The following is a 230,686-nucleotide window of genomic DNA, read 5'->3' on the forward strand; positions in this document are numbered from 1 at the left end:
TTAGAAAAAGATACTCTTTGGTATTTTTATAATAAACTTTTGGAAAATGAATCGTTTCGATTGTTCGAGACTCTGTTTTTCTTGTCTTTTTTTCATAAAGTCCATTACTTTCTAACATCCGCGCTAACATTTGCCGCTGATAGACACGAAAAAAGAAGCCCCCTTTGGAAAAAGAGCTTCTTCTTAAGAAAAGTAATAGAATAAGTGGGACAAATAATAAGGTGATTAAAACAGTAGATGGTAAAATTAATTTAGAATAATTAATCGTATTTAATTGTTGCAGGTGTCTAATAATAGGAACTACTTTCCAATAGCCATATACTCCCGAAAAAATGATAAATGGGAACCACGAAAGCCAGATATACCGCCAATAGATAGAGCGATGATAGGGGCGAATACGGATTCCTTTATATGAGAACCAAGTACCCATTTATTAATCTTTATTCTTTGGGTTATTTGTTTTAGCATCATTTGCATTAGATGAAGGAATAGATGCTAGAGGTTGCTTTTTCAATCCTTCTGCACGGATTTTAAAAGCTTGTTCTGATTGGATAGAATCATTGTATCCAGTGTAAGAGGATAACCAAGCAAGTGCAGAAACCTCACCAAGTAGTTGAACAGGTTCATCATATTGGTAGGGACTTAAATCAAAAGATGGAGGCAAAGAAATATCGATTTGATCTTGCTTTGTTTCAGAGTATACGGTGACACGTTGTTCACGTACACTCTCAGTACGATTCCCCTCAGAGTCGTTGTCATAGAGTGTTTGACTATTTAGGAAATACAATTGCCCAAACGTTTGTTGAATGTCAAAATCCTTAATTAAATTATCTTCAAAGCGTAAACTCATTTGTCTTGTCCTCCTTCTGAAATGACTAATTCTTCTGCGAAAACTTGTAACTCTAATGTACGGCTTGCAGTTCCAATGTTGTTTCTTTTTGCTGATGGTACTAAAGTGACACCTCGAAGCTCAACGACTTTTCTTCCTTCAAAACGTGGGGAGTTTCGTGTATAAGGAACGATTATTTCAAAGTCTGGGTGGAGTACAGTAGATGCTACAAAGATACGAGAGGGTGTTCGTTTTCCATCAATAAATACCTCCCTGTCTTCTTTTACGCTTGCTTTGATAGGTGCTCCAAGTTGATTTTCCTTTAATGTGATTGCGGTAATTCGATTTGCCATAGTATACCTGCTTTCTTTTATTTACTTTATTAGTGGTTTAGTATTTCTTCTCCATACTTCTGGAGATCTGTTGGAACTTTAAATAAATTAATTGGAGGACCTCGTGCATATATGTGATTCATAATGGACTCCTAATCAGATTTTTTATCTGATTCTGCTTGTTTCTTCTTTTTATAGTGGGAGAAAGCAAGGGAGCTAATAATGATAAATCCGATGAAAACAAGGAATGCTTGTGCTTCTTCACCTGTTTGTGGCAAACTAGCAAGTAACGTTTTTCCTTTAGATGAAATTGTGGTAATAGTTTGTTTTTGGTTAGTCATTTTGCAACGAACAATTTCGCCATTCTCCTTAATTTCAAATGAAATAGGTGTTTCGTCTATAAGATAACCTTTAGGTGCATCATATTCTACAAAGGCATAACGTCCTTTTGGTAAGTTTTTAAAGATGAATACACCATCTTCATTTGTTTGACCTGAAATGAGGATAGTTCCTTGCTCGTCTGTAATGTTGATTCCTGTATTAGACAAAGTTTCACCAGTTGAAACATCTGTCTTCTTGAGTTCTACATCACCTTTAATGTATTCATTCTTTAGCGTGAATAAGAAATTTTTATTTGTTTCTTTGTGAAGGGCTTGGTTTTTTGAATCAAAAGCTGTAGTTCCATCTTTAGTTACAATAAGCTTAACTTCTTCTTTTGAAAGAACATAATTGTTAGAAGAAGGCGCTATTTCACGTTGATAGTAAGTTCCTGTGGGTAGCTTTTCCCACGAACCAATACCATTCTTATTAATAGTAGTAGTTTGGATAACTTGATGGTTTTCATTTAATAATTCGAATTGTGCTCCAGCTCCAGCCTCTGTTTTTGTATACTGTATTGTATTATTTTTATCAAAGGAAGGAATCTCGTTTAATTTTTTAAAGGAAACATCTGTTAGAAATAACTTGTTGACCAATGGTTCGTCCGCAATGCGTAATGCATTCTGTTTCATTCCGATTCTTGTAGCGTTAGCATAGACGTTTGCTTCTACTTGCGTTGCGTTATCCCCAGAATAATCCACAGGGTACTTGGTTGTGTCCAGTATATGTGCATCATCTGTTTGAAGCTCTTGCACATAGTAAGTAGAAAGAGGTAATTGTTTTAAACCGAAGTCAGCTTTGCCATCTTTTGTTTTGGCGATACCAACAAGTGCATCTTTAGGGAGTGCGATGTTATCGGATTGTTTGATTTCTTCCGCAGTAAATAAGCCAAATGTTTTTCCATTTGACGGAATACTGGTTATTATCACATGATTGTCTTTAAATCCATTAGCCATTTCTTCCTCTTTATGAACAGTAACGTGAATGGATTGCCAGTGATTGATTACATTAATTTCCGTTTGTGTGATAGGAACGTTCTGATTTTCAGACGTGATTTCAAATGGAAGCGGTGTAGCATCCAGAGTAAATCCTGCTTCGACTTTACTTTCTTTGGCGTAATATTTCCCGATATAAAGTGCCTTTGTTCTGGATTTGCCATCTTGATTGGTCGTGAGAGTGTCTACCTTTTCTCCTTTGGTGAAAAAACGAGTACCATCAATACTAACGATGTCCTCATTAGCGAAAATATCAAAGGTAGTATTTTTGATAGTCCCTTTAGGTTCGTAAACAAAGTTGTAGAGAAGACCAAAGGGTGTTTTTTCTTCTTTTAATGTAGTCGCAAAATCTCCAGTTTTTGTAATCGTTGCATAACCTTTAACTAGTTGATTTGTAAAAGTAACCTCTTTTGTTTTTCCAGCTTCAATGGTAATCTTTTGAGTTTGGGAATTCAGACTATGTTGTGCTGGAGCTGATATTTCCTTAATGGTGAGTACGGTACCATGCTCATAGGATTTGGTTAATAATTGTCCATCGGTGCCTGTTGTCACAGTCTCTATTTGATTATTTTTATTGTTTGAGACAGAATAAACGGCTCCTTGAAGGGGACGACCAGTTTCAGCACTTTTTTTGATGATTTTGCCACGCCCATCTTTTATTACCTTAATGGATAGAGCGAATGAAGAAGTATCTTTTAAAGTGAAGGTCGCTAAAGTTTGAGCGTTATCACGATAGTAAACCATGGGAGTAGATAGCTGATTGATTTTCCAGAATGCTAGTTTCCCATTTTGGCTAGTCAAGTTGGGAGTAAGTGTCAATTGATTACCTGTTTTAGTATAGGAGATATTAGCGGTATTGGCATTGATTTTGATATATTGGTTTAATACATTGTTAGCATCTACTAAAGTAACATTTTCACCAACTGTTAAATTGATTGTTTCTCCAGCAAAGCTAGGCACTTTTTTATACGAAATAACGGCATTATTAATTTTGTCTTTGATAGTAGCATAGGAAGAAATATTTGTTTGTATATTTTTAGCACCGATTTTTTCCCAAATCATAAGTTGCGCTGTTGCATATGTGTATTTATCTGTTCCGATAGTGGAATAAAGCGCACCAATGTAGTTTACATCATTCAAAACGGAGTCTGAGAACGGGAATTTAGTAGATTCATTGTAATTCCCATCTAACATAGTTCTCATTGGGTCAATACAAAAGGCGGTAGCATTATCTACTTTGTACTCAACGATATAAGAAGATATATCCCATCCTTGGAAGTTATGAGAGTAGGTGATATCCGTATATTTATTATCAGAAGTTGCATTTGCACGTGCAGACTTAAATGGAATGATAATAGTTTTTCCTGCATCGTTTTGAATAGAAATTTGCAACTTAGGATCGTCTGCAGCTTGTGTTTCAAATAAGGATTGCCCTAATTTTTTGATTTGTGTATCAGTTAATCCAGTAATACTATAGGGATTTGCACGTGCAAGTAGCTGCGTCACTGTCCATTCTTCTTTAGGACTATCATTGGCTTTTGCGTTTTTAGTGGGGATTGTCTCTGCTGGTGACTCTTTGTAGAAACGTTCGGAAATAGTAGGAATGTTTTTGGATTGTGTGGAGCTATCCTCTTGGGATTCTTGCGTGACGAATGCAATGGATGGAAGAGCTGTTTGTTCTTGAGCGAAGACAGATATAGGTGCACAAATAGTTTGGATGGTAATTGCCATCAACATAAAAATCTGTACTAGTTTATTTTTCATTAGATTATTTCCCTTCTATTATATAGTTAAGATATCTTCTACAAAGTAGAATTCCTCAACCGCCTTAATTATGAGCCTTTATATTGGTTATGGAGTACTACTTGTGAGTTGTAGTTGTGTGCATCTTTATTAAAAGTTGGTTGTGGAATCCGTACATATTTTCTATAGGCAATGCGTTTCTCCCAAATGAGCTCTTTTTCTTTAGGGTAGGCACGATGTTGATATATAGGATAAGCAGCTAAAATATTTTTGGCTTGAGGATTCAATGGATAGATATAACGAAACATCCGACCATTTATTTTTTCAATTCCTTTATAGTTGCAAAATTCATGTGTAAGCCAATTTCTTTTTTGTACACCGTCCCATTTAGCATTTTCTTCTAAAAGAATTCTTGCACTTCGCGGATGAATCTTCTCGAAGGTTTGCTTATCACGATAGACGCTAGTTTTGAAAAAACCTCCGTAATAAAAGTTAGATGCTTGATAAACATAGCCGCATTTCCCTTCAATTCCATCAGCCAATGTATATAAAAATAAGCATTCAGTATTGGATTGAAGCCACTTTCTCAAAAGAGAGAGAGCCATGCTTCCAAAATAATGGGTTTCATTCATTTCAGGCAAGAAACACATTTTCCCGATTTCTAGATAATCAGTAGTTTTTAATGAATGTTGAGGGAACAGTTTATGAATGGTTTGAAGTGGTTGAGTTCCCCAACCTAGTTCTACAACTCCTAAGAGTCTTTTTTTGGCATAAATACCTAAGAAGTATCGACACAGACGAGGCATTATTTTTGAATAGTGATAGGTACGGATAAATTCACAAGCTAATTCTTTTTCCACAGGCTTAATCTGTAGTTCGGATTTTATTATAAGAATCATCCCTCTTTCTTGTTGAAACGCAAAAAAAGGTGTTACTGTTTTAGTAACACCTGAATAGAAGTATTCATTCTTCTATCAGTCTTTTTTGGTGTTAATTGGTGTCAATTTAATCCGTGGTAGTCCATTTTCATCCTTTTAAGTCCATAGCGCATAGAGCTAAACCCTTGATATATAAGGATTATTGAGGATGAAGAAATATTGAAATACCCTAAGTCGTTGCTCAAAACGTTAATTGTTGGAGTCGTTGCGAATTTGTTCGCTTACGAATTCAATATGGGACGGAGTTTTCGCAAGAAACTGAGTACCATTCAATTACAATGTTTAAGACACTTTCCAAATTTTGGAAGGTGTCTTTTTTATGCATCCCATCCATCAAATTATATTACGATTAGTATTTTTATCTGTGTCATTAAGTGGATGTTCAAGCAAATTTGGGAAAGAAAAGTCTTCTGTAGCTTCTAGTAGTTCAAGTACTGTTAAAATTACTAAATCAAGTAGTTCACAAACTCAAGAGAGCACGCATTCTAATACTTCTAGCTCGATAACGAAACAGAGTGTTAATCAAGATAATAATAACAGAATCGATGATTCAACCCAATCGACTTCAGAGCAGAATGTAGTAAATGAGGCACAATTACAGCCGACTTCGGAGCAGGATGAAACAAATACAGATTGGAAAAATAAATTTGAAAATACATTATATGAAAATTATAAAGTAACCGTTAAAGAGTACGTTGACTATGGAAATGGTTATTTCGGAGTTTTTGTAAACGAAGTTGATACAGGGGACAATGCTTATGTAACCGTTAATTCAGCAACAGGCAATTTTCATGGGTAAGCATGAGCATATCTAAAAAATGAATATTTTTTGTTAGAGACTTTTTAGGCTATTCAATTACCTAGAAGTCTTTTTTATATAACTACGATTACCTAAATTTTGTTTTTGACAGGTTTTTAAGGGGTACTTCTCTGTTTCCATCATTTATCTAGATTTCACGTGAGTGTGATATGACTCAAAGATTTTATGTCCACTCGCTTTTTTCTGGCACGGATTCAAAACAATCGTTTTGACATCTAAGCAATACTGGTCTCTTTGGAAAATAGAAATAGTGTGAGTATCACATAATCCGTGAAACTTTTTAAGTTAAGGTATCTACTGAGACCGATTACTACAAAAAAGGCTACCAAATAAATCATTAATAAAAATACGTCTATTCAAGCTGATAAACTAAGTTTAAAGATAGCGAGGTGATTAAATGCTTAAGTTTGCAACTAAGAAAGCTGCTAAGACAGGTTGTGTCTCTGTAGGTCCGTTGTTCTGCGTATCAGTGGGTAACTACATCAAAGAGATCAAAAAAACTGTTTAATGCAGTTTCTACCCAACTAGCTCTGAGGTTGGAAGCTAGTTGATGACCTCCATGAGCTGATCACCAATAGCATAGTAAAAAATGGCTTCGGGAACATTTACCTGTTGTTGGTGAAAGCGAATGGACTAAAGTGAGGAAGAAGAGATGAATAAGAAAGTTTTCTATGATTCGATTATCAGTATGGGCTTTACAATAGTTACAAGTGTAGTACTTGTGACGTTAGTTCTTTTTTCTCGAATTGTGTTGAAAATTGATAATGTTTTATTGACATTGACCGTTCCCACAATTGTCAGCTTAGTTATTGTTCCTTATGTGATCTCAAAGATTTCAGGAACAGTGACCATGTCTTTCAAACTGGATGACCGTAACAAGATTATTTTGATGATTTTCTTTTTTTCACTATTTGCATTCGTCTATGTTGGATCAGAAAACATTAACTTACCAACAAATCAGAAAATTATCATAATCATTCATTTTTTAATGATTGCATTTGCCGAAGAATTTTTCTATCGATACTTTATTTTTAATATTATTAGTCAAAATGCTAGATGTGTTCACACTGTAATCATAACCTCATTAATATTCGCTTTTGTAGGGCATATAAGTGAGCCCTTTTTAGATAATTTACTATACAGACTACCGCTGGGTATATTATTTTCAGTGATTCGAGTTTGGAGTAAATCAATTTCCGTTCCAACTGTGATTCATGCTATATATAATTTATTAATCATTATTTGAAGGAGTTGATCAAAGTGAAAAGTAAAAAAACGTATGCTATTGTCATTGCTGCATTATTATTGGTTGTAGATTTGAGCTATGTGTTGTTATCTATACAAGCACAAAATTTCTTCTCTATGCTGCTATTATTAGTTCTGATACCATGTGTACTCTTTGCAGTAGCGACTTCTGGAGTATCTTCGATGTTATTCCAACAAGCAAAGCGAGTTTTTGTAGCGGCTGTATCTGGCGCTTTGTTTGGAGTTTTACTATCATTTCTCACATCTTATATTATGAAGGGACACAACTTAGCAAGTTTAAGTGCAAATACACAAAGAATAGCTGGCGCCAATGAAAATCTTGATATCTCTAATATTTCAGTAAATATTGGATTTGGCTCTATTTTGATGATTGGCTTTTTTACATTTATTCTTATTTATCTCATGGATCGTTTTGTTTTTAAGAACAAGGAGGTAGAACATGCGTTTTAATGATGATGTAAGAGTTACACAGTTTAATGATACAGATTTATTGTATCAGCTAAGTAATGGTGTGGTTTTGGGCTTAGCGAAAGGGACGGTCGATTTGATTAGCTCTTTATCCTTAAAGGAAGACTTCAACACAACAGAGCTCATAGAAGTATATGAGCAGTTGCAAGAAGCGGATTTTTTTGAAACAGGAGATACTGATGTAAAAAAAGTAAGTAATTCTCAGGTAGTAACTGCATACTTACATCTGACGAACAAATGTAATTTGCATTGTGTGGGTTGCTATTCTTTTGATGACAAACGTAATGTTGCACCAGATATGACCACTGATGAAATTTATTTAGCTCTTGATCAATTGGAAGAAGTGGGGATTACCAATTTAGTCTTTTCGGGTGGGGAACCTCTACTAAGAAACGATATTGTTGCTATTGCTAAATATGCGAAAGAGAAATGTTCTATCTCAAATATTGTGATGATTACTAATGGAACAGTATTCAATGAAGCGAAGATACTCGAGATATCAAATTTCATCGATAGTGTTTCAGTTTCTCTTGATACTTATTCAGCAGAATGTCCCTCATTTATTAGAGATGAAGGCATATTTAGTAGGATTATGAGGACCGTTGATTTCTTTAAAACTACCAAAGTAAAAGTCACTATTTTACCTACGCTACATCATGGAAATATGTCTGATATTCATAAATACATTGAGCTTTCAGATAAAACAGGAGTTGAAATTAGTTTTAGCCTTCTATCTGGCTGTGCAGAGGGAGAGCTTAAAGACTATTTACCGACAGAATTGGATATTCAATCATTGAGTAGATATGTCCTTGCTGGAGCAGTCTCGCTTGATGATACACAGATCGGCAGTAATTGCTTAACCGCACAGGATTATTGTGGTGCGGGCGAATCACTAATTGCAATTGGAACAGAGGGAAATCTATATCCATGCCACATGCTTATGGATGATCAATTAAGCTTAGGAAATATTCGCGATGGACGCATCTCGGAGTATTTAAGTAGAAAAAGTGAAAGAAACGCTTTTCTAGGCAATATTTCAGTAGATTCTATTGAAGGAGGCTGCCAGCAATGCGAAGCTAGATATTTATGCGGAGGTGGTTGCCGGGCGCGTGCCTCATATGCTAGTGATGTTAGAGACAGAGACCCATATTGTTCTTTGTTTAAGGACTATTATATGTCCGTCCTAGAGATGATAACTTAAGGTCGATAGCATATGAAAACTATTTTTAAAAGAGTAGCAACCTTAATTTTATTCTTAATAGGCTTATCCATTCTCATAGGGATGTCTGATGTTTATTTTGCAAATGCAATTCAAAATCTAATTGATTCCATTGTAGACTTAAATAAATCTAAATTATATAGATATATATTCCTACTCTTAGGCTTCTTATGTATACAATTTACGCTTAATTTCAGCTTGACTATCGTGGCGTCGAGACTGACTGAAAAGTTTCATATTTTAATCAAGCAGAAGCTCGTCAAGTATCTGATCAATGGCAATAGACACGAGCTAACTAACATGACCAGTAGTGAAAAACTCAACCTTTTTGAATACGATCTTGAATTATATGAGCAATACTATTTTCAGAATTTAATTTCATTGATCCAAAATATTTTTGTTCTTGGTTTTAGTTTGAGTTTTCTTTTTATGACGTGTAAGTTAATGGCACTTACTGTGGTGATAGCTACTGTTCTAGTCATTTTCTTGCCCAGTTTTTTTGGGAAGAAAATCGATTATTTGACCTCTCAGTATTCAAGCTCTAAAAGCATTTTTCTAACAAAATTGACGGATATTATTTCAGGCTATGACGATATAGTCAGTTTTTGTGCTGAAAAATCTTTCTACATGAATGCGAGTCATTCAATCAAGAAAATGGAAAAAGACGAGAAGAATATGAATGTGCAGCTTGGAATATTGGGGCAGGTTATTTCGACTAGTCAGTACATGACGCTAATCGCTTGTTTCTGTGTAGGTGGATTTTTGGTCTTTTGGGGTGAGATGACATTGGGGATGTTGGTTGCGTCGGTTCAAATCACAAATTCAGTGATACAGCCCTCACAACAATTATCTACTTCTATCTTGGAAATAATGGGCAGTAAATCAATTCGGAATAAGATTGATCAGATTATTAATACTCAGGCAATTAAAATAGATTCTGACATAGAGATGACTAGACAGGTCAAACTGGATAAGGTTTCGGTAAATTCTTCGGAGAATAAGAAACTTCTTCAGGATATCGAATTAACGTTTGAATTTGGGAAAAAATACGCCGTTATTGGACAAAGTGGTGCTGGAAAGACATCGTTATTAAATTTATTGGCAGGAAATTATGATTGTTATGAAGGAGAAATACTGATTGATGGCTCTCTGTATAGAAAAGATAGGGGACAATTAAACGTAACTTATGTTCGACAATCTCCCTATTTGTTTAAGGAAACAATTAGTAAGAATGTAACGATGCTATCAAATCATCAAACTAGGGAAATTAATGATGCATTAATCAAGGTTGCCTTTTTCTCAGATAAAAATATTGATGAAATTGCCGTTGATTCATTGTCAGGTGGTGAGAAACAGCGTATTTCTATCGCTAGGTCATATTTAAAAAAATCCACATTCCTTCTTTTAGATGAAATTTCATCCTCACTTGATTTTCAGACAAAACAAACTGTGATGACAAATATTTGTGAAGCAATGAAAGGAACGGTGGTTTTTGTTACTCACGATTTATCCAAAGAAGTACTGACTCTAGTAGATCAAATAATTGTGATGAATAATGGCAGGATTGTAGGAATGGGTGACTATAGGACATTGTTAGATTCCAATTTACTGCCACTAGCATCTACAGAATAGGAACTTGAGGTGATATTTAATGATGGAAACAATGGTAGAGATAAGAGAGCTGAAAAAACAATATGGTGATCACCTTGTCTTGGAGGCTGTTGATCTTAAAATTAAAAAAGGTGAGATTGTTGGACTGATTGGAAAAAACGGTAGTGGAAAAACGACCTTAATGAAAATGATTCTAGGATTCACTCAAAAAGATCAAGGTGATATTTCTTTTTCAAGTGAAATGAAAAAAGTCGGTTATTTACTTGATTGCAAATTTTTTGATTATATGAATGGATATGAAAATTTGAAAGTGATTCACGGATATTCTTCAGGTAAAACAAAGCCAGAGGTATTAGATAAAAAAATTAGACAGTTACTTAAATTTGTTGATTTAGCGGTTGATAATAAAGCAGTTAAGGGATATTCATTTGGAATGAAGCAGCGTTTAGGGCTAGCGTTGGCACTGATGGAGGATCCAGATCTACTAATACTCGATGAACCATTTGTTGGTTTAGATCCTGTTGGTATTGAATCTTTTATTAGATTGATAAAAGACCTTAGTAAAATTGAAAAAAAGACGATTCTTGTGTCTTCCCATCAGTTATCTGAAATAGAGCAGATATGCGATCGATATGTACTCATTGAGAAGAAAACCTTGATCGATGTTGGAAAAGCAGATCAGGTCAAGATGAAAATCATTACTAACGGTACTGTTGAGCAACTGAACAAAATTTTTGAAAGTAGAATTAAAATAGCTGAGGACGGTAGTATCATTATCACTAAAGATATGGAGGTACTTAATTTTATACTTGAGAATGTGTATTTTCATAAACTAAAGGTTATCGACTTTGAAATAGAGAACGATGGGTTAACGTCATTGTTTTACGAGGAGGGAAAACAATGATCAATATACTGAAAACGGAATTATATAAGCTTTATAAGAGAAAAATTTTTCTAGCAATTTTAATATTGAGCAGCTTTTCACTTTTATATTCGTTAGGCGTTTTTCTGGGTTGGGATTTTGTAGAAATTTCTGGCGAAATAGATATAATAACCTTCTGTACGGTTATGTGGTCCTTGTTGATGATGCTTGGTATTCCATTGATTATGTTTTCTTATTTGGCTGCTTCAACTGCTGGCGGGGAAATTCAAGACGGACAAATTTTATTTGAGATTAGTCATTCAAAGTCGAGAAAAAAATTGATGATTGGAAAATTCTCGGCTATCGTCACAATCATTTTGGTGTGCTACATTCTTAACTTCATTCTATCGAGTATATTCTATATTCTTTTTATGGCCCGATCGTCTGTCGGAAATACAGATTTTTTTTCCTTTGAGTCTTATCACGGAATCCTTCTTTTGAAAAGCTTTGCGGGAATTCTGCTGTTAATTTTTCTCTCTGCTATGGCGTTTGCTTTCTCAATTAACTTCGGCGTTTTTCGATCAATAGTTTTTGCGTTAGTTGTATATGTAGTTTTAAAAATGTTAATGTACATTCACTCAATCAACGTGTTTGTTCCAGGCTATTTGACGCTTTTTGATAAAGCAGACTTTTCAATGCCAACATTGATCTACCAAAGCATTTTTCTGATTTTTCTCACTATAGCTGTCATAGCAGTTACTCTAAAGAACTTCAATCACAAAGACTTTTAATAAAAATATATTTGACTGCGGATTGTTCGCAGTCTTTATTGTTTTGTCACGCTAAACATACACAGAGCAAAATCTGATATACTAAACATAGAACGAGAGAAAAGGATGTGTTAGGATGTATCGGATAGCACTATGTGATGATGAAGTATTACTGTCTTCAGACTATGAAGAAAAAATCGAAAGCTATTTTAAGGGATCTTCTTTAACGATAGAGATCGACATCTTTAGTTCTGGAGAATCTCTGCTTAAGCATGTGAAAAATCAGCAAGAAAACTATCAAATGATTTTTCTTGATATTGAAATGAACGGTATGAATGGTATTGAGGTTGCTAAAAAAATTCGAACAATGGATAACGATGTTCTGATATGCTATTTGACAAGTTACACCAAATACACACTTGAAAGCTTTGAAGTTTCCCCTTTTCGCTATCTGCTCAAGCCGTTAACACAAGATATGCTGACTGTCACCTTAGATGCAGCAGTAGAAGAAATTGAAGATAAACGTAATTATTTATTTGTTAAAATTGGAAAAATGCAACATCAGTTGTCGCAAAGAGCAATCATTCTTATAAGAAGTGAGTTGGGACGCAAGCTGAACGTTCAGCTTGAAAATGATGAGGAATTGTCTTTTTATGGAAAACTTACTGCTATTGAGGAGCAGCTGAACCATCTTTTTTTTGCTAAGGTTAATCAGGGAACGATCGTCAATATGCGGTTTATTGACCGAATAGAGGATGATTTGATTGTTTTGAAAAATAATGAATTTATTAGTATAAGTCGACGTCAAAAAAAGCATTTTCGTTTTTTGTATAGCAAGTTCATTAAAAAATGGGTGGGGATGTAAAAATGATATATGCTGTAGTCGCAATAATCATGATCGTAAAATATTTGACGATTATGATTTATTCCATTACGTTTCTTGAGCCAAGATTCAGTGGTCTACGTCTTTTTGGATTAAGTACACTATTTTTTGTTTTATCAATTATTAGGTTAGGTGACGAAAATAGCCAATACTATCTCAATGTTAACGGAGTAATTGGGATACTACTGATTGTTATAATCATATTCAAAGGATCTTTACTCAAAAAAGTATTTCACATTTCTTTTTTAGCTGTTTTATTGATGTGTCAAAACAGTGTCCTTAGTCTTGCCATTGCGTACAATAGAGAGGATAATAATCCACTTTCTAATTTAGATGAATTGAAATCATTTATTGTTTCTTTTTTGTTTGTCTCCGCGTTTTTCTTTATCCTAACGGTTTTTTTAAGCAAATTTCGTGATAGTAATGAGGTTGTTCTAGCTGATAGTGAGTATATAATGTTATCCGCCATTCCAATTCTTTCTTGCCTTATTCTAGCTCGTTCAATTCTACTTTATTTACCCGCAATCTATGAAATGGTTCTTAATCTATGCATTTTAGCAATCAACTTGGTGACAATTCTTTTTAGCAATAATTTGATTAGGAAAACCCAGCAGCTCAATGAGTTTATGTACACAGAGGTACAAAATGACTACTATGAAACAAGATTGCATGATATTGAGAGGATGCGAACGATTCAACATGATCAAAAAAATATTATGTTGGTTATCCTTCATTATGTTGAATCAGGAAAAATTGAAGAAGCAAAAGATGTGATTAATAAGCTTGTCTCAACGAACAGTTTATCACGTGTTAGGTATGCAGATAATTGGGTTATTGATATTGTTCTCATGAATAAAATAGCAAAAATGGAAAACGTTGGAATATCTTATGTGCTAGATGCCAAGGTCCCTAGTGATTTGGATTTATCTGAAAAGGCAATCGATTTATGTGCTATTTTAGGAAACGTACTTGATAATGCTATTGAAGAAGAATCTAGGATCTTATCAGGTACTGCAATCAACATAAAAATCTTTTTTAAAGATCAAAAGCTAATTATTCAAGTATTGAATGAAACTGAGAAAACTAGCTTTGATTCAAATACAAAAAATATACTGTCATCAAAGTTAAGTGGAAGAAACGGTATTGGAATTAGAAGTATTAAAATGAGGAGTAAGCGTTTAGGTGGTTATTGCGATTTTTCAGTTTTTTCGAATCAATTCAGTGCACTGATTGTTATTCCAATAGGAAAAATGGAAAACGCTAGAGGCTAAATTTGTGAGTTATATGAAGACAATATGAGACTGAGGATTTTGATATTGTAAAAAAAGATAAAGATGATAGCTTCACTCCTAAAGAGATAAGTAAGTATGCAAAAACTCGAGGTGTTTATCCTAAACTTTGGAGTGCCGAACAACCTGACTGTAGTAAACCCAAAATGTTGGACACTGAAGAAACTTGAATACAATGAAGTCTATATTCAATAGAACTCATTCTGTTCAAGTTTTTTTATTTCTTTTTCTATTCATAGGGCAGCCTTGCAAGTTTGCAGTTAATCCATCTTTATTCACACTATAATCTCTAACAGATGTCCAGCAAAGCACGCTGAATATACTTTCGATTTTAGAAAATAGATTCATTTTTATCGAATAGAGAAAATCTTAGGTAAAAAAATGGTAGGATAGGCGTGTCAAAATATAAATATAATGAAAGGGGTTACAGATCGTGAGAAAAGTAGTGTGTTTTTTCTTAACTTCAAGTCTATTGTTAGGGTTTGGAAAAATAGCGAATGCAGAGGAGGGAGTACCTGAAAAGGAAGGATATACATTAGATTTTCATGATGAATTTAATGGAGATAGTCTGGATAGAACAAAATGGACAGACTACTATTTGCCTCACTGGAGTCGAGATCCTGAGACAGCTAAAGCTAATTACCGCTTTGAAGATGGTAAGCTAATTGAATTTATCGACAAAGATCAACAACCGTGGGCACCAGAGTTGGATGGAAACGTAAAATCTAGTGCAATCATGTCGTTTAATAAAAATTGGGTGCATAATTTTAGCGGCAGTCAAACACTTTTGAGTGATCAAAAAGAATGGACGGGTTACGCGACAACGTATGGCTATTTTGAATTACGTGCCAAGCTGTCTAATGCTGGTGGCGGTGGTCATCAGGCTTGGTGGATGGTCGGGCTGCAAGATGATACAAATGATTGGTTTAATTCAAAACGAACAGGCGAAATTGATGTGATTGAAACATTTTTCCGTAAACCAGATACTTGGCGGATTGCGGCATTCGGCTGGAATGATCCGTTTTTCCAAACAAACTGGACGTTGATGGAAGATCCTGTGCCACACGGCAATCAGACGGAAGAATTTCATACGTATGGACTAGACTGGTCGCCGGGTTCGCTTAAATTTTATTATGATGGTATTTTATACAAGGAAATAAACCAAGCACCGGATTATCCGATGGGGACGATCTTAAATATTTACACAGATGCTGGTTCAGGCGCTGCCAATGATGTTTATCCAAAAGAATGGGCGATTGATTATTTTAGAGTATATAAGAAAAATAAAGGATATGAATTACCGAAACAAGGAATCAAAAGTAGAGAAACAGGAGAATTCATTCAGTTGACGGCAACTTCTGATAAAGTTGGTCTATCAAAAACAAATGGAGAGAATGAAAAATGGCAATTAGTCCCTAAAGGGGAGTATTTCTTGATAAAGAATGTTGCGACTGGGGAATTGCTGCATAATGAAAATCAAAAAGGGTTTGTTGAACATGGCAAGGTACCAGAAACGTATTATAGTGCTCAATGGAAAAAAGAGAAGGTTGGGAATTATACCAGATTTGTTAACCGTTGGAAGCCAACACAAGTGATTCATACAGAAAGTAACTTAGGATATTTAGAAGTAGGAACAATGCATCAGGGAGCATGGAGAAGTCAGTGGAGCTTTGAATAGCTAGGTTCTGCTTCCATCATTTATCTGAATTCCGCATGAGTGGGGCATGACTGTTTGAGTCATGCCCCACTTTACTATTGCTGCCCATTTTGTTTGGTATATTTATTAATCAGATATTCCATAAGATTTAAGCAATTACCAAAAAAATAGTTCAAATTCTGATTTTCCTGATCAGCGATAGGGACACCGCTATCAACTAAAAATGACAGGTCAGCTTCACGATGATAACGACTGTTTTCAGTAGCCGTTATGCTAATCACTTTTCCGCCATAGCTTTTGCATTCTTTCATTTTAATTAAGCCGTTTTGATTTTCCCCGGAATAAGAAAAGGTAATTAAGGTATGTGGTGTGCTGTCAGAAACCAAACTGATCTCTACACCGTCCAAATCTATGGCATAAATTTTTTTCATCAGTAATTTTCGATAGGTGTAGTTAACTAAAAATTGACAAAACCCTTCACCAAATAAATAGACTTTCTTTTCAGAAAAAGCCTCGTTAAAATAGCTGTCGATCTTGTCCCAGCTATGGCTAGTGGTTACATATGGAAGAGCTTCGACAATATTAATGGATGCGTCTGTAAACTTGCTCGATAGAAAAAAGATAAACTCTTTGAAATTATTAAAGCCTGCTCTTTTTGCTAGGCGACTAATGGAAGATGGAGAGGTATAGTTGATTTTTGCAAGATGTCGAATATCCAGATCCTCTTTTGCTCGAACGGCATCAACGATTCTTTCAATAATGTCTTCATCTTCTTCCCGAAGATGACTGTTCGGAAATAAGCGATCTAAATAATAGAGTTTTGTCATAGTATTCACCTTTCTTTGAAAATATTTCCACTATAGGAAAACGCATTCATGTTCGTTCTAGGCTGTTGTATCCGCTTTTTTATTATACTATACTGCAAGTGTAGAGGGAGAAACAACCATTTTATAAAAATATTTTCTTTTTGAAAAGAGGGAGCAAAATGAAAAAAGTAATCATTAATGCGGATGATTTTGGGTATTCATCTGCGGTAAATTTCGGAATTATTAAAGCTTTTCAAAACGGCGCCCTAACGTCAACAACTTTGATGGCAAATATGCCAGGATGTGCTGAAGCCATTCAATTAGCCAAAGAAAATCCAGAACTTGGTGTGGGTGGACATTTGGTATTGACGTGTGGTCGACCGAAAACAACTGGGAAATCGCTTGTAGATGATCAGGGGAATTTTTATCATTTAGATCAATACAAACAAGTACGTCAGTCGATGACTGAAGCAGAAATTTTTGCTGAATGGTGTTGCCAAATTGATCATTTGATTGAAAGCGGTTTAAATCTCACTCATTTGGATAGTCATCATCATGTGCATACGTTTTCTGAAAATCTAGCAATTACGGCTCGAATCGCTGAAAAATATCAACTGCCGTTTCGCAATGCTTTTGACTTAGAAAAAAATCTGCACTTGCCTTGTCAAAAAGGGATCAAAGGGTTTCAGGACTTAATGAATTATCCAGCAATTCGTGATTTAACCCGATCATTTGAAGAAAATCGAGATGCCTGTTTGGCAGAAATACAAGCTGTTTTAGATAAGGTAGTACATGAAGAAATAACTGAATTGATGGTGCATCCAGCTTTTGTGGACGAACAGCTTTATTTTCACTCATCGTTTAATGTTGCTAGAGTCAAAGAAGTTGCCATTTTATGTGATTCGCAGACCCAAGAATTACTCGCCAAAAACAATATTGAGTTATTTCATTATGGAAATGTGTCATCAGTGGGTTAGTTTTAGGAAAAATTAGTTAAGAAGAGTTGTTTTTGTTTGGAGGTAGGTAAGATCGATAGAGGGGTACTTTGCAACTAAAAATTAAGTAGAGGAGTAATGGGAATGAAAGAAAAAGTTATGAAATCAGCAAGCATTTTTTCAAAAGCGATTATTCAACCTGTTATGTTTATGGCTGTTACTGGAATTATTTTATCTGTTTGTGCGATTTTAAAGCTGGATGCGATGCCGACGGTAGGAAAAGATATTGGGAACTTTGTTTTTGGGGTTTTATCGAGTGGGATGATCGGGCAGCTTGGTGTGATCTTTTGTGTGGGAATTGCGGCTGCTTTGGCGAAACCGAAATACAAAACAGATGCAGCGATTTTAGGGATTATTACTTATTTGCTTTTCTTGTATGCTAATAATTCTTGGTTAACTCTAACAGATCGACTAGCAGTAGAAGGGGAGCAAGGTCTTTTTGCTACAGGACAAGGTATAGTTTTAGGTGTTCAAGTCACGGACATGGGTGTTTTTCTGGGGATTTTTCTCGGTGTGATGGTTGGTTGGCTAGTGAATAAGTTAGGAAATATTAAACTTCATCGCTATTTATCTCCTTATTCAGGTACAAAATCTGTTTATATTATTATTGTATTTGCTACAATTCTTTTCGCTATTGGAATTACTTATGTTTGGCCGATGGTCAATTCAGCAGTTGAAGCGGTTGTTAAAACAACGACAACAGCAGGTTCAGCAGGGTTCTTCTTCTATGGTTTTTTAAATCGAATGTTATTGCCATTAGGACTACACCATTTTCTATGGATGCCGCTATTTTACACACCTCTAGGAGGAACGGCGGAGATTGCAGGTCAGGTTTACAATGGTGCGTACAATATTTGGTTAGCTGAATTAGGAAATGCTAGTCAGATTACAGCAATGCATCCTTCTATTGGTTACTTATCTAACTTTGGTTCTATTTCACTGCCAATTGGGATTGCTTTTGCCCTTTGGAAAACATCACGACCAGAGAATCGTAAAAAAGTCGCTGCTATTTTGATACCGACAGTTACAACGGCCTTCCTAGCTGGTGTAACGGAGCCGCTGGAATTTTTATTCCTATTCTTATCGCCGGTATTATGGCTTGCACATTCAATTGTTTATGGGTTGAGTTTATTTTTAACAAATTTAGTTGGAATCAATATTCAATTTGATACGGGAATTAATATGATTATCAACAGTTTTGCATTTCCGATGAATTTAGGGCATCAGTATTTGATTCCTATTATGTTTGTTGTGACGGCTGTTTTAGAATATTTTGTTTTCAAACAACTGATCCTTCGCTTGAATATTCCAACCTTAGGACGAGAAGTGATGGTCGATTCAGCAGAAACAGATACAGAAGTTGTAACTAGCAGTGGAAACGAATCATTTGACCCACAAGTACAAAACATTGTTGCTGGCTTAGGTGGTGTAGATAATATTGAGAGTATGATCAATTGTTATACTCGCTTACGTGTGGATGTTCGTGATGAAAATAAGGTGGATATGGAACTATTGAAAGACAAAGTTAAATCTTCGGGAATTGTTGATAAAGGGAAACACATTCAGATTATTATCGGAGTAGGTGTAGAAGAGGAAAGAGAAAAAGTTGAAGCGTATATGGAGCACCTTAAACATGTTCAGTCATAGAAAATCAAATAGCTAAAAAGAGACAGACAACTGATTAAAATAGTAGGAGGAAAAAGTAATGAGTAATAAATTTGTAATGGTTGGAGGAGGTTCAACCCAATCTCCAGGTATCTTAGAAGTTTTAAGAAAACGAGCGGAAGAGCTAAATTTAAGTGAATTAGTTTTGTATGATATTGATGAGGAACGCGTGTCTTTATTAGGACAATATACAGAAATGTACTATAAGGAATTAGGATCAAAAGTGACCGTGACCTACACAACCAATATTGAAGAAGCTTTACAAGGCGCAGATTTCTTATTTATGCAGATTCGTCCAGGTTTAAATAAACAGCGGGCGATCGATGAAAAAATTTGCTTGAAAAATGGGGTTGTCGGTCAGGAAACGTGCGGCTTAGGGGGATTTTCTTTTGCTATGCGTGTGATTCCCGCCGTATTGGAGATCATCCGCAAGGTTAAGGATATTTGTCCGAATGCTTGGATTTTGAATTATACAAATCCTGAAGCGATTTTATCTGAAGCAATTTATCGTGAATTTCCTGAGGCTAAAGTTTTATGTATTTGTGATATGCCTATTTCCATTGAAGGTGCGATTGCTAGTTACTTCAACAAAGACCTACATGATTTAACATTTAAATATTTCGGGATGAATCATTTTGGCTGGTGGACGAATATTATTGATGAAAATGGGAGAGATTTACTACCTGTTTTAAGAGAAGACGTTGTTTCAGGGAAAATTGATACCCTATTGCAATCAAATGATGAAACCAAAGAAGATCAGTATTGGATTGATACCTATAAACAAATGGTAAGTTTGTTCAAGCGTTTCCCAGAGTATTTTCCAAATTGCTATTTACAGTATTATCTAACACCGGATGAAATGCTGGAACATGATACACCAGATTTTACGCGTGGGGATTATGTGATGCAAGGAAGAGAAAAGCGTATTTATGATGAGTGTAGACGAGTGATTGCAGCAGGAACTGCAAAGGATTCTTCCTTACATGCAGGAGTCCATGGAAATTATATTGTGGATATTGCCTATGCGATCATTCATAATACTAGAGAACGTTTCACTGTTAATAAGAAAAATCATGGATCGATTTCCAATTTTGATCCAGAAGCAGTTGTTGAAGTACCTGCTTATGTAGGCAGCATGGGAGCAGAAACGATTACTGTTGGCGCCATCCCAACATTTCAAAAAGGCTTGATGGAAATGCAGAAAGCTTATGAAAAAATGACAGTAGATGCAGCATTATCTGGTTCATATCAAACTGCTATGGAAGCTGTAATGCTCAATAAAACAATTCCAAACTATACGGTAGGGAAAAAAGTACTGGATGAATTATATGCAGCGAATAAAGGGCTGTGGCCGAATTTACAGTAAGTATTTAGTATAAAAAGTGTAAGAGAATTGAATTAGTTATTTAAGTAAACGTAAAAAAGGTAGACTGCTGTGTTTCCTAAAAGCTGTATGTTTCATGTACAACTTTTAGGGCACAGATCAAGGTGTTTTAAACTGAAAAAAGGTTGTTGTTTTGCAGAATGTCAGTAGAGCCAAAGCTTTAGTGGATAAGAGGAGGAAGGAAGCGCTGATTATTCAATAGCGGTTGACAAGTAAGTTGAATTGAGGTATCTTAAAATTAGTAAGCGCTTGCTTTCGAAAAAGAATAATAAGAGGATTTGTTACGGATAGAGCCGGCATGACCTAAATACTGGGCATTTTTTGCGCAGTATTTAGGTCATTTTTTATTTGTAACTGATTGGGATGGGAGGAAGAAATAAAACGTATTTAGAAAGAAGGTAATTAGGTGATTTTAGAACAAAGAATAAATAATAATGTTGTTTTGGTCAATGATCACGGGCAGCGTAGTATTATAATGGGCAAAGGAATCGGCTTCCAATCGTATCCGGGAGATATCGTTGAACGGGCAAGAATCGAAAAGCAATTTTATGCACCGGAGAATATGTCAGTACCTCAGGTTGCGGCTACGTTAATGAAGGTTTCAACAGCTGAAATAGAAGTTGTTGATGACATTATTTCTATGGTTAAAAATAAATTTGAAGAGCTGGAGGAATCACTTTTTTTCTCCATGTTAGAGCATATTAATTTTGCTTTAAAACGATTAAGTAAAAATAGTGAGATGACAAGTCCACTAGAGTGGGAAGTAAAAAAGTTTTACCCAGTTGAATATGATCTAGGAAAAATGGCAGTTAAAAAGATCAATAAGAAATTGAACGTAAATTTACCAGAGTCAGAGGCATTTTTTTTGGCCTTGCATTTTGTGAATGGTCAATTAAATAGTATTAGCGGTGATGAGGTATTTGAATTATCTGAGCTGACCAATGAAATTATGAAGATTATTATCTATTTTTACAAAATTGACTTTGATGAAACCTCGATTTCATATAACCGATTAGTAACGCATATTAAATATTTTTTAATGAGATTGCTGAATAACGAAAAGATCAATCGGCTGAATCCAGATTTTATTGATCCAATCCTAAACAACTGTCCAAAGGAAGTGGAGTGTGTAGAGTTAATTGCTTCATTCCTGCAAAAAAAGAAGAATTGGGTTGTAACCAATACTGACAAGTTTTACTTAGTTTTAAACTTAAATAAAATAAAGTAATAGTAGGAATCGTTACATTAAGTTGGCATAACCTATGAGTAGTTAAGGGAACTGTTTTTCCTTTAATTAAGCATAGGTTTTTTGTCTTAAAAAAAGTGAGGGAAAAAAATGAAGAATCAAGAATTAGCAGGAGAAATCGTACGATTGATCGGCGGTGAACAGAATGTAGTTTCTTTGCGGCATTGTATGACACGATTACGGTTTACTGTAAAAGAAAGAGCGAAAATCAACAAAGAAGATCTTGAAAAGCTACCTATTTTTGGTGTTCAGATTCAAGGAAATGAATGTCAGGTGATTATTGGAAATGAAGTGGCTACGTTGTTCAAGGAAGTAGTCGCTCAGTACCCAGAATTTTCCAGTGAAACACAAGTGACTCAAGAAAAAGGGACTAGTAAAAAGGGGAATCTGGTTCATCGAGCATTAGAAAATTTATCTGCGATTTTGGTCGATGCGTTACCACCGCTTATCGGATGTGGTATTTTACAAGGGATTCGATTTATGTTGATGAGTTTCCATGTTTCTGAGACAAGTAATGTGATGGTGATGTTAACGATCATGGGCAGCTGTGCGCTTTATTTTTTCCCATTTATGTTAGCAGTAAGTACAGCTAAGAGGATTAAGACCAACCAATATATGGCTATGGGAATTGCGGCGTGTATGATGTATCCGACGATTTTGAATGGAGCTGCTGAAAAGCTGGAGCCGTTAAAACTGTTTGGCATTGTGGATCTTCCATTCATTGATTATAATTCAACAGTGATTCCAGTTATTTTAGCTGTGGTAGTATTAAAGTATGTCAACGAATTTTTTGAAAGATACACGCCGTCTGCGTTGAAAATTGTTTTGGTTCCAACGTTGACGTTTGTGGTGATGATGCCGGTCACTTTGGCGATCATTGCTCCTATTGCAACGTATGGAGGAAACTATTTAGCGATTGGTATTGATTGGTTGTTTAAAGCTGTTCCTTGGTTTGCGGGAGGTGTGATTGGTGCGACTAGACCATTATTAGTGTTGATTGGGATGCATCATGCGGTTCGTCCTCTTCAAGCGCAACAGATTGCAACTTTTGGCTATACAACGATCAATCCAATTAATTATGTAAGTACGTTCTGTCAAGCAACAGCAGCACTAACAATGATTTTTTTAGCGAAAGGAAAAACGAATAAACAGATTGCTGTTTCAGCTACTATTTCAGGCTTTATGGGTGTGACAGAACCAGCATTATATGGAATTATCTTTAAGTATCGAGGCGCTTTGATCGGGACCCTTGTCGGCGGTGGTATTGGTGGTATCATCACATCAGTCATGGGAGCAAAAGCCTTCGTGTTTGGCGTTCCCAATAATTTTGTTACTATGCCTGTTTTTATGGGAGGCGGAGTGTTAAGTTTGCTAGTCGGTCTAATCGCTGGCGTGCTGACGACAGCCTTCTTAACCTATATTTTAGGGAAAACTGTATATAAATTAGATGATGCCATTGAATTCACAGATGGGAAGCAAGAGAAAAGAGAAATAGAAGGAAAATACAAAACAGAAAAGCCGACGCAACAAGCTTTGAATATCCAGGCACCTGTTACTGGGGAAATGATTGAGCTGGAAAAGGTAAATGATGCAACATTTTCCAGTAAACTGTTAGGGGACGGGTTTGCGATACGCCCTACTAGTGGAAAAATTTATGCTCCGATCTCTGGAAAAATCGAAGCGCTATTTCACACCAATCATGCTATTGGGATCAGCACTGAATCAGGTGTGAGTCTACTGATCCACGTTGGAATAAATACTGTAAAATTAAATGGCAAACATTTTAAATCGTTCTGCCAACAAGGAGAGACCGTAAAACAAGGCGATTTGCTGTTAGAAGTGGATATTGACGCCATTTGCCAAGAAAAGTATGATCCAACCGTGATTGTGGTCATAACGGATCAAGGAGCGTATACGGAATTAGTAAAAGATGATCATAATAAAAGCAAGCCTGCATGGCAGTTGAGAGGATAAAAATGACATTTAAAAATATAAGTAATTTTAGAGATTTTGGCGGATATCAAACGAAGGAGGGGCAAACAGTTAAAACAGGTTGTCTCTTTCGAAGCGATGCATTATGCTATATTGATCATGAAGAAGCAGAAATTATTGCTGAAAAATATCATGTTAAAACGATTATTGATTTTAGAAGTGTCGTTGAAAGAGAGAGCGAACCAGATAAACTTGTAAAAGGAACTATGGTATTTGCCATTGCTCCAGAAGCGAAGCTGGCAGAGTTTGCCTCTGAAGCAACAGATCAAAAGGCACAAAAACGAAAAAGTTCAGTTGAATTGATTAAAGAAGGAAAAACCGATCAATTTTTAACCATTAGTGAGGATATGCAACGAATGATGCAATCTTTTGTAACCAATGAAAAAAATCGAGCGGCATTTCGACGGATGCTAGAGGTATATTTGAATCCAGAAAATTATGCTATTTTACAGCATTGTCGAGGAGGAAAAGACCGCACAGGATTTGGAGCAGCATTAATTTTAGGGATTTTAGGTGTTCCCAAAGAAGTTATCATGAAGGATTACTTATTAAGTAATGTATACAATGCGCAGGTCATTGAGAAAAAAATGACGATGTATCGATCAATTACTCAGGATAAAAAATTATTAGAGAACTTGCTCGATATGTTGGTAGTGAAAGAAAACTATTTAAATGCAGCATACGATGAGATAGATCATGAGTATGGTGGATTTGACCGTTTTGTTAGTGAAGGCGTGGGGTTTAACTTAGAACAGCAGGAAAAACTAAAAAGGATCTTGCTTGTTTAAAAGAAAGTAGATACATTTTACTGATGAAGCTAGACGAAACGTTACATGTAGCGCTGTTTAGTAGTGTAAAAAAATTTGCTGAAAAGCCTGCTGGCAGCATTAGGTGCAATAAACCAAACCGTTTTTACGTCTTTTTTTCATTGAGTTAAGTAAATAAGACGTGTAGATTAGTGGTTGATTTTTTCACTTTGGCTTATCTTGACAAGCAATAAAATAGCATGTACTATAGCTTATGAAAGCGCGACCGGAAATGAGTGATGTGATTTGCTTAGAATTAAGAAAATTTTTAACAATAATGTTGTACTAGTTATTGATTCTAAAGGATTAGAGCGCATCTTGATCGGAAGAGGCGTTGCTTTCGGGAAAAAAATTGGAGACATTGTTCAAAAAGATAAGATCGAAAAGATTTTTGTTGTAGATTCGCCCAATATCGCTGATCGATTTGTGCAGTTGATCGAAGAAGTACCGATCAATCGTTTGGAAATGGTGACCTTGATCGTCAAAAATGCTGAAATCGAGTTGAGCAAAAATTTTGATGAAAATACCTATATCGGTTTAGCAGATCATATCAATTATGCAGTAAATCGTTTTCGTAATGGGGAAACCATCAGTAATGCCTTGTTGCTAGAAATAAAAAAGTTTTATCCGAAAGAGTACGCTGCAGGTTTGCATGCGTTGGAAACTATTTCTTATTACGAGGGAATCGACCTGAATGAAGATGAAGCAGGGTTTATTGCTTTTCACTTTATCAACGGCAGCTTAGGCAATGATACAACACAAACGTTGCTGACTGCTGAGATGCTACAAAAAGTTGTTTTGATTGTTGAAGATTGTTTAGGGATCGAGATGGACGAAGAATCGTTGAATTATCTTCGGTTCATTACCCACTTGAAGTTTTTTATTCAACGTGTCATAATTAACGAGCCGAGAAAAGAAGCTGTGCCAGAGATGTTTGAACAAGTCGTACAGTTTTATCCAAAGGCAACAGAATGTGTAAGTGTTATAATAAACTATCTACAAGATAAATTACATTGTCAGATTTACCCGGAAGAGGAGATGTATTTAATACTCCATATCCAGCGGCTAATTAAATAAGCGGGATTGTAACTGATTAAGCAGGCAACACCCAAACAAGAGAGGATCGATTCTCTTGTTTGAGTGTTGTCTTTTTTATGCATAAAAAAGAAAGGAAGAGGAAAAGTGGGAAAATACCAAGCGCTTGTAGAATTCATTTTGAAAAATGTAGGAGGAAAGGACAATGTCTTAAGTGTGACACACTGTATGACAAGATTGCGATTTACGTTAAAAGATGACTCGTTAGTCCAAAAAGAGGAAATTGTAAAATCTCCCGATGTTATGAGTGCTCAATTTGCGAGCGGTCGTTTTCAAGTAGTGGTTGGCACCCAAGTTGCAGAAGTTTTTCAAGTCGTTCAAGAAAATTTAAATGGGCGTTCTACTGCAGTTGAAGTTGAAGAGAAAAAAGGGCTTGTTAGTACCTTGATCGATACCATCACAAAAGTTATCACACCAGTTTTAGGCATTTTAACAGCGTCTGGTTTATTGCAAGGAATCTTAGCGTTATTGACAGCAACGAAAGTTTTATCAGTCGATGATGGCGCATATATCATCTTACATGCGATGGGACAAGCGGTTTTTTATTTCTTGCCTGTGACTTTAGGGTATACGAGTGCAAAAGCCTTCAAAATGAATCCATTTGTCGGAATGATGCTAGGAGCTACCTTGCTTATTCCGGAATTATTGACGGGGTTAACTAGCGGAGATGTGCTGTATACATTATTTAAAGGGTCATTATTCCAAACGCCTGTATACAATACATTCTTTGGTATTCCGATTCTGTTTCCAGCAACAGGTTATCAGTATACAGTAATTCCTATAATTTTTATCGTATATGTAGGATCAAAGGTGGAAAAATGGTTAAAAAGCGTTGTACCTGGAGTGATTGCTCATAACGTAAATTCATTTCTAACTATTTTGATCACAGTTCCTGTAGCTATTTTAATCGTAGGACCAGTGACAAATGTGCTTAGCTCGTTGATTAGTGCCGGTGTATCAGGACTTTATACAATTTCACCGATCGTTACCTCAGTAGCGGTTGCGTTACTTTATCAACCACTAGTTATTTTTGGATTGCATTGGCCGATCTCAGCGATCGGGATCACTAATTTGGCTCAATCAGGCGTGGATTATATTTTCCCGATGTCATTTACTGCCAATTTTGCTCAAACTGCAATTGTCGTAGCTGTTTTCTTGCGGACACGTTCAAAAGATCAAAAAGCATTAGCCATTCCAGCGATTGTTTCTGGTCTGTTTTGTATCATTGAACCAGCAATTTATGGCTTTAGTTTGCCTGTGAAAAAGCGGTTTGCTTTTTCTATGATCGGCGGCGCGGTTGGTTCATTAATTTTAGCACTATTTTCTACTAAAATGTATGCAATGTCCTTTGGTGTTTTAGGGTTTGCGGCGTTTATCAATCCAGAAACCGGCAGTATGAACGGCTTGTTTATTGCCATTTTAGCAACAATTGCTACCTCTGTAGTAGCGTTTGTTCTGACCTATTTTACATTTAAACAGGATGAAGATGTTGTTGATCCAGAAGAAAAAGAGTTGGTAAAAACAGAAGTAGTTACTTCTCCAATGAAAGGCCAATTAAAACCGATCGAAAGCTCTTCAGACGCTACTTTTGCTTCAAAAGCACTTGGAAAAGGATTGGTGCTTCTACCTGAAAGTGGTGACGTTGTTTCACCTGTAAATGGTGTTGTTGAAACAGTCTTGCCAAGTGGGCATGCGATCGGGATCATTAGTGATACAGGGATAGAAGTATTGATCCATATCGGCATCGATACGGTTGAGCTGGAGGGGCAAGGCTTTACCCCACTTGTAGAAAAAGGACAATCAGTCGTTCAAGGTGAAAAGCTGTTGGAGGTTGATTTGGCTAAAGTCAAGGCAGCGGGATATTCCACTGAAACGATTGTAGTAGTAACGAATACAGATCATTTCTTAGATGTTATTTGTGAGCAGGAAGGAAACATTAAGGTTGGAGAGAAACTCTTAACAGTGGTTCCATTCAATAATGAGACAGAACTAGCAAATTTAGTGGAGGTAAATTAAATGCAGGAAAAAATTTGGGGAGTTTTAGCAGGTGGAGCGTTAGGAGATGCGTTGGGAATGCCGACAGAGTGTTGGTCACAAGAAAAAATTCGTGAACAATTTCCTGATGGCGTGACGACTTTAGTTGCTTCAAATGAAGGAGATGTCTTTGGTCGCAAGCTGGCTGCCGGAGCAATTACTGATGATACGATCAATGTCTTAATGATTCTATCTATGATCAAAAAAAATAACGGGCAAATTCGAGTGACAGATTTTGTTGCAGAGCTGCGTGAATGGAATGAAAATTCGCCAGTTTCTGCCTTTGTTTCAGGGCCATCTACGTTAAAAGCTTTAGAGAAAATTGCTCAAGGTGTACCTATCGAAGAAACAGGTGTGACAGGTACAACGAATGGTGCTTCAATGAAAATTGCTCCGATTGGTTTGATTAGTGATTATCGGAAGCTTTCTGAGCTGGTTAGAAATGTCGCAGAGATTTGCTTACCTACTCATAACACTAAAATTGCCATTGCAGGAGCTAGTGCAGTAGCGGCAGCAGTAAGTTATACGGTAAGAGGTGGACAATCGATCGACGAAATTTGGCAGTTGGCGTTTGAGACGATCGAAGCAGCGAAAGACTATGGACATGATTTTCCTTCTGCATCTTTAACGTTCAGAATGAAACAAGCAAGAAAAATCGTGCAGGAAGAAACAGATCAACAGGTCGCTTTACATCGTTTGTATGAAGAAATAGGTACAGGTATGGAAACGATCGAAACGATTCCAAGTGCTTTTGCAATTGTTGAGCTAGCCAAAGGAGACACACTGAAAGCAGTTCAGTTGAGCGCTTCAATTGGTTGGGATACCGATACGATCGGTGCAATCAGCGGTGCTATTTGCGGTGGTATGAATCCAGATCTGCCCAAAGAAATGATCAAACAAATTGAAACAGTAAATCAGCTGGATTTTATGCAATTAACTGCGGATATTTCACCATTTGTAAATTGAAATAGTTGATAAATCAACAGATGTAATTCCTCTTATAAGCGTTTGATTGGAAAAATTAACTTCTTACGAGCTTGTACCCACGAAAAAGTGGGTACTTTTTTTGTTTTTTACTTTCCAATATAATGACTGGTATCAGAGGAGGATGAAAAAATGAAAACTCAAAAGAAATGGTTGTTGCTATTCTTAGCAGGTTTTACTTTATTGCTCGTATCGGCTTGTACATCGAAAGAAGCTGGGAATAATGAAAATGAGAAGCAGTCAGTGAACACAGAAATGAAAGTGAGCAGCACTGGATTGACAGATGGTGTTTGGCAAGACAAATATGGTAAAAGAGGGCATCAATTTAATAAAAACGATATTCCCAACTATTCCATTCCATTCAAAATAGAGCACGCGCCTAAGGGAACTAAAACATATGCGGTCATCTTAGAAGACAAAGATGCCTATGCTGTAACGAATGGGATTTCTTGGATTCATTGGCTGGCAGCCAATATTACAAAAAATGAGTTGCTTGAAAATGAAAGTAAGTCAGCAACAGATTTTGTCCAAGGAGCAAACAGTTGGATGACTATAGAAGGTGGCAAGCAGAGTAGAGAGCTGTCTAGTTTTTATGGGGGAATGGCTCCGCCAGATAAACTGCACACGTATGAGCTGCACGTATTTGCCTTAGATACAGCGTTAGATTTGGAAAATGGCTTTACTTTGAACGATCTGTATTGGAAAATGGAATCACATATTTTAGATTCTTATATCCTCAAAGGAACCTATGCCAACTAAATGCTAAAGCACGATGAGTAGATAAAAAGGAAGGACGAGTAAGCGATGAAGCTGAGAGAAGAGTTCACATGTCCAGTTGAATTAACGCATGATATGATCAAGGGGAAATGGAAGACGATTATTTTATGGTTACTAAGGAAAGGACCGATTTCCTTGGCGAATCTTGAACGGAAAATTGAAGGAATAACTCAAAAAATGTTATTATCTCAACTGAAGGAATTGATTGAATTTGGCTTTGTAGAAAAAAAGGAATTTGCAGGTTATCCGTTAAGAGTAGAGTATTTTTTAAGCTATCCTAAAGGCCACAAAATAATCGCTGCGCTAGAAATCATGCAGGAGATTGGGATTGATTATATGAAAAAAAGTGGCAATGAAGCTATTCTAAAAGAAAAAGGAATCATTTGATAGAAACGTAGGATGAGAAACTAGTTTTAAAAAGTTTTAGAGGTTGAGACAAACTCAAATCTAGTATCCAGCAGAAAAAGAAAATAAGTAGGACAGAACTTTTCGAGTCATGCCCACTCATTTAGAATGTGGATAAAAGGTAGAATCAAAAGACGTTCTTTCGAAAATAAATGGAAATGATTGTGAAACATAGTGAAGTACAAGCAGATGCGATACAATCATTTCCATTTTATCAATCTTTAAGTGTCAAAGACACTAAGAATTGAAACACTTGGTTCTAGAAGTTAAACGCTTCTATCCCAGCCTCTTTGTTAACTATTCAGTAGTGAAGCAAACGGCAGAAGTCTGTTTGATCATTCTTTCGTAAAATCAGTTGAATGTTCGTCATAAAATGTAGCTAAGACTTGTCGAACTTCCGCTGTCGATTTTGTATTCATCAATTGAACACGAAGGTCGCTAGCACCTGGAAAGCCTTTAACGTAAATTTTAAAGAAACGATGTAGTCCTACGATAGAACGAGGGGCTAACGCAGTGTACTGATCTTGTAAATCAAGTTGTAGCTCTAATAATCCAAGTAGCTCTTGAACAGAATGTTCTTTGGGCTCTTTTTCGAATGCATAAGGATTTTTAAAAATGCCTCGGCCGATCATAATGCCATCTACACCATATTGTTCAGCAAGTGCTAAACCTGTTTGGCGATCTGGAATATCTCCGTTGATCGTAATAAGGGTTTGAGGCGCGATGCGGTCGCGTATTTCCATGATTTGAGGGATCAGATCCCAGTGAGCATCTACTTTACTCATTTCTTTTCGTGTTCGTAAATGTATAGAAAGATTGGCGATCTCTTGCTTTAATAGGTGAGTGATCCAGTCTTTCATTTCAGCTATTTCAGTATAACCGATTCGTGTTTTGACACTGACAGGCAAGCCGCCTTCTTTAGCAGCTTGAATCAATTCTGCCGCCACATCAGGTCTCAAGATAAGGCCACTACCTTTACCACGCTCTGCAACATTAGGCACAGGACAGCCCATGTTGATATCGATTCCCTTAAAGCCCATGTCGGCTAAACCAATACTCATCTCGCGAAAGAAGTTGGGGTTATCTCCCCAAATATGTGCGACCATCGGCTGTTCGTCTTCTGTAAAAACCAATCGACCTCGGACACTGTCTTTGCCATCTGGATGACAATAACTATCTGAATTCGTAAATTCAGTGAAAAAAACGTCAGGTGCGCCGGCTCTTTGTACAACATGACGAAAAACAACGTCAGTTACATCTTCCATCGGTGCTAAAATAAAAAATGGTTTCGGTAATTCAGTCCAAAAATTAGTTGTCATTATATATTCTCCACTCTATTGTGTATCATTCTCTTTCAGAAAAACAACCTCATTATACAGGGAATAGGCGAAAGAATCAAAAATCAACTCTATTCTCTCGTCTATGAAGAAATGCTTGATTAAACAAATATCACTGAAACGTGCTGCTAAGTTAGTCTCACTTGACAACAAAAACGTGTTAATTTATATTTAACATAGACGATCATCTATGTAAGGGGCGATTTAAAAATGAATGATGAAGAAATGTCATTGGTGCTTAAAGCGATGGCTGATCCCAAAAGATTGAAGATTATTAAGCTTCTTTCTGGCGGAACCATGTGTGCTTGTAATGTACTAGAGCATTTTGATTTTACACAGCCTACACTCTCTCATCATATGAAAGTATTGGAAAAAGCTGGCATCGTTTCCGTCAGTAAGCAAAGCCAGTGGCATTATTATGCGTTGAAGGATGTGTTTGTCCAACAATTTATGGATTCAATGTGCCAGCTGTTTTCTGATGACGAAACAGAGTGATGAACAAACTGATCGAATAAGAATGATATAGAAGAAGGAGTTTTATACTACATGACCTATGCACTGGAAATAAAAGACTTAAAAAAAGTATATGCAACGGGCGTTGAAGCGCTGCGCGGCATCGATTTGACGGTGGAAGAAGGAGATTTTTATGCATTATTAGGACCAAATGGTGCTGGAAAATCAACGACGATCGGTATTATCACATCTTTAGTCAATAAGACATCTGGAAAAGTAAAAGTCTTTGACTATGATCTTGATACCGATTTAGTTCGTGCAAAGCAACAAATTGGACTAGTGCCGCAAGAGTTCAACTTTAATCCGTTTGAAACAGTCCAGCAAATTGTTGTCAATCAAGCAGGATATTATGGAGTTTCGCGCAAAGAAGCATTGGAACGCAGTGAAAAATATCTAAAGCAGTCGAATTTATGGGAAAAGCGTAACGAGCGAGCACGAATGCTTTCTGGCGGAATGAAACGTCGCTTGATGATTGCACGTGCATTGATGCATGAACCTCGTTTGCTTATTTTAGATGAACCAACTGCCGGTGTGGATATTGAGCTGAGACGGGAAATGTGGGACTTTTTACGAGAGTTGAATGAAAGCGGGACAACCATTATTTTAACGACTCATTATTTGGAAGAGGCTGAAATGCTTTGCCGAAATATTGGAATCATTCAATCAGGAGAATTGATCGAAAACACAAGTATGAAATCTCTTTTGGCAAAACTGCAGTTTGAAACCTTTATCTTTGATTTAGCTCCTACCGATAAGGTGCCTGAAATCGTGGGCTATAAAAGTATTCTCGAAGATGAACAGACACTTGAAGTTGAAGTTGAACGCAATCAAGGGATCAATGGTATCTTTAAGCAGTTGACAGAGCAAGGGATCAAAGTTCTTTCTATGCGGAATAAATCGAATCGATTAGAAGAGCTATTTCTAAAAATCACAGAAGAAGAACATCAAGTGGAGGAAAAAAATGTCTAATCTTTATTTTACAGCTTTAAAAAGCTTAGCAGTCAAAGAAACAAATCGCTATTTACGTATATGGGTGCAAACATTGGTACCACCAGTGATTACAACGTCATTATATTTTATTATTTTTGGGAAAATGATCGGTGGACGGATCGGAGAGATGGGCGGTTTCTCTTATATGGAATTTATCGTACCTGGATTAATCATGATGTCAGCAATCACGAGCTCATATTCTAATGTTTCTTCTTCATTTTTCTCGCAAAAATTCCAAAAAAATATCGAGGAGCTGCTAGTTGCGCCAGTGCCGACTCACGTGATTATCTGGGGCTTTGTTTTTGGTGGACTTGGTAGAAGCGTACTAGTTGGAACACTTGTAACGATGATTTCGTTATTTTTTGTACCGCTTCATGTCTACTCATGGTTTATGGTCATTGTTACGCTTTTGATGACAGCCATTCTATTTTCTTTAGCGGGGTTACTAAATGGTATCTTTGCGCAATCTTTTGATGATGTATCGATCGTGCCGACATTCGTGTTACAGCCATTGACGTATCTTGGGGGAGTTTTCTATGCGATCTCAATGTTGCCGCCATTTTGGCAGGCTGTGTCAAAAATTAATCCGATCGTTTATATGATTTCTGGTTTCCGTTTTGGATTTCTTGGGACAGAGGATGTGCCGGTTGCGTTATCTTTGGCGATTTTGGTGCTCTTTATCGTGGTACTTTATGCCATTTGCTGGTATTTGATTGATAAAGGTCGCGGATTGAGAAGTTAATAGTCGTTATTTTAACGTTGTCTATACAGCTGTGAAAGGCTTCTTTCATAGATGTATGGACAACTTTTTTTTATTTTTAGATCAGCTGCTAAAAATCATTTACTCGTAGTTATTTGGTTGAGTAGTTGTTTAAAAAGTGTAGTCAAAATAGGGAATACTAATTTGAATAGTATGATGAAATGGTCATTGATTTTTTATTTAAAATAGTAGTGATAATGCTTGTATAGGATTAAATAAAATAATAGAGGAGATTTGTTTATGCAAGAAACAGTTGTTATTGATTTACTGCAACAAACACCAACGCATACATTGTCGCTAGACCAGCTGATCAGTACAATGTGTGGAAAATCAGAAATCGAAGTTACAAATAAGGATCGAATTGTCTTTGCATCAAAATTAAAATACATGAGTTCTATTCAAAAAAAATACGAAAATGATCTAGGTAAAACAACTACGATCATTCAATTAAAAAATACCGTAAAATTTTAGAAGGATCACGTTCGAATTTTATAAAAGAAATCAATGGAAGCAATAAGAAATAAGTTGCTGCTATTGATTTCTTTTGTCGTATTTCTATTGTGAATCGATTTACAGAAACGCACTACTTATGTTTTCTTGTAAGAGCAAAAACAGCACCCAGAACCAAACAAATCCCCATAAAAGCTGGCGCAGAGTGATTAGTCAGGACATATAATTGTCCACCGATGATTGGGCCTAGTATACGAGCAAGAGCTTGAATACTTTGAGCACTCCCTTGAATCCGTCCTTGTTCACTGGGACCAACAGATTTTGACAGCATACCATTGAAGGACGGACCGAAAATGGCATCTCCAAGTCCAAAGAAAATCATGCCTAAAAGAAAGAGCAGTGGGTACGTTGTCAGTGCAGACAAGGCAATCAAAAAATAACCAATGATTTCGCTGAGCATTCCCCAAGAAGCAATTTTTTTGTCCGTCATTATTTTTAACAGACGGGGCATAATAAAGGCTTGAGAGAAAATATCTAATATACCGATAATAGAAAACATGAAACCAATCAAGACAGGCTGCCAGGCAAAAGTGTCAATCGAAAATTGAGAAAAGATCGCTTGTAGGGAGCCATTCGGCAGCCAGATAAGAAATCCTGTGATCAATAACCATTTGATTGGCGCTAACGAGAACGCTGATGACAATTGGGCGAAGGGATGGAGTTGTTTCAGTGATAAATTAGCTGTTCGTTTGTCAGGCGTTAGACTTTCCGGCATAAAGAAGTAGCCGTACACTGCATTTATTAAGGTAATGATCGCTCCGGCATACATCGGAACACGATGTCCAAATGTTGCCAAAGCGCCGCCGATAATTGGACCTAAAGCTGTCCCAACACCTACAAGCGCACTGATCCAACCAAAATATTTAGTCCGCTCATTAGCTGGAGTAATATCAGCAAAGTAAGCAAAAATCGCCGAAATTTCACCGCCTGTTGCGCCTTCGATGATGCGTCCAAGAAACAGAACCCAAAGTGCGCCGCCCAGCCCAAAGATAAAATATCCTAGCGCAGAGCCAAGTAAACTGAGGATCAGCACAGGTCGTCGCCCATATCGGTCGCTTAAAGCACCTAAAATAGGAGCCGCTACGAAAATAGCCAGAGCATAGACGGACATTAGTAACGTTACCGCCGTTGCTTGGATTTTAGGATCAGGCGTGTAATCAGCTACTAGAAATGGGAGTATCGGACTAACGATCGTTAATCCTAACCCGGTTAAAAAGACGGTAGTAAAGCCAAAAATTAATGCATGTTTATTTATAGAATGATTCATAGAAGTTCTCCTTTTTCAATATAGTTTCTTTGGAAACAATATCAGTTTACATTCGAAATGTTTCCTTGTCAACAAAAAAGAAAAATTACCACTGTTCTAGTGATAATTTTTACTGATAGCTAATTTTAAGCGTATATCTAGAAAAACTGAGATTATCTTAAAAGCACTGCACATTAGGTTGAGGGAGCGATATTTGTTAGAGGAAGTATTGAGGAAATTGAGCGGGGTCATGCCACTGCATAAAATACCATTGTTTATTTTTTACAATAGATTGACTAAGAAAGCTACTTGTCTTTTTAGTGGGTACAAATCCTTCTTTTTGATAAAGTGTCATTGCTCGTTTATTTGCAGCAGAAACATATAGAGTCAAGCGTTTTTGCTGTTTTTGAGCAAACGATTGACAATAAGCTAGTAATTCATGACCGATTCCTCTACTTCTAAATGTTGAAGACACGACAATAAAATCGATATACAATTCTTCTTTTTTTGGCGAGTGAGAAAGTATGGTCAACAATAAGGCAACTTTTAAGTGTTCAAATAAAGAAAAATTACTTTGCCCTAAGCGCTTCAGATCATGATACGTGTCACCTTTTTCATTTAAAAAGAGACAGCCGCAAATTTCTTGGTCTGATTCTGCGATCAACAGTTGTTCTGGTTTGGTTTTACAAAGGTAATGTCCTAATACAGCTGCAACATCTTTGGCTTGATCTTTTGCGAATAATTTTGCTGTGAACTTGGGTTCAAATCCTTGGTAGATTAACTCGGATATTTTTTTAGTCAGTGATTCTAAAGGGTATTCAGTTGCTTTTTTTATTGTAATATTCATAGTTTTACCTCAACGGAATAGACTGTGACATCGTTGTATGCTAGGGCACAGGCAACATTTTCGTAAAGGAGTATTTTAGCTGATGGAGATAGTGTGTGTAAAAGTGAATCAGCCAAAAAATACTCCATCTCTTTAGTGAGTGCTTGTTCGTTCTCGACAATAAAACTTTTACATGCATAGATACCAGTCTCAAATAAGTAATCATGCTCTTCTTTTGTGCTTGTAAAACATGGGATGAAAGAGTTGTGATTTGGACGAACATAAGAAATTTTATCCAGTTGGGAGAACCCCAATCGAGTTGCTTTGAGTAAATCGATTTCCTGATCCGTGATGATTTCAACAGGCGCTTTTTTGAAAAAGCGTGTGTCTTTTTCTAGAAAGATGATTTCATTTAGTTTATAGGTTTGTTGTGCCTGAATGATGTCATGAACATTCTTTTTAATGACGGTTAACTCATCGATTTGTGTTTGCAGCTGTTGTTCAGCTGTTTTTAGTGAATCTAAAATTGCTGAACCAGCCAAAAGCTGTTTAATTGTCTCAATGGAATAACCAATATTCCTGAACATAATGATTTGATAGAGTTTATAAATATCTGTTTCATCAAAAAGATAGTAGCCATTTTGCTGATTTTGACTCGGTGTCAGTAGTTTTTTGTCAATGTAGTGCCTGATTTTATATTTAGATATAGCGAATATTTCTGCAAGTTCCCCAGTTGTAAGTTTTTTCATAGGTAGCCTCCTTAATGGGTTCTCTTTATTATATAGCGTGTGGTTACTACACGGTCAATAGGGAAGTTCAACGGATTTTGAGAAAAAAAGACACAGTGAGGGACCACTGTGTCTGTGTGACTCTATTTAGTGAGTGGAAGACTATTCAACAACGGTCCATTCATTAATCGTTTTTCCGTCTTTGTCTGTTAGTTCCAACCAGCTGTTGGTTCCGCCGAAGTATAGAAACAAACCAACTTCATTGACGCTTTTTAAAATAATATCATCCGTTGTCACATAATTTTTCACTTTGTCCATATGATCTTCTCGGATTCTTTGTCCCATTTTAGCGGAGAAACCAAGCGAGCCATCTTTATTGAGGGGTGGGGCAGTCATCATTGTGGCACCAGCTTTGATCAGCATTTCATTGCGTTTTTGCCAAAAGACAGTTGCTCTACTTTCACGAGTATTTAAAGTAAATTCGATTTGACTGACTTCCTTCGTCCATTTATGCCGGGCTTTGGCTGGTTTTGCTTTTGTTTTTGTAGGTTCTTCTGTTTGCTTTAAATGATAGCCAAAAGTTTCAAGGATCATGACGATCTCTTCTTTAAATGCAGTGATTGTTTTTTGAGCACTTGTAGGGACTGTTTGTTCTGTTTGCTTGCTTGGGATAAGGTCAAGTCCGCTGTTTTTAGCCTCTTCAATGAGTAGCTGTTCTAAATACCCCAGCTCAATATCCCATGGTGTGGTAATCGTCATTATTTTAGTAAAGGCTGCGGGATCGATTGTATCAGGAATCTCAGAACGACCGATTGAAACTATTTTGTGACCGTTCAGTAAGAGATAAAGCTCTGTGGTTTCGATTTTCAGATGTTTCTTTGTTGCAGGTAAAATAGTAATGACGCTTTGCGTGCTATTTAGTTTAATTGTCGTTTTCTTTTCCGTGATCTGCACTTCTAAATGGATGTCCATAGGTTGCTCCTTTTGCTTATTTTATAGTTGAATTTTACCATGAAATAAAGGAGAAGTCTGTTAATCATTCTTACTGGAACAACAGGTGATGGACACTATAGTTTCAAGAATAGCTAAAATTTTATTATAAAAATCGCAGCCATAGTTTACTAAAATCACTCATTATTTTTTCATGTTGGTTAGGTTAACTTAGAAAGGAAAAGTGTTAGTGATATATGTTTTTAGCTTGGATTTTTTGAATGAGTTAGATTAAGTAAAATACTCCCGGAAATAGTTTCTCATTTTCACAGGATCGATTAAAAAAATGTCAGTTGAAAAATTAAAGCGTACTTGTTATTCTGTTGAGTAAATTGATGAAGGAGGGTTCATCGTGGGAAAGTTGCAAGACAATTCGTTTAGGACTCGGCAAGAGTATCAAGAGGCTTTGACAGAAATGATCCAACCATTAAGAGCGTCTATTCTTGAATCGAATCTACCAGAATTAAACTTAGGGAGCAGTGGGGCAGTTTATGACCGTAAACGTGCGGATATGGAAGCGCTTGTTCGTCCGTTGTGGGGCATAGCTCCATATTGGAGAGCTTGTAAGGATGATGAGCTTAGAGATGCTTATGTGTCTAAATTGATGAGCGGAACAAATCCGAAAAGTAATCATTATTGGGGAGAAATAGAAGATTATGATCAATATATTGTTGAGTCGGCTGCGATAGCGTTGACACTTTTATTGCATAAAGAGTATTTTTGGGAGCAGTTGCCTAAGCAAAATCAACAGTATGTGAGCGACTGGCTATCTCTAGCATTAGTAAAAAAGATTCCGAAAAATAACTGGACCTTTTTTAAAGTGTTGATTCGGCTGGCGCTTTATCATTGTGGAGAACCATTGAAGCGAGAGGAATTAATACAAGAGCTACAATTGATTGATTCGATGTATATTGGTGATGGTTGGTACGTAGATGGGAAAACAACGCAACGAGACTACTATATTCCCTTTGCATTTCATTATTATGGCTTGATCTATGCAACTTTTATGAAAGAAGAAGATCCCGAATGGTCCCACCGCTTTATTGAACGGGCAACATTATTTGCACAGGATTTCGTTTATTATTTCGACGAAGATGGTGAAGCCTTACCTTTTGGCAGAAGCCAGACTTATCGATTTGCACAAGGCGCTTTTCTTTCTGCGTTAGTTTTTGCAGATGTGGAGGCTATTCCGTGGGGAGCAGTGAAAACCTTATTATCGAGTCATTTAAATACTTGGATGAATCATGATATTTTTACCTTTGATGGTCGTCTTTCCGTAGGCTATCATTATGAAAATCTTGTGATGGCAGAAGGATACAATGCGCCAGGCTCCCCTTATTGGGCGCTAAAAACTTTTTTATTGTTAGCAGTTAAAGAGGAGCATCCATTTTGGTCTGCTGTACCTGTTTATATACAAAGGAAAGAGCAAATGCTTATAGAAAAAGGCAGCATGCTTTTCGTTCGTAATGTAAATAGCAGCCATTTGTTGGGTTATCCAGCTGGATTGATGGTAGAAAATCAAGCTCATGCACAGGCAAAATATAGTAAATTTGTTTATTCTAGTAAATTTGGTTTTAGTGTCCCTAAAGCGGGAGTTTCTTATGAAGAAGGCGCCTTTGATAATATGCTGGCCGTTTCTCGTGACGGAGAGTATTTCCGAGTGAAAGGTCAGGTCTTAGATTACCATATGACAAAAGAGTGTGTTTCGTATCGTTGGGCTCCTTTTGAAGAGGTGTTGATTCAGACAGAGATTTATCCTTTTGGACAATGGCATTTGCGCGTTCACGAGATAGATACGGCAATTCCTTTGGAGATTCGGGAAGGCGGTTTTAGTGTTCCACTATCAGGTAGAAAGCCAAATGGAGAAATTGGAGAAACTTGGAGTAAGGCCTCAGAAGGAAATTTGCTGTCGCAGATCGTAGCGGTTGAAGGCTATGAGCAATCGTTGTTGATTCAACCAGAAGCAAACACATCACTCTTTTTCCAAAGGACAAGCTTGCCTTGTCTGAAAAAAGCATTATCAGTCGGAAAGCATCGCTTGATTTGCTTAGTTGGTGGTGTTGTTTCTGCACAAGAAAAGGAGAGAAGAGAATGATAAAAATTGAATTGAGAGATCAATCAGATCAGCCGATCATCGGACGAATCGATCATGAAAAGGAGGAGCAGCCTTTTTACGCGGAAGGACAGAAGATGGCTGTACTTGCAATAAAGCATTACCTGTATGAGGCAGGAGACAAGATTGTTGTGACGAAAACAGGAGACAGTCCTTATTTGGCAGTCCAGTTAGATGAAACGTTGCCGCTTTCGATCATTTATTTGCCGCAAAAGACTTGGGAATATGAAATTCCGATGGTTGAAGCAGCTAGGAAAGCTTCCGTAGAGACAGCATTTCATTCGGAGCGTCATCATATCATGGTGCGGCAAGCGCATGACTTTGAGATAGAAAATTATCAAAATGTATCGTTCAATTCTCATGATCAAAAAGAGCAATCAGGCGCTTATCCACATGCGTATGCCAATGTAGAAACGAGAGATGATGCTGTTTTCTTTGCCAAAAATGCAATCGATGGAAAATATGGAAATGAATCACACGGCTCTTATCCGTTTGCTTCTTGGGGGATCAATCAACAAGCTGATGCGGCATTGACAATCGACTTTGGACGAAGAGTAGAAATTGACTGGATTCGTTTATTGTTTCGCGCGGATTATCCTCATGATAGCTATTGGACAGAGGTAACGTTGGCATTTTCTGATGGAGAAGAATTAGTAGTTTCTACCACAAATGCTAGCACATTTCAGGAGATTCGATTTCCGCTAAAAGAAACGAGCCAAGTCACCTTTAAGAATTTGAAAAAAGCATTGGATGAGTCACCTTTTCCAGCATTAACGCAAATCGAAGTTTTTGGTCGAAATAAATGAGTGTTTATTGAGTTTAGAGTATGGGTAAGGCAAACACTCATGCTCTTTTTTGATGATTTCATGAAGAAGGGTCGCTTTTTCTTTTTCTTTGCGTTATAATGATTTTAGTTAATATGTTAACAAGTTAAGGAGAGCTGGACTATGAATCTTCAGGAAAATAGAAAAAGATTGATTGCCTTAAGTGAAAATGTTACACAACGATGGCTAGAGGAACAGATAGAATGGTGTGTTGCTCAGATCGAAAACAACATGTTGCGCTTTGGAATGCAATTTCCATCTGCTTGTGCAACGAACGGACGTTATCGAATCAAGGGAAATGATGATTGGACCAATGGATTTTGGACGGGAATGCTTTGGTTAGCGTATGAATGGACGAAGAAAGAACGCTTTTTAAAGCGGGCGATGGAAAATAGTGAGAGCTTTCAGCGGCGCTTGGATGATCATTTTGTGTTGGATCACCATGATATTGGTTTTTTATATAGTTTGTCTGCCGGTGCTGGCTTTAAAATCACTGGAAATCAACAATGTAAACAGCAAATCTTGCAAGCTGCGGAGGTTTTGCTTGCTCGTTTTCAAGAGCAGGGATCGTTTATTCAAGCGTGGGGGAAATATGGTGATCCTAAGGAATATCGTCTGATCATTGATTCATTGATCAATTTGCCGCTTTTGTTTGAAGCGACGGAGATTTCTGGTGATACTCGTTATTCAGAGGTGGCGACCAAACATTATCAAACGCTGATGCAAACGGTGATTAAACCAGATGCAACCACCTTTCATACGTATTATTTTGATCCGGAAACTGGAGTGCCAAGCCATGGTGCCACACATCAAGGGCATAGTGATACATCGATTTGGGCAAGAGGGCAAAGCTGGGCGGTGCTGGGGATTCCGTTAAATGAAAGCTATCTTCATTCAGTGCCGTTTCCAGAAAATTATGCACAGATCGTAGATGTGTTTCTTGATCATTTGCCAGAAGATCTTGTCCCTTATTGGGATTTTGATTTCAACGATCAACATCCATCTGATAAGGACAGCTCTGCGTTAGCTATTGCAGCCTGCGGGCTTATGGAAGCAGAAAAATTACAGGCGTATCCACATGCAGAAGCAATTGCTAAAGGAATGGTCTATCAGCTAGGGAAAAATTATACTGCTCAACATGTAGAAGGAAACGAAGGCTTACTTTTACATGGCGTATATGCGCATGCGGAAGGCAAAGGTATTGATGAACCGAATCTATGGGGAGACTATTTTTATTTAGAAGCTTTGATCAGGTTGGCAAAACCGGACTGGAAAAGATACTGGTAAAGGGGAATAAACATGCAGACGTTTGAGATAAAAGAAGATTTTTTATTAGATGGGAAACCGATCAAATTGATCAGCGGAGCGATTCATTATTTTCGAATGACGCCTGGACAATGGGAAGATAGCTTATACAACTTAAAAGCCCTGGGTGCTAATACTGTGGAAACCTATATTCCCTGGAACCTTCATGAACCAAGCGAAGGAGTGTATGATTTTGAGGGATTAAAAAACATTGAAGCCTTTGTAAAACTGGCACAAAAAATCGGTTTGCTTGTCATTTTACGTCCTTCTGTTTACATTTGTGCAGAATGGGAATTTGGCGGTTTACCAGCGTGGCTTTTAAAAGAGCAAGGCATACGTTTACGTTCAACTGATCCACGTTTTATGGAAAAAGTCCGTCATTATTTTAGTGTGTTGATACCAAAGCTTGTGCCGCTCCAGCTAACGCACGGTGGTCCAGTCATCATGATGCAAGTTGAAAATGAATACGGTTCTTATGGGATGGAAAAAGAATATTTGCATCAAACCAAACAACTGATGGAAAAATTTGGTGTGGATGTCCCTTTGTTTACCTCAGATGGCGCTTGGGATGAAGTGTTGGATGCTGGAACATTGATTGAAGAAGACGTATTTACAGCAGGAAACTTTGGCAGTCGTTCAAAGGAAAATGCAGAGGTTATGAGAAATTTCATGGAGCGTCATGGAAAAAAGTGGCCGATCATGTGCATGGAATATTGGGATGGCTGGTTCAATCGCTGGGGAGAGCCGATCATCAAGCGTGATGTCCAAGACTTAGCGGCAGAGGTAAAAGATATGCTTGAAGTTGGTTCGTTGAATTTGTATATGTTCCATGGCGGGACAAACTTTGGTTTCTATAATGGTTGCTCCGCACGAGGCACACTGGATTTGCCTCAAGTGACTAGCTACGATTATGATGCGTTATTGACGGAAGCAGGCGAACCAACAGAAAAATATTATCATGTTCAAAAAGCAATCAAGGAAGTTTGCCCAGATGTGTGGCAGGCTGAACCACGTACTAAAGAGCTTAGAAATCTAGGAACGTATCCAGTGGGAAATAGCGTTTCTTTATTCGCTACAAAAGATAAAATGATCGATTCGCAGCAAACCGTGTATCCGTTAAGTATGGAAGAAGCCGGCACAGGTTATGGCTATGTCCTGTATTCAGCAAAATTAAAAAATTATCAGCATGAGAATAAATTGAAGATCGTTGAGGCTAGTGATCGTATTCAAGTGTATGTAGAAGGCAAACTTGAAGCGGTACAGTATCAGGAAAGTATCGGAGATGACTTAGTAATTAGCGGCTCAGATGGAAAGAAAGACATTGAACTAGAGGTTCTTGTTGAAAATTTAGGTCGAGTGAACTATGGCTTTAAATTAAATAGCCCCACACAATCTAAAGGAATCCGCGGCGGCATCATGCAGGATATTCATTTTCATCAAGGGTACGATCAATACCCGCTAACCCTATCAGAGAAACAACTTCAAAGAATCGATTATACTGCTGGTCAGAATCCGCAGCATCCTTCTTTTTATCAAGTGACGTTCGAGTTAAACACTGTAGCAGATACATTTATTGATTGCTCCTGCTATGGCAAAGGGGTTGTTCTTGTAAATGGGTTTAACCTTGGACGCTATTGGAATGTAGGGCCGATCCGTTCATTGTATTGCCCTAAAGAAATTTTGAAAGTAGGAGAAAATGAAGTGGTGATTTTTGAAACGGAAGGATTTGAAATCAAGGAATTGGTCTTTTCAGCGCAGGCAATCATCGATTAAAAAATAGAAGTAGAGACTTATTCGGCCTCTACTTCTATTTTTGTTTTGAAATATTTCCAGTGTTTGTAGCTGATGATGTATTCAGCCACACTACCATCGGCTAAATACGAATGCTTGACTTGCTTCACTGCTGGTTCACGAAAGCTTAACTGTAATAAGTTTAACAGCTCTGCATCATCTGGAAACACGATTTCATTGGTTTCCACCGAAGCAAGGGAGAAAAGATCAATAGCAAAATCTTTTCTTACTCTTTCGTAGACACTAGCATAGGCGTTAAGATCATTTGAAACAGGCTCTTTCATTAACTTTTTAGGTAGATGAGTAATATGCACAAGAAAGGGATCATCACCAAAATAGCGCACGCGTTTGATCTTATAATAAGTAGCATTTGCGGCTAAGCCAAGTTCTTTTAAAATTTCAGGTTGATTGTCTTCTTCAACTGAAATCACTTTTACTTTTTCAGAATCAAGTGAATGCAATTCGATATCTGAAAATTTGACACTTTGAGAGATCTTGGATTTAGAGACAAAGGTTCCTTTTCCTTGGATACGATACAAATAACCTGCGCTAGTTAGTTCATTCAATGCTTTTACAGCAGTGATCGAGCTGACAGAATAGATTCGTTTGATGTCTGCTTCAGAATAAAATTTATCACCAGGGATAAATGTGTGGTTTTTTATTTCACGTAAAAGATCTTGTTTGATTTGTTCATATTTTGGGAGCACCGTCATGTACCTCCTTTTTTATACTATAATGTGTCAAGCATAACATGTTAATTCTTTTTTAGCAATCGATTCCTAAAGCATATGTCATTAAATACCAACATTAAGTGGGGATATCAAGAAAATTCAATATATTAAGATATTAGGTTTACGTGGGAGTTACTATGTGTTATAGTATGTTTATGAAAGACATAACATGTTAAGTGGGGTGACCTACGTTTTAGGAGGGAAAATAGTGGAAAACATTGTATTGATCAGTCATGGCGGGATGGCAGAAGGGGTCAAAGTCAGTCTGGAAATGATCGTTGGGCATCAAGAACAGGTACATGCTGTTTCGTTGAAACCAGATGGAGATAATCTTCAGTTTGAACAAGAACTTAATGAGAAAATGAAAGCCCTTAACGGATCGACTTTGATCATTGCTGATTTGTTAAGCGGTACACCATGTAACGTTGCTGTGAAAAATTATTTGAATGTAGAAGGAGTTGAAATCATTGCCGGAATGACTCTTTCAATTGTGATCGAAGCAGTTGTAAATCAGCAAGCTTCTATTAAAGAGTTAGTTTGTTTAGCAAAAGAAAATATTGTTGATGTTAAAGCTGGTATGAATAAAGCAGAGCAAGAAATTTCAGAGGCGAGCCAGGAAAAAGAACTAAGTAATTTTAGTGAGTATGCTGGAAAAGAGAATATCGTCAATACTCGAATCGACGAACGCTTGATTCATGGTCAGGTTGCGGGGATTTGGTCAACAAGTTTAAGCACACAGCGAATCATCGTTGCCAATGATGAAGCGGCTGCTGATCCATTGCAAAAATCTTCTCTTCGAATGGCGGCACCTTCTTCGATGAGATTATCTGTTTTACCAGTCAAAGATGCAGCTGAAAATATTCGAGCAGGCAAGTATGGCAAACAACGGTTGTTTCTACTATTTAAAAATCCGAAAGATGTTTTACGCTTTATAGAAGCAGATGGACCAATCAAAACAGTAAATGTTGGGAACATGAGTTATAAAGAAGGGGCACGTGAAGTGACGAAAAGTATTCAAGTGTTGCCGGAAGAAGAAACAATTTTTGAAACGATCGCTTCAAAAGGTATAAATGTAACCGCTCAACTTGTACCAAATGATCCATCGATTGATTTTATGAAGAAATTACGAGGGTAAGTTTTTGGGAGAGTGTCGTTTTATTACTGTATCTGACTTCAAGAGCGAGCCTTTCGGGAAACAGATAAAAATAGAGAGAGGCAAAAAATGCCGTAATCGATTTTTCAGTCATAACTGGACGAGCCCGTTACACTTTTTCTGTATCTAGCTGTACCAATCAATCCTTAGGAAAATAGATAAATTGCCAGTGAAACGAAAAGCGTTTCAATGTCAATTTCCTAATTTTCTACAGGATTAAGCGATTTGTTTCACTTTTAGAGTTATCTAGTTTCGCGAAACAGTTCCCTCAACAATTAGATAAATCCTCTGAAAGACTAAGAGCGTCTTTAAGACGATTTCCTAAATTGTTCAGGAACTTATCGTTTCACTACACTTTTTCTGTATCTAGCTGTACAAATCAATCCTTAGGAAAATAGATAAATTGCCAATGAAACGAAAAGCGTTTCAATGTCAATTTCCTAATTTTCTACAGGATTAAGCGATTTGTTTCACTTTTAAAATTAGGAGGAATTTTCATGCATTTAGCAGCGTATCAAATTATTCTTATTACAGTTTATGCTTTTATTGCAATCAATGATTCACTTATTTCAAATACGTTGACACAGCCGGCGATTGCCGGAATGATCTCTGGGATGATCATGGGAGATCTTAAGACCGGGTTGATGGTTGGAGGAACGCTACAGTTAATGCGTTTAGGGATTGCCGCTTTTGGTGGTGCATCTGTGCCGGATTATTTTACAGGTGCAGTGTTGGGAACAGCGTTTGCCGTTATTTCTGGTAAGGGTGCTGAATATGGTATTGGTTTAGCGGTTCCGGTGTCATTGCTGATGCTTCAATTAGATGTTGTGGCTCGTTTTTGTAATGTATTCTTGCTTCATCGTGTAGATAAAGCCATCGATAATATGCAGGTCAAACGAATTCCGCGTTTGGTCCTATCGGGTTCATTTTTATGGGGGTTATCTCGTGCGATTCCGATCTTATTGATGCTATTGGCTGGCGATGCGGTGGTGACGACGATCACTGAAAATATGCCGGAGTGGTTGATGACAGGTTTGAAAACAGCTGGCGGGGTGCTTCCTGTGGTCGGTGTAGCAATCTTATTGCGTTATTTGCCCACGAAGCAATATATTCCATATTTACTTTTAGGCTTCTTTTTAGCCGCATATCTACAAGTGCCGATGTTAGGTGTTTCGATCGTTGGGATGGTAGCAGCGATGCTTGTGTTTAAGCGTGATAGTGAAAAAGGAACAGCTCAAGCAGTTTCTGGTACAGGTGACTTTGAAGGAGGATTTGATGGTGATGAGTAATCAAAAGCTAACAAAAAAAGAATTGAATGCAATCAGCTGGCGCTATATTTTAGCAAGTCAATTAAACTGGAACTATGAGCGAATGATGAGCTCTGGCTACTTATATGGAATTTTACCTGTATTGAAAAAATTCTATGGACACGATGAAACACAATTTCAAGATATGATGCGGACGCACAATCAGTTTTTTAACACGAACGCAATCTTTGGGAATCTGATTATGGGGATCGATGTTGCGATCGAAGAACAAGATGGACACAAAGCAAAAGAAACGATCGTTGCATTGAAAACAGCCTTGATGGGTTCGCTTGCCGGAGTGGGGGATTCTTTATTCCACGTAATTTGGGGAACGATTTTTGGTTCGGTAGCAGGAACTCTTGCTCAAAATGGCTCTGTTGTGGGCTGTGTGATTTGGATCATTGCCAATATTGCGTTGTTATTTGGTCGTGCAGCGCTTTTACCACTTGGCTATAAACAAGGCGTAAAACTAGTCACCACGCTGAAAGATAAATTATCTGCCTTTACCAATGCAGCGACTGTTTTAGGGGTTACGGTGATCGGTGCGTTGATTCCATCAGTCATTAAAGCAACGGTTCCCTTTGTCTATAAAAAAGACGGTGTGGAATTAGTTATCCAAGATACCCTAGATGCGATTTTACCCTCACTTGTTCCGATCCTTTTAGTGCTATTGACCTATTGGATGTTAGGACAAAAGAAATTAAATTCAACACGAGTGATCTGGATTATTTTGATCCTGTCCATCGCATTAAGTGCTTTTGGGATTTTGGGCTAAGAAAAAGAAAAAATAGCTATTATTTTACAAGCATATAAGGAACAAAAATCGATAAAGGAGCATATAACATGGAAAATAGATATACACACAGTCCGGAAGATATTCGTCACTACTCGACAGAAGAATTACGTAGAGAGTTTTTAGTAGAAAAAGTTTTTACACCCGGAGAAATCAGCTTAACGTATACCCACAATGATCGAATGATTTTTGGAGGGGTCACTCCAACGACCGAACCGTTGGAAATTATTTTAACAAAAGAGTTAGGGGTCGATTATTTCTTAGAGCGTCGAGAATTAGGCGTTATCAATATTGGTGGTACAGGTTCGATCACGATCGATGGAAAAACCGAACCAATGAAAAAACAAGATGGCTATTATATCGGCAAAGAAACCAAGCAAGTGATTTTTCAATCAGATGATCCAGAGAATCCAGCGAAGTTTTATGTGAATAGTGTACCGGCGCACCATAAATACCCAAATGTGAAAATCAGTATCGATCAAATCACCCCTATGGAGACGGGCGAATCTTTGTCATTAAATAAGCGTAGAATCTATCAATATATCCATCCGAACGTCTGTGAAAGTTGTCAACTTCAAATGGGTTACACTGTATTGGAACCAGGCAGTGCTTGGAATACGATGCCTTGTCATACACATGAACGCCGAATGGAAGCCTACCTTTATTTTGATTATGCGACAGAAGATACACGTGTGTTTCATATGATGGGCAAACCAGACGAAACAAAACATTTAGTCGTAGCAAACGAACAAGCAATCATTTCACCAAGCTGGTCAATCCATTCAGGGGTCGGGACTGGAGATTATACTTTTATCTGGTCGATGTGTGGTGAAAATATTACGTATACAGACATGGACATGGTTTCGATGGATGAACTTAAATAGAAAAGAGGCAGACAGATGGATTTCACAATGGATAGCTTTCAACTAAACGGTAAGGTTGCGTTGGTCACTGGTGCAGTACATGGAATTGGTTTTGAAATTGCAAAAGCATTAGCGGCAGCTGGGGCAACAATCGTTTTCAATAATTTATCTCAAGAATCTGTGGATCAAGCAATGAAACTTTATCAAGAAGCAGGGATTGAAGCTACAGGCTATGCCTGTGATGTGACAGATGAAACAGCTGTTCAAACAACCGTTCAAAAAATCAAAGACGAAGTTGGCTCGATCGATATCCTAGTCAACAACGCAGGGATCATCAAACGTATTCCGATGACAGAAATGTCAGCAGAGGATTTTAGGCAGGTCGTAGATGTGGACTTAAATGCACCCTTTATCATGGCAAAAGCGGTGATTCCCGATATGATCGAAAAAGGCGGCGGTAAGATCATCAATATTTGCTCAATGATGAGTGAGCTGGGACGTGAAACGGTCAGTGCCTACGCAGCGGCTAAAGGCGGATTGAAAATGCTCACCAAAAATATCGCATCAGAATATGGTCAGTATAATATTCAATGTAATGGTATCGGGCCTGGTTATATTGCAACGCCGCAAACAGCGCCGTTAAGAGAAAAACAAGAGAATGGTGAGCGTCATCCTTTCGATCAATTTATCGTTGGACGGACACCAGCAGCTCGTTGGGGCACACCACAAGATCTTGCAGGTCCAGCTGTTTTCTTAGCTTCTCAAGCTTCTGATTTCGTTAATGGACATATTTTATATGTAGATGGCGGGATTTTAGCTTACATTGGAAAACAACCATAATCGGACACAGGGAAAAATGGAAACTATGATAGAAGTGAATCACTCTAAAGACTATAGAGGAGAGGCTTTGGCTTTTAATACGTATTGAAATTTTAGCTAGCTGGGGTGTAACGTGCAAAGTTATGTCCCAGTTGCTTATTCATTTTATTGAAAGCGTTATCTTTTTCTGCAAATCTACTTTATTGGGTATAACAAAGGGTTGTTTGGTTACAATAAAGCAGACACGATGTGTGCTATGGAGGGTATAAAATGATAAAAGCAGGTAGAACATATTTATTTCTGGCAGGATGCTCTTTACTAATTTTGGGTGGAAGTTGTGCAATGGCTGATCCAGCGCTAGCTGAAGAAGTCAGTCCAGATACAGCACAGACGAATCAGCCGCTGTATACCTCTGATTTTCCTAATCAAATCGGTACATGGCAGGATATAGTAGGTAAAGCGGACAAAAGTAATAATAGTAAGGGCTTATTTCTTGTGAATACAAAACAGGGAACTAGCTTGGAATCTGTTTCACTGAATAGTAGTGCTGGCAAACAGACAGCTGGTGATCTGGAGTACACCTTCTTATATGAAGGGCAAGCTAATTTTGGACTAGTTTTTCGGGCAGATACGCAAAATGTTAGCAAATGGCAGTCTTTTGCCTATAATCGTGATGGGCAATGGCAGTTAGGTCAGCCAGGCGGGAAATGGATCACTAATATCCCAGGACCTAAACTGATTACAGGTCAGCAATATAAATTGATGATTCGCTATGAAGCAAAACGTATTGAGGTATTTTTAAATGATCAATCATTTTATAAAAATGCTGAAGTTGTTTATCCTGACCAATCGTCTATTGATGGAGACTGGGAAGGATATAGTGGAATTCGAATGTTTGGCAATTTGTCGAAGTTAAATGTATTATCGATGCGTAGTGGAGCGGTTGGCAGTATTCCTGTCGTCGATCGTTCTGCCGAATATACACAGTTGCAAGAAAAATGGAAGAAACAGCTCGTATCTGAGCAGTATGACGACACGAATCCAACATTAGTCAATTACGTTCAAACCTTATCTAAGGAAGCACAAGACTTATATCAAACCATGAATAAAGAACCTAACCGCACATACCTTTGGCCGCTTGAACAAGGCAATACTGCATCAGCAGATCTGACCACACAATTTACCAAGCTGCAAAAGCTGGCTTTAGCTTATGGAACAAAAGGCAGTCCGATGTACCAAGACAAAGCGATTGAGGCAACGATCATCGAGGGATTGGACTTTATGGTCACTAAAAAAGGCTATGACGGAAAAAAATATCATGGAAACTGGTGGGACTGGCAAGTGGGAGTGCCGCAAAAATTCACCAGTATACTAATGATTCTTGGAGATAACCTTTCAGATGAACAGCTGCAGAAATATACAGCCGCGATGAGCGGTTATGTACCGGATCCATTTAAACAACTATACACAAAAACGCAAGGGACATTTGTTGACTTGGCATTTATCCCTAATTTTGTAACATCAGGAGCCAATCGTACAGATCTTGCTTTAACTGTTTTAGGGTTAGGGATTTTACAAAAAAATGAAGGGAAGATCACCCAAGCATCGAGTAGTATTACAGCGGTGTTCGAACTGGTTACAAAAGGAGATGGTTTTTATCAGGATGGATCATTCATTCAACATAACAACATTCCTTATACTGGTTCTTACGGCAATGTCTTGATGAAAGGGGTCGGACAGATTTTAGCGATCACAAAAGATTCCAGCTTTGAAATGGCACCAGAAATCGTAAATTCGTTTGTTGAAAATGTTGATCGAGCATTTATCCCATTGATTTATAAAGGAGAAATGCTGCCAACGGTCAATGGGCGCTCCATTTCAAGAGCTCCAGCTAAAACTAAGGTAGGATACGGTTCAACAACAGTTTATAATTTATTGATCGTTTCCAAATTTGCGCCAGCGGAATATCAAAAGAAATTTCAAGAAGCCGCAAAATATTGGATCACAGAAAATCCAGATTATTATTTAACCAATGCAAGAGATTTTAATGATCTGCAAATGACGATGACGCTCATGGATAATCCTGCAATTATAGGTGATACATTACCTTTTGTTGGCACGAAAATGTATGCTTCCATGGATCGTTTTGTTCAACGAACAGCCGATTATATGCTGGGATTAGGTATGTATTCCAGTCGAATTTCTTCATTTGAGGCAGGGAACAAAGAAAACAAACGCGGCTGGCATACAGCTGACGGTATGATGTATTTATACAATGATGATGAGGTTCAGTTTAATGCGGTGTATTGGCCTACTGTGGATCCTTATCGTTTGCCTGGTACGACTGTTGACACTATACCATTAGCCGATGAAGTATCTGCATTTACTACTGTTACATCGAAAGAAAAATGGGTTGGCGGTGGTGCTTTTGATGATCAGGCAGTCATTGGAATGGCATTGAATAAAACTGGGACGAAAAACAATGGCACAGTATTGCCGATGAATCTTCAAGGGAAAAAATCTTGGTTTGTCGTCGATGGCCAAATTGTAGCGTTGGGTGCAGGAATCAAAGGTGATACAAAAGCATCGATCGAAACGATCGTGGATAATCGTTTATTGAATGATCAGTATACTTATCAGCTACAATCAAATAATGGCAAAATCGATCAGGTGAACGAAACGAGCAGTAAACAATGGTTATTGCTGAATTCAGATCATAAAAATGCCAGTATCGGGTATTATTTCCCCGAAGAAACAACGGTATCTGTCATTAGTGAAATGAGAAAAGGCAGTTACACTGAAATCAATGAAGCTTTTCCAAGCAACGAAGTTTACACTGGGAATTATCGGACATTTGTGATCGATCATGGGAAAAATCCTGTAAATGAAAGCTATGCATATGTGACCTTGCCAGGTGTTGACGAAGCAGAATTAAAGGCCTATGCAGCAGAAAAACCTGTAAAAGTATTAGCGAATACAGCAGATATTCAAGCAGTAGAAATAGCAGCAGAGAATTATTTAGGCATCAATATTTGGAAAGAAACGGGTGGCAGTATTGCTGGAATTACTTCGGATAAGGCTGTGTCTTTATTGAAAAAAACGAGCGGCGAGAAGAAGAGCTATGTTTTTTCTGATCCCACCCAAACAACAACTAAAATGACAGTGAAACTACCAAAGGATTATCAGCAAATCGTGACATTGAGTGAAGGCATCACTTATGATGAAACGACTGATACATTTACGATTTCCTTTGAACAAACAGATGGCAGCAGTAAACAAATCGTTGTGCAATAAAAATAATTGAATCAAGCGTGTTTCGTTTGTACTTCCCTTGTTTTTAGAGAGGGAAAACGAAACACGCTTTTTTATTTAGAGAAACGTGAACTAAGTTGAATAAATAAACTACCACCTAATGTGATCATGCCAAGGCAAATAAAGATCGTGGTGTAACCATCTATTGAAAAGAGCTGTATCAAATAAGCACCGATTACTGGTCCAATAGAATTACCCAGCTTTGTCATTTCGGCTAAACCAAAATAAAAGCCTTTTTTATTACTAGGAGCGAGTTGATCGATCAAATAGTCAAAACGTACACCTAAAAAGAGTTCTCCCAAGCTGTAAAAAAATACCATGAGAAAAAGGACAAAGAGGATATTGGTTTTAGGCAATAGAAATAAGCTGAAAGCAAAACAGTAATTACTAAGCTGTAAAGCAAAAAAGGAAGAAATTTTTTTGGAATAGTTCATCACCGGAAGTTGTAGCAATAAAATCAAGGCTGCATTCATCGTTAAAACCATACTATATAACGTAACGCCAGAGCGAAACAACGTACTGGAAGCGAAAAATTGTGGGACTGTAGAATTGAACTGAGCATAAGCAAAATATGAAAAGGTGATACCAATCAATAATAAAAGATAAGCGACAACAGGAGTAATTTTAGTAGCTGCCGTTTCAACAGATGTTGGATTTACAGTGATAGGAATGACTGCTTCTTTCATCGTATGTCTGTTCACAAAACCATAAATAATATAAAAACTACCTAATATTAAATAAGGGAATAAAGAAGTGGTCGTAGAAAAAAGTAGCCCGAGCAAGGGCCCCAAAAAAGCACCGAGATTGATCGCTGCATATCTAAGATTATAAATAAACATACGCTGTTCGGGTAATGAAAATGCGGATAATGTCCGTTTAGTAGCAGGTTCGAAAAGAACATAGCAGAGACCGCTCAAAGCATTTAGCAATAAAAAAGTCGAAAAAGATGAGGCAAAGTAAAAGCTGATAAAGATGACGCCCCAAAAAATCGGTGTATAAGAGAGTAGAGAATAAAGCTTGATTTTATCGGACAAATGACCACCTAAAGAACTGCCTAGTACACTGACTAAAGGATTGATACCGACAATATAGCCAATTTCAAGCGCTGAAAATTGGCGAACATCAGATAAATAAATAGCCAAAAAAGGGGTGCTCATAAAAAGAGCGATCCGAGTAAATAAAGTACCTAGAAGAATTGTTTTCACTTGAATTGTCATTTTTTTACGCATAAAAAACCTCCACACTAGTTTGAAGGTATGGTATCATGAGCAAAAATGGAAAAGTATTTTTGTTGCGTATACGCACAAAAGGGGGAGGGCTATGTCTCAATATGGGCAAACGATCAAAAGTATTAGAGAATCACGTGGAATCAGCCAAGCTACTTTGTGTAAAGGGATCATGAGTCGCTCCAACCTATCAAGATTTGAACATCAGCTGTATATACCCAGCTTTGATAAAGTAGTAAATCTTTTGGAACGACTAAATGTTACAGTGGATGAATTTATGTATATCGATCGACACTTTTTGCCTAGTCGATATGAGTATTTTTATAGAAAGCTGATTCGGGCAGAAAATTACAAAAACAAAGAAGAACTATCGATAACTGCTAAACAAATCGCTGAGTATAAACAAGAAAGTACGGAATTTTATGAGTTGTTTTTACTTTCGCAACTCTCATTACTTGAAAGTAATTTACCAGCAGAACTGACAATGACAGATATTTCAGAGTACATGCGCCCGAAACTATTTGAATTAGAAAACTGGCTCTTTTACGATTTTAGACGATTAAACAATTTTATTCAGATATTTCAATTAGATGAAGCACTCTTTTTGTATGATCGCGCAATAACTGAATTCTCAAAATATGAAGCTTTTTCGAAAGAAAATAATATCAGCATTCACTTATCCTTAAATGTAGGACAATTACTATTAGCACACCACCAACCAGAAAAAGCCGTAATCTATTTTAAAAAAGCAAAGCAATATGCTCGTCAGCAAAATAAATTATTTCAAGAATTAGTGAGTGATCTGTTTATTGAAAAAATTATTAGCAGAAATAAGGAACAGAACACCAAAGATTCACTAACAGTGCTTATGGAGGAACTAATCCGGCAAGGCTATAAAACTACGGTAGATTCCTTGATTTCATATATTGAGGAAAAATAAATATATTTCTGTTGACTTTTCTTTCAATAAGCAGTAAGATTTAAATGTAACATTGATAGTTACTTTTTGGATTGGAGTGATAGACATGGCCATGTCGACCAAATTAAGTGTTGCGATCCATATCCTCAGCCTGATTGAAATTGGTCCACCTGATCAAGTGAATTCTGAACTGATTGCTGCGAGTGTGAATACAAATCCAGTTGTTGTCAGACGTTTGATGAGTAAACTAAAAAAAGCAGGGCTAATTCATACTAGCCGAGGAGCAACTCAAACGTATTTATTAAAGAAACCGGAAGAAATTTCTCTTTACGATATTTATGAAGCGGTGGAACTAGAAAAAGAAGTATTCAATATACATCAAAATCCCAACCCAAATTGTTTGGTGGGAGCAAACATTCAAGCTGCGCTCGAAGAACAATACAGTAAAGTGCAAGATCGTATGGAAACAGAACTAAAAGAGATTCCTTTGGCGGATGTGATCCATCAAATAAAGAACTAAGAGACAGAAAGGTCTCTTCTCTTTTTAAAGTTAAATGTAACAAAAAAAGTTTCATTAAAAGAAAGGAAGATCAGAGTATGAAAGTAGCAATTTTAGGAGCAAGCGGAAAAGCAGGTTCAGCCATTTTAGCAGAAGCCAAAAAAAGAGGGTTAGAAGTAACTGCCATTGTTCGAGATAAAACGAAAATCACAGATGGAACACCAGTGATTGAAAAAGATGTTTATCAGTTAACAACAGAAGATATACAAGACTTTGATGTCTTAGTAAGCGCCTTGGGCTTTTGGGGAGATACCAGTGAGTTTACTGGATCAACAAATCACTTGATCGATATTTTAACTGGACAAAAAACACGTCTATTAGTTGTTGGCGGAGCGGGTAGTCTATATGTCAATCCGGAACATACTCTTCGTTTAAGCGAAACCCCAGACTTCCCAGAGGCTTATAAAGCAGTGGCTGCTGGTATGGGCAAAGGTTTAGAGCTATTAAAAGAAGCAAAAAATATTCACTGGACTTATATTAGTCCGGCTGCAGAATTTGATGCAGAAGGTGCCGTAACTGGAGCATACGTTGCAGCTGGTGAAGAACTAGAAACAGATGCTGCAGGCAATAGCTATATTTCATATGGTGATTATGCAATCGCTATGGTGGATGAAATCCAAAATAATGCACACCCAGATCAACGATTTAGTGTACATCAATAAATTTATAAAGATAAGCAAAATAAGGATGGGACAGAAGTGTTTAATCCCGAGAAATAAGAAGGGATTGCTTCTGCTCCCACCGTTTATTCGGATTACACGTGAGTGGGACATAACTCGAAGAGTTATGTCCCACTCACGTTTTTTAGTAACATTTAGAACAAGCCGTTAAACCTCTCGCTTTAGCGCTTTCCAATGTATCTGGTGTATATGTGCCATTTCCACACTTGTGATTATGGTATTTAGAACCGGTTGGTGTAACTAGAACCATTTCTTGTACGCCTTGTGTATCTGGTGCTGGGGTTTCCGGTGTTTGATCCGCTGCTGCGGCCTGTTGAGCTTCTGCTGCAGCTTGTGCTTCTTCGGCCTTCTTTTGAGCCTCTGCCACTCGTTTTGCTTCTTCTTTTTTAGAGGCTAATGTTTGTTTTACAGCATTTGCGCGATTGCTTAAATCAGTATGTCCATTTGGTAATTCTTTAATTTTAGTAATCGCTTGATTGTAGTGCTCATCTGTTGGCTCTTGTTCTGCTTTTTCAACAGCTGTACGAGCTGCAGCAATTAGACTTTCAGTATGTTCTTTTTCGGTGATTTTTTCTTGAACAACTGTTAAACGCCTTAATAAAGAATCTTTATTTAGCGTAGCTTTATCAACTAAAGCAGTCGCTGAATCAAGATGTTCTTTTGTTTGTTTTGTTTCCGCCAGTTCAACAGCTTCGTAAATAGGAACATTTTCTTTAACGATCGCTAAGCGCCTGGTTAAATCTTCTTGCGTTAAGGAAGTAACCAACGTAGCGGCTTCATCATAATTTTTTTGTGTAGGTGTATCTTCCGCAAGTGCAAGAGCTGTTTCAGCCTTTTTGATTGTTTCTTGCTCTTGTTTTTCTTCATTAAAAAAAGCAACGAAGGCTTTGGAAGGCGTGACGGTGATTGTCTTTTCTTCGTCAGCTCCCCCAAGTGTTGCAGTGAAGGTTACTTTTTTTTCTTGATCGTCTGTTAGAGTGACCTTGTAGCGAAATGTGCCGTTTTTCGTTTTGACTTTTTTTCCTTCTACATTCAGCTCGCTTTTTTCATTTGTCTTTCCTTCGATTGTTGCTATCCCCTGCTCATTCGTCTCTACAGAATCATTATCAAACTCAAGTGTTGGTGATGATGAAGGGAAGCTGAATGCTCCAATGAATAAAAGCAGACTGATACCAGTTAACAGCAGTGGATTTTTCTTTTGCTTGTGCTGAATTTTCGCTTTTACAGATAAAACGCTTCCTACAATAATCCCCAAAACACTTAATAACCCAATAATTGCACTCATCATTTTATTTTTCCTCCTTTTTTTCTTATAAACAAATTGTATCATATCTTTTCATAAAAGGTAGGAATTATACTTCTGAAATTAAAAACTAAAGACATTGTCCCGCACCAAAAAAACATACTGTGATAAAATGAGAGTAGAAATATTTGCGTATCTTAACAGAGAAGAGGAGAAAAATGAAAGCAGAAATCATTGCAGTTGGTACAGAATTATTATTAGGACAAGTCGTGAATACGAATGCTACCTTTTTATCAGAAGAGTTGGCTGATTTAGGAATCGAGGTGTATTACCACACCGTTGTAGGAGATAATCCTACACGTTTAGAGCAGTTGTTGAAACAAGCGCAAGAACGGAGTGATTTAATTGTTTTATGCGGGGGCTTAGGTCCCACTGATGATGACTTGACTAAGGATACGGTGGCAGCGCATATTCAGCATTCCTTGGTCCAAGATGAACAGGCATTGGCACAGTTACACAGCTATTTTCGCTTTTCAAAAAATAAAATGACAGAGAATAATCTACGTCAAACGCTGATGATCGAGGGTGGTAGAGCTATTCAAAATCCAGCAGGGCTGGCAGTAGGTACCTTGATTACGGAGAAAGATACAACCTATTTACTGTTGCCAGGACCTCCTAATGAGCTAAAACCAATGTTTAAACAAAATGCCCGGCCTTTATTAGAGGAGCTTTTTCCACAGGCAGAACAATTGCTTTCAAGAGTCCTTAGATTTTATGGTATCGGAGAATCCCAGCTTGTAACGGATTTGAAAGAGTTGATCGATGGTCAGAGTAATCCAACGATAGCCCCTTATGCTAAGCCGAATGAAGTGACCTTGCGATTGACTGCTAATGTGACAAATCATAAAAAAGGCGAGGAATTGTTGGATCAGCTTGAAGCAAAAATCATGGCACAAGTTGGAGAGTATTTCTATGGCTACGGTGATGAGAACAGCTTAGTAGAAGTAACTGTTGAGCGATTAAAGCAAGCAGGAAAAACAATTTCTGCAGCTGAAAGTTTGACTGCCGGGCTTTTCCAAAGTACATTGGGTGATGTACCTGGTGTTTCAGAAGTTTTTAAAGGAGGCTTTGTCACATATTCTGAAAAAACCAAAGAACAGTTTTTAGGGATTGATCCAGCTATATTAGAAGAACATGGAGTTGTCAGTGAAGCCTGTGCTATCGCGATGGCTGAGCGGACAAGAGAGCTAAGTGAGGCTGACATCGCTGTTTCCTTTACAGGTGTAGCAGGACCAGAAGAACTAGAAGGTCAGCCCGCAGGAACTGTCTGGATTGGATTGGCTGAAAAAGGAAAGCCGACGATTGCAGAGCTGCAGCATTTTACACGTGATAGACGCTACATTCGCCGAAGTGCAGTAATGAAAGGCTTGGATATGATCCGCAGAGCTGTGGATCGATCAAAATAAAAAAAGGCGAATGTTTGTTCGTTTTTCTCTTGCTTTTTTTAAATAAACCAGTTATGATATATTTATTGAAAAGGAACTTAAATCGTTTATATATAAGGAGGATTATCGATTGGCAGATGATCGTAAAGTGGCCTTAGATGCCGCACTAAAAAAAATCGAGAAGAACTTTGGTAAAGGTTCAGTAATGAAATTAGGAGAAAAAGTAGACCAACAAATCTCTACAATTCCTAGTGGGTCATTAGCATTAGATGTTGCATTAGGTGTCGGCGGCTATCCTCGTGGACGAATCGTTGAAGTCTATGGACCAGAGAGTTCAGGTAAAACAACCGTAGCGCTTCACGCTATTGCCTCTGTACAGAAGCAGGGCGGAACAGCTGCATTTATCGATGCTGAACATGCACTGGATCCCCAATACGCACAAAAATTAGGTGTCAATATCGATGAGCTATTACTGTCACAACCAGATACTGGTGAACAAGGCTTAGAGATTGCAGATGCTTTAGTTTCCAGTGGAGCTATTGATATTGTTGTTATTGACTCTGTAGCAGCCTTAGTACCGCGTGCGGAGATCGATGGTGAAATGGGTGCCAGTCACGTTGGGTTACAAGCTCGGTTGATGTCACAAGCATTACGTAAGCTTTCAGGTTCAATCAACAAAACAAAAACGATTGCTATTTTCATCAATCAAATCCGTGAAAAAGTCGGAGTAATGTTTGGTAATCCTGAAACAACGCCAGGTGGGCGTGCATTGAAGTTCTACGCGACTGTTCGTTTAGAAGTAAGACGTGCTGAACAACTGAAGCAAGGAACGGATATTGTCGGTAACCGTACAAAAATCAAGGTCGTTAAAAATAAAGTAGCGCCGCCATTCAAAGTTGCTGAAGTAGATATTATGTACGGTCAAGGGATTTCTCAAGAAGGAGAACTTCTTGATATGGCTGTTGAGAAAGATATCGTCGATAAGAGTGGTGCGTGGTATAGTTACAAAGAAGAACGTATTGGTCAAGGTCGTGAAAATGTTAAAGTGTATATGCTTGAACATCCGGAAATGGTTGAAGAAGTATCGAAGCGTGTTCGTGATGCCTACGGTATTGGAGACGGAACTGCGGTTGTTGAAGTAGAAGAAGGCCAAGAAGAGTTACCGCTTGACGAAGAATAAAAAATATAAAAACAAACCAAAGAAGAGCTATAGAGGCTTTTCCTTGGTTTGTTTTTTTCTTTGACCTAAAAACTTCAATCGAACAAGCCGCTTTCAAACAGAAAGGGCTTTTTTAAGTTGACACACTGGTGCACAAACATTAGAATAAAGTTGTGTGTAAATACACGTATGCAAGTAGGCATATTGATAATTGATTATAGTTTATCAGAAAACTACATGAATATTGAAAATTTGAAGATAGTACGGAGGTGGAAACAATGGGTTTAGAAATTCTCCTCGCTATCGTCGGTTTAATTGTCGGTCTGGGTTTAGGGTTAGTCGTTGCAAAATCACGTCATGAAAAGGCTATAGATGGTGCAAAGTCTTCTGCGGCAGGTATTATTGAAAGTGCCAATAAAGAAGCAGAAACTCTGAAAAAAGAAGCTTTATTAGAAGCTAAAGAAGAAAACCAGAAGTATCGGTCAGAAATTGAAAGTGAGTTGAAAGAAAGCAAATTAGAACTGAAATCTCAAGAAAATCGTTTACTACAAAGAGAGCAAAACTTAGATAGAAAAGATGACTCTCTTGAAAAACGTGAAAACTCACTGGAAGAAAAAGAAGATAAGCTTGGTGCTAGACAGCAATTAATTGATGAGCGAGAAAAAGTTGTAGAAGAACTAGTTGAAAAGCAACACCAAGAAATAGAACGCATTGCTTCACTGTCAAAAGATGAAGCAAAAGATATCATCATGAAATCCACAGAAGAAGAACTAAGTCATGAATTGACTGTTATGGTCAAGGAATCAGAACAACGTGCAAAAGAAGAATCAGATCGTAAAGCGAAAAATTTACTTTCACTAGCGATTCAACGATGTGCGGCTGATTCAGTATCTGAAACAACCGTTTCAGTTGTTAGTTTACCAAATGATGAAATGAAAGGTAGAATCATCGGTCGTGAGGGACGTAATATCCGCACATTAGAGACCTTAACAGGGATCGATTTGATTATCGATGATACGCCAGAAGCAGTTGTACTTTCAGGGTTTGACCCAATCAGAAGAGAAATTGCTCGTATGACCTTAGAAAAATTGATTCAAGACGGACGGATTCATCCGGCTCGTATCGAAGAAATGGTCGAAAAGTCTCGTAAAGAAATGGATGAGCGCATTCGTGAATATGGAGAGCAAGCGGCCTTTGAAGTTGGCGCACATACTCTTCATCCAGATTTGATCAAAATTTTAGGACGTTTACGTTTCCGTACAAGTTATGGTCAAAATGTATTGAATCACTCAATTGAAGTTGCGAAACTAACAGGTGTATTAGCTGCTGAATTAGGTGAAGATGTTCAGTTAGCGAAGCGTGCAGGTTTACTTCATGATATCGGTAAAGCATTGGATCATGAGATTGAAGGATCACACGTGGAAATCGGTGCAGAGTTAGCGGCTAAGTACAAAGAAAATTCAACAGTTGTTAACGCCATCGCTTCTCACCATGGTGATGTGGAAGCAACATCCGTGATTTCTGTCTTAGTTGCAGCAGCAGATGCTTTGTCAGCTGCTAGACCTGGGGCGCGTAGCGAGTCTATGGAAAATTACATTCGCCGTTTAGAAAACTTAGAGAATATCTCTAATGGGTTCGAAGGTGTTGAATCTAGTTTTGCAGTTCAAGCTGGTCGTGAAGTACGTGTCATGGTTAAACCAGATGAAATTACAGATTTAGAAGCTGTACGTTTGGTGCGGGATATTCGTAAGAAGATTGAAGACGATCTGGATTATCCAGGCCATATCAAGGTAACAGTTATTCGTGAAACGCGTGCAGTAGATTACGCAAAATAATTTAGTCAAGTATAAGAAACAGTTCATGCTCACAAGCAGACTGTTTCTTTTTTTGTTTCAAAAAAATGAGAAAAAATTCAGAATATTTTTACTAAACCTGTCGCAGTGTTTTAATTGCTATAAGCCTATAACTTTGTTATATTCGGTATAGAATTTTATTAAAACTGGGGGTTTTTTAGTATGAAATTAAAGAAAAGTGCTTTTCTGGGCTTGATTGCGTTATCAAGTATTGCGTTAGCTGCCTGTGGTGGAGGTTCGAAAGATGCTGGCGGTGGTACAAGTGGAGAGGAAAAAGTATTTCGCTTAGTGGAAAGACAAGAAATGCCTAGTGCGGATCCTTCTTTAGCGACTGATGAAGTAAGTTTTGTAGCGCTGAATAATGTTTATGAAGGGATTTACCGTTTAGATAAAGATAGCAAACCTCAACCAGCCGGAGCAGCTGAAAAAGCAGAGGTCAGTGAAGACGGATTAACATACAAAATCAAATTAAGAGAAGATGCAAAATGGACAGATGATAAGCCCGTAACCGCAGCAGACTATGTTTATGGCTGGCAAAGAACGGTTGATCCAGCGACTGGATCAGAATATGCGTACATGTTTAATTCAGTAAAAAATGCTGAACAAATTTCTAAAGGTGACATGAAAAAAGAAGAGCTTGGAATCAAGGCTGTTGGAGATTATGAATTAGAAATCACGCTGGCAAAAGCTACGCCTTATTTCGACTATTTATTGGCTTTCCCATCCTTCTTACCTCAACGACAAGACATTGTTGAAAAATATGGCAAAGATTATACAACTGACAGTGATAAAGCTGTGTACAATGGTCCATTTACTTTGACTGATTTCGATGGTCCTGGTACAGATACAAACTGGTCTTATACTAAAAATGACACCTATTGGGATAAAGACACTGTTAAACTAGATAAAGTAACAATCGATGTTGTAAAAGAAGCGCCAACGTCATTGAACTTATTCCAAGACGGACAATCAGATGATGTGCCATTATCTGGTGAATTAGCACAACAAATGAAAAGTGATCCAAACTATATTATCTTAAAAGGTGCATCAACCTTCTATCTTGAACCAAATCAAATTGAAGAAGATTCACCATATCGCAATGCCAACTTACGTAAAGCTCTATCTTACGCGATCGATCGCAAAGCGTTAGTGGATCAAATCTTGGCAAACGGCTCGACAGTTCCAATGGGATTAGTACCAGAAGGTTTAGCTGCTAATCCGAAAACAGATGAAGATTTTGCTAAAGAATCTGGAGACGAAATCGTTTATGACGTTGACAAAGCAAAAGAATCATGGGAAAAAGCGAAACAAGAATTAGGAATCTCTACATTATCTGTTGATTTGTTGATTGACGATACGGACAATGCGAAGAAAATGGCTGAGTACTTACAAGGCTCATTATCTGAAACACTTGACGGATTAAAAGTATCTGTTAGTCCAGTACCGTTCTCTGTACGTTTAGATCGTTCAAATAAAGGAGATTTCCAAATCGCTGTAAGTGCTTGGGGTGCCGATTATGCTGATCCAAGCAGCTTCTTAGATTTATTCGTCACTGGCAATGCATACAACAGAGGTCATTATACAAACCCTGAGTATGATAAACTAGTAGAAAATGCAGCAACAACAAATGCTAATAATCCTGAAGCTCGCTGGCAAGATATGCTGGATGCAGAAAAGATTATTATGGATGACATGGGTGTTGTGCCGTTGTATCAAAAAGCGGAAGCGCGCCTACGTTCGGATAAAATCAAAGACGTCGTATATCATTCAACTGGTGCTAAATACGATTTCAAATGGACATATATTGAAGAATAATTTATTTAAAAAGGATGAGACCAGCAAGAAATTGTTGGTCTCATCCTTTTTTTTAGCAGCTATTACAAACGAGAGAAATCATACCTGAATGATAAGATCAAAGACAACATATCGAATAAAAAACAAGCTATATTTATTAATTTTTATGTAAAAAAATAAAAATAATATATTTTTTTGATAAATATCTTTTATTATGGAAAAAGTGCAATTTAGGATAAGGAGATGGAATATGAAGAAGATAGTTGTTTGTTTTTTTATTTTGATAGTGGCGTTTTTCTTTTCACCATTAACTAGTGAAGCTGCGACACAAATAAATTTTTATGATATTGTTACACTTACGTCTCAAGAACAAGCAGAAATTATTAAAGAGAAGCCGACCTTAAGCAATCAGTACGCACAATATAATCTTGTGTATCAAAAAGTTACTGAAGAAACTCAACCAAGTTCTAGCGAAAATTCGATAAAACCAGCTGTAGTAACTAAACAAGGAACACCGACTAAACCAACTAGACAGTCCAATCTGCCAAAAGCAGGGGAAAGTAGTCATTTGATGTGGGTCTTATATGGTAGCGGTTTTATTGCTGTTAGTCTATTTATTTTATATAAACATAAAAAATATTCAAAATTGCTACTGATCATTATCGTTCCGACCGCAATCGGTCCATCAACAGTAACTGCCTTGGCAAACGGAGAAGCGTTGATTCCAGCAGAAAGTCTCTCGTTGTCTGAAGGAGAAGTAAAAATGATTGAACCAAACGCTATCGATGGATATGTTTACGTAGGTTATTATCCGACCGCAGAAATACTTCCGCCGAATACTGAATCAAAAGTAAATGTAATATATGTAGATGAAAATAAAAAAGAACTCCATGCTCCGCAAACCATTAGTGGAAAAATTGGCGAAGCCTATGATGCTTCAACAGAAGCATATAAACTATCGATTTCCGGTTATAAACTAAATGAAGCGAATTTACCAGCCAATGCTGTGGGTGTTTTTAAAGAACAAGAACAAACTATTGTTTATGAATACCAAAAAGAAACAACACAACAAGGGAAAGTAACTGTGCGTTATTTGAATAGTAGTGGCGAAGAAATTCAGGCTTCAGAGCAATTAAATGGTGAACTAGGAGAAAGCTTTCAAGTGACAGCAAAAGATATTCCTGGTTTCTTATTTGAACAAGCATCTGGCGCATTGGATGGTGTATTTACGTCGGAGGAGCTTGTGATCAATTTATATTACACAGATGAAGTAACGATCAATATTCATTATATCGATAAATGGACGAAGCAGCCGCTGACATTAACGTCAATCACTACCTATGCGGAGTATCTAAGACCAGAGATTAATGACATTGATGATTACTATTTTACCAGTACCTATAATGGACAAACGTATGCTCAAGGTGTTACAGTCCCATCAGATCAATTAACAGTTAAAGTTGGAACAAACTATACACTACCAAAAGAAATCAGATTTTTGATAACCAAGCCGACAGGAGAAACAATGAATACACTTGATTTCCCTAATCCAATCGAAGAATTAGGCTGGACCATAGCAATCGACAGTTATTCAAACTTCTTGTTTTTCTCTGAAAAGCCAGAGTATATTCCTGTTAATTATACGGGAGTTGCTGATCAAATATCAATTGACGTTACGTATGAAGTGACGTATATCCCAACAGTAATTCCTGAACCGTAAAATAAAATGAAAGCTAAAAAGGCACTGCGAATTTTTTCGCAATGCCTTTTTTGATTTTGAAAAGTCAAAAACGAGCTGATCCAAAAAGAAAAATACCAGAAAAACTGCGTAATAGTTCACCATAATGAGAGGTGTGCTTGGGAATGGAAGGAAGCGTTGTAGTAGTCGGTTCTACTGTAATCAGTTGGGACGGAACGCCGTTCTTTTTTTTTCGATAAACAAATACTACTTCTTGTGTGTCCTCTGAAAATTGCCCTTCATACACGTTGGAGCTATTGACTAACTCCCAGTGCTGTTCTTCTTCTCCCTTAGCATAATAAATAATCAGTGTGGGTTGAACAACTAAAACGAAGCTTAGCAGAATGATCAAAAAATATAATTTAAAAGAGTGTATTTTTTTCATTTTCTATCTCCCTCAATTCGATGACTATATCTGCAAATTTTGCCCAGTCAGATGGAGTCGGCGGTTGTTTCCAAACAATTTGTTGACAAGTTGCTTTTTGTAGTCGGTAATCGGATAAAACGATTTGTGTTTCATTGTTGAACTTTTTCTGCACAGCAATATTTAAATCACGGAAACGTTGTAAGCTTCGACAAATGTATTCTGTATAAGCCAAACCATGAGAAAAGTCGATATAGATATTGATAGGTCTTCCAAGTTGTACCGGCTCTAATAAAGAGAGGACGGTAAACATTATGTCATAATAAAGCTTAGCTTGATCATTTTTAGATAACTCTAAAGATAAAAGGAATGGATCTTTACGAACAAAGCGTAAAATCAATTTATGTAAGGAAGAATATACCTCAGCAAAATAACTATAGGCAGCTGTATCGACAAAAGTTGTATAGCTCTGTCTAAAAATAGATAAACTAAGTAGCTTTTTTAAGAATGAATCATACAATGCTTCTTTTTGGCTATCCTTGACTAAGAATTGTTTAGATAATTGGGTCAATAGTGCTTGTGCAGCTATTTTGGTTTGCGTGAATAACTCTTTGTTGAAATTAAGTTCGATCTTAAGCATCTCTGATACAAATAAAAATGTCAGCAAATAATTGGTTTCTTTGAATGGTCTATCAGAAAGGTCGGTCACTGAAGTGAGTGTTTGTTCGATCATGGTTAGCTGTCGCTTGTATAGTTGTTGTGCCTGATCACTAACAGAGCAAAGATTTTCCTTTATGGCATGGTGATTTTTGATTCTAATGCGGACGATATGGATAAACAAAGATAATTTCTTTTTCTGAAAAAAAGTTAAATCTAAACCAAAATAAGACACTAGAAGCTGGGAGAGCTGTTTGACTTCCTCGGTATTTTCTCTAGAAAAGGGATATTTTTCACCGAAATAGAAGTAAGAGACGATATCAAAAATAATCGAACGAACGTGCATTTCTGGTCCAATCAATTTGTTTTTTTGAATGAGAAGCTTCTCTTGTTTTAAACAGTTTAACACTTTATTTCTTATCAGATAAAGCGTTGTTTTAGCGATATGCTGTTCTTCCTGGAATTTCTTTAGCGTTTTTTCTTCCACTAATACTTCGATAAAAAAACGAAATCTTAATGATCGTTTTGCATAAGTGTGCTGGACTTTTTGGATCATGTCATTAGAAATAGCCTGATAGGTCAGCTCATCATAAAGTTCGTTGGAAATGGCTAATTCTGGGCAGTCATGATTTAGTTCTGTTAAGTATTTCTCTAATAAAAATTTGGATAGGCCTGTTAGTTCTATCAATCTTTTTTGAGTTAGGTATTGATCATTATATGACTGTAGTGTCATCAGAACAGTTAATCTTTCACGATCTTCGTCATCTAAAAAATCTAAGTAGTTCATTTGTTTTCTCCTAATATGTAGTTGCGGTGATCTTGATGATGGTTCAGTTGCTTTTTTTTGAGCCAGACTGGATTGAAGCATTTTCTCCGAGAATCGGTTGCTTCAACAATCATTTTTATTGACGTAAAACACAATGAGGTGCGAAGCGTGTCAGGACCTCACTGGTTTTTACGCATAAATGATCCTGTCTCTTTTTTTATTTTATTCCGCGGTTCTTCTTTGCTTTTACTGTATAAACTTCTCCGATCTTTCCAGTTAAAGTCTGTGGTTTAGCTATTTCATTGCCTTTTTCATCTACAATTTTGACAGTTACAGAACCAAAAGCGTCTGTGTCCTGTGCTTTTTGAGGTGGATTCTTAGTAGAAACAGTTTTTGGTTCGCTAAAACCTGCTCGTGTATCTGGCAATAAGCGTTCTTCAGCGAGAGTATCAGGTAGTCGATTCAAAACAGTTGTCTGTTCAGGAATTATCTGATTGATCATATGCCTCTCGCCAACACTCATAAGTCCTCTTGATGTAGAGGGCTCTGGCAATACATAGGAACTCGAAGTTTCAGTATAAGGTTCAATGACGGAAGGAGTGGCTGCTTGCTCAGCTTTCTTATAGATAAAGCGAACTGTTTGTGGCTGTTTGGTAAAAACTCCTTGAGTATTACCCAATTGTTGGATTAGTTGCCAATCAGTGATTTGTTTAGGTTTTGCTTGGTAAGGTGTTCCTAATCGTCCGCTTAATGTATCAGGCTCTGCCAGTGTCCGATTCTCTTCATCAGTATATACGACCATTACGTCGGCTCCTAATGCTTTGTCGTAAATAAATGTTAGCTCCTGTGGGGTTTCTGTAAATAGTCCGGCAGTTGTTGCAGGGCTAGAGACTAAAAGCCAATCAGTGAATGTTTTTGCTGCTGCGGTAAACGATTCGCCTACCTGTCCAGTTAAAACAAGCGGCTCGATGATGTCATGTCCAGTGGTATCCCGAAAATGGACAGACACAGGAGCACCAGGTACAGGATCTTCAACGATCGTAAAATCTTGAAGATATGTTCCGGATGAAATCGAATAAAAGCCAAAGTGTGCAGGCGTTGCATAGCTTCCAGCAGGATTGTTTATTCGAGCATTATAGTGCATGCTAGTCCAGCTAGCAAACTCATCAGTAGAAACATTTAAAACAGTGATGCCTTGATCCGTGATCTGCAGGCGATTTTCCGGTAACTGTACACCGTTGAATTCAAGGACTGTTTCATTTGCAGACGATGATGTAGAAAAAGGCGGCAAGTAACCATCAAAATTAGTTAGGCGATGCGGCATCAATTCAAAAGGAACAAAGACCGTTTCCTGTTCAGTATCGTATGCTAATGTCGAGCGTGTGATGGTCGCACTTGGCTCCATACGCCCGATATTTTGTCCAAATGCAGCTAGATCGTTGAGGACAGGAAAATCATTTATTACGGTAAAATCAGTGACACCGCAAAATTGAATCGATATCGATCGTAATTTTGGTAAAACTTTCAACGGTTCAATAGTTGTGATCCCCATATTTGAATCCAGATAAAGACGTTGGAGTTCAGAAAGCTGTGTCAGCTTTGGCAAAACATCGTTTGTCAACTGTGTAGCGCTTGCAGAAATATAGGTGATTCCAGTACTTTTTTTCAAGTCAGGGAAATTTGCAGACGTTAAATTTTGCCCGCGTAAACGAACATAGACAAGCGATGATAATTGCTCCAAAGGTCTAAAGTCAGTTACGTTATTCGCCTCCACTCTGATGTCGGTCAAATTCACTGCATACTCTAATCCAGCTAAGCTATTGATTTGTGCGGACGTCAATTCCAGAGTCGTCAGCATTGCCAAATCTTGTTTGGTCAGCTCGCTTGTTAATGGTTTTCCCAGCTTGTTTAAAATGGTTTCCTTTAAAATATTGTCAGGAACAAGCGCTTGTTTTAAAGCTGGCTGCGTCAAATCAGAAGTGAGAGTGCTGGCTTGAAATGAAGACGTGCTTTCTGAGGAAGTAGACGTAGTTTGTTCAGCAACAGACAGATCTTCTGTAGTTAAATCAATGGCAGTAACTTCAGTTGGATCATTTTCAAAAATGTAGAGACAAAGACACAGTACGGAAGGGAAAAGTACTTTTTTTAAATGGTTCACTGTTAGAACACCTCAAATTAATAGAATAATATGATATAAAAAACAAAAAAATACGATGTATAAAAAAGAAAATATGTATTACTTATCTTAGTTGGTTCGATTTTTCACATGTAAAAAATAGTGTTAAAAAAAGAAATCCATTAATAATAATACACTTTTTAAGTAGAAGCTTCTATACTAATCGGAAGTTTTTTTCTTTGTTTTTTATAAAGTTCAAAAAAATCTCGGAATTTTATAAAAAAGAGGAAAAAAGATGAATAGTCATCATTGTTTTTTAGGTAGATTTGAAAGAATATTAGTTAAGTGAAATTCAAATAAATATCATTTATTTTTAGGAGATAAATGAAGATATTTGATTTTCAAAGAGAAAATAAAATAGGAGAAGAACGATGAGGGTAGGGATATTAGACACTGAAAAAAGGATCAGTGAAAAATTCATTGCTTGTCAAACAACCACACACTTCCTCGAAAGTAAAGAAATCCTTGAGGAAAATGACTTGAAAGATGTAGATGCACTACTTATTTGCAAAAATCAACAGTTTGGTTTAAGAGAAATTTGTGAATGGGTCATTCGAATTAAATCACATGAAGCATTACCGATCTGGGTAGCGACAAATGAGAGACAGTTGGAAGAAAAAAGTATTTATCTACAATTAGGTGTTTGCGGCATATTTGAAAAAGATTATACAGTAGAAGAAATCGATCTGTCTATTAGTAACAATTTAAAAGCGATGAGCGTGCATACACAGATACAAGAAAAGACATATCAGGGAGCTACTTTTAAGCTGGATCCGTTAAGGCTGAGTTTATCCGTTGGAAAAAATAATGTGCCTTTAACGAAGTTAGAATATTGCTTGTTGGAAATTCTTTATGAAAATAAAGAAGAAGTTTGTACATATGAGATGCTCGCTAAAACATTGCTGGGAGAAGAAGTCAACCAAGATGTTAATCAAGCACAAAGTAGAGTAGCGAATATTGTATGTAAGGTACGAGCTAAAATTGCTCAAGTGAATCGTGGAGAACTTGAAATGATCAAAACCATTCGCTCGAGAGGATACATGTTAACTTTGTCTGCATGAAGCAAGTATTCAATCATGGAGAGGGGGTGAGAAATGTAGTCCAAAGAGGAATTAGAAAAGATAAATTACCTTTTAAAATAAGCAGCTGTCAATTGGAAAAAGGGGATCATTGGCAAAAGTCATTCAAGATAGAGCATCTTCATAAGTACAAAATAAGAAGTTTGTTCAACTGAAACAGAGGGGAGGCAACGATGAAAAAATTGATTTGGTCTAGTATTTGTATGTTGTTCTTATTCGTTCCATTTTTTGGAACAATTGCACAAGCCTCTGGAAAGACACAATCCGATATCACTTTTACACAAGGGGAACAACCTAAGAATCCAATCATTGATAAAGTTATCAGTGGGGATAAACAAGGAATACTGCCACACACCGGAGAGCAGCTAAGCGTATATTTATTAATTATTGGGATTTGTCTTTTAAGTTTTATCTACTTAAAAAATAAAAATACACGAAAGAAGGAACAAGAATGAAAAACAAAATAATAACAAGTTTACTATTGAGCGGGTTGGTTTTAAGCTATTCAGCGACAGAAGTCCATGCGGATGATACCGCTAAAACGAAAGCTGAGACAGAATTTACGGCGGGTGATCGTCCTGATCCATCAAAACCAGAAGAAGGACCAAAAGATCCTAGTCCGCTTGATCCGGATCCAGATCCGGAAGATCCATCAAAACCTAAGCCTCTGCCAGAAGCGAACAATGTTTATGTAACACATTTACCAGATATCTCATTTGGTTCAAATAAAACGAATTTGAAAACAACAGAATATGAAGCATTAACAGAAAAACGGACAAAAAATCAAGGCGCAGAAACATTTTATATGCCGCATTCTGTTCAAGTAGCAGACTTATCTGGTAATAGCGCAACAACATGGAAACTTAGCGTACAACAAGATGATGTTTTCAAAACAAAAGACAGTACACCGCAAAAACTGACTAATTCACGGATCCGAATTTATGGCAACACGTTGACAAGCACGGCCTATGCGGCTAGCGACTTAGCGGATAAAGTAGCTGGTGTTGCTTTAGATAAATCAGATGAGTTCGGGGCCTTTTCAACAATTCCAGTTGCTAGTGACAGCCAAGATGAGCTTGTTGTTTTAGAAAATAAAACAGAAGGCTTTACTTTGAACTCGTATACTTCTTCCATTTTTGCTAATAGCTATCTTGAAGAGAACTATGATGCGACGAAAACACCAAACGCAGAACGATATGAAGGCGTGAAACTGAATGTACCAGCAAGTGATCAATCACAAGCAAAAGCATATTCAGCTGATTTAACATGGACATTGACAGTAGAACCATAAAAAGCAACGGTGATTTATTTTCGAGCAATATAGAAAAATCAAAAGAGAAGGAGCAAAAAAAATGAAAAAAAATAAAATTTTAGGATTAAGTTTACTCGCTGTGGGAGCGTTGGGTTTCTCGACATCCGCTTTTGCTGAATCAGCTGCTGTACAAACAGACGGAAAAGCATCGTTTGTTCCACAATCAGGAAATATCAATACGATCAAGCCTGGTACAGATGAAAAGATCGATATCGTTGATGGGAATAACGAACGTGTGACAGTAGAAAATATCCAATTGATGCATGTTCCAGATTTTGATTTTGGTAATAATGAAACAAGTGTTGATACTAAAAATTATGATGCTATTTACGAGCATTATCAAAAATCTGGTGACACTACTAAATATGCGATTCCTCACTTTGTGCAGGTTGGCGACGTTTCAGGGGTTCAAGGAACTGCTTGGGCAGTAACAGTGGAACAGGATTCACTTTTCAAGGAAAACGGCGGGCATTCTTTAAAAGCATCTAGAATCAATATTTACAATCAAGCATTGACGAACAACGTTCAAACGAGCAATGTTGCCGATGTGGTAACAGGTTTGACGATCCCAAGTGATTCATCCGTTCAGGTTCCGGTAAAAGGCGTTGATTCAACTGGAAGTATCGCTGTTTTAACTTCAAAAGCTGGTAAAACTGATGGAACAACTACGAATGGAACGATCAGTTCTGTCGTCTTCCAAAAAGATTATGATGAGTCAAATTATGGGAAAACTGATTCGCCAGCATTAACTGACAAAAATGCAGATGTGAAACTAAATGTTCCGCAAAGTGATGGGGTACAGGCGAAGACTTATGGCGCTAAATTAAATTGGACATTAACAGTAGGCCCATAAAAGTTTAGGGTTTGATTGAGGTCGGACGTTAATCGCCATATCTAAACTGTTTTAAACTTGATTAAACGGCGGAAAAAAACAATGGCTTGGTTATATCAACTGTTTTTTTCCGATCTCGATTTTGTTAGAAAGGATAAAGTTATGAGAGTACACAAACAACCAACTCACTTGAAATGGCAAGTGTTGTCTTTTTTGAGCCTGATTCTTTTATTGTCATTTTCCCCCGCCTATGGAGAAGAGATTCCAATCTCGGTTAAAGCGATTTTGCCAGACAATCAAATAGCAAAAGATGCAGGTTATTATGATTTAAAGGTCAAACCAGGAGAGAAGCAAGAACTTTCTTTTCAATTGTATAACCAAGGGGATCAAGATGCTACAGTTAATATCGATATCAATCCTGCGTATACAGGAGACGGGGGATCATTTGTTTATACAGAAGACGATACGAATAAAGATTCATCCTTGAAATATCCGTTATCCAGCATTGCAACATCTGAGCAGACAGTCAGCATTCCAGCAAAAGGAACCACGGTGACGAAGGTCCAGCTTGAAATTCCTGACGAACCCTTTGAAGGGCTGATTCTGGGAGCTATTCGGGTCACGAGCGCAGATGCGAAAGCAAAGGAAACGGAGGAGACAAAAAAAGGGTTTAATATCTCGAATAATTTTGCCTATTCAGTTGCGATTCAGCTAAGAGAATCCGACGATTTGCCTAAATCTGAGCTAGCGATCAAGAAAGTTTTTGCTTCTCAAATTGCTGGACGTAATACAGTAAAGATCAATCTACAAAATCCAACCGCAACAATCATCGATAATGTTTCTTACGAAGCAACTGTCACTAAAAAAGGAGACAGTACACCACTACATGAAACCAAAGTAAAAGGCTATCGAGTTGCACCGAATACAAATTATAATATCCCGATCAGCTGGGAAAATCAGCCATTTACTGCGGGAACATATATCGCTAAAGTAAAAGCAAAATCAGAAGATACTGAACAAGAATGGACATTTGATCAAGAATTTGTGATCAGCGCCAAAGAAGCCAAAGAGCTGAATGAGCAAGCTGTGGATCTTGAAAAGGATTATCTAATGTATGTTCTGATCGGTGCTGCAGTGTTTATTTTAGTAGTGATTATTCTGATTATCGTCTTGATCATTCTATCTAAGAAAAAGAAAAAAAGAAAAGAAGCGGCAAGACGCGCACGGCAAAAAAAGCGAAAAAAAGGAAAAGAACATGACAAACGACCAACCAACGACAAACGCAAATCACGACCAGCCAATCGACCAACCTCTACAACTTCAAGAGGAACTAAACGAAAATAGGCAGCGTCCATTGTCCTTTTACATCGTCTTAGGTATATTGATCATCGTTTTGCTTATTGGAGGGATTGCCGGTTATTTCTGTTATCCTTTCGCCCAAAAAATTGAGGGCAATTGGCTGTCAGCGGATGAAACGATGGAATTGAAAAGCCGCGGAAAAACGTGGGAATTGGCATTGCCTAACTACCAACAGACAATAGGATTGACACTGGTTTATGCGGGAACCTGGAAAGCAGCTGGCGTCAACACGTACGACGGAACACAAGTAAAACTATTCGTTAGAGTAAATAAGAAGGATTTTTCAAAAGAAGAAATCGCCGCACTGAAAAAAAAATCTGAACTATATACTCTCTCTGAACAGACGGATCAAGAGCTTACGCTTCAATATACAAAAAAAGGGATTCAACAAATTCAGTCAGTTTCTAACGTAGATACAGTCGTACATATGACGTTGGAAAACATTCATTGGAACAAAAAAAAGGAAAAACTATATTTAAACAATAGCTATTTTTCCAATGAACGGATTGAATTCAAGCATGAAAAATAAACATGGGTTGTTGTTAATTATCGGAAAAAATGAGAGGAGTGAACCATTGAAATAACCATTATTTCAATACTTAATATGAAAAATAAAAAGTATATTCTCTCTTTGATGATTTTAGGCGTTAGCCTAGTGATAGGATTTATTTTAGTTACTTCGTTGAGTGCTAAAAATAAACTTCAAGCGCAAGAAATAAAAGCAACAAGAGCAATTACAGATAACATTTTTCAAAGTGTCAAAATCATTGTTCCAGTAGAAAAAAACAGAGTATTGGAGCAAGAAGACTATCTCAAAAACAACTCAGAAGTGAAAGTAACCATGAACTTCAAGTTTACCAATAAAGATTATAAGGTTGGAGACACGTTTGAAACAACACTACCAGAAGGATTCACCTATACTACGGTTATTGAGGGGAACTTAAGTGATACGGCCGCGTATCGTATTGATCCTGCTACTCGAAAAGTAACCTTAACAATGATAAAAGATGTTCAGTCTGCAGAATATAATCTAGATTTAACGACAAGAATCAATTTTGATGCTTCATTAAATTCAAAACAACAAATGCCATTTGAGACTAAAACACCCATAACGTATATTTTACACTTATATGTTGATGATTCTACTAAGTATGTATATGGAAAAACCTTTGATACAGAGGACAACCAAGTCAGTTTGATGCCGAACTGGGGTGGAGAATTTGACAAAATGAACATCAATTATAAGCATATTGATCTATCTAAGAACAACCTCCAAGTAGAATGGTCAAAAAAAATGATACCAAGTTATTGGACGGACGGCTATGTTACTTCTACACATGATCTTAGCTCTTATAAGTATTATACGTATGAAACAACGATCAACGGTGATCCTATAGGCGAAAAGAAGGAACTGAAACTCGGTACGGATTTTACTGTTGTCCCACTTTCGGATAGTACGGCGCGACTTAAATTTAAAGAGCGATTTCATGAGGCGTTAGAGGTATCAGAAGGGAAAATGAGCTTCGATTATTCAGACTTTAATCCTATTTCAAATGGGAGAACAGGTTCTATATCCTCGCCAATTTCTTTTTGGATCTATTCCGGTGAAACAACGACCGACTTTCTTTCACTAGGTAGATTCTATCTAAGCTTTCGCGTAGTTGAGCTAGGTTATTTAGGGTTAGGAACAATTACTATCGATACGAATGTCAAAGATAATGAACCCATCGTCAAAACACCTATTTATATCAATGGAACAAATCAACAGTTGAAAAAAGGAGACACCTTCACCTTAACAAACGAAGGGGATCCTGCATTAGTAGCGATCGATACAAATTTGGCGCAAGAATATAAAGTATCGTTCAATGCAAACGGGTCAGTTGTTGAAGGGACTAAAAATACGATCAGTAATTGGAAGATCACTAGTGGTGCGTATGGAGAAGTAACATTAACGTATTTAGGAGAAGATACGACTGACGCTTTCGGGTTAGATCTTTACATTGGGATAGACGGAACCGTTACGGCCCCCTATAATAAACGTTTCATCCTTTCGGGTAATGGCTATCAAACAAGTGGCGCAACCACATTTAAAGGACAAGACAATAATGTGAAATCAGGTACTTTCAGTGAAGACAATAATGTTATCACTTGGACAGCCACGTTAAATGCTCTTTACCAAAAAGTGGTCAAAGTTACCGATAATTTTGGAGAGGGTGTGAAAGCTGGCACCTTAAAAAATCTGAAAGTCACTAGTGTAGCATTCGGTAGAAATGGTGCAAAAAAAGAATTAGTTGAAGGGACAGACTATGAACTGATTAAGACGTCAGATACTTTTGAACTTAAATTTTTAAAAGAGACCAAAGAAAAACTGACGATTTCTTATGAAACAGGCGTTGATCTGGCAACTGTTGACACAAAATATTCACGTGCAACGAATACGATCACCCCTACATTATCTTTTATCTCTTCCGTAGAAAAGGATTTTCCAACTACAGGCTATGCATATGTACCAAGTTATCTCATTACAAATTCACCATTTATGTTAAGTAAAAATAGCTCAAGCTCAACGACTGAGCTTGTAAATGGACAGCCTGTAAATCAAATAAAATTGCTGATAAATCCTGGTAGTGCAGAAATTAATAATAACGAGATTATCATTAATCATAAAAGTTTAGACGTTACTGTTTTAAAACAAGCATTTACAGTGAATACAGTTAAACAATTTTCATCGACTGAATACAGTAAGCTATTGCCGGGAGAAGAGATTACATCAACTAGTGAAGATTACCCAGACATAACGATAGAAGACAATCAAATTCGGGTGAAAAATAAAAAAATGAAGCGGCCGATTATGGTCAGTTTCACGTTTGGTAAAAACAACTATTATAATGTTGTAGGCGATGTAGTGAAGATTAGTCAAACTAGTGACAATTTTCAAGCAGTCAATCCAACAGCGTGGGTCTATTTCAATAATCGACTCCCAGCCAGCTTTACCTTAGCCACGAGTCAAACATACGCAAATATTGCAGAAGGTACCTTGAAAATCGAAAAAAATAATGGCTCAGCTCTGATCAAAGGAACGGAAATCGACCTTGCCACAATTACACCAGCAAATGATTCTAAAGAGTTGGCTAGTTTAAGAGAAGTCACTGATAGAGATGGAAATCCACTGCCGAAATCAGTAATTTCTATGGTGGGAGGCGGCTATTCTGCTTGGAAACTCATGATCAATGATGACCAATTAAAAAATGGCTTGATCGTAAAATTAACGTGGAATTTTAATACAAGCGGTACTAAAAACTATTCTGGGGGCAGTGCTACGCATCCTTATATTAACTACAATAATTCAAACAGTAAACAAGGCTATATGTCGAATGCATGGTCAGGAAAATTTGATATCGATAATTCTGGAGCCGGTGGTGGTGGAAATCTGATTTTAAAAGATATGACCATAACAATGGTTGATTCGGTAACCAATAAGCCCGTTTCAGGAGCAACCTATGAAGTACTTGATAAAGAGGGAAAACTGAAAGATACAGTCACTGCAAATGCCAACGGACAAATTATTTTAAAAGAGTATGTTGTTACCGACTATCTACTAAAAGAAATCAAAGCGCCAGATGGCTATTTACCAAATGATGACTATAGTGATCCGGGCAAGGTTATTTCCTTATCTGCAACAGAAGAAAATAAATTGACCATTCCTTACGTTAAAAAAGGACAGATCATCGTTCATTTTACTTACCAAGATGGGACAGACATTGAAACTGTCGAACCAATTACAGTTGCCGCTGGAAATGGTACAACTATCAATCTTAAGGAACAAAAAGAAGTAAAAGAGCAATTAGCAAAAATGAATGATGAAAGTGCGGATTACCGTTTTATAACTTTTGATCAAGGAAAAATAGAAGGAACCGAAGAAGCGGCAATCATTCCTTATGACAGTGGCACTGTCTATTACAAATATGAAGGACTGCTTGCACTAACCGTTCCCAAGCTACTAACGTTTGAAACGGGATTTGTCTCTCCTTTTGAACAAGTTCTTTCCTATGATAATGCGGACGATTTTGAAGTAGCGCTAAGAGATAATCGACAAATTACACCTAGTGCTGCAACAAATACTGGAAAAATCAGAGGAAATATTCGTTTAAATGCATTTCTATCAAAAGAATTTACAACCACTGGAAACAAAGTGTTGAAAGATGCGCGGTTGATTTACCAGAACGGTACAGATAGTGTTATTTTGAACGGTACTGGCGGCGAGCTAGTGAACAACAAACAGAATGCTGACGACAAAGCTAAAAAGAACTTCAATTTTATTTTAGATACGGTTGAAAATGAAAGCCAAGGTTTCAAACTGGAAGTTCCTGCCAAAGGAACGTTGGCTGATGAATATACTGGAGAAGTGACATGGGAGATCATTCAAGAACCATAAATCAACTTCCACCGTTTATTCGAATTCTAAGTGACTGTGGTGTAACTCTATGAGTTACACCACAGTCACTTGTTTTTTTATAATTAAAATGTAGTCTAATGATTCACTGGTAGGGAGTAGAAAGAACAAGACTTGTTCGATCATTTTATTCGTCTTAAAGTTTTAAATAAATATCATTTGACGTGTAATATATTTTAATGTAACATAATAATATATCAAAAAGGAGGAATTTGTTATGAAAATGAAGAAAATTTTGTTTAAAGGGGTAGGGTTGACATTACTAGTATTTTTAAGTGCTATTGTATCAACTACTTCAGCATTTGCTGATAAACAACAGATTCATGAACGTACGCCATTACTCTATCTAGAAGGAGTAGAGGTAGTTGTTGATAACGATATCATTGAAATCGAAGACGGTGGCTACCAGAACGGTGTAGCGCCTCGCTGGGGATATCAATGGAGGTGTAAAACGAGAGGCTGTGGTTATAAAAGTGCTTGGCATGCTATGTATAGCTCGGCATCTAAATATGCATTAGCTCATCATCAAAAGTATGGTCATACAGTAACAGTATTTGGTGTTTAAGATGAAGAAAAAGACGAAAATAATAGTAGCAATTATTATGGTAGTGATTATTATAGTTGGTTTCTCAGTATATCAATATGAGAAAATCAACAAACCAATTAAAGAGGAATATAGAGACTATATCATCAATGTATCTGAAACCGAAGAATAAAATATCTTGGTTGTTGAGGAGGAACAGGAGTGTTTGTTTCTGCTTCCACCGTTTATTTGGATTCTAGGTGACTGGGTTGTAACTCATAGAGTTATGTCCCAGTCATTTTGCTGTTCATTTATCAAACTAACAAATAATTAGATTAAAATAGCATTTTCTGTGGAAGAGTAATAAAGAAATGAATGAAAAGAATTTCTTGAAGAGTGGGAAAAGGATCCAGCTAATTCAAAAAAGTTTAGAAGCAATAATAACTACTGTCTTCTAAACCATATTTAACAAATAATCTATCTAATCACCGTAAACAAAGAAACTACTAACGGAAACTATATGGTTTACCTATATCCGAAAACCTAGCTTTGCTTTATAGTAGGAAAAGTAAAAGTTGAACAACTGATGCTTGCTAAATTATCTAAATAAGTAACCTCCATTGAGCAGTTATGCCTTGTCAAACCCATGATATTTTGTGGTTTTTCTCCAGTAATTTAAGAGAAAATATCACCAACTTCTCTATTTAGAGAACGAGCAATGTTAAAGGCTAAAGAATCAGAAGGTTTGTATCTTCCTTTTTCAATGCTTTGGATAGTTTGGATCGAAACACTGACTTTATCAGCAAGCTCTTCTTGAGTGAAACCATGGATCATTCGGAATTCTTGTAAATTATTTTGTTTCTTCTTATTTTTTCTCATAAAATCTCCTTCTGTGTAAGTATCAATAAAAAATGCTCTTTGGTGATTGGAATAAGTAAAGAGGATTAGATGATTCAAGCTGAAAGCATCTATTGAATCGATTCGTGCAGCTAGAATACGATCCTTCTTACATAACCGATCACAGTAGTTCAAATATCTTCCCTAGTACAATCATATCAAAAAATCAAAATATTATAAATACTTTATTAAAAGAGTTGTTAAGAAATCATAAAGTTCGCTTATTTTTATTTTGAGTTATCGGTTACTAACTGGCTGAAAGTGATTGATTTAAGCAATGTTTTATTGATTACGCAGCTAAAGGAATAATCAGCAAAGTCTTTTATTCCAGTTCAAAAACATCTATAATAAACATAGAAATCAAAAGAGAAGAGGAAATTTTTTGCGTATATTATTTATAGGCGACATTGTCGGCTCGCTAGGACGTGAGACGATCAGCACTTATCTACCTAAACTAAAGAAAAAATATCACCCGCAAGTAACCATTGCTAATGGCGAAAATGCTGCAGCAGGTCGAGGTATCACTGGGAAAATTTACAAGAAGTTTCTACAAGATGGCGTAGATGTAGTTACATTAGGCAATCATAGTTGGGATAATAAAGATATTTTTGAGTTTATCGGAGATGCTAAAAAAATGATTCGTCCAGCTAATTTTCCAGAAGGGACTCCCGGTCAAGGGATGGTTTTTGTCAAAGTCAATCAACTGGAGTTAGCGGTGATTAATCTACAGGCACGGGTATTTATGGCTGATATTGATGATCCTTTCCGCAAAGCCGAAGCACTGATCGCTGAAGCACGTAAAAGAACGCCTCTGATATTTGTAGACTTTCACGGAGAAACGACGAGTGAAAAACAAGCACTGAGCTGGTTTTTAGATGGAAAAGTCAGTGCAGTCGTAGGAACGCATACCCATGTACAAACCAATGATGCCCGTATTTTACCAGCTGGCACAGCCTTTTTAAGCGATGTTGGTATGACTGGACCGTATGACGGTATTTTAGGAATGAAGCGTGGACCAATCATCGAGAAATTTTTAACTTCTTTACCTAAACGATTTGAAGTCGTCGAGGAAGGACGGAGTATTTTATCTGCTTGTATTATCGATATTGACGATCAAACAGGACAGGCTAAAAAAATCGAACCGATCCAAATCAGCGAAGATCGTCCCTTTGAAGAATAGCCAAATAAGCCCAAGATATGACTCAGAGAGTTGTATTTCGGGCTTTTTTCTATGATAAGTTGTTGTTTGAGCATTTCTGCACAAGAAAAAAACAAAATAATTTATAATGGGATAAAATGTTAAACTAAGTCAAACAGATCGACGAGGAGACAAAAATGCGAAATTCTTTTATGGGAAAAAAAGAGCAAATCAAATTTGAAATATTTAAGACGATTGTTTTCTCAAAAAGCGGGCTTCATTTCCATGAATTAATGAAGAAATACAATCTTACAAAGAGCACGCTTAGCCGGTATGTCCATGACTTAGTCAAGGAAGTAGAAGAAACGTTTTCCGGGACGGTGCAATTGATTCAAAATAGTCAGACAGGAACGTATCAGATCCAGACAAAGGAAGCATACAGTGTGGGTTACCTGATCGATTATATGCATTTATTTTATGTTCGAAAAAGCGGCATATTTTTCATTTTAGATACGCTATTGAAAAAGCAGTATAAGTCGATTGAAGCAATGGCTTTGGATTTGCATATGAGCAGTTCCTCGGTGTATAAACAGTTGCGTCTCTTAAAGGAAATGCTGATTCCTTTCGGTGGCAAGATTTCATTTGATCAATTATCCAGTCCATTAACAGGCGATGAAATCGGAGTACGTTTGTTTAGTTTTTATTCGTATTGGTCTGTTTTTAAATCAACCGCCTATGACAACAAAAATTATCCTGAAACTTGGCTGCAGATCAAGGAATTTGAACAGTACTTTGATCACGCAGATTCTTTGTCAGAATCCCAGCAGTCAAAATTGCGCTTCATTCAGTTGATCACACTTAGAAGAGCGCTTTGGCAAAAGAACTATATCACGCTTTCAGATGAATTTTTGGCGGATATTGCCTATTTTGACAATAAAGAATTAGAGATACTGCCTCTATTGAAGAAACATTTAACAAAAGAACAGTATCAAAAAGAACGAGCATTGCTGCTCTATGGAGTTAGGGGACTAATATATAATTTAGATTCACCAGAAACCAAGAAAAAAATTGTTGAGCAGTATCAATACTCATCACTTGAAATTGCCAAGAGTACTGCAAATTTGATGGATGAAATAAAAAAAGAATTCAATGTGACCTACTCTGAAGAAGGCTATTATACATTTTATTTCTATCTGATCATCTTGTTGATCTATATCAAACATGTCGATATTGATATTTCCGGCTACTATCGAAATGGTCTATCCTTTCATTCTATTATCGATTACGATGACACAAATGAGGAAACATTTCAAAAAATCACACAAATTATCCAGCAGCAAGCCTTCTATCCTAAAATAAAAAGACAAGCGCTTAGCGGTGTACTACCGATTTTATCATTGACGATTTATTCAGGTATCTACTTAAACAAAAAGGCGGGCAGCTTATCTATCTGTGTGATTTTTAATGATAATCTGATTTTGGCTGACGGCATCAAAAAGATTATTTTGGATGTCTACAACCAGGAAAGAATCATTTTCACCAATGATGTGATGTTAGCAGATTTGGTTATTTCAGATTCCTATGAAATCATGAATCCTCAAACAGAACATTTCTACTTTGATGAACGACTGAACCCAGAACAATGGGGGAAAATGATCGATATGATCAACCAACTGCTTTATCAAGCCCTATTCTCAAATTGATAACCTATATCCAAAATCCACGTGAGTGGGAGATGACTCAAAAAGTTATTTCTCACTCACGTGGATTTTATCATTTTAGTCCGTTTTTTTGAATTTGAAACAAACTGTTTCAAAATTATGTAATCATTTTCTGAAAAAGCTTGTATTATTTCATATGAGAAAAGATATTTTGCTTTTCCATATTAGTAAGAATGGAAGCAGATAGGAGCGGGCGATGAATAAAAGTGGTATTGGATTACTTATGTTGCTTTTCTGTCTAATCTATACGGTTGTCTCAATGGAACAAGCATATGCTGAAATGAAGAGTCCGCCTGCGGGCTATCCATTGGGTGTTTCAACAAAAACAAATTTAACTGCAGGAGAAACCTTATATTTTAATACAGATCAACTGCAAGAAAAACAAGTTGTTGGCCAGTTTTTAGCGAGAAATGTCACATCAACGGGTTCGTCTGGCTTATCTAAAAGTGGTTTTCAGAACTATCAAGGCGCACAAAATAATTGGACATTGGATCAACTTGATCCAGCCGTTGTTTCAGAGAGGATCAGCGGTAGTGATATGATCCGCTGGTATGCAAACAGTACTAGTTTTAGATACCTCAATGACGAGCAGCTGCACTACTACATCGAGAATGTACCATCAGAAAAAGAAATGACAGATGCGTTGCAGTACTATCCTAATTTGAAACAGAACTTTTCTGAACGAGTTTATCAAGGGTCGCTTCAAACCTTTCCATCTTTTGTAGAAAATGGTATTTCAAATTTTTCGCAAGTAACGGAAAATATTCAGTCTGTTAGTGACTATTATGCTGAATTAACGGATTTGAATCGAACGGTAGCCTTTAATTTCGCTGTTCAAGCAGCAGAGATTAATACGGAGAAAAAAGTTATAAACACAAATGACTGGGGCGGGCAGTCCGCAATTCAGATCAATATTGCATTGAAAAAAGGCGAGACAAATCAAGCGGTGATCATTGTAGACGTAGATGGTCAGATCGATCATTTCCAGCAAGCACAAGATATTTCAATCAATTACACAAACTACGATCCAGATACGATGCTTCCTCCATATCTGATTTTAAATTATAAACATTTTCCGACCTTTAATTTTAGCGGCAGCACCTTCTTTCACGCGGCAGCGTATCCCAGCTTGCCGGGAGATGAAGAATATTCCTTTGAAGGAAATCAAGGCGTTTTTTTTGAAGGGAAGTATGCAGACAAAGAGATTCCATTGATCAAGTCAGACAATCATACGATTCCAAACGAACTAAAAGAACGGACGTATAAAATGGCGACGCATCTGGTCCATAATTTCAACGATGAAAAACAAGAAATTCAATTTAAAAGCAATGCTTCCTTATTCATTGGGACCGTCTTGGCTCCAAGAGCTTCAGTCGTTTTGGATGACACGCAAGGAAAAGTACTGGGCAGTGTCATTTCAGGTTATGACATTCATACAAATATGTCGATCAGTGCAGAAGAAAGCAATGCAACCTTTGATTACGGTGATTTCCCTAGTTTAGAAGATATTGCTGGGGGAGAAGTAGAAGCACCACTAAAACAAGGCAGTCCATTTGATTATACTGGGGCCGAAAAAAGAAAGTTATACAGTATCTCACAAAAAATACCTGTATATTCGCAATACAGGCCAATTCAAAACATAACGATTACAGATCGCTTAGCAGAAAATCTAACGATTTCAGCACAAGATATTGTGATAAAAGATGAATTTGGGACAGATGCGAGCGCTCGTTTCACTGTGGCGATGAGCGAAAATAACGATCTAGTGATCGAAGCAACGCCAGAAAGCTTAGCAGACACAGAATTTTACGGAAAGACTTACACGTTCGATCTTATTGGTGATGTAACTATCCGCCAAGAAACGATCGCTGACCCTACGATTGATCAGATTGTTGTGCCAAATACGGCAGCTGTCACTTTAAATGAGGAAACAAAAGAGAGTAATGAAGCACTTCTCCAAGTCAGGCTGATTCAAGGAGAACCAGTAAACGTAACCTATGAAAATGAAGACGGTCAAGAAATCGCGCCACCAGAAAGGTTGACTGGGCGAATCGGAATGAACTACCGAACAAAAGCAAAAGAGATCTCCGGGTATACATTGATTGAACAGCCAAAAAATGCTGCAGGGGTTATATCTAGTGAGAAACAGACTGTTCACTACCGCTATCAAGGACAGTTAGCTTTTTCATCTGTACCCACTCAGCTCAATTTTGGCACCCATGAGTTATCAAAGGAAAATGAAGAGTATACTGTTGAATCAAAAGACAAAGATCTCGTAGTAACAGATACACGGGCTTTAGGTTCTAACTGGCAGCTGCGGGCAACCGTGAACAAACCATTGACCGGGAAAAAAACGCAAGCTGTTCTGCCGGAAGCGCTAGTCTATGTAGAAGATGATAAAAAACTGACTTTGCAGACCAATTTGTCAACAATCATTCATTCCGCAGTAACAACGACCCATGAGGACTGTAACGTAACGCAAGACTGGACGACATCTGATACTGGCTTGAAAGTGGACGTCAAATCTGGCGAGGCATTGGCAGATCATTATTCAGGAGAAGTTCGCTGGGAGCTGTATGATGTTGTGGATAATGAGTGAGAAGAGGTGTTGAGGTGAAAAAGAAAAAACAGCTATTTCTGCACTTACTGATACTCAGCGTTTGCGTTAGCCAAATTTTAACTGTAAGAGAAGGGCATGCGGAAGAAGGAAAAGCCACCGTTGGTTTTTATGACGTGACGCAAAAACAAACAGATCAACGTTTTCCAAAAACAGGTGATCAACAAGAAACAAATAGAACGATGAAACTAGGCATATTCATTCTGTTAATAGTCAGCAGAATGGTAGCATATAGAATTCAAAAGAATGAGGAGCGATTGTAAATGAAAGTAAGCAAAATTTTAGTAGGAATAGCAGCAGTAACAATGGTGTTGAGTAGCAGCATACTTGCTAATGCAGAGGAAATTGAAAACAAAGAATCAAAGAGTGATATCGGCTTTACGACACCGACAGAAGGAGCCTTGACCTTTGTAAATGTTGCGGATTTTGATTTTGGCTCTAATCCGATCTCAGCAAAAGATGAAGTGTATACAAATCAAGCTGAAACAGCAACAACCGTACAAGATATTCGAGGAACAGAAGCTGGCTGGACTGTTCAAGTTGCTCAAAATGGTCAATTTAAGGCTGGTGAAAAGGAATTAAGCAACGCGCAGATTACGCTGAAAGCACCAGCCATTTCACCTGAATCCACAGGGACAGCAACTGCAGCAACAGACGTTGTGCTAAATACAGATGGTTCAGGAGCAACTATTTTGGCAGCTGCAGCTGAACAAGGAAATGGTACAACAATCGAAACCTTCGGTAAAGATTCAGTCATCTTAGAAGTACCAGGCAAAACAACAAAAGTAGCCAAACAATACAAAACAACGTTGACATGGACGTTATTAGATCAACCAGAAAACGAGTAATAATACAGGAAGCAAGAGCAGTGAAACAACCTACCGTTTTTGCTTCCTTTCTTTGTTTATAGCAATTACATACATAGAAATAAAATGGAGGAATCAATATGTTGAAAAGACTACTTAAGATGTTGCTACTGGGCGTTATTTACACAAGTTTTTTAGGAACAACAACCGCCTGGGCACAAGATGCGGCGTACGAAGTCAAAGCAGTACCATCTACTGCGCAAGTGGACGAGAGCAAAACATACTTTGATTTACGGTTAAAACCAGAGGAACACCACACTATCACAGTAATGGTCAGTAATCGATCAGACAAATCAGTAACAGTCAATACAGACGTCAAAACGGCAACAACTAACACAAATGGAGTTGTCGAATATATGAATAGTGAGCAAAATAAATCAGTAGAGCTTCCATATGAATTAAGTCAACTAGTCCAACCAGCAACTAAAAAAATCACATTAGCGCCTCATGAATCACGAAACGTTGAGTATCAAATCACAATGCCCAAACAAGCATTTTCAGGCATTTTATCTGGAGGACTAATCTTTACAAGTGAAGATGAGGAAAATTCTAAAGCGGCAAATACAGATGTAACGATCAAGAACCAATTCGGTTATGTAATCGCACTCGTTTTACACGGACAAAAAGAAGTGACGTCAGATCTTCAGCTAAAGAGCATCCATTTAGGCCAAATCAATCATCGAAATGTCGTTTTTGCCCAATTAACGAATCCTAAGGCAGCCTATTTAAATCGCCTGAACGTAACAGCAAAAATTAAAAAGAAACATACGAGTACGATTCTTTATGAAACGAAAAAAGACAATCTGCAAATGGCACCCAACTCGCAGTTCGATTATCCGATAAGTTTACAAGAAACCAACTTTAAACCTGGAAAATATACTTTATCTATCCAAGCAGAATCAAAGGGCAGAACTTGGAACTTTGAAGAAGAATTTGAAATCAAGGCAAAAGAAGCAAAAGCATTGAATGATCAAGCCTATGTCCATGAAAATGAAGTGAAGGATTGGTGGTATATCATTGGAATAGTGATTCTTTTATTGATCATTATGCTCGTAGTGAACTATAGAGAAAGACAGAAAAAAATCAACGAACTAGAGGAGCAAGTAAAAGAATTAAAGGAAAAATAGACAGAATGAACAGATGAATCTAGAAGGACTAGTTGAGTTAGCTCGACTAGTTCTTTTTCCATTTTCTTAAGAAGAAAAATCAGTCGTTACAATTTTTTTAATCTTTTCCGTAAACTGTTGCTTCTACATGAATTATGTTAAAATAAATAGACGTATCTTATAACAAAATCTTACTGGAGAATAAAGGTGTGAAAACATGGAACCATCCATTACAGATAAAAAAATCAACGAAGAACTAATGAAGCTGTTGGCATTGATCGGTGAAGATGATCTGATTCAACGCTATAAGAAAATAGAAGAAAAAGTACAAAATAACGAAAAGCTGACCGAATTAGTCGAACAAATTAAAGCTGCACAAAAAGATGCCGTTCAATTTGCTCATTACGACAAACCAGAGGCAGAAAAAGCAGCGATCCAACGGGCAGATGAATTAACGAAAGAATTTGATGAACATCCGCTAGTAGTCGCTTATCGCGAACAATTAATGGAAGCAAATGATCTTTTACAACACGTCACAGACATGATTCAATACAGAATTAATGAAGAATTAGAGAAAGAAGGGTAACAATGCCGCAAAAGACCAAAAACACGCCGATGATGGAACAATACTTAGCAATCAAAGAACAATACCAGGATGCCTTCCTTTTTTATCGCTTAGGTGATTTCTATGAGATGTTTTACGAGGATGCAATCAATGCATCACAACTATTGGAGCTGACGTTGACTAGTCGTAATCGAAACGCAGATGATCCGATTCCAATGTGCGGTATTCCTCACCACGCAGCGCAGGGCTATATTGATACATTGATCGAAAAAGGCTATAAAGTCGCAATTTGTGAACAAGTTGAAGACCCTAAAACCACAAAAGGAATGGTCAAACGTGAAGTGGTTCAGCTGATTACACCGGGAACGGTCATGAACAGCAAAGGACTGGAATCGAAAGACAATAACTATTTAACAGCTGTAGTGGAAGCTGATGGGCATTTTGGTTTAGCTTATGTTGATTTAAGTACAGGTGAATTAAAGACTGCTGTTTTAAACGATGAAGACGGCTTGATCAACGAAGCATCGGCTTTGCAAACTAAAGAAATGGTGCTAGGCAGTGACTTGTCAGAGTCATTGCAGGAAACGTTGAAGAATAGATTGAATGTTATCTTTTCAGAGCAAAAAGAAGCAGAAGAAAATGCCGAGTTTAACTTTTTGACCAGTGAATTGACGGAAGCCTTAGAAATAGAAGCTACCGGGAAATTGTTGACTTATCTAACCGCAACACAGAAACGTAGTTTGGCACATATCCAAAAAGCTGTGGAGTATCAACCTGATCACTTTTTAAAAATGGATCATTACTCAAAATTCAATTTAGAACTAACACAGTCTATCCGAACAGGACTCAAAAAAGGCACACTTCTTTGGCTACTGGATGAAACAAAAACTGCGATGGGCGGACGCTTGTTGAAACAATGGCTGGATCGTCCGCTGATTCAGGAAAAACTGATCCAAGCACGTCAGAAAATGGTTCAGTCATTGCTGAATGCGTATTTTGAGCGTGTGGATTTACAAGCAACTTTAACGAAAGTATACGATCTAGAACGTTTAGCTGGTCGTGTAGCATTTGGAAACGTCAACGGTCGTGATTTGATTCAGCTGAAGACTTCGTTAGAACAGGTTCCTCTTGTGCGAGAATTGATCGTTGGTATCAATCAAGGAGAATGGAATGATCTGTTATTAGATTTAAATCCAGCAGAAGATATTGTTGAATTGATCGATCAGGCAATCAATGAAGAAGCACCTTTAGCAATCACAGAAGGCAATGTCATCAAAGACAATTACAATGCAAAACTAGATGAATACCGCGATGCGATGCGGCATGGAAAACAGTGGCTTGCAGAATTAGAAGCCAAAGAACGTCAAGAAACAGGAATCAAAACCTTAAAAGTCGGTTTCAACCGAGTATTCGGCTATTATATCGAAGTCACTAAATCTAATTTAGCCAATTTAGCTGAAGGAAAATACGAGCGGAAACAAACTTTGGCAAATGCCGAACGCTTTATTACGCCAGAACTGAAAGAAATGGAAACCTTGATTTTAGAAGCAGAAGAAAAATCTGTCGATCTTGAATATCAATTATTCTTGGAAGTTCGTGAAAAAGTTAAAGCCAATATCGAGCGACTACAAAAATTAGCGAAAACGATCAGTGCTGTCGATGTACTGCAGGCATTTGCAACGGTCAGTGAGCGATATCAATATGTACGTCCAACTCTCAAAAGCAACAGCAAAGATCTGCACATCGTCGAAGGACGTCACCCCGTTGTGGAAAAAGTATTGGGACATCAAGAATATATTCCAAACAGCGTGCATATGAACAAAGAAAACATTATTTTGCTGATTACCGGACCGAACATGTCTGGTAAAAGTACTTACATGCGCCAGTTAGCACTTACGGTCGTGATGGCACAAATCGGCTGTTTTGTTCCAGCAGAGTCTGCAGAGCTGCCGATCTTCGATCAAATCTTTACTAGAATCGGGGCATCAGATGATTTGATTGCTGGTCAAAGTACATTCATGGTCGAAATGATGGAAGCCAATCAAGCTTTGCGTCACGCAACACCAAACAGCTTGATCTTATTCGACGAGCTTGGGCGGGGGACTGCGACGTATGACGGTATGGCTTTGGCACAGGCGATCATTGAATACATCCACAGAGAAGTTAAAGCCAAAACACTTTTCTCTACACATTATCATGAACTGACCGTCTTAGATGAAAACTTGTCTGGGCTAAAAAATGTCCATGTTGGTGCTGTAGAAAAAAATGGAGAAGTGGTTTTCCTGCATAAAATGATGGATGGTCCAGCAGATAAAAGCTACGGGATTCATGTAGCTAAAATTGCGGGCTTACCAAGTCCTCTACTCGAACGAGCGGCAACGATTCTTTCCGCTTTAGAATCAGAAGAGCAGCCTGCTAAGACAGTCGAATACAAAGACGAGATCAAAGAAGATACAGAACAGCTGTCGTTGTTCAAAGAAGTATCAACAGATGAAATAAGTGTGATCGATACACTGAAAAAAATGAATCTATTGGAAATGACTCCAATGGATGCTTTAAACAAATTGCATGAACTGCAAAAAAGAATTTAGGTACAGCTAGAAACGGAAAGGATGGGACAAATGGGAAAAATTCAAGAATTATCTGAGCAGCTTGCCAACCAGATTGCCGCTGGTGAAGTAGTAGAACGTCCTGCATCCGTTGTAAAAGAACTTGTAGAAAATGCCATCGATGCTGGCAGCACTCAAATCGATATTTTTATTGAAGAAGCAGGACTAAAAACAATACAAGTGATCGATAATGGAGAAGGAATCGCTAAAGAAGATATTTTAAGCGCCTTTAAGCGGCATGCAACAAGTAAAATTCATACAAGAGACGATTTATTCCGCATTCGCAGTTTAGGCTTTCGTGGAGAAGCTCTTCCAAGTATTGCCTCTGTTTCAGAAATTAGTGTAGAAACAGCTGTATCAGAACAAGGTGAAGGCAGTTATATTCAAATGAAAGGCGGCAAAGTTGAGGAACATCGCCCGGCAGCCTTACGAAAAGGGACGAAAATCACGGTTTCTAACCTGTTTTTCAATACGCCGGCACGTCTTAAATATGTAAAAACGATTCAGACAGAGCTAGCCAATGTAGGCGATATCGTCAATCGTTTAGCATTAAGCCATCCAAAAATAGCTTTTCGCTTAGTTCATGATGGGAATAAAATGATGAACACCACTGGTAATGGGGACTTAAAACAAACGATTGCTGGTATCTACGGTATCAGTACGGCCAAGAAAATGCTGAAAATCGAGGCAGAAGATTTAGATTTTAAGTTGACTGGCTATGTTTCTTTGCCTGAGGTGACCAGAGCAAGCCGCAATTATTTATCTACGATCATCAATGGGCGCTATATCAAAAATTTTGCTCTAAACAAGGCTATTGTTGATGGATATGGGTCGAAATTAATGGTGGGTCGCTTTCCGATTGCTGTATTAGAGATTGAAATGGACCCGTTGTTAGTCGATGTCAATGTTCATCCGACCAAACAAGAAGTTCGATTGAGTAAAGAAAAGGAACTGATGCTTTTAATCAGTGAAGCGATTCGTGAAGTGTTGAGTCAGGAACAGCTGATTCCAAATGCGGCAGATAATCTTCGTTTCAAAAAGAAAGTCGAACAACAGCCTAAAGTCGAACAGATGGAAATTCCTTTGACAGAGCAAACGGAGACTGCGAAACCTGTACGAAAACCAGGTAGCTTAGGCTATGATCCTGCAAATGGTAGCTTCTTTGTGAAAGAAACACAGGCAACATTTTCTGCACAGCCGCCAAGCACACCACAGCAGGAACAATCAGATTCAGCACCACTTGATAAGGAAGCATTGATGGCGTATGCCTTTAGCTCACCAACTGAAGAGCCGGTATCTGCTGAAACGGAGGAAACTACAACTGAAGAACCAGTCAATGAAGCGCTGGAACAAAAAGAACAAACGCCGACGGTGGACGAACAAGTCTACGAAGAAGAGTTGAGTCATCATCCTGAATTTGATTTTTCAGCAACCCATTCTGACCGACAATTGGAACAGGCTTTGAACAAACTTTCAGATGAACGACCTAAAGAACGGTTTCCAGAACTAGAATATTTCGGTCAGATGCATGGAACCTATCTTTTTGCCCAAAGTAAAGATGGTTTATATATTATCGACCAGCATGCAGCACAAGAACGGATCAAGTACGAGTATTTTAGAGAAAAAATCGGTGAAGTGACGAATGATCTTCAAGAGCTGTTAGTGCCGATCGTAATCGATTATCCTAACAGTGATGCGCTTAAAATCAAAGAGGCAAAAGATATTTTGGCAGAAGTGGGGATTCATCTAGAAGATTTTGGGCAAAACAGTTTTATTGTTCGGGCCCATCCAACTTGGTATCCAGCTGGTGAAGAAGAAAGTATTATCCGTGAAATGATCGATATGTTTTTAACGACAGGTAAAGTTAGTGTGAAAAAATTCCGCGAAGCGACAGCAATCATGATGAGCTGCAAACGTTCGATCAAAGCCAATCATTATTTAAATGAGCAGCAAGCAAGAGTTCTGTTAAAGGATCTTGAAACCTGCGAAAATCCGTTTAATTGTCCTCATGGACGTCCTGTTTTGATCCACTTTACAAATTCAGACATGGAAAAAATGTTCAAACGGATCCAAGATCCACATTAAAAATGAAAAAGGTGACGAAAATGACAGTGATCTTAGCTTCACAATCTCCGCGCAGACGCGAGTTGCTCGGACGAATCGTTTCAGATTTTGAGATTGTACCAGCAGCTATCGATGAAGAAATAAAAAGTTATTTTACTGCAATGGACTATGTACTAGAAATGGCGACCCAAAAAGCGAAACACGTGGCAACAAAATATCCTAACGACTTAGTAATCGGCTGTGATACGATCGTTGCGATCGATAATGAAATTTTAGGTAAACCAAAGTCAAGAGAAGATGGCTTTAGAATGTTGAAGCAGTTGAGCGGACGCACGCATAAAGTTTATACCAGTGTTGTTATGATGAAAGATGACCAAGAATCATCAGCAACGGTTCCAGCCACAGTAGAATTTTTTGATCTGACAGATGAAGAAATCAATCATTACCTAGATTCAGATGAATATAAAGATAAAGCTGGGGCCTATGGGATTCAAGAACAAGGCGCTTTGCTCGTAAAAAGTATTCAAGGTGATTACTATTCGATCATGGGGTTGCCAATCGCAACGGTCTACCGCATGTTGCCAACATTTGACTGAGATCGAACGTAGAAAGAAGGAAGAACATCATGAAATGCTCCGAAACAAGGGCTGTTCAGACCCATATCATTACGTATCCTTATCTGAATTTCCATAAAACCTTATTTGGTGGTCAATTGATGGCTTGGCTGGATGAAACAGCTGGAATAGCAGCCGTTCGTGTATCAAGATCTGCTATTGTTACAGCATCTGTCGATCATCTAGACTTTTTAGCACCTTTAAAAGCGAATCATTCGGTTTGTATTGATGCGTATGTCTCGGGTGTTGGGACTCGCTCTATGGAAATTTTTGCTAAAGTCATCGGAGAAGATTTATTCACAGGTGATCGTTACTTAGCCGGTACGTGCTTCATGACATTTGTTGTACCAAAAGGAGCCAAATTGCCAGATAGGATTGAACCACAAACAGATGAAGAAGCCTTTATCTGTCAAGGGTATGAAAAAAGGAAAGACATACGTCTAGCGAAACGGCAGGAAAGCATCGATCTAGCTAAGAATGTCGATTTAGATATACCTTGGAATTAATAGAGAAACGACGCACTCATTTTCTAAACAGAAAATGAGTGTTTTTTCATTAATAATGCTATCATAAGGTAAATAAATTAGTGAGGGTGTGATTTGTCGTGGAAAAACCATCAAAAGAAGAGTTGAAAGAGAAATTAACGGATATCGAATATGCAGTTACGCAGCAAAATGCAACAGAACGTCCTTTTTCTGGCAAGTATGATGATTTTTATCAAGACGGGATTTATGTTGATGTCGTTAGCGGTGAGCCGCTCTTTAGTTCGACTGACAAATATGATGCAGGATGCGGCTGGCCGTCATTTACTCACCCAATAGAAAAACGAGGAGTCAAAGAAAAGGCTGATTTTTCTTTAGGGATGCATCGAGTTGAGGTGCGAAGTAAAGAAGCAGATTCTCATTTAGGACATGTTTTCACCGATGGCCCCCAAGATCAAGGCGGTTTACGTTATTGTATCAATGCAGCTGCTTTACGATTTGTTCCTGTGGAAGACTTAGAAAAAGAGGGCTATGGAGAATATAAATCTCTATTTGAATAATGATCAAACTGAGGCAGAAAGATAACTTTTTGAGTTATCTTTCTGCCCTATTTTTTTATTATAAAAACAATCGTTATTTATTTTAACAATAAAGTAGCTATAAAAATAGTTGCTATTTTAAATTATTTTTAGTATTATATGAATATTCTAAAAATTAATATTCGGTAAGAAAATAATTGTTTATTGAGGAGAATTAGATGAAAAAAATGAAATCGACGAAATTGATAAGTGTTATGATGCTGTCAACGTTAGTGTTAGCAGCATGTGGCGGAGGCGGCAAGACCGACTCTACCAGCAGTACCGATGGTAAAAAAGCGAGTGGGGAACAGCTTTTTAGGGTCGTCGTACAACAAGAAATGCCAAGTGCGGATTTATCCTTAGCAACGAACACTATTAGTTTTTCAGCATTGAATAATGTCTATGAAGGATTATACCGATTAGATGATAAAAGCAAACCCCAGCCGGCTGGAGCAAGTGAAATGGCGAAGAAAAGTGATGACGGACTGACATACACTTTTAAACTTAGAGAAGACGCTAAGTGGTCCAATGGAGATCCTGTAGTCGCTGCAGATTATGTATATGGCTGGCAACGTACAGCTGATCCAAAAACAGCTGCAGAATATGCGTATATGCTTGAATTAGTGAAAAATGGTGCGGATGTTTCCGCTGGTAAAAAGGAACTTGATGAGTTAGGCATCAAGGCGATCAGTGATTACGAATTAGAAGTGACGTTAGAGCAAACAACACCATATTTTGACTATTTATTGGCATTTCCATCTTTCTTCCCGCAAAATAAAAAAGTGGTAGAAGAACAAGGAAAAGATTATGCAACGAAGAGTGACGCGTCTGTTTACAATGGTCCATTTACACTGACTGATTTTGACGGACCTGGTACAGATACAGAATGGTCATATACAAAAAATGATCAATATTGGGACAAAGAAACTGTTCAATTAGATAAAATTGAAGTCAAAGTGGTGAAAGAAGCACCGACTTCGTTAAACTTATTCCAAGATGGTCAAGCAGATGATGTGATTTTAAGTGGTGAACTAGCTCAGCAAATGGCGGATGATCCAGAACTAGTGATCCAAAAAGAAGCCCGTACATCTTATCTGGAGTTTAACCAAAGAGATGCTGATTCTCCATACCACAATGAAAACCTAAGAAAAGCAATTTCTTATTCTATCGACCGCGATGCTGTGGTAGAGCGTATTTTAGGTGATGGCTCGATTGCCTCAACTGGATTAGTGCCAGAGGGAATGTCATTTTCACCAAAGGATAACAAAGACTTTGCTGAAGAAAATAAAAATGTCTTGAAAGCTGATAAAGAAGCAGCGAAAAAATATTGGGAAGCTGCGAAGAAAGAGTTAGGCATTAGTTCATTCAAATTTGACATCGTTGGTGATGATACCGATTCAACGAAAAAAATCCTAGAATACATTCAAGGGGCAGTCAAAGAAAACTTGGATGGTGTAGATGTGACAGTAACAAATGTACCATTTACTGTTCGTTTAGATCGTGGTAAAAATGGTGACTTTGAAGTGATCATGGGCGGTTGGGGTGCTGACTATGCAGACCCAAGCAGCTTTACTGACTTGTTTGTAACGGGCGGAGCTTATAACAGAGGCCGTTATTCAAATGAAGAATATGATGCCTTAGTTGAAGCTTCTGGTAAAAAAGACGCTGCTGATCCTGACAAACGCTGGGACGACATGGTAGCAGCTGAAAAACTGATCCTTGATGAAATGGGTGTAGCACCAGTCTATCAAAAGGCTGAAGCGCATATGCGCAGTTCAAAAGTCAAAGGGGTTGTCGCACATGGTGCAGGTGCAACCTATGACTATAAATGGACCTATATCTCTGAATAATGACTAACGAATAAGCTCGTCTAAGATCTCGGATCTTGGTGCGGGCTTATTTTATTTAGTCAAAAGAGAACAACTTTTAGTGCTACTTGTTTTTAGTGATTTGTGTTAAAATGAAAACATATGTGCGTGTATGATGCAGAATAGCGTGGCGAAAAAAATGTTAAATCAGCCACAAGTAGAAAGGTGAACATATGTACGAGTATATCCTTGGTAAAGTTACCTTTATCAGTCCTTATTATATTGTGATAGAAACAAACGGGATCGGCTATCAAATTTCAGTCGGAAATCCATATCGTTATTCCGGAAAAACAGATCAGCAAATCAAAATCTATATTCATCAGGTCATTCGTGAAGATGCGCATACCTTATATGGATTTAGCGATTTAGATGAAAAGCAGCTCTTCTTAAAATTAATTAGTGTCTCAGGTATTGGTCCAAAGAGTGCGTTGGCGATCATGGCGTCTGAAGACCACGGTGGGTTGATCAATGCAATCGAAAATGAAGATGCTAAATACCTAACGAAATTTCCAGGAGTAGGTAAAAAGACTGCCCAGCAGATGGTCCTTGATCTAAAAGGAAAACTAGGTGAATTAGAAACCTCAGATGCAGCAGTTGAAGCGATGGCTCAGACACCGCAAGTGTCATCCGCTAACCAAGCGTTGACTGAAGCATTAGAAGCATTAAGTGCTTTAGGTTACAGCGAAAAAGAAATCAAGAGAATTACACCTAAATTAGAAGAATTAGGTACACAACAAACAGACGAATACTTACGCAATGCACTGAAATTAATGATGAAACGATAGGGGGAAAGAGCTATGACAGAAGATGAAAGACTGCTATCAGCACAAAGCAGTGAAGGTGAAGAATCACTGGAAAAATCACTACGTCCGCAATTTCTCGAACAATATATCGGTCAAGATAAAGTCAAACAAGAGCTTACGATCTATATCGAAGCTGCCAGAACGCGTGAGGAAGCACTAGATCACACGCTTTTATACGGTCCTCCTGGATTGGGAAAGACCACGATGGCGATGGTGATCGCCAATGAAATGCATGTCAATATTCGTACGACTAGCGGACCTGCTATCGAGCGTGCAGGTGATTTAGTAGCGATCCTCAATGAGCTGGAACCAGGTGATGTTTTGTTTATTGATGAAATCCATCGTTTGCCTCGTTTAGTGGAAGAAATGCTGTATTCGGCAATGGAAGATTTCTATGTAGATATCATGGTAGGTCAAGGCACAACTGCACATCCGGTTCATTTTCCTTTACCGCCGTTTACCTTGATCGGAGCAACGACTAGAGCTGGAATGTTGTCGGCACCGCTTAGAGATCGTTTTGGGATCATTTCTCATATGGAATATTATGAAACCAAAGATTTGAAGGAAATTGTCCTGCGCTCTGCTGATATTTTTCAAACAGAAATTGTTGAGGACGGCGCTTTTGAAATTGCTCGCCGCTCTAGAGGCACTCCCAGAATCGCCAATCGTTTATTAAAGCGTGTACGTGATTTTGCCCAAGTACAATCTGATGGTGTGATCGATCGTTCGATCGCTGATCAAGCATTGACCTTACTTCAAGTGGATCATGAAGGATTAGATTATGTCGATCAAAAGTTGTTAAAAACGATGATCGAATTATATGGCGGCGGTCCAGTCGGTTTAAGTACATTGGCCGTCAATATAAGTGAAGAAACTGAAACAGTAGAAGATATGTACGAACCGTATTTGATCCAAAAAGGCTTCATTAAACGAACACCTAGAGGCCGGATTGCAACGCCGCTTGCCTATGAGCACTTTGGCTACCAAACCTACTATCAAGAATAATAGAATTAAACTCAAACCATGGAATGCATTTCCTTTCGTGGTTTGAGTTTTTTTATTGAAGAGTTATGTGAAGTGGGAGTGATGTTGAAGGAGATAATTCTTTGTCAGAAATAAAAAATGAATTGCAACGATTAATCGATTTTAAGAGAGACTGTCTTCAAGCAGTTTTACAGAATGGAGGTGTCTCCATGATTGAACTGATGAAAGAGTGATCGCCGTTATCCAGTAAGTGAACAAGATTTATTCGATAATTTGAGAAAACTTAGAATTAAAAATTTCCAAGTCCTATTTGTAAGACTAAACCGACTAGCAAGAAAAAAAGTCGTTATTATCTATACAGTAAACAAAGACAACCAATATACTCAAAAAAAGATAGGACGTGAAGAAAATGCACGAATTATTTGATAGAAAAGTAAAAGTAATTCCAGCAATTATTTCTATATTATTATTAGGTGGTGCTTTTTACTCATTAGTGAATACAACGTTCATATTGAATTTTTGTATTATTTTGATTGCCGGACTGATTGGCATCTATTTGATGTATGGGTGGGATGGGATTAAGAAACTCTATTCTCCTCTAAAAAAAGGGTCGACTAAAATCATTTTAATCGCTTATATTTTAAGCTGGGTAACATCACTTTTAGCAAAATTTTTAGCCGAATCCATTGGACAACCAACCGCAGATAATCCTATAGTGAGCCAGTTTAATCATGGTTTAGGAACAGCCCTTTCGATGTTTGGTAGAACGCTGTTTATGTTACCGGGAGAAGAAATCATCACCATGATTCCTTTGATTTTACTTGTTCATGTAGCGCTTCATTATAATATTGAACGAAAAACAGCAATCATTGGTTCTGTTATTTTAACAAGCTTGATGTTTGGCGCATTACACTTATCGACCTATGATTGGAATTGGTTTCAATGCTTGATAGTCATTGGTTTGACCCGAATTCCTTTTACTTGGGCAACATTAAAGACAGACTCATTGTGGGCAGGAACCATCATTCATATCGCCTTTGATTGGCTGATTTTTATTGGTGTACTGCTTGCGAGCTTAGTGCATTAGTGAAAGAGAGTTACTGATAGAACATAGCGAGAAAGACGGAGACAGAAGTTTAGCTTCGAGAAATAGCAAAGAATTCATGAAAATTTGAAGAACATCAGGTGGGGACCGCTTATCATTCGTTTGTAAACTCACTGTGACACTTGGCGATTTTTATGAATTTTTTGCTTTTTTGTCATTTTTTAAAAAGTTAGGATTTGATTAGAAATAAAATCGTATGATTGGCGCGAAAAATTTTCTGCTTTTATAGTGGAAGATGTACTAGTTAATAAAAAAATCGAACGAAAGGATGGGAATTATGGAAAAGAATACGAGAAAAAAAGGGTTTGTATCGTACTTAACAACGCAAGATGAAGCAGGGGTAAATATCTCTTGGGGGGCAATTATTGCAGGATTAGTTTCCTTCTTTGCGATATTCTTTACCTTAAGTTTGGTTGGCTCTGCAATTGGTTTTGGGCTAGTTAAACCGACATCAGATAATCCATTAGATGGTGTAGGAACAGGACTTATTATTTGGACAGTGGTAACATTTGTTCTTTCATTATTTTGTAGCGGCTTTATTGCAGGTGTAGCAGCACGCAGAGTTGGATTGGTTCATGGGTTTTTAACTTGGGCAACAAGCGTATTGGTATTATTAGCAGTGCTTTCTTACACAGCGATCGGTGCATTTTCAGCAATCGGCTCACTATTTGGCAACATCGCTTCGGCAACAGGCAACACAGTAGAAACAGTTGCATCAGGTGCATCTGATGCAATCAGCAAAGGTTTTGATAAAGTAACTGATAACGTTCAATCGGTGGATACAACAGAACTTCAAGGACAAGTAGAAAAAGTTTTAAAAGATACTGATGTGAAAGAATTACAACCAGATTATTTGAAAGATCAAATGAAAGAAGCAACAGATGAAATTACAGATGCAGGAAAAGAAATCGTTAAAAATCCTGACAACTCAGATAAAATCTTCAAAGATACTGCAGATTCTTTAGAAGCAAAAGCAGAAAAAATCGGTGATTCAATCGATCGTCCGGCAATTGCGAACGCTGTAGCAAAAAACACAGATTTATCTCAAGAAGAAGCGCAACAAGCGACGGATAACATTTACAATGAATTACAAAAAGCCTCTAAAGAAGCACAAACACAAATCGAAAAGGCTAAAACAAACCTTGAAGATGCTAAAGAAGATTTAGATGAAAATATCAAAGAAGCCAGACAAGCAGCTGAAGATGCTTCAAATACAGTAGCCAAAGCATCTGTTTGGGGCTTTGTAGCAATGATTCTTGGTATGATCATTACCTCTCTAGCAGGATTATGGGGGGCTAATTTAGTAAAAGATCCCGTGACTGAAAGTAAATTATAAATAAGTCATACAAAAGGATCAACATAAGTCATTACACTCGACAAAGAGAATAATAATAAAAAGTCCAGAGACCTTCAAGAGAACAGGGTCTCTGGACTTTTTATTTGAAACAAGCGATAGCACTACCGAATCTTAAAGCTCTGCGAGATATTTATAGTTGATTTCTAAAGGAGTACCGTCTTTTACAGCGATAAAGTCAGTCTTATCTGCACCTTCATATGTGCTTTCAGTCCAAGAAAAATCAAGTTGGAAATCATCCACTTTTACTAAAGAACCCACTTCAACATAATGAATCTCTTCTTTGTATAATTCGTAGTTTCCTTCTAATTGGCTATCAACATAATGTCTAGTGAGTACAGGAACGATATAATGAGATGAAGTTCCGGTAAAGACAACTTCATGACGACCATTTTTCTTTAATTGTGTTACCTCATTTTTATCCACACAAGCAGATGAATTTGTTCGAGTGCCGATGACTGTTCCATCTTTGAATGGTTTTGTCACATCACCTAGTAATCCTCCATTTGCTAAGTAGACACTTTCTGGTGTTGAAGACCAGTCATAGTTAGCCATATTTTTCATATTACGAGCGACTGTTACATAATTTTGAGTCAGGTTCAACGGCTCTTCATCAGAAATTTTAAAATCTGGTTTTACGTATTCTTCACGAACGACTGCACCATGATATGCACGCAACATTTGTTTGTCCGCATGTAAAGCAGATAAAGGGCTGTTGATGTCATGAGAAATACCAGTGATTGAACTTCCGGCATCTTCCGCTTGGATATGTGCAATGATCGAACGAGCGCCAGCAACTTGACCTTCACCGATAACAGTGGCACCTTTCCAAGCATAAATATCACGATAAGCATAGATACCAGTACCATTGCTACTTACACCTTTAAGAACAGCGTCATAATAAGGTTTGATGTCATTATCACAATAAATACCATATTCTGCTCCTGATGCTTCGACAGAACCGCCTTCCATTTGGATTTCATTTTTTACTTTCAAACCAATTTTTGAAGCAGAAGCGGTCACTTTGCCTTTACCGTATTTTGTCAGTTTAAATGCTTTGAAATAAGTACCGACATTAATAGCGACATCATCTTGTGTTTGAACCTGCATTTCGCCGTTCCCTCTTAATTCTAGCGTACATTTAGTATTAATCGAATTAATAGTTACAGGTTTTGTGTTGTTAAGTGTAATAACGATAGAAGAAGAGCTATAGATTTTCGCTGTTTCGTTTAAAAGATACTCTCCTTTTTTCGTTGTTAATACATTTGTTCCATCATTTTTAGTTGTGATTGTTGCAGCATAGCCTTTCAAGTCAGTACCTTCAGTTAAAACTGAAGCTGCATCAGCTGGTTGACTGATGAAAAGACCGATTCCCAAAGCCACAAGAGCACCGCAAAATACCTTTTTCAAACTCACCATTTTATCCATCCTCTATTTGTTTTTTTGCTAATGCATAATGATTAACAATGCATTGAATATAACACAAAATAGCTTGTTGTTTTTTCTTATATTTCGTTATTTGTTAAAAATTTTGATAAAAAAATCTTTTTTAATTCTTTTTTTATTATTATTTATTTTAAAAATAAAACACATTACGAAGCTGAAAGCTTTAATAATCTCTAAAAATGATGCGGTAATCTTATATTTTTACTCTATAATTTGGTATGATGAACCTATCTAAAAAAAGCGAGGATAAAACTATGAGCGAAGCACAGATCACCAAAAAAGCAATTTCATCTGCATTGATCGAATTATGTGGACGGAAATTATTTAGTAAAATCAGTGTTCAAGATATTACCAGAGAAGTTGGCTTGAATCGTCAAACGTTTTACTATCATTTCACAGATAAAAATGATTTACTGCGTTGGATATATACGCATGATGCATTGATCTATTTAGATTCTGCCGATATCAGTATCGATAATTGGGAGGAACAGGCGTTAAAGATGCTTAAAACGATCCAAGAAAAAAGTGATTTCTATTACAATACTGTTACTTCGGATTCTGAAATATTGAGAGCGTGCTTTTCTGGGATCACCAATAAATTGTTTATTCATTTATTTGAACAGATGGATAAAGAAAAGCAATTACTTCCAGAGGATAAAGAATTTTATGCACGTTTCTTTTCTTATGGTTGCAGCGGTGTTTTGATCGAATGGATTCTAGGAAGCTATAAAGAATCACCATTAGAAATAGCGACACAGCTGTTTCGTTTAGCTAAAGATACGGAATTTTTCTCATATCGTCTTTATGCTCAGGAAAATGAGCTAATGTGACAAATAGCTCAGAGTGTCTAAAAAGGGGACGGAATGGAAAGGCTATCACAAGACTTTTCTAAAGAATCATTGTACGCTAGGTTCATAAAATGAATCGGAGGGATTCTCATGAAAAAAAGACATATTGGATTAGTTGCTGCAGGAGTTTTAGGCGCAGCCGTTCTTGCTAAAAAGTCATCTGGGGATAAAAAAACAGCAAAGTTGTCTGAAGTAGAAGAAGAAATCAACAGCCGTTATTATGGTGACAAACAAGTCTATTTGATTGGCGGCGGGATTGCGACAATGGCAGCAGCTGCATATTTGATTCGTGATGCGAATTTCAGTGGGAAAAATATCCATGTGATCGAAGGCATGAAAATTCTTGGTGGCAGTAATGATGGCATCGGTACTAATGAAACAGGCTTCGTTGCTCGTGGCGGTCGGATGTTAAATGAAGAAACGTATGAAAACTTCTGGGAATTATTTAGTAGCATCCCTTCACTTGAATGGGCAAATCACAGTGTAACAGAAGAAATTTTGAATTTTGATCATCTACATCCAACACATGCTCAAGCTCGTTTAGTCACAAAAGAACAGGAAATCCTTGATGCGCATACCATGGGCTTTGATAATGAAGATCGTTTAGCAATGTCTAAACTTTTAGCCGTGTCAGAAGAAAGTTTGGATGGTGTGACGATCGAAGAATGGTTCGGTCCACATTTCTTTGAAACGAATTTCTGGTATATGTGGCAAACGACCTTCGCTTTCCAAAAATGGAGTAGTGCGTTTGAATTACGTCGTTATATGAATCGTATGATTTTAGAATTTTCTCGTATCGATACCTTAGAAGGCGTTACACGTACACCATTGAACCAATATGATAGTGTCATTTTGCCTTTGAAAGCTTATTTAGAAAAACATGGAGTTGACTTTACCTTAAATGAAGATGTAGTAGATCTAGAATTTAAGCCTGGCTCTGACATTACGGTTACAGCATTGAAGCTTGGTAATGGAGAAACGATCGAATTAAATGAAGAAGATGTAGTCATTATGACCAATGGCACGATGACAGATAGCTCAACAGAAGGAGACTGGAGTCATCCTGCACCAGAAGTGACAGAAGAATCACGTTCAGCTAGACTTTGGCGTAATATTGCGAAGAAAAAAGCAGGACTTGGCAATCCTGAACCATTTTTCGGAAACGAAAAAGAAACCAATTGGGAAAGCTTCACTGTCACTTGTAACGGAGATAAATTATTAAAACGTATCGAAGAATTCTCCGGCAATATTCCTGGATCAGGTGCACTGATGACCTTAAAAGATTCAAGCTGGCTATTAAGCACCGTTGTGGCCGCACAGCCTCATTTTAAAAATCAAGATCCTGATACAACGATTTTCTGGGGCTACGGAATTTATACAGATAAAATCGGTGATTATGTGAAAAAACCAATGCGTGATTGTACGGGAGAAGAAATTTTGTATGAGTGGATTTGTCAAATGGGCTGGCAAGCAGATTGGGAAGAAATCAAAGAAGATATTGTTAATGTAATTCCTGCTTATATGCCATATATCGATGCACAATTCCAACCACGTAAAATGACAGACCGTCCGTTGGTTGTTCCAGAAAACAGCACAAACTTTGCAATGGTCAGTCAATTTGTTGAGATACCTAAAGATATGGTCTTTACAGAAGAATATTCTGTTCGGGCGGCTCGAATTGCGGTATACACTTTGTTTGATATCGATAAAGAAATCATTCCAGTGACACCGTACAATCGTGATCCTAAGGTATTAGCTAAAGCTGCACAAACGATGTTTAGATGATCGCACCGAAAGTAGACAGCAACTTTTGATCACTACGATTATTTGAAGTAAAGGTATCTGGGACATAACTCTATGAGTGACAATCTAGTCACTTGACATCCGAATAAACGGTGGAAGCAGAAACAACCCCTTCGGAAATAAGCTGAAATTGCTGTAAAACACAACGAGGAACGAGTTGATGCTTTCTCGTCAAAGACTCGTCGCAGATAAACAGTGTTGCACAGTACCTACTTGGTCACAAAAATTTGAAGAGCACCAGGTAGGTACCAATTATCATCAGTTCGTAAACTCACTGTGATGCTTGGCAATTTTCGTGAATTCCAGCTTATTTCTCGGGGTTAAACGTTTCTGTTCCAGCCTCTTTTTTTATTGAAAAAGGCTATGATATTATAGTAGAAGAAAGGAGAGAGCGTCTATGAGAAAAGTGTTATTTGTTTGCTTAGGAAATATTTGCCGTTCACCTATGGCAGAGGCTATTTTTAGGGAAAAGCTTAAGGCTGGAAATTTAGAAGGACAGTTGGCTGTTGCTTCTGCTGCGACAAGTCATTGGGAAGTAGGAAGCTCACCTCATCGAGGTACACAAAAGATTTTAAAGGAACATGGCATTTCATTTAGCGGGATTACAGCCACACAAATCCAAACACAAGATTTTGCTGAATATCATCTGTTGATCGGCATGGATGCCCAAAATGTGGAGGATCTAAAACAGCTTTCACCGACTGAAACGGAAGAGAAAATTCATTTATTTATGGAAAGAGTTCCCGGAAAAGAGACTGTAGATGTACCTGATCCATATTATACGGGAGATTTCGAAGAAACATATCGTTTAGTCGATCAAGGAACCGATGCATGGTTAAGGTATTTAAGCGAAGGAAAAAAATGAATAAAAAATAAAATCTCAGACCAAAGGTGGATGTAACTTTTCAGGGAATATTTTACAATAGAAAAGTAGAGAACTGACAAGAGAACTATCCACTAGATAAAATTGAATGAGATTGGGGAAATGGAAGATGAAACACTTATATAAAACAATGATGTTTGAGACAAGTCTATATTATGGATTGTTGGCGATCGTGCTGCCGCTGATTTATGCAGTTACGTATCATGTCACTTTTATATCTGTTTTTAACACTGAGTGGTTAGCAGTTACATTGTTCCTGTACCCAATCATTTTGCTTTTATCAACGATTCGCTATGGTTATTCTCGCATGAGAAAAGCAAGTCATCTATGATTCGTAAAAAAGTCGTGAATGGGACATAACTCTTTGAGTCATATCCCACTCACGTGGAATCGGAATAAAGGATGGGAACAGAAGCAATTCCTTCTGTTCCCATCCTCGTCTTTTCATAACTATAATGTTAGCTGTTCCATTTGGAAAGCATCTATCATTGCTTGGGTTGCTTTTTTTACAGGGGTGACTGACTCTAGTTCACCTTGAACAGCGATTCGAGTCGTTGCGTACATATCACCGCAGGTAATCAATGTAATCATTTTTTTACCAGGGACATCATCGATCAGCTCAACACGAGATGGATCGATTTTTTCAACATAATTGATCTTATATGTATAGATATTTGTCAAATCAGTCGTGTAAATCAGCTCTCCAGCTTTAGAATACTCTAGTGGTGAAAACAGTGAGACCATATCCTGAACACGGTGACTGGCAAGAGCGTAGTTCCCTTTACCCATTTCTTGATCGGGTTTCATCGTACCTGCACCTGTCAGTAAAACGACATTATCCAACCCTCTAAAAATCGGTAAATTGATTTTTACATCTGGAAGCGCAACTGCACCAATAACGGGCAGATTTTTGTTTTCAAATTGGGCTTTAAGTACAGCTTCTGTACTCAGAGATTCTACAGCTCCAAAATCAAACGAAGTGTCTTGTTGGTTGTTTTTTTCGATTTCTTCTGGTGTAAGTTTCTCTATTGCATAGGCTTTTCCGTTTTGTTGGATCAGAAAGTTTCTGATTTGTGTGTTGAATACTAAAGCTAAACCAACTATAAGCAGTAGAAGTAAGAATATATTGAGCAGCCAATTTCTTTTTCTGGATTTTTTATTTTTAGGTGCTTTTTTTCTTGAGGCCATAAGCTCCCTCCTTTTTACTAAGTGTATCATAATTTGATTTGAAACCCTAGTTTAAAAATCTTATTTTTTTCTAAAAGATTCTTTTAAAAAGGATCGTTAAAAATAGAGGTGCTGTTTTAAAAATTTCGAAATAGCTTTATTACTGACGGTGATAGAATGCGTAAATTTTTAACTCTTTGTAACTGAAACTTAAAATAAAAGACACAAGCTTTTCTTAGAGAAATATTGTAGAATGGAAGTAGCGAAAAACGATAGGGGGGATCGAACACATGATAGACTTGATTTATGTACATATTGATATGACAAGTAATGCAGTTTTATCAAAAGGAATCACACATTCAGACTTTACTCATTCTATCGTTCATCACCCGAAGAATTTACTGTTGTTGAATCCTTCTGCAGAAGAAGGAGAATACGACATGCATAGCGGCTTGAAGATCATCCGTGGAGAAGAGGGTGTGAATCAGTTTTTTTCTACAACACATCGCAGAAAAATGAACGAAGAAATCAAATGGATCGATTTTTCAGATGTGACGATGTTAAAAGAATTGACACCGCTAGAGATCTCTGAATTATTATATTTTGGACATATGAAGACGAGTCTGCATTCGCCGTTCTTTTATAAATTACAGAATAATTTTGTCTTTTTTGAATTTGTAGATCATATGACACGGATTTATTATCGATATATAGACGAATTTTATCGTATCTTAGCGGACAAGATCACACGTGTGATTTTGGAAAAAGTCAATGATCGTAAGACCTTTTTTAAAAGAGGGATTCCCGTTGAAAAGCTGGATGTTGATATTCTAAAAGAGATGAAGTCGATTTTACAAGAAGGTGTGGTTTTTTGCTTTGATCAGATGGACATCAAAGGCAAAGAATATCATATCCCAATACATGTTGTAGAGGATTCGTTATGGAAAACGAAGAATTTTGCCTACCGTAACGAACCGGTGATTGCCATTTTGATCTATAATACTGCAAAGAGATCGTGGCGATTGATCCAAGAAGAAGATTTTGAATTTTCAAGCTTACCAAAACATGCGTAGCATTCACTAAAGATGTCTTCGCGATTCATTAGAAAATAAGAAGTGACTAAGTTAGAGCTTATGCCGTTTAACTTAGTCACTTTTTTGTCGTTTAGATTTTCTTTTGAAGCCGCAACCGTTTGGCGATTTTTTCAATTAGAAAAAGTGCAGGAAGCTGTGACGTTAGTTCGATCGTTTTGTCATAGTTATTGCTGGTTTTATAGATGGTCTCTCGGTTGATCGTATAAGGGATATTTAAATCAGACATTCTACTGATCGTTGAGCTGTCGCTGTTAGTGATGGAGATGATGGGGCATTTTTTTGTGTTTAAACGTTTGATATAGTGGATGATTTCTTTTGTTTCACCAGTAACAGATAATGCGATCACGCAAGTACGTTCAAGAATGTCATCTGGAAACCACTCAATCGGGTAATTAGAAGGATCTTCAATGCGTAAAGCTGTTTGAGATAAGTTGGTAAAATAAAGTGAACCGTAAGCAGCGATCGGTTCAGAGGAGCCTGATCCTAAAAAAAGGACTAAACCTTTATCCGCTAAAAGAGTAACGGCTTGTTCGATTTTACTATCAAGAAAGGGTTCGTTCACACGTTCTAAAAAATGGATGTGCTGTGTTTCATCAACATCGGCAATTTGAGCTTGATTGATCGATTCATAGTATAGCTGCAGTTTTACTTTAAACTCGGAGAAACCAGTACATTCAAACTTATGACAGAACCTTAAAATACTCGCAGTACTTGTATGGGTTTCATCGGCTAAATCTCTAATACGCATGTAAGTGACAGTCTTTAAATGGTTAGCGATGTAATGATAAATTTCGTATTCTAAAGGATTCAAATCTGGAATATAATCTAAAAAAAGCATAGTGTCCTCCTTCTGGTTACAGGCTGTGACAAAATTGTGAGAAATGACAAAAGACGATACTTATCACAAAGAAATGAAAGCGTATAACAAACATTATAATCAATGCTATACTCCAATTATAGGTTGTGAAAGCGCAATCTGCAAGTGAATTAAAATGATTTTTAATCTCATTAAAAAATAAAATTGGAGGATGACGTAAATGAAGATAGAATTTCCTAAAACATTTTTTTGGGGAGCAGCATCAAGCGCTACGCAAGCAGAAGGAAGAGAACGAGAAGATGGGAAAGGAGAAAATATTTGGGATTATGCATCAAAAGAGTACAACCATCGTTTTTATGACGGCGTGACTACAGAAAACACGTCCTACTTTTATCGAGACTATGAACAAGATATCCAGAAAATGCAGGATATTTCTTTTAACTCATTCCGAACGTCGATTTCATGGTCGCGTCTTATACCAAAAGGGACAGGAGCCGTTAACCCCAAGGCAGTTGAATTTTATAATAAGATGATTGATAAGCTGCTTGAAAAGGGCATTGAACCGTTCATCAACTTATATCATTTTGATATGCCAATGGAGCTTCAAAATCAAGGTGGATTTGAAAATCGAGAGGTAGTGGCCGCCTATAAAGAGTATGCGAAAACTTGTTTTGAACTATTTGGTGATCGAGTGAAGTATTGGTTTACTTTTAATGAGCCAATGATTCCAGCAGAAGCTGGCTATCTTCACGATCGACATTACCCCTATGTTGTTGATTTTAAACGGGCAGCATCGGTTTTGCACAATATCATCGTGGCGCATTGTGAAGCGGTTCAGATTTATCGTGAAATGAAACTACCCGGAAAAATCGGGATCATCATGGACGTGATTCCTGTTTATCCCCGCAGCCAGAACCCCGCAGATCTGCATGCTGCTGAGATGGCAGATCTATTTTATACAAAGAGTGTGAATGATGCTATTTTGAAAGGAAAATATCCGGCGAAGCTGAAAGAAGTTTTAATAAAGTATGATCAGTTACCAGAAATTTCGGCTACTGACATCACCTTGATCAGTGAAACGAGCATTGATTTGCTGGGCATCAATTACTACCGCCCCCGCAGAGTCAAAGCTAAAGAATGTCTGCCAAACCCAGAAGGTGTTTTTTCACCAGAATGGTTTTTTGATGAATACGTGATGCCAGGTAGAAGGATGAATACGTCACGAGGAATCGAGATCTATCCTAAAGGAATTTATGATATTGCTAAGAAAATCCAAACGGAGTATGGAAATATCGATTGGTTTGTTTCTGAAAATGGAATCGGGATCGAAGGAGAAGAAGCGTTTATAGAAGAAGGGATCGTACAAGATCAGTATCGGATCGATTTTTTGAAGGAGCATTTGACTTATTTGAAAAAAGCAATGGAGGAGGGCAGTAATTGTTTAGGTTATCATATGTGGACGTTTGTGGATTGTTGGTCATGGGGAAACGCATATAAAAACCGTTATGGCTTTTATCGATTGGAGCTGGAAACAGGGGAAAAGAGTGTAAAAAAATCTGGTTTGTGGTTCAAAGAGCTGGTTCAACAAAACGGATTTGATTAAAGAAGGGAGATAAATTCTTATGATGAAGATGTTTGATAATTTAGCGATGAGATTACTGCCGATCGCCAACGCGATTGGGAATCAGCGGCATTTACAGGCAATACGAAATGGCTTGATTTCCATTTTACCACTGACGATCGTAGGGTCATTTTTCACCATACTACTTAACTTGCCGATTCCCGGGTATTCAGAAATGATTGCACCTTATCTGGCAGCGCTGGATGTCCCTTTTCGATTTACTGTTGGGTTGATGTCGCTGTATGCAGCATTTACGATTGGTTCATTTCTGGGAAATACGTATAAGCTAGACAAGATCACAAGCGGCTTTCTTTCAATGCTGGCAACGTTATTAATGGTTGTACCAGTCAATCTTCAAGAAGGGGTGGATGTGGCAGGTAATGCAGTTGCTGGTGGTCGTTATATTCCTATCACACCGTTAGGTTCTCAAGGGCTGTTTGGTGCAATCGTGGCAGCGTTGATTTCTGTGGAGATTTATCGTTTTACGAAAGAAAAAAATTTAGAAATCAAAATGCCAGAAGGTGTTCCACCCGTTGTAGGTGAGTCATTTGCAGCCTTGTTACCAACCTTGTTAGTAATTTTGCTTTTTTGGGTTCCTAGACATTTTTTCAATTTTAATTTAAATGATTTGCTTAGTTTAGCTATTTCGCCATTGAAAGTCTTTTTAACAGGGAATAATTTATTTGGCGGTATTATCACGCAATTTATGATTTGTCTATTTTGGGCGCTGGGGATTCACGGCCATGCTGTTTTAGGTCCGATCATCCGTCCGTTTTGGGATCAGGCGATCTTAGAAAATGCGGAGCTGTTCCAAAATGGAACAAGTGCGTTTCAATTACCTAATATTTTTACTGAACAATTTTATCAATGGTATGCCCAAATGGGTGGGACGGGAGCGACCTTAGCATTAGTATTCTTGTTCTTATTTTCTAAATCTAAGTACTTAAAGCAATTAGGAAAACTATCGATTTTACCGGGGATTTTTAATATCAATGAACCAGTGATTTTTGGTACACCGATCGTCATGAATCCATTATTGGCGATTCCTTTTATCTTGGTTCCAATCGCGAATACGATTTTAGTTTATATCGTAACAGCACTAGGTTGGATGCCGAAAATGATGGTTAAACCGCCATTTTCCATACCGGCGCCTTTAGGAGCTCTGATTACTTCAAATTGGAATTGGGTCGCTTGTGTGATGGTATTTGTCTGTTTCGGGGTGTCTTTGGCGATTTATTATCCATTTTTCAAGATGTTTGAAAAGATTCAAGTAGAACAGGAATTACAAGAGGCGGCGACAGAAAATACTGAAGCTTAAACAGATGTGGAGGGATGAAGATGCTTTATATCATGTGCGGCTGTATTATCTTTGCGACGCATTATTTATTGAAAGACAATCATTGGCTGCTTCAAAAAAGACTGCGGGATTTGATTTTTGGAACGATTTTGCTCATTAGCATAGCCGTAATAATCAGCACATGGATCGGTAGCTTACTCCCAGTTATTGTGATAACGCTGGTAGGAGCAACGGTATTGCAGATTAAATATACAAATCAGAGCGTTATTCGAAACATGCATTGATTCAAGAGTGTAGTTTACGGTTGTATTCTTAGGAAGAAGCAAGATATGGTTTGGGAGCGAGAGGGAACGACGTTTAGCTCCGAGGAATAGCAAGAAATTCACGAGAATGGTTCTTTCAATTTTGTGAGTTTCTTGCTATTTTCAAAGGAGTTGCTTTTATTTCACTGTTTATTTGAAGTTAGTCTTCAGGATTATTCCTGCTTAGGATCAATCTTTGCTTCAGTGTTATTTGCTTTATCTTTCAGTGCGTCTTCGATTTCTTTATGCAGGAAGTATGAAATCACTGTTCGAATCACTACTAAGATTGCGAGTTTCAAAATATCTTGAAAAGTTGGCTTGATAATTGATTCGATAATATCTGCTGCGATAAGTATTTCTAAACTTAGCAAGATATAACTACCTAAAAAGCTTTTGATGAAATTATTTTGCCTAGTCATGCTCATACGATTTCGATCGGTACGTTCACTTTTGATAAAATCAATACCAGCCATGATTACACCCCAAATCAACACAAAGATTGAGAATATGTTCAAAGCTAAGATGAACAAATCAAAAAAAGGAATCAAGTCATTCATGATTGTTTGAGCTAAATCGTGCATTTTATCTTCCTCCTTCTGATCTACTTAAACAATTTTTCGAGCAGCAACCAAAAGCATCATTGGTCTGCGTAGTTCGTTTCTCATTTCAACGCTAGATTCTAGCATTTCTGGAGCGGGCATTGGTTCAACGATTCTGGTAATTTGGAAGCCGTTTGTCAATAAGCCATCCAGATAAGTGGTCAAAGTCTTATGGTATTTCATCACTGTTTCTCCTAAAAAGGTTGTTTCACGAATACTTTCATCAAAATAGCGATCGACTGGCCAATAAATAGGATTACCTTGTTGGTCATAAATCCAATCTTCTGTTCCCTGGGCGGTAAAAATCGGATGCTCAGCAGAAAAAATAAAGTCCCCATTAGGAGTCAAACAGTGGTTGACTTTCTTTGCGATTTGCTCAAACGAAGCAACATAGTGAAGTGCCAATGAACTAAGGACTATATCAAACTGTTCGTTTAAACCTTCGATTTCCTCCATGCCCATTAATTGATAGCTGATTTTGGGTGAATCTGTCATTTCTTTGGCTTTTTCGATCATTTTTTCAGATAAATCGATACCGATGACTTTTTCAGCGCCATTTTCAACCGCATAGCGGCAGTGCCAACCATATCCACAACCAAGGTCCAGTACGGTTTTTCCTGTGAAATCTGGCAGTAATTTTTTTAATTCATGCCATTCTCCAGCGCCGTCAAGTCCTTTTCTTGAACGATCCATTTGACTATAGGCTTCAAAAAAATTAGGATTATCATATTCATTTTTCATCAAGCTGCCTCCCTTTGATCAATGACTTCATCGTATCTTCTATTGTATCAGATTGCGAAGTGATTACCCACGAAAGAGCGTTAAATAAATGTATGACCGCATTCTTGCAAGGTGTGGATCGCTTTATCTTTGTCTTGATTTTTTAGTAAAAGATAGTCTGTATTATAGGTTGATACGGCAAATATAGAAAGTTTATTTTCAGCTAGCGGGTTTGCTAATTGCACAAGGATTCCAACTAAGGAGAAATCTAAGACGCCGACAATTTGAATGACAAACCAGCCTGAATCTACGGCTAGTGCGGCTGTTGTTTCGAGAGTATTTGTTGGAACAATGATCGAACATTCTTCCTTTGTATAAGTTACACTTTTAAAATCTGTTATGTCATGAAACGATGGTGGGATTTTATGGGTATTAGGAAATTTAATAATCGAAAAATCAACAGTATCAAGTATAGATAATTGCACGTTGGCCCCTCCTTTTGTTCAAATGGATGTCTGGAAAAAGACTTGCGCATCGCCTGGCGGCAAAGAGCGATTTTCTGTATCTTGAAAGTCTGCATATTTGCACAATGACTGCGTAAAATGTTTATCTTCAGTAACGAGTAAAATTAATTGCTTAACTTCAGGAAAATGCTGCTTAACAAATTCAGGGAGTATTTGAAGTGCTCTACTAACATGTCCATTTCGCAAATGGCGATAATCAGTAGAGATGTCTTCTACGATCAGGCAGTCTGTTGTTGGAAACTCCCCTGAGCAGTAATGTAAGGTAAAGAACGTAACCAAGACTTCGTTTTCAAAAGCCAAAACAGAATGACGATTAGAATCTTTAACTGCTAGTTGTGGCGCACGGACATAGCGAAGTTTTCTTTCTGATAGACAGTAATTATCAATGAATGTCTGGTGTGTATCATTATACAGAGTAAGGTACATGATTTTTCCTCCTACTACTTCATCGCATGGGGGACGATCGTCTATAAAAAATTCTTACTATTTATAGTATAACTTTTTTAATGTTATTTTCTAGCACATTTTTGATAAATTTTTTAATAGATTTAAAAAAGAAAAAACCGCTGGTAAGTTTGATGTGCTCACCAGCAGTTTTTCTATTTTATTTGGCGGTTGTCATTTTTTGACAACGTACTTACTTTCTTTATGTGTTCAACAGTAATCATCCGAATTTGTTGGCTGTCTTCTTGAGATCTCAGCATGATCGAATCACCGATGCTTTTGGAGACGATCCAACCGGAAACTGTTTCAAATTTTTGGGAAGTCGGCACTTCCTTTAATTGTAAAACAACTAAACTCTTTTGAGCAGAAGCAACTTGTAATTTCTTAAGAATTTCTTCACGCTCTTTATTTTTATTTTGTTTATCTTTAGCGTCGTCTAAAAATGCCGAAAAGAAACTTTGGGAAGATTGGCTGATCAATTTTGAAATGCTTTTCATTGTTGATTTGTGGTCATTATCCATTCTTCTACCTCCTTTACGAATTTACTATGTTTATCAGACACTGTATGTTCAGATAGTATTATTCTACCTAAAATTTAGAAAAAATTCAAGAAAATATGTTCGTACTTCGCTTTTGCAAATCATTCTTACTTGATTTTTTCGTTAGATTAAGTAATATAAAGAGGTACAGATTACTCGTATTTAGTAGTTTGTTTTGAAAGTTGAGATGAATGATAAAGACTTTCAACCTAAAAGAGGGAGATTCTGATGAAACAAAAAAAAATTAAGAATTCAAACACTTATTTAATAGCATTACTTAGTATAACTGTTGCCGCAGGAGCACTGTTGGCGAAGATGGCACCTATGGAAGAAGGTCACGGCTTTTCTGCACTCTTTAGCGAAGAACCAGCAGAAGAGGTAAAATCAACGCAAACAAGCGAAAGCAAACAAAAACCCAAAGAAGTAAAAAAATTAACGTACATTGAACAAGTAAATGAAAAGCTAAATCAAGGGAAATTCGCTAATCGTATGCCAATCAATTTACTGCTGCAAACAGACGACCGCTGGAAATCAACACCTTACGGGATCGGAAATCCAGACGGTAATACATTGGAAATCAATGGTTGTGCAATTGTCTCTTTAGCAATGGTTTCTTCTTTTTTAGATAAAAAAGAGTGTACACCGCAGGATATTTTAGATTGGTCAAAAAATGACTACTATTTAGAAGGGGAAGGGACTGCTTGGGCAGTGTTCTCTGATTTTGCTATGGTTAAAGGATATCAGTTCGAAGATTTAGAAAATGATATGACTGCAGTTGAGGAACACTTGAAACAGCAGCATCCCGTCATTATTTCAGTAAAACCTGGAGTATTCACCGAGACAGGGCATATTATGGTACTTAGCGGAACGAACAACGGCAAATTTTGGGTTAACGATCCGAATGATTCTGAGGAAAAAGGTCATTCTATCAAGGAATTTACTGCAGACGAATTACTAAACGAAGCATTAAACTTCTGGACTATTTATAAATAAATCAACGCAGAACAAGAGGCCGCATTTTTTAGGTGGTCTTGTTGCTCTGCTTTTCAGAAAGAAAAGAAAACGCTTTATTTTTCCGAAGAATTGTTGACATGGGATGGTTCCCACATTGTAAAATGAAGACATAAAAAGGAAATGGAGTGAACAAAATGAAAATTATTATTGAAAAAGATTTTGAAGCAATGAGTGAGACAACTAAAAATATCTTATTAGGACATATGAGTCAAGATAAACGAGTAAACTTATCGATTACAGCAGGTAATACGCCTGTTGGTGTTTATAAAAGAATGGTGGAAATCGTAAAAGATTCTCCAGATTATGCCAATGTTCATTATTATAATTTTGATGAAATTCCTGTGCCGGATCAAGTGGAAGGGATCACGATTTCTGATTTGAGAAAATTATATTTAACACCTGCGAATATCAATGAGGAAAATATCCATCCTCTGACTGTGGAAAATTATGCAGAGCAAGACAAACGTTTAGCATTAGACGGCGGGTTAGACGCGATGATGATCGGTTTAGGTGGAGATGGTCATTTTTGTGGTAATATGCCAACGACAACAAGCTTTGAGAATTTAACGTACAAGGTGAAAGTTACTGGAGATGAGCCGTGGTTTGTACCAGGTGAAATGATCAAAGGCATGGAATTTGTCACGATGGGCCCTGTTAGCGTGATGCGGGTAAAACATCTGATTTTGATCGTTAACGGCGAGAAAAAAGCTGAGATGGTAAAAAATGTGCTACAAGGACCGGTCACGGAAGAATTTCCAGCCTCTGTGTTACAGCTTCATCCTAACTTAACAGTAATTCTAGATGAAGCAGCTGCTAGTAAATTAGAGAAATAATTTTGTGAGAATAGACGAATGAATAGAGGCAGGGATAGAAACGTTTAACCCCAAGAAATAAGAAGGAATTCACGAAAATTGTTCTTCAAATTTTTGTGAATTTCAGCTTATTTCCGAAGGGGTTGTTTCTGCTTCCGCCGTTTATTCGGATTCTAAATGACTAGATTGTCACTCATAGTTAGTTTCTTTTTTACGTTTACAAACATATGTTCTCGTGATATTCTTATATAAAAGAGAATAAGGTGGGATATTTTATGGAAAAGATTCGCTGCGATTGGGCACGTGGGAGTGCATTAGAAGAAAAATATCATGATGAAGAATGGGGCACTGCTGAACATGACGACCATAAATTATTTGAAATGCTAGTTTTAGAAAGTATGCAGGCGGGATTGAGCTGGTCGACGATCCTCAAAAAAAGAGCAACAATAGCAAGTGCTTTTGATCAATTTGATTATGAAAAAATTGCTGAATACCAGCAAGAAAAAATCGATTCTTTACTGGAAGATCCGGGAATCATCAGGAATAAACTGAAAATCGCAGCCACAATCAACAATGCACAAGTTTTTATGCGTGTTCAAAAAGAGTATGGCAGTTTTGATCGGTTTATTTGGTCTTATGTAGATAATGAACCGATTCGTAATCATTGGAAAGATATCAAAGAAGTTCCAGCTACAACAGCCTTGTCTGATCAGATAAGTAAAGATCTAAAGAAATTAGGCTTTAAATTTTTAGGCACGACTACAGTCTATGCTTTTATGCAGGCAACTGGAATAGTGGACGATCATCTGCAAAGCTGTTTTAAAAGCACGTTAAATTAAATTTTTTTTACATTTATACGCTAAAAACCATAGATTCCTTGATAGTTACAGTTTCTCGAACCTTTTTTATAAAAAACAATGAAAGAATGATCAACTACCTCTTGTACTTTTTCAGAAATAAGATAAGCTTAAACTAACGGATTATAGATATTTGCTATGTTAGGCCGCCTTTTTTGTTGTTGGTTGGTAGCTTCATATATGAAAAGGGGCAGATTATTTTTGATGATACAATCGAAAAGTAAATAAATAATTTGCTATTTGAAGTGCATTGTTCAGAGAAGGAGGAGGTTGGATAAGGTGTCAGATATATACAAAGAGATCAATGCCAACTATGACAAGCTGTCAGAAGCAGAACAAGAGGTGATTGATTTCATTTTAAAGTTTGATGATGTTGGCAAGCTTAAAATGAAAGATATCAAAGATAAACTTTACGTATCAAATGCAACGATCATTAGAGCCTGCAAAAAGCTGAATTACGCTACATTTAATGAATTAAAGTATGCATTTGTACGATCGAAAAACGGCAAAAAAAAGGAACATCCAATAGAAGCCGATTTTTTTCGTATTATAGATGGAATAAAGAAAGATACATTAACGACTTTGGAGCTTGTTGATGAAGAAGAGATCGATTTGATTTGCGATTGTTTACTTCGAGCACGCAGGATTTTCTGTGTGGGAACAGGCTCGAGTTCTCAAGTTGCTTCTGAATTTAATCGAAAGTTGAAATTGATCGATCTTTGGACAAATGATTATTCAGATAAGTTCTCAATTGAGCGTATTCCGCAGATAAGTACAGCTCAAGATGTTGTCGTTGTTTTTTCTTTAAGTGGAGAAGTAAGTGAAATCAACGAAATTATGATCAGAGCAAAAAGCAATGGTACGAAAGTTATTGCTGTGACAAACATGTCCCCCAATCAGTTAAAATCAATCAGTACACACTCCGTGTTAGCATACAGCAGTCCTAGTAATCGCAAGAAATTACGTTCTAGGTTAATGTTATATGTAATGAGTACCCTGATTTATGAACGCTTGATCACAAAAAATACCTATTTTTGAGTAAAAAAGTACTCAAATAGGTATTTTTTCTTATTCGAGAACTTTTTATCTGAAAACTCTTTTTATACAATAGAGAGTGATATAGTGATAATGGAAACAACCATCAGAAAGGAGTTAGAAAATGAAAAAGAAAAGTAGGATAGTTCAAGCATTTGAGCAGTTTGGTAGAGTATTATTATTACCCGTTTCGATTTTACCTGGTGCAGGAATCATCAAGGGGATCGGGGCAGCTTTTACAAATGCTACAACGTTGGAAATGTATCCATTTCTAAAGAATGAAGCATTTCAATTTTTAATGAACTTATTCGTTACATTGGGGGATGTTGTTTTTAGTAATTTACATGTGCTTTTTGCCGTGGGGGTGGCTGTTGGTTTAGCCAAAACGGAGAAAGGATCAGCAGCTTTATCAGGTTTAGTAGGTTTTATTGTTCTGCATAAAGTCTTGAATTTCCTGTTGATAGAAACCGGTACATTGGTAATGACAGCTGAGCTAGCACCTGCAGATGCAAAACTAGCATTGGCAGAAAAAATGCAGACATCTGTTTTGGGGATTCAAACAATGGATCTAAATGTTTTTGGTGGAATTATTACAGGATTAGTGGTTTATTGGGTACACAAAAAGATACTGAAAGTTAAGGTGCCGCAAGTTCTCTCATTCTTCAGCGGACCGCGCTTAGTACCAATGGTGGTTATTCCAGTTATGGCTGTTGTAGCATCGATTCTATTTTTAGTTTGGCCGTTTGTACAGCAAGGGATTATTGCTTTTTCAAGTCTTATTGTAAAATCTGGCTACAGCGGCACATTTTTATATGCAGTACTGGAGCGGGCGCTGTTACCATTTGGATTGCACCATGGACTGAATTTACCAGTAATGACGACAGATTTAGGCGGTTCTTGGCTTATTGGAGGCGAACGGATTGGGGGAACGATCAATGCCTATATGGCTTCACTATCTGATCCAAGTATTACGGCAATCGATCCAACAATTACGCGTTTTAATGCTGGAAAATTTGTTTATTTTATGTTTGGACTCCCAGCAGCAGCATATGCAATGTACAAAACGTGTAAACCTGAAAATAGAAAAGCTGTAGGTTCGCTATTATTTGCAGCTGCAGCAACATCATTTATTACAGGGATTACAGAACCTTTGGAATTCACCTTCTTATTTGCTGCACCAATGCTCTATGGCGTTCATGCTGTTTTAGCTGGAGCAACATCTGTTTTAGCGCAATATTTAGGTGCAGCCGTGATGGCGCCGATGGGTCATGGATTGATCAATTTTACGATCTATGGCGTAATCCAAGGAACGAAAACACATTGGTATATGATTTTACTAGCAGGAATTCCTTGTGCGATTATTTATTTCTTTGTTTTTAGATTTTTGATTTTGAAATTTGATTTTGCTACGCCTGGACGTGGAGCAGAAGCAGATATCAAACTTTCAAGCCGAAAGGATGTCGAAGCAAAATATGATAAAGAAGAAAAGAATAGCTCCGAGGTAGGCGATACTGCGTTAAGACAACAAGCGTTGGCGTTAGTGGAAGCACATGGAACGAGAAGCAATATAGTGGATGTGGATGCTTGCATCACTCGTTTGAGAATTACTGTAAAGGATAAAGGTTTAGTGCAACCAGAGGTTATCAAAGGACAGTTGAACGCGATGGGCTTTGTAGAATCAGACATGCAAATGCAATCGATTTACGGCGGACACGCGAATGTTTTGAAAAATGAAATACTAGAACTCTTTGAAGAGGAAGATAATCAGTAAAAGGAGATGGACTATATCAAAAAGAATGTAATGCTAATCGATATCGATGGAACCTTTGTTTATGACTCCTCAAAAGTATCCCAAAAAGATCTTATGGCGTTTAAAGAAGCAGAAAAATATTGTTATATGGGTATTGCAACAGGACGGTCAGTAGATGAGATTGCTTATATTGAAAAAGAAAATAAGATTAAACTGGACTATCGAATTGGATTTAATGGTGCGTTGATTGTCAATGGGGAAAACGATATTGTATACAATAAGCAGATAGCTAAATCTACTATGCTAGAATTGATCGATTATTTAGAAGCACATCAGTTGGTATTTGATGCACTGGATGGTACATCACGATTAGGGAATTTCAAGCACGAAGCTAAGAGTCAGTTACTAGGCTTGGATTATCAATATTTAGAGGAACCGTATGAAATAGTTCGTACTAAAAATGTATATAAAATAAATTTGAGACCGGATACGTTAGAAAATGCAACTCGTATTACCAAAGAACTGAAGACGCGTTTTTCTGATTTGTCGATTTTTCAGGTTGGAAAACGGCGAATTGAAATCTCAGCAGCAGATACATCTAAAGGACAAGCTTTGTTAAAAATAGCAGAAAATCCAACAAAAACGATTGCAATCGGAGATTCTGAAAATGATATTTCGATGTTCGAACAAGCAGAAGTATCCTATTGTATGGCTCATGCACCAGAATACGTAAAAGAAACAGCAACTTTTGTGGTTCCTAGATTTAGTGATGCCATTGCTCATTTTATCAAAACACAGGAGGTGAGCTAATGTGATTGGCAAAGACTGTTATCGATCTATCAATCATCGCTTAAATCAGTTATTGAAGGAAAAGAAAATATTGTTAGCGGTCCATCGGGGCAGCTCCGCAGGGAATATCATTGAAAATACCATTCCAGCTTATCTTGCTTCACTTAAAATGGGGGGAGATATTTTAGAGGCAGATGTTGTCTTGTCAAAAGACAAAGAAATTTATCATTTTCATAGCGGAATGGAACGAAAGAATTTTCAAAAAGCGATTGATATCCAAACGTATACAGCGACAGAAATAGAGGCTCTCACATATATCAATAGTAATTTAGAAGAAACAGCCTATCCAGTTGAAAAGCTGGAGACGACACTAAATTATTTCAAAGGAAAGTGCTTGATCAATATTGATCGAGGCTGGAACTTTTTACCTGAGATTTGTGAACTGGTTGAAAAGACAGGGACTACCGATCAGATTCTCCTAAAAGGACCACTTACAAAAGAGGTGACGACTTTTTTGCAAGAGAGTGAAATTAAATATATGTTTATGCCTAAGGTTTCAACGTTGGAGGAGTTAGATCAAGTAGACGCTTTACGGGATATCAATGTGGTTGGTTTGGAAGTGAAGGCAATAAATGAAACTAGTGATTTTTTTCAAAAGGAGAATATTCAAAAAATTAAAGAAAAAGGATTGTTTGTTTGGGTTAATTCTTTAACTATGGATGATCAGAAGCAACTTTTTGCCGGTTATGATGATAATACGTCAATTCTTGAAGGGGAAGAGAATGGTTGGAGTGTTATTTTTGATAAAGGAGCAAATGTAATACAGACAGACTGGCCGGCTTTAGTAGCAAAGTCTCGTGACACATGGTTAGAACGACAAGGACATTTATAGTATGTCTTTTGTAGATATTACGTTCAGGTTAGTGCTGTCGATCATTATTTCTGGCTGTATTGGTATCGAGCGAGAGCATAAAAACCGTCCGGCAGGGATTCGTACACATATTTTAGTCTGTGTCGGTGCAACAGTGATTGCGCTGATTCAAGACCAAATTTCAATTGATGCTTTAACGATGGCTCAGGCAGAGCCGGCGTTAAGCGGTGTGATTCGTTCTGATCAGGCACGATTGATTGCTCAAGTGGTCAGTGGTGTGGGGTTTCTTGGCGCTGGAACGATCGTGGTGACACAGCGCTCCATTTTAGGATTGACAACGGCTGCAACAATTTGGGCAGTTGCTTGTTTAGGAATCGCTATTGGAATGGGGTATTATTCAATTGGCATCATTGGTGCTGTGGCGATAATGATTGGTTTAACCTGGATGAAGCGTATCATCAAAGTGCCTAGTGAGAAAAAAGTGGAAGTGAAGTTTGTACACAAGCTGCAAACAAAAGAATTTTTGAACAATTACTTTGAAGAAAAACAAATTACGATCAAAGACGTTGAATTCAGTGTAGAATTTCAAAGTGATCTTCGTATTTATAATAATGTTTATACGATAGAATTACCGCTGAATTTAACCTACATGGATATGATTGAAGATATATCGATTCATAAAAATGTGATGAAGATCAAGATCGTGAATGTATAAAATTAAGTGTTTGAGACGTTGAAACAGACTAATTTAGTTAGGTTTCAACGTCTTTTTTGATTAGCAGAACCGCTGTTCATTTAGCTATCATGCCGTATAAATTTCTTAGTAAACAAAACTAGTATTTGAAGCATCTATTCGAATGTTAGATACCCATGTTAAGCAATATCTAAACGTGAATGTGAAAAATAGCTAAAAAGCGATCGTAGTAAGTGGTCAAATGCTTAAGAAATAGTTTAATCACTGATCTATAAATAAAGTAGATTGAAACTAGAAAGGGAATAGACATGACCTATTACAGCAGACATAAAGTTGTATCCATTGTTGCGTGAGTAAGCTATCAAAGGAAGACAGTTCAAATATCGTTTTGGAGAATACTATAGGTAAATGGAGAAACTATCTAGGTAGTGTACAAGAACAAAAGAAATAACTAGAAGCTGAAGGATACGAAATAATTCAAAAGGGGTGAAAAGATCTACGTTTTTATGTCAAAGATTATACTTATTAGATAGAGTGCTACAAAAAGCAAAACTGTGTAAGCAACCGACTTGAAATCAGCTGCTTACACAGTTTATTTTAGGTAGAATTTCAAATCACTTTTCGATTTTTTGTTCCGCCCATGTCGCTGAATATTGTTCACCAGCAACTAAATCATATTGAATATAATTGTAGTCTGCTAAAATGCTCTTTTGTTCTTTACTCAATTCTTTTTCTGAAATCATTTTATTTTTATCTGTAACAAAAATTTGTTTCCCGTTGTAGCGGTTAGAAACGCTAGAGATTGGATCGATCGTTGAGGCGGGCAACTCATTTGCTACTTGTGTTAACAAAGCGTAAAACGGTGTTACTTTAATGTTTGCTTGTTCGAATGCTAATGCAGAAAAATTATTTGGCGAAACAACTTTTTTACTTACTTTTTGCAATTGTTTACGACTATAAGCATTACTGTAGATGAAATAGTCAGTTTCATGATGCTCTAAGCCATACTTTTTCATATCATTTCCACTATAGAGAGCAGGTAAATGATCACCATAAAAGACGAACGTAATCGGCTTTTGGATGTTATCCAACTCATTTATAAACTCTTTTATCGCTTCATCAGTATAGTGAATTCCTTGCATAAAGGTAAGTAGTTCGTGTTTCCTGCTGTCTATAACAGCTGATCCCTCAGCAGTGTAATCAAGTTGATCATAGAAATCACCATAAGGCATGTGATTTTGCATAGTAGATAATTGAATAAATTGAGTGGTTTCTTCATTACTTTTTAAAGCTTTTAGTGTTTCTTTATATGCAGATTCATCTGAAATATAGCGACTGTCACCAACTTTATCTGTATATGTTAGTTTATCAGGGCTATCAACATAATAGAATTTATCAAAACCAAATTTTTCAAAAACATCTTTTCGTTTATACAATGAGGCAGTAAACGGATGAATGGCAATTTTTTCATCAAATAAGTTTGTAATATTAGGGCTTGTTTTTTGAGCATCAACAAGCTGAGTGTAAGGTGTAACTAATGTAGGTGATAAATTACTAATATCAAGTCCGGTCAATCCTTGCCATTCGATATTTGCAGTACCACCACCATATCCAACAGATAACATTTCACCGCTAGTAGTTTCGTTCATAATTTTTGTAATCGTTGGAATTGGGTTTGTTTCTACAGTTAAATTTGGAACGCGGGAAGGGTCACTAAAGCTTTCACTTAAATTTAAAATCAATGTTTGATTTTCTAACCAATCATTCCGGGTTTCGTTGATTTTTTCTGCTTCTTTTTCATATTTCTTCATGATTTGCTCGATTTTTGTTTTAGAATAGCCTTCGGGCTCATCCATGATCTTGATATCAAGATTGTTTAAAAACTGAATGATTGGCCCATTTTCACGCACGGCATCTTTTTGATTGAAGAACGTTTTATTTACTCTAAATAGGTTGAATAGTAAATAAGAAGGTGAATTTTTATGATTAATGAAAAAGACACCTGATAGCATTACAGTCAAAATAGCAATGCCTGTAATTCTTTTTTTCCAGTTGAATTTCAGCGCATAACGATGCTGTAGTTTTCGCTGGATAATAATGCTGGAAATGGTTAAAAATAGAACGATAACAATTCCTGAAATAATAATTACTGGGCTAACCATAGCAAGTAGTTCTGATAGACCATTCAGCATTTTTAAATCAGAAGGGTAGACAGGTTCTTCTCTTAATTTGTATTTTATTACAGTAGAAACCGTAAGCAGTAAATCAATAACTAGTGTGAAAGAAAAAACATACCAGAATCGATTTGTTAGAAGTAATAACAACAAGAAGAAAGCCAAAATAATGAACGTTGTCAAAATAACAGTCGATTGTCGACTAGCAAATAGTTGAATCGCTACTTGAATCGCTTGTTTCCAAGTATCTTTTTTCTCGAGTAAAAAGATTTGTAAAAATGTGAAAAAATAGAAGAAAAGTCCTACATAGAAAATCGATCGTCTTCTGTAAATCCAAGATTTCACAGTCTGTAATTTCTGAACGAGATGTGTTAATGAATCAAAGGTTAGATAACTATTTAATTTTTTAAATACCCATGTTTTTTGTAAGACAAGACAGACTAGAATAAATATCAGAGTTGCTAGTAAATAAATCCCTGCAAATTCAAAAATGTTCATCAGCCAAGCCCTGCCCGAATTTGGGAAAAATCGTTTTTCATATTGGGATACACGGTGAGCGATCAATGCCCAGCTTGTAAGAGTAAGTGTGGTGATTAAGCTAGTTGATACGACCGGTCCGCTGACCCGTAATTTTATTTTCTGTGAAAGTTGCTCTAAAATAGTGAACAGGCTTACCGTATAGTACATAAAAAATAATGTATATGGAGTAGAAAACCTATTTGCTGTAGACGCGTCACTTCTGACCACTAAAGAAAATTTTGTCATTAACAAGATTAATCCAAAGAGAATACCAATACTAAGACAAAGATGTACAAAGCTGAATTTCATTTTTTTGTGCCAGTCAAGTCGGCTTAGAATGTATCCCAAGAAGAATAGATAAAAAATCCAAACGAAATTTTGTCCATCTTGAAATGCCCAAATGTCTTTACCGAATAATGTAGGCAGTAAGACAAACATAAATGTTGAGACAATCGCTATTTTTTTTAAAACGTCAAAAGATGTTTGCTGCAGCCAGTGAACCAATATTGGGATACTGCAAAATAGCAATACACAAGATACCGCATAAACAAAGTAGCCTTGACTTACTGGAAATAGGACTAACCAGTAGTCACGAAGATTCAAGGTAGAAGAGCGAACATAAAAAAAGATGTTACTGCTTAAACCAATAAAAGCATACAATAGAAAGAAACGGCTTAGATAGCTAAACACATGCTTTCGATAAATTTTTTGATAATGATATCCCATATATAATGGAATCAAATTCATTCCTACTCTAGCGATAGTTTTCATAAATGAATAGAGATAGAATCTTCAAGGATTCTGATCAAATCGAGGAATATCAATCGCAGAAAGCAATACTTCTTGGAATAAAATTAATAGACAAGCAACTAAAATAGTTAAAAACTCATAATTTCTAGATTTTGTTTCTTTCAAAATATACACCCACCATATACATGTTTAATGACACAAGATTTTAAAAGGATCTTGGTTCATTGACCATAGTCTATAGTAACGTAAACGATGTTGTTTTACAATGATTTAACCAGAAGAAAAAAGCTGATATGTCGACTAAATAAGCCTAAATACTATTAAAATGATCCTCGTACACTAACATTAATTTATCAAAACTTTTCGCATCTGGAATCAAAGGAATCATAACTGTTGGAATAGTGTTCGTATGTATTTCAGGAATATTAGTGATTACGCAATCAAAGTTTGTTAAGGATTCTTCTACATCCTTTAAGGTCGTGACCCGTATTGGAGTGCATGAAAAACGACCTCTTAAATAATAGGAAATCCGTTCGGAGAGCATTTCCATATAGTCCATACCAATATCAAATAACAGACAGGCGTTTAGTGTCGGACTAGATTCTTCTAAACAATCCAGCAAACTTGGCCAATAGGTAAATAGCATTGAAATCGATTCATAGACCATGTATTCTTTGTAAGGATTTGAGTAGAAAATCGCTTGTAGTGAATGAAGAATATCGATTGGAAAATGACCGTAAAGATTTTTGATTCCTAAATAGAATTCTTTATGTTGGTCATACAATATGTAAGTTCGACCATGAGTCATGCACTCTAAATTATAAAGCTGTAAAAAGATATTTTCATAATCAGTACATTCACAGTCCATTTTCTTTTCGATTTCAGAAATCAAATCTTTGATCTTATGGAATTTCAGCTTTGCTTGTCGATCCTTTTTTATCAGTTGGTGTATGGATTCCAACGAGTCTAAGTAGTTATCACTGAAAAATAAGTAAAAGCAAGTATTCAAATTTTCTGAGGTTAGCGCTAATTGAAACTGAGCATAAAAATCCTCACAAGCATGAGTATCTTTAAGAATAGCAAACTCTTTTTGCGGAACGTCGTGTAACTGATTTTCATTATTGAACTGTAAAAGATTGATGACTGCATATGTATAAAAACGAAGCTGATTCAATAAAGAAAAATACATAGTATAGGACTGGCGATCGGGAAGTGCTTGCTTGATGATTTCAAGACCAACTTGATCCAACGAGGCAAGCTGCGCAGGTGCTAGTAGGTTTTCTGCTATACCATAGCGCTCTTGAAAATAATGCTGCATAAAATTACAAATGCTATGTGGATCGCCAATCAGCTGCATTTTCTTCAAATTGATCGTAAAGCCCTCCAATTGAAGATGCTGATTAACTCTTTGAACGGTTCGTTTGATTGTAGAGACACTGATATATAAATCGTCAGCTAAATCAATAATAGTAGAAAAATTATGTAAAAAGATTTTTTCGATGAGTTGAAATTCAATACTATTTTTAAGAAATTGTTGGTAAATCGTTGCTTTACAAAAATTGAGATTGGTGGCTAAACGAATACCGTATTTTTTTGATGTTTCAATCGTTGTTGGTGCGAGTAATGCTTCGAGTTCAGTAATGTCTGACTTTAACGTTTTGATCGGAACATTCAAAGAATCAGAAACGGTTGTAAAAGTAACCCAATCATTATCTGCCAAAAGTTCCAAAAGTTCTAGTTGCCGTTTTGTTCGAGGTGAAAGAATGGCTTTCATAATATCAACACTTTCTTTATTTTATGTTTTTTATTTATGTTCAATATATGATGAAATAAAGTTCACAACATTATTATTTTAACGCTGAATAACCTCGTTTGTCTATGGCTTATTTAAAAATAATAGGTTTATTAGTAGAATAATTAATTAATATCGTTCAATTTTTGGAAAAAAACAGAAAAATATGACCTTTTATCGTTGTTTTTTTGTGTAACATTTGTTATTTTATTGTTCACGTCACGTTAGGATTGCTTTTCTAAAATAAATAGAGAGCGTTCGTTCAACTATTCTTTTTTCCTGGCAAGAAATGAGCTTTTTTTTTCTTACATTAGGTTTAGACTAAGGGTAAGCCAACGAAAGGCAAAAAATGAATGGAGGAAAATTATGAAGAAATTAGTAGGATTAACAATGATGGCAACGATTTGTTTAGCAGGAGCAGGCGTTTTATTTTCAGATGAAGCAAATGCACACGGGTATGTGGAAAGTCCGGTAAGTCGTGGCTATCAAGGGGCACTGGACAAAAATACGATAGGTTGGACAGCTGCGTTAAACAAATACGGCAATGTCATTACAAACCCACAATCATTGGAAGCACCAAAAGGCTTTCCAGAGAAAGGTCCAGCAGATGGTCGGATTGCTTCTGCGAATGGCGGCTTAGGACAAATTGGGGATTTTGTATTAGATAGTACAGGTGTTGATCGCTGGACCAAGCAAGAAGCCAAAACGGGCGTAAACACATTTACATGGCACTACACAGCACCACATGCTACATCAAAATGGCATTACTATATCACTAAAAATGGTTGGAATCCAGAAAAACCATTAGCAAGAGAAAATATGGAATTGATCGGCGAAATCAAACACGATGGTTCAACGGCATCAAACAATAAATCTCACCAAGTAACAATTCCAAGTGATCACACTGGTTATCATGTTGTATTAGCAGTTTGGGACGTTGCAGATACATCGAATGCCTTTTACAATGTGATCGATTTGAATCTAAAATCTGATGGTGGAACAACTCCGCCTGTAGAAGAAACACCAGCGAAACCAACAAACTTAAAAACAGCAGATGTAACAACTTCTTCTTTGAAATTGACGTGGAATACTGTTGCAAATGTAAAAGAGTACAATGTTTATCGTGATGGTAAAAAAGTCAGCACGGTTGGCGGTACACAATTCAATGATTCAAACTTAGCAGAAAACACAACGTATTCTTATCAAGTAGAGGCTGTTGGGACAAACGGAAAAGTGTCTGAAAAAAGTACAGCAGTAAACGTAACAACAAAATCTTCAGAAATCGAAGATAACGAAAAACCAACAGCACCAACTAATGTCCATTCAATGGGAACGACAGAGAATTCCGTTGACTTGATGTGGACAAAATCAACACATTTCTTGGGTGTTAAACATTATGAAGTTTATCGTGACGGTAAAAAAGTGGTAACAACAGAAAAAACAAGTTTTAAAGATACTGGCTTAAAAGCAAATACAACATACAATTATACTGTTAAAGCAATCAGTCTTGGCGGAAACGTTTCTGAAGCGAGTGCAGCATTTTCTGTGAAGACAAAAGAAGCACCAAGTGGTCAATCAACATGGGAAGCTGACAAAATTTATAACTATGGTGATAGAGTAATCTTCAACGATTTAGAGTATGAAGCAAGATGGTGGACACGAGGCGAACGCCCAGACCAATCAGACGTTTGGAAGCTTCTTTCAAATAAAGCAGTGAACTGGGATGCAGAGAAAGCCTATAATGGTGGAGAAAAAGTCGTATATCAAGGTGAAACATACCAAGCGAAATACTGGGTAAAAGGCGAACAGCCAGGAATTTCTTCTATTTGGGAATTAATCTAATTTATACGGAATACATCAAAAACGAAAAGACATCAAGACAATTTTTGAAGATTGTCTTGATGTCTTTTTCAATTAATTATAACTTTAAGCCTTTTTCATCACAGGCAACCAAACCTCAAATGTTGCGTTGTTTGGATTTGCATCCAGATAAAGCTCGATATCTGGTCCGTTCGCATATTCGTAACCAGAGCTTGGCAGCCAGTCTGTTACGATTTGTTTTTCCAATTCTTGAATGGCATGAGGCATGGGTCCTTGTCCAGTAAAAATTGCCCAAGTAAAGGCTGGTACAATGTATTCTACCAGATTGTCCGAAAGTGCTTGATCACTTGCGACAGCAATATAATAAGACATGCCGTCACTGCCAGATAATTCCTCTTCTTCATGTAGCTCGCCATCAAAGCCTGCACTGATTCCTAGAACCCCTTTAGGTTCCTGGTTCATTAATGGAACCAAAGATTCTAACGTGCCGTCCATACTGACCTGTTGCCAAAATTGCGGAACTACTTTAAAGTTTTCCTCTAAATCAGCGGTCAGCTCTTTTTGTGCACCGACCACACGAAATGCCTCTTTTGTTTCGATCCGATATTCCATTTCTACATCCCCTTTAATTGTGATATGGAATTTGATTCTAGGGTATGAAGTTAAGCGACTGCCTTCCTGTTGTGCTTCAGATGGTACGATACCATGCTGGTTTTTAAAGGCACGGGCAAATGAATTTGGCGATTCATAGCCATATTTTACAGCCACGTCAATCACCTTTGCTCCTTGCTGCAGTTCTACACCTGCCAATGATAATTTCCGCCGCCGAATATATACTGCCAGCGGAACGCCTACCATATACGAAAAAACGCGCTGATAATGATAAGATGAGCAATAGGCGATTTTTCCTAATTCAGCTACATCGATTTCCTCAGTTAAATGATCTTCAATATACGTCAATGTTTGTTCCAGTCGGGTAACCCACTCCATGTTCAATCAACTCCTGCCTTTAGTTTAACGAATTTACTTCTAGTGTACCCCACTTTTTCTGCCCAGAAAAGAGGGATTGAAGCGTGGTATACTATAGCTAAAACAATAAAAAGGAGAGAACGATGAAATACGAATGGCGTAAACAAGAAAAAGAACTCTATATTCCTAAAGCAAAACCAACGGAGGTCACTGTTCCAAAACAACAGTTTTATACAATCACAGGAAAAGGTGATCCGAATAATGAACATTTCAGTGAAGAAATAGCAGCGCTATATGCAATGGCTTATGGGATTCGCATGATGCCGAAAAGAGGTGTCATTCCAGAAGGCTATTTTGAGTACACTGTGTATCCGTTGGAAGGGATTTGGACAATGTCAGATGAGGCAATTGCTGAGGGCAGAGCTTTTAACAAGGCAGATCTTGTTTATAAAATTATGATCCGTCAACCAGAATTTGTTACAGAAGAGTTGGCATTACAAAACTTAGCAGAAATCTCTGAGAAGAAGCCTAATCCAAACAACAATAATATAAAATTTGAAACGATCGAAGATGGAAAATGCTTGCAAATGCTGCATGTCGGCCCCTACGATGATGAAGTGAAAACCTTTGAGATCATGACGAGTTATTGTGAAGAGCATAAGTTGAAAAAAAGAAGGCTAGATCATCGTGAAATTTATCTATCGGATCCGAGAAAATCAGCACCAGAAAAAATGAAAACTGTTTTGCGGTATTTTTTAGAAGAGTAAGACAATAAATAGTTAAGTACCTTCTTTACTTGTAAAAGGAAGGGAACAGAAAAATCATCAAGTATGTCCTCAGGAACGAATGAAAATAGTCCTTCAGATAATAATTCTAATTCAATTATGATTGAAACTATAGTTGTCGATAGTTCCGAGTTGAATGCAAATGCAGTAACACCTGTACCACTGAGAGGCACATGGGTTGGTAACAATGGTGAAGTGGATATTGAATTCACAATAACTGAAACTGCTATTATTACAAACGACCAAACCTATACTGTTGCTGGCTATTCACAAAGTGGAAATACGTATACTATTGATTGGGATGTGAACAGTGTTGCTAACCCAGGTAATCCGCAACCGTTTATCTATACTTATTCGCCAGATACTGATGAGTTGAGTAACAGTATTGTTTTTCAACGTAAATAACCTGCTTTTGATAGTGGATTATTGAATAAAAAAGTTAACAAAAGCTTGGATATGCTTCTATAAATGATAAGAGTTCAATGATCGATTTACTTAGTGATCATTGAACTTTTTTACCTGTAATGGTCAAAGGTTTTTCAACTGGTAGAAAAAGAAAGCAAATATTTTTTACTAAAAAGAGATAGCAGCTCTGAATAATGTATATAACTTTTAGATGTTCATAAACTGTTCCTAATACTAAACTATTAAATAAATACAGTTATTTAGTTAGTAGTAAGTAGAAGTTTTTTTGGGGTCAATGTATATTTTGTATCACAAATATTGGATACTAAATCACTATGAGTTACTATAATAATTTTAGTACCTAATTGTTTGATACTCTGAAATAGATTTAAGATTTCCAGTTCTGTCTGTTCATCTAGGGCACCTGTTGGTTCATCGGCTAGTAATACTTTGGGTTTAGTTAACAGTGCTCGTGCAATCGCGACACGTTGAGCTTCTCCACCAGAAAGCAATGAAACTCTTTTTGATGCATAATTCTCGAGACCAACTAAAAATAGCATTTTTTCAATTTCTTTTTTTGATTTTTTAGAAATTGAGAGTTGCAGGTTTGCTCCAACACTTCTATCTTGTAACAAATGATAATTTTGAGTGATAATGCTGATATTATTTTTTCTGAATGAAAGTAAAGTGCGAGGATTTTTAGTTACTACGTTCTTATTAAACTCATAGATACCAGTGTATTGCGTATCCATACCAGCCATTATTTTTAATAATGTTGACTTGCCAGAACCACTGCGACCTTTAATAGCCACTGTCTGAGAGGAACCTAGAGAAAAATTTAAATGATCAAAGAGTTTATGATTGGATTTTGGAAATTGTTTACAAATATTATTTAATGTAATCATGTTAATCGCTCCTTTGTTGAATAGTGTTAAAATTAGAATAAATATCTTTTTTTAATAAATGATATAGCATTAAAGCGTCTACAAAAATAAAGACTAGTATAAATGATAAAATGTTTAAAAAACTAAATATATCTCGATTAGGAATGATGAAAAACAATGAAATGTAGGACATTACAATGAATACATCTCCTAAAATGAGATCTCTTAAGCCTAATACATATATTTTTTCAAAAGTATCTCCGTTTAAATAGGATATAAAATATCGTAAACTTCGTCTGTTATATATTTTGAAATTTAGAAAAAGAATAATAAATATAGTGCATATAAATATACAGATGCACACGGAAGTGATTAGTTTTTTATTGTAATTTATTAGTTCATACATCGTATTATATTGGACTGAAAAAGTGGACACACCTAGAATAGTATAATCATAAAAATCAGTTTTTTTTGCGGTAATAGCTAGTTGTTTTTGGAGATAAGATAAGCCATCGTCTTTTGAAACGATTATATCTCCTGCCATCATAGAAAAAGATACCATTCCTATAAACTCTTTATTTGAAGGAGTGATATTGAATTTTTCAGGATAAGGAATAAGTATGTAATCATCCAAATATTTGTTGATATCATTTTTATAAAAAACGGATGTATTTTCTTTTATAAACCCGACGACTTCAAAGTCAAATTCTCGAAAATATAAACTCCCTTTTAAAATATCTCCCTTCTTATAGAGGCCTTTATAATTGGCTCCTAAAGCTATTGGATATACATTTTTTTCGAAGCTAATAGTATTCCACTGAAAAGTAGCATTTTCGTCTAATTCAATAGCGTAATAATCATAAAAATTTTTATTCATCTGAATGCTTTTAACATCAAATACCTCTTTTTTCGATATGTCATCAACGTATGTACCTATAGTAGCGGTATGATCATCGTTTCCATAAGATTCATTAAAAATATTCCCGCCTTTGAAATTTTCTATTTGTAATGGTTGGTCAAAGGCGGATAAAAATTTAATAGTTGAATGATTGTTTAAGTTATCATAAAAGTTTTTAACGGTTAAGAGTTTCTGTTCAGATTGTCTGAAAGCATAAAAATCATCTGGATTTGTGAGAGTATCTGTTATAGAAAACATATCTTTATTTTTGCTTTCAATCAGATTATTGCCCATTTGGACGTCCATATTTTTAGAAAAGGAAAGAAAAGTATAGGTAAGAAAAAAAAGGCCAATACAATGGTTATTTTTAATAAAATAAGAAAGAAATTTTTTTTCAGGTTATAAATGAGTTCCAAATAACATCTTCCTTTCTTCTTTACAGAATAGGATACTAAATGTTGCTAAAAATAATATGAATTGAATGAGTAGCAGTTCAAACAAAAGAGAATAATTACTTATAGCACTATTCGTTAATACCAAGAATACCAAGACTAAAGAAAATGATAGAATACAGATGCATACTAAATATTTTATACTTGATAAGTATCTACTAATCGTTGCTTCCCCTAAAATAAACTTGATAAGATCTTCTTTTTTCAACTCTAAAAATTGAATATACGCTACTAAAATAGTACTAATAATAATTATTATTCCTGATAAACTATAGATAATAGGAGAAAAAAAATCACTATCGATTTTTCTATCAATCCCAATGTTTTTTTGATAGTTCTGCTTTCTGTTGTATATAGAAGGATCTATGGTCGAGCCATCAATAACTAAATTTGATTTATTATTAGAAAATAAAGAAGTATCATTGATTAAAACAGTGTAGTCCAAAAAGCTTGGATTGATTAGTCCCAAAGTACCAACAACTCGATAATTCACCCCATTAAATTGATAATATTTATCAGCGTTATTTATAGTCGTAGTTACATTTTTTCCAACGATCGCTTCTTTAGAATTTTTTGTCAAAAAAAATCGTCCATTTCTTAATGGAAATTGATTTTTAGAATAATTGTTGGAATAATACCCTTTTATTTTTTCTTCGTTATTACTTTCCAAAGGAATAAAAATGCTTAGATCTGATATATTTTTGATTTTTTTGTTCCCCATGATTTCTTCGAAAGTACTATTTATAAATACATGTTTGGAAGAGTATAAATCATTGCTTTCAAATGCTAATTTAGTTTGCTGGCTTTGGTATTCAGTTACAAAGAACGTTAATATGTATAGGGCAAATATGATCAAACTTGCAATTAATATAGAACTTTTTTTCATAAACGGATAACCTCCTTAGATAATCTTTACTAGTTGTTAAATGAGTTATAACAACTAGTAAAGATTAATAGCATCGTTAATGAGCTAATTATCTTCCATAATAAGTTCTGGCAGCAGCTGTGTCTTCCCCATAAGCAGGTTTAAACCAAGGAGATATAGCTTCAGTCCCGCTAGTTCCGTATTTTCGTCCAGAAGTTGTCACTACTTTTCCAGTGTAGTAACGTTCCATCTGAGCAGTAGTGTAGTGCCTAACTCCTTGCCAGGTAGTCCAACCGTGTGCCCGAGAATTTGTTGTTCCAGAAATATTTTTAGTTTCCCGTTTACCAGTATGTTTTACCGTAGCACGAGGTAAAACAACATTTGGATTAAGATAATTTCCTTCATTTTCTGACCACCCACCAACTTCTTCAGCATTTGCGCTAGTTGGAATACACACTGCTACTAATGACAAACCCAAAACGAAACAGCTAATAAACATTCTTTTCATAAACAAAACCTTCTTTCTTTTTAATATGCCATTATCATTGCATGAGAAGGTTATTTTAGTAAGCACCTATTGGTTTACATTGTGACAACTTATAGTTGCTAAGCTAGTTGCAACCGCAAGTTGCTCCTGTGTAAACCAACAACTGATAGATTTTCTAACCAAAATGTCGTATGATAAAATGTAAAAATTTCAAGAGAGAGATTAGTTGAAAAAAGTACTAACTGATAGATGATTATTGTATAAATTAGACTTTAATAGTGTTCATGTGTATGAAAGTTAGATTATGAGTAGTTCAATTATGTGTTTGGCATATTACTGATTGATCCAAATAGCCCACCAATCAAGCGATTAATGGGCTCTCTTTGTGAAAATAGAGGTTCAGAAGCTCGTCATAGTTAATTTTTATTGATTAATTGAACTCCAATAATTGTTAAAATGAGCAAAGTAGCAATTATAAAAAGAGTTTTTGATATCATGTAATCTGTATCTAATGAGTTGCCATCAACAAGAATCATATTAGGTTTAAAACTAAATATCAACGATATTAATATTGATACAGAAATACTAATATATCCTAGTATCTTTATAAACTTTATATTCATGTTTTGAAGTCCATTCTATTTTTACTGTTTGTCGGGATTTTATTTACTTTATTAACGGAGATGTAATATTAAACAAAGATTTTTAGTTATTTATCTTTTTTTAATACCAGATAGTAAAGTAAGGTATATCCAATGATAAATCCTATTACACCAGATAATTCATAATTAAAAAAATAAGATAATGATAGATTATTATCTCTAATTAAAATAATTACCCTAACTAAAACATAGACAGTTATAACAACCAAATAGTTTTTTCTATCTTTTTTGTACATATAATTTATCCCCATTTATAAAGAATTATTTTTTTCTGAATTTGTGAACGGAGTCATAGTTTCCAACTTGCTTAGTTCGTTTAGAATCAGAATAAGCTTTTACATTTTCTTTTACATAGTAATTTACAGAATCTTTATCTTCGTAAGTTGTAATAGTTAGATATACAGTTTTACCAGCTTTAATAGGTTTTTTTACAGAAGCTAAAAATCCACTAGATACAGCTCCAGTAAATTCGCCAACTTTCAAGGCACCTTTGATAAGCTTACCACCAAAATATGCAAAAGCCACGTTATATACCAAGTTTCCTACATTTGCTTTAAATTTTTCATCTTGTTTAGTATCGGAGTATTTCTTATTTATTTGTTTCCATTTCCAGCCCCCATCGGCAATAACTTGTCTAGCCGTTGGGGTAGATTCAGAAGGATTGTCTTCTATATACAATAAACCATCCTCTTGATAAGCTGCTTCTTCTTTAGTAATAGATACATTTTTTTCAATAAAAGAAGCTTGATCGGCTAAGACTACTGTAGAGGGAATTAACGTTGCTCCTAAAGCTATTGATGTCATTAACAATAATCCCGTTTTAAAATTTTTTTTTTTCATAAAATAAAACCTTCTTTCTTTTTGATATGCTCTTATCATTGCATGGGAAGGTTATTTTAGTAAGCACCTATTGGTTTACATTGTGACAACTTATAGTTGCTCTACTAGTTGCAACCATAAGTTGTCACAATGTAAACCAACAACTGATAGATTTTCCAACCAAAATGTCGTATGATTAAGTGAAAACAAAGGGAGGAATACAAATGGTTTTGGCGGATCGATTACGTGTACATAGAGAAAATAAGGGGTTATCACAAGCTGCTGTTGCAGAACAATTAAATGTTTCTCGTCAATCTGTTTCTAAATGGGAGACTGGAAAAGGCTACCCTGACATTGATAATTTAGTGCTACTTAGTAAAATATATGAAGTTTCAATTGACGAACTTGTCCAAGAAAATAAAGTCTTAAAGAAAAAAATTGAAGAAAATAACCAAACGATAGACGACCATCGTAAAAAACTAGATTGGATTCATAATCAGGGCATCGGTGATAAAGACGAAGGATTGCTTTTATTGATTGCAGTTATTGGTTTATCTGTAGCAGCACCGTTGGGTTTATTTCTTGCACCTATTATTATGAAACGGAATAAAAAAACCAACACATTTTACATGCTGATTAACATTGTAAGTGTGTGCTGCATTCTAATTAATTTGTATTTTACATTTATTATGGTTGGCGACTATCTTTTGTGGGACCAAAGAATTGAGGTGAACTATACACCTGATTCTTAAGATAAAACGGAAACATTAAGTTTAGAACCGTTTATTTTTGCACGAATATTGATAGTGGCTGTAGATGTGCCCACTTTTCGTTTTAAATAGTAAGTTGCTTGTTTTGAATTGTCGATTCGTAAAGATTTACTAGTAAATGAACCAGAAATAGCGGTAGCACTTGCGTTCTTTGTGGTAGTAATTGAGTTGTTTTTTACGATTACCTGATAACTAGCTTTCCATGAGCCTCTTCTTTCTGTTGACACAGTATATGTGCCATTGCCTAATGCACGAGAAAGAGAAGGCTCTTTTTCTATAGTGATAATTAGTTCTTCGCCTTCTTCTGTAATAACGTTAGTGACTTGTTTTTTTTCATTGAATAATGAGTAAGTAACGAATTCTTGATGTTCTTCAGCGTGACTAACGGTTCCTTTACCAATCATGCAAAAAAATAGTACTGCTCCCAAGATTAATGTCTTTTTCATATTGATCACTCCTTTTTTTGTAATTCAACCGTACAAAAAAGGAGATTGAAAGGAAAGCACCGTTCTGTTTACAGTGTGTCAACTCTTAGTTGCACATCAGTAGTGATAAGGGGTTCAGGGGAAAATTTTTAAATTTTGCATAACCTGAGGACTGCTAACTTATTAGACTTGCGGTTCTAAAAGAGTATGGTTCTTAATTTGAAGGTTGCCTCTCGAAAGTCATAACAAGTTGTTTGAAATCATAAAAATAGTTGAGTTGTAAATAGAGTATTCGAAAGAATGGAGTTTTATCCCATACCCTTTTTTTTGTATTAATTGATCGAAATGTAAAACGACAGAACTCAATAACATGATTACTTAATTAATATATAATCATTGATGTTATTAAAAAAAGATCTATCACTAAATAATTCATTTTTAATCATATATTTTTTAAATATTAAAAAAATATTCTCTTTACATCAGAAATATTTTAATGATATTATTAAAATGTATTTGTTTTATATTTATTTCAAAGAGATGGAAATAGGAGGAGAAAAATGAAAAAGAAAATGGGATTATTTTTTGTGTTGGTCAGTAGTTTATTACTCGGAGGAACAACTGGAGTGGCGCAAGAATTGCGTGAGCCAGTGCTAGCCGATAATGTGGAGGATCTGCTAGCACCAGAAGTCACTTCCAGAATATCTGCTTTTCAATCTGTAAGATCAGACTTAGTTTATGTACCTGCAACAGAAATTGAAGAGATTCAATATATTCAGAAAGAATATGCCCGTATCAAGCAAAACATTCAAACGTCTAATAAATTTGCGACACTTCCAGTATTGTCAAACGGGCAATACTCATTGGGAAATTTTAATCAATCGATTGAACAGAGTGCAGCGGAACAAATCAACTTTTATCGTACTCTTGCGGGTGTTCAGAAAACACCATTGGTAGCGGATTCATTTGAATTTACTCAACATGCATCAATAGGAATGGCCGCTATAAAAAAACAAAGCCATACATTAGATGTTGTGGCGGAAAAACCAGCAGATATGCCGGAAGCTTTTTGGAAAACAGCAAATGAGGCTTCGAGGGAATCCAATATACACTCAGCGTACAAAGAAGCATCATTAAATCATCATCAAGATGTTTTCTTGGTTGATTGGGGAACTGGCAACAAATCTGTTGGACATCGAGCGGATATTTTAGGCTTGGCTAGTGTGGATATTGGTTTTGGTTATGCTTGGGCGAATGAAATCAATCCTTCAGTTCCAAGTTATTTTACCTCGACTTATTTGAAAAAAGACTATAAAGGAATTTCAACTCGTTATGAGGAAGAACAAGTTGCTCATTGGCCAAGTAAAGATTTTTTCCCTTATGAGTTATATAATGTAGAAAATCCTTATAATACTTCTTATTATAAAAATAGTTTACCTGAAAAATATGAACAAAATATGCGTTGGTCTGTTCATTTTAATGAATTGGGTTACGAAGTGCCAGATCAAATTACTGCTACCTTAACTAATTTAACGACAGGAAAGACAGAGCAGATGCAAAATGATTCTTTAGGTGGAGAGTTAACGGTCGTGCGGGCTAAACCTGGGTATTATGCTCAAGGTGGTTATGCAACAGTAGTTTTCAGACCAAATAATCAATATATTGTTAATAAGAATGATCTGTATAAAGTTGAAATTACAGGACTTAAGAAAGCTGGGCAACCGTATGTTCATACATATACTACCCGGTTTATAGGGATGAATGATGAATACAAAGCAGAGGAAATTCCTATTTCAGAGCTTAAACTCTCGCCCAAAACAGCTAAACTAACTGTTGGGAAGAGTCAATCGTTAAAAGCTGAAATTTCACCTGAAACTGCAACAAACAGAACACTATCATGGTCGTCAAATAAGCCATCTGTAGCAACAGTTGATGAAAAAGGAACGGTGACCGGAAAAACTCAAGGAGAGTGTGTAATTACTGTTAAGGATTCTACAGGTAAGGTATCAGACAGCGCTGTAATTACAGTGGGAAATGAGGAAACTATACTTGTTGAGCGAGTTTTACCTTTATATGATTATTATAAAAATATAGATATTAATGAAGAAATTTTCTTAAACGCTATTGTATATCCAAAAGAAGCGAGCAATCAAGGCTATAGCTTTTTTGTATCAGAAAAAGATGAGCCGTATGTAACAATTGACCCTGTGAAAAAAACATTTAAGGCTTCAAAAGCAGGACCATATAATGTTTATGTTAAATCAGATGACGGGAACTACGTCTCACAGCATGTAGGTTTTTTGATGTTTAATGTTGGAACAGGTTATTACGTTGAAGATAATTTTTTCATGTATTTAGGAGATCCAATTAAACCAGAAGACCGCATTCGGGTAGAATCAGTATCTCTTCCAGAAAAATTAACGCTCAGTATCGATGAGGGCATTACTTTACAGCCGACAATCATGCCTGAAAATGCAAGTAATAAAAGCTGTCATTTTGATTCCTCTGATTCGTCTATAGTAGAGGTGACTCATTCGGAGGACGGAGAATTAGTAGCTAGGAAAAAAGGAACAGCGACGATAACTGTGTATACTAATAATGGAGCATTGGTGGCCACCAGTGAAGTTACAGTCAAATAATGAAAGAAACTATGCAACGCTAAATATACAAATCAAAATAATAGTAAAGAACGTGAGAAGACATAGCGCTGCTCCTCACGTTCTTTATTTTAATTTAAAACCTTCCGATAGACATGTGCTTCATAATCAGAAAGCATCATTTCATGTTGCAATGCTTTACACGCGGTATTCGCCAAAACTTCCTCCCAATCTGAAAGCTCCCAACTGTCTGGAAAGGTAATTGCGGTCAGTTCTCGATCTAATTGCACTAAGATCAGCCAACTTTCAGTTTCTGTTGTGCGTGTGTAGCTGAAAACAGTTGGATGATCAGGAAATAATAGTGTGAATTCTCCATGGATCAGAGCATCTGTTTCTTTACGTAAACGAATCAGACGTTGATAATGATGAAAAATACTGTTCTTATCCTGATCTTTTTGGACAGCGTTGATCGTTTGGTAATTCTTATTCACATTTAGCCAAGGGGTTACTGTTGAGAAGCCACCAAATGGTGAATCGTCCCATTGGAATGGTGTACGACTGTGATCTCGTGACCAATTGACTGCGATAGTTAATGCTTCTTTCGCAGGTGTTCCTTCTGCCAGCAAGGTTTGATAAAAATGAATCGTGTCAGCTGCGTCGAGTTCTTTGATTGAATTGAAAGGATAATTAGTCATGCCTAATTCTTGTCCTTGATAAATAAAAGGTGTTCCCTTCATTAACAGAAGAACTGTTGCTAACGCTTTGGCTGCTTCTGGTGAATGATCCCCGTATACTGAAACACTGCGTGGTGTATCGTGGTTTTCTAAATAAAGAGCATTCCAGCCATCAGTAGCCAAACTTGTTTGCCATTGATTTAGTGAATGTTTCAGATGATGAATGGAGCCCTTTTGACTCCCTTGTTCACCGACTCGTTGACAGTGCTCCAGTTCAAAAATCATATTAAAGTAACCGTGATCGCCCGTCCAGGCTGAGGCTTCAGAATGAGGGACACCGCTAGCTTCACCGACAGTCATCACGTTGTATTCATTAAAAATTGCTTTTAATTCAGCCAAATAACTTTCGATACCAGTTACGTTCATAAAAGGTGCCCATGGATTATCTGTAATCTTAAAATCCCACGGCTCTTTTTGAATATGACTGATGGCATCGATTCGAAAACCGTCGATACCAAGCTCTAGCCACCAACGGATCATTTGATAAATTTCATGCCGAACTTTAGGATTTGTCCAGTTTAAATCGGGTTGTTCTTTAGCGAACACATGGAAATAAGCTTGTTTTGTTGGTTCATCATAGGTCCAAGTAGAACCGCCGAAAAAGGATTGCCAGTCGTTAGGCAGCTGTTCTGGTGTTGCATCGGCCCAATGATAATAGTCACGGTAAGGGTTGTCCAATGATTTTCTTGATTCCAGAAACCAAGGATGCTGGTCGCTTGTATGATTCACGACCAGATCCATGATGATTTTTAAATTTAGTGCATGAGCCTCTTGTAATAAGGACTGGAAATCGTCCATTGTACCAAAATCTTCATGGATTGCTTGGTAATCTGAAATATCATAGCCGTTATCTGCATTTGGTGAAGCGTAAATTGGGTTGATCCAAAGAAAATCGATCCCAAGTTCTTTTAGGTAGGGCAGCTTTTGACGAATCCCGTTTAGATCACCGATGCCGTCATGATTACTATCTTTAAAACTTCTGGGATAAATTTGATAGCCGACTGCGTTTTTCCACCATGTATTTTTTTCTGTCAAAGGTTGACGTTTGATGTCGATTGCAGTGTTAGGCATGCACGTTTCCTCCTAATTTGACTACAAAGGCTTCGTAAGGTTCTAAGGTTCTATTCAAAAGAGTGCTGTAGTCTTTTTCGCTATTTGCAATGATTACTTTTTCGACAGTTGTTTCTAGTGAAAAGGTCTGTTTTTGATCGGAAAAGTTACAGACGATCAGCCAGGTTTCTCCTTCGTAGTGTCGATAATAAGCAAAAACTGTTTCAGTTGTATTTTCAAGTAATTCGAAACTGCCCCAAATAATCAGCGGATATTTTTTTCTAAGTGCGATTAATTGTTGATACGTATAAAAAAGAGACGTATGGTCTGCTAAAGCATGAGCAGCATTGATTTCGTGATAGTTTTCGTTCACAGCAAGCCAAGGAGTTCCTGTGGTAAAACCGGCATTTTTACTTGTATCCCACTGCATAGGTGTGCGAGCGTTATCCCGACCTTTAGCGTTGATGGAGATTAGGATTTCAGCTTCAGTATAGCCTTTTGCCATTCGATCAGCATACATATTTTTACTCTCGATATCTTCCACTTCTGAAATATCAGCGACTATCCGATTGGTCATGCCGATTTCTTCCCCTTGGTAAATATAAGGCGTGCCTTTCAGCATATGCAGCAAGATCGCCAGCATTTTACCGCTTTGAACACGGTATTCACGGTCATTGCCCCATCTTGAAATGATCCGCGGCAAGTCATGGTTATTCCAGAATAATGAGTTCCAGCCTTGATCGCCAAGTTCAGTTTGCCATTTGCTGAAAACAGTTTTTAATTCTGAAATAACAAGCGGACGTAAATCCCATTTGCTTTTTCCAGGTTGTTCATCTAAGCCGACATGTTCAAATTGAAAGACCATTGATAGTTCATTACGCTCGGGATCGGAATATAATTTTGCAATTTCAGGCGTAGCACCCCAGGTCTCTCCGACTGTCAGTAAATCCTTGCCGCCAAATGTTTTTGCATTCATCTCTTGCAGATAATCATGTAATTTGGGACCGTTTCCGGTGATTTTTTTATCCGGGAGCTTGCCGACGAGATCAATCACGTCCATGCGAAAGCCGCCGATTCCTTTATTGATCCAAAAATTCATCATATCATATACCGCTTGACGAACTTTGGCGTTTTCCCAGTTTAAATCGGGTTGTTTCTTACTAAATAAGTGCAGATAATATTCTCCTGTATGATCGTCAAATTGCCAGGCAGAGCCTAAAAAAGTTGATTCTAAATCGTTTGGTGCATCGCCGTTGACACTTGCTCGCCAAACGTAAAAATCACGGTAAGGATTATTTTTTGATGAACGAGACTCGATAAACCAAGGATGTTCATCGCTAGTGTGGTTGACGACTAAGTCCATAATGAGTTTAATGTCTCTTTTTTCTGCTTCATGGATCAATTGTTCCATGTCAGCCATCGTGCCAAACTCTGCCATAATCTGTTCATAATCACTGATATCATAGCCATTGTCGTCATTAGGTGAACGATAAACAGGGCTTAACCAAATGGCCCCAATCCCCAATGTTTTTAAATAGTCTAAACGTTGAATGATTCCTTGTAAATCACCGATGCCATCACCATTACTGTCTTGGAAGCTACGAGGATAAACCTGATAAACCACGGTTTCCTGCCACCAGTGAGCGGCTGTTTTGGGTTGGTTCATTGCTTTCAGTCCTTTCAGTCGTTTCGATCGAAGCAGCAAATCCAAAAGGCGCCAGCTCGATCGTTTCTGTATCTAAACGTTGTGCTCGTGTTGAAAATAGAGTATCTTCTTTTTTGATATAAACAGGGTGTGCTCCTGTGTTGAATATACAACGCAGACGGTTTTCTTTGTATTCGTAAGCGAAATCGATGATTCCTGTTCGTTCATCCGTTTCAAGCCAGCGCAGTTTTCCCTCTGAAAGTAGAATCTGGTGTTCTTTTCTAAAGGCAATCAGCTCTTTTACAAAGCCGTACATTTCCTGATCTTGTTGTTCAGGCTCCCAAACCATACATTTCCGACAATCAGGGTCAGCACCGCCGTCCATCCCATATTCATCGCCATAATAAAGACAAGGGACGCCTTTTTGTAGATAAGTAAAAACCATGACTTGTTTCATCAAATCCTTATTATGTTTAGCGATCGTCAATAAGCGCGGCGTATCATGTGAATCTAGTACATTGAACATAATTTGATTTGTCTGTTCTCGATAGAGCATTAATTGATGATTCAATTCGGAAATCATCTTGCTTAATGGAATCGTTTGATACACAAAATAGGAAAGGATTGCATCGGTAAACGCATAGTTCATGACTGCGTGAAATTCGTCTCCCTGCAGCCAGCGCTGTGATGAATGCCAAATTTCTCCTAAAATATAGATATCTTCCTTTGCTTCTGTACAAACATCGTGAAACTTGCGCCAAAAACGATGATCTACCTCGTTAGCAACATCCAAGCGCCACGCGTCAATATCGAATTCCTCGATCCAGTAGCGAGCGATCTTTAATAAATAGTTCTGTACCTCTTTGTTTGCCGTATTTAATTTTGGCATATGAGGGGTAAACGCAAATGTATCATAAGTAATATCATCAGAGAATTCAAAATTAGCTGTTGGTGTATAACTTACCGGGAATTTGTGAATGTGGAACCATTTAGCATAAGGAGAAGCTTCTCCGTTTTTGATAACGTCTTGCCATTGAGGAGAGAAGTCACCCATATGATTGAATACGGCATCTAACATGACGCGGATTCCTTTTTTATGACATTCTTCAACTAAAGTTTTGAATAACGCTTTATCCCCGAATGCTGTATCGATCTCAAAATAGTCGATCGTGTCATATTTATGATTACTGCCAGCTTGGAAAATTGGACAAAAATAAAGTCCATTGATGCCAAGATCAACAAAATGATCTAAACGATCCAACACTCCTTGTAAATCACCGCCGAAAAAATCATCTCGCTCGGGTGACATACGGCTATCCCATGGCAAAGTTCCCTTTGGATCGTTCCGAGTATCTCCATTGGCAAAGCGTTCAGGAAAAATTTGATACCAAACGGTTTCTTTTACCCATTGAGGTGCTTTGAAACGATCCGCTTCGTGAAAATAAGGTAGTTTAAAATAATTATTCGCCGTTTTTAATGTAGCTTCTTGATAAGGATAGAAGCCATGGTCTCCGTAGAACAAAATCGTTCCGTCCAATCCTTCTACTTTAAACGCGTAGCTTAGTCTGCGATGTAAGGCAGACACCTCAATGATCCAGTAATCATGAGTGGTAGTCGATAAATATTTTTCCATCGGAAGGGTTTGTTTGAACCATTCATGGTGATCCAATTGATAAGGATCACCATTGATCAAAGAAACCTGTTTGATATCTTCGCGACCTGTTCTTAAACGAATGTGCATTTTGTCGAGTGTGTATAGATAAGCAAACTCGCTTTCGGGTTGGTGGTGAATTGCAGCGGTATTCATATAGTTGTTTTCCTCCTACGATCAGCTCGTTGTTTTTCTGAAATCACCCATATTATGCCATATAAGAAAAACGTTTTCAATATGTTTTTCGCAATCGATTGCATTTGCTACTAATAAATAAAATGTATAGTGAAGTAATTGCTTAGAAAAATTATATAGCTAATTTAATCAGACTTTTTCTGACTAATAATAGATGTCTATTAGCTGATGAATGATTGGATTGAAAATTTATATATATTTTTATTGACATTTTACGCAAACGATTGCATAATACAAGAAGATCAATCATTTAAATAATTCCTAGGAGGAACAAAAGATGAAAAGAAATACGAAAAAGCTTTTAGGGTTAGGTGTGACAATGACAGCGGCAGCATTTATGTTAGCTGCGTGCGGGGGAGGATCATCAGAAGAAAAAAATTCTGCTGAAAATGAAAACGCTTCTATAAAGTTGTGGGTAGACGTAGCCTTTGTTGATACCTACAAACCTTTAGTTGAAGAATTTGAGAAAGAACACAAAGATTGGAAAGTGACGATCAAACCAAGCGAATCTGCTTCAGCACAAGAAAATTTGAAAAAAGACCCAAGTGCAGCAGCTGACGTATTTATGATGCCTCATGATCAGTTAGGACAAATGGTTGATGCTGGTATTATTTATGCAAACACAAAATATGAAGATAGCGTGAAAGAAAACAGTACGGAAAGTGCTATAGAAGCAGCAATGTATGATGGAAAACTATACGGTTATCCATATGGTGTTGAATCACAAATTTTATACTACAATAAATCAAAACTTTCAGAAGATGATGTGAAGAGTTGGGAAACGATGACATCTAAAGGAAAACTAGGTACAAACTTTGGCGAAGCAGGGGCAAACTATATCTTTACACCACTTTTCATGTCAAATGGAGATGAATTATATGGGGCAAACGGTGAAGATATTAATGGAACAAATTTTAATAATGACAAAGGAGTTCAAGTCTTAAAATGGATTCGCGAACAAAAAGACAATCCTGGCGTTATTCAATCAAATGCGGATGCATTATCTAGCTTAGGTAACGGAAAAACGGATGCTTTCATGTCTGGACCGTGGTCTAAAAATGATGTAGAAAAAGCTTTGGGAGATGATTTTGCGGTTGCTCCTTATCCAACAGTTGATTTAGGAAACGGCGAAGTGCAGCAAAAAGCCTTTTTAGGAGTTAAGTTGTTTGGTGTGAATGCTTCAACGAAAAGCCCTGTGGCTGCGATGGCATTAGCTGATTTCCTGACAAGTAAAGAAAACCAATTAACTGTTTTTGAAAAAAATGGTACCGTTCCAGCAAATAAAGAAGCACAAGAGGATGAAAAAGTAACCTCTGATGATGTGGCAAAAGCAGTAATGACGATGAGCGATGCTGACCATTCGGTTGTAATGCCTAAGTTGCCAGCGATGGTGTCATTCTGGGGACCTGTAGAAGCTGTGATCAACGACACTTACAATGGCAAAATTGCTGAAGATCAATATCTAACAAAACTAGATAAATTAGTGAAAGATACGAGCAAGTCAGATAAATAAAGAAAATCTTGAGAGGCAGAGTATGAAGTGAATGTGTGGACGTTTGCTTCATGCTTCTCCTCTTTTTACCACTGATTTAGTGAAAAAGAACAGGATGTGAATCGCAATGAAGTTGAAAACGAAAGCGGATGATCAAATTACATTTAGAGATTTATTCAAAAAAGGGGACAAATCGATAAAGCTCTCTTTTATTTTTATGGGCATGGCGAATATACTGAACGGTCAAATTAGTAAAGGGATTGCGTTTTTAGGGTTGCAGATCGGTTTTATCGCTTGGCTTGTGTTGAATGGGTTTCATGCATTGTCTATGCTGCAGACTTTAGGGACAAAATCTCAAGGCTGGGTCATGGACGAAGCGTTAGGGATTGAAGTGCAGCAGCCGGGAGATAACTCGATGTTGCTGTTGTTGTTTGGGATTGCTGCTATTATTCTGATTGTGCTTTTTATTTTTCTATACATTGTTAATCTTAGGAGTGCGCGTAAAATCTTTGTTTTGAAAGAAGCACATAAGCCGCTGCCGACATTAAAAGAAGATTTAAGTAGTTTGTTGAACGAAAAGTTCTATGTTACCTTGATGAGTATTCCGTTATTAGGAGTATTGGCATTTACGATTTTGCCGTTGCTTTATATGATTTCGATTGCTTTTACCAACTACGATCATAATCATCTACCTCCAAAAAATCTTTTTCACTGGGTTGGTTTTGCCAATTTTGGTAATGTGATCACTGGAGATATCGCGAGTACCTTTTTCCCGGTGCTAAGTTGGACGTTGATCTGGGCAGTGTTAGCTACTGCGACAACCTTTTTCTTTGGTATTTTACTGGCCTTGCTGATTAATGCTAAGGGGGTCAAAGGGAAAAAGGTTTGGCGGACGATTTTTGTGATCACGATGGCTGTTCCTCAGTTTGTCAGCTTGTTATTGATGGCAAACTTATTCAATGGCTCGGGTCCGGTCAATGCTATGTTACAAAACTGGGGCTTGATCGATCAACCGATTCCGTTTTTAACGGATGGTTTATTAGCAAAAATTACTGTTATTTTTGTCAACATGTGGGTCGGAATTCCGGTTACGATGTTAGTTGCGACAGGAATCATTACTAATTTGCCGGAAGATCAAATTGAAGCAGCTGAAATCGATGGTGCTAACAAGTTCCAGATATTCAGAAACATTACTTTCCCTCAAATTTTGTTTGTTATGGCACCAAGCTTGATTCAGCAGTTTATTGGGAATATCAACAATTTCAATGTGATCTTTTTACTAACGGGAGGGCAACCGGCCAATAGTAATTATCATTCGGCAGGAGAAACGGATCTGTTGGTTACTTGGCTATATAAACTAACAGTGACTGCCGCGGATTACAATTTAGCTTCCGTAATCGGGATCATTATTTTTGTTTTATCCGCAGTCTTCTCCTTGATTGCCTATACACGTAGTAGTTCATTTAAAACGGAAGGGGCGTAACAGCTATGAAATCGAAGAAAAGGAAGCATCTGATCCTCCATTATACGCTTTTGACCATTTTGTCGATTGTTTGGATCTTTCCGATTGTTTGGATCGTATTGACCAGTTTTCGTAGTGAAGGCGGCGCTTTTGTAACATATTTTATCCCAAAACAATTTACTCTTGAAAATTATAAAATGTTGTTGACCAGCTCGACGTATCCGTTTGTACAGTGGTTTTTAAATACCTTATTTGTTGCAGTTTGCAGCTGTATTTTATCCACGCTGATTACGATCGCGATGGCCTATTCACTTAGTCGTCTCCGTTTTAGAGCGAGAAAGCCGTTTTTGAAGCTGGCGTTAGTGTTAAATATGTTCCCTGGGTTTATGAGTATGATCGCTGTGTATTATATTTTGAAGGCGATGAATTTGACTGGAAGCTTACTCGCGTTGATTCTGGTGTATTCTTCAGGTGCTGCGTTAGGTTTTTATATTGCAAAAGGCTTTTTCGATACGATTCCGATGGCATTGGATGAATCAGCGATGATCGATGGAGCAAGTAAATTTGAGATTTTCACGAAAATCACTTTGCCGTTAAGCAAGCCGATCATTGTCTATACTGCTTTGATGGCCTTTATGGCACCGTGGATGGACTTTATCTTTGCGAAAATTATTCTAGGCGATAACGTCAATAAATATACGGTCGCTATCGGACTGTTTACGATGCAGACGAGAGATAAAATCGATCAGTACTTTATGGCATTTACCGCAGGTTGTGTACTGATTGCTGTACCGATCACGTTGTTGTTTATCTTTATGCAGAAATATTATGTGGAAGGAATCACGAGTGGTTCTGTGAAAGGGTAGAAAAGGCAAAGGAAAGCTTTAGTTATCGGTTATAAAAATTTAAGTGATTAGGATGTAACCTGAAAGGGGATGTCCTAATCACTTTTTTGCTAGCTTGGGAAGCAGTATTTATATGTAAAAATTTGGCAATGGTCTAGCGTGTATATCGTTAAAGAAATCGAGACGCAGTGGGTTGAAGTCCTCGTTATCCTCGTCTTTGAGTCAACAGAGAGTTTTGTCCTTCAACTACATTTGCGATCTCGATAGCTAAATTTTGTCGAGTAATAGGGTCGTATTTTTTAAAAAGCATATTTACCACGGGGATTTTCTTAAAAAATAAAATCATTTTGCCGCCTAAAACAGATGTTGGTCGTTGCTGATCCATGACTAGGCTGGGATAAATGATTGTATGTGGAAATGTCTGGTCGTTAAGGAGCTGTTCAGCCTCACGTTTTGCCTGCATGTATCGTTGGAAAGGGAATGGCGCGTTGTTTGCAGATAAAAATAGGCACTTTGCTGGCATAGTTTGTTGATTCAGAAAAGCTGCGATTCGTTTGATCGGTTCCACGATAAAACGATCGTATGTGCTATTTTTTGCTGGATCTTCTTTAAGAATGCCGATGGCGTCTATAACCCAGTCTGCCTCTTTGACTGCTGTTTGCCACTTAGTGTCATTTAAAATATCGGAATGCAGCCAATGAACGTTTCTTGCCCACTCATCTGTCAGTCTGTCAGGTTGCCCATGACGGGATATGCTGGTTACAGTATGCTTGCGCTGAATTAATTCTTTACATACTGCGGTTCCGATAAAACCACTGCCGCCGAAAATCACTATGTTCATTCGCTTCACCTGCTTTCTTATGGATAGTGTAACTTAACAAGAGAGAAGTATAAAAGAATTTGATTGTACTGTACTGTTGATAGATTGGAAGTGTTTGGAGCTTGAATAAAAGACGGAAGCAGAAGTAACTCTTCCGAGAGTAAACTTCTGTTTCCGTCTTTGTAGTTATTCAATAGTGATCGCTACACCGAAATGATCACTGATGACAGGTGTTTGTTTTCCGTTGAACACGATTTGATACTGTTGGACGCTTAATTCAGGTGAAGTAAAAATGTAGTCGATCCGTAATTGTTCTCGATTATCGCCCCAGCCGTCGATTGCTTTTTCGACAGTAAACTCTCCATCCGTTTCTTTTGCAGCTAAAAAGCTATCTTGTAATTGCAGAGTACTGTTGCAGACAAGGTCATAACCAGTTTCTTTTACTGAAGCAGGATTATTGAAATCACCCATTAATAAATAAGGAGCTGGATAGTCTTTCAACGCGTTTTCTGTTTGTATCCATTCATAGGAAAATCCTTCAGTTTGATGCCACCATGAATAATGACAGCTTGCTGCGGTGACGGGGTGATTTCCTAAAGTCGTTTGGGCAATTAAAATGACTCTTCTACGATAGTCGGTGGGATCTTGTTCTGCTGAAACGACGATTGCTTCTGGTTTAAGCGGCTGTTTGGATAATAAAGCGACGCCTTCGTGATAAAGATCATAGCCGATGTGATTATATGTCCAGCTCCAATGATAGGTCTGTTGCTGTTGTTCTAATAGCTGGACCAACAAATAAGCAAAATTGTCTTCATGGATCGCTGATTGCTTATCCGTTGGGTGGAAATTAGGTATTGCGAAAACAGGTTGGCTATCGATACGTTGATTTACCTCTTGTAAGGCGATTAGGTCATAGTTTTCTGTTATGATTTGTTTAGCTAGTTGCTGCAGTTTTTCTAAAGGATGTTTTTCCATCCAGCTGTGTGTGTTTAAAGTTAGGACTTTCATATATTCTCCTTCGGGAAAAAACAGGATTAGGAAAAAAGCGCCTAATCCTGTTTCGCATTCTATTATTAAATCTCTAGTTTTCCGATTGATGTTCCAGGGACTTGCTCACCTGTTTGTTCTAATGTAAATTGTTTGATCTTGTCGCCGTTGGTAAAGACAACAATCATTGTTGTTTGCTTGCCGGCAGCTTCGATTTTTGCTAGATCTGCAGTGGCAATCACATCACCAGCGGAAACCTTTTGACCTTCAGTGACAGCGATTGTAAAAGCAGGTTCTTTCATCTCGACAGTATCGAGCCCCATGTGAACCAAAACCTCTATGCCTTCGTCTGTTTGGATTCCTAAAGCGTGTTTTGATGGGAAAATACTGCTGATCACACCATCGATTGGTGCATAGATCGTATTCGTTTTAGGAATCACTGCAAAGCCATCGCCCATCATTTTTTGTGAGAAAACCGGATCATCGACTTGGTCGATCGTAATAACGGTTCCTTGGGCGACTGGAACGAGTGTCTTAGTCGTGCCGAGGAAGTTCGCGGCTGAATGTTCTTGATCAGAATCGCTTTGTGTTATCGTTTGAGGTTCCGGAATGTTTGCGCCAGAATCCAATAAATCTTGGATATCTGATTTTAGCACATCTGCTTTAGGTCCGTAAACTGCCTGAACGCCGTTGTCTTTTACGATCAGTCCCATAGCACCAGCTTTTTTCCAAGCCTCTTCATTACCCACTTTTACTTTGTCCTGTACGCTAACACGTAGACGCGTCATACAAGCATCAACATCAACGATATTTTCTTTTCCGCCAAGTAAGTGGATGATATCGATGATTTGTGGATCGATTCCATCGATGCTTGCTCCATTGCTAGAATGAGTGTCGTTTTGAGCATCACTATTATCATAGTTGCCGTTTCTGCCTGGTGTGGCAAAGTTGAATTTTTTGATCATGAAATTCGCAATGACATATGTGAGTAAACCGAAGACAATCACACAAAGGACGAAATTCAATAGATCCATACCTAGACCAGCTTTTAAGGCTAAAGGTGTTCGGGTCAGCAGCTCAATGTTTCCGAAAGAATGGACACGTAACGAAATGATGTCCGCCATAGCGAAAGCTGCACCTTGAATCACTGCGTAAACAACATAAAGCGGAACTGCGGCAAACATAAACATAAATTCTAGTGGTTCAGTAACGCCGGTTAAAAAGACTGCTAAGGCTGCTGAAAGATACATTGATTTGTAGCTTGAACGTTTGTCAGGATCAACATTACGATACATCGCAGCGGTCATTCCCATTAAGATACCAGAAGCGCCGATCATTTGTCCGACTTTAAAACGTGCGGGTGTCCAGTTGTTTAAGACGAAATTATATTGAGACATATCGCCTGCGCCTTTTAGATTGACTAAGTCAGTTGCCCAAGCTAGCCATAATGGATCTTGTCCAAAAACCTGTGTTCCTGCCTGTGCACCGGATAGAATTTCATACGTTCCGCCTAATTGGGTATAATTGATCGGAATCGTCAACATATGATGAAGACCGAACGGTAAGAGCAGACGTTCTAAAGTTCCGTATAAAAATGGTGCCAAAATAGGTGCGGTATCCTGTGACTGGGCAATCCATAAACCAAAATTGTTGATTCCAGCTTGGATAGAAGGCCAAATAATTGCTAAAAGAAGAGAGACGATCGTTGACCAAAAAATGACTACAAAAGGAACGAAGCGTTTGCCATTGAAAAAGGACAGTGCATCAGGTAATTTACGGAAGTTGTAGTATTTGTTGAAGGCCATAGCACCGACAAAACCTGCAATGATTCCGACGAATACCCCCATATTTAAAGCTGGTGCTTCCAATACACTAGTGAAAAAGCCTTTGACCATAATTTTTGTCCCGAACAATGTGTGAGTGAACGCTTTGTCATCTGCCAGCATTTCACTTGTCACACCGAAGATCGATCCAGTGATTCGATTGATCAATATGAAGGAAAGTCCGGCAGCGAATGCTCCGCCTGCACGTTCTTTTGCCCAGCTTCCCCCTATCGCTAATGCGAATAGGATATGCAGATTACCAATTACTGCCCAACCGATATTTTCTATCACTCCGCCTGTAGTTGCTAAAGCAGTCCAGTCAGGGTTGATCAAAGGAATCGTTTTCCCGATGCTGATCATTAATCCTGCTGCGGGCATGACGGCGATCACGACCATCAATGCTTTTCCAAATTTTTGCCAAAACTCAAAACTTAATAATTTTTTCATTTTATTCTCTCCTTTGCAATATTTACGCAATCGTTTTCGTTGATTTAAGTATAAAATAGATTTTTATTTTTGTAAACCCTAAACTAATACGTTGTTTTTTTGAAAGGATAAATTTGTTCGAACTATCAATAGTGGTTTGTTTTTCTAGAATATTCAATAATGAACAAATAAATAATTGACAATGCAATCGGTTGCGTTTATTATGGTCTTAAGGAACGAAACAAGTTTAGGAGGAAAGAAAATGAATCATCTATTTGAAATAGATCCATGGAAAATTGCCACGCATCAATTAGAGCGTGAAGAACGTCGCTTACAAGAGTCTTTGACATCGATGGGGAACGGCTATATGGGAATGCGTGGTAATTTTGAAGAACGTTATACAGGTGACCATCATCAAGGAACCTATTTAGCGGGCGTCTGGTATCCAGATAAAACAAGAGTCGGTTGGTGGAAAAATGGGTACCCGGATTATTTTGGTAAAGTGATCAATGCGTTGAATTTTATTGCAATGGATATATTTGTGAATGGTGAAGCTGTAGATCTAGGTTTACAGGAACCAAAAGATTTCTATTTAGAACTAGATATGCATAATGGTTTATTAACGCGGACGTTTATTCTTGAGAGTGAAAAGGCAACGATCAAATTTCGCTTCGAACGTTTTTTGAGTATTGTACAGCAGGAGTTAGCAGTTATTCGAGTGAGTGCGGAAGTGCTTAAAGGGAATGCAGATATTCAAATCGTGTCAAAAATCGATGGTGATGTTCGCAATGAAGACAGTAATTATGATGAAATGTTTTGGGAAGCACGCAATGCTGGTTTTGACGGAAATATCGGCTTTTTGACTACTTGTACGATTCCTAATGCATTTGAGATCGAGCAATTTAGTGTGACTGGCGCTATGAAACACGTAACCACGATCGAGGCGGCAGCTAGTGAAACAGAACCGCTTAGTGTACAACAAATTTTTCATCAAACACTTGCTGAAAATGAATCGATGACCGTGGAAAAACAAGTCATTATTTTGACAAGCCGCGATATACCAGAAGCGGAACAGCAAGCAAGAGCGATACAATTATTGCAGGAAAACACCAAAGGGTTTAAAGAGCTGCTTGATGAACAAAATAAAGCTTGGGAGAAACGCTGGGCTCTTGCAGACGTTACGATCGAAGGCGATGACGCAGCACAACAGGGCATTCGTTTTAATTTATTCCAGTTATTTACTACGTATTATGGAGAAGATGAGCGTTTGAATATTGGTCCAAAAGGCTTTACCGGCGAAAAATACGGAGGGGCTACTTATTGGGATACAGAGGCATATGCAGTGCCGCTATATCTTGCTTTAGCCAAACCAGGAGTAACGAAAAATCTTTTGAAATACCGCTATAATCAATTAGAACAAGCCAAACATAATGCGCGTCAACAAGGACTGGCAGGAGCCTTATATCCGATGGTGACCTTCACTGGTGTCGAATGTCATAACGAATGGGAAATCACCTTTGAAGAAATCCATAGAAATGGTGCGATCGCCTATGCAATTTATAATTATGTAAACTACACAGGTGACAACGACTATCTGAAAAATGAAGGCTTACAAGTATTGACAGAAATCGCTCGATTCTGGGCTGATCGGGTTCATTACTCTAAACGCAATGGAAAATACATGATCCACGGTGTAACAGGACCAAATGAATACGAAAATAATGTCAACAACAACTGGTATACAAATACGATCGCAACCTGGGTACTCCAATATACATTGGAAAATTATCTTAAGTATCAAGAAGAAACAACGGTGAAGATTACGCCAGAGGAACAAACGAAATGGCAGGACATCATTGAACATATGTACTATCCATTTGATGAGGAATTAGGTGTTTTTGTTCAGCACGATACCTTTTTAGATAAGGATTTGATGCCAAGTAGTGATCTTTCACCAGCGGATCTGCCGTTGAATCAGCATTGGTCATGGGATCGGATTCTACGTTCTTGCTTTATCAAGCAGGCGGATGTATTACAAGGAATCTATTTCTTCGGTGAACGCTTTACACAGGCTGAAAAAGAACGCAATTTCTCATTTTATGAGCCAATGACCGTTCACGAATCTTCTTTATCGCCAAGTGTTCATGCAATTTTAGCAGCAGAACTTGGAATGGAAGAAAAGGCAGTGGAAATGTATCAGCGAACAGCCCGCTTAGATTTAGATAACTACAATAATGATACAGAAGATGGTCTGCATATTACATCGATGACAGGTAGCTGGCTAGCAATTGTTCAAGGCTTTGCTCAAATGAAGACAGCAAATGAGACACTGAGCTTTGCGCCATTTTTACCAAAAAGCTGGACAAGCTATGCCTTTCATGTGAATTACCGTGGACGCTTGCTTTATATTAGGGTCGATCAAAAAAATGTACGGATAGAATTAGTTTCAGGACCAGAGTTATCACTTGTACTTTATGGAGAAACGAAGATTTTGGCAGATGAATTAGTGCTTGAAATGGAAAAGGTGAATGAACATGTTTAAAGGTGTGCTATTTGATTTAGACGGTGTATTGACAGACACAGCAGAGTATCATTACCGGGCATGGAAACAATTAGGTGAAGAAATCGGGATCAGTATCGATCGTACGTTTAATGAAGAATTAAAGGGTGTTAGTAGAGAAGATTCCTTAAAATTATTACTGGCCCATGGCGGTCGAACAGCTGATTTTACGTCGGAACAGTTTGCAGCTTTGGCACAAAGAAAAAATGACTATTATGTAGAAATGATCCAGAATGTTGGTCCGACAGATGTGTATCCAGGGATTTTATCATTGCTTAAGCAGCTAAAAAAGGAAGAAATCAACATTTCATTAGCTTCGGCTAGTAAAAATGGTCCCTTTTTATTGGAAAAAATGGCATTAATGACGTATTTCGATGGTATTGCTGATCCAGCAAAAGTAGCAAAAGGAAAGCCGGATCCTGAAATTTTTCAACTGGCAGCATCTGAAGTTGGCTTAACTGCACCAGAATGTATGGGGATAGAAGATGCTAAAGCAGGAATCCAAGCAATCATGGCAAGCGGAGCTGTACCGATCGGTGTTGGGCGAAAAGAGGATTTAGGAAAAGATATTCCGTTAGTTGCTTCAACAGAAGAATTGACACTGGAGTTATTGACCTCTGTTTGGCGCTCAGAGAAAAAAGAATAAAAGATTCTAAGGCAATGAATGGACACAGATAAAAAATGACGATAGCAACGAAGTACTGATCTATGGTATTATTTTCTACGACGGAATGATTCCGAGATGAAAAATATGAATCTAGAAAGGCGTGAAACTGATGACGATTACTGTGAAAGATGTTGCGAAAAAAGCAGGAGTTGCTACATCTACCGTATCAAGAGTGATCAATGATCATCCGAGCATTTCAGATGCGACAAAGAAAAAAGTCTATAAAGTAATGGAAGAGATGGGCTATGTTCCAAATATCGCAGCACGCAATCTCGGTAAACGATCCTCGGGAGCAGTAGGTGTGGTTTTACCGCCACTAGATTCACGAGAGCGAATGGGCAATCCCTTTTACTTAGAGATTATCGAATCAATCAATAGTGAAGCGCGCAATCATGATATGACAACAGCGATTGCAACAGCACAATCTTTTGAAACCTTACTAGAAAATGTTCAGCTGATGCATCGTCAAAAACAGGTAGACGGTTTTATTCTGCTCTATTCAGATAAGGATGATCCTGTGATCAACTATTTATTTGAGAACCAAGTGCCATTTTCTTTGATTGGTCAACCGTATACCAATGAAGACAAAGTGATTTATGTCGATAATGACAATCAGCTATTGGGCAAGCATGCAACAGACTTCTTGATCGAAAATGGGCATAAAAATATTCTGTTTATTACAAATACAACTCATGAAAATATCTATTATGAACGTTATTTCGGCTACCAAAAAGCGATGATGGTTGCTGGATTAACGATGCATCCTTCTGTAGATATGGAAAGTCCGGCAGATTATGTTGCTTTTGAAGACTTACTAAAGGAAACAAAAGCAACAGCGGCTGTCGTGATCGATGATATTTTTGCCATGCGAATGATCCAGCTGGCACAAATGTATGGTTATCGTGTTCCAGACGATTTTTCTGTGATCAGTTTCAATAATTCGATTTATTCGACATTGGTACATCCGTACCTCACGAGTATCGATATCGATATTGCCGAACTTGGTAAAATGGGGATGCAGAAGCTGATCGACGCTTTGCAGCAAAAAGAACCGACAGGAGTTCGTCTAGTAATCCCGCATCAGTTGATCAAAAGAGAATCAGTTTTAGCCTTGCAAACAACTAACGAGTAATGGACTGAAATGGAAAGTCTGTATCCTTTTTCGAGAGTGGCTTTGTATAAAAAGAACTTGGATTATTAGAGATCAAATGAATAGTAGCCGAAGAGTCTGACTTTTGGCGCCTTTCATTACGTTTTAAAGTGCTTAAGAAATGTATGTTTCGTTTCGATAGCACTTTTTTTGTTGACAAAAAACGACTACAATTGTAAACTTTAGTTGTTCATTGAAAAGGAGTGGAAAATAATGATAAAAGCAATAACTGATGAAAATTTTGTTCAAGAGACCAGTCAAGGGATCATTTTAGTAGAATTTTGGGCAGAATGGTGCAGTTACTGTAAAATGCTGGAGCCAGTCTTAGAAGAGTTAACTCGTGAATACTCATCTAATATTCAGATCAAATCAATCAACGTTGAAACAAATGAAGCAATACCTGCAAAATATGACGTAATGAGCTTGCCAACAATGATTCTATTTGAAAATGGAGAAGCTAAAGAGAAAATCGTCGGCTATTATCCAAAAAAAGTGTTAAAAGAATACATTGAAGAAGTAATCCAAAAATAAGGTGTTGACAAAGACGTCAAACTGATTTATGATACAAGAGAAAACAGAACGACTACAAATGTAGTTTTAAAGAAAGTAGAAGATAGTTATGATAACGAGTGAACGTAATAGAAATAAAAACAATCAAGCAGATTTAAAAAAAGCACAACAGCCTAAATTTCAAATAGACGAACAAGTAACTGTGACAACTGGATATAGTCCGGGGACACAAGCTATGACTGGGAAAATCGCAGGCTCGTATGATACAAGAGCTTACACTGTTACTTATCAGCCGACGAATGGGCAACCATTAGTTGTTAATTATAAATGGATTATACAAGAAGAAATAGTTGATTCGCCAAAGGAAAAACTAACCAATGGAAAGATGGTTTTGTTAAATGCGGATCATCAAATTGGCATGGAAGGTGCAAAAGCGGTTATTGAATCTTCGATAAGCACGACTGTTTATAAAATAGAGTATCCTGAACTAGCGAATGAAACAGGTACTCATCAAGTTTGGATGATCGAAGAGGACCTAATGCAGCCAGGGAACGAGTAGGAGGTAGTTTCAATGACAACGGGTGAGATACAACATATAACGGATGCAGAATGGGAAGTTATGAGGATTGTCTGGACACAAGGAAAAACCACAAGCAAAGAGGTACAGCAATTTCTCAATCAAAAAATGGACTGGAAAACGACTACGATCAAAACGTTACTTGCACGCCTAGTTGAAAAAAACATGTTATCGACTGAAAAAAGTGGTAACAAATATATTTATCAATCCTTAGTTGAAGAAAAAAGCAGTATTCAATTTGAAACAGCTGAACTCTTAGAAAAGATCTGTGCAAAAGAAGTCGGGGCAGTGCTTAAAACGATTATTGATGACAGTCTATTGAGCTTTGACGACATCGAGCGTTTAGAAGAGGCATTGGAAGCCAAGAAGGAATATGCTGTGGACGCTGTACAATGTAATTGCACACCAGAGCAGCATTCATAGAAATCATAAAAAAAGCAAAACAATCATTAGAGGAGATGGGGAAAATGGAAGCAAAGACGTTTGATATAGAAGGGATGACCTGTGCATCTTGTGCGCAAACGGTCGAAAAGGCGACAGCTAAACTAGCTGGTGTGTCTAAAGCTACAGTTAATCTGGCAACAGAAAAACTAAACATTGAATACGATGAAAGCAAACTTTCAGAACAAGACATTCAAAAAGCAGTGTCGGATGCTGGGTATGAGGCATTAAGTAATGTCCAACAACGAACCTTTGACATTGAAGGAATGACGTGTGCTTCATGTGCACAAACGATTGAAAAAGCGACAAACAAATTAAATGGCGTAACAAAAGCTTCGGTTAACTTAGCCACAGAAAAAATGGTCGTTGCTTTCGATCCAACAGTTTTGAATGTTTCCGATATTACAAAAGCAGTATCTGATGCTGGATATGGCGCAGTTGAGCAAATCGATTCAGCTGATACGGTCGACAAAGACCGCGAGAAAAAACAAAAGCACATTAAAAATATGTGGCAACGTTTCTGGATGTCAGCGGTCTTCACAGTTCCATTATTATATGTAGCAATGGGGCATATGGTTGGGTTACCTTTACCAGCATTCCTAGATCCAATGATGCATGCCGATGTTTTTGCAACAGTTCAGTTGATCTTGACGATTCCTGTGTTGTATTTAGGTAGAAGCTTCTTTACCGTTGGATTTAAAGCCTTATTCAAAGGGCATCCTAATATGGATTCCCTAGTTGCTTTAGGAACAAGTGCTGCGGTAGCTTATAGTTTATATGGAACAGTAATGATCTTTGCTGGCGATCCGCAATTTACGATGGCATTGTATTATGAATCTGCCGGCGTGATCTTAACTTTGATCACCTTAGGAAAATATTTCGAAGCTGTTTCAAAAGGGAAAACCTCAGAAGCAATCAAAAAACTGATGGGCTTAGCTCCAAAAAATGCCCGTGTTTTCCGTAATGGTCAAGAAATGGAAATCCCAGTTGATAGTGTTCAATTAGAAGATATTATTGTTGTTCGTCCGGGAGAAAAAATCCCAGTCGATGGTGTTGTGATGGAAGGATCATCAGCAATCGACGAGTCCATGCTAACAGGAGAAAGTATGCCTGTTGAGAAAAAAGTCGGTGATAATGTCATCGGTGCAAGTATCAACAAAAACGGCAGCTTCCGTTTTAAAGCAACAAAAGTTGGTAAAGATACTGCATTATCACAAATCATCAAATTAGTAGAAGATGCCCAAGGATCAAAAGCACCGATCGCTAAAATGGCGGATAAAATTTCTGGTGTCTTTGTACCGATCGTTATGGTTCTTTCTGTTTTAGCTGGTTTGGCATGGTACTTCTTAGGTCAAGAGTCATGGGTTTTTGCTCTAACCATTACGATTTCAGTGTTAGTTATAGCTTGTCCATGTGCGTTAGGTTTAGCAACGCCAACAGCGATCATGGTTGGAACAGGAAAAGGCGCTGAAAATGGTGTATTGATCAAAAGTGGTGATGCACTTGAAACGACACATAAAATCCAAACAATCGTGTTCGATAAAACAGGAACGATCACAGAAGGAAAACCAAAAGTTACAGATATTGTTACAGCTGATAATATTTCCCAAGATGAGTTGCTACGTTTAGCGGCATCTGCTGAAAAGGGCTCTGAACATCCGTTAGGCGAAGCAATTGTCAATGGTGCAGAAGAAAAAAATCTTGCTTTTGCAGCGACGGAAGCCTTTACCGCAATTCCAGGTCATGGGATCGAAGTAACGATCGAAGGTAGTCGTTTATTATTAGGAAATCAAAAATTGATGGATGATCGTTCTATTTCTCTAGGCAATCTAGGCGCTACCTCTGATCTACTTGCAGAACAAGGGAAAACACCGATGTATATTGCAAAAGACGGTGGAATTGCTGGAATTATCGCTGTTGCAGATACGATCAAACCAAATAGTATCCCCGCAATCAAAAAATTACACCAAATGGGGATCGAAGTGGCAATGATCACAGGTGACAACAAACGGACAGCTCAAGCAATCGCCAAACAAGTGGGTATCGATCGTGTTCTAAGTGAAGTTTTACCAGAAGATAAAGCCAATGAAGTAATGAAACTTCAAAAAGAAGGTAAGAAAGTGGCAATGGTTGGTGATGGCATCAACGATGCACCAGCACTAGCACAAGCAGACATCGGAATCGCCATCGGTTCTGGTACAGACGTAGCAATGGAATCAGCAGATATTGTATTGATGCGTAGTGATTTGATGGATGTACCGACAGCCGTAGAGTTGAGTAAAGCAACAATCAAGAATATCAAGGAAAACTTATTCTGGGCATTTGCTTATAACACTTTAGGAATTCCTGTTGCGATGGGGATCTTATATGTATTCGGCGGTCCATTATTGAATCCGATGATTGCCGGAGCTGCAATGAGCTTTAGTTCAGTATCAGTATTAATAAATGCGTTAAGATTAAAAGGCTTTAAACCTTCAGCAGTAAAAAAATAAAAAGAGTGATCAAGATAAAGGAGCGAGAATAGAATGGAAAAAACAGTTGAAATGGCGGGTCTATCATGTGAGGGCTGCGCAGCTAACGTAAGAGAAAGATTTGAAGCAGTGGCAGGTGTTCAATCTGTATCGATCGATTTAAGCCGAAAAACAGCAACGGTGACTAGTGACCAGGTTGTGGATAAAGCAGCGCTAGATCAAGCGCTAGCAGATACAAAATATAAAATTGTTAATGAATTAGCTTAAAAAGAAAAATAATGAAGAGTTGGTTTTCTAAGCTCTTCATTATTTTTTAACAAAAACGACTACAAATGTAGATTTAAAAAGGAGTATTATTCATGGCTAACAACATTTACACAGACTATTTTTTTGACGACCCAGTTTTTGATACGAAAGGAGATAGTTATTTTCCTTTAGAACAAGCAGATTCTCCTCAAAATCCATTAGCTATCCCTCCGATATTAGTGCCGGATTCAGAATCCGACCTGTATACGACGTACACCATCACGTCACAAGAAGGGGAAACAGCTATTTTACCGGGAAAGAAAACTAAGACCTGGGGATATAATGCTTCTCTATTAGGAACGACAGTTATTTTGGAACGAGGTAAGACCTATGGCGTATCTTTAAAAAACGAGCTACCGGAGACAACAACGTATCACTGGCACGGTCTGAATGTTTCCGGACCTGAGACCGACGGCGGACCCCATGCGCCAGTCAAGCCTCAAGAAACACGCGAAATTGAGTTCACTGTGAATCAACCAGCTTCAACAGCATGGCTGCATCCGCATCCTTGTCCAGATACGGCTGAACAGGTGTGGAAAGGTTTGGCTGCAATGGTGATCATAAAAGATGAGCAGGAAAGTAAACTGGCTTTGCCTCGGGACTATGGGATCGATGATCTACCAATCGTTTTACAAGACAGAAGCTACCACGATAATCAATTAGATTATCAAAAAGACTATAATGTAGATGGTACATTAGGCAAGCTTCCGTTGATCAACGGGACTGTGAATGCCTACTTTGACGTGACAACTCAACAATTACGATTGCGTTTGCTGAATGGTGCGAACCGTCGAGAATTCCGCCTGCATTTTTCTGATGATCTACCTTTTTCACAAATTGCCTCTGATGGCGGTATTTTGCCCGAACCGATCACATTTACACATCTTATGTTGACTTGTGGAGAAAGAGCAGAGATCATCGTTGATTTCAAAGAGTATTCAGTGGGAGAAGAAGTGATTCTTTATAGTGATGATCGTCCGCTAATGACGTTTAGAATAGGTGAATTCGAAAAAAATCAATGGACCGTTCCAGAAAAACTAATAGAAGTTGAACCGCTCAAAATAACTGACTCAACGAAGCTGGAAGAAACAGTGATGTCAGGGATGAAGGATTTTGTTAAGATCGATGACAAAATTTTTGATATGAAACGAATGGATAAACAACAGAATATGGGAGAAACTCAAATCTGGGATGTATCGAACATCAACCCAGCAGATGTAGGGATGATCCATCCATTCCATATTCACGGAACACAATTTCAAGTCATCAGTAGAAATGGTCAACCGCCTTATGCAAACGAACGTGGCTGGAAAGATACCGTTGGTGTAAATGCACAAGAGACAGTTAGAATTGCAGTCAAATTCGATGTTCCAGGTATTTTTATGTATCACTGTCATATTTTAGAGCATGAAGATACAGGGATGATGGCGCAAATTGAAGTGATCAATACCAAAAAATAAACATGCTATGGCTTGTATAGAAGCAAAAACTGTATAGAATGTGACTGCTCTATAAAAAACAAGTTAAAGCAAATAAAGGTGTTAGTCAGTCTCTTTTTCATTAATGCTGAACAGCTGAAAATGGAAAAGGGACTTTTTCTCTTTGAATCAATAAAATTCCGCTTGTAAATTGAAGGATTCCTAAGAAGAAAAAAATCACGTGTAGTGCAACAATCGACCACAGCATCAGACATTGAATAAAGATCCACATGACTAAAATAAGCCCAATCAAACATTCATAATAAGAAAATGTTGAAAAGTGTTTAAATCCAAGCAACCCCACAAGCAGATTTCCACAGCCAATAATGAATAACAAAAATAAACCGGGAATTAAAAAAGTGGTGAACGGTGAATGGATCAGCATTGTTTCGTTGATGCCAACGCTTGCTCTAGCACTGCTTGATAAAGCCATCACACCGCCAGAAATCCCGCCTAAGCCAATGAGTAAATTGCTAACGAGTAGAAAGATACGTGTCATAACAGGCTCTCCTTACATTTTCTTTTAGTTTAGCATAAAAAGGGAGAAGATGAGGTATGAAAAAAGCGAACCAGCCAGATCGTCTTATTTTTGCTATACTTTACCTAAGCATAGTTAAATAGAATAAGTGAGGGTGAAGTAGTTGAAGGAAATTTTGTTGCAGGCAGTGAGTTTTTGTTTTGTCATTATTTTAGGGTATTTGATGAAACGGATTGGGTTGTTGAGTAAGGCAGATGGTGCTACATTGTCTGTGATCATCGTTAATATCACATTACCAGCAACGGTGATCGTTAGTTTGGCGAATGTTGTTGTTTCGAGTACATTGTTTTTTTTATTGGCGATGGGGATCTTATTAAACATCGTAGTTATTTTGGTAGGAAGCCAAGCATCTAGAAAGCGTTCTATTTTGGACCGACAATTTCAGATGTACTCAATGTCTGGGTATAATATCGGTAATTTTACTTTGCCGTTTATTCAGGGGTTTTATCCGTTAGCTATTCCTTTTTTATTGATGTTTGATATTGGAAATAGCGTGATGTTGACAGGTGGCAGTACATTATTGATAGATAAAATGATTGGCTCCAAAGAGGAGACGACATTGAAAAAGATTATCCTTACTTTGTTCAAATCAGTTCCATTCACAGCTTATATGGGCATGTTGCTGCTTCGGTCTGTTCAGATTGAGTTGCCGATCGAATTGTTGGGCATATTAGAGCTGATCGCCAAAGCAAATGGCTTTTTATCCATGTTTATGATCGGCTTGTATCTTGAATTACGTTTGCCGAAGCAAGCCTTGAACCTAGTCAAAGAAGTATTGTTTTGGCGCTATCTATGCGGTATGCTCCTAGCATTATTATTTGCCTTTGTGGTTCCCTTAGAACCATTACTGCGAATCGTTCTGGTTGTGATAAGTTTAGCGCCTATGCCGACATTTTCAGTGATCAATAGTGTGAAGGCCGGTATGAAAGAAGAAACAGTCGGCTTTACCTCTTCAGCGAGTATTTTGATTAGTCTAGTCCTAATGACAATTGTTATGTTACTGATGGTGTAAGTCAGTTGTTTCATAAAATATGACAGACAGTTGTCATCTATTGCGTGCTAAATTAATAGCATACAATGGAAGGAGATGGCACGATGGATTTTCGTATTGAAAAGAAGGAAAACATTGCATTGATAGGCTATCAAAAAACGATAAACCGTATTGATTACAAAGAAAACTATCAAGAAATATCAGCATGTTGGGTTGCATTGACAGAAGAAAAGGTGGAACAGTTGTTGACAGTAGCAGCAGAAAAAACAGCTGGATTTTATGGGGTATCGGATAGCAATCAGCCCCAGTTGTCCGTATTTAACTATATGATTGGTGTGAAAAGACACGAAGCAAAAGACGCACTAAAAATATTAACGAGTATACATTTGCCCGAGTCATCATGGGCTGTCTATACTTGCGAAGGCGCAATTGCACAAGCCGTTTCGACTTCGGACACTGACCAGCTAAACAATTTGATGAAACGAAAAAATCAACTGAAGGCACCCTGGCAGTTCGAAGCGATGCAAGAGAATCGAGCGTTACCAAGAATTGAGTACTATCCTTTAGGAGATATGATGTCAAATGCGTATGTTTGTGAGCTATGGATTCCGATCAAAGAAGGGTGAAGTGAAGTAGCATGAAAGACAGTCAAAATGACAATGTAGCACAGGTGTTTGAAGAGTATCCAGAGGCATTACGTTTGCCGCTTTTAAAACTTAGGGCATTGATTTTTGAAGTGGGGGAAAAAACACCTGGAGTGGGCGAAATAGAAGAAAGCTTGAAGTGGCATCAGCCAACCTATACAACAAGTCAAACAAAATCAGGCACACCGATTCGAATGGATCGCTTTGGTGAAGGGAAAATCGCCATTTTTTTTCATTGCCAAACCACGCTTATCGAAGAATTTAGAGCGTTATTTCCAACAGTATTCGAGTTTTCTAAAAATCGAGCAATTGTTTTAAGGCCTGATGCTGAGTTGCCGCTGACGGAACTATCTTTTTGTATCCAAAGAGCATTAACCTACCATCAAAAAGAAAAGAAGGGATAGTACTAGGTTAAAATCAAAGCCTGCACTGCTGCCTTTTTTAGACACTATGGCTTTTAAGGTGAGTGGGACATCACTCTTTGAGTCATATCCCACTCACCTACAATCTAGATAAATGATGGAAACAGCAGCAAGTCCCTTCTTATTTCTTGGGATTAAACACGTCTGCTCCATTCTCCTTAATCAAACGATCAGCGATTGCATAATCACCTTCGTAAGGCGTATCTTCTCCATGGACTTTTTGATACAAGTCAGCGCCCTTGCCAGCTAAAACGACGGCATCTTGCGCGCTACTCAATGAAAGAGCGGCTGCAATAGCTTCGGCGCGGTCAGTAATCGTTTCAACCTGGATCGGAGCTGTAATATAGTCAGCAATCTCTTTACAAATAAGCGCAGGTTCTTCATCTGCAGGATCGTCAGTTGTCAAAATGGCGATGTCAGCAAGTTCGGACAAGACCGTACCGAAATCCTTTCGCCGAGAGATCGCTTTGTTGCCTGTGCTGCCGATTACTACGAGCAGACGGCCGTCAGGATGCTCTTCTTTAACAAAAGTCAAAAGATTTTTTAAACTATCATAATTATGAGCATAATCTACATAAACCTTTGCACCATTAGTATGCGTTAATAGCTCCATTCGTCCAGGAACGGTTGCTTCTTGGATACCTAATTGGCACGAAAGATGATCCGCTCCAACCAACGACGCTGCGATCACAGCACTCAATGCGTTGCCTTTGTTGAAATCTCCGCCTAAGCGTAAGTGATATTCGTCGGCAATCCCCAGCTTGTCCTCTTTTGCTGTGACAGAAAAGGCTAAGGAATCATCCGGGGTGGTTTGATAGACATAATCAGTCTCTAGCTGTTGGTTGCCATAAACGATATAAGGTGTTTGATGAAGTTCTGCTGTTTCTTTCAATAACTGGAAGTGATCCGAATCACGATTTAAAATCATTGTTTTAGCATGTGAGATCAACTGTCTTTTGCAATAAAAATAATCGTCAAACGTTGGATGCTCAATTGGGCTGATATGATCAGGTGTGATATTCAGAAAAATTCCTACATCAAAGAATAAACCATACACTCGATTTGTTTTATACGCTTGTGATGAAACCTCCATAATAAAATGAGTCATCTGGTTATCAACCGCTTCCGCCATCATTCGATAAAGATCAAGTGATTCAGGCGTAGTCAAATGTGATTTGAAAAAAGTTTGACCATCTAAAGTCGAATTCATAGTAGATAGCATCGCTGTTTTTTTATTCGTAGCATGATCCAAAATAAATTTTGTGAAATAAGCGGCAGTCGTTTTCCCTTTTGTTCCAGTAAAACCAATCAATTTCATTTTATTTTGCGGATAATCGTAAAAGGCCATACTTAAAACGGCCATAGCTTTCTTGATATCTGTTACAATGATACCTAAAGAAGCAGCTACATCATAAGGCTGCTCTGCGATGTAAACTTCAAGACCAGCATCAACCGCTTTTTTTAAGTAGTCTTCCTTAAAGTTCAACCCTTTACAAAAAAAGAGTGTGCTGCTGCTGACTGTACGAGAATCGTAAGAAAGAGCATCAAATAGTTTATGATCTAAAGAAGCTGGCACAGATAAGCTCCAGCCTTCAGTGGTAGTGAATTCTTTTAAAAGCTGTTCCTCAAGTAAACATTCACGGATTTTTTCTAAAGAAATATTCATTATTCTGCCTCCAAGCGCTATCTAAAATCTGAATGCTAGGTTTTATCGGTAAAAACTGTTTAGAATTTTATCATACAATTTAAACGCTAAAACTTCAAGATGTGTGCAGTCTTATTTAATAGATAGAGAGAGGTAGAACGACCATCATTTTTTGTACATAATTTTCAGAAAAATTGTTGATTAATAATAAGAATAATTAGACAAAATTAGATAAATAAATCATTTTTTTCATTGTTTTATTTATTTGTTTCTGATCAATATAGATAAATAGAAATAGAAGTAATAGTTTGATCGTTGTTTATAAAAATAGGTTTCTAACTGTTTTTCTATGTTTTAGATAGAGAAACGATAAATAAGTTAATTTATTCAAGAAATTCGTTGCATATACTTGGTTTAACAATTAAAATAAAGAAAGCATGTTTGAAGAAAGTTGGAGGAGTTTAATGATAAATCAATCAAATCCTGCTGATCAACCAGTCTTGACGAACCAAGAAAAAATGGTCAAAGGTTCGGCTTGGATGACAGCTAGTAATATAATTTCTCGGTTGTTGGGTGCGGTATACATCATTCCATGGTACGCCTGGATGGGTGAGCACGCGAATGAAGCAAATAGTTTGTCTTCAATGGGCTATACAGTCTATGCTCTGTTCTTATTGATCTCTACAGCAGGAATACCTGCTGCGATCGCTAAACAAACTTCGTATTATAATTCCCTTAATGAATATAAGGTCAGTCGTCAACTCTTTTATAAGGCACTTCAATTAATGGCCATTTTAGGAGCAATTTTTGCCATAGTGATGTATCTTGCTTCACCGCTCTTGGCAAAATGGTCAGGCGGTGGAGAAGATCTGATTCCAACGATGCGTTCGCTGAGTTTGGCTGTCTTGATCTTCCCTTGTATGAGCGTCGTTCGGGGCTATTTCCAAGGAAATCAGGATATGATGCCATATGCACTGTCACAGATCGTTGAACAAGTGGCTCGAGTGTTTTACATGTTACTGACCGCTTTTATCATCATGAAAGTGTGGGATGGAAACTATGTGGACGCTGTAACTCAGTCTACATTAGCTGCAGCGATTGGGATGTTGGCAAGTTTTGTTGTATTATTCTTCTACATTCGTAAACAAAAACCGATGTTTGACTATTTGGAAGAACACAGTGCGAATGAGCATGAAGCATCTACCCGGGATTTATTGACCGAAACGTTAAAAGAAGCCATTCCATTTATTATCGTAGGTTCTGGTGTTACAGTCTTTAAACTAGTCGATCAATTTACTTTTTCTAATTTTATGAATACATTTACAACCTATTCAGGTAGCCAGTTAAGAACATTATTTGCGATTTTTAATGCTAATCCAGATAAATTGACAATGGTTGTTATTGCCTTAGCCACATCGATATCAGCGACAGGCTTGCCACTGATTACCGAAGCAATCACTTTAAAAAATTATCGTGATTTGTCTAAGTTGATCAGCAATAATCTGCAGCTGTTTATGTTTGTGATGTTGCCAGCGACATTTGGTATGATCGTATTAGCTAAACCGTTATACACAATGTTTTATGCACCGGATGATTTAGGCGTATCCGTCTTGGTACAAGCTTGCTTTGCTGGTTTGTTTATGGGACTATATATGCTTTCTTCTACGATGTTGATGGGAATGTACGAAAATAAGGCGGCAATCAAGTATTTTGGCTTAGGCTTAGCAGTAAAGCTAATCGTTCAATATCCGTCAATCAGATTATTTGAAGTTTATGGACCGGCTATTGCAACAATGATCGGCTTTACCGTTGCTTGTGTGTTGATTCTAAGAAAGATCAAAAAGGTGAGCCGTTTCAATTTTGGTTTAACCTTGCGTCGCGGCTTGTTGATTTTCTTGATCACTTTAGTGATGGTCATTGCCGCTGTGCTTATGAGACAATTCTTGTACCTATTTTTAGATCCAACACGTAAGTTTCAATCATTTGTGATTATTTTGATCGTTGCTGCTTTTGGTGGAGCGGTATATGGATATATCACATTGAAATTACGATTAGCGGATAAACTATTAGGCAAGGGTGTTAGTAAAATTCGCTACAAATTAAAGATAAAATAAAAAACGATCTCAAGATGTATTTGGGGCTGGAGTGTGGGGTAGAAGCGAGTACGACTTTTACTCCGCACTCATTTTCATATAAAAAGGAGTGTTCAAATCTGATGCGTCTAGATAAATTTCTTGCCGATGCAGGTATCGGCAGCCGTAAAGAAGTCAAACAACTATTAAAGAAAAATCTAGTAACAGTGAATGATCGATTAGTGAAAGATGGAAAGACCCAAGTTGACGAATATGCAGACAGTGTTTTCTTTGCTGGCGAACAAGTCGCTTATCAACGCTTTTATTATTATCTGTTACACAAACCACAAGGGGTTATTTCGGCAACAGAAGATAAGCGTGACCAAACGGTGATCGATTTACTTAAGGAAGAAGACTATCGCGAAGATTTGTTTCCTGTTGGACGCCTAGACAAGGATACAGAAGGCTTGCTGCTTTTGACGAATGATGGACAATTAGCACATCAACTGCTCTCGCCTAAAAAACACGTAGACAAGGAATATTTTGCTGAGATAGAAGGACTGGTAACAGAGGCAGATGTTCAACAGTTTGCGGCTGGCTTTGCTTTGACTAACGGAGAACAGGTTAAACCAAGTGAACTCTGGATCAAAGCCACAGATGAACGCAACGAAACTTCAGAAATCCATCTAATCATTCAAGAAGGAAAATTTCATCAAGTGAAGCGAATGTTTGAAGCGGTCGGTAAAAAGGTTACTTACTTGAAACGCTTGCGCATGGGCAGCTTAGTATTAGAAGAAGAACTAGCTTTAGGTGCATATCGACCATTAACAGAAACAGAGCTGCAAGAATTAAAAGAAAACTAAGACTATAGGTGATAAAAGGACTGTTTTTCGGGAATAGTGGTTTTATCACCTTTTTTTTGACGAAATATAGCACGAGGTATATACTTCAATTGACTAGCGAGTCAATAAGGAGGACTGTTGAAATGAACGCAATTGAGCTTAAAGGGTTAACAAAATTATATAAAAAGAAACCGGCGATCAATCATGTGGATTTGACTGTGGAAAAAGGGGAAATCTATGGGTTCATAGGACCAAATGGTTCAGGAAAATCAACAACGATCAAATCAATGCTGAATTTTATTTACCCAGATCAAGGAACGGCCACGATTCTTGGCTTGGATAGTGTCAAAGAGGCAAAAGAAATTCGAAAACGGACAGGGTATGTTTCAAGTGATGTACGTTTTTATCCAAATATGACAACATTGGATGTCTTGAAATATGTAGCAGAATTTCATCAATTAAAAAATAGTAAAGAGCAGATCGATTACTTTCTAGAAAGATTTGATATCGATGGACAGAAAAAAATGTCAGAACTATCCCTTGGGAACAAAAAGAAGATTGCCATCACAGCGGGTATTTTGCCAAATCCGGAACTTTTGATCTTGGATGAACCAACAAATGGATTAGATCCTTTGATGCAACACCGCTTATTTGAAGAACTTGAAAAATACAATAAAAATGGCATGACGATCTTTTTGTCCAGTCATGATCTGAATGAGATCCAGCAGCATGCACATCGAGCAGCTTTTATTCGTCAAGGAGAAATTATTACGATTCAAGATATTTACAAAGAAAAAACATTAGGAAAAGTGATTACATTGATCGGTGATCATATTCCGTTATCATTATTTGAGAAAATGGGTGCTGCGATTTTAAAGCATCAGGGGAATGAAACACGTTTATTTTATGAAGGTGATTTACACGAAGTTCTGCCTTTGTTAGGGGATCCATCGATCCAAGACTTTACGATCACCAATCCGGAACTTGAAGATCAATTTATGGCGTTGTATGAAGGAGGAGAAGTGAAATGATCACAGCAAAAATCGAAACACGATCTCTGGTCAAGGGATTGATCATATGGACGCTCTTATTCGCGGTGATTATTTTTGGTTTTAGCGCAGTTTATCCGCAAATGCATAGTTCAGCGATGAAAGATCTTTTAGATGCCAAATTGACTGGCTTATCGCCTTCTTTACTCAAAACATTCAATATCAGTGTTGAAGGACAAGCAAGCTTTTTAGTAGCTGCTGGTTTTTTTGCGTACTATTTTCAATATATGTTTTTAGCGGCTTCCATCTATGCGATGATGCTGGGCAGTCAGTCTCTGATCAAAGAAGAAACTGATGGAACGATCGAATTTCTTTATGCGCAGCCTGTAACTAGAAAAGGAATTGTAACAAGTAAAATAACAGGAAATTTGTTGATTTTAAGTATTTTTTGGCTAATCTCATACGGCGTTTCTGTTGGTTCAACCTTGTTGTATCGTCAATCAACAGATTCTGCGGCGACGATCACAAAAGAAATCAGTAAAATTTTTATTCAGGAAAGTCTGATCCTTATCTTTTTCTTGATGTTAGGTTTTTTCATTTCAACATTCTTAAAATCAAGTAAGCAAAGTACCAGTGTCTCACTAGGGATTGTGTTTGGTTTTTATCTGATTGGGATTTTTTCTGATTTGAATGATTCTTTCAGCTGGGCGAAAAATATTTCACCTACGCATATGGGGATTCCAAGTAATTTGCTGGATAAAGGGTTGTCTGTCGGACATGTTGGACTACTTGCAGTATTGATTGGATTATTTTTAGTTGGGACATATGTGCTTTATCAACGGAAGGATCTGAAAATTTAGTGGGAGAAATCAAGATAGATCCACAAAAATATGCTCGGATTTTACAGTCTTCATTGAAACAGTTTGCCAAATACAGCTATCAACAAACAAATACAGAAGAAATTGCAGCTGGTGCAGGCGTATCTAAAGGATTGATTTTTCACTATTTTGGTAGTAAACAGAAACTGTATGAACAAACAATCAGCTTTGTGATCGATCATTTAAATGAGCAGTCTAAAGCGTTGTTCGAAAGAGACTATACTGATTTAGTAGAAATCGTTGTTGCATCTACAAAGCATAAGCTGGATTTAGAACGAGTTTATCCAGACCATATTCATCTTCTCATTTCTTCTTATGCACAAAAAGAAATGTTGCCTAAAGGCGTTCAGGAAAAACTGAATCAATACATGGCTGAAAATATGGCTATTGCTCAGCAGCTTTTAACAAAGAGTATTAAGCGAATGCCAATTAAAGAAAGTATTTCAGAGCAAGATGTGATTCAATTAGTTTTAGGTGTATTTAATCAAATTTATGTAGAGAGTCTCACGTTTTTACGAGAAAATCCAAGTGTAACGGAGATTCATCAGATGCAATTTTTAGTGGAACGTTCTCGAAGTTATATGGCTATCCTGCAGACTGGATTTTTAGAATATTAACACAAGTCGAGGCAAAATCGTTTCTCGTTTTGTCTCGACTGTTTTTTATTGTTCAAACTGCTTCATGTAATAAGGAATCTTTTGACTGATTTCTGTAGGTAAAACAACGTAACGTTCTTTGCCTAACGCATCACCGATCAGGCTGTGAAGATAGACCGCTGCGCATAATGCTGCTTCTTTTTCCTCAAATTGTGCAAGAAAAGCAGTAATCATGCCAGCTAAGGTATCACCCATTCCGCCTGTAGCCATTGCTGGGTTTCCTAGGGGATTGATAAACTGTTTATTCGCTGTGAAAATAGTGGTGCGGTGACTTTTTAAAACAAGGTTGGTTCCCCATTTTTTTTGAAGTCGCTGATTGTTTTGTTGTGTTTGTTCCGGAATCGTTAAGCCGCTCAATCGTTGCCATTCCATTTGATGGGGTGTAAAAACAACCTGTGATGGAAAAGCCAGTTCATAGTGATGTTGAGCAAATAAGGTAATCGCAGAACCGTCGATCACTAGCCATTGATTTGCCTGTTGACTTTCAATGACTTGTTGCAAAAGACTGCGGCTATGAGCACCCAAGCCCAATCCTGGACCAATCAATAGAACATCAGCATCTTTTAGGACAGACCGAACTTCCTGTGGGCGCGTCCAATCGATGACCATGACCTCAGGAATACGGGCATGAAGCGGTGCGTGATTTTTTTCAGCGGTAATGACAGTCACTAAACCAGCACCAGCATTTACTGCAGCTTCAGCACTCATAATGATCGCACCACCATATGTCTCATTTCCACCAATCAGGACGACACGTCCAAAGGTTCCTTTATGTGACTCGTCTGGACGTTTTCGAATAGAGGTATGCAATAGTTCGTTGGATAATTCAATCATCTGGAGGCCCTCCTTTCTCATTTACTATCAGTATAAAGCTGATTTTGGTCAAGAGCAAAATATTACAGAAAAAACTGGTCCTGCCTTTTTCTTTTCATTGAGTTAGTGGTATGATGAGAAAGTAGAATAATGAATTGGAGTGACTAAAAAATGACAATTGATTGGCAAAAAGAAGTAGACGCACGTAAAGATGCGCTATTAGAAGATTTACAAAATTTATTACGCATCAATAGTGAGCGTGATGATTCAAAAGCAACACCAGAAGCACCATTTGGACCAGGGCCTGTAGCTGGCTTGAAACATATGCTGTCATACGGTGAACGTGACGGTTTTGTAGTGAAAAACGTTGATAACTATGCTGGACACATCGAATATGGTGAAGGCGATGAAACATTAGGAATTTTTGGACATATGGACGTTGTTCCTGCTGGTGACGGTTGGGATACAGATCCTTATGAGCCAGTTATCAAAGACGGCAAAATCTATGCACGTGGTTCAAGTGATGATAAAGGCCCAAGTATGGCTGCTTACTATGCGCTAAGAATCATTAAAGACTTAGGTGTACCTTTGTCTAAAAAAGTTCGTTTTGTGGTTGGTAGTGATGAAGAAAGCGGCTGGGGTGATATGGATTATTACTTCAAGCATGAAGAAACGCCTGACTTTGGTTTTTCTCCAGATGCTGAATTTCCGATCATTAACGGTGAAAAAGGAAATGTCTCTTTATACGCTCGCTTTGGCGGAAAAAGCGAAGGCGAATATGTATTAGAAAGCTTCAACGCTGGTTTACGTGAAAATATGGTTCCTGGAACAGCAACTGCGGTCATCACTGTTCCAACTTCCGAAGCTGCTGAAAAAATGCAGGGCGCATTTAGCGTTTTTGTCGATGAAGAACCGATTTCAGGTACATTAGAAGCAAATGGAACAAGCGTGACGATCAAAGTTGTTGGAAAAGGTGCTCACGGTGCCAGCCCTCAATCAGGAATCAATGCTGCAACATTCTTAGCTTTATTCTTAAATGATTATAGCCTGGAAGGCGCAGCAAAAGAATTTATCGAAGTAGCAGCAACACTTGTTCACGAAGATTTCTATGGTGAAAAATTAGGCGTAGCCTTTGAAGATGCTAAAATGGGTAAATTAACAATGAATGCTGGGTTATTCGTCTTTAAGAAAGATGCAGAAGAAGGTAACTTCATGAGCCTGAATTTCCGTTATCCTAAAGGAACATCAGCAGAACAATTAGAAGCTGGTGTAAAAGCGACAGCTGGTGCGATCGGTGCAGAAATCGTTCAAGGTGGACGTAACCAAGAACCACATTACGTTCCAGCAGATGATCCGTTGGTTGAAACATTATTACAGGTTTACGAAGATCACACTGGACAAAAAGGACATGAACAAATCATCGGTGGCGGAACATACGGACGTTTACTAAAACGTGGCGTAGCGTATGGCGCGATGTTCCCAGGGTATACAGATACTATGCACCAAGCGAATGAATTTATGGCATTGGATGATTTATTCCGTGCGACAGCGATTTATGCAGATGCGATTTATCGCTTGGCGAAATAAGCATAAAAAAATAAAAATAAAATCAAAAACCTGACAGACAGTTGTCAGGTTTTTTTAGGTATAATAAAACTTGTCGTTAGAAACAAATGACACTTTCCAGTATACTAAGAGACATATCGAAATAGTATTAAATAAAAATGAGGTGAATAGATGATTCGATTTCAACAAGTTTCCAAAAAATATAATGATCAGCTAGTCTTAGAAAACTTTGATATAGCCATTGAAGATGGAGAATTTTTTGTTTTAGTCGGCCCCAGCGGCAGTGGGAAAACGACCACATTAAAAATGATCAATCGTTTGATCGAGCCGACAGACGGAGATATTTATTTTAATGATCAGCGGTTGATTGATTATAATTTAAAGGAACTACGGCTAACGATCGGCTATGTTTTGCAACAGATTGCGCTTTTTCCTAATTTAACGGTTGCGGAAAACATCGAGCTGATACCAGAAATGAAGCGCTGGAATAAAGCACAAAAAAGAGAACGAACAGAAGAATTATTGCGGAAGGTGAACTTACCACCGGAAGAATATCTTCATCGAAAACCAGCAGAATTATCTGGTGGTGAGCAGCAGCGAATCGGTATTTTAAGAGCTATTGCAGCAAAACCAGATATCATTTTGATGGATGAGCCTTTTAGTGCATTGGATCCAATTTCCAGAGGTCAATTACAGTTGTTGATCAAGGAATTACACAAAGAAATGGCTAGTACCGTCGTTTTTGTCACGCATGATATGAATGAAGCTTTGCTTTTAGGGGATCGAATCTGTGTGATGAAGGATGGCAAAATCGTACAAACAGATACACCAGAAGAAATCCGCAGCCATCCTGCAAATGAGTTTGTCGCACAGTTTTTCCAACAAGAACATTCCAATTTGGAAAATTATTGTGCCGAGGACTTAGTTGAGCTAGATTTATTGGAGCAAAGCCTGTCGCTCGGAGAAACAACTGTAGCGCTAGATACCGCACTGCCAGTTATTATTCGCGCTCTTGTTGAAGGGAATAAAGTAATTTTAGCTGACGAAGAAAAAGTGCTTGGAGAAATCACAGATCGGACGATTCTGCGTTTCTTAGAGACGAAGATGGAAAAAGGTGATCAATGATATGGGAAAATTAATCGAAACACTCGCAGCGCGTAAAGAAGACTTTGTTCAGGCTGTTGTAGAACATATTCAGCTATCACTTTTGTCCTTATTGATCGCGATCCTTTTAGCGATTCCGCTGGCGATTTTACTGACAAATTATAAAAAAGTAGCAGAAGTTGTATTACAGATTACAGGGATTTTCCAAACGATCCCATCACTTGCCTTGCTAGGCTTGCTGATACCAATCATTGGAATCGGAACACCGCCGGCAATTGTAGCATTAGTGATTTATGCCTTATTTCCGATATTACAGAATACGTATACAGGTCTAACCGAAATCGATCCATCATTAGAAGAAGCGGCAGAAGCTTTCGGAATGAATAAACGAGAGAAACTGATCAAGTTTGAGCTTCAACTGGCATTGCCTTACATTATTTCAGGTATTCGGACAGCAACTGTAATGATCATCGGAACAGCTACTTTAGCTGCCTTGATCGGTGCAGGCGGCTTGGGGACGTTTATTTTACTAGGAATTGACCGAAACAATGTCTATTTGATTTTGATTGGTGCAATTTCCTCTGCTGTGCTTGCAGTGCTGTTTAATTACGGCATCCATCTATTGGAAAAAGCAACCGTTAAACGTATTGTCGCAGCATTTATGGTTTTATTAGCTTTATTAGTAGGCTCATTTGTCTACACGCATCAAGAGGCAGAACAAAAAGAAATCACGATTGCAGGAAAACTAGGTGCGGAGCCAGACATCATTATCAACATGTATAAAGAACTGATTGAAAACAACAGCGATATCCATGTCAATCTAAAAACAAACTTTGGGAAAACAAGTTTCCTATTCAATGCGTTAAAATCTGGAGAAATCGATGTCTATCCAGAATTTACAGGAACTGTTTTGGAAACATTCTTAAAAGACAATAAAAATACGTCAAATGATCCACGAGAAGTGTACGAATATGCACGTGATCAAATTAAAAAGCAAGAAAATATGGATTATTTAGAACCAATGCGCTATCAAAATACTTATGCGGTAGCAGTTAAGCGGACGTTTGCGGAAGAGAATGGAATAAAGACGATCGAAGATTTGAAGAAGGTTGAAAGTCAGCTGAAAGCTGGATTTACGTTGGAGTTTATTGACCGAGACGATGGTTATAAAGGTTTGCAAAAATTGTATGGACTCAATGTAGAAGTAAAATCGATGGAGCCTTCTCTGCGCTACCAAGCGATCAACAATGGAGATGTGAATGTGGTAGATGCTTACTCAACGGATAGTGAGCTAAAACAATATGATTTGGTTGTTTTAGAGGACAATAAACAACTATTTCCTCCATATCAAGGCGCACCATTGTTAAAAGCTGAAACATTAGAAAAATATCCAGAGCTGAAAAATCTTTTAGAACCGTTAGTCGATAAAATCACGGAAGAAGAAATGAGCGATATGAATTATCAAGTCAATGTCGAACAAAAAGATCCGGCAACCGTTGCTCATGAGTATTTGGTAGAACAAAAGATGTTGGAAGAATAATACAAAGACATCGTGCAAAAGGCAATTAATAGTAATTGAGTTTTAGTATTATGTAGCCACTATCTCACTTTAGCTAAGTGGATAGTGGTTTTTTTACTCAAAAATAGATGTGATAAAAAGATTCATCGCTTCAATGAATCGCCAGTGTGATCGCTGTTTTCTCCTAGTAGAGTAATACGAAAAAAAGAACGAATCGGAAATTTCTTATAATAATGTAAACACTTCTCTCATAATAAAGTAATTTTTACCAAAAAGAAATGCAATTTTGCTCGACTTTCGCTATAATAAAGAAAACAATAAAAACAGGAAGTGTAAACATGAAAAAAGCAGACCGACAACGGTTGATCAAACAATTGATCACTGAAAATGAAATCGAGACTCAAGACGATTTGATCGCACTTCTTGAACAATCAGGAGTCAAAGCAACCCAAGCAACTGTTTCAAGAGATGTTCGTGAAATGAGCATTGTTAAGACGCATGGTTCAGACGGTCGTGTGAAATATGCGATCTTTTCACAAAGCCAGCCATCAAGTAGCGAAGACAAGCTGAAGGAATCAGTGAAAGATTCGGTGATTCGCATGGAACGCGTGCAATTTATGGTAATCGTCCATACGGATATGGGCGCAGCAGATGTGGTTACTAATTTTCTTGATGAAGTGAAGTATAAGGAAATTGCTGGAACAGTAGCAGGTGTTGACACGATTATTATCATCGCTCGTTCAGAAGCAGATGCAAAAGCAGTTGTCGAGCGTTTTGAAGGAATGATGAATTAAATTAACCAATGAAAAAATGAAGGGAGATTTGGTTACATGGAATTGAAAGCGTTACAAAACGGTTCAGATATCAGAGGGATAGCGGTAGACCACGAGGAGAAAAAAGCGAATTTAACACCAGCACAAGTGGAGAAAATTGCAGTGGGAATGGTTCATTGGCTTCGTGACGAGAAAAACTTAGCTGAAAAGCATCAATCTGGAAACTTGAAAATCGGTATTGGTCATGACAGCCGTATTTCAGCAGCTCGTTTGAAACAAGCACTGATCAACAGTTTCGTGAAGCAAAACGTGGAAGTCTTAGACTTTGGCTTAGCCACTACGCCAGCGATGTTTATGACGACTCAATTTCCGCAATATGATTGTGACGCGGCGATTATGATCACAGCCAGTCATTTGCCTTATTATTTCAATGGATTAAAACTATTTACTAAATCAGGCGGAGCGGAGAAAAATGATATCGCTTATATCTTGTCTCACGCTGAACAGCCTGCACTTGAAGCAGCAGGTTCAGTGACTAAAGCTACAATTTTAGATGATTATTCTGCTGATTTAACGGATAAAATTCGTAAAGGAATGAAAACGACCGAAGAAAAACCACTGACAGGGTTTCATATTGTGGTAGATGCTGGTAATGGTGCAGGTGGTTTCTTTGCTGAAAAAGTTTTAGCGAAGCTTGGAGCTGACATTACAGGATCTCAATTTTTAGAGCCAGACGGCATGTTTCCAAATCATATTCCAAATCCAGATAATAAAGAGGCAATGGCAAGTATTCAGCAAGCTGTTTTGAAAAATAAAGCCGATTTAGGTGTAATTTTCGATACAGATGTGGATCGCTCGGCGGTTGTTGATGCATCTGGGGAAGTGATCAACCGCAATAACTTGATCGCAGTGTTGGCGACGATCGTATTAGATGAATCTCCTGGAAGCAGTATTGTGACAAATTCACCGACATCTAGTCATTTAAAAGCGTTCATTGAGGCTAAAGGCGGCAAACAGGTTCGTTATATTTCTGGCTATCGTAATGTAATCAATAAAATGATCGAATTGAATGAAGAAGGGGTCGATACGCCGTTAGCAATTGAGACTAGTGGGCATGCTGCTTTTAAAGAAAACTACTTTTTAGATGATGGAGCGTACGTTATTGCAAAAATTCTGATGCTTCTGCCTCGTCTAAAAAAAGAGGGAGCAAGTTTAGGAGATTTGATTCGCTCATTAAAGCAACCAGTAGAAACGCAGGAACTACGTTTTGAGATTTTAGCGGATGAGGTACGAGACTATGGAAATCAAGTGATTCGTGAAATGGCTGATTTTGTAAACGATCAGTCTAGCATGAGTGTGGATCCAGAAAATGAGGAAGGTATTCGAGTAAATGTGGTAAATGACTACGGATCAGGCTGGTTTTTACTACGAATGAGTTTACATGAGCCTTTATTAGTATTACAAGTCGAAAATGACGAACGTGGCAAAAATCTGACCGTTTTAGAATCATTAGCGACTTTCTTTGAAAACTATAAACAATTAGATTTGGGTAAATTAAAAGAACTATTGAAATAAAAAGGCAGAGAAAAAGACAACAGTAGGTAGTTTTAAGAATCAAGATTTATAATTAGAGGTAGATGGGAACGAAATGTAGTGTAGTGTTGCTTCTGTTTTCTCCGTTTCTCCGGATTTCATGTGAGTGAGATATGACTCTCTGAGTCGTATCTCACTCACTGCTGTTTACTCGGATTTTAGATGAAAAGAGAGTAACTTATAGCGTTATGTTTCAGTTTTTTACTTACCAGAGACCTGGTTTAGCCGTTGCAACAATATTTTCCCCTGTAAATGGATGAATCAGATGCAGTTCATATGCATGAAGCATCAAGCGCCCTACAGGTTTTGGATGGTACAAAGGGTCACCAATGATTAGGTGACCAATACTTGCTAAATGCACACGGATTTGATGAGTTCTTCCAGTGTCTAAAACGCAATAAACAGCTGTTTGATTACTCTTTTTTATATAAGCATCAACTTCAACATGCGTAATGGCGATATCGCCTCGGCGCTCATCGATCACGCGTTTTCGACGATCATGACGATCGCGCCCAATTTTTTTACGAATGGTCAAAGACTCTTTTAGCTCACCTGAAACGACGGCTTGATAACGACGATAAATTTGCTTACTCTCCAATAATCGACCTAAAATCGGCAACACAAAAGGATTTTTAGCAAATAAAATCGCACCGCTTGTTTCTTTATCTAAACGATGAACTACATATGGAAGTTGATTTTTAGGTGCTAAATAGGCAGCTAAATGATTAAGTAGAGTATCATTTTCATCAGGTTGATTAGGATGTGTTTTCATGCCGACTGGTTTATTTAAAATAATCAAATGCTCATCTTCAAATAATACCTCAATAGTAGACGCATGACCTGAAAGAATCGTCGGCGTTGGATAATCCTCTGATTCAAACTGTAAAGTAACAATATCGCCACTTTTTACAGGGAAATGAAACAAGGCTGTTTCACCGTTGATTGAAACATTTTTCCGTGTGCGTAAAAAGTGACGTACTTTACGAGGCACCAACCATTCTTGTTCAAGTAACTCTCGGACGGTTTGTTCTTTGAAGTTTTTAGGTAACTGAATGGATAATTCCATATGTTTTCCACCTTTTCAATAGGATTCTATCCTAGTTTAACAAAGCGGGAAATAAGTTCAAGTGTTTAGTTGGAAATAAAGGTGTGGTCAAGAAGTCATGTTGGGATTCGCTGTATTAAAGTTAGTTGTAATGTTTTATAGTATTCTTTTCTACAATGCGTTTCTGAATACAAAAAAAGACCCGCCCTTTGGGGAAAGGCGGGAAAGGAGTTAAAAATGAAAAAGTGTTTTGTTAGGGTTGTTTGTTGGTATGTGTATATAATACAAAGTAAATATGAATTTTTTGTGCGTTAAATTGTTTGAAACTGTAAACTTTTTCTAAAGTAGTGTTTAAATCGTCACATTATGGATTTTTCATTGTGTTGATCAAACGTTTTGTCCAGCTAAAATCAGTTTTCGTGATAGTATCATCACCGAATTGCTTTCCATCACGGTCAATTGCGTAAACAAACATACCGCCTTTTTGTCCATCTTTAGGATTCCAGGTAGCGTAAGCATGCGCACGGCTAGTTTCATATGGATCGATAGTATCATTCCAACGATTATGATCCTGTTCTTCTGGGAAAGAAACACCTGGTAAAAATTGTTGTGTGGTGATAGATGTTTTATACGTATCCCAAGTACGATCTAAAGAAGCAACTGAGCGACCATAAGCTTGAACAAATAAATAGTCACAATAAGGCGCTACTTTTTTAAACAAGGAATGATTATCTTTATTTGTATCGTAGATCAATAACTTGCCGGTATTCGATACAGGCCCTAATTTACTCGATAGCGCTTTAAATGTGCCGACAGCCATTTCTTCTTGGGAGGCACTTAACGTGGATTCCATATCAATGTCAAGACCGTCTAAGTTCCACGGAGTAAGGTACGTGTCGATCAACTGCTGGGCATAAGCATCATATTCAGCGGTTGTAGGTTTAGCACCGGCGTGTGGCACATTCCAGATTTCTCGAATGTCGATTGTTCGTATAACGCGCGTACCTCTAGCGTGTAAGGTAGGAACATAGGTATTTTTCAATGTATCCCAAAATTTTTGTTGATCAGTACCAGGATTTACATAATGAAAAACAGAAACAATATCCACACCTTCAGGAATATCTGTCATCGCTGTTACATTTTCATCAGGTAAATTGGAGTTAGCGTCATGAGGCATAGTGACATCACGCCAAGTCCTGTAATAAGCCATCATGATCGGTTCAGACGGAGTCTCCGCTACTGTTTGAGCAGTAGCTTGTTCGGTCATCAGATTGATACCTAATAAACAAAAAATAGTAGAAAACAGTAACGTAACAATTTTAGACATATCAAACATCTCCTTATCTTTTTAGAAGAAGCGCTTTCATTTTTTTTGCGAAACGCATCCTCAATACAAAAAAAGTGTAGCATAAAAGAGGTTGTTTCTATACTTAGATGCTACAAAGGAGCAGAATTAGACAGTATTTTCACCTTTAGGGTGTTTAACTGAAAATAAGTACAAAAAAACCTGCCTTTGGGGAAGGCAGGAAAAGGAGTTAAAAAATGAAAAAAGTGTTTGTTAGGGTTGTTTGTTGGTATACTCATATAATAGAAGAAAAATATGAATTTTTCGTGTCGAAAACAGTCTAAAGGTAAGAAGTTTCAGCGACAAATGATAGAATATATGCAAAATAAACCGTAAAATGAGATTTCTTGATGGATTCTTAAGCTTTTCTACATAAAATCAGAAGAAAAACATGCTAAAATAATCAGAACGAAATTTGTCTGTATTTATTCATGCTAAGGTCGCATGAACAGTCAATCAGAATTATGTTAAAATGACTTAGAAACTTTTATATAAGAGGGAGTACTATGGACTTTAAAACAATTATGGGAAAAATTGCGGCAGGCTTTAAACGTTTTTGGACGTGGATCAAGCCATATCTGATTCGTTTTCATCATTGGCGCAAACGGATTTGGAAAAAATATCAAATCAATAAAATTATTTTGCTACTAGGCTTGGTCGTTGTATTGGTGACCAGTATTTATTTGTTTACATTAGCAAAATCTGCCAATGTTGGAGCCTTGAAAAAAGGGCTGGAAGAATCAACTGTTATTTATGATAAAAATAATGATGAAGCTGGGAAACTTTTCGGGCAAAAAGGAACGTTTGTGACGATCGATCAAATTTCGCCATATGTTACGGATGCGTTGATCTCGACAGAGGACCGCAACTTTGAAAAACATCACGGATATGATATCAAAGGTCTGTTGCGGGCGGTCGTTGGTAAGCTGAGTCTGGGAACGATTGGCGGAGGCGGCGGAGGAAGTACGATTACGCAGCAATTAGCTAAAAATGCCTATTTGACCCAAGAGCAAACGATGACTCGTAAAGCTAGAGAACTTTTTCTAGCCATTGAAATTGAAAAAAAATATGATAAACCACAAATCTTGGAGATGTATCTGAATAATTCTTATTTTGGAAATGGGGTTTGGGGAGTAGAAGATGCCTCTCACCGATATTTTGGAGTCAGTGCTAGTGAATTGAGTGTTGGACAAGCTGCAACATTGGTTGGTATGCTAAAGGGTCCGGGGATCTACAACCCAATCGATTATATGGAAAATGCAGTCAATCGCCGCAATACGGTTTTACAATTAATGGTAGATAACGGCAAATTATCACAGGGCGAAGCAGATGCACAGGAAAACACAGAGATTGTACTTGTTGATAATTATTCAGACATAAACTCTGATTACAGATATCCTTATTATTTTGATGCGGTCATTGACGAAGCAGTCAACAAGCATGGCTTGAAAGAAGAAGATCTTCTAAATAAGGGCTATAAAATTTACACTGCACTGGATCAAAATTATCAAGTTGCCATGGAGCAAACTTATGCTAATGATGCGTTATTCCCACCAAATGCAGAAGATGGCGCGATGGTTCAAAGCGGATCGGTTGCTCTTGATCCTAGAACAGGCGGCGTGCAGGCAGTTGTCGGTGGTCGTGGTGAGCATGTGTATCGAGGGTTTAACTTTGCTACACAAACCAAGCGTTCACCAGGTTCATCTTTGAAACCTATTTCTGTTTATACACCTGCTTTAGAATCAGGAATGAAACCGAATGCGATTTTAGAAGATAAACCCCAGGACTATTATCCTGCGGAAAATTACAGTCGTACGTTTAGTGGTGAAGTACCAATGTATCAGGCTTTAGGTGAAAGCTTAAACTTACCTGCTGTCTGGACATTGCATAAGATCGGTTTAGATAAGGGCTACGAAAAAACTGAAAAATTCGGGATTCCTTTAGCTAAAGAAGATAAATATTATGGCTTGGCACTAGGTGGACTGAAAACAGGAGTATCACCTTTAACAATGGCTAATGCCTACAGTGCTTTTGCTAACGGTGGTGCCCAAAATGAAGCACATTTAATCACTAAGATCATCGATTCAACAGGAGCAGTGATCGTTGATAATACAACTGCCAAAACCAAACAAATCATTACCAAAGATATCGCAGATCAAATGACCAGCATGTTATTAGGTGTATTTAGTTCTGGAACAGGGATCAATGCAGATCCTGCTGGTTATGTAATGGCAGGTAAAACTGGAACGACTGAAACTAATTTCGATACGGATAAGACGAACGATCAATGGGTGGTTGGCTATACACCAGATGTTGTGATCGCAACCTGGTTAGGCTTTGAGCAAACGAGTGAAAGTCACTACCTGCAAGGAAGCAGTGCGACTCATGCCTCGACTGTCTTCAGCAGTCAGGCGCAAGGCATTATGCCGTACACCGCACAAACGCCGTTTACTGTAGCAGATGCTTATGCAACGGGCGGTATTATGCAGGCTGCTGGGGAAGTACCTTCAGTGAATGATGAAGCCTGGAAAGATAATGTAAAAGAAATCGGTGGCCAAGTCAAAGAAGGCGCTAAGGACATCAGCGGCAAAATCAAAGAAGGTTGGGATAAAGCGAAAGCTGGATTGAAAGATCTATTTGGTGGCTTGACAGGAGAATAAGCGGTTTTAAAACGAAACAAAGAATGGTACAATCAAAGAGAAAAATTTTGTAGAAATGAGGGAAAAGTACATGAGCAATATTTATGATACAGCCAATCAGGTAGAACGTGAAATCCGTGAATTAGCAGAATTTAAAGCGTTGGAAGCAGCTTATGATGCAGTAAAAGCAGATGAGGAAGCGTACAAACTATTTAAAGAATTCCAAACCTTCCAACAAGGGTTACAAGAAAAACAAATGCGTGGAGAAGAATTTTCAGAAGAAGATGCAGAAAAAGCACAAGCATTAGCAACTGAAGTTCAAAAAGCAGAAGTGATCAACGAATTGATGCAAAAAGAACAAGCCTTTAGCTTGATCGTGAATGATTTAAACCGTATCATCATGACGCCGATTCGTGATTTGTATAATGATTAAGCAGTAAAACATAGTAATAGTAGAAAAACCTTTGAATTATCTTTAAAGAAGTATTCCTTCTAAAGATAATTTAAAGGTTTTTTTTTGATAGAAATAAGTCATAAAAGTAGATTAGGGTGAACTGAAATCAGAGGATTTCTTTTTTTTTGCAAAAAATATGAGCAAAATTTAAAAAAAAAAATAAAAAAAATAGATTAATATAGGGTTTAGTTTTTCAATAATCTCCACGGCGGATGAGAAAGGAGAAAAGTAATGATGATAGTAGATGTATATAATTAAGTTATTAAAATAAATGGAAAACTAAATTATTTTTAAATAAAGTAGGTGATTGACTAAATGAGATTGTTTTTGGATGAGATATATGATCGTAGAATCAAAGTGTTGAATTTTATTACTGCCAGCAGAAAGGAAGTTACTATATCAGAAATTGCTAAAGCGACAGGACTGGCCAAAAGGACAGTATCGATCTTTGTTAAGCAGTTTGAACAAGAATTGGATGTATCAGATGGTACATATACAGTTCATTACATAGGGCAAACCATTAAAAGTGTTTCAGCTAATAATCTAGATTTAAATGGTGTTGGCAGTGAATTATTATTACAATCGACAATCTATAAAATAATTAAATATCTCTTTTTATATGATGGGATCGATGTGAAAAAATTTTGTGAAACAGAATTTCTCAGCCCAGCTACATTTTCAAGATATAGACAGAAGTTAAAAAAGATTCTAAGAAAATGTGGATTAGATCTCTCAAGAGAAAATAGAATCATCGGTGAAGAACTACGAATTCGCAATTTTTTGCTTCTTTTTTTCTCCAATGCTGCTAATTTTTGGCTGTTTAATGAACATGAATATAAAGAGATGAACGCATATTTTGCAAAGTCTTTTGAGGATTGGGAGGAGTTAAGCTGCAGTAAGCAATTAAAAATCAATTTAATTGTTTATATCAGTATCATTCGTTCGAATCAAAAGAACTTTGTAGAGAACAAAACCTTGACTAGGTTGTCCAAGAAGAGAATGAAAGAACCAAAGGTAAAGATTTTATATGACTATTTTTCGTTAAAAAAGAATAAAAGTAATGAGCAAGTTTGGTCTGAAACAAGTACCGCGCAATTCTTTTTTTATAAGGAACAAATTTTTATAGAACCGTTAGAACAAGAAATATATGAAGAGTTTTTTTCGGAAGAGAATTTTTCCTTTGTCCAATATAGCAAAGCATTCACGTGCAAAATGTTAACACAGTTTTTTGGAGGACTAAAGGAAGAGTACTTATATTTAAGCATCAGAAAAGAAATCGATCTCTTTCATTTAGTTTTGCATACCTGTTTCATTGATCATAGTATTTTCTACTATATTTATGATGAGGAAAATTTCTTTTATGCAGACCAGCTAGAAACAGAAATCAAGGAGCAGGTAGAAGCGGCTATTAGTGAACTAAGAACAACTGATTACAATGACTTTTATCAAAAACTGCCGAAATACATTGATTCGACAAGTTTTAACGATTATACCTATTTAATTATCTATACGTTATTGGCACAGTTTAAAACCGTGGAATTTCCTTCAGTCAAAATATTAGTCCAAAACTCAAAGATTTTCGCTAGTACATTGCTAAAAGATAAGATCAGCTTGTTATTTGGTGACCGAGTAATATGTGTGGAGAACGTTTCACCGGACGTGGACATCATTGTCACAGACATCAGTCTAGCTGAGACCACGAAAAATTTTGAACAGATCTACGTAGCTACTTTTTCAGATTTTGCGGATTTTTCATCGTTAGTTGAGGCTGTTCAACTCAAATTATTTGAAAAGTATGAACAAAGAGTGATGTATTATCGAGAAAATAAATTAGACAACGCGATACAGCCTCATAAAAAATTCGAATAGAGATGCGTACTGATAAATAGAATCAACTCTCGCCAGGTGTGAGCTGAATAAGGATACTCAAAATAGAAAAAGTGGCTTTTGCATTCAGCACTATACAGTTCATGCTCGAAAGCATCTGAAATAATGATATCTGCTTCTTCTTCATTAAATGTAAAGGCAAGAGCATCTTTTCCAAAAATAATACATAAATTATTTTTAATCAAATCATAACCATAAGCGGTTTTAGAATATTGAATAAGTATATTTAATTTGTGATGGGTAGTCGCATTTTTCAATACCAGATACAACAATTTAGTCAAATACTCAATTAATGCAGAGTCTTTACGGATTGTTGGGAAAATAGTTGTATGCAATTGATCGTAGGCGAATTGTGCTAATTGTTCTTTATAATTTTCGAATAAAGCATCTGTCGTTGTATCAAGTAGCGGTAATTCATCATTTAACTGTGTAAAAGGCGCATTGACACCGAAAAATTGTATATAAAGAAAATTGAATATGACATGATAATAACTCGATACATAACGTTCCTCTGTCAGTACAATACTAAATTCATGTGAAAATGACGTTAGAAAGTTAGAAGTAAACGTAGTAATAGGTAACTGAGAGTTGGTTAAGCGCTCAACGATTTGTTGTTTCTCTTCTATTGAATCAATATTGGCAATATAAAAGCGAGCTAAGAATCCAAAATAAGCTTCTTCTTCATGGATTTGCTTTTTTGATACATGATTTTTGTGAAGCAATTCTTTGATCTCAGGAGGAAATGTAGTTGGAGAAACGACCTCAAAACAATCTAAGTATGCTAAAAACTCTTCAGATAAAGAGACGAACCTTTTCCGATAGATCGTTTGCCAATACGTCAGGCTTTGATAATACAATAATCTGATTTTCTGTGAGGGTGGAAGTAAATCATGCTTAACAGGGATCGGTAGATCACAGAATACTTGGGGAGCGCGAAAGAAAGGCCATTCAATTCCTTTAAAAATAGACCAATAACTATAGAACATAACCATGCGTAAATTTTTTTCATTGCCTTGGAAGTTTGTTTGAGCGCTTTTAGATGAAAAATCAATTGCCAGATCGAAAGGTTTTAATAATTCATTCGAGATTTTTAAATTCTTGTAGGTATGCGAGAGACTCAGATTGACCTCTTGAGCGAGAGCTTCAGCGCTTGTGTAATAGCGGTACATTACTGCGTGGAGAACAGAAAACTGTTGAGAGATTTTGATGTAATGGAGGTGCATTTTATCAATGACATAGCTAGTGTCTAGTGATTTATCTATAGATACGGTGTAGCAACCATCAATTTTTTTTAAGGTAACCGACTGATTTTCAAAAAGAAGCATCAGATCTTCAGATAATTGTTTTTGATAGCGATAGACAGTATGGATTGAAATGTTTAAATGTGCTTGGATTTCCTGTGCTGTTAGCCCGTGTCTGCTATAGATCAGCTGTTTTAACAATTCAAATTGATGTCTTTCGATTCGCTTCATGAATAAATCTTGCAAGATAATTCCCTCCATGAGTGCTTTTTTAGTATTTCTTATTTTGGAATTTCAATAAACTCATCGCGCGTTTATAAAAATGAAATAAAGAGGCCCTCTATATAATGTATTATTTAGATATAAATTATAGCAAAAAAATATAAAAAAATGAAAAAGGAGTGCTGAAATGTCAAAACTAGCTGTTTTAACATTTAAAGATAATGAGAAAATAGACAAATACATAAAAAAATTAAATGATAACAAACATAACTTTATTTTTTTGGACAATAATTTAGACAATACTGTAATGGAACAAACCTTGCAAAAGTTTCAAGGTGTTATCTTTTTTGAAAATGAGTTGAGCGATTTAAATAAAATTTGTGAATCGATTTTAAAAATGAAAAAAGTCTCAACTTGTTATATTTGGGTCATCTCAACTACACCAAAAGAAATTGGTAAGATGGTCTATTTACAATTAGGTGCTGATGCAGTATTTGAAAATGAGACGAGTCTAGATGAAATCGAGTTGATCATCAATAATGCTCTGTCACGGAATGCTGCTGTACAAGGTGTTTCTGATAACTTAGAGAATACACCTAAAAACGCTGATTTTCAAATGTTTCATGGTAATTTGAGTGTGCTGCTTGGAGGAGACAAAGAGGTTCCATTAACTCGGTTGGAGTTCAAAATACTTGATCTACTATATAAGAAGCCGAAAGTAGCATTTACCTACCAAGAAATTTATCAGGAAATCTATCAAGAAGATATGGGCGACAAACATTATAGAATAGCGAATATCATTTTTCATTTGAGAAAGAAAATCGAAGTAGAAAGTGAACGGCCTAAATATATCAAGACAGTTCGTTCTAAAGGATATATGTTAGACGTTTAGATTCATGAAAAGGGTATGGAGGTTGTTGGATATTCTCCAGCTGAATAGCGATAAAAAAGATAAAAATTACACAGCGCGATCAACATCAAGTGTTGTTTTAGGTATGTAGGAGGATGTAATTAAATTATGATAGAAAAAACTATCGAAAAAAAGCCAGTAACTAAAGGTTTGTATATCATGCAAGGAGTTTTACTTATAGGATGGATCGCGTATTTAATTAGTTTCTATCTATTTTATAAAGAAGCCTACTTTTATGTGGATAAACGTTTGCCGATATTACTTAAAGTGCTGTCCTTTTTAAATAGTAATTGGAATGAGATGTTCATTTACTTTGTTTTAAGCTTCTTTTTATTCACAGGCACATTATTATTGAGCTATCTTTTATATTTTACCTATAAAAGTGCACAAGGTCCCAAGATGATCAATTTATTCTTGTTAGGTTTGAATATTTTATTATGTCTGTCTTTATTGATTAATATTAATGGCTTTCCATTTGCTGTCATTCTCATCTTAGCAGCAAGCTTGGTTTATATCATGTTGATTCTCAGCAAGTCTAAATTTGGTAAAGAAGTGAGTCAATATGAAGAAGGGGACGTCATCGAAATCAAAGGACCTTTTAACACACAAGAAGAAGCACAGGAAGAAGTCATACGTTTTTTAAAATCATGGAGCAAAGCAAAAGTTGTTTTAGATAAAGATATCTATTTAGATTCAGATAACAAATATTATGCTGATATTTTTGTAGAGGCAATCAAAGAATAGCATCGTAAACTTTTAATGTAAGGAGTAATCAAAATAATAGATGAAAACAAATAAATTTATATGTTTGGCTTTGCTGGCAGGGCTGTTTATGTTCTTATTTCCTACTTATTCAATGGCGGAGGATTCGGGTGAAACCTTAGGGTACGCTGTTACAGCAGTACCGAGTGGGAAACAAATTGATACGACAAAGACTTATTTTTATATTCAAACAACACCAGGGGAAGAACAAGAATTAGTTGTAAAAGTGAAAAGTACCCAAAAAGATCCGGTCAAAATCAAGGTTCGTATAGAGGATGCTTTTACTGGTGATAAGGGCACTCTTGAATATACAGCGGATAAAAAATTATTAGATTCAACACTAACTGATCCTTTAAGTAGTATTGTCAAAGTAGAGAATCCAAGTATCACAGTTGAAGACTTTGAAGAGGTGGAGGCGAAATTTACGCTTACCCCACCAAAGGAAAGTTATCCAGGTGTTAAAATGGGTGTGTTGGTTTTTGAATTAGATGAAGAGGATGATAGTGTTGTAGGGAATGGATTTGCTTACCGAATTGGATTTATAGCTTCGGAAACAGGTGAAGATTATGAAAATTCTCAGACACTGAACTTACTTGATGCAAAATCTGAGATTGTCCGAGGGAAAAAAATGATTTTAGCAACCTTGCAGAATCCAGAACCTAAAGTTCTTTCAAGATTAGCAATGACTGCTGATTTAAAAAATGTAAAAACGGGCAAGATAGTCAAACAGGTACAGGGTGAAAAATATGTTTTAGCGCCGAATAGTCGTTTTAACTTTGAGATGGATTGGGGAACTTCAGATATAGTAGCTGGTACGTATATGTTGTCTATAGTTGCTAAAAGTCCGTATAGTGATTGGAAATTTGAAAAAGAATTTACAATTACTGGTGATCAAGCTAGCAGTATGAATGAACAGAGTGCATTTAAGATTATTACACCGACGTGGATCAAGGTTGTTACGATTATATGCTTGATTGTCATGGTTAGTGTTACTGGGATGCTTCTAGTAAGAAGAAAAAAAATGGAAGCAGAATGGGAGCGAAGACGTAAGAGAAGGAAAAGGAAGAAAAAGAAAGAAGGGAAATAAATGAAGAAATTTACCATATGGTTATTTTTCTTAATGATAGTAAACGGGTTGTTTGTTGGTTCAACGGCCGAGGCAACGGTTAAATCAGTATCCACTGATGTGGGGATCGTGTTTACTGATGATCAGGAGCAGACGCCAATTGTACCTAAACTACCGTCGACTCCGGGTCCATATATACCCAAGCCGAGCCCAAGTGTTAAAGGAAACCTTCCTTCAATGGGGGATTTGATTACATCCCTCATTTGGACGCTCCTTGGTTGTGCGGTCTTGATTCTGTTTGTTGGAATCTTTAGTTTGAAAAAAATTATGTTAAGAATTGCTTAGGAGGAACAAAAACGAATGATTGATTATCTATGGCTCTTTATTTTGGGTGGTATTGCTATCCTAGCGCTAATTATTTTTTTGATTACTTTATCAAGAGATACATTTTTAATAAAAAAATTAAGAAAAAAGAAACTAAATTTTATTTTAAATTTCAGTTTACTTTTTACGACATTGACCTGTTTAGGCTTGATTGTTTACTTGTTTACCTTATTAAAAGAACAGATAGAAGTTTTACAATAACGATGATGAACAACTTATAACAATAACTCTCTCTTCAATTCATATCTATGCTCTCTAAGGATGGTATAAAAATGAAAAAAGCGATTTTGGCTACATTACTTTCAGCAACTGCATTAACACTATTGGCAGTACCAGCTGATGCTGCAACGAAAAAAACTGAAACTGACATTGGTGTTCAATTTAAATCAGATGATCCAACCGTTGAATCAGGTATGAAACCATACAGAAACAACTTATCTGTTGTGTTCAAACCATCAAGTTTCGAATTTGGTGAAGTGAAGTCTCAACCAGGTTCAATGATTTTGAATAATATTAAAGGTGCGAATGCTGGATTAGGTGAAAAGATTGATCCAAAAGGTTCATATTTAGTAGTTAATGATGATAGAGATATTACAAAGCAACCTAATGAAGAACTAGGTGCATGGACTTTAACTGCTCAATTATCAGAGTTGCAAACAGCTGATAAAACTGCAAAATTGTCTAATGCTAAATTAGACTTTAAATTAGACGGCTTAAAAAAATATGATATTAGTGCATCACCACTTGATAGTGAGAATGATTATATCCCTCTAAAACCTTGGGAATCTGATAAAGATTCGAAACCAGTAGTAACAGATTTTGCACCAGAGGATGTTCATGGTGTGGGAATTCCTGATGCTACAAAGGTACTTACATTAGAAGCTGGCGTTAATCAACAAGTGGCAATTCTTACAAAAGAAAAAGCTAATAAATATAACAAAGGGGTTATCACTTCAATTCGTGATGTGAAACTTTCTGTAATCGATGCAGACCAAAAAGATCAATCGTTCAAAGGAACTATTACTTGGACTTTAGATGATGCTCCAAAATTTGGTTAATACACACACATAAATCTAGAAAATAAAAATACACAATATAAAAAATAAGCATAGATATAGATTGATTAGAGAGTTATTGTTATGGGTTGTTCATTAAAATGAGTAAAGAATACAAAGTAAAAACAGATTCTAGACAAAGGAACTATTAAAAGAAAGTTGTGCGTAATATATGAAAAAAAGATTATTGCTTGGAGGGTTTATAACTGTTTTAATCGCGTGTATCTTTCCAATTGTTAGCTATTCGCAAGAACAGCCAAAAAATAATATCGAATATTTTTCATATGAGCTTATCTTTCCTAAGAATCAGCAAAATAGAAAACTTGGTTATTATGATCTTCTTGTGAAAAAGGGAGAGAAGCAAACGGTTCAGCTTAAGCTAAATAATAAGTCAGATAAACCAATGAAAATAGCGGTAGATTTAAATAGTACTAAAACCAATAGTAATGGCATCATCGAGTACGGCTCTAATGAACTAAAAAATGATAAGTCGTTAGACTATGATTTTCCAACGATAGTAAAAGCACCGGAGGAAGTACTGTTAGAGCCTAAAAGTAGTAAAGTGATCGATTTAGTCATTAATGTTCCAAAGAAGGCCTTTGAAGGGTATATTGCTGGTGGCATAAGATTACAACCAGTGAATACCGAAGAAGAGCCTTCAGATGAAGAAACAATGGTTAAAAATGAATTTGCTTATATCATCGGAATGCTGCTGAGCGAATCGAATGTTGAGAAAGTTGCTCCTGAACTAGAATTAAACGAAGTATATTATAAGCTAGAAAATGCAGAAGATAACCTGTTTATCGATGTATCAAATACCAAAGCGATTTTCATTGAAGACTTGGAAACAGTTATTACGGTAAAAGATGAAAAAACGAATAATAAGGTATTTGAAACTGAAAAAAGTAACATGAAAATGGCTCCAAATACAAAAATGCTGTTGAGAATCCCATTGAAATTTCCATTATATGATAAAAAAATGGACGCTGGCGACTATCTAGTCGATGTTCAATTCAAAGAAAAATCTGGGCTAAAGTGGTCATGGTCAAAGAAAATTAATGTGAAAAATCACAATGATAAACACAAGGATAGCCTTGAATCAGACAATACTGATTCAAGTAAAATCAGTATTATGTTTATTGCATTAATTGCTTTATTCATTGCTATAGGAGCTGTATTAGCTGGCTATTTTTACAAAAAATCACGTAAACCTAAAAAAAATGATAAGCGGAAAAACAAGATAAAAAGGAGTATTACCGAAAAAGAGCGTTAGCTTGAAAAGTGTTAAAAGGAGAGGTTTAGATGCAAATTATGAGAAAGTTATTAATAGGATCAGCCAGTCTAGTCTGTATGGTATCGACAGGACTCTTTTTTACTATAACAGCTGATGCAAACGAAAATACCGAAGTCTACGGTCCGATTAAAACAAGTGACATGTACAGCGATCCAACATTAGATGGATGGGTGGATGCAACAAGACAGTTTACAAGTGGAGGCCTTTCTTCAACTATAATCGATTCTACAAATACTATTGTTGTAAGTGAATATCCTAGGAGAGAGGCTTATATTAGTAATACGTTGTATGGTGGGGGAAGAGCTAAACCGGCAGCTGCAATGGATATATTGGCAATGTTGTCGGCGAGAAGAATTGATCTTCCGTACATTGCTTTTTATCCTGTATCTACAACTTCAAGTGGTCTTTCTTCTTATAATAGAGCAGAACTTGGAAGAGATCACAATGTCGGTAATTTATACACTAAAGACATGACTTCTTTAGGATTAGTAACTGCGATAAATAGAGATTTAGGTACATTGGAGGAAATTTCAACAGAGGCTCCAGCTGGAGGGAATATTGTTAAGGATGATACGTTTAAAGTGTATAGAAAAAGTTTGTCATGGATTGGGAATAGTTCGAACAGTGCTAGCATGTATATATATCAAGCTAAAATACATGGTCAATATCCTATAGAAGTAAAAATGACTTATTTACCTAATGAAGCTTCCGGTATGGTTCGGGTCATGTATGATATAACCAATCTAGGAACAGAACCGATTCCCGATTTTATGTTAGGCTTTAACTACTATCTAGCTGCAGCTGAGAATTCTTATGTTAATCAGAACTACACTCCATTGAAGAGAGCTGGTGTGTCTTACTTAGGGGGCAATCAAGGAGTTTATACAACTGCTCATAACGATACTTTTCGAGGGGAAGTTTATCCCAATATCAATCAAGATGGCGCGGCTAATTGGGCAGCCTGGGCGGAACCAAATACAGCTGCCGCCTCTAAACGAGATCTTAGTATGTTTATGAAAGGATTTACTGACCCTACAAATATTGATTCTACAGGAGACGAAGTAGGGGGACAACTTCCTAAAACATCCATCTCTAGCGCAACAGATACGACTTTGCCAATTATTAGTATGAAATGGACGCCTAAAACATTAGAGGTCGGTGAAACAAGACGACACACCTGGGGCTTTGCACCAGAAGTTAAGACCTTAGCACCTCGACTTATGGTTGAGGATAATCAATTGGAATATGAACCAGCAGTAGGAAATGAAAATAATGCTTTTGTGAATCTGAACTGGCGAAATTATAATGATGATGATACGACTACTCTTTATTATAGATTTAGTGAAGATGAAGCTTGGATAAAAGAAGAATTAACACAATATCCGAATTCGAACCTTGTCGGTACAAATATGTCGCATACGCTTGGATTAAAGTTAGCGCCGGATAAAGATTATAATGTAGAATTTAAGCTGACTGGTACGCCTAAAGGTGAAGATAGTACAATCATTCCAGTTCATTTCAAGTTTAAGGTACCTGATCCAAAAATAGAGAGCAAGGCGATCGTCAAAGAAGGAGCCAAAGAAGTAACGGACCTGTATCCAGGCGGGGATTTCTCTTACGAGTACTCCCTTAAAATGACTCAATTATACAGTACGTATACCAATCCTGAGTTTACGTTACCGTTAAATACAAAACTTATTAATCAAGCGAGTATCAAGAATATCAAGCTAACAAAAGTTGGCGGTGAAACAGTAGCGGGTTCATTTAGTGTTGCAGATGGAAAGATCAAGGTGAAGCTTGAAAATAGTATCACGATGGATGATCAATTGAAATTAACCTTTGATGCAACAATCATTGATGATGAAGGTTTGGTGGGCCAAACCCTAACCTTACAGCCGGAAATTACTGGTTTTGTCGGTGCGCTAGCTGATAATAGAGCCTATGCGATTCCAAAAGAAGAGATCGGCTCATTAACGCTTCCTATTAAAGAAGGAATGGCAGATGTTGAAATCAGATTTGTTGATGAAACAGGTGTCACAAAGCTGCATGAACCAATTATTCTCTCAAAAAAAATCGGAACAACAATTGACTTGACTAAAGAGCAAGAAATTTTAGATGCGATTCAGGCTGTTGAAGACAAACGCTATGAATTAGACGTAGATAAAAAGCCAGCGGGTGAAACAGCTGTACCTGTTGAAAAGGGCAATGCTGGTTACACGTATCCGTTTAAAGGTGTTCTAATGTTCAAATCAACACCTAGTACAATCAATTTTGGTGTTCAAAGACCATCGGTTACGCAAACGATTAATACGGATGATGTGAAATATGACATGCCGTTTGTAGTCTGGGATAATCGACAAGCTAAGAAAACCTGGCGATTAAAGGCGTCACTCGAAAAACCATTAACAAGTATTGATGGAAAAAATAGTTTACCGTATGCAATTCGCTATAAAAAAAGCAAAGATTCAGTTCCAGTCCCGCTTTCAGAAGAGTCATTGGTTGTACTTAGTCAGCAACATGAGGCACAAGTAAATGAATATGACGTTAGTAAAGGATGGGAAAATAAAGAAACTGGTTTAGAGCTAAACGTATTTAAAAACCAAATTGCTAGTAAATTAGGTGAGTATAGTACAACAGTTGTATGGGAACTAGAAGATGTACCTTTTTAGTAGTGATAAAAAAATAGAAGCAAGCGTAGTTTCAATAGTTACTATGAAATAAAAAGTAGCCATTGAGCCTTGCAGTGCCCCTTAAAAAAGCTAGATGTTCATCTAGCTTTTTTAGGCGTGGTTTAAGGTTTTATTCATGTGTAGATGTTGATTATTCGGTTATTGCTACTCTCAAAGGACTAGGTTAAAAATCAAAGAGTTATTCTCGAAAAATAGCAACCATACTCTATTTTTCAGCTTATTCAAAAAATCACATGAAATCTCAAAAAAACGCCCAACGAATCGAATTTTAATGATATAGTAATACTAGATGAAAAAGAATTGAGGACAAAAAGCATGATTGGTATTTATGATTACACAGTAATATTGACGTATGGAAATGCGGTCTTTTCGATCGTCGGTATGTATTTAGCATTGACACAGCATATCGCGGGAGCAATTATTTGTTTAGTTTTTTCAGGGATTTGTGATATGTTTGACGGCTTTGTTGCAAGCTTTAAAGACCGAACCAAAAGCGAGATGAATTACGGCATTCAGATCGATTCGTTAGCTGATTTGATCAGTTTTGGAGTTTTTCCTGCCGTTTTAGGCTATGCTGCGGGTTTGACGCAAGGAATTTATTTGCCCTTATTTGTATTTTATATTTTAGCAGCGCTGATTCGTTTGGCTCATTATAATGTGTCTGAGATGGAACGAAAAGAGTGTTCTAGCGGTTGTCGGGAATATTATGAAGGGTTGCCGGTCACGAGCAGTGCAGCGTTGATTCCGTTATTATTTTTGATCGCTGGCCGCTTGCATATTGAGTTTGTGCTTATATATCCTATTGCATTATTGGTTATTGGGTTTTTATTTATTTCAAAGGTGAAAATTAAAAAGATTGACCCGAGAAAGTTGATTTTTGGTGCTTTTTTAGGCGGACTTTTGGCATTTATCATCCGTTAAGAGAGCAAAGGAGTAAGTGATGGAAGGCAAATTCAAAACAATTGATAGTAACGAAAATAATAGCGTACTATTAACTTTTTTATACAAAACCATGATAGGGCGCGTTCTTTTAAAAGGGGTGATCCAAGCGCCAATCACGAAACTTGCGGGTCTTTATTTAAACAGCAAATACTCTACATTTATGATTAGCAAATTTATTCAAAAAAATCAGCTTCAGATGGACGCCTATGTGCCAAGAGAATATACGTCGTTTAATGATTTCTTTATACGGGAAATCAAAGCAGAAGCGCGTCCGCTAACGAAGGATAGCTCATTGCTTAGTGCACCTTGTGACGGCAAAGTGACCGTTTATCCGATCGATGAGCAGAGCACGTTTACGATCAAGCATTCAGAATACACCCTTTCAGAGCTGTTTGATAGTGCAGATCTAGCCCAAGAGTGGCAAGAGGGCTGTGCTGTGATTTTTCGTTTAACGCCAGATGATTATCATCATTACTATTTTATTGATGATGGGATCATTTGTGAAAGGAAAAAAATCACCGGCTTGTTTCATACCGTTCAGCCGATCGCGGTGCATAATACGCCAGTTTTTTCCCGCAATGCCAGAGAAGTAACGATCATTGAAACAGAACATTTTGGAAAGATTGCTCAAATCGAAGTCGGTGCATTGATGGTTGGAAAAATCAAGAATTTAGAGGGTTCAGAACAGTGTCAGCGTTTTGAAAAGAAAGGCTGGTTTGAATTTGGCGGCTCCACTGTGATACTGATTTTTCAAAAAAATAAAGTAGTGATCGACCCGGAACTTTATACAAACACAGAAAACAATTTAGAAACACTAGTTAAATTTGGACAGACCATTGGAAAAAGAGGAAGTGACGCATGAATAAGCTAGCATTTTTAGTGATCGCGCTATTATTTATCTTAGGGAATTTTTACATAGGAAGAAAAGTTCTGCTGGTATTGACTCATTTCTCGTCTTTTAAGCATACCTTTGTGTTGTGGGGGCTGATCGTATTTTTTACGTTAGCTTCATTGTTGACGATGTTGTTGTTTGATAATAATGTGGGGCGCTATGTTGGGAAAATCGGAAGCTATTGGCTAGGTGTTTGGTTTTTGGCAGTCGTTATTTTTGGCTGTATGGATCTGCTTTTAAAAGTTGTCGGGAAAATCACTCAGCTACAACCCAAAACGATAGACCTTGCTTGGTTGAGCGCCGTCGTAGTGGTCGCTGTTTTATTTTTTTATGGTTCTTGGCATGCACAACAGATCCAAACGAAACGCTACAATGTAACGATTGATTCAACTGTGAGCGATCAGCAGCAAAAAATGAATGTTGTTATGATCAGTGATGTTCATTTAGGCTATGTCAATGACGAAAAAAAATTAAAAAAAATCGTAAATAAAATCAACCAGTTAAAACCAGATGTAGTGTTTATTGCAGGTGATTTATTTGATGGGAATTATCAAGCTTTACAAAATACGGCTGGCATAAAAAGACAATTTGAGCGCTTAGAGTCGACCTATGGCACCTATATGTGTTGGGGCAATCACGATGCTGGGGAAACATTTGAACAAATGAAGACTCTAGTAGAAGAAGCTGGAATCATGTTGTTAGAAGATAAAATGACAGTGATAGGCGAAGAGCTATTGATAGTTGGGAGAAAAGACAGCCGTCCAATCGGTGCTCAGGATGGTGCGAGAAAAAGTATTCAAGAACCGTTTAAGAAAGTTGGAGACGAGCTGCCTAAAATCATTTTAGATCACCAGCCTTCAAATATTGATGAGTACCATCAGGCGAATGAATTGATTTTGTCTGGTCATACGCATCAAGGACAGATTTTTCCTTTTAGTTTAGTCACAAATGCTTATTTTACTGTGGACTACGGCTACTATCGTAAAAATGAACACAGTCCTCAGGTGATTGTTTCTTCTGGCGTGGGGACCTGGGGACCGCCGCTTAGAATCGGCACGCAAAGCGAGATCGTTCAAATCGAATTAACAATCAACTAAAAGTGGTTGGGTCATGACTCGTAGAGTTGTGTCTCAGTCGCTTCTTTGTTTTTCTTGAACAAAAAAGTGAAAAACGAACAAATTTTCGTATATTATTACTGACCGATTCTTGATAAAATGATATGATGAGAGAAACGATTCTAAGACGAAAGAGGAGGATCTAATGAAAGTATTGCATACCGCAGATCTACATTTGGATCGATCTTTTGAAGGACTAAAGAATATTCCTAAGCAACTGGCGGAACGCCTACAGCTAGCAAACCAAACCACTGTAGCAGCAATTGTCGATGCGGCAATCGACAATCAAGTGGATTTAGTCATTTTTGCTGGGGATACGTTTCACCAAAGTCGTACATCGATCCGAACACAAGCCTTTTTTATAGATGAAATGAAACGATTAGCACAAGCCAAGATTCCTGTTGCGATGACCTTTGGGAATCACGATTATTATGTTGCAGAACGCTACTGGTTTGACTTTCCAGATAATATGATTCTTTTTCAAAAAGAGCAGATAGAGACGCATTATTTGATGACAAAGAATCAAGAAAAAGTGGCTATTTCCGGTTTTAGCTATGAGCATTCATGGATCAATGAGAACAAAGTGGCAGACTTTCCAGCCAAAGATGTGAATGCTGACCTTCATATCGGGATTTATCACGGAGATACGGCGAACAATGGGCAGCAAAGCTATGCGCCATTTTCTTTCAGTGAAATGAAAGCCAAAGGTTATGATTATTGGGCATTGGGGCATATCCATCAGCCGCAGGTAGTCAGTGCAGATCCGTTGATCGTGTATCCTGGAACCCCACAGGGACATACTAAAAAAGAACGTAGTGTACAGGGCGTTGCTATTGTTTCGATCGCTTCGGGTCATGCAACGGTCCATTTTGAGCCGGTGGCACAGGTTGTTTGGCAGGTAGAAGCTCATTCATTGAAGCTGACAACGAGTTTACAAGAGGCTTTGACCATTTTGACCAGAAATCTTTTAGATAGCTATAAAGAGCCTACACGGCTGATTTTGAAAGAGGTTCAATTAACTGAAACAGAACACTTAGGAGAAGAATTTCAGCGCTCCTATGAGAATGGGGAGCTGCTTGCATATTTACAAGCAACTTTATTAAGCCAAACGAATCAAGAACTATTTTTATTCCAGATAAAACTTGGAACACATAGCGCCGAAGAAAAAGCATTGATCACAGCTGCTCCAGAGTTACTGCAGCAACTTGAAAAAAATTATCTGCAATCAGAGATATTTTCAAATACTTTGCAGGAGCTAACACAAAATCCTGCGTTCACTTCAGTTGTTCCTATTGATAATGATTGGCGCGAGCGCAGTATCGAAGAGGCGGATCAAAAAATCAAAGAAGATTTTGTCATTCAGGAGGATCAGACATGAAACTCATTGCTATAGAGCTTGTCGGTTTTGGCAAATGGCAACAGCAAAGGATCGAATTTTTACCGCAAAACCAACTATTATTTGGTGCAAATGAAGCGGGCAAGTCAACGATCTATCAATTTATTCAAGCGATGTTGTTTGGCTTTCCACCAAAAGGCAAACGAAAAAAAGATTACCAACCCAAAAATGGCGCCGCGTATGGTGGACGCTTATGGTTCTCTCACCCAATTTATGGTGAGGTTCAAGTAGAACGATTTAAAGGACAAAACAAAGGACAAGCTAAAGTCTATTTTAACGATCAAATTGGTGATGAGTCTACTTTGAAAAAGATGATTCATCCATTAACAAAAGAACTATTCCAGGCTGTTTTTTCGATTCAGCAAGAGCAGCTTACGCAATTAGAAAAATTAACAGAAGAAGAACTGCAGACGTCCTTATTATCTTTAGGTCTATCAGGTAGTCAACAACTATTAGTGCGTAGAGATGAATACTTTAAAACAGCTCAAACCCTTTATAAAGGCAAAGGGACTCAACCGCCGCTCAATCAAAAATTAACGATGTATCAAGAATTACAACAAAAAATCAATGACAAGGAACAGCAGGAACGTCCTTTCCAAGAAGTGATTGCATCATTGGCAGAAACAGAGCAGCAACTTTCAAAGCAGCATTTATTGGTGCAACAAACAAAAGAACAGTTGGCGTTTGTTGAAAAGCAAGTCATGAATTTGCCTTTATATGAAGAGTTGCAGTCGATCGATCAGATAGGTGAGGCACCAGTTATCAAACTGGAAGATCAGGAAAAACTACTGTCGTTTTATCAGCAGCACCGCTTTTTAAGTGAAGAATTGACTCGCTTAAATCAAAATCTAGGCGTACAGGGTGAACATGAGGAGCAACAAGAAGACTATCAGTTTTATCTTGAAGAGGAAGACAACCTCAAACAATTGCTAAATCAACGCTATACAATCGATAAACTACTTGCTGAGATTGAGTGGATGACCCTGTCATTGGAACAAAATCAACAAGAAATGCAGTCATTAGAACAGCAATGGGGCTGGTCTCAACAGACCCCGCCTCAATTTGCACTGGAAGAACAAGAAATCACTGAAATGAGAGAAGCGATAGTTGCTCGGTCTGTTAAATTACAGTCTACACAAACAGATCTACAATTATTAGAAGAAGAGATCGCCACACGTGAAGAGAATTTGAGTACCTTTGAAGCGCTCAACAAAGAAATGTTCCATAAAGGGCGACAAACAAAACAAAAAACGACCAATCTCCTTTTCAGCATGATCGCGAGCGTTATCATACTTCTTAGTTTCTTTTTACCTACTCCTTTTCGATATGCTGGAGTTGGCTTAGGTGTAGTGTTCTTGCTTGTTGGAGTGCTGCCGCTTTTTTATCAGCCGAAGGAAGCGTATAAAAATGAAAAACGTCAGTGGCAGGAAAAGCTTTCTCAGCTGGATTATTTAAATGATCAACGTATAAAAATAAAAACTGCTATAAAAGAAATTCATGAAGAAGAGCAGAAAATGACCCGATTTATTGCTCAAAAAGTCAAGGAAAACCATTTAGGTCGAATGGATCAAGTAGAGTTTTGGCTCAATCATCGAGGAGATATTACTCGCTATTTAATTTTGATCAACACCAATCAAGAGCTTGAACATCAATTACTGGAAGATCAACAGCAGATGGCAGAACTGGCGCAACAAACGGAACGTTTTACTGCACGCTTACCGATTTCAGGTAGACCTTTAGCAGAACGGATCGCACTCATCAGCCACTTTGTCGATCAAATGGAAAAGATTCGATTTGCCCAAGAATATCAAGCAGATGCATACACTAGACAGACGATTCGAGAAGTCAAAGAAAAGCAGCAGTTGGTTAATGAGCAAGCTGTACCGTTGCTGCGGCGTTTCCAGATTGCTGCGATCAATGAAATACCCGATAAGCTGAAACGCTATCAAAATACCACTGCAAGCCAAAAAAGAAAACAAGAATTACAAACAATGCTGACAGGTCTATTTGATGAAGAGCTAGATATAAAACAACTTCCAGCTGAAAGACAGACCTTAGCGACAGCTTTGAACGAAGCTGAAGAACAGCTTTTAGAGCTGCAGAAAAAAGAACAAAAACTACTTTATCAACAGAAACAAATGCTGGCAGACGGCACATTAGATGAGCTTTATCAAGAGCAAGCCGCATTAAAAACAGAAATCGAAGAATTGGCGTTAGAATGGTCTGGGTATCAATTAGCGGGGCAGTTGTTAATGGATTTATTGACCGAGTTATCAGAAAAACAATTACCGAATTTATTAAAGAAAGCCACAGATTATTTCCAACTGTTGACTCAACGATCCTATCAGTCGATTCAATTAGAAGCAGAGCAATTAATCGTGATTCGTAAAGACGGTCAGCGCTTTTTATTGCATGAATTATCGACTGGAACCAAAGACCAAGTTGTTATGGCTGTTCGTTTCGCTTTTTTATATTTACAAAAGCAGCGCAACCTGTGTCCGATCATGATTGATGACGGCTGGCTACATTATGATAGTCAGCGGAAGCAGCAGTTGGCAGAATTATTTGCGATTTTTTCTGAACATCAGCAAGTCATCTGTTTTTCTTCTGATAAAGAAATGGTAAGCTATTATCAAGAGCTGAAACAACCGATTATAGAACTAGAAGGAGTGTAAGGATGAAAAAAATTCGCGAATTGACTGTAGATGAGACCTTTGAACTATTTTTGTTAGTCAAAAATGCAGATGTGCGTATGGCAAAAAACGGCAAAAAGTTTATTGCTTTTACGTTTCAAGACACCTCAGGCACGATTGATGGAAAATATTGGGATGCGTCTGAGGAGGAAATCAGCCGCTATACTGCTGGACATGTTGTTCTACTAAATGGAAAAAGAGAAGTCTATCAAGGCAATCCTCAAGTTAAAATCATCCATATGCGTTTAGCGCGACCAGAAGAACCGAATGAGCCGACATTGTATATGGAAAGAGCACCACTGAAACGAGAAGATATGGTTGAAGAAATCAATCAAACGATTTTTGAAATCACTAATGCGCACTGGCAACGAATTGTTCGCTATTTGTTGACTCAATACCAAAAGGAATTTTTTGATTTTCCAGCCGCTAAACGTAACCATCATGCTTTTGCGAATGGATTAGCCTATCATACGGTTTCTATGTTGCGCTTAGGCAAGGCAATTTGCAAGGAATATAATGAATTAAATGCAGCACTGCTTTATTCTGGAATAATTTTACATGATTTAGGAAAAGTAAAAGAATTATCAGGCGCTATGGCGACAGAATATACGATTGCCGGCAACTTGATTGGTCATTTAGTTCTTGTAGATGAAGAAATCACGAAGGCCTGTATTGCATTGAAAATCGATGAGAATGATGAAGATGTGATCGTGTTACGTCATATGGTTTTAGCCCATCATGGTTTATTAGAATATGGTTCTCCAGTACGTCCACGTATTATGGAAGCAGAAGTGCTGCATCAAATCGATAATATCGATGCTTCAATCCAAATGATGTTAGGCTCGGTCAGACAAACGGAGCCGGGAGAGTATACTGATCGTATTTTTGGTTTAGATAATCGTAGTTTTTACGTTCCAAAAAATATTTAAATAAAGTGAGTAGAAAAAAATGAATCAGTCAGCACAAGAATTATGGTCGCAGTTTAAGACAGAAAAAAACGTGTTGCATGATCGCTACGACGTTTGGGCATTTGGAAATTCACCTCAGATGGCAGATGAATTACTTGAGCTTGTACTTAAAGGCGAAAAGGTAGGCACCTCATCCTTGCATTTATTATATGACCTAGGTTTGGAAGAAGAACAGATGCCTGCCGTTGGAAGTTATAGTATAGTGTTGGATGGTAAAGATCAAGCGCAGGCAATTATTCGTACGAAAGTGGTTGATGTACTGCCATATTCTCAAATATCAGAGGTCCACGGGTATTTGGAAGGTGAAGGAGATCGAACACTAAGCTATTGGAGACAAGTGCATCAGCCGTTCTTTGAGCAGGAGCTAAAGGAATATCAACGTACTTTCTCAGAAGATGTATTGATTGTTTACGAGCTATTTGAACTGGTCTATAGAGCATAAAAAAAAGAGATGGGAACCATCTCTTTTTTTGTTGGTGATTATTTAGAAGAGTCTTCTGTTTTGCTTGATGATTCTTCAGTTTTTGAAGAGTCACTTGATTTAGAATCTTTTTCTTTAGAAGATGTTTCTTTTGTAGAAGATTCGCTTGATTTAGAAGAGTCTTCTGTTTGGATCAAACCAGCCAAGATATCTTTGAATGCATCATCTTTGATTTTCACATTTGCTTCAGTTAAAACATCAGATGTTACTTTTTGAACGAATTCTTGGTCGTTTTCTTTGTTTGTTTCAGCAATTTTCTTCAACTCTTTTTTGTAAGGAGCCATGTCGTTGCCTTTTGATTTGTTTTTAACCATTTTCACAACATAGTAAGCTGATTGGTAAGTTGTTGCATCTGTTGTTTGGATCGGTTCAGAAATAGCACCGTCTTTTAATTTGAATGCTGCTTCTTTTACTTGATCCGGAACAGTTGTTGATTGAGAATCAAATTTCACTTTTCCACCATCATCTTTTGTTGTTGTATCCGTTGATTTTTCTTTAGCGATTTTTGCAAAGTCGCCGCCGTCATCTAATTGTTTTTTGATATCTTTTGCTTCATCTTCAGTAGCAACTTGGATTACTTGTGCTTCTACTTCTGGATGGAAAGTTTCCCAAGCAGCTTTTAAATCTTCATCTGTAATTTTGATGTGTGCTTTGATTCCAGCTTGGTAAGCAAGGTTTTGTTTGATTAATTGTTTGTAGCTTTTTTCTGTGTAGCCAGCTTGTTTTAATTGTTCTTCTAAGTTTGCACCTTGATCTTTAGCGTTTTGCTTCGCTTCATCATATTTCTTTTGAACTTCTTTGTCAGAAACGTCTTTACCATATTTTTCTTCAAAAACTTTGAAGATGATCATGTTACGAACGTCTTGTTGACTTTGTTGGCTTGATTTTACTTGATTGTAAAAATCATCCACAGTGATTGTTGCGCCTTTCATTGTTGCGATTTCTTTAGAACCGCCTGAACATGCTGCCAACGCAAAAACACTGAACAAGCCTGCTGCGGCTAGGATTAATTTTTTCTTCATTCTTTTAGCACTCCTAAGTTTGTTTTATTTTTTATTATGTAGAAATTAATTCTCACGTCTATTACTATACCACACTATGTTTCATAAAAGAAATATTGAATTAATAGTTTCAAGAAATTTTCGAATTTAGGACACATTTTCCTCGATAAAAAACGTTATTTTAGACAATTTAGTGAGTTAAATAGACGAAAAGAATTTCTATAAATAGAAGTATAATTAAATAATTGGCTGGAAATCACTCTTTGAGGGATATATTAGCCTCTCAAAATTCTAAATAAACGATGCTAAAAAAGCAACTCCTTCGGAAATAAGCCGAAACTCACAAAAATTGAAGAACACGTTTCGTGAATTCCAGGCTATTTCTAGGAGCCAAATGTTTTTTATCCGAACCTCTAAAACGTGTTAATTTTCTTTTGGCATTTCAGGAAGTTCTGATTGGATTTTTTCGATTTGTTCGTTGATTTGTGCTATTCGTGGTTCAGTTTGAAAATTAAAATTTTCTATATCTCGGTTAAGTCCTTCGATAAATGGATCGATATAGATTTCAGCTGCTACTTGTAAAGCTTGTGCAGATTCTTTAAAGTGATCAAGTTTATCGGTGAAGTCTTCTTTTAAGTCTGTCCATTCATCAAGCTCGTCGACAAATTTTTGACGTGTCTCTTTTCCACTTCTAGGAGCAAAAAGTAATCCGCTAGCAGCACCTACAACTGCCCCAAAAAGTAAACCTTTCGCAAATTTTGCCATTATAATGCCTCCTGTTCTCTGATTTTTTTCGCAATTTCCTGCATTTCTTCAGAGGAATAGTTTTCTTGGTTGTTACCAAAATGAATTGAAAAATCATCTGTTTTTGCATAGCGGGGAATCAAATGAATATGTGAATGGAAAACAGATTGGTAAGCCAATTCCTTATTATTGTTGATGATATTCAGCCCTTGCATTTCAGGAAAGGCTTTTTCAAGTGCGCGTGCCACGATCGGTACTCTGGCAAAGACCTCTCCAGCAAGTGTCGGCTCGTATTCAAAAATATCTGTCACATGTTCTTTAGGCACTAATAACGTATGTCCTTCTGTCACTTGAGTGATATCTAAAAAGGCATAGACTTTATCATCTTCGTATACTTTATAGCTAGGGATTTCCTGGTTAATAATCTTACAAAAAATACAATCTGTCATGCTGAACCTTCTTTCTTTATAGTGTTTCTTTTACTTTACCACATCTTGAATTTTATTTGCGAGGAAAAGTTCATGAAACCTTCAAAAAGTTCGTGGTATAATAGACGAAGATAAAATTTAGTTGGAGGTAACTTATGAGTTTAGTTATTGAACATTTAACAGGCGGCTACGGTCATATCCCTGTTTTAAAAGATATTAATTTTGAAGTGAAATCTGGTGAGATGGTCGGTCTAATCGGACTGAACGGTGCTGGGAAAAGTACTACGATCAAAAATGTGATTGGATTGTTAACGCCACAAAAAGGAAAAATTTCTATTGATGGTGAAACACTGAAACAGCAACCAGAAAGCTATCGTAAAAAAATCGGTTATATTCCTGAAACACCTTCTTTATATGAAGAATTGACTTTAAGAGAGCATATTGAAATTACCGCAATGGCTTATGATATTCCGATTGAAGAAGCATTTAAACGTGCTGAAGCATTATTGAAAACTTTTCGTTTAGAGAACAAGTTGGATTGGTTTCCTGCTAATTTTTCAAAAGGGATGAAACAAAAAGTCATGGTTCTATGTGCCTTTTTGATACAACCGAGCCTGTATATTATTGATGAGCCGTTTTTAGGTCTCGATCCGTTGGCGATTCATGCGTTGCTGGAATTGATGGACGATATGCGTAAACAAGGGGCAGGGATCTTGATGTCTACTCATATTCTGGCGACGGCTGAACGTTACTGTGATCGTTTTGTGGTCTTACATGACGGAGAAGTCAGAGCGATCGGTTCAATGGAAGAATTGCGTAAGGAATTTAATTTACCGGATTCTTCTTTAGATGACATTTATATTGCACTAACAAAAGAAGAAAAGGTGGGATAGTATGTCTGGATTTTTTGGCATTCGTTTAGCACGCCACCTGAAAAAAATGATGAAATATATGCGCTATGTCTTTAATGATCACTTTATTTTAGTCTGTGTCTTTTTACTAGGTGGGTTAGGCTTCTACTACTCACAGGTTTTAAAAACATTACCTGCAAATTTTGTTTGGGGAAGACCGATCGTATTACTTTTATGGCTGGCGCTTTTACAGATCGGAAAAATTGCAACACTAGCCGAAGAGGCGGATAAGGTGTTCATTTTACCTAAAGAGCCTGAAATGAATCACTACTTGAACCGAGCTATGCGTTACTCTTTTTGGTTGCCTCTTGTCGTATTGGGATTGATGAGTGGTATGTCTATGCCTCTAGTAGTTGTTTCTACAGGTTGGGCGTTTTCCACATTTGCTTATTTTATTGTGATGCTGGGATTATTGAAAGCAAGTCATTTGCGGTTGCAAAAATATGAGCTGTACCAAATTTCTGCGGGTGAACGTCATCAATGGTTTGGACTGTGGCTCGTGACTAGTTTGTTAGTGATTGGGTTGAGCTTATATACGTTGCCCTTAGCAGGACCGCTAACAGCGTTGGTTCAATTTTTACTTTTCTACTTTATGTTGAACAAAAAAGAGCAAAGTGTGTCATTAGACTGGGAAAAGATGATTATAGTCGAAAAAAATCGGATGCACCGTATCTATCAATTTATCCATCTGTTTACAGATGTTCCGGAAATTTCTAGTAGTGTGAAGCGGAGAAAATTCCTTGATCCGTTTTTAGCTAAAATAAAAAAATCGACACAGAATACGTATTTGTATTTATACGCGCGCAGCTTTTTACGTGGTTCTGAATATAGTGGTTTATTTATTCGCCTTGTTTTGGTTTGTGGTGTGATTCTCTTTTTCCTTAAAGAGTTTTGGATTTCAATGGGCGTATCGGTTCTTTTCATCTATTTGATCGGGTTTCAACTGATACCAATCTATACTCAGTTTGATTATATGGTGATGACACAGCTATATCCAGTACCGAATGAGCAGAAAAAGCAAGCGGTCAGCCGTTTAGTAACTGTATTGTTGTTTGCAGCAGCGTTGTTGTTTAGTGTCTTTGTATTGATTGCATTGCCTGATGTAAAAGAAGGGCTGATGATCATTGTAGCGTTGGTTGTGGAAGTTATTTTATTTGCCCGCTTGTATGTTCCTTATCGTCTAAAGAAAATGGAGGCTTAACGATGCATATTTTATGGAATGATCAAATTGTTGAACGTGAAGAAGTCAAAATCGATATCGAGGATCGCGGTTATCAGTATGGGGACGGCTTGTATGAGGTGGTTCGTGTATATAATGGACAGCTATTTATGCTTGAAGATCATTTGAACCGTTTATGGACTGGTGCTGAGAAGATCCGTATGACAATGCCGTTTTCAAAAACTGAGTTGTCGGAGAACCTAAAAAAATTAGTCGAAATCGAAGCTATCAAAGAGGGAAAACTGTACTTCCAAGTCACACGCGGTATTGATTCACCAAGAAATCATGCATTACCCGATCCCCAAAAGGTCAAAGGTGTTTTAACCGCCAATATCACTGCTTGTGAGCGTCCGGTCGGGAAAATGGAAGCAGGTATTACTGTGGCTGTTGTGCCAGATACGCGTTGGCTTCATTGTGATATCAAGTCATTGAGCTTATTGGGAAATGTTTTATCATTGGACGAAGCTCGTCAGCAAGGCTTTGATGATGCTGTGCTAGTGCGTGATGATAAAGTGACAGAGGCATCGGCTGCTAATTTCTGGGCGGTCAAGGACGGAACTGTGTATACTCATCCGGACGGTAATTTGATTTTATCAGGTATCACCAAGAAAAAAATCATAGAGCTGGCAAATGAATTAACTATTCCGGTAAAAGAAGAAGCTATTTTTGAAGAGGAATTATTTACAGCTGATGAATGCTTCGTTTCGGGATCAGTCACAGAGATTGTGCCAGTTGTAAAAATAAATGATCATGTAGTCGGCACAGGGAAACCTGGAAAAATTACTAAACAGTTGATAAATGCGTACATCGCAAGCGTTGATGCCGAATGTGGATTCTCTGAATAAGGTGCCACATTTAATGGACAAGAGAGATGCTTGACGTGAAAGGCTATGAAAGCTAAAATGATAGGTACTGTAAATAATGAACCGAAGATAAAAAAGCTAAGTGAAATAATTTGTTCCATCATTGCTGAGAAACATGCCAAGAAATACAACGAAGTGATGAGTTGCTATTGATTGGTACAAGATGACTGGAAGGAAGGTTGCTTCCAGTCGGACCGTTATCTAGCTGCACAGGCTAGCTCTTCGGAAAAAAGATAAAAATAGAATGAGACAAAAAGCGTCTCAATCGATTTTTCCTATTTTTCTGTCAGAGCTTGACGAGCCTGTTCCGCTTTTATTTGTTATCTAGCTGTACAAATCAATCCTTAGGAAAATAGACAAATTGCCAGTGAGACAAAAAGTGTCTCAAAGTCAATTTCCTAATTTTCTACAGGATTAAGCGATTTGTTCCGCTTTTGCTGAGAAACACAGCGAAAGACCTGAACTGATGTTGAACAGTACAAGACTTTCAAAGAAAGTGTTGATCCTTTTTATTTTAAATCGTGTTAAGATAGGAGATAATTTCCATGGCATTTCAGTTGGATAAGGAATGGCGCTTGCAGCCAATAAAAGGCGCAACTGGCCAAACGTTCATGGGTATACGTGCGACTGAACGAGTATTCATTAAACGAAATACGTCTCCTCTTTTGGCCGCTTTATCTAAAGAGGGAATCGCGCCAAAATTAGTTTGGACAAAGCGAACAGTGACGGGAGATATTTTAACCGCTCAGGAATGGTTAGATGGTCAGGTGCTAAAAGCACAAGAAATCGGTCGGAGAAACGATGTGGTTGATGTTCTTTATCATTTACATCATTCACATATGCTAAAGAAAATGTTGGAGAAAATTGGTGGGCAAGTGCAAACACCAGCAATGCTGCTTCAGACATATCGTGAAAAGCTACCGCCGGAACTTCAAAATAATACATATCTTGAACGCGTGTATGTGTATCTGCAGCAGATGATCCCCAATTATTCTGTTCACAATTATATGGTTGTACATGGCGATGTGAATCATCGTAATTGGATCGTCTCGAAAAATTATTTATATCTAGTTGACTGGGATTCAGTGATGGTAGCTGATCCAGCTTTAGATCTAGGTATGCTTCTGGGACACTATGTTCCGCGGGCAAGTTGGAATAAATGGTTGTTGTCTTACGGCATGCATCCGACGGAAGAAAATGTGACAAGAATCAAATGGTACGCCTTGTTCAATTTTCTTCAAGAAATCCTTCGTCATTATCAATCAGGAGAAAAGCGGGAAATGAATGCGGAGATTTTAAAGTTAAAACAAGCGTTTGGGTACTAAAGAGAGTGAGAAGATAGAGACAAGCAGTTGTTCACTATCAACTTGAAATAGTAGAGGGCAGTGCAAAACAATTCCGTTTTGCCCTACCCTCTTAAAGTTTGTATAGAGAAAGGAAAATAATTATGCGCATGAGAAAAAGACCAGGAGCGGCGGAATTACTTGCAAGTCATCCTGAATTAGTCGTAGAAGGTCCAGAAAAATGGCAGGGAAAATGGCAAGAACGTTTTGGGAATGATCACCCGATTCATATTGAAATTGGTTCTGGGAAGGGACAATTTGTTGTTGGGATGGCAAAGGCTCATCCAGAAATCAATTATATTGGGATTGACATGCAACTAAGCGTTTTATCGATAGCTTTGGAAAAAGCATTAGCAGAAGAATTGCCAAATCTGCAATTACTGCATGTAAATGGAGAAGCACTGACAGAATATTTTGCCGAAAATGAAGTAGACCAAATCTATTTAAATTTTTCTGATCCTTGGCCAAAAACTCGTCATGAGAAACGTCGCTTAACGTTTAAGACTTTTTTAGCGACAGATGAAACCATTCTAAAACCCAATGGAGAAATCCATTTCAAAACAGATAATCGCGGATTGTTTGAGTACTCTTTAAGTAGTTTTTCAAAATACGGGATGATTCTAGAACAGATTTGGCTTGATCTGCATGCAAGCAATTATGAAGGAAACATAATGACTGAATATGAAGAAAAATTTTCTGCAAAAGGTCAGCCCATCTATCGAGTTGAAGCAAGATTTCAAGCAGAGCAATAAAAATAAGCTGAAAAATAGCGTTTGACACCGGTTTCATATTATGATATATTTTAAGCATAAAACGTAGGGTGTAACTATTAAATTAGGCACGACCTAAGAAAAGTCATTTTTCTTAGGTCGTTTTTGCGTAAAAAAATTACGTTATTTACTCTGTTTTTAACTCGAGTTTGTTGGAAATAAACTAAGGGATGTGGTCGAAGAAATTAGAAGAGTTATTGGTATAAAGTCACTTAGCCTTTTGGGAGAAGGGATTGTTAATGAAAATGCATATCGTGAAAAAGATCAATCACAACGTCGTATTAGTGGAAGATCATGGGGTAGAAAAAATTGCTATGGGCAAGGGGATTGGTTTTTCTGCAGTTGTTGATGCGGAATTTGATGAAGCATCTGCAGATAAGATTTTTGTTTTAGATTCGAAAGAAAAAACAAAAATGTTTAGTGAAATAGCGGCGCAGATTCCTCTCGAATTCATTGAGTTTTCAGAAGAAATTATTCATTTTATTCAGTCGAAAATCAGTGCAGCTTTAGATTCGAATATTTATATTGCGTTGACTGATCACATTTATTTTGCGATTCAGCGAAAAAGAGAAGATAGTCAAGTAACAGCGATCATGTTACCGGAAATGAAGCTCTTATATCCAGAAGAATATACGACTGCTGTTGAGGTCGTAGAATTGATCAATCAGCGCTATGACACAGAATTAGGTGCGAATGAAGTTGGCTTTATCACTATGCACATCATCAATGCAGAGTTAGGGGAACGAAACAGTTTAAATAGTTTAAAGATTTTAGAAATGACCACAGCTATTTTGCAACTTTTGGAAAAGGAATATTTTGGTAGATTAGATAAAGATTCACTAACGTACCACCGCTTAATGATCCATATAAAATTTTTAGTGAAGCGCTTGATTTATCAAGAAACGGCACCAGAGGAAGATTTTTCTTTTTTCAATGCATCATTTCAGGAAAGTCCTCCTTATAAAGTAGCCCAATTTATCACTGACAAGATCGAAGAAACATACAAAATAACGATTCAGGAAAATGAAACAGTCTATTTAGCGGTCCATCTAGCAAGAATTAAATAAAACCATTATTAGGGTGTTACTATTCGGTAGGCGTAACCTAATGAGCGATCCTTCAGGATTCTTCTGAAGTTCTCTTATTAGATTACGCCTTTTTTGTTGCTACGAAAAAAGAAATGAGGGGAAAAATGGGAAAAGTAATTATTAATTCAGATGATTTTGGTTACAGTCGTGGTGTGAATTATGGCATTATCGATGCCTATCGTGAAGGTATTTTGACGTCAACAACACTGATGGCTAATATGCCGGGCTTTGAACATGCGGTTCAGTTAAAAAAGGAGCATCCTGACTTAGGAGTAGGTGTTCATTTAACGTTAACTTGCGGACAGCCACTTCTAAAAAATCTAAGTACATTGACGAATGAAAAGGGGCAGTTCAAAAAGCTAGCCTTTTATGAGCAACCGTTTCAAATTGATTTAGATGAACTGTATCAGGAATGGAATTATCAAATTCAAAAAGTGTATCGTGCAGGAATTGTCCCCACTCATTTGGACAGTCATCATCATACGCACACGTTTGGTCAAAACCAGGAAATAGTTGTGGCCTTGGCCCAAAAATATGATTTACCTGTTCGAGGAAACTTTGAAAAAAACGAAGCAGTTAAGCATGTGACCTACTTTGAACGTTTCTTTGATGATGTAGGAGTGGAAACGGCAGCTGAACGTCAAATAGAAGGAACACTTGAGGGATATCTGACCGAATTGCTAGAAAAAATGAGAACGTTCGAAACCACAGAAATTATGTGTCATACAGCATATATCGATCAGGAGTTATATCAATGTTCAGGCTTTGTCTTTCCAAGAATCAATCAAGTGGAATTTTTGATTCATTCGGAATTTGCGAAAGTAGTGAAGCAAGATAAAGAGATCGAGTTGGTTACGTATAGGGAGATTTGCTGAGAAACATGCCAAGAAATACAACGAAGTGATGAGTTGTATTTCTTGGTACAAGGTGACTGAAAGGAACGTTGCTTCCAGTCGGTCCGTTAGCTGATGTTGAACAGTACAAGACTTTCGTAAGAAAGTGTTGATCATTTATGTTATCTAGCTGAACAGGCTAGCTCTTCGGAAAAAAGATAAAAATAGAATGAGACAAAAAGCGTCTCAATCGATTTTTCCTATTTTTCTGTCAGAGCTTGACGAGCCTGTTCCGCTATTGCTGAGAAACATGCCAAGAAATACAACGAAGTGATGAGCTGCTATTGATTGGTACAAGGTGACTGAAAGGAACGTTGCTTCCATTCGGACCGTTAGCTGATGTTGAACAGTACAAGACTTTCGAAGAAAGTGTTGATTATTTGCATTATCCAGCTGCACAAATCAATCCTTAGGAAAATAGATAAATTGTCAGTGAGACAAAGAGCGTCTCAAAGTCAATTTCCTAATTTTCTACAGGATTCAGCGATTTGTTCCGCTATTAGTCGTTATCCAGCTGCACAAGCCAGCCTTTCGGGAAAAAGATAAAAATAGAGTGAGGCAAGAAGCGCCTCAATCGATTTTTCCTATTTTCCAGTCAAGGCTAAGCGGCTTGTTCCGCTTTTAGTTGTTATCCAGCTGCACGAGCTAACTCCTCGGGAAAAAGATAAAACCTGAGTGAGGCAGGAAGCGCCTCAATCATGTTTTCCTATTTTCCATTCGGAGTTGGACGAGCTCGTTCCGCTTTTAATTTAAGGGAGGGGTTTTTATGTCAAATTTTAAAGCAAATATTCAAAAATTGGGGAGAGCGATGTTGCTTCCTGTTGCTGCAATGCCTTTAGCTGGTTTGATCATGCGTTTATCTGCAGATGATATGCTGAATATTCCTGTTATTGGAGCGGCGGGGAATGCTGTTTTTGGGAATTTAGATATTTTGTTTGCGATTGGTGTGACGATTGGTTTTGCTAAGACAAAAGATAAAGGGATTCCAGCGTTAACTGGGTTTCTGGCGATTGCTACGTTGAAAAAAGGGTTGGAAATCATGAATCCGGATGTGAGTATGGGGATTTTCGGAGGAATCATTTCTGGTCTGATTGCTGCGTGGACGTATAATCATTTTAAAAATCAGAAGCTGCCACTGGTCTTTTCTTATTTTGCAGGAGAGAAATTTCCATTAACGATGGTCATGATTTTACAAACGATCACTGCTGTTGTTTTTGGTTTTATCTGGCCGATCATTCAATCTGGAATCGATAGTTTTGCCAAATTGTTAGTTGATATGGGGGCATTTGGTGTTGGGATTTTTATGTTCCTAAATCGTTTATTGATTCCGTTTGGACTGCACCATGTGCTGAATACCTACGTTTATTATGATTTAGGTAGCTATACGTCGCCCAGTGGAGAGGTATTTCGTGGTGAAATGACGCGTTTTATCAATGGTGATCCTCAGGCTGGTTTATTCTTGTCAGGATTTTTCGTTGTCATGATGTTTGGTATTCCGGCGATCTGTTTAGCGATTTATCGCGCAGCATTTAAAGAAAATAAAGAAATGGTCAAAGGAATCATGGGTAGTGGAGCGGCAACATCTTTTATCGCAAACATTACAGAGCCTGTAGAGTTTAGTTTTATGTTTATCTCACCAATGCTTTATGTGGTTCATGCATTCTTTGCTGGTTTAGCGGGATTTGTTTGTTACTTATTCAATATTAGGATCGGCTTTACTTTTGGAGCCTGTATCGTAGATTATTTGATCAATTTTAGGATTGCAACTAATGCTATCTTGATCGTGCCGATTGGACTGGTCTTTTTCGCGCTGTATTATTTCACATTTTACTACTTGATCACTAAACGCAATATTCCGACTTTAGGAAGAGAAGCTGCTTCAGAATTTGATACAGAAATAGTAGCAGAAGAGGAAAAAGAGCTGACGCTAGCTAGTAAAAATTATGAATACATGGCAAAAAAATTACTTGATGCTTTTGGCGGATCTGGAAATATTGCCGATGCTTACAGTTGTAATACACGATTAAGAGTGGAAGTTTTAGATAGCTCAATAGTAAATGAACAACGAATCAAGCAATTAGGTGTTAGTGGCATCGTTAAGCCAACAGAGAAAAATTACCAAGTGATCGTTGGTTTGGAAGTAACATACATCATGGCTGAATTTGATAAATTATTAGAAAATCAAGGATAGGTGAAGAAGATGACAAACAAACAAATTATTACTATAGCAGGTGGCGGCAGCACGTATACTCCTGGAATCATTCAAGCAGTGTTGAACAATGCAGACCGTCTGCCTGTCGCTGAAATTCGATTATATGATATCGATAAAAAAAGAAATGATGATATGTATTTGATTATTGATTTTATGCTGAAAAAAGATGGGTATGATCAAGTACAGTTATCATCGACCGAAGATCCAAAAACAGCATTTAGCGGCTGTGATTTTATCTTTTCACAAATTCGTGTGGGTGGTATGAAAATGCGGGAACAAGATGAAAAAATCGCATTGAAATATGATTTGGTTGGACAAGAGACCTGTGGGTTAGGCGGTTTTGCATATGGAATGCGTTCGATGAGCGGCCTATTGGAAATTGTTGGTTATGTGCAGGAATTTGCTCCTGATGCGTGGATTTTAAATTATACGAATCCGGAATCGATTGTTTCAGAAGCAGTGCGTAGAACGTATCCAACGGCTAAAATGATCAATGCTTGTGATATGACGATTTCGATTGAAGAGACGATTGCTGTCAACTATGGCTATGATCGGAAAAATTGGATTCCTAGTTATTATGGTTTGAATCATTTTGGCTGGTATACGTCGATCTATGATAAAGCTTTAGGGCGCGATGTCATGCCTGAAATTATTGAAAAATTAACGACACAGGAAATGGCAGTCGCTGATTTTAATGCAGGAGATAAAACTTGGCAGGAAGCGTTTAGTATGATGTCCGTGATTACGAAAAATTTTCCGACACATGTGCCAAATAACTATTTAGAATATTATCTTTACCCCGATATGGTGGTTGAACATGCAGATAAAGAGTACACACGTGCAAATATGGTCATGGATGGTAGAGAAAAAAATACCAGAGAAATGGCACAAAAAATCCGTGATGGGTTTACAGAAGATGTACTAAATTTCAATTTTGGCGAACATGGACAGTATATCGTCGATATGGCAACTTCACTTTTAAATGACGAACGTCGCCGATTTATGTTGATTGTGCCAAATCAAGGGGCAATTCCGAATCTTAGACCGGATGCAGTTGTGGAAGTTCCAGCCTATGTTGGAGCAACAGGTGTAGAACCGATTTCTTTAAGACAACCGATCAATGATTTTCATAAAGGCCTGATGGAAGCCCAAGTTGCGGCTGAAAAGTTATTAGTAGATGCCTATTTTGAAGGTTCGTATCAAAAAGCATTGCAGGCGTTTACTTTAAATCAAACAGTACCAAATGCTAGAGTGGCGAAATTAGTGCTGGACGAAATGATCGAAGCAAATAAAGAGTACTGGCCAACATTGGTCTAAAGGCTAGGTGGAAAATGAGATTTTTTAAAAAGAAACGTGTGCTGAAGTCGATAGCAGAAGGTCGACTGGTTCCTTTAACTGAAGTGAACGATGCAGTATTTTCAAAACAGATGATGGGGATTGGTTTTGCTGTGACGGCACATTCTGGTCAAATATATGCTCCAGTTTCAGGGAAAATCCTAAGTATTTTTCCAACCCTCCATGCGATTACGCTCGAGAGTGAAAACGGCGATACTCTGTTGATCCACTTGGGATTGGATACTGTAGAGTTAAATGGGGCGCCTTTTACAGTATTTGTACAGGAAGGAGCGACGGTCAACGCGGGACAAAAACTAGCAGAAATGGATCTATCGATGCTGGCTAAAGAGGGAAAAGATCCAGTAGCGATCGTTGTTTTACCAGAAGTAAATAAAGGTGAATTGATCAAAGAGAATATACTCGTATCGATTGAAGATGACGTGTTTAGGATTTGATTTTAGAAAAATCCAATAGAGAAACAGTGGATTGTCTGCTGTTTTCTCTTTTTATGTAAAAGGAGAAGTATATGTATTTGTTTTATTTTTTACCTGCACTTGGTTGGGGGCTGATGCCGGTGATTGCGTCATTGACAAAGGCTAAGCCAATTAATCAATTGCTTGGTACGACGATGATGGCTTTGGTGTGTGGTACATTGATTCTATTTTTCGTACAGCCAGAGTTGAATCGAACCATAGTGGTTGTGACCTTCTTATCTGGTTGTTTATGGTCGATTGGTCAGTATTTGCAGTTTCGCTCATTTCAATTAATGGCTGTTTCAGAAGCGATGCCGATTTCAAATGGGTCACAATTGATAGGAACGACGCTTGTTGCAGTGGTTTTTTTTCAAGAATGGCAGGGAGTATCTGCCTTTATTATTGGAGGCTCTGGGATTATTTTGATCCTCTTAGGAATTGTTTGTACGTCATTTAATAAAAGGCAATACCAACAAAAAGCTACAGGAGATTTTAAAAAAGCACTGTTCTATTTGCTACTTTCTTCAAGTGCCTTAGTATTTTATGTAACATTGCCAAAACTTTTTTCTATCTCTGGCATAGCCGTGATTTTCCCTCAATCTATTGGTATGTTTATAGGCTCACTTTTCTTTGCTTGGATTGAAAAAGAACAGATCGATCCTATTGATATTATAAAAAATTGGCCCACAGGTATTTTCTGGAGTGTGGCTAATATTAGCTTATTTTTGATCATTCCTCTGCTAGGTGTAGCAAAAAGTTTTACTTTTTCTCAATTAGCTGTGTTAGTATCGATTTTTGGTGGGTTATATTTTTTGAAGGGGAAAAAGAATATAAACGAATTACGGCTGATTATCTTAGGCTCAGTGTTGATCACCTTAGGAATCCTGTTAGTTGGTGCAATTAAATAGTATTAGAGGAGTTGATAAAGCTAGCTGCTTTAGTCGGCTTCTTTTTTTTGGAAAAAAAATAAAGCAGGTACCTACATATTTTTGTTGACATTTAAAACAGGTACCTTTATAATTTGTTTTTGTAAGGTACCTGTTTTAAATTCGAATAATAAATTAGAAAAATTGAATGTAGGAGATGATTAGATGATTGCTTGTTTATTTTTATTCTATGATTTTTGTAAATCTCATCGATTGACAGTGAAACAAAATATTACCGTTTGTGCCTAAATAGAAAGTATAGAAGAAAAGAGGAAAAAGGATGACGAAAATAATAAAACGACTGCCAATAGTAACAACTACACTAGCAATCTTATTTTTGTTAGTGCAAACATTTGGCGATTTATATTTACCAACGTTGACAGCTGAATTGATCAATCAAGGTGTTGTTCCGAATGATCAAGGGGTTATTTGGCAAAAAGGTTTGATGATGCTTGGTTTTGCTGTCGTCAGTTTTGGCGGGGCATTGATCAATATTTATCTTTCAGCAAAAGTTGCTTATGCGCTAGGTGGAAATTTACGTGAAGCATTATTTAAGAAAATTACCTCATTTTCACAAAAAGAAGTGGATCGTTTCGGTTCATCTTCACTGATTACTCGTAATACCAATGATGTCACACAAGTGCAAAATTTAATTGAGATGGGATTAAAATTCTTGATTATTGCACCTCTTTATTTAGTTGGTGGTATCTATTTTGCGTATCGTTTAAGTCCTAGGTTAACATTGATCTTTATTTCAGTGACTCCACTTATTCTGATCGTAAGCTGGTTGATTTTCAGATATGCGAATCCATTATTTGAGAAGATGCAGCAAAAGATCGATCAGTTGAATTTGATTTTTAAAGAAGGGTTGACCGGGATCAAGGTCACTCATGCTTTTAATAAAGAAGAAGCAGAATATCAACGTTATGAAAAAGAAAACGAAGCATACACAAAATTAGCGATTCGTTCAAATACAGCTTTTAGTTTCTTGATGCCGTTCATTACTCTGACAATGAGTCTAGCAACGATTATGATTACTTGGCTGGGAGCGGGTTTGATCGATACAGGACAGATGGAAATCGGAACGATGATGGGCGTTGTTTCCTATGCAGCTCAAATTTTAATGGGGGTAGCTATTTTAACGATGGTGATTTCTTCGATTCCTCGGGGACAAATTTCTGTTAAACGAATCAACGAAGTATTAGACACGCAAAATGCTATTCAAGATGGGACCGATCAATTAACGCTTCCTCATAAAAAGACCAATACGATCACATTAGATCAGGTATCCTATAATTATGATGGCGCAGAGGAACAAGCCTTATCAGAGGTTTCACTTTCGGTAAAATCAGGAGAAACTCTAGCAATTATTGGCAGTACAGGCGCTGGGAAAACTACTTTGGTTAATCTACTTGATCGCTTATACGATCCTAGTCAAGGGGCTATTCGTTTCAATCAGCAAGCGATTCAGCAACTCTCTCAACATGAATGGCACGAACAAGTTAGTTTAGTTCCCCAAGTCAATCAGCTTTTCTTTGGCACGATTCGTGAGAATTTACGTATTGGTAATCAACAGGCAACAGATGACGAATTGTGGGCAGCGTTAGAGTTGGCTCAGGCTACGTCTTTCGTTCATGAGCAAGGTGGTTTAGATGGTGCAGTAGAAAAAAATGGCGGGAATTTTTCGGGTGGTCAAAAGCAGCGACTTTGTTTAGCTAGAGCATTTGTCAAACAAGCAGCGATCTATGTGTTTGATGATTCATTTTCCGCACTGGATTTTAAAACAGATGCAGCTATTCAAAAAAATATGAAAACACATTTAAATCAAGCGATCACTATCATTGTAGCGCAACGGATCAGCACCGTAAAAAATGCATCGAAGATCCTTGTGTTGAATGAAGGGAAAATGGTCGGACTAGGTACACATGATGAACTAGCGAATACTAATCCGGTTTACCAAGAAATTATTCTTTCACAAGTAGAAAAGGAGGCAGCCTAATGAGTAAAGGAGCACCTATGGGCAAAGGAATCAAAGCCAAACCTAAAGATTTAAAAGGAACAATGAAACGCTTATTAGGGTATATGAAAGCCAGTCGCTGGCTGATCCTATTAGTAGCTGTAGTAGCTATCGTTGGAACACTTTTTCAAGTGCTAAGCCCTAAAATATTAGGAAATGCAACTACACTGATTTTTGCCGGAGTCAATGCAAAAACAGGCATCGATTTTACGAAATTAGCGATGATTTTATTGACTGTTGCCTTGCTTTATATAGGCAAAGCCGTAGCAGATTTTGTGCAACAATGGTTGATGACGGTTGTTTCACAAAACACAACGAAAACAATGCGCAATGAACTAAAAGCAAAAATCAACGAACTACCGAGTGAATATTTTGATAAGCACTCAAATGGAAATTTAATGTCGATTGCGATCAATGATATGGATAATATTGCCACGATGCTTCAGCAAAGTTTAACACAATTACTTTCAAGTATTATTTTGGTTATTGGTGTGATCTGGTTGATGCTGACGATCAGCTGGAAATTGACTTTAGTAGCTGCCTTGATTATACCGTTTAGCTTGTTAGTGATGAAACTACTGACACCGAAAGCACAGGAAAATGTCAAGAAATATCTACAGGTACAAGGACATCTCAATGGACAAATCGAAGAAGCTTACAATGGGCATACAGTGATCAAAAGTTTTAACTATGAAGAGCGTTCCGCACAGCAATTTCATGCATTCAATCAAAAAATGTATGAAGCTGGCTGGAAATCAAAATTCTTTGGCGGTTCTATGATGCCAGCGATGATCTTTTTAAAAAATGTGGTTTATGTAGTTATTTGTACAGTGGGAGCAGTTGAAGTGGCGGCAGGAGCGATTCTTATTGGGAACTTACAAGCATTCTTACAGTATTCAAGTCAATTTTCGCAACCAGTCAGTCAACTTTCGCAAATCTGGAGCGGGATCTTATCAATCGTAGCTTCAGCAGAGCGTGTTTTTGAAGTTTTGGATGAAGAAGAAAGAAACGTTTATGAGCAAACATTTCCTAATACGCCGGAAGATTCCGCAAAAGTTCGCTTTGACCATGTTCAATTTGGTTATGGAGAAGAATTATTGATGAACGATTTTTCTTTAGCTGTTGCTCCACAAGAAACGATAGCGATCGTTGGGCATACAGGGGCTGGAAAAACAACCTTGGTTCATTTATTACAGCGTTTCTATGACATTTCAGGGGGAAGCATCAAAATCGACGGTATCGATAGTCGAAATCTTTCACATCAACAACTGCATCAAAAAATCGGAATGGTGTTACAAGAGACTTGGCTATTTTCAGGCACGATTTATGACAATATCAAATATGGTAAGCCGGATGCAACGAAAGAAGAGGTTTATGCTGCAGCAAAAGCGGCATTTGTCGATGATTTTGTAAGAAAACTACCTGATGGCTACGATACGATTTTGAACGAAGAAACGAATAATATTTCGCAAGGACAACGTCAGTTGATCACGATTGCCCGCGCGTTTTTAGCAAATCCAGAAATTTTGATTTTAGATGAAGCAACCTCTAATGTGGACACTCGGACAGAGATGTTGATCCAAAAAGCGATGAAGCAATTATTGGTTGGACGGACAAGCTTTGTGGTCGCTCATCGGTTGTCGACGATTTATGATGCAGATAAAATCGTTGTGATGGATCATGGAGATGTAGTGGAATCTGGTAATCACCAAGAACTGTTAGAAGCAGATGGTGTGTATTCAGATATTTATAACAGTCAGTTTTTAGCTGAAGCGGCTTGATCATAGATAGAAAATAGAGGAGTTATAGTAGATGCAACTAGCCAGTAAAAAATTAAGGATCGAATTATTCAGTGACGCGGTCATCGCCATCGTGATTACGATTGCCGCATTGGAGATCCCGATTCCTCATGATGGTGATTATGCTCAGTTTCTCGAAAGTCTACTAACGTTTGCTATCAGCTTTTTCATTGTAGCAGGCTATTGGAATGATCATCGGAAACTCTTTGAGCAGATTGAAAAAATCAATGAACCCTTCGTGATTAGAAATACCTGTTTTCTATTTTCTCTAGTGCTGATCCCAGTTTTTACTAGCTGGTCAATGGAAGCGGCAGATAAACAATTACCAATGTTGGCGTATGGCTTATTGCTAATGATCATAAATGGATCTTTCAGCAGTTTGTTTAGAGCGGGCATTTTACTTGGGATTGATACAAAAGAAGAGCAAGAACAACTAAAACAGCTATACCTTGTACGTGATCGAATCTATTATTTGGCTATTTCATTGGTGATGGGAATCGGCTGGTTTATTCCTCAGCTGGCTCTGGTATTATTCATAGGGATTCCAATTATCAGTTATTTTTTGAAAACGAATGTAGAAGAATCAGTTGGGCGAAAAGGGAAAAGAAGAAGGATTACTCAACACAACTAAAGCCTCTGGAACAAGACTAGAAATCAGTTTTGTTCCAGAGGCTTTAACTTTGAATAAACAGCGAGAAAACAAGCAACGTCTTCGAGAATATTTCTAATGCTCCGAGTGAAACAGTTTGGCCTTGTTTTTTTATTCTTTGATTCGTTTTACATCGATCACAGTGCCAGTAAAAGCATCCGCAGTAAATTCGTATTGAACCATCACGCCATCTTCTAAACGAGAAATCCCGCCATTATAAGTTTTTGAGTGAACGGCAAATTTTCGCAATGGTTTTTTCTCAAACTCGATCCAAGAGCCTTCGATCGGCCCTTCTTTTAAAAAGGCGTCCTTCACATTTTCTAAAACAAGATCAGCATCGAGTGTTCGTTTCTTTTGATACCATAGTGTAGAAGCAATCCCACTTATGATACCCAGACTCACGCCAATTGCTAAGCCGCCTTTAAAATAACTTAATTCATTTTCTTCATTCATGGGAATAACCTCCGAGTATAGTCAAAGTTTGTCGAAAAAAATCGACCTTTCTTCTATTTTAACACACTCCTGAGAAATATCGAAAAACAAAAAACGTGGGCAATTAAAAAATTTTGCGTTATAATTAATCGTGATATTAGATGAAAGGAGTATCTGCCGTTTCTGTTTGAAAATCATGTTATTTTTTACGGAAAAGAAAGGTTATCCTTGAAATTTGACGCAAGGTAGCTGGCAGATAATACGATAATGGAAGAAAAAACATTTCAACGAATCAAAGAGCTAACAGAACTACAAGGAACAAGCGGATTTGAAGATGATATTCGCTCGTACCTGAAAAAAAACATGGAACCGTTAGTAGATGAAATCCAATATGATGGGTTAGGCGGTATTTTTGGTCTAAAAAGAGCGAAGGAGCAAGATGCTCCACGTGTGATGGTTGCTGCTCACATGGACGAAGTTGGGTTTATGCTGACACAAATCAAAGATAACGGATTATTCCAAGTGGTTCCTTTAGGCGGCTGGAATCCGTATGTTGTTTCAGCACAGCGTTTTACTTTGAAAACAAGCAAAGGAAACTATCCATGTATTTCTTCGTCTATTCCACCGCATTTATTACGTGGAACAAGTGGTCAAAAACAATTGGAAGTGACAGATGTTTTATTCGATGCAGGGTTTGAATCAAAAGAAGAGGCCGAAAGTTTTGGTGTTCGTCCAGGTGATTCGATCGTGCCTCAAACAGAAACGATCAAAACAGCCAATGGCAAAAACATCATCAGTAAAGCGTGGGATAATCGCTATGGGTGTACATTAGTGTTAGAAGCGCTGGAAGCATTGCAAAATGAACAGTTAGGCCATACTTTGATTGCGGGTGCTAACGTTCAAGAAGAAGTCGGCTTACGTGGTTCAAAACCGTCTGTTCATAAATTCAATCCAGATTTATTCTTTGCAGTAGACTGCTCTGCAGCGGATGATCTACAAACGAAAAAAGGCACATACGGACATCTTGGCGAAGGAACCTTATTGCGTATTTACGATCCAGGATTGATCACATTACCTCGTGTACGTGAGTATTTATTAGATACAGCAGCAACACACAATATTCCTTACCAATACTTTGTTTCTAAAGGCGGTACAGATGCGGGTGCTGCTCATACAACAAATAATGGTGTACCAAGTACAGTGATCGGTGTTTGCGGACGTTATATCCATACCCATCAAACGATGTTCAGTATCAAAGATTTTGAAGCTGCTCGAGAAATGTTGATTCAAGTCTTAAAAGGATTAGATAAAACAACAGTTGATACGATCATTTACGGAAAGTAGAGGGATAAAGATGATTATTCCAACATCTTATGAAGAGTTAGCAGGTTATGTAGATAAAGAAAAAAGTGTCTTTTTCTTCACCGCAGATTGGTGTGGCGATTGTCGCTTCATCAAACCTGTGATGCCTGAGATCGAAGCGGCGTTTCCAGATTTTCAGTTTATCGAAGTCGATCGCGATAAATATATCGATCTTGCAGCTGAATGGAACATTTTTGGTATTCCAAGCTTTGTTGTAACTGAAAACGGCAAGGAACTTGGACGCTTAGTCAATAAGGACCGCAAAACAAAAGAAGAAATCACCACATTTTTAAACAGTGTTCGTTAATAATTTCATCAACAATAGATCCAGTTTCAGAATCAAACGAAATTGATTAGGAGATGAGCAGAATGTTAACACAAACCTATAAAAATATTTTAGTGGGTGTCGATGGCAGTGATCAAGGAAATTTAGCTTTTGAACAGGCGATAGAAGTTGCCAGAAGAAACAATGGTCGTGTGATTGTTGCACATGTGATAGAAAATCAGATTTATACAATGATGGGCTATTCGTCACTGAATGATAACTTGTTAGATCATGAAACGGAAACGGCAAAAGAGCTGCTGGCAGATTGTGAAAACTATGCGAAAAGTGTTGAGTTCACTCAAGTAGAAACAGTGGTAACATATGGTTCGGCTAAAGATGTCATGTGTAATGACTTGCCGAAAAAATATGATGTCGATCTTATCATGGTGGGTCAATCAGGGTTGAATGCTGTCGAACGATTTATGGTCGGCAGTGTTAGCAGCTACATTATCCGAAACGCCCCTTGTGATGTGTTGATTGTTCGTCCAGATAAAAAGAAAAAGTAACTGGAAAAGCTAATAAAGTAGGTGAAGCAAAGCATAATCGTTTTGTTTCACTTATTTTTATGTGGAACAAAAGTAGCGTCAGTACAAGATTTTTGTTAAGATAGAACGAGTGAATAACAGCATATAGTATTCAGTTTATAAATCTAGGAGGAAAAAAATGATTTTTGCATATAATAAAGAACATGTCGGTGACGTGTTGATGGTTATCGTGGCAGATGATAAAGGACAAGAAAACGTTGTTGAACGTAAAGGAAATGTTGCTCGAATTAGTGCAGGTGAGCAAGTTGTTGCTTGGAATATCTTTGAGGCTTCTACTATTTTAGGAGAGCTTGCTGGTGTTGGACAAATCGAATTGACAGAGGACCAGTTTGCTAAATTGAATCAAGAACTTGCAAATGCAGGATTTTCTGAAACTTTAGCAGCAGATACAGAACCAAAAATCGTGGTCGGATTCGTAAAATCATGTAAGAAACATCCTGATTCAGATCATCTATCAATTACACAGACTGAAGTAGACAATGGCGAAGTGCTGCAAATCGTTTGTGGTGCGCCGAATATCAAAGCAGGACAAAAAGTCGTTGTAGCTAAGCCAGGTGCTATGATGCCAGATGGTTTGATGATTTGGCCAGGTGTTCTACGAGGCGTAGAAAGCTTTGGCATGATATGTTCAGCAAGTGAACTACGTTTGGCGGATGCACCAGCGAAAAAAGGAATTTTAGAGTTACCATTTGATGCAGTCGTTGGCGAAGCGTTTGCTGTAGGAAAATAAAAAAGTGAGTGGGACATAACTCGAAGAGTTATGTCCCACTCACTTTTAATCCGAATAAACGGTGGGAGCAGAAGCAATCCCTTCGGAAATAAGCTGAAATTCACAAAAATTTGAAGAACAATTTTCGTGAATTCCTTCTTATTTCTCGGGATTAAACACTTCTGTCCCATCCTCTTTTTATGCTATTCGTTTGTTTGAGCATTTGTTTTTAATGCTGATTGATCAATGGTTAATTCAACATCAACACTTTGCTCTTTGCCGTCTCGATAGAAGGTAACCTTCATTTTATCGCCGACTTTTTTCTTATATAGCGCACTTTGTAGATCTGTCACAGAGTTGATGTCTTCATCATCGATTTTTGTGATAACATCGTATCTTTCAAGTCCTGCTTTGTCAGCTGGAGTGGCAGTTTGAACACTGCGGACAAGGACACCTGTCTGAACGGATTCAGGTAAGTTCAAGATCTCTTTTCGTTGCTGCGTTGAAACATTTGTTAATTCTTCCATCGTAATACCTAATGCTGGACGAGTCACTTTGCCTTCTTTTTCAAGTTGATTGATAATATTTACCACATCGTTACTTGGAATCGCAAAGCCCATTCCTTCCACACTTACTTGGCTTTCAGATTGAACAATTTTAACCGAGTTGATTCCGATCACTTGACCTTCGATATTCACTAAAGGACCGCCAGAATTACCTGGATTGATTGCTGCGTCTGTTTGGATCGCGTTGATATTGATTGCTTGTCCGTTATTTTCATTTTGGATATTTCTGTTTACAGAGGAAATAATCCCTTGAGTTACTGAGTTAGCATAGGCTGAACCTAAAGGAGAGCCGATTGCCAATGCAGGTTCGCCGATTTTTAATTTGTCAGAGTTGCCAAATTCAGCGATTGAATCTACTTTCTCAGAAGAAATTTTAATGACAGCAAGGTCAGTATATGAATCTGTACCGACTAACTCACCTTCAACTTTTGTTCCATCATGTAAAACAACTTCTAATCCTTTGGCTTGATCAACTACGTGATTATTGGTAACAACGTAAGCCGTTTTGCCATCTTTTTTATAAATGACGCCGCTACCTTCACTCGCAGCTTCGAGATCACTGCCGTTCGATTCGTCATTATTTGATTCATTTCCATTTTGACCACCGAACAAGCTACCAAAATCAGAGTTTTGACTAGTGCTTTGTAAGTTGATAACTGATACGACAGAATTTTGCACCTTTTCTACCGCTTTCGTTACATCGCTATTGACATCTAAGCTGACATTTGTCACCTTGGTATCACCTTTGTTGTCTTTAACTGTACTTGTCGTTGTTGATGGGGTAGAGGAAGAATTTTGTCCCATGATAGCATAAGCGCCGCCAAAAGCTAACGCGCCACCAAGTAAACCTCCGACTAAACCAATCCCAAATTTTTTGAATAGCCCATTTTGTTTTTTATCTGAATCAGGTGTAACATCTTTTCTTTGCATATAAGTAACCTCCCAATTATCTGTCATTATTTATTATAGTTAGTATAGTCTTCCAAGACAACTTTAGTCTACAGAATAGCTTTGAATTTTTTATGAACAAGATAGGGAGAAAAACAGATATAAACGATGAAAAAATGTTTTTGGTCCAACTTATACACAAGAAAATGTGAAAAACTACCGCATAAATAGAGGAAAACTCCTTTGAAAAAGTTATCCACAGAATGTGGATAATGTGGATAAAAGAATGGGAATATGTGTTTGTATTAAAAAATACCATAAAATAAGGGCTAAATAGCGATCGTTCTGTGGATAAGTCTGTGCATATGTGCATAACTTTGTGGGAAAGTAGCTGGAAGAGAAAAATCATTCATGATAAAATTGTTAACAACTAAGAAAATTCATAGAGGAAGAGACGTGAAATTGTTGAAAATAAAAATCATCACTGTAGGGAAGCTGAAAGAAAAATATTTGGTTCAGGGAATCAATGAATATTTAAAACGCCTGCAAAGTTACGCAAAAATTGAAATTATAGAAGTCGCTGATGAAAAAGCACCAGAAAATTTAAGTGAAGCAGAAATGCTTCAGGTGAAGAACAAAGAGGGAGAAAGAATCTTAGCAAAAATTTCCGATCAGGATCATGTTTTTGTATTGGCAATCAATGG

205 protein-coding genes and 1 pseudogene (2 of these 206 only partly in view) are annotated in these 230,686 nt (G+C 37.4%); 152 read left to right on the forward strand and 54 right to left on the reverse strand.

The features are described from left to right. The 5 genes from BCR25_RS14410 to BCR25_RS14430 all read right to left on the reverse strand — a co-directional run. Positions 1–430, reverse strand: the 5' portion of a protein-coding gene (locus BCR25_RS14410) for an FtsK/SpoIIIE domain-containing protein (protein ID WP_069664293.1). 1,019 nt of this gene lie to the left of the window's left edge; 430 of the gene's 1,449 nt are visible here — the first part of the coding sequence; its start codon is at positions 428–430; its stop codon lies off the left edge, out of view. 3 nt (positions 431–433) lie between these two features. Next, positions 434–850 (reverse strand): DUF961 family protein, encoded by a 417-nt coding sequence (locus BCR25_RS14415; protein WP_069664294.1) that lies wholly within the window; start codon positions 848–850, stop codon positions 434–436. Next, positions 847–1,182, reverse strand: coding sequence for a hypothetical protein (locus BCR25_RS14420; protein WP_069664295.1), 336 nt, complete (start codon positions 1,180–1,182; stop codon positions 847–849). The genes BCR25_RS14415 and BCR25_RS14420 overlap by 4 nt, the downstream gene beginning before the upstream one ends. Before the next feature lie 131 nt (positions 1,183–1,313). Continuing rightward, positions 1,314–4,298 carry an LPXTG cell wall anchor domain-containing protein gene (locus BCR25_RS14425; RefSeq protein WP_069664296.1) on the reverse strand — a complete coding sequence of 995 codons (2,985 nt, stop codon included), beginning with the start codon at positions 4,296–4,298 and terminating at the stop codon, positions 1,314–1,316. A 68-nt stretch (positions 4,299–4,366) separates the two neighbouring features. Continuing rightward, positions 4,367–5,167, reverse strand: a complete 801-nt coding sequence (locus BCR25_RS14430; protein ID WP_169819029.1) for a Mom family adenine methylcarbamoylation protein — start codon at positions 5,165–5,167, stop codon at positions 4,367–4,369. Positions 5,168–5,534: 367 nt separating this feature from the next. On the opposite strand from BCR25_RS14430, the gene BCR25_RS14435 reads away from it, so the two are divergent. The 10 genes from BCR25_RS14435 (at position 5,535) to BCR25_RS14480 (ending at position 16,081) form a co-directional block, all read left to right on the forward strand. After that, positions 5,535–6,014, forward strand: coding sequence for a hypothetical protein (locus tag BCR25_RS14435; protein WP_083242704.1), 480 nt, complete (start codon positions 5,535–5,537; stop codon positions 6,012–6,014). Positions 6,015–6,687: 673 nt separating this feature from the next. Continuing rightward, positions 6,688–7,281, forward strand: coding sequence for a CPBP family intramembrane glutamic endopeptidase (locus BCR25_RS14440; RefSeq protein ID WP_069664298.1), 594 nt, complete (start codon positions 6,688–6,690; stop codon positions 7,279–7,281). A gap of 14 nt (positions 7,282–7,295) precedes the next feature. Beyond that, positions 7,296–7,751 carry a hypothetical protein gene (locus BCR25_RS14445; RefSeq protein WP_069664299.1) on the forward strand — a complete coding sequence of 152 codons (456 nt, stop codon included), beginning with the start codon at positions 7,296–7,298 and terminating at the stop codon, positions 7,749–7,751. Continuing rightward, on the forward strand, positions 7,741–8,970 hold the full coding sequence (locus tag BCR25_RS14450; protein WP_069664300.1) for a radical SAM/SPASM domain-containing protein: 1,230 nt from the start codon (positions 7,741–7,743) through the stop codon (positions 8,968–8,970). The genes BCR25_RS14445 and BCR25_RS14450 overlap by 11 nt, the downstream gene beginning before the upstream one ends. Before the next feature lie 12 nt (positions 8,971–8,982). Beyond that, positions 8,983–10,620 (forward strand): ATP-binding cassette domain-containing protein, encoded by a 1,638-nt coding sequence (locus BCR25_RS14455; RefSeq protein ID WP_069664301.1) that lies wholly within the window; start codon positions 8,983–8,985, stop codon positions 10,618–10,620. Between the two features lie 19 nt (positions 10,621–10,639). Beyond that, the gene (locus BCR25_RS14460; RefSeq protein WP_083242705.1) at positions 10,640–11,503 is read left to right on the forward strand and encodes an ABC transporter ATP-binding protein; all 864 of its coding nucleotides are present in this window, start codon (positions 10,640–10,642) and stop codon (positions 11,501–11,503) included. Continuing rightward, a complete protein-coding gene (locus BCR25_RS14465) occupies positions 11,500–12,252 on the forward strand; it encodes an ABC transporter permease (RefSeq protein ID WP_069664302.1) in 753 nt (250 codons plus the stop codon). Before BCR25_RS14460 ends, BCR25_RS14465 begins: the two co-directional genes overlap by 4 nt. A gap of 115 nt (positions 12,253–12,367) precedes the next feature. Then, entirely contained in the window at positions 12,368–13,096 is a 729-nt protein-coding gene (locus BCR25_RS14470) for a LytR/AlgR family response regulator transcription factor (RefSeq protein ID WP_069664303.1), read from the forward strand. A 2-nt stretch (positions 13,097–13,098) separates the two neighbouring features. Further along, positions 13,099–14,385, forward strand: a complete 1,287-nt coding sequence (locus BCR25_RS14475; RefSeq protein ID WP_069664304.1) for a GHKL domain-containing protein — start codon at positions 13,099–13,101, stop codon at positions 14,383–14,385. A gap of 451 nt (positions 14,386–14,836) precedes the next feature. Next, complete coding sequence (locus BCR25_RS14480) at positions 14,837–16,081, forward strand: glycoside hydrolase family 16 protein (RefSeq protein WP_245792229.1); 1,245 nt, start codon at positions 14,837–14,839, stop codon at positions 16,079–16,081. Between the two features lie 74 nt (positions 16,082–16,155). Here BCR25_RS14480 and BCR25_RS14485 read toward each other — a convergent pair whose 3' ends face one another. After that, positions 16,156–16,887, reverse strand: a complete 732-nt coding sequence (locus BCR25_RS14485) for a MurR/RpiR family transcriptional regulator (RefSeq protein ID WP_069664306.1) — start codon at positions 16,885–16,887, stop codon at positions 16,156–16,158. Between the two features lie 158 nt (positions 16,888–17,045). Between BCR25_RS14485 and BCR25_RS14490 the strand changes: the two genes are divergently transcribed. The 11 genes from BCR25_RS14490 to BCR25_RS14540 all read left to right on the forward strand — a co-directional run bounded on the left by BCR25_RS14490 (position 17,046) and on the right by BCR25_RS14540 (position 30,231). Beyond that, on the forward strand, positions 17,046–17,843 hold the full coding sequence (locus BCR25_RS14490) for a carbohydrate deacetylase (RefSeq protein ID WP_069664307.1): 798 nt from the start codon (positions 17,046–17,048) through the stop codon (positions 17,841–17,843). A gap of 102 nt (positions 17,844–17,945) precedes the next feature. Beyond that, complete coding sequence (locus BCR25_RS14495) at positions 17,946–19,508, forward strand: PTS transporter subunit EIIC (protein ID WP_069664308.1); 1,563 nt, start codon at positions 17,946–17,948, stop codon at positions 19,506–19,508. 58 nt (positions 19,509–19,566) lie between these two features. After that, entirely contained in the window at positions 19,567–20,892 is a 1,326-nt protein-coding gene (locus tag BCR25_RS14500) for a family 4 glycosyl hydrolase (protein ID WP_069664309.1), read from the forward strand. A gap of 424 nt (positions 20,893–21,316) precedes the next feature. Beyond that, positions 21,317–22,138: a PRD domain-containing protein gene (locus BCR25_RS14505; protein ID WP_069664310.1), complete on the forward strand. Its 822-nt coding sequence runs from the start codon at positions 21,317–21,319 to the stop codon at positions 22,136–22,138. A 108-nt stretch (positions 22,139–22,246) separates the two neighbouring features. Beyond that, positions 22,247–24,130, forward strand: a complete 1,884-nt coding sequence (locus BCR25_RS14510) for a glucose PTS transporter subunit IIA (protein ID WP_069664311.1) — start codon at positions 22,247–22,249, stop codon at positions 24,128–24,130. A 2-nt stretch (positions 24,131–24,132) separates the two neighbouring features. Continuing rightward, the gene (locus BCR25_RS14515) at positions 24,133–24,936 is read left to right on the forward strand and encodes a tyrosine-protein phosphatase (protein WP_069664312.1); all 804 of its coding nucleotides are present in this window, start codon (positions 24,133–24,135) and stop codon (positions 24,934–24,936) included. Between the two features lie 264 nt (positions 24,937–25,200). Continuing rightward, entirely contained in the window at positions 25,201–26,031 is an 831-nt protein-coding gene (licT, locus tag BCR25_RS14520) for a BglG family transcription antiterminator LicT (protein WP_069664313.1), read from the forward strand. 105 nt (positions 26,032–26,136) lie between these two features. Next, on the forward strand, positions 26,137–28,065 hold the full coding sequence (locus BCR25_RS14525; RefSeq protein WP_069664314.1) for a beta-glucoside-specific PTS transporter subunit IIABC: 1,929 nt from the start codon (positions 26,137–26,139) through the stop codon (positions 28,063–28,065). Next, positions 28,066–29,049: an ADP-ribosylglycohydrolase family protein gene (locus BCR25_RS14530; RefSeq protein ID WP_069664315.1), complete on the forward strand. Its 984-nt coding sequence runs from the start codon at positions 28,066–28,068 to the stop codon at positions 29,047–29,049. A 150-nt stretch (positions 29,050–29,199) separates the two neighbouring features. Then, positions 29,200–29,826 (forward strand): YbhB/YbcL family Raf kinase inhibitor-like protein, encoded by a 627-nt coding sequence (locus BCR25_RS14535; protein ID WP_211272515.1) that lies wholly within the window; start codon positions 29,200–29,202, stop codon positions 29,824–29,826. Between the two features lie 45 nt (positions 29,827–29,871). After that, positions 29,872–30,231 (forward strand): winged helix-turn-helix transcriptional regulator, encoded by a 360-nt coding sequence (locus tag BCR25_RS14540; protein ID WP_069664316.1) that lies wholly within the window; start codon positions 29,872–29,874, stop codon positions 30,229–30,231. A gap of 353 nt (positions 30,232–30,584) precedes the next feature. On the opposite strand, the gene BCR25_RS14545 is transcribed toward BCR25_RS14540, so the two are convergent. Then, positions 30,585–31,568 (reverse strand): tRNA dihydrouridine synthase, encoded by a 984-nt coding sequence (locus BCR25_RS14545; RefSeq protein WP_069664317.1) that lies wholly within the window; start codon positions 31,566–31,568, stop codon positions 30,585–30,587. Between the two features lie 228 nt (positions 31,569–31,796). Here BCR25_RS14545 and BCR25_RS14550 point away from each other — a divergent pair, with 228 nt between their 5' ends. From BCR25_RS14550 to BCR25_RS14565, 4 genes are all read left to right on the forward strand, one after another. After that, on the forward strand, positions 31,797–32,081 hold the full coding sequence (locus BCR25_RS14550) for an ArsR/SmtB family transcription factor (RefSeq protein WP_069664318.1): 285 nt from the start codon (positions 31,797–31,799) through the stop codon (positions 32,079–32,081). A gap of 51 nt (positions 32,082–32,132) precedes the next feature. After that, the gene (locus tag BCR25_RS14555) at positions 32,133–33,068 is read left to right on the forward strand and encodes an ABC transporter ATP-binding protein (protein WP_069664319.1); all 936 of its coding nucleotides are present in this window, start codon (positions 32,133–32,135) and stop codon (positions 33,066–33,068) included. Next, positions 33,061–33,831, forward strand: a complete 771-nt coding sequence (locus tag BCR25_RS14560; RefSeq protein WP_069664320.1) for an ABC transporter permease — start codon at positions 33,061–33,063, stop codon at positions 33,829–33,831. Before BCR25_RS14555 ends, BCR25_RS14560 begins: the two co-directional genes overlap by 8 nt. Positions 33,832–34,089: 258 nt before the next feature. Continuing rightward, positions 34,090–34,320 (forward strand): hypothetical protein, encoded by a 231-nt coding sequence (locus tag BCR25_RS14565; RefSeq protein WP_069664321.1) that lies wholly within the window; start codon positions 34,090–34,092, stop codon positions 34,318–34,320. Between the two features lie 112 nt (positions 34,321–34,432). Here BCR25_RS14565 and BCR25_RS14570 read toward each other — a convergent pair whose 3' ends face one another. The 4 genes from BCR25_RS14570 to BCR25_RS14585 form a co-directional block, all read right to left on the reverse strand. Then, positions 34,433–35,626 (reverse strand): MFS transporter, encoded by a 1,194-nt coding sequence (locus BCR25_RS14570; RefSeq protein WP_069664322.1) that lies wholly within the window; start codon positions 35,624–35,626, stop codon positions 34,433–34,435. A gap of 196 nt (positions 35,627–35,822) precedes the next feature. Then, positions 35,823–36,452 carry a GNAT family N-acetyltransferase gene (locus tag BCR25_RS14575; protein ID WP_069664323.1) on the reverse strand — a complete coding sequence of 210 codons (630 nt, stop codon included), beginning with the start codon at positions 36,450–36,452 and terminating at the stop codon, positions 35,823–35,825. Beyond that, positions 36,449–37,180 (reverse strand): MerR family transcriptional regulator, encoded by a 732-nt coding sequence (locus BCR25_RS14580; RefSeq protein ID WP_069664324.1) that lies wholly within the window; start codon positions 37,178–37,180, stop codon positions 36,449–36,451. The genes BCR25_RS14575 and BCR25_RS14580 overlap by 4 nt, the downstream gene beginning before the upstream one ends. Before the next feature lie 141 nt (positions 37,181–37,321). Next, the gene (locus BCR25_RS14585) at positions 37,322–38,131 is read right to left on the reverse strand and encodes a hypothetical protein (RefSeq protein WP_069664325.1); all 810 of its coding nucleotides are present in this window, start codon (positions 38,129–38,131) and stop codon (positions 37,322–37,324) included. A 370-nt stretch (positions 38,132–38,501) separates the two neighbouring features. On the opposite strand from BCR25_RS14585, the gene BCR25_RS14590 reads away from it, so the two are divergent. From BCR25_RS14590 to BCR25_RS14605, 4 genes are all read left to right on the forward strand, one after another. Beyond that, positions 38,502–40,244, forward strand: a complete 1,743-nt coding sequence (locus tag BCR25_RS14590) for a DUF2264 domain-containing protein (RefSeq protein WP_071879562.1) — start codon at positions 38,502–38,504, stop codon at positions 40,242–40,244. Next, the gene (locus BCR25_RS14595; RefSeq protein ID WP_069664326.1) at positions 40,241–41,068 is read left to right on the forward strand and encodes a hypothetical protein; all 828 of its coding nucleotides are present in this window, start codon (positions 40,241–40,243) and stop codon (positions 41,066–41,068) included. The genes BCR25_RS14590 and BCR25_RS14595 overlap by 4 nt, the downstream gene beginning before the upstream one ends. A gap of 141 nt (positions 41,069–41,209) precedes the next feature. Beyond that, positions 41,210–42,373, forward strand: a complete 1,164-nt coding sequence (locus tag BCR25_RS14600) for a glycoside hydrolase family 88 protein (RefSeq protein WP_069664327.1) — start codon at positions 41,210–41,212, stop codon at positions 42,371–42,373. 12 nt (positions 42,374–42,385) lie between these two features. Beyond that, positions 42,386–44,164 carry a glycoside hydrolase family 35 protein gene (locus BCR25_RS14605; protein ID WP_069664328.1) on the forward strand — a complete coding sequence of 593 codons (1,779 nt, stop codon included), beginning with the start codon at positions 42,386–42,388 and terminating at the stop codon, positions 44,162–44,164. A 17-nt stretch (positions 44,165–44,181) separates the two neighbouring features. On the opposite strand, the gene BCR25_RS14610 is transcribed toward BCR25_RS14605, so the two are convergent. Continuing rightward, a complete protein-coding gene (locus BCR25_RS14610) occupies positions 44,182–44,889 on the reverse strand; it encodes a GntR family transcriptional regulator (protein WP_069664486.1) in 708 nt (235 codons plus the stop codon). Positions 44,890–45,121: 232 nt separating this feature from the next. On the opposite strand from BCR25_RS14610, the gene BCR25_RS20005 reads away from it, so the two are divergent. The 6 genes from BCR25_RS20005 (at position 45,122) to hylB (ending at position 53,142) form a co-directional block, all read left to right on the forward strand. Continuing rightward, a complete protein-coding gene (locus BCR25_RS20005; protein ID WP_139124598.1) occupies positions 45,122–46,048 on the forward strand; it encodes a PTS sugar transporter subunit IIAB in 927 nt (308 codons plus the stop codon). 515 nt (positions 46,049–46,563) lie between these two features. Beyond that, positions 46,564–47,355: a PTS mannose/fructose/sorbose/N-acetylgalactosamine transporter subunit IIC gene (locus tag BCR25_RS14620; protein ID WP_069664329.1), complete on the forward strand. Its 792-nt coding sequence runs from the start codon at positions 46,564–46,566 to the stop codon at positions 47,353–47,355. Further along, positions 47,348–48,148 (forward strand): PTS system mannose/fructose/sorbose family transporter subunit IID, encoded by an 801-nt coding sequence (locus BCR25_RS14625; RefSeq protein ID WP_211272516.1) that lies wholly within the window; start codon positions 47,348–47,350, stop codon positions 48,146–48,148. The genes BCR25_RS14620 and BCR25_RS14625 overlap by 8 nt, the downstream gene beginning before the upstream one ends. 68 nt (positions 48,149–48,216) lie before the next feature. Beyond that, positions 48,217–49,050, forward strand: a complete 834-nt coding sequence (gene kduI / locus BCR25_RS14630) for a 5-dehydro-4-deoxy-D-glucuronate isomerase (protein WP_069664331.1) — start codon at positions 48,217–48,219, stop codon at positions 49,048–49,050. Between the two features lie 15 nt (positions 49,051–49,065). After that, complete coding sequence (locus tag BCR25_RS14635; protein WP_069664332.1) at positions 49,066–49,869, forward strand: gluconate 5-dehydrogenase; 804 nt, start codon at positions 49,066–49,068, stop codon at positions 49,867–49,869. A gap of 252 nt (positions 49,870–50,121) precedes the next feature. Continuing rightward, on the forward strand, positions 50,122–53,142 hold the full coding sequence (gene hylB / locus BCR25_RS14640) for a hyaluronate lyase HylB (protein ID WP_069664488.1): 3,021 nt from the start codon (positions 50,122–50,124) through the stop codon (positions 53,140–53,142). Positions 53,143–53,213: 71 nt separating this feature from the next. Here hylB and BCR25_RS14645 read toward each other — a convergent pair whose 3' ends face one another. Continuing rightward, complete coding sequence (locus tag BCR25_RS14645; RefSeq protein ID WP_069664333.1) at positions 53,214–54,389, reverse strand: MFS transporter; 1,176 nt, start codon at positions 54,387–54,389, stop codon at positions 53,214–53,216. 91 nt (positions 54,390–54,480) lie between these two features. On the opposite strand from BCR25_RS14645, the gene BCR25_RS14650 reads away from it, so the two are divergent. The 3 genes from BCR25_RS14650 to BCR25_RS14660 all read left to right on the forward strand — a co-directional run bounded on the left by BCR25_RS14650 (position 54,481) and on the right by BCR25_RS14660 (position 56,526). Then, entirely contained in the window at positions 54,481–55,326 is an 846-nt protein-coding gene (locus tag BCR25_RS14650; protein WP_069664334.1) for a helix-turn-helix domain-containing protein, read from the forward strand. Between the two features lie 85 nt (positions 55,327–55,411). Next, positions 55,412–55,825, forward strand: a complete 414-nt coding sequence (locus BCR25_RS14655) for an Rrf2 family transcriptional regulator (protein WP_069664335.1) — start codon at positions 55,412–55,414, stop codon at positions 55,823–55,825. 77 nt (positions 55,826–55,902) lie between these two features. Further along, positions 55,903–56,526, forward strand: coding sequence for an NAD(P)-dependent oxidoreductase (locus BCR25_RS14660; protein WP_069664336.1), 624 nt, complete (start codon positions 55,903–55,905; stop codon positions 56,524–56,526). Positions 56,527–56,668: 142 nt separating this feature from the next. On the opposite strand, the gene BCR25_RS14665 is transcribed toward BCR25_RS14660, so the two are convergent. Continuing rightward, positions 56,669–57,832 carry a hypothetical protein gene (locus BCR25_RS14665; RefSeq protein WP_245792200.1) on the reverse strand — a complete coding sequence of 388 codons (1,164 nt, stop codon included), beginning with the start codon at positions 57,830–57,832 and terminating at the stop codon, positions 56,669–56,671. A 173-nt stretch (positions 57,833–58,005) separates the two neighbouring features. Here BCR25_RS14665 and BCR25_RS14670 point away from each other — a divergent pair, with 173 nt between their 5' ends. The 5 genes from BCR25_RS14670 (at position 58,006) to BCR25_RS14690 (ending at position 65,758) form a co-directional block, all read left to right on the forward strand. After that, the gene (locus BCR25_RS14670) at positions 58,006–59,253 is read left to right on the forward strand and encodes a competence/damage-inducible protein A (RefSeq protein ID WP_069664337.1); all 1,248 of its coding nucleotides are present in this window, start codon (positions 58,006–58,008) and stop codon (positions 59,251–59,253) included. Positions 59,254–59,362: 109 nt separating this feature from the next. Continuing rightward, on the forward strand, positions 59,363–60,412 hold the full coding sequence (gene recA / locus BCR25_RS14675; RefSeq protein WP_069664338.1) for a recombinase RecA: 1,050 nt from the start codon (positions 59,363–59,365) through the stop codon (positions 60,410–60,412). A gap of 257 nt (positions 60,413–60,669) precedes the next feature. Further along, entirely contained in the window at positions 60,670–62,226 is a 1,557-nt protein-coding gene (gene rny / locus BCR25_RS14680) for a ribonuclease Y (RefSeq protein ID WP_069664339.1), read from the forward strand. 180 nt (positions 62,227–62,406) lie between these two features. Beyond that, positions 62,407–64,059 (forward strand): peptide ABC transporter substrate-binding protein, encoded by a 1,653-nt coding sequence (locus BCR25_RS14685; RefSeq protein ID WP_069664340.1) that lies wholly within the window; start codon positions 62,407–62,409, stop codon positions 64,057–64,059. Positions 64,060–64,288: 229 nt separating this feature from the next. Then, the gene (locus BCR25_RS14690; RefSeq protein ID WP_069664341.1) at positions 64,289–65,758 is read left to right on the forward strand and encodes a MucBP domain-containing protein; all 1,470 of its coding nucleotides are present in this window, start codon (positions 64,289–64,291) and stop codon (positions 65,756–65,758) included. Between the two features lie 64 nt (positions 65,759–65,822). Here the strand turns inward: BCR25_RS14690 and BCR25_RS14695 are convergent, their stop codons facing one another. From BCR25_RS14695 to BCR25_RS14705, 3 genes are all read right to left on the reverse strand, one after another. Further along, positions 65,823–66,161, reverse strand: coding sequence for a MucBP domain-containing protein (locus BCR25_RS14695; RefSeq protein ID WP_069664342.1), 339 nt, complete (start codon positions 66,159–66,161; stop codon positions 65,823–65,825). Continuing rightward, positions 66,139–67,584 (reverse strand): helix-turn-helix domain-containing protein, encoded by a 1,446-nt coding sequence (locus BCR25_RS14700; protein WP_069664343.1) that lies wholly within the window; start codon positions 67,582–67,584, stop codon positions 66,139–66,141. The genes BCR25_RS14695 and BCR25_RS14700 overlap by 23 nt, the downstream gene beginning before the upstream one ends. 196 nt (positions 67,585–67,780) lie before the next feature. Then, entirely contained in the window at positions 67,781–69,721 is a 1,941-nt protein-coding gene (locus tag BCR25_RS14705; RefSeq protein ID WP_069664344.1) for a MucBP domain-containing protein, read from the reverse strand. Between the two features lie 389 nt (positions 69,722–70,110). Between BCR25_RS14705 and BCR25_RS14710 the strand changes: the two genes are divergently transcribed. From BCR25_RS14710 to BCR25_RS20460, 9 genes are all read left to right on the forward strand, one after another. Next, positions 70,111–70,800 (forward strand): winged helix-turn-helix domain-containing protein, encoded by a 690-nt coding sequence (locus BCR25_RS14710; RefSeq protein ID WP_069664345.1) that lies wholly within the window; start codon positions 70,111–70,113, stop codon positions 70,798–70,800. Positions 70,801–70,991: 191 nt separating this feature from the next. Next, positions 70,992–71,273, forward strand: coding sequence for an LPXTG cell wall anchor domain-containing protein (locus BCR25_RS14715; RefSeq protein ID WP_069664346.1), 282 nt, complete (start codon positions 70,992–70,994; stop codon positions 71,271–71,273). Then, on the forward strand, positions 71,270–72,109 hold the full coding sequence (locus BCR25_RS14720) for a WxL domain-containing protein (protein WP_069664347.1): 840 nt from the start codon (positions 71,270–71,272) through the stop codon (positions 72,107–72,109). Before BCR25_RS14715 ends, BCR25_RS14720 begins: the two co-directional genes overlap by 4 nt. A 61-nt stretch (positions 72,110–72,170) precedes the next feature. Next, on the forward strand, positions 72,171–72,983 hold the full coding sequence (locus BCR25_RS14725) for a WxL domain-containing protein (RefSeq protein ID WP_069664348.1): 813 nt from the start codon (positions 72,171–72,173) through the stop codon (positions 72,981–72,983). A gap of 141 nt (positions 72,984–73,124) precedes the next feature. Further along, positions 73,125–74,306 (forward strand): WxLIP family cell surface protein, encoded by a 1,182-nt coding sequence (locus BCR25_RS14730; protein ID WP_069664490.1) that lies wholly within the window; start codon positions 73,125–73,127, stop codon positions 74,304–74,306. Beyond that, complete coding sequence (locus tag BCR25_RS14735; RefSeq protein WP_139124599.1) at positions 74,218–74,850, forward strand: hypothetical protein; 633 nt, start codon at positions 74,218–74,220, stop codon at positions 74,848–74,850. The genes BCR25_RS14730 and BCR25_RS14735 overlap by 89 nt, the downstream gene beginning before the upstream one ends. Positions 74,851–74,976: 126 nt before the next feature. Continuing rightward, positions 74,977–78,756, forward strand: a complete 3,780-nt coding sequence (locus tag BCR25_RS14740; RefSeq protein ID WP_069664349.1) for a SpaA isopeptide-forming pilin-related protein — start codon at positions 74,977–74,979, stop codon at positions 78,754–78,756. 235 nt (positions 78,757–78,991) lie between these two features. Next, the gene (locus BCR25_RS14745) at positions 78,992–79,339 is read left to right on the forward strand and encodes a hypothetical protein (protein WP_069664350.1); all 348 of its coding nucleotides are present in this window, start codon (positions 78,992–78,994) and stop codon (positions 79,337–79,339) included. A 1-nt stretch (position 79,340) separates the two neighbouring features. Next, entirely contained in the window at positions 79,341–79,490 is a 150-nt protein-coding gene (locus BCR25_RS20460) for a hypothetical protein (RefSeq protein ID WP_169819027.1), read from the forward strand. A gap of 482 nt (positions 79,491–79,972) precedes the next feature. On the opposite strand, the gene BCR25_RS14750 is transcribed toward BCR25_RS20460, so the two are convergent. Further along, the gene (locus tag BCR25_RS14750; protein ID WP_069664351.1) at positions 79,973–80,176 is read right to left on the reverse strand and encodes a helix-turn-helix transcriptional regulator; all 204 of its coding nucleotides are present in this window, start codon (positions 80,174–80,176) and stop codon (positions 79,973–79,975) included. A 400-nt stretch (positions 80,177–80,576) separates the two neighbouring features. On the opposite strand from BCR25_RS14750, the gene BCR25_RS14755 reads away from it, so the two are divergent. From BCR25_RS14755 to BCR25_RS14835, 17 genes are all read left to right on the forward strand, one after another. Then, entirely contained in the window at positions 80,577–81,374 is a 798-nt protein-coding gene (locus BCR25_RS14755; RefSeq protein WP_069664352.1) for a TIGR00282 family metallophosphoesterase, read from the forward strand. A 155-nt stretch (positions 81,375–81,529) separates the two neighbouring features. Further along, on the forward strand, positions 81,530–83,035 hold the full coding sequence (locus tag BCR25_RS14760) for a helix-turn-helix domain-containing protein (RefSeq protein ID WP_069664353.1): 1,506 nt from the start codon (positions 81,530–81,532) through the stop codon (positions 83,033–83,035). A gap of 214 nt (positions 83,036–83,249) precedes the next feature. Then, a complete protein-coding gene (locus tag BCR25_RS14765; protein WP_069664354.1) occupies positions 83,250–85,652 on the forward strand; it encodes a MucBP domain-containing protein in 2,403 nt (800 codons plus the stop codon). A 14-nt stretch (positions 85,653–85,666) separates the two neighbouring features. Beyond that, positions 85,667–85,933, forward strand: a complete 267-nt coding sequence (locus BCR25_RS14770) for a hypothetical protein (protein ID WP_069664355.1) — start codon at positions 85,667–85,669, stop codon at positions 85,931–85,933. Continuing rightward, positions 85,934–86,518 carry a WxL domain-containing protein gene (locus BCR25_RS14775; protein ID WP_069664356.1) on the forward strand — a complete coding sequence of 195 codons (585 nt, stop codon included), beginning with the start codon at positions 85,934–85,936 and terminating at the stop codon, positions 86,516–86,518. It begins immediately after the preceding gene. Positions 86,519–86,616: 98 nt separating this feature from the next. Continuing rightward, on the forward strand, positions 86,617–87,663 hold the full coding sequence (locus BCR25_RS14780; protein ID WP_069664357.1) for a WxLIP family cell surface protein: 1,047 nt from the start codon (positions 86,617–86,619) through the stop codon (positions 87,661–87,663). 196 nt (positions 87,664–87,859) lie between these two features. Then, a complete protein-coding gene (locus BCR25_RS14785) occupies positions 87,860–88,228 on the forward strand; it encodes a YlbF/YmcA family competence regulator (protein ID WP_069664358.1) in 369 nt (122 codons plus the stop codon). Positions 88,229–88,230: 2 nt separating this feature from the next. Next, on the forward strand, positions 88,231–90,798 hold the full coding sequence (gene mutS / locus BCR25_RS14790; RefSeq protein ID WP_069664359.1) for a DNA mismatch repair protein MutS: 2,568 nt from the start codon (positions 88,231–88,233) through the stop codon (positions 90,796–90,798). Between the two features lie 30 nt (positions 90,799–90,828). Beyond that, positions 90,829–92,901, forward strand: coding sequence for a DNA mismatch repair endonuclease MutL (gene mutL, locus BCR25_RS14795; RefSeq protein WP_069664360.1), 2,073 nt, complete (start codon positions 90,829–90,831; stop codon positions 92,899–92,901). Between the two features lie 20 nt (positions 92,902–92,921). Then, positions 92,922–93,476 (forward strand): Maf family protein, encoded by a 555-nt coding sequence (locus tag BCR25_RS14800; RefSeq protein WP_069664361.1) that lies wholly within the window; start codon positions 92,922–92,924, stop codon positions 93,474–93,476. A 29-nt stretch (positions 93,477–93,505) separates the two neighbouring features. Continuing rightward, positions 93,506–94,000: an acyl-CoA thioesterase gene (locus BCR25_RS14805; protein WP_069664362.1), complete on the forward strand. Its 495-nt coding sequence runs from the start codon at positions 93,506–93,508 to the stop codon at positions 93,998–94,000. A 98-nt stretch (positions 94,001–94,098) separates the two neighbouring features. Then, positions 94,099–94,536, forward strand: coding sequence for a peptide-methionine (R)-S-oxide reductase MsrB (gene msrB, locus BCR25_RS14810; protein ID WP_069664363.1), 438 nt, complete (start codon positions 94,099–94,101; stop codon positions 94,534–94,536). A 206-nt stretch (positions 94,537–94,742) separates the two neighbouring features. Then, positions 94,743–96,404: a peptide ABC transporter substrate-binding protein gene (locus BCR25_RS14815; RefSeq protein ID WP_069664492.1), complete on the forward strand. Its 1,662-nt coding sequence runs from the start codon at positions 94,743–94,745 to the stop codon at positions 96,402–96,404. Positions 96,405–96,595: 191 nt separating this feature from the next. Further along, on the forward strand, positions 96,596–97,207 hold the full coding sequence (gene ruvA / locus BCR25_RS14820) for a Holliday junction branch migration protein RuvA (RefSeq protein WP_069664364.1): 612 nt from the start codon (positions 96,596–96,598) through the stop codon (positions 97,205–97,207). A 12-nt stretch (positions 97,208–97,219) separates the two neighbouring features. Then, positions 97,220–98,230: a Holliday junction branch migration DNA helicase RuvB gene (gene ruvB / locus BCR25_RS14825; protein ID WP_069664365.1), complete on the forward strand. Its 1,011-nt coding sequence runs from the start codon at positions 97,220–97,222 to the stop codon at positions 98,228–98,230. A gap of 388 nt (positions 98,231–98,618) precedes the next feature. After that, the gene (locus BCR25_RS14830) at positions 98,619–99,296 is read left to right on the forward strand and encodes a CPBP family intramembrane glutamic endopeptidase (RefSeq protein ID WP_069664366.1); all 678 of its coding nucleotides are present in this window, start codon (positions 98,619–98,621) and stop codon (positions 99,294–99,296) included. A gap of 295 nt (positions 99,297–99,591) precedes the next feature. Continuing rightward, positions 99,592–100,650, forward strand: a complete 1,059-nt coding sequence (locus BCR25_RS14835; protein ID WP_069664367.1) for a hypothetical protein — start codon at positions 99,592–99,594, stop codon at positions 100,648–100,650. 132 nt (positions 100,651–100,782) lie between these two features. Here BCR25_RS14835 and BCR25_RS14840 read toward each other — a convergent pair whose 3' ends face one another. Beyond that, complete coding sequence (locus tag BCR25_RS14840) at positions 100,783–102,087, reverse strand: hypothetical protein (protein WP_069664368.1); 1,305 nt, start codon at positions 102,085–102,087, stop codon at positions 100,783–100,785. Between the two features lie 281 nt (positions 102,088–102,368). Between BCR25_RS14840 and BCR25_RS14845 the strand changes: the two genes are divergently transcribed. From BCR25_RS14845 to BCR25_RS14860, 4 genes are all read left to right on the forward strand, one after another. Continuing rightward, on the forward strand, positions 102,369–102,944 hold the full coding sequence (locus BCR25_RS14845; RefSeq protein WP_069664369.1) for a TetR/AcrR family transcriptional regulator: 576 nt from the start codon (positions 102,369–102,371) through the stop codon (positions 102,942–102,944). A gap of 108 nt (positions 102,945–103,052) precedes the next feature. Continuing rightward, positions 103,053–104,747, forward strand: coding sequence for an oleate hydratase (locus BCR25_RS14850; RefSeq protein ID WP_069664370.1), 1,695 nt, complete (start codon positions 103,053–103,055; stop codon positions 104,745–104,747). A gap of 415 nt (positions 104,748–105,162) precedes the next feature. After that, the gene (locus BCR25_RS14855; protein WP_069664371.1) at positions 105,163–105,630 is read left to right on the forward strand and encodes a low molecular weight protein-tyrosine-phosphatase; all 468 of its coding nucleotides are present in this window, start codon (positions 105,163–105,165) and stop codon (positions 105,628–105,630) included. Between the two features lie 127 nt (positions 105,631–105,757). After that, entirely contained in the window at positions 105,758–105,979 is a 222-nt protein-coding gene (locus BCR25_RS14860; RefSeq protein WP_069664372.1) for a hypothetical protein, read from the forward strand. Between the two features lie 119 nt (positions 105,980–106,098). Here BCR25_RS14860 and BCR25_RS14865 read toward each other — a convergent pair whose 3' ends face one another. Continuing rightward, complete coding sequence (locus BCR25_RS14865) at positions 106,099–106,836, reverse strand: class A sortase (RefSeq protein WP_069664373.1); 738 nt, start codon at positions 106,834–106,836, stop codon at positions 106,099–106,101. A gap of 269 nt (positions 106,837–107,105) precedes the next feature. Between BCR25_RS14865 and BCR25_RS14870 the strand changes: the two genes are divergently transcribed. Then, complete coding sequence (locus BCR25_RS14870; protein WP_069664374.1) at positions 107,106–107,888, forward strand: hypothetical protein; 783 nt, start codon at positions 107,106–107,108, stop codon at positions 107,886–107,888. Positions 107,889–107,979: 91 nt separating this feature from the next. Here the strand turns inward: BCR25_RS14870 and BCR25_RS14875 are convergent, their stop codons facing one another. Beyond that, entirely contained in the window at positions 107,980–108,747 is a 768-nt protein-coding gene (locus BCR25_RS14875; protein ID WP_069664375.1) for a MurR/RpiR family transcriptional regulator, read from the reverse strand. A gap of 199 nt (positions 108,748–108,946) precedes the next feature. Between BCR25_RS14875 and BCR25_RS14880 the strand changes: the two genes are divergently transcribed. From BCR25_RS14880 to BCR25_RS14890, 3 genes are read left to right on the forward strand one after another with little or no spacing between them, the layout of a single operon-like run. Further along, on the forward strand, positions 108,947–110,329 hold the full coding sequence (locus BCR25_RS14880; protein WP_069664376.1) for a glycoside hydrolase family 1 protein: 1,383 nt from the start codon (positions 108,947–108,949) through the stop codon (positions 110,327–110,329). A gap of 22 nt (positions 110,330–110,351) precedes the next feature. Next, positions 110,352–111,665: a PTS sugar transporter subunit IIC gene (locus tag BCR25_RS14885; RefSeq protein WP_069664493.1), complete on the forward strand. Its 1,314-nt coding sequence runs from the start codon at positions 110,352–110,354 to the stop codon at positions 111,663–111,665. Between the two features lie 20 nt (positions 111,666–111,685). Continuing rightward, positions 111,686–111,928 (forward strand): hypothetical protein, encoded by a 243-nt coding sequence (locus tag BCR25_RS14890; protein WP_069664377.1) that lies wholly within the window; start codon positions 111,686–111,688, stop codon positions 111,926–111,928. Between the two features lie 191 nt (positions 111,929–112,119). Here BCR25_RS14890 and BCR25_RS14895 read toward each other — a convergent pair whose 3' ends face one another. The 5 genes from BCR25_RS14895 to BCR25_RS14915 form a co-directional block, all read right to left on the reverse strand. After that, entirely contained in the window at positions 112,120–112,527 is a 408-nt protein-coding gene (locus tag BCR25_RS14895; RefSeq protein WP_069664378.1) for a DUF1622 domain-containing protein, read from the reverse strand. Between the two features lie 24 nt (positions 112,528–112,551). Beyond that, the gene (locus BCR25_RS14900; RefSeq protein ID WP_069664379.1) at positions 112,552–113,286 is read right to left on the reverse strand and encodes a class I SAM-dependent methyltransferase; all 735 of its coding nucleotides are present in this window, start codon (positions 113,284–113,286) and stop codon (positions 112,552–112,554) included. An 80-nt stretch (positions 113,287–113,366) separates the two neighbouring features. After that, positions 113,367–113,750: an ACT domain-containing protein gene (locus BCR25_RS14905; RefSeq protein ID WP_069664380.1), complete on the reverse strand. Its 384-nt coding sequence runs from the start codon at positions 113,748–113,750 to the stop codon at positions 113,367–113,369. An 18-nt stretch (positions 113,751–113,768) separates the two neighbouring features. Continuing rightward, positions 113,769–114,215, reverse strand: a complete 447-nt coding sequence (locus tag BCR25_RS14910) for a GNAT family N-acetyltransferase (protein ID WP_069664381.1) — start codon at positions 114,213–114,215, stop codon at positions 113,769–113,771. Between the two features lie 173 nt (positions 114,216–114,388). Further along, positions 114,389–114,754 (reverse strand): hypothetical protein, encoded by a 366-nt coding sequence (locus BCR25_RS14915; protein ID WP_069664382.1) that lies wholly within the window; start codon positions 114,752–114,754, stop codon positions 114,389–114,391. A gap of 246 nt (positions 114,755–115,000) precedes the next feature. On the opposite strand from BCR25_RS14915, the gene BCR25_RS14920 reads away from it, so the two are divergent. The 8 genes from BCR25_RS14920 to BCR25_RS14955 all read left to right on the forward strand — a co-directional run bounded on the left by BCR25_RS14920 (position 115,001) and on the right by BCR25_RS14955 (position 122,615). Further along, entirely contained in the window at positions 115,001–115,765 is a 765-nt protein-coding gene (locus BCR25_RS14920; RefSeq protein WP_069664383.1) for a C39 family peptidase, read from the forward strand. Between the two features lie 155 nt (positions 115,766–115,920). Further along, positions 115,921–116,619, forward strand: a complete 699-nt coding sequence (locus BCR25_RS14925) for a glucosamine-6-phosphate deaminase (RefSeq protein ID WP_069664384.1) — start codon at positions 115,921–115,923, stop codon at positions 116,617–116,619. 254 nt (positions 116,620–116,873) lie between these two features. After that, complete coding sequence (locus BCR25_RS14930) at positions 116,874–117,437, forward strand: DNA-3-methyladenine glycosylase I (RefSeq protein WP_069664385.1); 564 nt, start codon at positions 116,874–116,876, stop codon at positions 117,435–117,437. A 297-nt stretch (positions 117,438–117,734) separates the two neighbouring features. Further along, the gene (locus tag BCR25_RS14935) at positions 117,735–118,493 is read left to right on the forward strand and encodes a MurR/RpiR family transcriptional regulator (protein ID WP_069664386.1); all 759 of its coding nucleotides are present in this window, start codon (positions 117,735–117,737) and stop codon (positions 118,491–118,493) included. A 121-nt stretch (positions 118,494–118,614) separates the two neighbouring features. Next, the gene (locus tag BCR25_RS14940) at positions 118,615–120,261 is read left to right on the forward strand and encodes a PTS transporter subunit EIIC (RefSeq protein ID WP_069664387.1); all 1,647 of its coding nucleotides are present in this window, start codon (positions 118,615–118,617) and stop codon (positions 120,259–120,261) included. Between the two features lie 6 nt (positions 120,262–120,267). Continuing rightward, positions 120,268–121,050, forward strand: coding sequence for an HAD-IIB family hydrolase (locus BCR25_RS14945; RefSeq protein WP_069664388.1), 783 nt, complete (start codon positions 120,268–120,270; stop codon positions 121,048–121,050). Between the two features lies 1 nt (position 121,051). Beyond that, complete coding sequence (locus BCR25_RS14950; RefSeq protein ID WP_083242711.1) at positions 121,052–121,921, forward strand: glycerophosphodiester phosphodiesterase family protein; 870 nt, start codon at positions 121,052–121,054, stop codon at positions 121,919–121,921. A gap of 1 nt (position 121,922) precedes the next feature. Then, positions 121,923–122,615 (forward strand): MgtC/SapB family protein, encoded by a 693-nt coding sequence (locus BCR25_RS14955; RefSeq protein WP_069664389.1) that lies wholly within the window; start codon positions 121,923–121,925, stop codon positions 122,613–122,615. A 593-nt stretch (positions 122,616–123,208) separates the two neighbouring features. Here BCR25_RS14955 and BCR25_RS14960 read toward each other — a convergent pair. The 3 genes from BCR25_RS14960 to BCR25_RS14965 form a co-directional block, all read right to left on the reverse strand. Beyond that, positions 123,209–126,028 carry a sulfatase-like hydrolase/transferase gene (locus tag BCR25_RS14960; RefSeq protein WP_245792202.1) on the reverse strand — a complete coding sequence of 940 codons (2,820 nt, stop codon included), beginning with the start codon at positions 126,026–126,028 and terminating at the stop codon, positions 123,209–123,211. A gap of 51 nt (positions 126,029–126,079) precedes the next feature. Continuing rightward, on the reverse strand, positions 126,080–126,202 hold the full coding sequence (locus BCR25_RS20855) for a hypothetical protein (protein WP_282956789.1): 123 nt from the start codon (positions 126,200–126,202) through the stop codon (positions 126,080–126,082). A 145-nt stretch (positions 126,203–126,347) separates the two neighbouring features. Next, complete coding sequence (locus BCR25_RS14965) at positions 126,348–127,811, reverse strand: AcpB/EbpR/MafR family transcriptional regulator (RefSeq protein ID WP_069664390.1); 1,464 nt, start codon at positions 127,809–127,811, stop codon at positions 126,348–126,350. 384 nt (positions 127,812–128,195) lie between these two features. Here BCR25_RS14965 and BCR25_RS14970 point away from each other — a divergent pair, with 384 nt between their 5' ends. Continuing rightward, complete coding sequence (locus tag BCR25_RS14970; RefSeq protein WP_245792205.1) at positions 128,196–129,671, forward strand: lytic polysaccharide monooxygenase; 1,476 nt, start codon at positions 128,196–128,198, stop codon at positions 129,669–129,671. Between the two features lie 84 nt (positions 129,672–129,755). On the opposite strand, the gene BCR25_RS14975 is transcribed toward BCR25_RS14970, so the two are convergent. Further along, on the reverse strand, positions 129,756–130,640 hold the full coding sequence (locus BCR25_RS14975; protein ID WP_069664392.1) for an AraC family transcriptional regulator: 885 nt from the start codon (positions 130,638–130,640) through the stop codon (positions 129,756–129,758). A gap of 122 nt (positions 130,641–130,762) precedes the next feature. Here BCR25_RS14975 and BCR25_RS14980 point away from each other — a divergent pair, with 122 nt between their 5' ends. Then, the gene (locus BCR25_RS14980) at positions 130,763–131,386 is read left to right on the forward strand and encodes a GyrI-like domain-containing protein (RefSeq protein WP_069664393.1); all 624 of its coding nucleotides are present in this window, start codon (positions 130,763–130,765) and stop codon (positions 131,384–131,386) included. A gap of 63 nt (positions 131,387–131,449) precedes the next feature. After that, on the forward strand, positions 131,450–131,809 hold the full coding sequence (locus BCR25_RS14985; RefSeq protein ID WP_069664394.1) for a hypothetical protein: 360 nt from the start codon (positions 131,450–131,452) through the stop codon (positions 131,807–131,809). 260 nt (positions 131,810–132,069) lie between these two features. Here the strand turns inward: BCR25_RS14985 and BCR25_RS14990 are convergent, their stop codons facing one another. The 5 genes from BCR25_RS14990 to BCR25_RS15010 form a co-directional block, all read right to left on the reverse strand. After that, positions 132,070–132,714 carry an ATP-binding cassette domain-containing protein gene (locus BCR25_RS14990; protein WP_069664395.1) on the reverse strand — a complete coding sequence of 215 codons (645 nt, stop codon included), beginning with the start codon at positions 132,712–132,714 and terminating at the stop codon, positions 132,070–132,072. Position 132,715: 1 nt separating this feature from the next. Beyond that, a complete protein-coding gene (locus BCR25_RS14995; protein WP_069664396.1) occupies positions 132,716–133,885 on the reverse strand; it encodes a hypothetical protein in 1,170 nt (389 codons plus the stop codon). Between the two features lie 105 nt (positions 133,886–133,990). After that, on the reverse strand, positions 133,991–134,929 hold the full coding sequence (locus tag BCR25_RS15000; protein ID WP_069664397.1) for a hypothetical protein: 939 nt from the start codon (positions 134,927–134,929) through the stop codon (positions 133,991–133,993). Positions 134,930–135,017: 88 nt separating this feature from the next. Continuing rightward, complete coding sequence (locus tag BCR25_RS15005; protein WP_211272517.1) at positions 135,018–135,416, reverse strand: hypothetical protein; 399 nt, start codon at positions 135,414–135,416, stop codon at positions 135,018–135,020. Positions 135,417–136,318: 902 nt separating this feature from the next. Continuing rightward, positions 136,319–136,897, reverse strand: a complete 579-nt coding sequence (locus tag BCR25_RS15010) for a hypothetical protein (RefSeq protein ID WP_069664398.1) — start codon at positions 136,895–136,897, stop codon at positions 136,319–136,321. A 203-nt stretch (positions 136,898–137,100) separates the two neighbouring features. Between BCR25_RS15010 and BCR25_RS15015 the strand changes: the two genes are divergently transcribed. After that, complete coding sequence (locus BCR25_RS15015) at positions 137,101–137,628, forward strand: helix-turn-helix domain-containing protein (RefSeq protein ID WP_069664399.1); 528 nt, start codon at positions 137,101–137,103, stop codon at positions 137,626–137,628. On the opposite strand, the gene BCR25_RS15020 is transcribed toward BCR25_RS15015, so the two are convergent. Beyond that, positions 137,625–138,092, reverse strand: coding sequence for a DUF5626 family protein (locus BCR25_RS15020; RefSeq protein ID WP_069664400.1), 468 nt, complete (start codon positions 138,090–138,092; stop codon positions 137,625–137,627). The two genes, BCR25_RS15015 and BCR25_RS15020, sit on opposite strands and share 4 nt — an antisense overlap. 539 nt (positions 138,093–138,631) lie before the next feature. On the opposite strand from BCR25_RS15020, the gene BCR25_RS15025 reads away from it, so the two are divergent. Continuing rightward, positions 138,632–140,710, forward strand: a complete 2,079-nt coding sequence (locus tag BCR25_RS15025; RefSeq protein WP_069664401.1) for an Ig-like domain-containing protein — start codon at positions 138,632–138,634, stop codon at positions 140,708–140,710. Between the two features lie 89 nt (positions 140,711–140,799). On the opposite strand, the gene BCR25_RS15030 is transcribed toward BCR25_RS15025, so the two are convergent. The 3 genes from BCR25_RS15030 to BCR25_RS15040 are packed head-to-tail and all read right to left on the reverse strand — an operon-like array spanning position 140,800 to position 145,904. Continuing rightward, the gene (locus BCR25_RS15030; RefSeq protein ID WP_069664402.1) at positions 140,800–142,473 is read right to left on the reverse strand and encodes a glycoside hydrolase family 13 protein; all 1,674 of its coding nucleotides are present in this window, start codon (positions 142,471–142,473) and stop codon (positions 140,800–140,802) included. Next, positions 142,466–144,118 (reverse strand): glycoside hydrolase family 13 protein, encoded by a 1,653-nt coding sequence (locus BCR25_RS15035; protein ID WP_069664403.1) that lies wholly within the window; start codon positions 144,116–144,118, stop codon positions 142,466–142,468. Before BCR25_RS15035 ends, BCR25_RS15030 begins: the two co-directional genes overlap by 8 nt. Next, positions 144,051–145,904, reverse strand: coding sequence for a glycoside hydrolase family 13 protein (locus BCR25_RS15040; RefSeq protein WP_069664404.1), 1,854 nt, complete (start codon positions 145,902–145,904; stop codon positions 144,051–144,053). Before BCR25_RS15040 ends, BCR25_RS15035 begins: the two co-directional genes overlap by 68 nt. Positions 145,905–146,220: 316 nt before the next feature. On the opposite strand from BCR25_RS15040, the gene BCR25_RS15045 reads away from it, so the two are divergent. The 3 genes from BCR25_RS15045 to BCR25_RS15055 all read left to right on the forward strand — a co-directional run bounded on the left by BCR25_RS15045 (position 146,221) and on the right by BCR25_RS15055 (position 149,763). Next, positions 146,221–147,456 (forward strand): extracellular solute-binding protein, encoded by a 1,236-nt coding sequence (locus BCR25_RS15045; protein WP_069664405.1) that lies wholly within the window; start codon positions 146,221–146,223, stop codon positions 147,454–147,456. Positions 147,457–147,562: 106 nt separating this feature from the next. Next, positions 147,563–148,918 (forward strand): carbohydrate ABC transporter permease, encoded by a 1,356-nt coding sequence (locus BCR25_RS15050; RefSeq protein WP_069664406.1) that lies wholly within the window; start codon positions 147,563–147,565, stop codon positions 148,916–148,918. Positions 148,919–148,923: 5 nt separating this feature from the next. Continuing rightward, entirely contained in the window at positions 148,924–149,763 is an 840-nt protein-coding gene (locus BCR25_RS15055) for a sugar ABC transporter permease (RefSeq protein WP_069664407.1), read from the forward strand. A 184-nt stretch (positions 149,764–149,947) separates the two neighbouring features. On the opposite strand, the gene BCR25_RS15060 is transcribed toward BCR25_RS15055, so the two are convergent. The 3 genes from BCR25_RS15060 to BCR25_RS15070 all read right to left on the reverse strand — a co-directional run bounded on the left by BCR25_RS15060 (position 149,948) and on the right by BCR25_RS15070 (position 153,819). Next, positions 149,948–150,583, reverse strand: coding sequence for an SDR family oxidoreductase (locus tag BCR25_RS15060; protein ID WP_069664408.1), 636 nt, complete (start codon positions 150,581–150,583; stop codon positions 149,948–149,950). 165 nt (positions 150,584–150,748) lie between these two features. Continuing rightward, the gene (locus BCR25_RS15065; RefSeq protein WP_069664409.1) at positions 150,749–151,570 is read right to left on the reverse strand and encodes an endonuclease/exonuclease/phosphatase family protein; all 822 of its coding nucleotides are present in this window, start codon (positions 151,568–151,570) and stop codon (positions 150,749–150,751) included. A 65-nt stretch (positions 151,571–151,635) separates the two neighbouring features. Beyond that, positions 151,636–153,819 (reverse strand): PTS transporter subunit IIBC, encoded by a 2,184-nt coding sequence (locus BCR25_RS15070; protein ID WP_069664410.1) that lies wholly within the window; start codon positions 153,817–153,819, stop codon positions 151,636–151,638. A gap of 181 nt (positions 153,820–154,000) precedes the next feature. Here BCR25_RS15070 and BCR25_RS15075 point away from each other — a divergent pair, with 181 nt between their 5' ends. From BCR25_RS15075 to BCR25_RS15115, 9 genes are all read left to right on the forward strand, one after another. After that, positions 154,001–156,340, forward strand: coding sequence for a glycoside hydrolase family 65 protein (locus BCR25_RS15075; protein WP_281247194.1), 2,340 nt, complete (start codon positions 154,001–154,003; stop codon positions 156,338–156,340). Beyond that, positions 156,333–157,004, forward strand: coding sequence for a beta-phosphoglucomutase (pgmB, locus tag BCR25_RS15080; protein WP_069664412.1), 672 nt, complete (start codon positions 156,333–156,335; stop codon positions 157,002–157,004). The genes BCR25_RS15075 and pgmB overlap by 8 nt, the downstream gene beginning before the upstream one ends. A gap of 130 nt (positions 157,005–157,134) precedes the next feature. Continuing rightward, complete coding sequence (locus BCR25_RS15085; RefSeq protein WP_069664413.1) at positions 157,135–158,157, forward strand: LacI family DNA-binding transcriptional regulator; 1,023 nt, start codon at positions 157,135–157,137, stop codon at positions 158,155–158,157. A gap of 231 nt (positions 158,158–158,388) precedes the next feature. Next, complete coding sequence (gene trxA, locus BCR25_RS15090) at positions 158,389–158,706, forward strand: thioredoxin (protein WP_083242712.1); 318 nt, start codon at positions 158,389–158,391, stop codon at positions 158,704–158,706. Between the two features lie 88 nt (positions 158,707–158,794). Continuing rightward, positions 158,795–159,244, forward strand: coding sequence for a DUF1541 domain-containing protein (locus BCR25_RS15095; RefSeq protein ID WP_069664414.1), 450 nt, complete (start codon positions 158,795–158,797; stop codon positions 159,242–159,244). 12 nt (positions 159,245–159,256) lie between these two features. After that, the gene (locus BCR25_RS15100; RefSeq protein ID WP_069664415.1) at positions 159,257–159,685 is read left to right on the forward strand and encodes a CopY/TcrY family copper transport repressor; all 429 of its coding nucleotides are present in this window, start codon (positions 159,257–159,259) and stop codon (positions 159,683–159,685) included. Between the two features lie 44 nt (positions 159,686–159,729). After that, a complete protein-coding gene (locus tag BCR25_RS15105) occupies positions 159,730–162,195 on the forward strand; it encodes a heavy metal translocating P-type ATPase (protein WP_069664416.1) in 2,466 nt (821 codons plus the stop codon). A gap of 33 nt (positions 162,196–162,228) precedes the next feature. Next, positions 162,229–162,441, forward strand: a complete 213-nt coding sequence (locus tag BCR25_RS15110; protein ID WP_069664417.1) for a heavy-metal-associated domain-containing protein — start codon at positions 162,229–162,231, stop codon at positions 162,439–162,441. Positions 162,442–162,533: 92 nt separating this feature from the next. Further along, positions 162,534–163,940: a multicopper oxidase family protein gene (locus BCR25_RS15115; protein ID WP_069664418.1), complete on the forward strand. Its 1,407-nt coding sequence runs from the start codon at positions 162,534–162,536 to the stop codon at positions 163,938–163,940. Between the two features lie 100 nt (positions 163,941–164,040). Here the strand turns inward: BCR25_RS15115 and BCR25_RS15120 are convergent, their stop codons facing one another. Then, a complete protein-coding gene (locus BCR25_RS15120) occupies positions 164,041–164,457 on the reverse strand; it encodes a hypothetical protein (RefSeq protein ID WP_069664419.1) in 417 nt (138 codons plus the stop codon). 142 nt (positions 164,458–164,599) lie between these two features. Here BCR25_RS15120 and BCR25_RS15125 point away from each other — a divergent pair, with 142 nt between their 5' ends. The 3 genes from BCR25_RS15125 (at position 164,600) to BCR25_RS15135 (ending at position 166,535) form a co-directional block, all read left to right on the forward strand. Beyond that, a complete protein-coding gene (locus BCR25_RS15125; protein WP_083242713.1) occupies positions 164,600–165,508 on the forward strand; it encodes an AEC family transporter in 909 nt (302 codons plus the stop codon). 83 nt (positions 165,509–165,591) lie between these two features. Continuing rightward, positions 165,592–166,113: a GyrI-like domain-containing protein gene (locus tag BCR25_RS15130; RefSeq protein ID WP_069664420.1), complete on the forward strand. Its 522-nt coding sequence runs from the start codon at positions 165,592–165,594 to the stop codon at positions 166,111–166,113. 11 nt (positions 166,114–166,124) lie between these two features. Next, positions 166,125–166,535, forward strand: a complete 411-nt coding sequence (locus BCR25_RS15135) for a DUF1801 domain-containing protein (RefSeq protein ID WP_069664421.1) — start codon at positions 166,125–166,127, stop codon at positions 166,533–166,535. Positions 166,536–166,674: 139 nt separating this feature from the next. On the opposite strand, the gene BCR25_RS15140 is transcribed toward BCR25_RS15135, so the two are convergent. Next, the gene (locus BCR25_RS15140; protein WP_069664422.1) at positions 166,675–168,219 is read right to left on the reverse strand and encodes a UDP-N-acetylmuramoyl-L-alanyl-D-glutamate--L-lysine ligase; all 1,545 of its coding nucleotides are present in this window, start codon (positions 168,217–168,219) and stop codon (positions 166,675–166,677) included. Positions 168,220–168,662: 443 nt separating this feature from the next. Between BCR25_RS15140 and BCR25_RS15145 the strand changes: the two genes are divergently transcribed. The 5 genes from BCR25_RS15145 (at position 168,663) to BCR25_RS15165 (ending at position 173,596) form a co-directional block, all read left to right on the forward strand. Continuing rightward, positions 168,663–170,312, forward strand: coding sequence for a putative polysaccharide biosynthesis protein (locus tag BCR25_RS15145; protein WP_069664423.1), 1,650 nt, complete (start codon positions 168,663–168,665; stop codon positions 170,310–170,312). Positions 170,313–170,413: 101 nt separating this feature from the next. Further along, the gene (locus BCR25_RS15150; RefSeq protein ID WP_069664424.1) at positions 170,414–171,133 is read left to right on the forward strand and encodes a pseudouridine synthase; all 720 of its coding nucleotides are present in this window, start codon (positions 170,414–170,416) and stop codon (positions 171,131–171,133) included. A gap of 122 nt (positions 171,134–171,255) precedes the next feature. Then, a complete protein-coding gene (locus BCR25_RS15155) occupies positions 171,256–172,143 on the forward strand; it encodes an ABC transporter ATP-binding protein (RefSeq protein WP_069664425.1) in 888 nt (295 codons plus the stop codon). Next, positions 172,140–172,961: a DUF2705 family protein gene (locus tag BCR25_RS15160; protein WP_069664426.1), complete on the forward strand. Its 822-nt coding sequence runs from the start codon at positions 172,140–172,142 to the stop codon at positions 172,959–172,961. Before BCR25_RS15155 ends, BCR25_RS15160 begins: the two co-directional genes overlap by 4 nt. Further along, positions 172,961–173,596, forward strand: coding sequence for a TetR/AcrR family transcriptional regulator (locus BCR25_RS15165; protein WP_069664427.1), 636 nt, complete (start codon positions 172,961–172,963; stop codon positions 173,594–173,596). The genes BCR25_RS15160 and BCR25_RS15165 overlap by 1 nt, the downstream gene beginning before the upstream one ends. A gap of 45 nt (positions 173,597–173,641) precedes the next feature. Here BCR25_RS15165 and BCR25_RS15170 read toward each other — a convergent pair whose 3' ends face one another. Further along, entirely contained in the window at positions 173,642–174,469 is an 828-nt protein-coding gene (locus tag BCR25_RS15170) for an NAD(P)H-hydrate dehydratase (RefSeq protein ID WP_069664428.1), read from the reverse strand. A gap of 150 nt (positions 174,470–174,619) precedes the next feature. Between BCR25_RS15170 and pepV the strand changes: the two genes are divergently transcribed. The 5 genes from pepV to BCR25_RS15195 all read left to right on the forward strand — a co-directional run bounded on the left by pepV (position 174,620) and on the right by BCR25_RS15195 (position 180,985). Next, positions 174,620–176,035 (forward strand): dipeptidase PepV, encoded by a 1,416-nt coding sequence (gene pepV, locus BCR25_RS15175; protein WP_069664429.1) that lies wholly within the window; start codon positions 174,620–174,622, stop codon positions 176,033–176,035. Between the two features lie 150 nt (positions 176,036–176,185). Then, positions 176,186–177,139 carry an ABC transporter ATP-binding protein gene (locus BCR25_RS15180; protein ID WP_069664430.1) on the forward strand — a complete coding sequence of 318 codons (954 nt, stop codon included), beginning with the start codon at positions 176,186–176,188 and terminating at the stop codon, positions 177,137–177,139. Position 177,140: 1 nt separating this feature from the next. Then, the gene (locus BCR25_RS15185) at positions 177,141–178,658 is read left to right on the forward strand and encodes an ABC transporter permease/substrate-binding protein (protein ID WP_069664431.1); all 1,518 of its coding nucleotides are present in this window, start codon (positions 177,141–177,143) and stop codon (positions 178,656–178,658) included. Between the two features lie 317 nt (positions 178,659–178,975). After that, a complete protein-coding gene (argR, locus tag BCR25_RS15190; RefSeq protein WP_069664432.1) occupies positions 178,976–179,431 on the forward strand; it encodes an arginine repressor in 456 nt (151 codons plus the stop codon). Between the two features lie 36 nt (positions 179,432–179,467). Then, the gene (locus tag BCR25_RS15195) at positions 179,468–180,985 is read left to right on the forward strand and encodes a phosphohexomutase domain-containing protein (RefSeq protein WP_069664433.1); all 1,518 of its coding nucleotides are present in this window, start codon (positions 179,468–179,470) and stop codon (positions 180,983–180,985) included. 223 nt (positions 180,986–181,208) lie between these two features. Here BCR25_RS15195 and BCR25_RS15200 read toward each other — a convergent pair whose 3' ends face one another. Then, positions 181,209–182,069 (reverse strand): RluA family pseudouridine synthase, encoded by an 861-nt coding sequence (locus tag BCR25_RS15200; protein ID WP_069664434.1) that lies wholly within the window; start codon positions 182,067–182,069, stop codon positions 181,209–181,211. 343 nt (positions 182,070–182,412) lie between these two features. After that, positions 182,413–183,375, reverse strand: coding sequence for an endo-beta-N-acetylglucosaminidase family protein (locus BCR25_RS15205; protein ID WP_083242715.1), 963 nt, complete (start codon positions 183,373–183,375; stop codon positions 182,413–182,415). Between the two features lie 524 nt (positions 183,376–183,899). Here BCR25_RS15205 and BCR25_RS15210 point away from each other — a divergent pair. The 3 genes from BCR25_RS15210 to BCR25_RS15220 all read left to right on the forward strand — a co-directional run bounded on the left by BCR25_RS15210 (position 183,900) and on the right by BCR25_RS15220 (position 188,355). Continuing rightward, a complete protein-coding gene (locus tag BCR25_RS15210; protein ID WP_069664435.1) occupies positions 183,900–186,053 on the forward strand; it encodes a PBP1A family penicillin-binding protein in 2,154 nt (717 codons plus the stop codon). Positions 186,054–186,123: 70 nt separating this feature from the next. Next, a complete protein-coding gene (locus tag BCR25_RS15215; protein WP_069664436.1) occupies positions 186,124–186,465 on the forward strand; it encodes a YlbF/YmcA family competence regulator in 342 nt (113 codons plus the stop codon). 336 nt (positions 186,466–186,801) lie between these two features. Continuing rightward, positions 186,802–188,355 carry a helix-turn-helix domain-containing protein gene (locus BCR25_RS15220; protein ID WP_069664437.1) on the forward strand — a complete coding sequence of 518 codons (1,554 nt, stop codon included), beginning with the start codon at positions 186,802–186,804 and terminating at the stop codon, positions 188,353–188,355. Here BCR25_RS15220 and BCR25_RS15225 read toward each other — a convergent pair. Continuing rightward, positions 188,337–189,860 (reverse strand): helix-turn-helix domain-containing protein, encoded by a 1,524-nt coding sequence (locus BCR25_RS15225; RefSeq protein WP_169819028.1) that lies wholly within the window; start codon positions 189,858–189,860, stop codon positions 188,337–188,339. The genes BCR25_RS15220 and BCR25_RS15225 overlap by 19 nt on opposite strands. 163 nt (positions 189,861–190,023) lie before the next feature. Here BCR25_RS15225 and BCR25_RS15230 point away from each other — a divergent pair, with 163 nt between their 5' ends. From BCR25_RS15230 to BCR25_RS15300, 15 genes are all read left to right on the forward strand, one after another. Next, on the forward strand, positions 190,024–190,728 hold the full coding sequence (locus BCR25_RS15230) for a winged helix-turn-helix domain-containing protein (protein ID WP_069664438.1): 705 nt from the start codon (positions 190,024–190,026) through the stop codon (positions 190,726–190,728). A gap of 126 nt (positions 190,729–190,854) precedes the next feature. Beyond that, entirely contained in the window at positions 190,855–191,490 is a 636-nt protein-coding gene (locus BCR25_RS15235) for a hypothetical protein (protein WP_069664439.1), read from the forward strand. A gap of 40 nt (positions 191,491–191,530) precedes the next feature. Continuing rightward, positions 191,531–192,595 carry a WxLIP family cell surface protein gene (locus tag BCR25_RS15240; protein ID WP_069664440.1) on the forward strand — a complete coding sequence of 355 codons (1,065 nt, stop codon included), beginning with the start codon at positions 191,531–191,533 and terminating at the stop codon, positions 192,593–192,595. A 33-nt stretch (positions 192,596–192,628) separates the two neighbouring features. After that, positions 192,629–192,919 carry a hypothetical protein gene (locus BCR25_RS15245; protein ID WP_139124601.1) on the forward strand — a complete coding sequence of 97 codons (291 nt, stop codon included), beginning with the start codon at positions 192,629–192,631 and terminating at the stop codon, positions 192,917–192,919. Between the two features lie 15 nt (positions 192,920–192,934). Then, a complete protein-coding gene (locus tag BCR25_RS15250; RefSeq protein ID WP_069664442.1) occupies positions 192,935–193,159 on the forward strand; it encodes a hypothetical protein in 225 nt (74 codons plus the stop codon). Positions 193,160–193,230: 71 nt separating this feature from the next. Continuing rightward, positions 193,231–194,016 (forward strand): WxL domain-containing protein, encoded by a 786-nt coding sequence (locus tag BCR25_RS15255; protein ID WP_069664443.1) that lies wholly within the window; start codon positions 193,231–193,233, stop codon positions 194,014–194,016. Positions 194,017–194,185: 169 nt separating this feature from the next. Beyond that, entirely contained in the window at positions 194,186–195,286 is a 1,101-nt protein-coding gene (locus tag BCR25_RS15260) for a DUF916 domain-containing protein (RefSeq protein ID WP_069664444.1), read from the forward strand. Positions 195,287–195,315: 29 nt separating this feature from the next. Then, a complete protein-coding gene (locus BCR25_RS15265) occupies positions 195,316–197,976 on the forward strand; it encodes a hypothetical protein (protein ID WP_069664445.1) in 2,661 nt (886 codons plus the stop codon). 336 nt (positions 197,977–198,312) lie between these two features. Next, positions 198,313–198,918, forward strand: coding sequence for a CDP-alcohol phosphatidyltransferase family protein (locus BCR25_RS15270; RefSeq protein ID WP_069664446.1), 606 nt, complete (start codon positions 198,313–198,315; stop codon positions 198,916–198,918). Between the two features lie 19 nt (positions 198,919–198,937). Then, positions 198,938–199,801, forward strand: a complete 864-nt coding sequence (locus tag BCR25_RS15275; protein WP_069664447.1) for a phosphatidylserine decarboxylase — start codon at positions 198,938–198,940, stop codon at positions 199,799–199,801. Then, entirely contained in the window at positions 199,798–200,928 is a 1,131-nt protein-coding gene (locus BCR25_RS15280) for a metallophosphoesterase (RefSeq protein ID WP_069664448.1), read from the forward strand. Before BCR25_RS15275 ends, BCR25_RS15280 begins: the two co-directional genes overlap by 4 nt. Before the next feature lie 163 nt (positions 200,929–201,091). Next, positions 201,092–202,324 carry a metallophosphoesterase family protein gene (locus tag BCR25_RS15285; RefSeq protein ID WP_069664449.1) on the forward strand — a complete coding sequence of 411 codons (1,233 nt, stop codon included), beginning with the start codon at positions 201,092–201,094 and terminating at the stop codon, positions 202,322–202,324. Continuing rightward, positions 202,321–205,017, forward strand: a complete 2,697-nt coding sequence (locus tag BCR25_RS15290) for an ATP-binding protein (protein WP_069664450.1) — start codon at positions 202,321–202,323, stop codon at positions 205,015–205,017. The genes BCR25_RS15285 and BCR25_RS15290 overlap by 4 nt, the downstream gene beginning before the upstream one ends. Before the next feature lie 2 nt (positions 205,018–205,019). Next, positions 205,020–205,964, forward strand: a complete 945-nt coding sequence (locus tag BCR25_RS15295) for a 3'-5' exoribonuclease YhaM family protein (protein ID WP_069664451.1) — start codon at positions 205,020–205,022, stop codon at positions 205,962–205,964. A 19-nt stretch (positions 205,965–205,983) separates the two neighbouring features. After that, positions 205,984–206,445, forward strand: coding sequence for an ASCH domain-containing protein (locus tag BCR25_RS15300; protein ID WP_069664452.1), 462 nt, complete (start codon positions 205,984–205,986; stop codon positions 206,443–206,445). A 38-nt stretch (positions 206,446–206,483) separates the two neighbouring features. On the opposite strand, the gene BCR25_RS15305 is transcribed toward BCR25_RS15300, so the two are convergent. From BCR25_RS15305 to BCR25_RS15315, 3 genes are all read right to left on the reverse strand, one after another. Continuing rightward, complete coding sequence (locus BCR25_RS15305) at positions 206,484–207,506, reverse strand: peptidylprolyl isomerase (RefSeq protein ID WP_069664453.1); 1,023 nt, start codon at positions 207,504–207,506, stop codon at positions 206,484–206,486. 402 nt (positions 207,507–207,908) lie between these two features. After that, a complete protein-coding gene (locus tag BCR25_RS15310; RefSeq protein ID WP_069664454.1) occupies positions 207,909–208,253 on the reverse strand; it encodes a YtxH domain-containing protein in 345 nt (114 codons plus the stop codon). Further along, the gene (locus tag BCR25_RS15315; RefSeq protein WP_069664455.1) at positions 208,250–208,678 is read right to left on the reverse strand and encodes an HIT family protein; all 429 of its coding nucleotides are present in this window, start codon (positions 208,676–208,678) and stop codon (positions 208,250–208,252) included. Before BCR25_RS15315 ends, BCR25_RS15310 begins: the two co-directional genes overlap by 4 nt. A 134-nt stretch (positions 208,679–208,812) precedes the next feature. On the opposite strand from BCR25_RS15315, the gene BCR25_RS15320 reads away from it, so the two are divergent. The 14 genes from BCR25_RS15320 (at position 208,813) to BCR25_RS15385 (ending at position 225,137) form a co-directional block, all read left to right on the forward strand. Continuing rightward, entirely contained in the window at positions 208,813–209,550 is a 738-nt protein-coding gene (locus BCR25_RS15320; protein WP_069664456.1) for an ABC transporter ATP-binding protein, read from the forward strand. Position 209,551: 1 nt separating this feature from the next. After that, positions 209,552–210,769 (forward strand): ABC transporter permease, encoded by a 1,218-nt coding sequence (locus BCR25_RS15325; RefSeq protein ID WP_071879549.1) that lies wholly within the window; start codon positions 209,552–209,554, stop codon positions 210,767–210,769. 2 nt (positions 210,770–210,771) lie between these two features. Continuing rightward, positions 210,772–211,632, forward strand: coding sequence for a D-amino-acid transaminase (gene dat, locus BCR25_RS15330; RefSeq protein ID WP_069664457.1), 861 nt, complete (start codon positions 210,772–210,774; stop codon positions 211,630–211,632). A gap of 563 nt (positions 211,633–212,195) precedes the next feature. Beyond that, positions 212,196–212,975, forward strand: coding sequence for a phosphotransferase family protein (locus BCR25_RS15335; RefSeq protein ID WP_069664458.1), 780 nt, complete (start codon positions 212,196–212,198; stop codon positions 212,973–212,975). Positions 212,976–213,097: 122 nt separating this feature from the next. Beyond that, on the forward strand, positions 213,098–213,745 hold the full coding sequence (trmB, locus tag BCR25_RS15340; RefSeq protein WP_069664459.1) for a tRNA (guanosine(46)-N7)-methyltransferase TrmB: 648 nt from the start codon (positions 213,098–213,100) through the stop codon (positions 213,743–213,745). Positions 213,746–214,008: 263 nt separating this feature from the next. Beyond that, entirely contained in the window at positions 214,009–214,830 is an 822-nt protein-coding gene (locus BCR25_RS15345) for a PRD domain-containing protein (RefSeq protein ID WP_069664502.1), read from the forward strand. 125 nt (positions 214,831–214,955) lie between these two features. Further along, positions 214,956–215,726: a chitin disaccharide deacetylase gene (chbG, locus tag BCR25_RS15350; protein WP_069664460.1), complete on the forward strand. Its 771-nt coding sequence runs from the start codon at positions 214,956–214,958 to the stop codon at positions 215,724–215,726. A 784-nt stretch (positions 215,727–216,510) separates the two neighbouring features. After that, entirely contained in the window at positions 216,511–217,935 is a 1,425-nt protein-coding gene (locus BCR25_RS15355; RefSeq protein ID WP_069664461.1) for a PTS transporter subunit EIIC, read from the forward strand. Between the two features lie 9 nt (positions 217,936–217,944). Continuing rightward, on the forward strand, positions 217,945–219,273 hold the full coding sequence (locus BCR25_RS15360) for a family 4 glycosyl hydrolase (protein WP_069664462.1): 1,329 nt from the start codon (positions 217,945–217,947) through the stop codon (positions 219,271–219,273). A 14-nt stretch (positions 219,274–219,287) separates the two neighbouring features. Beyond that, positions 219,288–219,746 (forward strand): PTS sugar transporter subunit IIA, encoded by a 459-nt coding sequence (locus BCR25_RS15365; RefSeq protein WP_069664463.1) that lies wholly within the window; start codon positions 219,288–219,290, stop codon positions 219,744–219,746. Positions 219,747–219,817: 71 nt separating this feature from the next. Next, the gene (locus BCR25_RS15370; protein WP_069664464.1) at positions 219,818–220,672 is read left to right on the forward strand and encodes a GRP family sugar transporter; all 855 of its coding nucleotides are present in this window, start codon (positions 219,818–219,820) and stop codon (positions 220,670–220,672) included. A 298-nt stretch (positions 220,673–220,970) separates the two neighbouring features. Further along, the gene (locus BCR25_RS15375; RefSeq protein ID WP_069664465.1) at positions 220,971–222,689 is read left to right on the forward strand and encodes an ABC transporter ATP-binding protein; all 1,719 of its coding nucleotides are present in this window, start codon (positions 220,971–220,973) and stop codon (positions 222,687–222,689) included. Beyond that, positions 222,689–224,488, forward strand: coding sequence for an ABC transporter ATP-binding protein (locus BCR25_RS15380; protein ID WP_069664466.1), 1,800 nt, complete (start codon positions 222,689–222,691; stop codon positions 224,486–224,488). The genes BCR25_RS15375 and BCR25_RS15380 overlap by 1 nt, the downstream gene beginning before the upstream one ends. A 31-nt stretch (positions 224,489–224,519) precedes the next feature. After that, positions 224,520–225,137 (forward strand): TMEM175 family protein, encoded by a 618-nt coding sequence (locus tag BCR25_RS15385; protein WP_069664467.1) that lies wholly within the window; start codon positions 224,520–224,522, stop codon positions 225,135–225,137. A gap of 129 nt (positions 225,138–225,266) precedes the next feature. On the opposite strand, the gene BCR25_RS15390 is transcribed toward BCR25_RS15385, so the two are convergent. Then, entirely contained in the window at positions 225,267–225,608 is a 342-nt protein-coding gene (locus BCR25_RS15390) for a PepSY domain-containing protein (RefSeq protein ID WP_069664468.1), read from the reverse strand. Positions 225,609–225,854: 246 nt separating this feature from the next. Between BCR25_RS15390 and pepA the strand changes: the two genes are divergently transcribed. The 4 genes from pepA (at position 225,855) to ytpR (ending at position 228,549) form a co-directional block, all read left to right on the forward strand. Beyond that, the gene (gene pepA, locus BCR25_RS15395) at positions 225,855–226,931 is read left to right on the forward strand and encodes a glutamyl aminopeptidase (protein ID WP_069664469.1); all 1,077 of its coding nucleotides are present in this window, start codon (positions 225,855–225,857) and stop codon (positions 226,929–226,931) included. A 10-nt stretch (positions 226,932–226,941) separates the two neighbouring features. Next, the gene (locus BCR25_RS15400; protein ID WP_069664470.1) at positions 226,942–227,256 is read left to right on the forward strand and encodes a thioredoxin family protein; all 315 of its coding nucleotides are present in this window, start codon (positions 226,942–226,944) and stop codon (positions 227,254–227,256) included. Between the two features lie 62 nt (positions 227,257–227,318). Continuing rightward, positions 227,319–227,780 carry a universal stress protein gene (locus tag BCR25_RS15405; protein WP_069664471.1) on the forward strand — a complete coding sequence of 154 codons (462 nt, stop codon included), beginning with the start codon at positions 227,319–227,321 and terminating at the stop codon, positions 227,778–227,780. A gap of 157 nt (positions 227,781–227,937) precedes the next feature. Next, on the forward strand, positions 227,938–228,549 hold the full coding sequence (gene ytpR, locus BCR25_RS15410) for a YtpR family tRNA-binding protein (RefSeq protein WP_069664472.1): 612 nt from the start codon (positions 227,938–227,940) through the stop codon (positions 228,547–228,549). A gap of 47 nt (positions 228,550–228,596) precedes the next feature. Here ytpR and BCR25_RS20905 read toward each other — a convergent pair. Beyond that, positions 228,597–228,719 (reverse strand): annotated as a pseudogene (locus tag BCR25_RS20905) (DUF3788 family protein); the annotation flags it as partial. 12 nt (positions 228,720–228,731) lie between these two features. Next, a complete protein-coding gene (locus BCR25_RS15415) occupies positions 228,732–230,024 on the reverse strand; it encodes a S1C family serine protease (protein ID WP_069664473.1) in 1,293 nt (430 codons plus the stop codon). Positions 230,025–230,447: 423 nt separating this feature from the next. Here BCR25_RS15415 and rlmH point away from each other — a divergent pair, with 423 nt between their 5' ends. Next, a protein-coding gene (rlmH, locus tag BCR25_RS15420) for a 23S rRNA (pseudouridine(1915)-N(3))-methyltransferase RlmH (RefSeq protein ID WP_069664503.1) crosses the window boundary here: on the forward strand, positions 230,448–230,686 show its start. It continues 241 nt past the right edge of the window; only the first 239 of its 480 coding nucleotides appear in the window; the start codon lies at positions 230,448–230,450; the stop codon falls past the right edge of the window.

The organism is Enterococcus termitis (genome assembly GCF_001730305.1).
GTDB lineage: Bacteria > Bacillota > Bacilli > Lactobacillales > Enterococcaceae > Enterococcus_L > Enterococcus_L termitis.

Excerpts from the sequence above, each read along its gene's own strand:
- BCR25_RS15220 (WP_069664437.1), top strand. The coding sequence starts at position 186,802 with ATGAGATTGTTTTTGGATGAGATATATGATCGTAGAATCAAAGTGTTG.
- BCR25_RS15270 (WP_069664446.1), top strand. The coding sequence starts at position 198,313 with ATGATTGGTATTTATGATTACACAGTAATATTGACGTATGGAAATGCG.
- BCR25_RS14690 (WP_069664341.1), top strand. The coding sequence starts at position 64,289 with ATGAAGAAGATAGTTGTTTGTTTTTTTATTTTGATAGTGGCGTTTTTC.
- BCR25_RS15025 (WP_069664401.1), top strand. The coding sequence starts at position 138,632 with ATGAAAAAGAAAATGGGATTATTTTTTGTGTTGGTCAGTAGTTTATTA.
- BCR25_RS15180 (WP_069664430.1), top strand. The coding sequence starts at position 176,186 with ATGATTCGATTTCAACAAGTTTCCAAAAAATATAATGATCAGCTAGTC.
- pgmB (WP_069664412.1), top strand. The coding sequence starts at position 156,333 with ATGTTTAAAGGTGTGCTATTTGATTTAGACGGTGTATTGACAGACACA.
- rny (WP_069664339.1), top strand. The coding sequence starts at position 60,670 with ATGGGTTTAGAAATTCTCCTCGCTATCGTCGGTTTAATTGTCGGTCTG.
- BCR25_RS15095 (WP_069664414.1), top strand. The coding sequence starts at position 158,795 with ATGATAACGAGTGAACGTAATAGAAATAAAAACAATCAAGCAGATTTA.
- BCR25_RS15035 (WP_069664403.1), bottom strand. The coding sequence starts at position 144,118 with ATGAACCAACCCAAAACAGCCGCTCACTGGTGGCAGGAAACCGTGGTT.
- BCR25_RS14575 (WP_069664323.1), bottom strand. The coding sequence starts at position 36,452 with ATGAATATTACAATAAAAAAAGCAACTGAATACCCTTTAGAATCACTG.
- BCR25_RS15100 (WP_069664415.1), top strand. The coding sequence starts at position 159,257 with ATGACAACGGGTGAGATACAACATATAACGGATGCAGAATGGGAAGTT.
- BCR25_RS15145 (WP_069664423.1), top strand. The coding sequence starts at position 168,663 with ATGATAAATCAATCAAATCCTGCTGATCAACCAGTCTTGACGAACCAA.
- BCR25_RS15415 (WP_069664473.1), bottom strand. The coding sequence starts at position 230,024 with ATGCAAAGAAAAGATGTTACACCTGATTCAGATAAAAAACAAAATGGG.
- BCR25_RS14945 (WP_069664388.1), top strand. The coding sequence starts at position 120,268 with ATGGACTATATCAAAAAGAATGTAATGCTAATCGATATCGATGGAACC.
- BCR25_RS14495 (WP_069664308.1), top strand. The coding sequence starts at position 17,946 with ATGAAAGAAAAAGTTATGAAATCAGCAAGCATTTTTTCAAAAGCGATT.
- BCR25_RS14595 (WP_069664326.1), top strand. The coding sequence starts at position 40,241 with ATGATAAAAATTGAATTGAGAGATCAATCAGATCAGCCGATCATCGGA.
- BCR25_RS14695 (WP_069664342.1), bottom strand. The coding sequence starts at position 66,161 with ATGAAAAAAATACACTCTTTTAAATTATATTTTTTGATCATTCTGCTA.
- BCR25_RS14655 (WP_069664335.1), top strand. The coding sequence starts at position 55,412 with ATGGCCATGTCGACCAAATTAAGTGTTGCGATCCATATCCTCAGCCTG.
- BCR25_RS15245 (WP_139124601.1), top strand. The coding sequence starts at position 192,629 with ATGATAGTAAACGGGTTGTTTGTTGGTTCAACGGCCGAGGCAACGGTT.
- BCR25_RS14500 (WP_069664309.1), top strand. The coding sequence starts at position 19,567 with ATGAGTAATAAATTTGTAATGGTTGGAGGAGGTTCAACCCAATCTCCA.
- BCR25_RS15400 (WP_069664470.1), top strand. The coding sequence starts at position 226,942 with ATGATTATTCCAACATCTTATGAAGAGTTAGCAGGTTATGTAGATAAA.
- BCR25_RS14720 (WP_069664347.1), top strand. The coding sequence starts at position 71,270 with ATGAAAAACAAAATAATAACAAGTTTACTATTGAGCGGGTTGGTTTTA.
- BCR25_RS14975 (WP_069664392.1), bottom strand. The coding sequence starts at position 130,640 with ATGGAGTGGGTTACCCGACTGGAACAAACATTGACGTATATTGAAGAT.
- trxA (WP_083242712.1), top strand. The coding sequence starts at position 158,389 with ATGATAAAAGCAATAACTGATGAAAATTTTGTTCAAGAGACCAGTCAA.
- BCR25_RS15155 (WP_069664425.1), top strand. The coding sequence starts at position 171,256 with ATGAACGCAATTGAGCTTAAAGGGTTAACAAAATTATATAAAAAGAAA.
- BCR25_RS15170 (WP_069664428.1), bottom strand. The coding sequence starts at position 174,469 with ATGATTGAATTATCCAACGAACTATTGCATACCTCTATTCGAAAACGT.
- BCR25_RS15300 (WP_069664452.1), top strand. The coding sequence starts at position 205,984 with ATGAATCAGTCAGCACAAGAATTATGGTCGCAGTTTAAGACAGAAAAA.
- BCR25_RS20460 (WP_169819027.1), top strand. The coding sequence starts at position 79,341 with ATGAAGAAAAAGACGAAAATAATAGTAGCAATTATTATGGTAGTGATT.
- mutS (WP_069664359.1), top strand. The coding sequence starts at position 88,231 with ATGCCGCAAAAGACCAAAAACACGCCGATGATGGAACAATACTTAGCA.
- BCR25_RS14875 (WP_069664375.1), bottom strand. The coding sequence starts at position 108,747 with ATGCTTTTTTTAGATTATATTCCAGATTTGAATCCTTTAGAATACGAA.
- BCR25_RS14475 (WP_069664304.1), top strand. The coding sequence starts at position 13,099 with ATGATATATGCTGTAGTCGCAATAATCATGATCGTAAAATATTTGACG.
- BCR25_RS14565 (WP_069664321.1), top strand. The coding sequence starts at position 34,090 with ATGCAAGAAACAGTTGTTATTGATTTACTGCAACAAACACCAACGCAT.
- BCR25_RS15020 (WP_069664400.1), bottom strand. The coding sequence starts at position 138,092 with ATGAAAAAGACATTAATCTTGGGAGCAGTACTATTTTTTTGCATGATT.
- BCR25_RS14570 (WP_069664322.1), bottom strand. The coding sequence starts at position 35,626 with ATGAATCATTCTATAAATAAACATGCATTAATTTTTGGCTTTACTACC.
- BCR25_RS15115 (WP_069664418.1), top strand. The coding sequence starts at position 162,534 with ATGGCTAACAACATTTACACAGACTATTTTTTTGACGACCCAGTTTTT.
- BCR25_RS15250 (WP_069664442.1), top strand. The coding sequence starts at position 192,935 with ATGATTGATTATCTATGGCTCTTTATTTTGGGTGGTATTGCTATCCTA.
- BCR25_RS15085 (WP_069664413.1), top strand. The coding sequence starts at position 157,135 with ATGACGATTACTGTGAAAGATGTTGCGAAAAAAGCAGGAGTTGCTACA.
- BCR25_RS14540 (WP_069664316.1), top strand. The coding sequence starts at position 29,872 with ATGAAGCTGAGAGAAGAGTTCACATGTCCAGTTGAATTAACGCATGAT.
- BCR25_RS15200 (WP_069664434.1), bottom strand. The coding sequence starts at position 182,069 with ATGGAATTATCCATTCAGTTACCTAAAAACTTCAAAGAACAAACCGTC.
- BCR25_RS14930 (WP_069664385.1), top strand. The coding sequence starts at position 116,874 with ATGGAAAAGATTCGCTGCGATTGGGCACGTGGGAGTGCATTAGAAGAA.
- BCR25_RS15285 (WP_069664449.1), top strand. The coding sequence starts at position 201,092 with ATGAAAGTATTGCATACCGCAGATCTACATTTGGATCGATCTTTTGAA.
- ruvB (WP_069664365.1), top strand. The coding sequence starts at position 97,220 with ATGACAGAAGATGAAAGACTGCTATCAGCACAAAGCAGTGAAGGTGAA.
- BCR25_RS14840 (WP_069664368.1), bottom strand. The coding sequence starts at position 102,087 with ATGGTGAGTTTGAAAAAGGTATTTTGCGGTGCTCTTGTGGCTTTGGGA.
- BCR25_RS14645 (WP_069664333.1), bottom strand. The coding sequence starts at position 54,389 with ATGCGTAAAAAAATGACAATTCAAGTGAAAACAATTCTTCTAGGTACT.
- BCR25_RS15390 (WP_069664468.1), bottom strand. The coding sequence starts at position 225,608 with ATGAATGAAGAAAATGAATTAAGTTATTTTAAAGGCGGCTTAGCAATT.
- BCR25_RS14830 (WP_069664366.1), top strand. The coding sequence starts at position 98,619 with ATGCACGAATTATTTGATAGAAAAGTAAAAGTAATTCCAGCAATTATT.
- BCR25_RS15325 (WP_071879549.1), top strand. The coding sequence starts at position 209,552 with ATGTCTGGATTTTTTGGCATTCGTTTAGCACGCCACCTGAAAAAAATG.
- BCR25_RS14600 (WP_069664327.1), top strand. The coding sequence starts at position 41,210 with ATGAATCTTCAGGAAAATAGAAAAAGATTGATTGCCTTAAGTGAAAAT.
- BCR25_RS14995 (WP_069664396.1), bottom strand. The coding sequence starts at position 133,885 with ATGGGCAATAATCTGATTGAAAGCAAAAATAAAGATATGTTTTCTATA.
- BCR25_RS15305 (WP_069664453.1), bottom strand. The coding sequence starts at position 207,506 with ATGAAGAAAAAATTAATCCTAGCCGCAGCAGGCTTGTTCAGTGTTTTT.
- BCR25_RS15370 (WP_069664464.1), top strand. The coding sequence starts at position 219,818 with ATGTATTTGTTTTATTTTTTACCTGCACTTGGTTGGGGGCTGATGCCG.
- BCR25_RS15010 (WP_069664398.1), bottom strand. The coding sequence starts at position 136,897 with ATGAAAAAAAAAAATTTTAAAACGGGATTATTGTTAATGACATCAATA.
- BCR25_RS15365 (WP_069664463.1), top strand. The coding sequence starts at position 219,288 with ATGAGATTTTTTAAAAAGAAACGTGTGCTGAAGTCGATAGCAGAAGGT.
- BCR25_RS15380 (WP_069664466.1), top strand. The coding sequence starts at position 222,689 with ATGAGTAAAGGAGCACCTATGGGCAAAGGAATCAAAGCCAAACCTAAA.
- BCR25_RS15235 (WP_069664439.1), top strand. The coding sequence starts at position 190,855 with ATGATAGAAAAAACTATCGAAAAAAAGCCAGTAACTAAAGGTTTGTAT.
- BCR25_RS14485 (WP_069664306.1), bottom strand. The coding sequence starts at position 16,887 with ATGACAAAACTCTATTATTTAGATCGCTTATTTCCGAACAGTCATCTT.
- BCR25_RS15280 (WP_069664448.1), top strand. The coding sequence starts at position 199,798 with ATGAATAAGCTAGCATTTTTAGTGATCGCGCTATTATTTATCTTAGGG.
- BCR25_RS14535 (WP_211272515.1), top strand. The coding sequence starts at position 29,200 with ATGAAAACTCAAAAGAAATGGTTGTTGCTATTCTTAGCAGGTTTTACT.
- BCR25_RS15140 (WP_069664422.1), bottom strand. The coding sequence starts at position 168,219 with ATGAATATTTCTTTAGAAAAAATCCGTGAATGTTTACTTGAGGAACAG.
- BCR25_RS15215 (WP_069664436.1), top strand. The coding sequence starts at position 186,124 with ATGAGCAATATTTATGATACAGCCAATCAGGTAGAACGTGAAATCCGT.
- BCR25_RS14940 (WP_069664387.1), top strand. The coding sequence starts at position 118,615 with ATGAAAAAGAAAAGTAGGATAGTTCAAGCATTTGAGCAGTTTGGTAGA.
- BCR25_RS14545 (WP_069664317.1), bottom strand. The coding sequence starts at position 31,568 with ATGACAACTAATTTTTGGACTGAATTACCGAAACCATTTTTTATTTTA.
- BCR25_RS14895 (WP_069664378.1), bottom strand. The coding sequence starts at position 112,527 with ATGCACGATTTAGCTCAAACAATCATGAATGACTTGATTCCTTTTTTT.
- BCR25_RS14620 (WP_069664329.1), top strand. The coding sequence starts at position 46,564 with ATGCATTTAGCAGCGTATCAAATTATTCTTATTACAGTTTATGCTTTT.
- BCR25_RS15075 (WP_281247194.1), top strand. The coding sequence starts at position 154,001 with ATGCAATCGGTTGCGTTTATTATGGTCTTAAGGAACGAAACAAGTTTA.
- BCR25_RS14750 (WP_069664351.1), bottom strand. The coding sequence starts at position 80,176 with ATGAGAAAAAATAAGAAGAAACAAAATAATTTACAAGAATTCCGAATG.
- dat (WP_069664457.1), top strand. The coding sequence starts at position 210,772 with ATGCATATTTTATGGAATGATCAAATTGTTGAACGTGAAGAAGTCAAA.
- BCR25_RS14850 (WP_069664370.1), top strand. The coding sequence starts at position 103,053 with ATGAAAAAAAGACATATTGGATTAGTTGCTGCAGGAGTTTTAGGCGCA.
- pepV (WP_069664429.1), top strand. The coding sequence starts at position 174,620 with ATGACAATTGATTGGCAAAAAGAAGTAGACGCACGTAAAGATGCGCTA.
- BCR25_RS15005 (WP_211272517.1), bottom strand. The coding sequence starts at position 135,416 with ATGAAAAGAATGTTTATTAGCTGTTTCGTTTTGGGTTTGTCATTAGTA.
- BCR25_RS15110 (WP_069664417.1), top strand. The coding sequence starts at position 162,229 with ATGGAAAAAACAGTTGAAATGGCGGGTCTATCATGTGAGGGCTGCGCA.
- BCR25_RS14735 (WP_139124599.1), top strand. The coding sequence starts at position 74,218 with ATGACAAACGACCAACCAACGACAAACGCAAATCACGACCAGCCAATC.
- trmB (WP_069664459.1), top strand. The coding sequence starts at position 213,098 with ATGCGCATGAGAAAAAGACCAGGAGCGGCGGAATTACTTGCAAGTCAT.
- BCR25_RS15405 (WP_069664471.1), top strand. The coding sequence starts at position 227,319 with ATGTTAACACAAACCTATAAAAATATTTTAGTGGGTGTCGATGGCAGT.
- BCR25_RS15050 (WP_069664406.1), top strand. The coding sequence starts at position 147,563 with ATGAAGTTGAAAACGAAAGCGGATGATCAAATTACATTTAGAGATTTA.
- BCR25_RS14765 (WP_069664354.1), top strand. The coding sequence starts at position 83,250 with ATGAATAAAAGTGGTATTGGATTACTTATGTTGCTTTTCTGTCTAATC.
- BCR25_RS14580 (WP_069664324.1), bottom strand. The coding sequence starts at position 37,180 with ATGAAAAAACTTACAACTGGGGAACTTGCAGAAATATTCGCTATATCT.
- BCR25_RS15065 (WP_069664409.1), bottom strand. The coding sequence starts at position 151,570 with ATGAAAGTCCTAACTTTAAACACACACAGCTGGATGGAAAAACATCCT.
- BCR25_RS15105 (WP_069664416.1), top strand. The coding sequence starts at position 159,730 with ATGGAAGCAAAGACGTTTGATATAGAAGGGATGACCTGTGCATCTTGT.
- BCR25_RS15210 (WP_069664435.1), top strand. The coding sequence starts at position 183,900 with ATGGACTTTAAAACAATTATGGGAAAAATTGCGGCAGGCTTTAAACGT.
- BCR25_RS15070 (WP_069664410.1), bottom strand. The coding sequence starts at position 153,819 with ATGAAAAAATTATTAAGTTTTGAGTTTTGGCAAAAATTTGGAAAAGCA.
- BCR25_RS15230 (WP_069664438.1), top strand. The coding sequence starts at position 190,024 with ATGTCAAAACTAGCTGTTTTAACATTTAAAGATAATGAGAAAATAGAC.
- argR (WP_069664432.1), top strand. The coding sequence starts at position 178,976 with ATGAAAAAAGCAGACCGACAACGGTTGATCAAACAATTGATCACTGAA.
- BCR25_RS14550 (WP_069664318.1), top strand. The coding sequence starts at position 31,797 with ATGAATGATGAAGAAATGTCATTGGTGCTTAAAGCGATGGCTGATCCC.
- BCR25_RS14885 (WP_069664493.1), top strand. The coding sequence starts at position 110,352 with ATGAAGATGTTTGATAATTTAGCGATGAGATTACTGCCGATCGCCAAC.
- BCR25_RS15360 (WP_069664462.1), top strand. The coding sequence starts at position 217,945 with ATGACAAACAAACAAATTATTACTATAGCAGGTGGCGGCAGCACGTAT.
- ruvA (WP_069664364.1), top strand. The coding sequence starts at position 96,596 with ATGTACGAGTATATCCTTGGTAAAGTTACCTTTATCAGTCCTTATTAT.
- BCR25_RS14900 (WP_069664379.1), bottom strand. The coding sequence starts at position 113,286 with ATGAAAAATGAATATGATAATCCTAATTTTTTTGAAGCCTATAGTCAA.
- BCR25_RS15255 (WP_069664443.1), top strand. The coding sequence starts at position 193,231 with ATGAAAAAAGCGATTTTGGCTACATTACTTTCAGCAACTGCATTAACA.
- BCR25_RS15150 (WP_069664424.1), top strand. The coding sequence starts at position 170,414 with ATGCGTCTAGATAAATTTCTTGCCGATGCAGGTATCGGCAGCCGTAAA.
- BCR25_RS15265 (WP_069664445.1), top strand. The coding sequence starts at position 195,316 with ATGCAAATTATGAGAAAGTTATTAATAGGATCAGCCAGTCTAGTCTGT.
- BCR25_RS14760 (WP_069664353.1), top strand. The coding sequence starts at position 81,530 with ATGCGAAATTCTTTTATGGGAAAAAAAGAGCAAATCAAATTTGAAATA.
- BCR25_RS14925 (WP_069664384.1), top strand. The coding sequence starts at position 115,921 with ATGAAAATTATTATTGAAAAAGATTTTGAAGCAATGAGTGAGACAACT.
- BCR25_RS14870 (WP_069664374.1), top strand. The coding sequence starts at position 107,106 with ATGATAGACTTGATTTATGTACATATTGATATGACAAGTAATGCAGTT.
- BCR25_RS14985 (WP_069664394.1), top strand. The coding sequence starts at position 131,450 with ATGTCCTCAGGAACGAATGAAAATAGTCCTTCAGATAATAATTCTAAT.
- BCR25_RS15375 (WP_069664465.1), top strand. The coding sequence starts at position 220,971 with ATGACGAAAATAATAAAACGACTGCCAATAGTAACAACTACACTAGCA.
- BCR25_RS14990 (WP_069664395.1), bottom strand. The coding sequence starts at position 132,714 with ATGATTACATTAAATAATATTTGTAAACAATTTCCAAAATCCAATCAT.
- BCR25_RS14725 (WP_069664348.1), top strand. The coding sequence starts at position 72,171 with ATGAAAAAAAATAAAATTTTAGGATTAAGTTTACTCGCTGTGGGAGCG.
- BCR25_RS14460 (WP_083242705.1), top strand. The coding sequence starts at position 10,640 with ATGATGGAAACAATGGTAGAGATAAGAGAGCTGAAAAAACAATATGGT.
- BCR25_RS14775 (WP_069664356.1), top strand. The coding sequence starts at position 85,934 with ATGAAAGTAAGCAAAATTTTAGTAGGAATAGCAGCAGTAACAATGGTG.
- BCR25_RS14510 (WP_069664311.1), top strand. The coding sequence starts at position 22,247 with ATGAAGAATCAAGAATTAGCAGGAGAAATCGTACGATTGATCGGCGGT.
- BCR25_RS14435 (WP_083242704.1), top strand. The coding sequence starts at position 5,535 with ATGCATCCCATCCATCAAATTATATTACGATTAGTATTTTTATCTGTG.
- BCR25_RS14415 (WP_069664294.1), bottom strand. The coding sequence starts at position 850 with ATGAGTTTACGCTTTGAAGATAATTTAATTAAGGATTTTGACATTCAA.
- BCR25_RS15030 (WP_069664402.1), bottom strand. The coding sequence starts at position 142,473 with ATGCCTAACACTGCAATCGACATCAAACGTCAACCTTTGACAGAAAAA.
- BCR25_RS15195 (WP_069664433.1), top strand. The coding sequence starts at position 179,468 with ATGGAATTGAAAGCGTTACAAAACGGTTCAGATATCAGAGGGATAGCG.
- BCR25_RS15130 (WP_069664420.1), top strand. The coding sequence starts at position 165,592 with ATGGATTTTCGTATTGAAAAGAAGGAAAACATTGCATTGATAGGCTAT.
- BCR25_RS14665 (WP_245792200.1), bottom strand. The coding sequence starts at position 57,832 with ATGATGAGTGCAATTATTGGGTTATTAAGTGTTTTGGGGATTATTGTA.
- BCR25_RS14455 (WP_069664301.1), top strand. The coding sequence starts at position 8,983 with ATGAAAACTATTTTTAAAAGAGTAGCAACCTTAATTTTATTCTTAATA.
- BCR25_RS14490 (WP_069664307.1), top strand. The coding sequence starts at position 17,046 with ATGAAAAAAGTAATCATTAATGCGGATGATTTTGGGTATTCATCTGCG.
- ytpR (WP_069664472.1), top strand. The coding sequence starts at position 227,938 with ATGATTTTTGCATATAATAAAGAACATGTCGGTGACGTGTTGATGGTT.
- BCR25_RS15000 (WP_069664397.1), bottom strand. The coding sequence starts at position 134,929 with ATGAAAAAAAGTTCTATATTAATTGCAAGTTTGATCATATTTGCCCTA.
- BCR25_RS15205 (WP_083242715.1), bottom strand. The coding sequence starts at position 183,375 with ATGTCTAAAATTGTTACGTTACTGTTTTCTACTATTTTTTGTTTATTA.
- BCR25_RS14530 (WP_069664315.1), top strand. The coding sequence starts at position 28,066 with ATGCAGGAAAAAATTTGGGGAGTTTTAGCAGGTGGAGCGTTAGGAGAT.
- BCR25_RS15295 (WP_069664451.1), top strand. The coding sequence starts at position 205,020 with ATGAAAAAAATTCGCGAATTGACTGTAGATGAGACCTTTGAACTATTT.
- BCR25_RS14865 (WP_069664373.1), bottom strand. The coding sequence starts at position 106,836 with ATGGCCTCAAGAAAAAAAGCACCTAAAAATAAAAAATCCAGAAAAAGA.
- BCR25_RS14440 (WP_069664298.1), top strand. The coding sequence starts at position 6,688 with ATGAATAAGAAAGTTTTCTATGATTCGATTATCAGTATGGGCTTTACA.
- BCR25_RS14650 (WP_069664334.1), top strand. The coding sequence starts at position 54,481 with ATGTCTCAATATGGGCAAACGATCAAAAGTATTAGAGAATCACGTGGA.
- BCR25_RS15055 (WP_069664407.1), top strand. The coding sequence starts at position 148,924 with ATGAAATCGAAGAAAAGGAAGCATCTGATCCTCCATTATACGCTTTTG.
- BCR25_RS14605 (WP_069664328.1), top strand. The coding sequence starts at position 42,386 with ATGCAGACGTTTGAGATAAAAGAAGATTTTTTATTAGATGGGAAACCG.
- BCR25_RS15355 (WP_069664461.1), top strand. The coding sequence starts at position 216,511 with ATGTCAAATTTTAAAGCAAATATTCAAAAATTGGGGAGAGCGATGTTG.
- BCR25_RS14715 (WP_069664346.1), top strand. The coding sequence starts at position 70,992 with ATGAAAAAATTGATTTGGTCTAGTATTTGTATGTTGTTCTTATTCGTT.
- BCR25_RS14470 (WP_069664303.1), top strand. The coding sequence starts at position 12,368 with ATGTATCGGATAGCACTATGTGATGATGAAGTATTACTGTCTTCAGAC.
- BCR25_RS15160 (WP_069664426.1), top strand. The coding sequence starts at position 172,140 with ATGATCACAGCAAAAATCGAAACACGATCTCTGGTCAAGGGATTGATC.
- BCR25_RS14670 (WP_069664337.1), top strand. The coding sequence starts at position 58,006 with ATGAAAGCAGAAATCATTGCAGTTGGTACAGAATTATTATTAGGACAA.
- BCR25_RS15045 (WP_069664405.1), top strand. The coding sequence starts at position 146,221 with ATGAAAAGAAATACGAAAAAGCTTTTAGGGTTAGGTGTGACAATGACA.
- BCR25_RS14625 (WP_211272516.1), top strand. The coding sequence starts at position 47,348 with ATGAGTAATCAAAAGCTAACAAAAAAAGAATTGAATGCAATCAGCTGG.
- BCR25_RS15260 (WP_069664444.1), top strand. The coding sequence starts at position 194,186 with ATGAAAAAAAGATTATTGCTTGGAGGGTTTATAACTGTTTTAATCGCG.
- BCR25_RS14880 (WP_069664376.1), top strand. The coding sequence starts at position 108,947 with ATGAAGATAGAATTTCCTAAAACATTTTTTTGGGGAGCAGCATCAAGC.
- BCR25_RS14700 (WP_069664343.1), bottom strand. The coding sequence starts at position 67,584 with ATGAACTACTTAGATTTTTTAGATGACGAAGATCGTGAAAGATTAACT.
- BCR25_RS14815 (WP_069664492.1), top strand. The coding sequence starts at position 94,743 with ATGAAATCGACGAAATTGATAAGTGTTATGATGCTGTCAACGTTAGTG.
- BCR25_RS15290 (WP_069664450.1), top strand. The coding sequence starts at position 202,321 with ATGAAACTCATTGCTATAGAGCTTGTCGGTTTTGGCAAATGGCAACAG.
- BCR25_RS14685 (WP_069664340.1), top strand. The coding sequence starts at position 62,407 with ATGAAATTAAAGAAAAGTGCTTTTCTGGGCTTGATTGCGTTATCAAGT.
- BCR25_RS14425 (WP_069664296.1), bottom strand. The coding sequence starts at position 4,298 with ATGAAAAATAAACTAGTACAGATTTTTATGTTGATGGCAATTACCATC.
- BCR25_RS14635 (WP_069664332.1), top strand. The coding sequence starts at position 49,066 with ATGGATTTCACAATGGATAGCTTTCAACTAAACGGTAAGGTTGCGTTG.
- BCR25_RS15345 (WP_069664502.1), top strand. The coding sequence starts at position 214,009 with ATGCATATCGTGAAAAAGATCAATCACAACGTCGTATTAGTGGAAGAT.
- BCR25_RS14730 (WP_069664490.1), top strand. The coding sequence starts at position 73,125 with ATGAGAGTACACAAACAACCAACTCACTTGAAATGGCAAGTGTTGTCT.
- BCR25_RS14785 (WP_069664358.1), top strand. The coding sequence starts at position 87,860 with ATGGAACCATCCATTACAGATAAAAAAATCAACGAAGAACTAATGAAG.
- BCR25_RS15385 (WP_069664467.1), top strand. The coding sequence starts at position 224,520 with ATGCAACTAGCCAGTAAAAAATTAAGGATCGAATTATTCAGTGACGCG.
- BCR25_RS14805 (WP_069664362.1), top strand. The coding sequence starts at position 93,506 with ATGAAATGCTCCGAAACAAGGGCTGTTCAGACCCATATCATTACGTAT.
- BCR25_RS15015 (WP_069664399.1), top strand. The coding sequence starts at position 137,101 with ATGGTTTTGGCGGATCGATTACGTGTACATAGAGAAAATAAGGGGTTA.
- BCR25_RS14660 (WP_069664336.1), top strand. The coding sequence starts at position 55,903 with ATGAAAGTAGCAATTTTAGGAGCAAGCGGAAAAGCAGGTTCAGCCATT.
- BCR25_RS14555 (WP_069664319.1), top strand. The coding sequence starts at position 32,133 with ATGACCTATGCACTGGAAATAAAAGACTTAAAAAAAGTATATGCAACG.
- BCR25_RS15120 (WP_069664419.1), bottom strand. The coding sequence starts at position 164,457 with ATGACACGTATCTTTCTACTCGTTAGCAATTTACTCATTGGCTTAGGC.
- mutL (WP_069664360.1), top strand. The coding sequence starts at position 90,829 with ATGGGAAAAATTCAAGAATTATCTGAGCAGCTTGCCAACCAGATTGCC.
- BCR25_RS14780 (WP_069664357.1), top strand. The coding sequence starts at position 86,617 with ATGTTGAAAAGACTACTTAAGATGTTGCTACTGGGCGTTATTTACACA.
- BCR25_RS14860 (WP_069664372.1), top strand. The coding sequence starts at position 105,758 with ATGAAACACTTATATAAAACAATGATGTTTGAGACAAGTCTATATTAT.
- chbG (WP_069664460.1), top strand. The coding sequence starts at position 214,956 with ATGGGAAAAGTAATTATTAATTCAGATGATTTTGGTTACAGTCGTGGT.
- BCR25_RS14450 (WP_069664300.1), top strand. The coding sequence starts at position 7,741 with ATGCGTTTTAATGATGATGTAAGAGTTACACAGTTTAATGATACAGAT.
- BCR25_RS14955 (WP_069664389.1), top strand. The coding sequence starts at position 121,923 with ATGTCTTTTGTAGATATTACGTTCAGGTTAGTGCTGTCGATCATTATT.
- BCR25_RS14855 (WP_069664371.1), top strand. The coding sequence starts at position 105,163 with ATGAGAAAAGTGTTATTTGTTTGCTTAGGAAATATTTGCCGTTCACCT.
- BCR25_RS14965 (WP_069664390.1), bottom strand. The coding sequence starts at position 127,811 with ATGAAAGCCATTCTTTCACCTCGAACAAAACGGCAACTAGAACTTTTG.
- BCR25_RS15315 (WP_069664455.1), bottom strand. The coding sequence starts at position 208,678 with ATGACAGATTGTATTTTTTGTAAGATTATTAACCAGGAAATCCCTAGC.
- BCR25_RS14515 (WP_069664312.1), top strand. The coding sequence starts at position 24,133 with ATGACATTTAAAAATATAAGTAATTTTAGAGATTTTGGCGGATATCAA.
- BCR25_RS15240 (WP_069664440.1), top strand. The coding sequence starts at position 191,531 with ATGAAAACAAATAAATTTATATGTTTGGCTTTGCTGGCAGGGCTGTTT.
- pepA (WP_069664469.1), top strand. The coding sequence starts at position 225,855 with ATGGAAGAAAAAACATTTCAACGAATCAAAGAGCTAACAGAACTACAA.
- BCR25_RS15320 (WP_069664456.1), top strand. The coding sequence starts at position 208,813 with ATGAGTTTAGTTATTGAACATTTAACAGGCGGCTACGGTCATATCCCT.
- BCR25_RS14710 (WP_069664345.1), top strand. The coding sequence starts at position 70,111 with ATGAGGGTAGGGATATTAGACACTGAAAAAAGGATCAGTGAAAAATTC.
- BCR25_RS14420 (WP_069664295.1), bottom strand. The coding sequence starts at position 1,182 with ATGGCAAATCGAATTACCGCAATCACATTAAAGGAAAATCAACTTGGA.
- BCR25_RS14980 (WP_069664393.1), top strand. The coding sequence starts at position 130,763 with ATGAAATACGAATGGCGTAAACAAGAAAAAGAACTCTATATTCCTAAA.
- kduI (WP_069664331.1), top strand. The coding sequence starts at position 48,217 with ATGGAAAATAGATATACACACAGTCCGGAAGATATTCGTCACTACTCG.
- BCR25_RS15335 (WP_069664458.1), top strand. The coding sequence starts at position 212,196 with ATGGCATTTCAGTTGGATAAGGAATGGCGCTTGCAGCCAATAAAAGGC.
- BCR25_RS14910 (WP_069664381.1), bottom strand. The coding sequence starts at position 114,215 with ATGTACCTTACTCTGTATAATGATACACACCAGACATTCATTGATAAT.
- BCR25_RS14915 (WP_069664382.1), bottom strand. The coding sequence starts at position 114,754 with ATGGATAATGACCACAAATCAACAATGAAAAGCATTTCAAAATTGATC.
- BCR25_RS14800 (WP_069664361.1), top strand. The coding sequence starts at position 92,922 with ATGACAGTGATCTTAGCTTCACAATCTCCGCGCAGACGCGAGTTGCTC.
- BCR25_RS14970 (WP_245792205.1), top strand. The coding sequence starts at position 128,196 with ATGAAGAAATTAGTAGGATTAACAATGATGGCAACGATTTGTTTAGCA.
- BCR25_RS15060 (WP_069664408.1), bottom strand. The coding sequence starts at position 150,583 with ATGAACATAGTGATTTTCGGCGGCAGTGGTTTTATCGGAACCGCAGTA.
- BCR25_RS15135 (WP_069664421.1), top strand. The coding sequence starts at position 166,125 with ATGAAAGACAGTCAAAATGACAATGTAGCACAGGTGTTTGAAGAGTAT.
- BCR25_RS14585 (WP_069664325.1), bottom strand. The coding sequence starts at position 38,131 with ATGGACATCCATTTAGAAGTGCAGATCACGGAAAAGAAAACGACAATT.
- BCR25_RS14560 (WP_069664320.1), top strand. The coding sequence starts at position 33,061 with ATGTCTAATCTTTATTTTACAGCTTTAAAAAGCTTAGCAGTCAAAGAA.
- BCR25_RS15275 (WP_069664447.1), top strand. The coding sequence starts at position 198,938 with ATGGAAGGCAAATTCAAAACAATTGATAGTAACGAAAATAATAGCGTA.
- BCR25_RS15040 (WP_069664404.1), bottom strand. The coding sequence starts at position 145,904 with ATGAATACCGCTGCAATTCACCACCAACCCGAAAGCGAGTTTGCTTAT.
- BCR25_RS14745 (WP_069664350.1), top strand. The coding sequence starts at position 78,992 with ATGAAAATGAAGAAAATTTTGTTTAAAGGGGTAGGGTTGACATTACTA.
- BCR25_RS14890 (WP_069664377.1), top strand. The coding sequence starts at position 111,686 with ATGCTTTATATCATGTGCGGCTGTATTATCTTTGCGACGCATTATTTA.
- BCR25_RS14920 (WP_069664383.1), top strand. The coding sequence starts at position 115,001 with ATGAAACAAAAAAAAATTAAGAATTCAAACACTTATTTAATAGCATTA.
- BCR25_RS14835 (WP_069664367.1), top strand. The coding sequence starts at position 99,592 with ATGGAAAAGAATACGAGAAAAAAAGGGTTTGTATCGTACTTAACAACG.
- BCR25_RS14465 (WP_069664302.1), top strand. The coding sequence starts at position 11,500 with ATGATCAATATACTGAAAACGGAATTATATAAGCTTTATAAGAGAAAA.
- BCR25_RS15185 (WP_069664431.1), top strand. The coding sequence starts at position 177,141 with ATGGGAAAATTAATCGAAACACTCGCAGCGCGTAAAGAAGACTTTGTT.
- BCR25_RS14845 (WP_069664369.1), top strand. The coding sequence starts at position 102,369 with ATGAGCGAAGCACAGATCACCAAAAAAGCAATTTCATCTGCATTGATC.